The sequence below is a fragment of the Acidobacteriota bacterium genome, assembly GCA_038040445.1.
GTDB classification, from domain to species: Bacteria; Acidobacteriota; Blastocatellia; order UBA7656; family UBA7656; genus Onstottus_A; species Onstottus_A frigus.
Window position 1 is genome coordinate 1 of sequence record JBBPIG010000010.1, and the last position, 202268, is coordinate 202268.

Below are 202268 nucleotides of genomic sequence, written 5' to 3' on the forward strand. Positions count from 1 at the left end.
GCAGTCCAAATACGCGGTCGCCCGATAGTGTCCTAGTCGACCAACACAAGATTAGTACACTACCCCTTACTTCCGAGTTGGCGCGCTCCTTGCAAGATTTGGTACAATGCTCCCGGCAGCAAAAGAACTGCCATCTCTTCTCCAAGAGTGAGCGGAATGGTAGAGGGCGAGCCGATGTGCAACGACTCGCCCTCATTTTTTGGCTGTGGCTGTCGGACACGCTACTCGAACCTCCGCCGGAAAGATCTTCTCGAGGAACTCAACTATGAAAATCAACAAGCTTCTCAGTGCGCTATTCATCGCCCTTTTCGCGGCATCAAGCTTCACTCTGGTGAGCGCCGACGAAGGCATGTGGACCTTCAATAATGTGCCCAAAGCTGAGATCAAGAAGAAGTATGGCTTCGAAGTCACCGATGCCTGGCTCAAAAAGGTGCAGCTCGCTTCGGTGCGTTTCAATAGCGGCGGGTCGGGTTCGTTCGTATCAGCGGACGGACTGGTGCTCACCAACCATCACATCGCCGGTGACGTGCTGCAAAAGATCAGCACCGCGGAGAATGATTACAACAAGGAAGGGTTTTATGCGCGCACGCGCGATCAAGAGGTCAAGGCGCCCGACCTCGAGCTGAATCAATTGATCAGCATAGAAGACGTGACCGAGCGCGTTACTTCCGCGGTCAAGCCGGGCGCGTCTCCCGCTGAAGCTAACGCTGCACGCCGCGCCGCTATCGCCAACATCGAGAAGGAATCGACCGAGAAAACAGGCTTGCGCAGCGACGTAATTACGCTTTATCAAGGCGGGCAATACAATCTTTACCGCTACAAAAAGTACACCGACGTGAGGCTGGTGTTCGCGCCGGAATTTGCGATCGCGTTCTTCGGCGGCGATCCCGATAACTTCATGTTTCCGCGCTACGACCTTGATATGGCGCTCTTCCGCGTCTATGAAAACGACAAGCCTCTCAAGGTTGAGAACTACTTCAAGTGGTCAAAGGAAGGCGCGAAGGAAGGCGATCTCGTCTTCGTACCCGGCAATCCCGGCTCGACCGCTCGATTGAATACGGTGGCGCATCTCGAGTATCTTCGGGACAACGGCCTTCCGTTCGTAGTCAAGATTCTCAACCGCGAGCACGAGGTATTGGGCCGGTACAGGTCACTGGGCGAGGAGCAGTCGCGCCGCGCACAGGAAGACTTCTTCAGCGTCGAGAACAGCCTCAAGGCCCTGACCGGCGAGCTCGAGGGGTTGCAGGACAAGACACTAATCGCAAAGAAGGCAAAAGCAGAAGAGGCGCTTCGCCGCACGATCGCCGCCAACCCGAAGAAGCAAAAGGAATACGGCGATGCTTGGGACAACATCGCGAAAGGACGCGCCGGCCTTAAGAGTTACTACAGGCATTACTCGCTGATTGGAAACGGAGCGGCCTTCAACTCCGACCTGTTCGCTAAGGCCCGCGCGCTGGTTCGGCTCGCCGCTGAAAGCTCCAAGCCAAACGCCGAACGGCTGCCCGAGTACACCGATGCGCGTCGAGCCTCGCTCGAGTTGAGTTTGTATTCGCCCGCTCCGATCTATGACGATCTCGAGAAAGTAAAACTCGCGGACTCTCTCGCGTTCATGCGCGACGAGTTAGGCGCGGATGACTCAGCCGTCAAGAGCGTGCTTGGAGGCAAATCGCCTGAGGCGCGAGCCGCGGAGTTGATAGACGGAACGAAGCTCAAGGACGTCGCCTATCGCAAACAACTCGGAGTGGGCGGCGTCAAGGCGATCGAAGAATCGACTGACCCGATGATCGTGCTCGCGCGTTCGATCGACGGCGAGGCGCGCACAATGCGCAAGCGCTACGAGACCGAAGTTCAAGCGAACGAGCGTGCGAACTACGCCAAGGTCTCGCGAGCGCTGTTCGACATCGAGGGCACGAAGCTCTATCCGGACGCAACCTTCACGCTGCGGCTCTCATACGGCGCGGTGAAGGGCTACCAGGAGAACGGCAAGCACGTGCCTGCGTTCACCAACTTCGCTGGGCTTTATAAGAGATCCGTTGAGCGCGGCAACAAGTTTCCTTTTGAGCTGCCCCGCCGTTGGATAGACAAGAAATCGGCGTTGACCTTGAACACATCGTTCAACTTCGTTTCGACGAACGATATCATTGGCGGGAACTCCGGCTCTCCGGTGATCAACAGAAACGCCGAGCTGGTCGGTCTCATTTTCGATGGCAACATTCAGTCTCTGGTAGGCAATTTCGTTTTTGACGAGACGCAGAACCGAGCGGTGTCCGTCGACTCGCGGGCAATGCTCGAAGCGCTGCGTAAGGTTTACGGCGCAAAGGAAGCGGCCGACGAGCTAACGAAGTAGAGATAGCAAGACGTGCGCGGCGGTTACTGAATTTTTCCGCCGCGCATCTTGATTTAGTGCCGAGGGAATCGCTTATTTGTTGACCTGCTTGACGGCTCGCGACGGGCCATAGTCTCCCTTCGAAATCTTACCCCACTAAGCGGCATTGCGATTGCTGTTTCATCCTAATGAGTTTGATTGGATCACGATATCAGCCCAAATCGTCGGAGGAGGTAAGCAGACGTATGGTCTGTGTTGCAGTTTGTATGGATTTCGGGCAAGCGAAAAGGAGGTGCAGCTATGATAAAGAGGGTTTTCGGAATTGCGATTATGCTCGGGCTAGCGGCTTCAACGCCGGTGTCGGGAGCTAAAACTCAACAGGAGGGAAGCGTTCGCAACTACGGCTTCACTGAAAGTATTCGCAAGAAGCTGGCGACGTTACCCTACTACGGAGTATTCGACAACCTTGCGTTCGAACTCAACGGCAACACGGTCGTCCTTTCTGGACAAGTCATTCGCCCAACTACGCGTAAAGAGGCGGAGCGGCGCATCGCAAGGATGGAAGGAGTCGACCGCGTAATAAACAAGATAGAAGTGCTACCGCCGTCTTCCTTTGACGACTCGATCAGGCGACGGGTCTATAACGCCGTCTTTCGAACGGGCGGGTTACACAGATACGCGATGGGCGCGAATCCAAGTATCCACATTGTCGTGAATCGGGGTCGCGTCACTCTCGAGGGTGTTGTCTCGAACAAGATGGACAGCCAGCTCGCCTACATGGCGGCCAATGGTGTGCCCGGCGTTTTCTCGGTAACCAATAACTTACGCGTCGGCAGCGAAGGCTAGTGAACACGAGGGGAGTGGAGTGCGGCGGCATGTCGCACTCCCACCGATTATTCGTCTGATACCTTGACCAACTGTTTTCCGACGTTGCCGCCTTTCAACATAGCCATGAAGGCGCGCGCCGTATTCTCGATCCCGTGTTCGATGTCTTCCTTGTATTTCAACTTTCCTTCCTTGAGCCATTGAGCCAGTTGCTTCAGACCTTCCGGATATTTGTCGGCGAACTGAAAAACCAGGAACCCTTCCGCCCTGGCCTGCCTGACCAGCAGCATCGTTAGAATCAATCGCGGCCCCATCTCAGGCTTCTCGAGATTGTATTGCGAGATCTGACCGCAGATCGAAATCCTTGCCCTGGTGTTGATCAATCTGAACACCGCATCGGTGATCGCGCCTCCGACGTTGTCAAAGTAGACATCGACTCCGCCGGGACAAAGCTCGCGTAGCTTCTCGTAGTAATCGCTCACGGTCTTGTAGTTGAACGCTCCATCGAAGCCAAGCTCATCAGTGAGATAACTGATCTTGTCATCCGCGCCGGCGGTTCCAATCGCACGGCAGCCTTTGATCTTCGCGATCTGACCGACTAGCGAGCCCACAGCTCCGGCTGCGCCGGAGACGACGACGGTTTCTCCCGGTTTCGGATTGCAGATCTCCAACAACCCGAAATAAGCAGTCAGACCAGGCATGCCCAGCACCCCGAGCGCAGTCGAGATAGGCGCGAGAGCCGGATCAATTTTCCTGACTCCCTGCCCGTTCGAGACGGAGTAGTCCTGCCAGCCAAAAGACATTCCCTCGACGATGTCTCCCTCCTGGAATGAGGAATTGTTGGATTTGACAACCCTGCCAACTGCGCCGCCTCCCATCACTTCGCCGATTTGTACCGGCGGAGCGTATGACTTAACATCGTTCATCCGGCCACGCATGTAAGGATCGACCGAAAGGTAAATCGTGCGCACGAGAAACTGTCCATCTCCCGCGGTCGGGATTGGAGTCTCGACTAGCTTGAAATCAGAGTCTTTCGGAAATCCAACGGGCCTTGCCGCGAGTAGTATCTGTCTGTTCATCGTTGACATAGGAGCTTCTCCTTTTTATCTATGAACGTTTCACCGCAGGGACGGATATGAGCGGGAGGTCTATCTCCTCAGCGTTCGTCTGCGGTAAAGCACTTCCCTTCACAACGCAATCGCTACTGGAACAGGTCCTTCAGCGTGACTGGCGATTTGGACTCCGAAGACTTCAAGAACGTCACCAAATCCAAAAGCTGTTTTATCGTGTAGATCGAGGCGTAGTCTTTCGGCATAGCCGATTCGTCTACGCTCTCAACTCTGACAACATCGGTTTTCTGAACTGTGCGCAGAACAGCAGGCAGCTCGGTCGTATCGTAAACTCGAATCGAGTCTGTGTCTTCCTCTTTCTTGACGCCGATGATCTTGTCGCCATTCCTCAGCGTGAGAGCGACGGGCGCGTAGCGCGAGTCTTTGTTTTCGCGCACGAGAATGACGTTGAAGAATATTTCTTTCGCCGATCTGTTTCCGAGCTTCGATAGGTCGGGACCGATCGGCGTTCCTTCCCCGGCGAATGAATGACACAAATGGCAGCTCTTTGCTCGAGCCGAATCGAAAAACAGAGCCTTCCCGGCTTGCACATCCCCGGCCAGTGACGAGGATGCGGTAGCCGCAGCAGGTTTTACTGAGACTGTCGATGACGGTGATGCCGGCTTATCGGCAACCGGAGCGCCGGACGCCGCCGCGGCTGACTTAGCATCCGACATTATGAACGCGACCAGCTTCCAAATCCGTTCTTCTGACAACTCCGATTTGAAACTCAGCATCCCGGTGCCGGGAATTCCGTTCGAGATGGTCTTGAACAAGTATGCCGATTCGAGCCCTTTGCCGCGCAGCCGAGGCGCTCCGCCCCCAACGCCGCCAGTCCCGTGACAGTATGCGTTGCCGCACGAGGGCGCGAATAACTTCGCGCCTTCTGCAATGAACTGCGGGTCTTTGAGCTTCTCTTCTCGCTGCACCCCTACTGATGCAAAGGCCGCGAGTTGAAGGTATCTTCCGGCAGGTATGGCGAACGCAATAACGCCGACATAGAAGAGAACCATACATCGACGCAGATGCACACTGATAAGAAGGCGCGCGCATTCGAGTCGCTCGGCGTTCATCTAGTGCTTCCCTTTCGGCATTCATCGGCGCTCTGGCAATGCAAACACAAACAGGGCCGAACCCCCGGGCCAGCCCGCTGCCTCGGGCCAGGTCGCCGGCATGCCGCTCACGAATATCGACCCCAACCCTGAGGGCACGGCTACGTATTGGCGGCCTTTGACTGAGTAGGTGATAGGTCCGCCGCGATGACCCGAACCCGTGTTGAACGACCAGAGCTGCTTGCCGTTCTTTGCATCAAACGCAAGGAAACGACCTTCGACGTCGCCGGTAAAAAGAACGTCGCCGCCCGTGACTAGCAATGATGAAAGGATTGGATACTTGAATGGAACGCTCCACTTCTTCTGCCCGGTCAGCGGATCAAAAGCGTCAAGGTGCGCGCGAATCTTTCCGTCAGGCGGCGGCTTCACATCGACGTTGCCCGCGACGAACGGCCTGCCTTCGCGAGCCTCTTGTGGGTGCACAGTTATGTTAGCGCACCACTCGATCCCGTCGTTGTACAACAGACCAGTGCGCGGGCTGTAAGACGAGTGATTCCAGCTTCGCCCTCCGCCCCAGTTCGGACAAATGAGATTCGGCTTTCCGATCTCGGGCTCGTTGCGGCCGATCAACTTCCCCTCTTTGTCGATGCTCTTGACCCAGGTGATCGTGTCCACGTACGGCCAGGCGTTGATGAACTTCCCGGTGACGCGATCGAGCACCCACACGAAGCCGCTCTTGTTCGGATGCACCAGAAGCTTCTCGGTCTTGCCGTTGCGCGTGATATCGATCAGCACCGACTCGTAAGCTGAATCGAAGTCCCAGGCGTCATGAGGGATCTCCTGGTAATACCACTTGAGTTTTCCCGTGTCGGCGTCAATCGCAACGATGCAGTTCGTGTACAGATTGTCGCCGGGCCGCACTGAGTTGTCGAAATCCGACGACGGGTTACCGATTCCCCAAAAGATCAAGTTCTGCGCGGGGTCGTAAGAACCAGTCAGCCACGTAGAACCGCCTCCGTACTTCCACATCTCGGTCCCGCCCCAGCTCTCGTGCCCAGGCTCTCCCGGCCCCGGTATAGTGTAGAAGCGCCACGCAAGCCTGCCGGTCTTCGCGTTGAACGCGTTGATGTAGCCGCGATGCGCGCTGTCGCCCCCGGTGCCGCCGACGATGAGCTTGTCTTTGACTAGAAAAGGAGCGCCGTTGATATTGCAGCCGCATTTCTTGACGTCTTCGACTTCGACGTTCCACACCTCTTTGCCGGTCTTCGCGTCGAGCGCGACTACGTGGTTATCCATCGTGCCAAAGAAAACCAAACCGTAGCCGACGGCAACGCCGCGATTGAACTTGCCATACGGCGAAAAGAAATCACGCGGGACTTTGTAGTTGTATGTCCACAGCCGCTCTCCGGTGTCCGCGCTCAAAGCAAAGACTCGGTTCTCGCTGGCGATCAAATACATGATTCCATCGACGACAATCGGCGTCGCGTTGAGTCCGCCCTCGACTTTTCCGGTTTGAAACACCCAGACCGGCACGAGATTCTTGACGTTGTCGGCGCGTATTTGATCGAGCGAGCTGTAACGCCACGCGTCGTAAGCCCCGAAGTAAGTGGCCCAGTTTTGCGGCTCCTTGCGCGCGTTGACCAACCGCTCGCCGGTCAATTCACTGTTGCCGTCCTGAGCACGCGCTTGCCCGAATGCTGTGAGCACCGCGATGAAAGCTACCGCGACTAAACTGGGCCGAGTTAGCTGAGACTTTTTCCAGTCGTTCATGACGACACTCCTTCATTTGCGGCGAACGTTTCGGAATCGCGCGAGATACTATCGCACACGAGCACCGACAACAAGCAGACGAGGAGAGAAACGAGAAGTCAACTTGATTGCACCGGCACGAAGGCGTTAAATAGTCGGCGTGCCCAACTCCGACCTGGCTCCGTGGCGCGCAACAATGCGGACTGGCTTGAACCTCAACCCTGGTGACAAGGGCACTCGGTGGGGCGGCTGTCGCTTAAAACGAGTGCGGCGACAGTTCAGACAAAGCCCTTTGGTTTAGCACTCACTTGAACAAACCAGGAGGATTTATGAAAGAGAAACGCATACTCATTGGTTCGCTTGTCGGCGCCTTGCTGACATTAAGCATCGTCGTTTTCGCTCAAGTCAGTCGTCCGTACCGTGACGGTTCGGTGTGGAATGTGGCATTTATCAGAATGAAGCCGGGAATGGAGACGGCTTATCTGAACTACATTGCTACCGACTGGAAAAGGAATCAGGAGGCGACGAAAAAAGAAGGGCTAATCCTCTCCTACAAGGTTTTGACGACTGAAGGTCACACTCCGGGCGACTGGAACATAATGCTGATGACCGAGTACAAAAACATGGCGACGATGGAAGCCAACGAAGCTAAGGCAGATGCTTTAGCTCAAAAGGTAATTGGCGACGACCAAAAACAGATCCAAGGGTACAAAGACCGCCTTGAAATTCGGGAGGTGATGGGCGACAGGCTTGCGCGGGAAATTGTTTTAGAACCACGACGTTAATGGTTTCATTTGTCGGCGCGGCTGGCGACTCCGGTTAAAACACAACACCGCCCAACGAGTCATTGGACGCGAGCGCGAGACAGCTTGCTTCTCATCAACCCTGCGTGGTTGATTTGCGGCTTGTGCACGTTTTGTTTCGCGCCCGCGTCAACTCCGACGTTATGCGGTGCACCGCAGTCGCACTGGCCAGCAAACCAGACATGGAACTGTTCTTTGCCAAAGATTCGTCACAGAAACCCAATCGAGCCGATATGGGTGTCGTGATCAACTTTGGCGGTTGTATTCGTTGCTGAAGATTAACTCAAGCCACTCCGAGCGGCGATCGATGAAATATGTAGACAATCAGGCATTCCTGATGGCGTAGAGCTTTGGAAGCGTGAGAAATTCGCTTCGCGCGCTCCGGTGCAAGCCCTTAGGTCGCGTCTTCAAGGAGCGACAACTTCACAGAAAAGCTATCCACTGACAATCCGAAGTGGAAAACTCTTATCGGTATAACACTCTGTAGCCTTGTTGTTTCTGTGATCTGCTCGGTGTCCTCAATGCTACAATGCGCCAACTACATAAGAACTGCTGGAAGAATTGGTTCGCTTGAAACAGGCGTGAAAGATTTCATATACTATGCTGCATTAGTATTATTTGTCATAGGCATTTTTAGCTTAGTTGTTTTTGCCCTCAGAAACCTCTATTGAGGCGTTCGTACCTAAACTCGGAATTGGAGGCGTCGTGCTCAAGATAGGGGATACGATTGAGATCGTAAGAAGGTGTATTCTGGCGATTGCAGGAAAAGCTCCCGAGTCGGATGATCAGACGCTCAGCGAAGTCGGAATCACGACCGCAGATGACCTAGAACTGTTGAAGCGCTGCATTGTAGACAACGGAGTTAAACGATTTAAGTTTAGAGTCAACCTCAATCGCCTTAATGCTGTCGATTCAGATTGGAAAATTAGGGAAGTAAGCCAATTGATACAAAACTCCGCCGAGCCTTTTGAATAATGTATAGAGTAACCTCATACGAAGAGTGCATAACGCGCTGGAGTACGAACAGGCCGCGGTCGTTCGGCAGGCACCTTTTACGCTCCGCACTTCCGTATCAGCCGGTCAGGCGCCGTTTGCGGCGCACCTCCTAGAGCTGCATTCATCGCGAAGAAAGGAGTGCTATACTCTGGCCAAGAACTTGGAGATAGGCCATGAACTTGCACGAGTTGTCCACAGACAAGCGCAACGAAATCTTGCTAATCGCGGCGCGGCACGGCGCGCGCAACGTGCGCATCTTCGGCTCGGTTGCGCGCACTGAAGCGGGACGTGACAGCGATGTGGATGTGCTGGTAGATCTGGAGCCGGGGAGAAGCTTATTAGATCTTGGCGGCCTCTTGATGGAGTTGCAGGATCTGTTCGGCTGCCGCGTGGACGTCGTGACCGAGCAGGGATTGCGCCCGCGCATTCGAGAGCGCGTGCTGCGCGAGGCAGTCACGCTATGAGAGAAGAAACAGGAAACAGGGCGCGAAATTGATGTCAAAAAGGGCGTCGTGGGCTCGTTCTGCAAGAAGAGATTACTGGTGGCACGTCTACATAACTCTGTCGCTCTTGCAATAGAACCTCCGCAGTAAATCGTCTACATCCTTCTTTCCTATCGCTTCAAACACAACCGTCGGAGGAAGACCCAAACCCTCGGCTAGCTTGAGCGCCGTCTCGACGTTCAATGTATTGACTACTGACGAGAGAATTTTCGACAGCAAGCCTTGATCGAATCCGGTTTGCCGGCAGAAATCAACTTGACGCATACCTTTTGTGCGCAGGTTCTCGCTTACCAGGTCAGCAAGCGGGCTGTGGCGCGCATCGCTGTTTGAGCCGCCATTCGAGCTGGCCGTACCTGCTACCCCTTTCGAGACTTCCAAGATTGGCTTAGGCATTTAGGTTCCCCTCTGTCATCATTTTTGTCTTCGTTTTCTCTGTTTGAATGCACATCTTCGTCTCTGACAATGTTCAGTCATGCGTGAACGGGGCGTGAACGGGAACCGCAATGAAACGGCGCCCACCCCGTTAGCGTGCGCCCCGGGATAGGAACGTTACCAAGGAAGTGACGCCAACAACGCTCGATAGCTTGGTAAACGTCTTGAACAGATTCCCGTGAACCACGACAGTATCGCCTGGGCGGAGAAAAGCATTCTCTTCCGGGTTGGCTTTTCCTTTCAGGATCTTCTTCACGTCAGCCCTCAGCACTTGAACACGTCCGTCTTCGAACTGACGAAGAATCGAGACGCTGGTGCTGCCGGTATCGAGTATCCCTCCGGCGAGTGTAATTGCATCCAGCACGCGCAAGGGGCGGGTCATCACCATCAGGCCGGGAGTCTTCACGTCACCGAGAACGCCTACTTTCGCGCTTTGAGCTTCAAGCAGCGCTAGCGTGAGGCGCGGCTCCTTGATGAACTCGGCCGCCCCGTTGGTGAGATGCTCCTGAAGCTGCGGCAAAGTCTTGCCGACGACAGTGATGTCGCCCATGAGCGGGAAATAGACTCGCCCGACTGGTGATACCGTGACCCTTTGGACAGAGTCTTCGGGATGCTTGTCGATGTAGATCGCGATGATGTCGCCCGGGCCAAGGCGGTACGAGTTGTAGAAGCTGCGATAGATCGCATTTATCTGCGATTGGATCGCCGCCTCGTCGGCGGGGCTGGCGACCTCCCCGGGATTAAGCGTACGCTCGTCAAGCGGCACGCCCTGATAACTCTTCTGGTGGACCGTGCGCGGACGGCTTCCGTCTGCGTTTGCCGATACGGCCTGCGACGTGGTCTGCGCCGCAACGATCGAACCCGCCGCGTACATACTCAACAACGCGCTCAATGTCAGACTAACAATTCTATTTGCCATAGGACTCCTCTTTCTCGTTGCCTTTGCTCTTTGCCCTTTGCTCTCAGGTTCATCGTCCACCGCGGCCGAACATCATGATCTTGAACGTCTCGAACATGATGATCGCGTCCAGCAGCAGCGATTGGTTCTTTATGTAGTAGAGATCGTATCGAAGCTTCTCGACCGAGTCCTCGACCGAAGCGCCGTACGGGTACTTGATCTGCGCCCATCCCGTGAGCCCCGGCTTGACCACGTGCCGCTGCGAATAGTACGGAACGAGATCGGTCAATTGTTCGACGAACATCGGGCGCTCGGGGCGAGGGCCGACGAAATTCATGTTGCCGCGAAGGACGTTCACGAACTGAGGCAGCTCGTCGAACCTCAGCTTGCGAATGATGCGACCGACCCGGGTCACGCGCGGATCGTTTTCCTCGGCCCAGACCGGACCCGATTTGGCTTCCGCTCCAACGCTCATCGATCGAAACTTGATAATCTTGAAATTGCGGCCGTTCTTACTGACGCGCTCCTGTATGTAAAAGACTGGCCCGCGCGATTCAAGCTTCACCGCCAGCGCGGTCAACAGCATTATCGGCAGCGATAACACCAGCCCCACACCGGCGACAGTTACGTTCAAAACCCGGCGAACGTGATAGTCAAGGTCCGAGAGGCGGCTGCCGCGCGAGAAGATCAACCAGGATGGCCGCAACATTTCGCTGGCGATCTTGCCCGTGAGCCGCTCATAGTAGCGCGCGGACTCTTCAACGGCCACGCGGCCGCTCAGCGATAGATTCAACAGCTCTTCGGTTGGGAACTTGCCGCGCCGATCGGCAACGGCTACGACTATGCGATCAACCTGATGCTGTTCGACCAGGCTGCAGATATCTTCAGTCAGTCCTATCACCGATGGATTGATCAAACTCTTGCCTATCAGTTCCGGTTTGTTGTCGACAAATCCTACGATGTGAAAACCGGCATTGCGTCGCTCGAGGGTGGCCCTCGCCAACTCAATCGCCTGGTCACCCGAGCCAAGTATCAATACGCGCTCGCGCACGCCGAACTGCGGATGGCCGGCGCTCCACGCGACAACGAGCCGCCACGCCGGGATGATCGCAAGGATGAGGGCGATGTCTACGAGAAACACCCCACGGCCTAACTGCAACGCGGGCACAATGTAAAACACAATCGAGAGCAACACAGTGGCCACGCCGAGTGCGATAAGCAGGTTGATGATCACTCGGCGATATCTCCGCGTGGCCGGCAGATCGTAAAGGTCGAAAAGGTAGAACGCCAACTGAATCACAACCGTCAGCATCACCAGCTTCATCCAGCCGCGCTGGCTGAAGAGCACGTCCGAACTTTCGCTTCCGAACCGGATGTGTGTCGCAGTCAATGCGGCTGAAAACAACAGCACAGTTTCGGCGATAACCAAGAACAAGCGTCTCATTTCTTCTCCCCGATTGCTCTACCGAACAACCGCAACTCAGGGCCGGGGGCTATCACGTCCATCTCAATTTCCCCTCAGGTCACCTCTTACGGCGGAACCCTCTTCCCAATAGGGATTTCTTCTCGCTCCGGCGATAAGCAACATCTGCCTCCGATTCGCTTAACACCACTCCTAGCCGGCGCTCCTTTGGCACTAGCTTGCGGGCGGCGTTCACCTTTCTGCGATGGGTTTTATTGGCGCGCGCGACAATCACTGCTCCATCGAGGATGGCTGCGAGACGTTGCGTCTCGGACGACTCGAGTATCGAACCCGAGTCAACAACCACTAAATCGAAGAGCCGGGCCAGCTCGGCTATCACATCTTCCAACCGCGATGACATGGCATCGATGGACTGCGCAGCCGCCGGCGCTCCAGGCGTCAGCACATAGAGCCCATTCGGTTCGAGCCGAACCAGCGCGTGCTTCAAATCGCTCGAACCATCGACTAGATTCAGCCAACCTAGCTTCGCATCGATCCCCAACATTTCGCCGATAGACGAAGAAGCGGGGTTTGCTTCGATCAACAACACGCGTCGTTCGGGATGCTTCGCCAGCGACCAGGCGGCACATGTGGCGACCGTGGTCTTGCCTTCGCCTGCTTCAGCGCTGGTGATCAGCAGCGTTTTCAGTTTTCGCTGATGCGCCAGGCTCAGCAGCTTGACGGAGAGGGCACGGTAGCGCTCGACTGCCAAAGAATCCTCACCGGTAAGCGCCGCGAGGTGCGGGTCGATAGCGAACTCGCCGATATTCGAAACAGTGATCGGTTCTTCGAACGTCATTGGTAGGCTTGGTGCTGGGCACTCCGATACTGGGCTGGGCGCCAGAGCAACGGCGGAGCGCGGCTCAAAAGCTGATGCACTCACCGGCACTGGAGCTGCCTCAACCGCTTCCGCTGCGATAGGTGACTCGGCAGATGCGGGGGTCACCAGGTCTTCTGCAAGAACAAAGTTGTCTTCAGAGGTTGGATACGGGTTGACTGAGAAAACTTGCGGCGCGTCTACACGCCGGCCTGGCTGCGCGCTGGGCGGCGCCGGTCGGCCGATCAGACGACCCGCGTCGTCCCATCTCTCTGCTCTCACCAATGCGTTGTAGACTCTTCCCATATCTGACACACGTGATCGAAGCGCGAGCTATGAATTCTTAGAAACGCGCACGCGCGAGAAAAACGTCAACTGAGCCTCCGAATCACTCTCGCTCTCGGAGCGAATAACATATTTTCCGTTGCCGGCAGCGGAAATCGCTTTCGGCTTTCCGGTCGCCGTGTCCGCATCGCGGCGGATGTAGCGCACTTTCGACGGCCCGGCTTGCGCGCTGGCTCCGTTATCGAAAGCAGACTGTTCGCGAGCGCCGCGTTGCCGCGGCTGTATATCTCGTTGGATGACTGCCTCGGCGACGGTCTTGGCAGATCCGATCTCGGTCGAGGTGATGTCGAGCACTTCGACGACGTCCTCGATGATCGCAGCGGTGATCTGTGAACTGCCTTCGCTAAAGCCGGTAAGCAGCGCATTGTCACAAATGTTGTTTATGATTCTAGGTATGCCGCCGGAGAAGCGATGGGCCATCTTGATCGCTTCGGGCTGGAACAGATTTTCGTTTGTGCAGCCGGCGATGCGCAAGCGCCAGCGAATGTATTCGCTAGTCTCGTGCGGGCTCAGCATCTTGATTGAGCACTTCAGACTAACCCGCTGCTTAAGCTGCCGCAGCTCCGGCTGGCCCAGCACGTCATGAAGCTCGGGCTGCCCGCATAGAATGACCTGAAGCAGCTTCTCTCGATTTGTTTCGAAGTTTGACAGCAATCGAATCTCTTCAAGAAGGTGATGTGGCAGAAGGTGCGCCTCGTCGACTACGAGGACGGTGCGAAGTCCCTGCGAATGACGCGACATTAATACGTTGCCAAGCAAGCGCAGCATGCTGGCCTTTGATGTCTGAGGCCGCATACGAAACTCACCGGCTAGAAGATCAAAGAACTCTTCGGTCGAAAGCAGAGGGTTGAAGATGTAAGCGGCCAGAACGGAGCGATCCAACGATTGAAGCATTGATCGCAGGATCGTCGTCTTCCCGGTTCCGACTTCTCCGGTAACGACTACGATGCCTTTCCCGTTTTCAATTCCGTATTGGAGGTTGGCGAAGACCTCGAGGAGGCTCTCAGTTCGAAACAGATACCTTGGGTCGGGTGCCAGGCTGAAAGGTATATCGCGCAGTCCGAAGAATTGCTTGTACATGAGTTTCTCTCACCTGACTTAAATGACTAATTGACCTGCGTTTCTAGTTTTTTGCGAGCAGCGCCAAGATGTCCGAAACGATGAGGATCTTGGCTAATGCGAGAGTCGCAAGGACGGAAATCGCTGTGGCACAGGCGAGCCGGACCCTGGCTCGCAAACGGTCGTGACGGCGCTCGGTTGCGGTTGCTGTCCTGGGTAGGGCCGCAAGCAAAGGGAGCCGCGTGTAGTGCTCGACGTCTCTGTCGCCTTGAAGCGACTTAAAACGACCAGCCTCGGCGAAACTTGCGAAAGCCGCGCCCAAAGCCAATCCCACCGCGGCGGCTACGGATATGAACAGGAGACGGTTGGGCGAGACAGGACGCTCAGGCAGGTTCGCCGGCTCGAGCACGCGAAGCTGCGCGAGGCTGGCGCCATCGGCCAGCTTGAGCTTGGCTTCTGTGTCTTGCAGATTGCTTGTCACTTCCTTGTAGCTTCGCCTAAGAGCGAGGTATTCCTGCGCTAGTTTCGACCCCATTGCGTCGCGTCGACCTGACGTCGTCTCGGGGGCCGGAGCTTGGACTGTAGGGTTAACCGCTCTGCGCACCAGTTCGCGGCCTGCGACTTCGAGATCGATTTTGAGCCGGTTGCGCTCGGACTCGAGTGCGGCCAGCTCGCGCGCCTCTGGCGACTGAGTCACCACCGCTGAGTCTTGCTGGCGGAGTTCTTCGATCTGGCGATTTATTGCGGCGATCTGATCGTTGATCGTAAGAACGCGCGGATGTTTGTCGGTAAGCTCCTGCCGGTTGATGAGCGTGTCGCGCTGCCCTTGCAGCTCAGTCCGCTTAGCGATCAGCACAGCATAGGTTGGATTGTCGCGAAGCGTAGAGTTCTTCTTTTGCTGTTCGACGATCTGCCGTTGTGTAGTGATGCGGCGGTCGACATCGGCGAGCTGTTGCTGAATCTTGTATTGCTGGTCCTTGAGGCTCTCGATGCTCATCTGCTGAGCGCGCATTGCCTCCGCCGAAAGGGCGGAGCTGCGTGCCGGCTGAGAAAGCGTACCGATAGAGAGGGCCGAACGGGAGCCAACAAGCCACGGGTTCTTCTCCTCAAGCTCACGCAATTGGATCGAGATGTCAGCCGCCCGCTTGCGGAGAGCCTCCGGCTCCGAGTTTGACGATGACGATTCATTCGAACTCTGAGCTGCGAGTCGACCGGCCAAGTCGTCGGTCACGTTTCGAGCAGTCTCCGGATCGGTCGCGCGGTATGAGATGTTGAACGCTTCGGGCCGGGAGTAAGGGTCCGCCTCGGGTTCAATGAGGATTCGTTCGCGCATCTGCGAGATTACCGACTCAAGGGGCTCGCGGGGTAGCTTGTGCTTGCTGATTACAGCTTCCAGAGCCTCGCGGCTCGTGACTTGTTGACGAAACCCTTGGAGGCGGCCCGCAAGTTCGTTGGCACCGTCGCCCTTCAGAGGCGTGATGGCCAAGCTAGCTTTCGACTCATACATGCTCGGCAGCTCTCTCAGCGCTACTGCGGTGGCGATGGCCAGGACCGATGCCGGGATGAGTAGGGCGAGCTTGTGGCGACGCAATGCGCGCGAGTAATCGGAGAGGTGTCGGTGTCTTCGGGAATTCATTTTTTGCCTCGACTCTTCCCTTCTGTCGTTCTTGGCTTCCGGGATGTTCCGCAACTTATGCAGCTGCCAGGCAGATAAGCCGCTCTCATCGATAGTTAAACGAGGAATCGTGCTAGCTTTCCAGGCGGGAGAATCGCGCGCTCAGTTCCCCAAAAAGGTTATGGGTTAAAGAGGGTGAGAAACAACGCTTTGGAGTGGTCCGTCGCGAATAAGCGCCCCAATTCCAAAAGTGTTGACAATGCTAACTACGTGGCTTATAACCGAGTCGAAGCTATCTCTAGTTCAGTTTCGATTACGACTCGAGACGCCGGAGCAGAGCCTCGGGACGCAGACTCGAAAGACTACTGCTGTCCCACCGAGAAAGTCGGTCATCCTGCCCCTCAAGCTAGAACATTGCCGAATCGTTGAGATCGCCTAGCCATACCGCTCAAGGTCGTCTCGCCTCCCAGAGAACAGTACGAGGAATGCCTGTTATGTTAGCTCAAGGGTCATATGCATCCCTGCCCGTGGCAGCGCCCCCATCGGAAAGAAGAGATCGCCTCTATTGCCTGGCCGCTGCACTTGATGAGATCAACGAGGGGGCTGTGTTCCTTAACGCCGAGGGGCAACTGATCTGGCATAATCGCGCATTTGACAAGCTGCTGGTTGAAAACCGTGAAGGCCATCTATTGGTGGCTGCGGTAATCGAAGCCGCCGCCGATTTTTATCAGGAGACTTACGACTCGCGAGGAGAGACGGGCGAGCACTCTTCAGTGCGCGATATGACGGTCGGCAGAATCGAGCACGAGATTCATTGCACGTTGATGCCTGAGGGAATGTTGAGCGCGGAGAGCTACGTTCTGTGCTTGATTAAGCGGTCGGCTTCGCGCTGGTCGAGCTATGAAGAGCACCTCAGACAGACCTGGGCTCTGACGGAAAGAGAAGCGCAAGTGGCGGTCGAATGCCTGAAGGGCAATAAGAATCTCGAGATCGCCGAGCACTTGCGGATAAGCGTTGAAACAGTAAATAAACACCTCGATAAGGTTTACCAGAAGGCTAACGTCCGCGGCCGCGCCGAGCTCGCATCCCGATTGCTCGACAGCGGATTGTGACCCAGCGGCTCTACGCAGAACGTGAGCTGTCAATCAGACAGGCTCGCAGCTCCTTGCCTCACCGCATTGTCTCTCATCTGAGAAACTTTGTCCGATTCAATCAGAACTAAGGGCGACGGGAGGGAGGCTGCGCACACTGAATCCCGCAGACTCGGCTGTTCGGACCAAATGTACCGTCCCTTTGCCAAGACTTGCACGGGAACCCGACACAGTTTATTTTTGAACCGATGCGCGTTGAAAAATCTACACCCACAATCTTTACGCCACTGGATGATGGAACGGGCGTGCTCCTTAACCTCGACACCCTCTTCTATTACAGCCTCAATCGCACTGGTGTTGTGCTTTGGCAGGAGTTAGAACGCGGCAATCCGTCCACACTCGATGATCTGGTTCGCGCGATTTGCGTGCGCTTCGAGGTGGACGAAGATGCGGCTCGCGAAGAAATCGGAGCTTTCATCGGGCGGCTCGAGGAATTCAGAATGGTCCATGTACCTGATTGACGCGCTGTGCCCGAGTATCCTGCGTGTCGCTATGCCGCACGTTTGAACATGGGCGGACGAACGAAAACATCCAGGTCTCGCTCAAGAATGAGGCTGGTCGCCCGAGAATTCCGCGGTCTCCGCTGCGTTCCATACGCCCAGTAAGCGGCTACAACGCTTAAGACCTGTCAGCGCTCGCTAACACTGCCAACGCCTGGCGATGTCATTGCTCACTGGAGTGTGGGGACAGACCGACCGATGGAATACGTTAGGGCTACATCCAAACATGATGGCCGCCGCTACGTTGCGATCTACCGCAAGTGGTTTAGCGATAACCTTGGCGCTTGGGAGTTGGAGTTAGTGCCCTGGACGCTCCGATTGCTGGACTTACTGGATCTGCCAAACACCTTTCCTCTTCAAATGCCTTCAGCGCGAGCGTCCGAATAGTCCTGCTCCTGGAGTTGGATTTTACGGCCTATCGTTTCGAGACCAACGCGCGAAAATCACTGCCCGGTTCGTTTCAGTGGTTTGGGAGTGAGCTCTCTACTGTGAGCGAAAGTTTTTTTCCTTCTTGGCGGGTTCCGTAAATACAGATTCTAAATGAATTAGATGAAACGAACGAAATTCTTCCAACATTGCTCATAAATTACTTTAACTTTTTCCTTGCATCGTGTTGAAAGGTATGATATAAACCGCCGCGTAGACAACACCGCTTCATGTTCCTGCCATAAAGCGGTACTGTTTTGGCGGTGCGTCCGGGGTAAGGAACATTCAGATAGGGGGCTACTGAATGTTCAAGGGGGCTTGTCGATTAGACGACCCGGCGCACCGCATCATCATATTCCTTTGAGCCTTCCGAGTCAAGAAGTTTGACACTCAACTCAGCGAACTCCCGAATCAGACCTTGATTGCTGCGGGCGTCAATTGACAGGATTCAATCAAACTGTTGGAGACCTAGTCTTACACTCGGTGAGGGTAAGTACGCCCGACAGGACTTGAACCTGTAACCCCCAGATCCGAAGTCTGGTGCTCTATCCAATTGAGCTACGGGCGCATCGGAACATCGAAAGATTACCGAGAAAGTTGCAAGTGTGTCAATTCCAGCCTCAGACCGGCGTGCCCAACCGGTTTTGAAGCAGCCGTTAGAATGGCGCTAGCGTGCTTGCCTGGTTCAACGGCCTATAAAGCTCGTTGAAGTCTCGTACACTTCTCTCGAAAATCGATTGAAAAGACGACACATCTTCAGGATGCACGGTTAAATTGACTCCATTTGCGAACGCAAGGTAGGTGTCGAGCGTCCGTAGTTGCGGGGAGACCAGAATGACGTACGTGCGGCGGCGCACCTGTGGAGTCAGGCTGTTAACGTACTGCATCATCGCTGTGCCGCCCTGGTGGTCTGCGTCAAAGCTTGGGCTGAGTACTATAACTTCCGCACGCGATTCGTGAAGTATCTCAATCGCCTCGGGTGCGTAATCGGCGGAGAATATCTCGTAGCGCGAGGGCTCTAGCGCTGCACGTAGAGTCTCTCTTACTTGCGCGTCGTCCAGACCTAACAGCACCCGTCGGCGCTGCCAGTTCTTCGCATCCGGAACCTGAGGCTGCGACTGCTTCAGCCCGGCAAGCAGTAAGTCTGCCAGAGCCCGCAGTGAATCCTGCTGATCAGCTTCAGCGGGGATCGCCGCATCCAGCACCCCCGAGATCCCGGGCAGCCTGGGCTCCTCTTTTGGAGGCGGCATTATCGTCACTGACTGGCGGCAACGAGGACACAACACGTTGAATGGTTCAGTGGGCAGCCGCGAGTCGTCAAAGGTGAGGCTCATCGCGCATTGCGGACAACTTGCTATCATTCTTGCTTCTCCTCAATTCCCGTTTCGCAATCCCTATACGCTAATCAGCTTCATCGCCAATGGATGAGGCCCTTACGCTTTATCTATCAACTCTTTCAACCGAACGCTGTTTAGCTGCGTCGGAGACCCGGCCCGGTACGTAGTTGCGCTCTTCACGTCGGCTCAACATATCGTCCGAGGTGCCTAGTCCCGACAGGCGTAATAGTAGATTCGACGGATTGGTGGCGAAGGCGAGCCCATCCTCTTGAGTGATCACGCCATTTCGAATCATCCGCTCGATCACCAAATCAAAATGTTGCATGCCCTCAAGCTCGCCGTCGTTCATCGCTTCAAGCAAGGTTTTTCCTTCGCTCTCGCCCTGCTCGATATATTCGCGCGATCGCGGCGTTGCCTTCAGGATCTCGACCGCAGCAACTCGCCCCTCGCCATCGGCGCGCGGGAGCAGGCGTTGCGAAACGATGTAGCGGAACGACTGCGCAAGCCGAGTTCTTATGACGTGCTCTTCGGACTTTGGGTATATGCCGATGATCCGATTCACTGTCTTTGAAGCATCCGTCGTGTGCAGCGTCGAGAGTACAAGGTGACCTGTCTCCGAAGCTTCGAGCGCGATCTCCGTCGTCTCCATGTCGCGCATTTCACCGACCAGGATCACCTTCGGCGCCTGCCGCAGCGCGGCTCGAAGCCCAAGCGCGAACGCAGGCGTGTCCGTCCCGAGCTCGCGCTGGTTGATAGTTGACTTTTTATGTTGGTGCAGAAACTCGATCGGATCTTCGATAGTGACGATGTGGTAGCTGTATTCGGTATTAATCCGGTCTATGATGGCCGCCAGCGTCGAGGTCTTACCCGATCCCGTAGGTCCGGTCAGCAATACTATACCGTTTTTTAGATGCGCGACTTCGCCGAGTTGCGACGGCAATCCGAGGCTTTCTAGGGTCGGAACGTTAGTAGGAATCACCCGCATCACAACTGAGATAGAACCGCGCTGCTTGAACACATTTACCCGAAAACGCACCTTACTTGGAATTGCGTAGCCAATGTCCGCTGATCCCGTCTGAATGAAGCGGCGCGCCGCATCGGTGTTGCCCTCCATCAACGACATCGCAATTATCTCGGTTTGGTAAGGGGCGAGGTTTCGTAGTCCTTTGACGTCAACAGGCGTAAGCCTTCCGTTGATCTCCACCTGAGGGGGCCGCCCTACCGAGAAGTTCAAATCGGATATGTTGTCGGCCACCGAGAGCATTTTGTCGAGGATCGGCTGAAGATCGAAAAAGCTCATCCTTGTCTCCTGAACACCGGGTTCTTAGGGAAGTAAGCGTCCGTTTTGTGCGGGGTCTTCTAAACGGATAGGGGCAACCGGAGGTGCAAACCCGCTGGAGGCGGCGAGTCCAAAATACGATAAGAACCCGAAAAGGGCAATACTATTCTGGCCACATGCTTTTAACGCAAAGACTATCGCGCATGATGCTCAGGTCACGCATCACTCTCACTCCCATGCTAGTATGGTGGCTCATGAGCATCCACCCTACAGCGATCATCAATCCGGGCGCGAGGCTCGGCTCTAGTGTAAGCATCGGACCTTACGCTGTGATCGAGCAGGATACCGATATTGGAGACGGCAGCGACATTCGCGCGCACGCGGTAATTAAGCGATTCACAATGCTTGGACCAGCCAACGTAATTCACGAGGGCGCAGTGCTTGGCGGTGAGCCCCAGGACCTCGACTTTGTAGACTGCACAAGCTACCTTCGCATAGGCTCAAACAATCGCATCCGCGAGGGTGTGACGATGCATCGAGGGACTCAACCAGAATCGGCCACGATCGTTGGCTCAAATTGTTTTATTATGGCTAATGCGCACGTGGCCCATAACTGCCGATTGGGAGATGAAATCATAATAGCCAACAACGTCGCGCTTGCAGGTCACGTTGAGATCGAGGATCAAGCGTTCATTTCAGGCGGAGTTGTCGTGCATCAGTTCTGCCGCATCGGGCGTCTTGCGATGATCGGGGGAAATTCCAAGATCGTTCAGGACTGCCTGCCGTTCGTCATAACCGACGGCGCACCTGGACGCGCTCACGGCCTAAATAGTATTGGCCTTCGACGAGCGGGCTTCAAATCTAGCAATATCCACAAGCTAAAAGAGGGTTATCGTCTCGTGCTGCGATCGGGACTTCCGCTCGAACTCGCGCTTAAGCGACTCGCAGATTTCGGTGACCCGTTGGTCGATCACCTGATCGGTTTCGTTGGTGCCGCCACTCGCGGCTTCTGCCACGAAGAAAGGAAAGAGCAAACGAAGGGTTAAGGGCAAAGCGAAGGGCTACGGGCAACGAGCGCGCGGAGGCAACGCGCCCCTAGCTCTCGCCGCTTCGGCTCTTGCCTTTTGCCCCTTGCCTGTTGCTTCTCCTCCAGGATTCGGCTTCTCGGCACAAGTTGTCGAGCGCGGATTGCACAGCCGCTTGTCTCCCCGCCACTTCCTCGCTGCTCGAGTCTCGCGGAACATAGATCGGCTCTGAAATAAGCGCTACCGCACGCGTGAAAGGCAAAGGTATCTGCAAGCGATCCCAACTTCGTAGCTCGATGTACCTGCTTGCGGCGATGTGAAATGGAAGTATCGCTTGCCCCGTGTGGCGAGCCAGTGTGACTGCTCCGGGCTTTGCCACGTGAGCGGGGCCGCGCGGGCCGTCAATCGTAAATCCTACTTCGATTCCGCTGTTCGAACACTCAGCCATCTCAGCCAGCGCCCGACCGCCGCCTCGAGTCGACGATCCCCGCGCCGTGCCGTAGCCGAATCGTTTTATCACACGTCCCGTGTACTCGGCGTCGCGGCTGATGCTTGACATCACTACAATACCCCGGTCGCGCCAAAACCAGGTTGCGCTGAGTATGCATACGTGCCAAAAGGTAAAGATCGGTTGATGTCCGGACGAGAGAATCGAGTCGAGATGCTCGCGGCCTCGCACTTCCCATCGCAGCGTCGAGCAGATCACGCGAATCAACAAATAGAAAAAAACGTCCGCGGCGTAAATGATCCATCGGTCGCGCGGTCCATAATTCGACAGATCGCTGAAACTGTAGACGCGGCTCCGCAGGGCATCCAAGCCGGCCGATTCTCTTGGTCGTGAGGCCCGGCGCGCCGCTCGGCGTGAGCTATCGCTCCCTTCAGTAGCAGCCCGCTTCGGGCCTTCGGTTGTAAGCGGATCAATCGGAACTAACATCAGTATGCTTGCCGGCACTCTACGGCCGTTTCCTAGGGCCAGACTTGCCGTCTAATTCTTTGTGTTCGAGATTGTAGAAGTCCAGCATCACGTCGGTCTTTCCTCGGAGGTCGCGTTCGAGCCGGTCAAGCGCCACTCGCACGACATCGCGGTGATGCACTTTGCGCCGGCTGGGAACGCTGCTCACTTGAATCCATAGCTTGTGAATCAGGTTGACGTCGTCTTCGGTGAGGTGCGGCGCGTGCGCTCCCAGATGAACGACGTGCTCAACGCCGCCGGGCTCAATCACCTTGAAGGTCACTTGCCGGCGAGGCTTCTCGGGAAGCCGCTCCCACGCGCGGCCGAGCTCTCGAGCCTGTTCCTGGGCGGTCATTTTCGACGAGAGTCCGGCAACAATAACGGCCGAATCCAACCGCATCGCGGTCTGTGCTACCGCGTCGAAGACATTCGTAGCCGGAACGATGACCAGTTCGACAGGTTTGCCATGCTTTTCCGCCAGCGCGACGACTCGCGTAAACAGCCGTTGCTCATACTCGGTGAACAGCGTCTCATCAGACAAATCGCGCTCGCCGCCGCCGGGACCCGATATCAAGCGCGTCGTCAGCACGACTATGTCTTGCTCATCGGTGTTCGTGCGCTCGAGCACGTGTTCAAGCTGCGAGAGCGTATTGTAATCGCGTGCGCCGACCAGCACATTGCCCGGGCGCGCGCCCACCGATTGAAGATCGACCGTCTCGCTGTGCTGCAATTGAAACTGATCGAGCTTGGACGCCGTCAAATCGAGTTTGCGTAGGTTGATCCGCTCAGAGATGGTGAAGATCGCAAAGAAGGCTGTGGTGAACAGAATGCCCGAAATCGTCGCCACCTGTTTGGTTAGCAGGTTGGTCAACGCAATTGAGATCAGGATGAGCGCGATGGTTACAAGCCCAACCGGGAACTCGATCCTCCCTATGCGAATATTGCCGGGCACCTTCCATTCGCGCTCCTCGGGCCGCTTGAAGCGCAATACCACCGTGGCAATCGCATTGAACGAGAAACTCCAGATGACGCCGAACGCGTAAGCCTCTCCCAACACGACCGTGTCCCCTCGCGAGGCCACTATCGTGACGATTTGAAGGATCGCAATCAAGTTGATGGTTCGATAAGTCGTCCCGTACTTCTTATGCGGCGCGCGGAACCAGTCGGTCAGCACGCCGTCTTCTGAAACGCGGTTCAGCACTCCGTTGGATCCGAGAATCGCCGTATTCACCGCTCCCGACAACATCAGAAAACCGACGATCACCACGAATCCCTGGAATAAAAGCCTTATCCATTCCGGACCCACAAAGTTCATCGCCAGCCCCGAAATCAGGTTTGTGAGATACCGGGGCCGCTCAGAGTCAGGGATGATCGCAACCGCGAAGAACGAGACCAGGGAGGTGAACAGAAGTGAGAAGACGAAAATGACGATGCCGGCACGCATGAGGTTCTTGAGCTTCGGGTGCTCGAGCTCGCGGTTCACCTGAGCAAGCGTCTCTTCGCCGCTCATTGCGAGTACCGAATGACCGAATGCGATCATGATACCAAGCAGCCCGAGGATGCTTGGAGCGTTCTCGGCGAGCTTATATCGTCCGTCGCCGCTTGGGGCGAACCACGACCAATGCTTCAGCCAGCCGAGCGCGTTGTCGGGCTCACCCGCGAAACTGAGGTTCGATGGAGTCGGAGGCGGCGGCATCTGGCCCCCCTTCATCAGCAGGGTCAGGCACCCCCACCCGATCAATATCACGACCATCACCGTCGTGATGTACATGATGCGCATCGCATCGTCGCTCGATTCGTGAACTCCTTTGAGGTTGCGCCACCAAAAGTACAGGGTTGCGAGCACCGCCACTACTGCCGCCAGGTAGTTGCCGATATCAGCCGAGGGCTCCCACGGGTGGCCGAAGTAAGTCGCCGTGCTCGCTACGAGCCCAACGATATACTTACCCGCGGTGACCCCCGAGATCGGTCCCGTCAGGATGAAATCAAAGATCAAAGCGGAAACGCTGAGCTTGGCCATCGTCCCGCCGAGCGCCTCCTTGACCACACGATAGACGCCGCCACGCGTGAACATCGACGACGACTCGACGTAGACTATGCGCACGGCGGAGCTGAACAACATCACGCCCAGGATGAACCAGGGCGCAGCTTTGCCAATGTACTGCTCAGCAAGCCCGCCCGCGTAGAATGCAGACGAGCCCAGATCGTTGAGCACAATGGCAGCCGCTCGCCAGAACGATATGAAGGACAACATCACCGTTGTGGCGACAACAACCTTAACGCGCGCTGGCCCCTTCGTAACGTTCATTCTTGTTCTTGAATTTGGCTTTCGTGGGAACTTGCGATCGGTGGTGGTAGTGCGGGTCGCCAGTTCATTGCATGCGATAGGATACCCGCGCAGATCGTCTTGTCAAGCTAACGAACCTGCACGTATGGTTCAGTTTGACTTGCCGGGGGAGAAGGAACGGCTGATCCACGCTGCCTTCGGTGCGCTGATCAGCGCGGATCAGCGAAACTACAGTCAGCGTAAATCAGCGGTTCCTTTTCTATTTATTTGGAGTAGATCGCGATGCCCCAGAAGTTGATGGCTGGGGGAAACGCGTTCCAGTTGTCGAAGGAATGAGAGTCGTCCGACTTGTAACGCAATTTGTAATTCCCGGCCGGCAGCGTCACGCTGACGTCGATCAGCCGGTTCTTCGGCGCGCCGCCCGCGGGCTTTGTCTCGGATTGTTTCATCTCCCAGACTCGCTTGCCGGTCTTCTCATCTTCGATCCACCCGTAGTCGAACATCTCGCCGCCCTGTCCTTCGCCGATGGCAAAGACGCGAACGCTCTGCTCTTGCAACAGAGTGAACTCGGCGGTTTGATCCGCGTCGTCCTGAACGCGGACGATCTCGGCGAGTGGTTTCCTGGGCGCGAGATCACCAGGCAGACCCTTCGCGAACAAGGCGCTGTACGCTTTGAACAAGCGCGATGACTCGCCCGGTCGTCCGACGCTTGCGTTGAAGCGCGACTGGTTCACCAGTTCCTTCTTCACAAGATCAGCGTACGGCTTATCCTCGGCTGCCTTCAGTCGCTGCTTCAATTCCTCAACGGAAGCTTGCCAGTTGATCTCCGGCAACGGGCCTCCGAATATCTCCGGAAAGATGAACGTCTTCAAGAATGCCAGCCCCACCGGCGAGCTGGTGACATCGCCGGCGCCAAGGTCAGTCGATCGGCTCAGGTTGTCGGTGTTGGCCATCGCTATGAAGGTGATGTTACGATCCGGGACCTTCAAGATGAGCGACGAGTTGCACGTCCAAAACCCGTAGTGCCAGATCAGCCGCGTTCCCTTGTAGTTCTGCGTGAACCAACCGAGACCGTATGGAAGCGTCTCACCTTTTGTGGAAACCATCGGAGTGAAGGCGAGCTGCTGCGTCTCTTTGGTGAGGAATCGGTTTTGATCGATAGCGATGTCGTACTTGGCCATGTCAAGCACGGACGACATCAATCCGGCGGACACGCTGAACCGATTCGGGTACTGACCCTTTACGATGTTGAACCTGTCATCGAGTTGGTACGGCTGAGCCAGCGTCTTGGAAACCAGGTCGAAACGCTGCCGTTGCTTCTCGGTGATCAGCGAGTCGGTCAGTGGCGACTGGTGTCCGTGAACAACTTTCCAGGTTCCTTCCGGCTTGTTCCAGACCAAAGAAACCCGCGCGGGCCCGTCGTTGCGAACCCGGCCGTTCGGCAGAGTCACTGACTGAGTGAAAATGCATGTCGTTAGAGCCGTGTTGTCGTAGATGGCCGCCTCAAGGTCGTCGACCTGAATGTTCACCCTAACGCCTACGCGAAAATCCTCGCGAAGCCCGGAGACATCGACGAACGGCGCCAGCGATCCGCCGTCACGCCGAAAAGCGTTCTGCTGTACCGCGAGATATCGCTCAATTTGATCGACGTTGCGCGAGTTGATTGCGCCGACCAGGTTCATCACGGCAGCCTTCACGTCCTCTTCTGATTTCTGGCCCGCCTGGCTTGGCGATTTGGTATGAGCGACGGGCCAGACGTTGGGCGCGGTCTCTTTCAGATCAAGCGGATCGAGGATATTTGCGATAAGGAGTTCGGCGAACGATTTGCCGGTCGCTTTCTGAATGACCTTATCGAGTTCCGCGAAGCGATTCCCGTTGTAGCTGTAGTTTTCGCCGGGATTGCCTTCGGAAGTGTGCGAGAACAAGTGTTTCACTCGGATGACGCCTTCGCTTTCGACCAGGATGCCGTACTTTGAAACTGGATCGTCGAGCTTGATCTTTCCCTCTTGAACGAGCTGCATCAGTATGGTCGAAGCAAGAGTCTTAGTCAGCGACGCCAGATGATAAGAGGTGTGCTCGGTCGCTGGAATCTTGTTCTCGACATCGGCGTACCCAAATCCCTTCGCCCATACCACCTTCTGATCTTTCACGATCGCGCAGGACATCGCTGGAATCTTGAGTTGTTGTCGAAGGCCGTCGAGACGTTGTTCGAGATGCGCGAGCAGCTCGCCTTCAGAGCTAGCGACGGGGCGACTCATCGCTTTCTGACTTTCGTGTGCGGCTGGCATTCCGTGACCTAACAGCGCGACGCTCAGAACCGCAGTCATTAGGGAGCAAATTCTGATTCTCATTATGATCCTCTTCCAAGATGTTCCTGTTCCAGAACGACAAAGCTTCCATCGTTGCCGCAGGGTTCTATTGCGTATCACCCAGCACGCCTCATCTCGTTCATACATCATCTCATTCATACCTCAGCGCGATCATCGGGTCTACTTTGGTCGCCCTGCGTGCAGGCACCAAACAGGCTCCCAGGGCCACTCCTGCCAGCAGCACGGCGATCGCCGCATACGTGATCGGATCTGTTGCGCTCACTCCGTACAGCAGGGTCGCAATCAAGCGGGTCAAGAAATATGCGCCCACAAGCCCGGCGCCTAACCCGATACCAGTGAGCATCATCCCTTGCCTCACAACCATCTTCAGCACATCTTGCTGCCTCGCGCCCAATGCCATCCGAATGCCGATCTCGTGCGAGCGTTGAGTCACCGAGTAGCTCATGACTCCGTAAAGACCGACCGCCGTCAAAATCAACGCCAACGCTGCAAAAATCGCCAGCAACGTCGTGTTGAAGCGCGGCTGCGCCACCGACGCCGCGACGTATTCCTCCAGCGTCTTGATGTTGTACACCGGCAGATCTCTGTCGAGAGTTCTGACCTCGCTCTGGACTGCCGCGATGAGACTTCGCGGATCGCCATCGGTCTTGGCGACGATAGTCATCGAGTCGAACGGCAATTGAGCGTGCGGTGCGTAGTACTCAGGGTCCGGCGGCACGCCCAGGCTCAGGTGTTTTACGCTGCCGACTACGCCTACGATCTCACGCCATACCGGCTTGGTTTCATCGGTCGAGATTCCCGGCTTGATGTGCTTGCCGATGGGGTCTTCGCCGGGAAAGAACTTCTGAGCGAAGGCCTCGTTGACGATGATCACCGGCGTTGATTTCTTGTCATCGCGCTCGGTGAAGTCGCGGCCTGCAAGAAGTGGGATTCCCATCGTGCGAAAGTAATTGAGCCCTGTAGCGCGATATTCGCTGGCCGGCAGATCCCCTCTTGCCATAGGCCGGCCTTCGGTTTCAAAGCTCAGCCGGAGCCGATCGCTGCCCAACGGAAGCGGCAGGACTGCGCTGGCCGATCGAACGCCCGGGAGCGACTCAATCCGCGACAGAACCTGGCGATAGAAATCAATCTGCCGCTGAGACGAGTATTTCACTTCAGGCAGCCCGAGGCTCAGAGTCAAAACGTTGTGCGGATCGAAGCCCGGGTTTACCTGCTGCAAGCGCTGAAGGCTTTGAATCAGCAAGCCCGCTCCCACCAGCAGCACTACTGCAATCGCGACTTCGGCGACCACCAGCGCGCCGCGCATGCGATTTCTCCTCGCGCCGTCGGTTGAGCCCCGCCCACCCTCCTTGAGCGATTCCGTCAGGTCGGTCTTCGATGAATGCAGCGCGGGAAAAAGGCCAAAGACTAAGCCGGTCAAGAGTGAGACGAGCAGGGTGAAGCCGAGGACGCGGCCGTCCAGTCCTATCTGCGCCGCGCGAGGCACGTCGTCTCCGCTCAGCGCTACCAAAAGCTGTGTGCTCCAGAGCGCCACGAGCAAACCCAGCGCACCGCCGGCCAGTGACAGCAGAACACTTTCGGTGAGAAGTTGCCGCACCACGCGCGCGCGGGTCGCGCCGAGCGCGGCGCGAATCGCCATCTCCTTGTGCCGTATCGTCGCGCGGGCCAGCAGCAGGTTGGCGACGTTTGCGCAGGCGATCAAAAGAACGCACCCGACGGCGCCGAGCAAGATCAGAAGCGCGGGACGAATATCGCCGACCAAGGTCTCCAGCGCCGGTATGACGGTTATGCCTCGATGAGAATTGCTGTCCGGGTACTGCTGCTCGAGGCGGGCGGCTATAACGTCCATCTCGGACTGCGCTTGAGCGCGAGAGACATTCGGCTTGAGCCGCGCGATCACTTCCATGTAGTGCGCGCCGCGTTGTGAAGTCATTGGTTCTTCGCCGTCCGAATCAACCGCGACGGTGGCCCACAATTCGACGGATTCGTTCTGGATCGGAAACTGAAATCCTTCAGGCATGACGCCGATGACGGTGTAGTTCTTGCCGCCGAGCAAGAGCGCTTTGCCGACAATGTCCTGATTGGAACTGAAATGAGTCTTCCAGAGTCGATAGCTCAGAATCACCACCCGTCCGCTGTCGCCGGGCTTGTCCTCTTCAGGGAGAAACGATCGGCCAAGACTCGGCGTGACCCCGAGAAGCGGAAACAGGTCGGCGTTCACGACCGCGCCCTCGAGCCGCGCCGGCTCATCGACGCCCGTCAGGATGAAGTCGCTTTGATGATAAGAGGACATCCTTTCGAAGACCTGGTTCTGATCTCTCCAATCGGCGAAGTTCGGATAAGAAACCGCGCCCTGATAGATTCCGCGTTGCGGGTATGATTCAAACACGTTCACAAGCCGTTCGGGTTCCGCAAAAGGAAGCGGCCGCAGTAAGACTGCATTGACCACGCTGAAGATTGCTGTGTTGGCGCCAATGCCAAGCGCGAGAGCAATCACTGCGATCGCGGTGAAACCGGGATGCTTGATCAGCATTCGGAATCCGTATCTTAGATCTTGAAGAAGAGTTTCCATGAAGCCTCCGCGGCCGGTTTCTGGTTTGTAGTTTCCGGTTTCTGGTTTCTGGCTTATAGTCCGAATCCGTGCGAATCCGTCCAACCCGCGTTATCGGTGGTCTAGAGAGCTACGATAGTGAAACCAGGACTTCTGAGCAGCATACGAAACCCATAGCGGGCATCCTTGAGAAGAGTCTCCATCTTCAGCCTCCGGGGTTGTTGTGCCGCCTCTGATGCTACTGGTTGAAAAGTTTAAACTACGTGGCGAAGGGTTAGTTCCCCGTTTCTGGGCAAGAACAGAGACTATCGCCGTGATGCTTTGGCTTCAACATGGTGCCACTGGTTTCCGAACGGCACAAACCAAAATTGGGTGTGTCTTCGTAACTCAATTTTTCAGTGCAATCGAGGCAGAACTGTAGTAGAATGCCGCCCGTCGAGGAGAGACAAATCACCTATGACCTTGTCACCCTTAGAAGGCGAAAACCACATCGGTAGCGCGAGTACGCAGACGGCTGCCAAAAGCAATCTTATTCTCACTCCTTTTCCCTCCTATCAGCGGTCAGGTGAACTAGAAAGACAAATCAGCCACGCCGGATTCTATCAAGGAATCGTGCAGACTCTCATCAGGAGCTTCAAGAGAAACCTGACTAGTGCGGACCTCGCTGCCAAACTTGCTTCGATCGCCGATCACGCCCATACCAGTCGTCAGTTCGATCTCGTCGGCTGTGTGGGAAAACTCCTATTAGAACTGCCTTTCTCACGGCGGTGGGAGAGCGTGGCGCATTACTACGAGGCACTGAGTCTCAACCGCGGCTCCCGTGGGGACACTGCCAGCGCTGGCACCATGTTTGAACAAGTCGCAGACAAGGCCTCCTTGCAATACAGAGCGAGGGCTATGCTTGCGCTCGGAGCTAATTCGCTCGCTGCCAGCGACAACCGGACCGCGACGTTTTTCTACCGAGAGGCAATGCGAATCGGAGCGCGCGATGACGCCTTCGCCCCAGCGACCCTCTGCTTCGCGAGCTGGATGACCGCCGTCGTCAAAGCTATGGAAGGCGATCACCGGGGTGCGTTAGCGGATCTCGAGAGCATGTTCCCACTCGTCAGGTTGGCCAGCTCAGTACAGCCTTACGCTTACTACGAGTACTTGAACACTCTGGCGGTAGAACTGACAGAGGCAGGGAGGCTCGAAGAAGCCAGGAACGCATCGCGAATCGTGCTTGCGTCGCCATTTGCCAGTGCGTATCCTGAGTGGCGCGAGACGCGCGATGAGATACAACTCAAGGGATTGCGCTCGTCTCGATCCGTCGTAGCTTTTGGCCACAAGATACCCGAACCTAGTAACCTTGTGCGCCTGCCTTTGCCCAAGCCAAGCGATAGCTTCGCGATCCAGGCATCTCCGGCAAGCCAACCGGCGCGCGTGCTCAGCTTGCTAGAGTGGAAGACCAAAGTGCCCAAACACTCAAACGGTGATCCTCAGGATAGGACGGCGCCCGGACCAACAACAGACGATGAGAAACGCGCCAGGCTTATGGCACTGGCGGAGCTCACCACAAGGGAAAAGCTGCTGCAGATCATGAAAATGGTCGGCGATGAACGCGTAGGTGATGACCAGTTGCTCAAGGTGCTGATCATCCTGGAGGGTGTGGAGCTGAAAGAGCATCAAGGAAGCTAAGTCCGTCTTGTCTGATGCCGCGACTTCCGCATCAAGCCACCAGTCGACTTCTAACCACGATCCGCGCGACCAAAACAGCGTTTGCATCTGAGTCCAGCATGCGACTGGCAGTAATGACCTTTTTCCTCAAGCTCGCGGTCGGGAAGGAGGGCTTGCCCCCGCGCGCTGATGAAGGACCACATCATTGTGAATCTCCAGCCTAAGAAAAACAGCGGGGGCCAAGCCCTCCTTCCCGGCCGCGAGCTTGAGCAGTTTGCTGATCACATCGACCCAACCTGTATGAGATAGCGGTGGGTTCTTAGCTTTGCCAGACCGAGCATGACCACAATGCTTACCTTCCGGCCGCCGCCGCAAGAACAGAGAGCACTTCGAGCGATCGAGACCGCCGGCGCTTCCTCGTTCTGACTCGCCTTGGCATGGATCCACGCTGCATAACGCTACTCCACTCAGTCAGAGCAGTACGATTCTGACAGCGCTCGCGTCCAGGCCGGTTCGCCCCTCCGTACGGCCTGTTGGTCACAATCTTGTTCCGCTCCGGAGGCTAAAGATACAGACTGGGGCGCTGCACAAAATGTTAGTAGTCTCAAGACGCCGGCGGGGCTGCACTCGCCCTTCGCAAACGAACAATCCAAGGGGAGTTTGATCTGCACGGGTTCGCGGGCTTAGCGGCCGGGCGAGGCGCGCGCGTCCTTTCGATTAGAACGAGCTCAGGCGGAGGGCCAAATGCCGGTCGCTCGTGCTATGTTTTGCACATCAGAAGAGGAACGAAGTAATCGAGAAGAAATGACAGCACGCGGACTTGTACAACGTCGTTGGTTTCGCGCGGTTCTGGTCGTGGCCGCGTGGACGGTGTTCGCCGCGTTTCTAACAAGCCAGATGTATCTGGCCTACAGCCGCCGCGAGATGCCGATTCGATGGCAGCGGATCTTCCTGGTTGAGTTGATCTACGCCTATATTTGGGCGGGGCTGACACCGTTCATCCTTTGGCTCGCCCGGCGCTTTCCCATCGAACGATGGAACTGGGTTCGCAGTCTGATGGTCCATCTGGGCGTGTCCCTGTTTATCGGCTTTGCGACCAGGGTCCTGCACGATCTGATGCTGTTTTCTTTGCTCGCCGATTCCGGAGGGAGCTTCTCGGTCAGCAGGCTGCTGATGAGCGTCTACTTCATGACCGACTACGGCGTGATGATCTACTGGCTGATCTTGCTTATCAGCTACGCATTCGACTATCAGCGGCGCTATCGAGAGGGCGAGGTCCGCGCCACGCGGTTGGAGGCTCAGCTTGCGCAGGCCCAGCTTCAGGCGCTCAAGATGCAGCTTCATCCTCATTTTCTGTTCAACACGCTTCATTCGATTTCGGCTCTTGTTCACAAGGACCCGGATGCCGCCGACAAGATGATCGCGCGTCTCGGAGACTTCCTGCGGCTGACGCTCGACAACTCGGGAGCGCAGGAAGTTTCGCTTCAGCAGGAACTCGAGTTTCTGAAGTGCTACCTCGAAATCGAGCGTATCCGCTTCGCCGATCGGCTCACGGTTCAGATGGACATTGAGCCGCAGACCCTGGATGCGCGACTGCCAAACTTGATCTTGCAGCCGATAGTCGAGAACGCAATACGCCATGGCATTTCTCCGCGCACCGGTCCCGGTCGCATCGAAATCGAAGCCAGACGTTTGAATGGCAATCTTCAAGTTCAGGTGACAGACAATGGGCCCGGCATCCCGTCAGCTTCAAACACGGGCGCCATTATAAAAGAAGGCGTTGGCCTCGCAAATACGCAGGCCCGGCTTAAGCAGCTTTACGGCAACGACCATCGACTAGACCTCTCCAATGCCGCCGGCGGCGGCCTCACCGTTATCCTGGAAATTCCCTTCCGAGAAGACATCCAAACGCAAAACTGAACCCGCGGCGACGTTCAGGCGTTAGAAGCGGTACAGGAGAAGTCGATGTCAAGCTCGTCGTGTATCCGTACATTGATCGTCGATGATGAATCGCTTGCGCGCGAGCGGCTGCGCGATATCCTCTCCTCAGATGCGCAGATCGAGATCATCGCCGAGTGCGGCAACGGGCAAGAGGCGATAGATGCCATTCAATTGCATTCACCCGATCTGGTCTTCCTGGATGTGGAGATGCCGGGCAGCGACGGCTTCGGAGTGCTCGAAGCGCTACCGCCAGATCGGATACCCACTATCATCTTTGTGACCGCATATGATCAGTACGCCGTTCGGGCGTTTGAGGTCTATGCGCTGGATTATTTATTGAAGCCGTTCGACCAGGAGCGCTTCGACAAGGCGCTCGCTCGCGCAAAGGCCCAGATAGCGAGCGAGAAAAGCGAGGCGGTGAGTCAGCGGATCCTCAACGCTCTGGAAGAGATCAAGACCAGGCCAGTCCATCTGGAACGGCTGGTGATCAAAATGAACGGCCACGTGTTTTTCATAAAGGCGGAGGAGATCGACTGGCTCGAGGCAGAAGGAAACTACGTCCGTCTCCACGCCGGCAAGGAATCGTATCTGCTGAGAGACACGATAAGCGCGCTCGAGTCGCAACTCGATCCCAAGAGATTCATACGCGTTCACCGATCGGCCATCGTCAACATCGATCGCATCACCGAACTTCAGCCCTGGTTCCACGGGGAATATCGCATCATCCTTCGCGAAGGCGTTCAGTTGACTCTATCGCGAACCTATCGCGAAAAACTGCACGAGTTGCTGGGGAGACCGCTCTAGACAAACAGACTCATCACGCTTTTCAGTCGGCCCATCACAAAGTCCAGCAGCTTCATCCCAAAACCGTTCAGCTAAGAAAGTATTCCGCCTAGACTCCACCTGTGACGCGACCCGCGTTGGAGCGGGAACGCGCGTGTCATAAGTCCGCGCGCGGTTGATGCGGCAATCTTGTTCAGCGCGGCAAGTCCTGACCGGTTGGAGTTGGTCATGAAAAGGATTGTGCCGCTTCTTGGGTTGGCGCTTGCGCTAACGGCCGCAGTCGCGCCAGCGCACAGCTTTAACATAACCGCCAGTTTCTCTCGCGCGCTTTCAATTGTTGCCGGGATGTCCGGAGCTCACCCGATCCCGGTTGTTGAACACGCGATTTCGACTTTCGACAGGGGAGTGGTCGAAGCTTTCGGCAAAGCGTGGGGCCGCTCGGGCAACGGGACGTCAGGGAGAGAGGGCGTCGTGTTGGTTCTGCGGAAGGTTGGCGGCGGATACGATGGCAGAGATATGGGCGCTACCAACGAGCAAAAGCAGTTCACTTTTCGCTGGCACCCGTCAACGATTGCGATCGTCCACACTCATCCAAATGCATCCGATCCGAAGCCACACGACTTAGACCTCGCGGTTGCCGACAAGTACGGAGTTCCCATCTTTACGATTACCAGCCGGGGTATGTACGCGTATGACCCTAATACTAGGAAGATCAGCAAAGTGTTGGACAATCTGGAATGGCTCGACGCCTCGAAGTTCAGCGTCGTTCGCAAGACTATTATCTCGCAAGACGACTATTGACGTTTCAGTTCGGCGCTGAGCATCAAGGCCAAAAAGAAAGACGCGGTGAGAGATGGACTCTCACCGCGTCGCAAGATAATACTCGGCTCGCCTAACCTAAAACTGAAGCCGAGCCGCAAACTGGAATGAGCGAGGACCGCCCGTACCGAACGTTCCACCCGCGCGGGTAGTCGCGGTGCCGAAGTTGGCACCGTTGAGGACGCCGCTGTAGCCAGCGAGGTTCGAGATGTTGAGTATGTTGAATCCCTCGCCGATCAACTGCAACTTCACCCTCTCGCCGATCCCGATATTCCGCGTCAGCCGCACGTCCTGCGAGATGAACGTGTCGCCGTTATCGATCTTGGCCGGCAGCGTGATTAACGGAGCGATCTGGCCGGGGCGCCCGGTGGGCTTGCCGGCAATAGTCGCGTTGTATTGATTCACCAACAAGCGCAACTCGTCCGCGCCGTACCGCGTGCCAAAGCCGTAGAGCGTCCCGCCCGGCAGGATTAGGGAGTTAATCCCGTCGCCGTCGAGATCCGTGTTGCTGATCACGTTGGAGAGCGGCGGCGAGCTGACTATCGGCATGATCAGACCGAACTGCCAGCCATTCAAAGCCCCACGCGTGAATTTGTTGTCGCCTTTGTAAGCCGGCAGATCGACGAACCCGCTGAAGGTGAGGCGGTGGCGTCGATCGGAAGCTTGATAGTCCTCGCCCACTTTGAAATCGTCAATGCTGAACGGGCCGTTGGAGCTTGCTCCCGGGACATTGTTGTAGCCGGTGAACTTCGACAGCGCGTAGGAGGCGACGAAGAGATAGTGTGAACTGAACCGCTTGTCCACCTTGACGTGCAGCCCCGTGTAGCGGAAGTTGGCTGCGCTGTGCGAGACGGCAATCGGCCCGGACGAGCAGATCGCCTTCGGGTCCGCGGCCTGGGCGCCAACACAGAGGGGGATGACCGGCGTCCGCACGCCGTTGATGAACCGGTCGAAGCGGTTCTCATCGACGATCAGCGTGTTGTGCAATCCGCCGAAATGGAGCGAGCGCCGCATCACGAAGTCAGCCGATACAACCAAATTCGACGCCAGCTCACGTTGAACGCCGACGCTGACGTTATAAGCGAGGGGACTCACCGTATCGGGGTCGAAGATACCGCCGAAGTCCTTATTGCCGGTCGTCTTGATTAGTTCGACGCCGCGAACCGAGAGGTCTTTCCCGTTGCCCAACCCCGCCAGCGTCGCGGCACGCAACCCCGGGAGGATCGCATTGAGGCCGTTTACGGTGAGGACAGTGTTGGTTAGAATCCTTCCAAGGAGCGTCTTTTGATCGAAGGGGTTGGCTGGGTTATTGAACACGCTGAAATCAAGCCCGTAGAACGAGGAGGGAAGGATCAAGCGTCCGTTGCCCGCCGGCCCCGTGTAGGCCCGTTCGTTCAGCCGCGTCCAGAAGAGGTTCGCGTCGTGATAGACGCCCGCGCCGCCGCGAATCACCGTCTTGCCATCGCCCTTCACGTCCCACGCAAAGCCTACACTTGGATCCCAATTGTTCTTGTCACGGTGCGGCGCTTTCAGATTGCCGCCCAGCAACGCTGACAGAATCGGCGGACGGTCGAGGTCGTGATTGAGAATGTTGGTCTCGACCGAGTAAGCGATCCCGTAATTCAGCGTGAAGCGCGAGGAGACACGCCATTGATCGGCGAAGAACCCGCGGATGCGGTTGTTGTGCGACGCAGTCTTCAGGTTGAAAGGCTGCGGCTGGCCCGCTTCGCCGATGCCGGTGAAGAATTGGTAGAGGGGGAGTTGCTGAATCTCAAACAAGGTCGGCACGGTATCATTCAGCGGCCCCGTGCCAGTCGCGTTTAGCCTTATGCTGGCCGGCAAGTTGTTGTACAACCCCGCCACCGCCGCTTTAACCGCGGCGGGCGTCGTCGGGCTCGCTACGACGCCCGCGACTATTGCCAACAGGTGAAGCGGGTCGTAAGGCACGTTCAGCGACGGCTCCAAAAACGCCCACTTTCCGACGCCGTAGAAATGCTCCCACTCGCCGCCGAAGCGCAGCCGGTGCGAGCCCTTCTGCCAATTCAACGTGTCGGTCATCTGATAGGTGCGCAACACGCGGTTTTGAGGCACGTTGACGTTGTTGCCGATGATGAATTGAGGCGCCAGGGTGGTGAAGGTCTGCGGCCCCCCCAGACCGATGCAGGCCACCGGGTCGGGGCAATCCTGGCTGTCGGGAATTCTCAGCCGTCCGCTGTAGAAGCTGTAGGAGTAGCGGAAGTCGTTGACCACATTCCCTGTGAACACCGAGGTCACGCCGCCGAGCGCCTGGGTCGAGACGTTGCGGGTCGGAACCCAGTACGAAGGCATGGTGCCGCCGTCGCCGTTGAAGTTGTGATTGTTGTCCGTGCTGAATCGCACAAAGGCGTTGTGCTTATCATTCACCTTGAAATCGATTTTGAGGTTAGTCTGTTTGAAGGTGAGCGGCTGCGGGAACGCGCCATCAAACTTCGACCAGATCGGGTGGTTGTTGCTCACCAGCAGTACGCTGTCCTGGTTGTTATACTCCCCGTTGAAGAAGAAGAATGCCCGGTCCTTCTTGATCGGGCCGCCGAGGCTGCCGCCCATCTGCCGCCGCGCGAAGAACGGATCCTTAGTGCGCGCATCACGTTTCAGCAGCGGGTAGGCCCCGAGGTTGTGATCCCGATAGTACATGAAGGCCGATCCGTGAAAGGCGTTTGAGCCGCTGCGCGAAACGACGTTGACCGAACCGACGCTGGTTGTGCTCGTAGAAAGATCGAATTGGAAGGTCGAGATCTGGAACTCCTGCACCGACTCCTGCGAGAAGTTCTGCGAGGTCCCTCCGGTGACTCGGTCATTGATCGTCGCGCCGTCAACCGAGATGCGCGTCAGGGCTTGCGAAGCGCCGGCGATGGAGACGCGGAAGAAGTTGTTCGGCGAAGACCCCGGATTATCGACCGACGTGACGCCCACGCCCGGTTCGAGCAAGGCAAGTTGTAGGAAGTTGCGCCCGTTTAGCGGCAGGTTTTCAACCTGCATGCGGTTAACCACGCCGTCAATCTTATAGTTCAGTTTGTCGATGATCGGGGCTTCGGCCACCACATCAACGACCTCGGCTTTAGTGCCGGCGCGCAACGTGGCGTTCACCGTGCTGAGACTGCCGACCTGAACGACCACTGAGATGTTATTAGTGGCGAAGCCCTCAGCTTCTATCTTTACTTCATAGTCACCGGCCGGAAGGTTCTCAACTGCGTAGATACCATCGCCGCCGGTGTTGGTTGTTCTGGCAGCGCCCGTGGCCTTATTGGTGACCGTGACGTTGCCGTTTGTAATCACGGCGCCCTGTTGGTCCTTGACCAAGCCGCTGATCGAACCCGTTGGGTTTTGCGCCATGACAGGGACGGTTGTACGTGCTACTAGCGTCAACAACGCGACACTCAGCAGCAAGAGTTTGAACTTAATGTGCATATGTCTCCTTTCAATTCCTGTGAGCGGGTAAGAGTCTCGTTTTCAATCAAACTCCGTTCAATGAGCGGAGCGAGCTAAGCCTCACTATTGACCTGTCGACTCGTGGCACGGGAGAAATGCACACCAGCCGGTCAGCATCAGTCGTGCGCATAAGGCCAGATATGATTAAACTCAAGTGGCGATCCCACAACGCGGCCGTCAACCTGTAACAAGACTTATGAAATTTAATGCTTAGGAAGCCTCCAAGACGGCATATGATTGATTTTTCGCGCAAGAATGTCAAGCTGAATTGTGCTACACCGCCCCCCCGCCCCCGGGCAGCAATTGGCCACGCGGCGACCGATTAAGGCCGTAGCCGCGGCTTCGCCCTCCGCGGGCGAATGTTGACTGCCGAAGCGGTCGGCCTATACAATCCGCCAATCATTCATCCTGATCGCGACGAATCACAAGGAGGACTAATCCTGTGGACGAGCTCTACAGCAAGGAAAACTTGCACTACCGCGACCTTGCGCGCACGATCGCCGAGCAGCATGTTAAGCCCGTCGCCGCCGAGCTCGACCGTTCTGGCGAGTATCCCTGGAGCGTAATCAAGGCTCTTCAAGAACAGGGATTGATGGGCGTATGGATACCAAAGGACTACGGCGGAGCGGGCGCGGGCCTACTCAACCTCTGCATCGTAGTCGAGGAGATATCTCGCAAGTGCGGGGGCATCGGTTGCACTTACGTCGTCAACGCACTCGGCTCGCTGCCGATCGTCCTCGCTGGAACCGAAGAGCAAAAGAAGAAGTACCTGCCCGACATAGCTTCGGGCAAGAAGCTAATCGCCTTCTGTCTCTCGGAAAAAGACGCGGGCTCTGACGCTGGAAGTCTGAAGACTCACGCTGAACGCGACGGCGACGACTATGTGATCAACGGCGACAAGAAGTGGACCACCAACGGAGCGGCAGCAAGCATCTACAGTGTCTTTGCTACCGTGAATCCCGAGCGCGGCACTCGTGGTGTGACCGCTTTCATAGTCGAGCGCGACACGCCGGGGTTTGAGCTGGGCAAGCGCGAAGATTTGATGGGAATACGCTGCGTGCCGGTGAACGAGACGCGCTTTCGAAACTGCCGCGTGCCCGCTTCTGAACTGCTGGGCGGCGCCGAAGGCCGCGGCTTCAAACACGCGATGATGACCCTTGACGTCGCGCGGCCATTCGTCGCTGCGCAAGGATTGGGCATCGCACAAGGCGCGCTCGATCTGGCGCTCGAGTATACGAAGAATCGGCAACAGTTCGGACAGTCGATCGCTTCATTCCAGGGGATTCAGTTCATGCTCGCCGACATGGCCACACAGGTAGAAGCGGCGCGCCATCTGGTATACACCGCAGCGCGAGCGGTTGACGCCGGCGTAAAGGACGTTTCGAAGATATCGGCGATGTGCAAGGTGTTCGCAACAGATACCGCGATGAAAGTGGCGACGGATGCGGTGCAGTTGTTCGGCGGGTACGGCTACTGCAGAGACTACCCGATCGAAAAGTACATGCGCGATGCGAAGATCACTCAGATCTATGAAGGTACGAATCAGATTCAGCGAATGGTTATCGGCCGCGCGCTGATCCGCGAAGGCGCGTCAAGCTAGTCGAAGTCAGTGAAAGATCACACTCCTGGCGATCGATACCTAGCGAAGGATCACATACGCGGCTGCGTGCCTTTGTGTTTATTCTGTTTGATCGATGGCGATAACGATCTTCCCGTTGGCGACGGCCTCGCCGTGACCGGTCGGCGGAGATCGCCTCAGTAAACCCGCTTCAAAAATCATCCGTCCCAGCGTCGCGAGTATCGCGCCCAACGCCGTCAACTCGAACACGATTATTCCGAAAGCCCACATTGACACGATCGGCATTCCGCCCGTCACAAGACCAACGCGCCTCGATGTCCAGACGGTCAGCAGGATCGCGAAGGCCGCTCCGAGCAAGCCGCCCGCAATCGCAAATCCCCCGATGCGCGTCTTCGGTCCATCGGTAGTCTCAAGATGCAAAGGCTCCGATGACATAACGGTGATCGACGAACTCGGCACGCCCTCACGCTGAAGCTCGCGAAGCGCGGCGACCGCTTCAGCACGAGTGTCAAACACTTCGACCCTGGTTTCAGCCATCTTGTTCACGCTTTCTCGAATCCAACTTCAGGCGAACTAACAATTGTCGCTTCACCGTGCTCGCCCAGCGGCAACCCCTCTTTGTATTCCCACACCGCGATGATAGGAAACAGCCTTGCGAAAATCGAGTACAGCAAGACGAAGTAGCCAAACGTACCCGCCGTCAATGTCAGCTCGACCCAGGTCGGGCTGTACGTCCCCCAGTTGAAAGTCAACTTCGGCTGCGCCAGCGTAGGTACGATGATCAAGAATCGCTCGAACCACATTCCAACCACGATCAGCGCGGACGCGATCACCGTTCCCTTGATCGTCCTGAATCGCTTGATCGCAAGCAGCGGCGCCGGAATCACGAAGCAGCAAATGACCGTTCCCCAGAAGAGCGGCGAATACACGCCGCTCACCTTCGAGTGAAACACCGTCATCTCTTCGGGCAAGTTTCCGTACCACGTCGTCAGGTACTCGCCGAAGGTGAAGTAGAACCAGATCAGGCTCATGGTCAACAGCAACAGCCCAAGATTATTGAAGTGAACCGGGCGAAGATAGGCTTCGAGATGAAACACTCGCCTGATCACCGCCATCGCGATAATCAGCGCGGCGATGCCTGAGAAGATCGCACCCGCGACGAAGTAAGGCCCGAACATCGTCGAGTGCCACATCGGGCGAATCGTCATCGCGAAATCCCAAGAGACGATCGTGTGTACAGAAACGGCTACCGGAATGATCACGACTGCCATCACTCGCACAGCACGTTCGAGCCGGTCCCACTGAAGCTCCGTTCCTCGCCATCCGAGACTTAACGCCCCGTAGAAGCGCCGCCACAGCCCGCGCGATTTGTCTCTCAACAAGGCGAGATCAGGAATCAGCGGCAGATACAAGTAGATGATCGAGCCAAGCAGGTAGGTGTTGATGGCGAAGAAGTCCCAAGCGAGCGGCGAGCGGAAATTCGGCCACAGACCTCGCTCGTTAGGATAGGGCACCAGCCAGTAGAAGAACTGCGGGCGGCCGAGATGGATGATCGGAAACAACGCGCCGATCATCAGAGCGAATACCGTGATTGCTTCTGCGCATCGAGTGACCGGTCTTCGCCACTCAGCCCCGGTGACTCGCAGGATCGCCGAGATCAATGTTCCCGCGTGCGAGATGCCGATCCAGAAAACGAAGTTGGTAATATCGAGCGCCCAGAAGACCGGCCGGTTGATACCCCAAACCCCCAAGCCGCGCGAGAACTGATAGCCCAGCGCAACGACCGCGGCAAGCACGAGTAGCCCGCTTATGGCTACTGTCGCATACCACCCTCGGCTGGGCTTGTTAACCGGCCCGAGCAGATCGTAGTTGATCTTCGCGTATGTTGGTCTATTGGCCAATTTCCCGCTTATTGGTTTGTCTTTCCGGATGCAGGCCTGGTCACCGTAAGGGATGGCCGATAGCGCATCAGGTAATTAGTGATGCGCTCACAGGGCTGCAAATCAACCGCAATGTTTGCAGCCTCTGCCTCGCGGCGAAGCGCAGCGCGGCCCGCCACGTCCCACGCTACCGGCCAGGTCGCTTCCTGTTTTTCATTGTCAGCAATCGGGCGAACAAGCAGCCAGTAGCGATCCGGGGCGATATTTGCGAAAGCGAATGCGCCGTCGCTCTCGGTGTCAGTTTCAGCGAATCGCTCGGCATTGCCGGCGTTCTCACGCTCGAAAGGCACAAGGTGGGCGCGGAGCCGTGCGGGCAATTTCGCTTTTTCATCCGAAGCGGCGACTCGCCCACGAATGCTGGCCGCGCCTTCCGCAACGTTGATGATTACTCCCTTGACGTGCTCTCCCGATTTGAGCGCGATGTCATTTCGCGCCGCATTACCGGGCTGTCTGCCGGTCTTAGGCATTGTCACGGCGCGCGCATAGAGGTCTTCGTTGATTAGCTTCATTTTCAGGCGATACTGCCCCGGAGGGAGGCCTGTGACAATGAAGTCGCCCTTTTCGTCGGGCGCGCCCGATGTAATAGAATCGAAAAATAAGGCGAGGAGATCTTTGGGCGTGGCTTTGTCATTGCGTAAGGCGTTGACGACGGTTTCTTCAACCGACGCTTCGCGCGCGGGTTTGCACTCCGGTTTGCGCTTAGCTTTCGGCGAGACTTCCATGACGATATGCCCGGCAATCGAGCCAAACCAAAGAAGCGTGAGTTCAAGTCCGGTCGCATCGGCCCCCCTAACCGTGATCGACCGTGGTTGCGAGGCCGCGTATGGGTCGTTGAAACTTTTTTGAGCTATCAAATAATAGTCTCCATCCGGCACGCCATGAAAAGCGAAAGAGCTATTCGCTTCGTAACCTTTCCAACTGCTGTCCTGAATCACGCCGCTCTTAGCGTTTATGAGCTTCAAATAATATCCGCCGGGCGATTTGTCATCCGCAGCGCCGTAACACTTGCCGCTGATGGTATGCCCCGGCTCGCTTCGATAGCTTATGTTTATCCCGCTCACTTCTTGGCCGAGACTTACTCTTACTTCTTGCGCATCGTCGCGCCCGGATGAAGGGTAATAAATGGGAATCTCGTTGCTGAGGTCTTGATCCTGGTATACGACGATATGATTTACCTTCAGCAGGTAAGAGCCCGATGCGAGACCGTAGATTCTGTAGATGCCGCGATCATCTGTTTCACCTTGCTTAACGTTATCCCATTCGTGGGTGAACCGCACCGCACGGCTTTGTGAGTCGCGCACGCGAATGGCAACTACTTTCGCTTTTACCATCGGCGCGCCAAACGAATCTGTAACTGCGCCTGTTATGGCTCCGCCTTTGCGTAGTCTGAGTGTGACAAAGTCGCCTGTGACGTGATAGCCGCTCGATCCGCCTTTGTTATCTTGGACGTAACCTACTGCGTAGCACCATACAACAGAGGCCTTTGCCGGCAAGCCGTTCACTTGAAAGCCGCCCTCGTCATCGGTGGCAACCTCCAAGTCTTCTTCACTCCGTCCATTGACCGGCCTGACATAAACGACGACGTTAGGAAATGGCTGACCGGATTCATCCGTAACGCGCCCGCTTATCGAATCTGCGCGTTTTTGAGCCTGTTGATTTGAAGCGTCTTTTCTTCGAGCAGGCAAGACCTGCGACTGCCCCGTTTCTATGAAGGCCGCGAGCATCAATAGCAACGAGCACAATGCGGACAGGGCGCGGCAAGCCTCAACGCTGGGAGAAGGCATGTTCGCGCTACGGCGAGCGAGCTTCAAAATCATTGTCGCTTCTCCTGCGGCTTCTTGCTCAAATCAAGCACGAGCGTTATTTCAACCTCCGCCCCTTCAGTTAAGGAAACGATCTTTGTGACAGTCATTGATGGCTTTATTGAGCCATCGTCCTTTCGCGGGGTGAGGAAGACATCGAGGCTTATTTCATACTCGCCTGGTGGCAGACTATCAATCACAAAGCGCCCGCGCGCATCTATGCCCCCGAACCCTCTCGTCGGGCCGCCTGATGCATTCGGCCCCAGTCCCCTGTTGTTGAACCAGGAGCCATCTTGTTTCGGCTTATTGGTAGGAGTGGCCGACACGTTGAGGCTAGCGCCTTTAGGCAGCGTGCCGCCCTCGATTTTGATTTGCCCGCGCACAACGCCTTTGTAGCAAGCGACTACCACGCGCAAGCCTGAAACGCTCTCGCCGGGTCCGACTTCAATCTCGCCGCGTCGGACTTCAATCCCTTCCACTGTCTGCTCAACTTTGTTGAGCGGAACTCCGTCGCGCTCTATTCTGATAACCTGGAAGTCCTCGCTCCAATTGTCTGGATGAATACTTAAACGACGACTGCCCGGCGTAACTCCTGTGAGGTGAAATGATCCGTCTTTGTTTAAGGGCTCGCCAACCCACCTCGAGCCATCAGTGATGCTGAGGCGCGATAACTTGGCGACGGCCGCCGCATCGGTTGCGCCTTCGAGGACTACAACACCGCTGATGCTCCCGGAGCGATAAACTTTTATTTCCAGTCCGGCAACATCCGCGTTTGAAATCTCAAACGCTAATCCCTCGCCGTACCACAGAGAACCCCCTTCGTCGCTTATTTGGATCTTGTATTTTCCAGGATGAAGACCGTCCATACGAAACTCGCCTTTGGAATCACTTGCCTTGACATCACGAAACAATTCCTCGAAATCTCCGCTCTTGTTATCTTCAAGATTAGGTTTCTGCTCGCAAAAGACATTCTCTTGAGGAATCGGGCTTCCGGTTTGCGCATCAACTAAGCGCCCGGTTGCTGCATAGGTCTTCGTCTTCGTCTTAACTTTAGGGCGGCGGTTGACCTTTATATCAATGCTTGTCACCTCACCGCCCGCCGCGACTTCAACCATTTCTGCCTTCGATTTATCGGTGACACCGGGATAGTAAGTCCTCGGAAACCTAACTTGATTACTACTCATAGGACTGTTAGCTACGCCCACTCTGTAGCGGCCCGGCGGCAATCCATAAGCGCGATACACTCCGCGATCATCTGTGCTGGCTTTTGAAAACGAAAACTCCTCATAGCTGCCGTCTTTGAAAGGAACGATCTCTACATCCCCATCAATGACCGGTCGCCCGTTAGCTTCAATGGCGCGGCCCATGATGACCCCGCCCGGCATGATCTTCAGGTCAATGCCTTCGATGTTTTCCCCTTCATCTAGTGTGAGCCACTTGCCTAACGAATCCCGGTCGTCTTCTCCGTCTTTCGTTGTAAAGGACGGCGCGTCAAGAGTGATCCTGCAACTGCCTGCCCGAATGCCTTTCAAGTGGTAGTGGCCGCTTGCGTCAGTGAAATCAATCGCCACAAGCCCCGAATCAGATGCTCCATTTTGCAGCGCCATAACCTTGACGCCGCGCGCAGGCTTGCCCTTGAGGGTGACTGTGCCCGTGACGGAGCACGTTGCTTTTTGATCTTGCGCGCCAGATTGAGCATGCGGGCCGATTGCTGCGACAAGAATCGTTGCGATGAAGATGGTGATGCGATTGCGCGCGCGCATTACGTTTCTCCTTATGGTTGGCATCAGGCGTTGAAGAGACGCTCAGTTCGATCTTGCGCAGTCCAGACTCCGCGAATAAATCGGACTGAGCCGCTATGGAGGCGATTATACGAGCCTTGCGCTGGCTACGCAATCAATCACTCCTTTTGAACTGGCCGTAAACAAATTCGCTTTCCCGAACCGGTGCACGCTGCTCAATCGCCTTTGTTCAAATAGATCACACGCGGCTTCGTGCCGAGTTCTTCAAGCAATCGGATCGCGCGGTTGCTCTTTGCAAGCCGCGATACTTCACTCTCCGGATCTGCGATGTTGCCGAAGTACATTGCCTTCGTCTGGCAAGTCTGAACACACGCCGGCGTTACGTCACCATCGCGCACTTCGCGGCCTTCGTCTTTCGCTTTGTCTTCGCCCTTGCGAATGCGCTGGATGCAGAACGTACACTTCTCCATCACGCCTCGCGTGCGCACTGACACTTCCGGGTTCAGAGCTTTTTCGAGCGGCGCGTCCCATTTCGGATCGAAGAAGTTGAAGAAGCGCACCGTGTACGGGCAGTTGTTCGCGCAGTAGCGAGTACCCACACACCGGTTGTAAACTTGCGCGTTCAAGCCTTCGTCGGTGTGATAAGTCGCATAGACCGGGCACACCGGTTCACAAGGCGCTTCCTCGCAATGCTGGCAGAGCACCGGCATGAACTTGACCTTTACGTCGGGGTATTCGCCTTCGAAGTAGCGTTCGATGCGAATCCAGTTGATCGAGCGTCCCTTCGCGGCTTCTTCGGGTCCGACGGTGGGGATGTTATTCTCGACGCGGCAAGCGACGACGCACGCTTCGCATCCGGTGCAGCGGTCGAGGTCGATCACCATCGCCCACTGAGGTTTGTTTGATTTGGTTGCTTCGGTCATCTGGTTTCGGGTTCAGGGTTCAGGGTTCAAGCTTTAGCTTGCCGGCCGCACACGCAACCTGAAGGTTGAACTCTGAGCCTATCGCTTCCTTTCCATCTGCTCCTGCAGGTCTGTTCCGAATCGGATCAGACTCGCTTTGCCGCCTACCTTGGTAACCTTCGCGCTAGTCGACTGGCCGGGCACTCCAAACGGATTCAATACAAAGACATTCGGGCCTCGGCCGTTTGCATATCTACCGAACGCAGTGTGTCCCTGACCGTACGGCATCGCGATCACTTCCGGTCTGATTGCGGGATATAGCACAGCCGGCGCACGCACCGATCCGTGCTGGGTCGTGACCTCGACGAGGTCGCCATCGCTCACGCCGAGCGACGCGGCGGTCTTCGGGTTTATCTCAACCCAACTTCCCCACACCACCGATGTTAGCGGGTCGGGCAGTTCTTGAAGCGCCGGTAGATTCGCTGTGTCCCCTGAGCCAAGCGCCGCGTGCTCATAGCACAGCAACGTTAGCGGATACGAATCATTAGTTGTTTCTATCTGCCCAAGGAGAGTTGAAAAGCCAAGTGGCTGAACCTGCGAAACGGAGCCTTTGCCCGGCGCATCCCCAACCCAAACCCCGGCTTCCAAAAAACTCTTCAGTGGCTCATCTTCGGCATCACCACCGCGGTCAGGTGTCTTCAACCGTTGGGCGGCATACTTCACCATAGACTCCGCCGACTGGAACGCTTCTGAGTCTGCTTCTTTGAACCCGAGGTGGCGGCAAACAGCGAGCAACACATCCGCGGTTTGCATAGTGTTGTGTTGAGGCACCAGAACGGGCTGGACAAGCGAGACAGCGGCCTTCGATCCAGCCATCAACGTTGAATGTAGGTCCCATCCTTCAAGATCCGTGTGATCCGGCATTATGAGATCAGCTAACTGAGTCGTCTCATCCATGAATGACGAGAAACTAGCGATGAACGGCAATCCCTCAATCCACTCTATCGACCTGGGCGCAACGTGCAGAGGATTGACCCTATGGGCGAGTAGCGCAGTTACACCCACTGGCTTGCTGGAATTGTTTAACATTATTGACAGGTCGTTTATTCCCCAAGGCCACCATCCTACGCCGGGGATGTCAACGTTCGGCAGGCCACCTAACGCATCGAATCGGCCACTCTCGGGTAGCAACACCCCTCCAGGCTTGTTGATGTTTCCAGCTAACTTGTTTAGAAAGTGGATTGCCAGTTCGTTAGTATCAGCGAGTTCTCTTGATGAGCCTGCACCTGGTCCAATCGCGAGCGGGTGTTCGGATTCCGCAAACTCGCGAGCGACGCGGACGATGGTTTCGGCCGCGATGCCAGTTAGAGTAGCGGTCTGTTCTGGTCCGTATGCGTCGAGCGGTTCAAACAGCGCCTTTGGAGCGGTAGCGTCCTTGACTAGCCCTTCACGGACAATCACCTGCGCGATGGCTAGGGCGATCAGACCTTCACTTCCAACAGTCGCTGGGAGCCACTGATCAGCGTTCGCTCCCGTCATCGACATGCGCGGCTCCACCTGCACAAACTTGCCGCGCGCTTTGCCGCGGGATCGGCGAAACTCGCCAAACGCTAGCGAGTACATGACGGGCGAATGCCAGGTCTCAAGGAACCTTGCTCCGAATGATAATAAGTACGTTGCGTTAGCTATGTCGAAAATCGGCGTGGCTTCGCGCCCATAGCTCTGATCATAGCCGCGAGCCAATTCACGGCTCGACGACTCATGGGTGGCCCAAAACTTTGCATTGAGCGCGGCGCTCAGAAAGTCTACGGCAATACCGATGACCCCACGGGAGCTAAGGGTAGCGAAGACAATACCGTTGGCATTTGCACGCAGCTTATCCGCAAGCGTGTTAATCGCTTCGTCCCAACTGATCTCTTCCCACTTGCCTTCGCCGCGTTCGCCAACGCGTTTCATCGGGCCCTTGATCCGGTCGGGGTTGTACAACACCTCCAAGCCAGCCTGGCCTCGAGCGCACAACGCTCCGCGATTGACGGGATGAAGCGGGTTGCCTTCGATCTTGTTAGCCTTGTGTTCGCGAGTTCGAACGACTATGCCGCAACCCGCCGGGCACATGCCGCAGGTGCTCGCCGTCGAGTAGTCTATGCCCGGCACGTACTCGTCGTCGGGAATCAATGCCGGAATGAGCTTCTCTTCAGGATGTCCGCACGCGGATAACAGCGAAGCGCTGGTAGCTCCGATGCCGCTCAGGATTATGAACTCTCGACGTTTCATTATTCTCTGTTCAGGGTTCAGGGTTCGTGGTTCCGGGTTGAACCCTGAACACTGAACCCGGAACCCGGAACTTGTTCCCGGAACCCGGAACTTGTCTTTCATCGATGGCAGACATAGCAATCCACACTAACGCTTCGGGATTGGTGGCAGTCGATACACCATCCCATGGTCTGGTTTACTTCGCGACGCACGCGATGCATCTCGCCGATCTTCCCGTGACACGTTGTACAATCGATTCCCGCCCTAATGTGCGGCTTATGCGTGTAGTACGCGTTAGCTTCTGGTTCGAGCCAGTACACGCGCTTCCACGGCGGCTGCTCTTTTCGCTCGGCGAACGCTGCGAGCTTCTGAACCTCGGGGCTCTCGGTCTTGATCGACTCGTGGCAACCCATGCACGTTGAAATATTAGGAATCGTCGCGTGCGACGACTTGTCTACGTTCTCGTGACAGAAGGTGCATTCAAGCTGTGGGGTGTCTTCCCCTTCTTTCGTCACGTGCTGCCAGTGATCGAATTCGATTGGTTGTACAGGCGCGTCGGGTCTGGCGGTTGCTCGCAACAGAAAGAAGCCCGCGACCGCGATCACCACGACTGCCAACACTATGAGTTTCGTCAGTCTTCTCATCCGACTGGCTTGAGCTGCCTGGCTGAAGTTGTTGGTGCTAGGTCGCGCAGACGGCTGGCGCGACGCCAGATTATACAGACGATGTGGATGAATCAAAAATCAGATCGGCGGATTGACCGAGCGGCGCCGCGTGGAAGGTTGGAGCGGCCACCGTTTGCGCGGTGCGCGTTTCGTAGACCAATCCCGGACGTGAGTGCCTCCAACTTCAGCTTCAATACATTCGCTCAAGCTTGATCCCCGTGTAGTACTTTTGAAGAATCGCCGTGTACGTGTAGCCATCCTTCGCCAATCCATACGCACCAGTCTGGCACATTCCAACACCGTGGCCCCAGCCTCGTCCCGTAAACACAAACGCGACAACGCGGCCTCCCGTATCAGTCTCGCGGTCGACTACGAAGAGATATTCCTTCACGCCGAGCGCCGCCCGAATCTGAGGGCGGCGCAATCGCACGTGGCCTTCATCCCCTTTAACTTCGACCTCCGTTACCCGGCTTGAAGAGCTGAAAGCCACCGGCTCGATTTCCTCAACTCGTCCGACCTTTATGCGGGCGCGAGTGAGCCGCTGCTGGAGATCTTCGACTGGAACGCGCTCTTGCCACTGAGCCACGCTCGAAAAGCGGTCGCTCGAAGCGCCGCGCTCTGAAGCTGCTGCTTCGAGGAAGTCCACCAGCCCCGCGGCGTTCAGATGGTAGGTGACGCGCTCGCCGCCTACGAGCGGTAGCCGGTCAACCACGTAGCTCTCGCCGCCCACGTTACGGAACAACCACGCGTCGTCGGCGACTTCGATGCCGTTAGGTTGGACATTTCGCTGTGCACCGTCTTGCGCCGTGAACTTCGGGGGCGCGAGATCCTTTGCCGCAACTCCCGGCGGGTTGTTTTCGCGCGTCTCATCTTGCTGGGCGCGCGCAACGCGGGCGGGTGCGCTCGCGTTCACACTCGTGAAGCGCGAACCTTGCCCGCGCGTCCCAGCGTTAATCGACGCCAGGATCAAACGCCCATTTTCCGAGGCCGCCGAAGTTTCAACCTTGAAACCGGAGGTCTGAGCTTTGAAATTTGAGATTTGAGATTTGCGATCGGCGGTTGATTTCGAAAAGATCGCGTGAGCCAGAGTCTCAACCGCCTGTGCTCGGGTGATCGAAGTGCGTCCGTCAAGTGGCGCGCCGGCAGGCAGACGAAGTATGCCTTCTCTTAACAGCATCGCCATATCCGCGCGGGCCGCTCGAGGCAACTGTTCGGCTCGCAAGCCAGCGAGCAAGTAGTCGACGTCCGCCGGAGCCAGCAGCGTGCTCGCCCGGTTTTCGCCGTAGATCGATGCCGCAACCAGACGCGCGAACTCAACCAGCCGCGTCACGTCGCCGTACTCGAAACTGAGCTTCTCTCTTCGAGCGAGCCGCGCGATGTTTTCTATCCAGCTCTTCACCTCCGCTTGATCGGGCGAGCCGCGCAGATAGTTACTCGTCAAGCGGCGCGGAAGCGACAACCCGAGCACCGAAAGCAGCGCGACTTCTCGAGCGATCGATCGACCGTCGGTTCCGGCCAGGAGCTCCGGCGTTCGTTTGGTCGCGATGTCTCGCCCCGCAAGCGACTGCCGGTCAGAAGCGCACGCGACCCCGCGAAGATAGGCCACGGCCTTTCCTCCGAAAACTTCTTCGTTATTCTCGGTTCGGCCCCCGCAGTTGGCGGTGTATAGCGCTTCTATGGGCGTGAGTTTTCCATCTTCGTCCGGAAAGACCGCAACCACGCCGCGCGTCTCGTGGATTGCGCGATTGGTCAGCTCGCGTTCCGAGGAGCGCCCGCCGTACACCTGATCGCGAGTGTCGTCGACAAGATCGAATCCATCATCTCGATGACGGCTCATGCGCGCGAGCGCGTAAGAGCGCGCCGCGATCGCTTGCGCCTTTAACGCTTCGATCTCGGGATAGGCGCCCGGGGAAAGTTCCATCGGCACCACCCCGCAAAGATAGTCTTCAAGCGGGAGCGCGTTCACCACATTGATCCGTCCGCGCGAGTTCAAAATGAGATGTATCTCGCCGCGATACTCTCTTTCTCCCACTCGAACCGTCTGCGGTCCTGAAGCAGAGACGTTTGAGGCCGCAATTGCGCTATCGCCCGGTTGGGTTCGTTCTCTGGAACTACTCGACAAGATCGGCTCGCTGCTGCGTTTGTCGCGCCGCTGCTCGGCCGCCGCGGAGACTATCAGTTCGTTCCCGCTTGAAAGCGCGATCTTATCCGCGGACAGCCCGACTATCTGAAGCTCGCCGCGTCCCGGCTTCACGCTCGAACGATCGGTCGAGTAGCCGGCTTGAGCTTTGTGTTTTGCGGCACGGGCATTTGTGTCGCTGCCCGAGTCCGGCGCGCGGCTTTCTGTCGCGTTCGAATCGGTCACTATTCGCAAGTCTTCGTAATCCTTCGCGCGCAAGCGCTCCAGCATGCGCGCCGCCTCGTTTCGAGTTTTGAACTCACCGATCAACACCTCGTATTCTTTGTGCTTCTCGTCGAAGGCCATCGTCACCGGCTCGGAGAATTTCTTCTTGAGCTCGTCGATAAGTTTGCGGGCGCGGCGCGATTCAGAGAAAGCCCCCAGGCTCACACGATACGAGGATTCGTTGGAATGGAGCGGCGCTGCCTTGTCGGATTGACGGCGCAATTCCACGCGCAGCGTTCCGCTCGAGATTTTCTTGCCCTCATCGAGGCTCGCGGGCGCGCGATTCACAACGAGGCCGGATGAACAACTGAGCGCGACCGACGTGACATCGGTCATCAGCGCGATTCGAATGATGGGACCATCGGGCGAAGGAGACTTAGCGCGGCCGGCTTGCGGTTCTACGGTGCGAGGGCGAGTGGAGCTTCTATCCTCGCTTTGTTGGTTGCTCCTGGCACGATCCTTTGAAGATGAGGATTGTTTCTGTGCGGGCACCGCTCCGGCGAAGGTGACGGTCGCCGCAAGCAAGGCGCTTTGAGCACAGCCCGAGACAACTAGTGCCAGAGCGAATGCCAGACCGAATGCGAGACGACGCGCTGGACGCCCGCTTCTATTCACGATGTTCATAGCAGGACTACAGGGTGAAAAAATAAACCGTAACCGTAAAGGTTAGGGCATCGCCTGCGGCTTGGGGGAATCCTTCAAAGGGACTTGCAGTATATATAGCTTGTCTTGCGTAGTCGTCAAGCACTGAGTAACCCGTCGAGCGCGCGAGCCGGGTGGTCAAGATCTGGCCGTCGCGTTTGATGACCAGCAGGAAGTCGGCCGAGACCTTATCTCTAAGAACGTCCTTGATCCACTCGCGCGGCATGATTCGCTCATTGGCTTTCCGGATCTTTGCGCGCACCAAAGCCATGTACTGGCCCTGTGCCGCTTCCAGTCCGAGGGCGCTGGACTCCGATCTGTTGCCGCGTCGCACCCCGGCCGCCGTTGCGTCCGATCCAGCGGTGTTGTTGGGAATCACGTCTGGCTTTTGTGCGGGCGTTGGCGGGGTGGGGACGGCCTGCGTTGGAGGAGTCTGCGCGATCATCGCCTCATCGAGAACAGGGATGCGATTGGCTTGTATCGACGAGGTTTCGGGCGGAGTTGGTTGATGAGCTGCCGGTGCGGTACGGTCTCGGCCGCCGCTTCCACGCGAAGCCCTCAACTGTCTTTCGATCTGATCCGCGGAAGGGAGCCGCCCGGCATTGCCTTTCTGCGTCGAAGGCTTTGGAGAGCGCGCGACGAGGTGAACGTCATCGGCGGTCGCGGGATCAAACTGAAGCCGGTTGATATCGGCGCGTTCGAGAGGTTCGGGGGCCGTTCGCAGCGCGCGGTCGGGAGGGGGCGCTAACTCTATCAGGGTCACAAGCGACGCCTGGCTTCTACCACTGGCGATCGCTCGCATCATCGCCCACGAGTCGAGCTTGATGAGCGCTGCATAGAAGATGACGTGAACGACGACCGACACCGCAAGCAGAGAAGTGAATCTGCGGTCGCGGCCGACGTTTGACCACAATGATGCGAGAGGACCTGCTCCCCTCTCTTGGTCATCGGTGTATCTGTCTAGCGTCTTGAGCACAACTTCTTGAACGCGGTTTCTAGTTTCTGGTTTCTAGTTTCGGCGTTCGTGGTTCAGGGTTCGTGGTTCAGGGTTCAGGGTTCAGGGTTTCAAGTCGTTTGCTACTCATGAATGTCCGCTAGCTGAGTTCAAAGACGACCTCTCGAACTCTGAACCCTGAACCACGAACCCTGAACCCTGAACCCTGAACCACGAACGCCGACACTAGAAACCAGAAACTCTTTCCACTCTTTCAACCGCCAGCGAGTTAAAACGCCGCCTTATCTCTTTCATATCAAACGCATCGACTCTTGGATGAACCCGATTCGTAATTAGAACGAACACGCGCCGCTTGTGCGGGTCCATCCATATGCTTGCTCCAGTGAAGCCGTTATGGCCGAAGGCGGTCGGAGGAAGCGCCGGCCCGGCCGAACAGTCGGGCGTCTCCGCCAGTACCCACGCGAATGACCTCGACGTCGCGCAGCCCCGCGTGAAGTTGTCGCTGAACAAGTGAAGCGACTCGGACCGCAGAAGCTCGCTGCCAGGCAAGAACTGATTTGCCATCCGGAATACTTCGCGCGCAGTTGAAAACAATCCGGCGTGCCCGGCTACCCCGCCCATGAAGTGCGCGTTGCCATCGTGAACCTCTCCCAAAATCAAGTCCTTCCGCCACCGGTAGCGCGAGGAGATCGACGAAGACGCGCCGCCAGGCGACCTGACCGAGAGTTCCAGGAGCGAAGCTTCGTGGTCTTCCGCTGCGAACCGAATAGGCGTGTCAAAGCCCATCAACCGCCGCCGGGCAGTCACGTCGGCGACCGCGTTCGCAAGCTCAAACGACTGGCCGTGCTCGGTCGCCGCGATCTCGCGACGCAGTTCCGGCGCCGGGTTGAACATGGTGCGCTTCAGATCCAATGGCTCGAATATCTCTCTTTCCGCCAACCGGTCGAGCCGCTCGCCCGTGATCCGCTCCAGCACAAAGGCCAGAAGAATATAGTTTAGATCGCTGTAGATTACTTCACGCGGACCTTTCGGCTGCTGCGGTTCAAGCAGGATTTGGGAAATCGTGGCCGGGACATCCGCGCGAGTTTCGGCTTCCAGGTAAAGCGGGCGCCAGTTGGGCAAACCCGAGGTATGACTCATCAGTTGAGCCAGCGTGATCTCACGCTTGTCTTTATCATCAAACTCACTCAAGTACCGGGCAAGCGGCGCGTTCAAATCCAGTACTCCGCGTTCGGCGAATCTCACGACTAGCAGCGCCGTGACAAGCGGCTTAGTGAGCGAGGCGAGATCGTAGATTGTATCGAGGGTGACCGCTATGATCTCGGGCTCGATGACCGCGCGGCCCAATGCATCCTCGGCGACGATTTGTCCATCCTCGCCAATAACGTACTGCGCGCCGGGAAACGAGCCGCGCGCAATTTCCGATTGGAGATAGCTGGAAATGATTTCAGCGCTGTTTGCCATTAGTTCGCAACCGCTTTACTACTCAGAGAGTATAACGTCAGATTGCGATGGTTGAGAAGCAGGAGGGAGTGATGCGTGATCCGTGATTCGTGATGCGTGATCCGTGATGCGTGAACCGTGATGACTGACCACCTCATCCGGTCACGCATCACGCATCACATCTCATGCATCAGTCTTTCCCCGAAATCGGAACTCTCGTTGCCGGGCTGTTTCATAAAGCAGCATCGCCGCCGCAGCAGAGACGTTGAGCGATTCGACTCCGTCCGCCATCGGGATGTGCACGAACTCGTCGGCGTCTACCTCCGCAGACCCTGGTATCCCAGTTGCCTCGCTCCCGACGATCAAAGCGATCGGCACGGTCATATCCACCTCGACACACAGCTTGACCGTCGCCGCCCGAGCCGCATCCTCGATGATCGGTTGAGCTCGAGCTGGCATTGGGCACGAGGCGATTATCTTTATCTTATGCTCGCGGCAGCGCGCGACTATGTCCTGACTCTTTGCGCCGGTGACGACCGGCAATCGAAGCGCCGAGCCCATCGAAGCGCGAATCGATTTGTCATTGAAAGGGTCGACTGTGTAGCGAGTTGTTATGAGGCCGCTCGCTCCTGCCGCTTCGGCCGTCCGAATTATCGTGCCGAGATTTCCCGGGTCCTGCAGCCCGTCGGCAATGACTAGCAGATCAGGGGAACTCGCGAATAAATCATCGAGCTCGAAATAGGGCCGGCTGACGATGGCAGCCACTCCTTGCGGCGTTTTGGTGTCGGCGATGACTTCCATCACCTGCTTCGAAACGAGCGCGCCGCGGCATTGCACGCGACGCAGCGACTCGAGTAAGACGGCGCCTCGCTCGCTGGATTCAAGCTCGCCGGTGAAGGCGACGCTTTCGAAGCGCACTCCAGTGCTGATCGCATCTTCTATTAATCGAACGCCCTCCAGAAACACGTGCTGCCGCTCGCCCATCGAGCGCACGCGGCGAAAGCGTTTGACCAGCGGGTTCTGGCGACTGGTGATTTTCTCAACGAGCATGGTTGAACGCCCGGCACAGTATACTACACCGTCGCGTAGACTCAGTTCGGGCGTGCATCGGTAGTGTCCTAATCTTGTGTTAGTCGACTAGGACACTATCGGCCGACCGCGTATTTGGACTGCGGTGGCGTCTTTGCGTTGCCACCGCTTTCTGTCGTTTCGTGGGCGATAACCAAAAGCGGCGGCAACGCACAAAGGCCGCCGCAGTCCAAATAATCCGTCGCCCGTCATCGGTGTCGTGCGCCAGGGCACCTGCAAATATCAACACAAGATTAGGACACTACCCGTGCATCGAGTGAGTCTTCGATGACAAGAATGTTTGCTCCGAAGGCGCAATTGTCCGGGTCACTCCCAAGATTCCGTGACCAGCGCAATATCTGGGGGCCTTTCCTGGCTCGTTCAACGAAATTAATGACCGCTTCCGCGAATGCGCTTTCCCAGGAATGAACAGCCGCCGCCCGCCCGCGGCTGCGTACCCCCGATTTAATCCGGCGTATGAAACATTTGAGCGAACGAGAGAGCCTGGCACGCTAGTTGGCTACGCTGTTGAAGCGGGGCAACCTAGCCTGCGTCGTTTCGGCTAACGGTTTCTCTCTTCGTCCGAAGAGAGATTCTAGCGTTGGACAAAAACGTTCCGATCTTTGACGTGAGGACCATGGATGATCGCAGCTCGGATGCGACGGAGTCGTAGAAGAGGAAGCTGATGAGAGCGCCTTTTGGATGGATTGATCATCGACGGAAGCCTCCTCCCCGCCGCCAAGGTCGAGCCCTTGCTTAGGGAAGCTAACGAACTGGTTGCAATCATGGCGGCGTCGCGGATCTCAGCCGCGCGCCGGAAGCAATCGGCAATCGCCAATCGGAAATCGGAAATATGATTATGGAAACTCTACTGAAGGACATTCGCTACGGCGTTCGCACTCTCTTCAAGAATCGCGGCTTTACTGCCGTCGCAGTGCTCGCGCTCGCTTTAGGCATAGGGGCCAACACTGCGATCTTCAGCGTGGTTAACGCCGTGTTGCTACGGCCGCTTCCATTTGCGCAGTCGGATCGACTCGTGATGGTTTGGGAGAAACGGCTGCAGTTGGGTCGAGTGCGCAACGTCGTCTCGCCGCCGGATTTCAACGACTGGCGCGCGCAGAATCAAGTCTTCGAAGATATGGCCGCTTTCTCCGGTCAAGGCTTCAACCTCGGCGCCAGCACCGAGCCCGAACGGATTGAAGGCGCGGGCGTATCGCCAAGCGTCTTCTCGATACTTCGCGCCCGGCCGCGCATGGGGCGCGTCTTCGAAGCTGACGAAGACAAGCCCGGCAGCAATCCGGTCGTGATCATCAGCAGCGCGCTGTGGCGCCGAAGCTTCGCGTCTGATCCTGACATCGTCGGCAAGACAATCAAGCTGAACGAGAAGGCTCACACAGTCGTCGGGGTGATGCCGGCCGACTTTGTTTTTCCAAACAGGGTGTCAGAGATATGGGTTCCGCTTGTCCTTTCTCCTGATGACGCCGGCAATCGCGGCGGACACAATCTGAGGGTCGTCGCCCGCTTGAAGCCGGGGGTGAGCTTGCATCAGGCGCAAACGGAAATGGATTCGATCGCGGCTCAGCTCGAGCAGCAATATCAGGTCAACACCGGGCACGGCGCGAACGTGTTCTCGCTCTACGAAGAAACCGTGGCCGGCGCGCGGCCCGCGCTGCTCGTGTTGCTTGGAGCCGTTGCGTTTGTTCTGCTGATCGCCTGCGCAAATGTAGCTAACTTGCTGTTCGCGAGATCAGCCGCGCGGCAAAAGGAAATCGCAATTCGAACGGCGCTGGGCGCGAGGCGCTCGCGCATTATTCGCCAGTTGCTGACGGAAAGCGTACTGCTGGCGATCACCGGGGGGATCATCGGAGTGCTGCTCGCGTTGTGGGGGTTGGACCTTCTGCTCGCAATTGGAGAGAGCAGCATTCCTCGAGTGAAAGAGATCAAGCTTGACGGGTGGGTGCTCGGTTTCAGCATGCTGATTTCAATCGCGACCGGGTTGATCTTTGGACTCGTGCCCGCGCTTCAAGCATCCAAGCCGGACCTGAATGAAGCGTTGAAAGAAGGGAGCCGCGGCGCAAGCGGGAGCATACGCCACAATCGGACCCGCAGTCTGTTCGTCATCGCAGAGGTCGCGATCTGTCTCGTGCTGTTGATCGGCGCGGGATTGATGATCAAGAGCTTCGCGCGGCTGCTCGATGTGACCCCGGGATTCAACCCCGAGAATGTGCTGTCGATGAATCTCGCGCTCTCGGGTTCCCGATACAAGGAAGGCCCCCAGGTCGCCAGTTTCTATCAGCGAGCGCTAGAGCGGCTGTCGTCCTTGCCAGGCGTGCAGTCGGCGGGCGCAACTACCGGGCTGCCGATGGCCGGCGGATTCGGCTCGCGGTACTTCCGAATCGAAGGCCGCCCGCCTCAACCCGCGGGTCAGGGTTTCAACGCAAACGTAAACCTGGCCACACCTGGGTACTTTCAGACTATGAACATTCCGTTTATCGAGGGACGCGATTTCGACGACCGCGACGTGATGAAAGCTCCGGAGACCGTGATCATCAATCAGGACATGGCCCGGCGCTACTGGCCCGACGAAGACCCGATCGGCAAACGCCTCGCTGTCGGCGACGGTCCGTGGCGCACTGTGATCGGAGTCGTTGGCGACGTCAAGCAAGCGGGGTTGGACATCGAGACTCGGCCGGAGATGTTTTGGCCTTACTATCAACTGCCGATTTCGTTCGCGACGTTCGTGGTTCGCACGAGCGGTGATCCCGAAGCGATGACTTCAGCGGTGCGCGGCGCGATGCAAGAGATTGACAGCGACCTTCCGCTTTACGACATCAAGACAGTCAACGAAGTGATATCCGAATCGGTGGCGCCGCGGCGCTTGAACATGCTGCTGCTTGGCGTCTTCGCGGGCCTTGCGCTGGTGCTTGCGGCAGTCGGGCTCTATGGCGTGATCAGTTATTCGGTGTCTCAGCGCACTCGCGAGATCGGCATAAGAATGGCTCTGGGAGCCAGTCACAAGAGCGTGCTCCGGCTGGTAGTCGGTCAAGGAATGATGTTGGCGTTGATCGGCGTGGCGATAGGAGTGATCGCTTCATTCTTCCTGACGAAATTCATGGCGACACTGCTTTTCGGAGTGAGCGCAACCGACCCCCTCACGTTCGTAGCCATCTCGGTCTTGTTGATCGGCGTTTCGATTGTGGCAAGCCTAGTCCCCGCACGTCGAGCGATGAAGGTGGACCCGATGGTTGCGTTGCGATACGAATAGGTTCAGGGTTCAGGGTTCGGAGTTCAGGGTTCAAGAGAAGCCAGCGATTCGCTGGGCTGGCCGCTTCACGAGGAACTGCGCTTGAACTTTTGGGCTGCCTTACGCAATGCGGGGTTTGGCCGCTCGTCCGCATCAAGCGCCGCTAGGAAGAGGTCTCGATCGCGATTGGTCAGCCTGATCGCTTGATGGTGCTTCAGCGCTTCGTCCGAGGCGCGCAGCAGACTGCTAACGACGAAATCCGTGAGTGTCTGGTGGGAAACCAACGCGCCCTCCTCGATCTTTTCTTTAGCCCGCTTTGTCATTATTGGTGTTCGCCTCTGACCCTGAATCTTACAGCCGTCGTAACTTCCATTCAATACTCTCCCGCCTCACAAGTTTGGACGCTTACAATTATCTCAATATGCCGTATAATTCGATCTGGTTTCTTGCGGCATCTACACGTAGCTACCTGGATCGAGTACGAAAAGGCAGATTCCTTTCCAGAAAGTCGGCATCTACGCATATAGGGCCATCCTGATCGGTGCAGTCAATCGAAATGTTGGGCAGTCTAATGCTCGACTCACAGTGTTGCGGTCTTTCGACCAGTGCTTGACAGCCGGTACTACTGCCGGCGCTACGAAATGCATCACTGAGCACTGCGGGTCTCGGTCAAGCTTTGAAAGGAGAACGTTGTGTCTACAATCGTCGGTTTTATTAGTGAAAAAGGTGGCGTAGGAAAGACAACTGCCTGCTACCATATTGCCATCGCCCTACACAGGTACCACAGCAAGCGAGTCCTCGTGGTCGACACCGACTACCAGCGGGGTGGTATCACCTGTCGATTTCTTCCCGAGTTGCTCGACGACTTCCGCTCTGGGCGCATGACCGGAATCACTCTCTTCGACAAGTTCCAACAACTTTATGGCAATACCCCGTTTTCTCTCCAGGTTGATCTTCGTACAACGAGTGAGGGACCTGATCTGCTGCCTGCCGACCCGCGACTGTCGCAAGTGACAGTCGACAAGATGCCCGCGTCCAATAACATTCGCGAAAACAATCTGAAGCTCCTGCGGCACCTTGCTTTGATTCGCGACGTTCTCGCTCCGCTAGCTGACGATTACGACTATGTTCTCGTCGATTCGCATCCAGAGATCTCGGACCTTCTTCGCACGGTGGCGTACGCATGCGATTACTGCGTATCTCCTGTCAAGCTTGATCTTCAATCAACGATCGGCGTTCCGTCCGCCCAGCAGGCGATCAACGAGGTGAATTCTGACATCGAAATGATTTCAGTTGCACTTGGCCCGGTCGAAGGCTATTCCCCAACTCGCTTCGCTGGCGCTATTGGAATGATGGCGAGAGAGTGGGGCCTGATCCTCAAGTCGACCGAACGATCAGAGTATCGCCGTTTGCAGCAGCTCGCTGGCGGCATCTTTGAAAACTACGTCACCGAAGGAGATGGCCTGCGTCAAGCGGCGGCTGCAAGATGCTCGGTGTACGACATCAGTGGGGTCAACGCCGAGCGTCAGGCATCACAATTCCGCGATATCACCAAGGAGTTCCTAACCAAATGTCCGTAGAGAACAAGGAAACCACCCAGATCGATCCTCGTCTGCTTGTGCAATGGCTTGGCACTATCGGTGCGAAAGCCGGGTTAATGCAAAGCAAGACCTGCACAATCGAGGTGCTTCTTACGCTCGCAAAATCGCTCGGGTTGACCCCTGCCAAGGCTAGCGCTCGACCGCGGCTCGTAGAGGACATAGTGAAGGCGGCCAGCAAGCGGATTGATATCCCGATCGAGGAACTGTACCAAATGTCAATCGAGGATCTGTTAGCCTATTTTCAGCGCATAGAGCCAACGTCTGAAGAGTTACTGGATCTCCTTCGCACCCTAGAGCTGAATCCGAAGAAAGAGGGTCACAAGAGTTTGATGGAGCTTGCTGCTCGCGAACTGAGCGAAACCGGCCGATTCCTTCGCATCGCTTCATCTAGCGGACGGGGCGACGACAAGAACAAATGATTGTGATTGCAATTTCGTCGGCGGGAATGAGCGCTAGTCGCTCGCGAATCTTCGGATGGCCCCGCTGGTTCAGGCTGAGATGATCCGTATCCAACCCGTACAAGTTACTGCTCCGATTCGCCGGTATCATTCCCCCGACGATGGCTGGAAATCTCAGTCATGAAGTCGTCGAACGTGGGATCATCACGCAGACTGCCGTGAACCTCCGGCCAGGGGTTGGCGGAGACAGGAGAGGGCAATCCCGGAACCTCTATGTTGAACACATCGCCCATTTCATCAGCGACGTTTTCAACCAGCACTTGATATTGCATTTGTACTTTCTCCGTTCTTCCTTTTTGCTCTGAGCTTTTCATGCGACTTTCTTACGATATCAACTCGCGGAATCGCTCGATTGCCAGTTCCGACGGCCGCAGCGGAAACTCAGCGCCGAACAGGATATGCAGGTTGCACATCGTTACCACGTAGCCCTGGTACATCAGTCGTCCAGAAACATCGATTCCCAGCTTACTGAGGTTCGTGGCCACGGCTGAGTTGTCTTTCGCGATCTGCGCCCACTTCTTTTCGCTGTCCGGCTCATTCCTCAATAGCGCGAGCACGGCCCTTGCGCGCTCGGAAACCGGGGCTGTGCCACGAGCGAACGCATTAGCCACGCGAAACGGACTCTGCGAGATCTGAACCAGTACACCTGGAAGCGCGGATGCCTTGGCCGGCTCGGCGGGATTGTTGCTGGCCACAATCACCTGTCTGCGAACGTTGGTCGTGTTGATGTACATAACGCCAATCACTCGGACAAGCGCCGCTAGCTCGCTGACGAGTGGAATGCGCCTCAGCCGAATCGGGTTCCACGGGACCCGCGCCGACGCGTTGACAACAACGAGTTGCTTTGGCGCCTCGCGTCCCTTTCCAAGCTCTGGCCAGAGCTTGAGGCGCGCGTTGAAGCCCCGCGCCCACTCATCTCCCATGTTGTCGTACACACCCCCATCCATCAGCACCATCTCGCCGGGCGGTTCCGGAGGCCCACCGTCAGCCGGTGACGATGCGCCGGTGAAGGAGTGTTGTTTGGTTGGGAGATTCGCTGGCGGGAAAGCGCCCGGCAAAGAAGCCGATGCCTGTACCGCACGCGCCAGCGCCAAATTGGCCGGTTCCCCGTGGCCGAACATGAAGCTATAGACAAAGCCGCCGGCGAAGAACATCTGTTGGGCCGCGCGAAGATCTGTCGCGCAAATCACGTGGTCGAGGTTCTTCTTTTTCAACTCGCTGAGCGGCGTTGCGCTTCCGGCAGGTGAAAACAGCGTTGTCCTGAACGCGCGAGCACACACGAAACCTCGCTTGCCGAACAGCCAACCCCAAACCGTCAGCCCGAGGACAAACGCGAGCAACCTCACGTACCAGGGGCCGGGCACGACTGCGAACGTCGCGAAAACGAGTACCGCGACAACGACGAGAAGCGCCAGATAGAGTTTGGTGAGAAGGGGCGCGAACAGTGTTCCTGACTTCGCGATCTGCGTGGCGAGCGGGCTCGCCACACGCTGACGGAAAGTGAGGCCGTCTGCGCTCGTGAAATCGAGCGCCTGGCCCACGAACCCGTTAGTCAGAGACCCTCCCGACACCGACGCGATGGAGGTCACGCGCGCGTTGGCTTGCGCATCTACGAGATACATAAGCGCGCCAAGCGTGAAGATGGCAGCTCGGTGCCCCCCGCCTGACAGACTGACCGCCAGACTTGCGAGTTGTGAATTGTCTTGAGCATTCATGCAGTGAACTCCTCGACGTGAAAGGAAGGCTCGGACTCGTTGAGAACCCCATCAATCTTCTTTCCATCCGTACGCACGACGTACAACTCATCTCCCAAAGCAGCGCGACGCGGCTCTTCGTGTTCTCGAAGGTGTGCAGCTTTGAGGGGCTTCTAGATCCCAGTAGTCTTAACGTGATTAAGTGCCCTGACCCGGACCATCGCGATACCTCCAAGTGTTCGCGAACGGTTTTACACCTTACAGCCCCTTGGCAGCAAGGGCAGCAACCGGGGGCGGCGCCTATTTGGACTGCGCCACCCTATTTGGACTGCGCCACCCTATTTGGACTGCGCCGCCCTATTCCTCATTGTGTGACCGTCGAATGCGTGGCGGCGCTTTCTTTGGCTTGAGTAGCGCACAATCAACCGAGCCCTGACCAAGCACCGACGCGTGTGGTCTTGGCTGGGCGGAACCATTCGGAGCCAAAAGCGCCGCCACGCATGCGACAGTCACACAATGAGGAATAGGGCGGCGCACTCCAAATAGGCCACCGCAGTCCAAGCTGGTGGCATCTCAGGAGGTTCACACCGCGAAGCCTCATGCGCTAGTATTGCGATCACACACATTCCCGCTTGGGGCGTTTGATGGAGAGCATCCTTCAAGACATTCGTTACAGCATTCGTTCGCTGATCAAGACTCCGGGCTTCACCGCGGTTGCTGTCATCGTGCTCGCGCTGGGCATCGGAGCCAACACCGCAATCTTCACAGTAGTCAACGCAGTTCTGCTTCGGCCGCTTCCCTACCCCGGCTCAGATCAGCTTGTGATGCTGTGGGAAACCAATCCTCGATTCCAGATCGGCGTCGATACGCTTCCCGTCACTCACGGCAACTTCATGGATTGGCGAGAGCAGAACAGTGTCTTTGAATATGTCTCTGTGCTGGGCGTCGGGCGCTGGAATCTGACAGGCATGGGCGACCCGGAACGAGTCAGCGGCGCAAGCGTTTCTCCAAACTTTTTCCGGCTGATGGGAACCGAACCAAAGCTCGGCCGCGCGTTTCGCGACGATGAAGAAAAGCCAGGCGCGGGCAAGGTCGTCGTAATAAGCCACGCGCTGTGGCAACGGCGATTCGCGGGCGAGCCCGATGTGATCGGAAAGGCGATGACTCTCGATGGCGAAAGCTACACCGTGATCGGCGTGGCGCCCGAGGGCTTTCAGTTTCCGCGAGCCAACGAGCTGCCGTTCTTCGTCGGAGTATCAACACAGACCGATCTGTGGCGGCCGATGACTCTCGGAGACGACTTCGTCAATAAGAAGCGCGCTAACCATCAACTCTGCGTGATGGCGAAACTTAGATCCGGCGTGACCCGCGAGCAAGCGCAGTCAGAGATGACTTCGATTGTCGAGCGACTCGAGCAAAGCTATCCCGACAGCAATCAGGGAATCGGCGTAAAAGTCGTGCCGCTCAACGAGCAAGTAGTCGGCAACGTGCGACCGGCGCTGTGGGTGCTGATGGGGGCGGTTGCTCTAGTGTTATTGATCGCCTGTGCGAATGTCGCCAACCTCTTGCTTGCGCGGTCTTCGGGGCGGCAGAAGGAGATCGCCATTCGCACCGCGCTCGGCGCGAGCCGCGGGCGCGTCGTGCGTCAACTGCTGACCGAAGCACTGCTGCTTTCGATGACCAGCGCAGTTGTCGGAACGCTGCTGAGTCTCTGGGGCATCAAGGCGATGTTGTCCCTGAGCCGAGAAACTCTGCCTCGCGTTTATGAAATCAGCGTTGACGCGAGAGTGCTTGGCTTCACTGTCGCGATTGCGGTGTTGACCAGCGTACTCTTCGGACTGACGCCCGCGTTGCAAGCCTCGAAGATCAACCTCAGCGAATCGCTCAAGGAAGGATCTCGCGGGTTGGCGGGCGGTCAGCGCTCGAACTACGTTCGCAGCGTGCTGGTGATTTCAGAAGTCGCGCTGTCGCTGGTGCTGTTGATCGGCGCGGGGTTGATGATCAAGAGCCTCGCGAGTCTGCTCAAGGTCGATCCGGGCTTCAAGCCGGATAGCACGCTGACCATGCAGATCTCGCTGCTCGGCTCGAGGTACCCGAGCGCGAAGCAGCAGATCGCTTTCTTTCAAGATGTGACGCACCGGGTCGAGACTCTTCCCGGAATACAGTCAGTTGGGTTGATCTCATCGGCGCCGTTGAGCGGTGGCGTGTACGCGGGCGGCTTCTCGATCGAAGGCCGGGTGGCGACATCGGAAAGTGACGATCTTGTAGCTGACAGGCGAATGATCAGTCCGGAGTATTTCAACGCGTTGGGCATCCCGCTTCTGGAAGGCCGAGGCTTCTCAGATCGAGACGATCAACCTTCACCGGGAGTCGTAGTCATCAGCGAGAGTTGGGCGCGCCGATTCCTTCCGAATGAAACCCCACTCGACAAGCGCATCAAGCTCGGCGGGCGAGACTCGACGCGGCCGTGGTTGTCGATTGTAGGAATCGCAGCAGACGTCCGCGACACTGCGCTCGAATCAGACGCGAGACCTTGCGTGTACCTGCCTTATCCGCAGTTCCCTTCGTCGAGCATGACTCTCGTTGTGCGGGCGGCGTTCGATCCGAAGCTGCTCATCTCCGGCATCCGCGACGAGGTGTGGGCGGTCGATAAAGACCAGCCGGTGACTGACGTAAAGACGATGGATCAACACGTCGCCGATTCAGTTTCGCCGCGTCGATTCAATGCGATGCTATTAGGGATCTTCGCGAGCCTCGCTCTCGTTCTTGCATCGGTCGGTATCTACGGTGTGATGGCCTACTCGGTCACTCAGCGAACGCACGAGATCGGGATTCGCGTGGCGCTGGGCGCTCAATCGTCGCACGTGATCAAGCTGGTAGTCGGACGCGGTATGGCGCTCGTGCTTACGGGCGTCGCAATCGGACTCGCTGGAGCGCTGGCGTTGACTCGAGTGATGACGAGCTTGCTCTATGGAGTGAGCGCGACCGATCCGATGACGTTCGCCGTTGTGTCAGTGTTGCTGGTAGCGGTCGCGTTGTTGGCGAGCTACATCCCTGCGCGTCGAGCAATGAAGGTCGATCCGACGGTCGCGTTGCGATGCGAGTAACCCTCTGCGCCCTCGGCGCACACCGCGTCATACTTCTGGGAAATCGCTTTCCCGCATGTGAACACAATCGCCCATCAGCCTCCCGGTTAACCTGAATCATTTAAGCATTTATACGGCACCGCAATGTGGCACGCGGCTTGGCTAGTAAGCACCGAGGTTATTAGTTATGTCAGCTCTAAATCCTACCGCTCCACGAACTCTGATCGCCGACGATCAGCCCGATGTTTTAGAAGCCTTGCGACTGCTGCTCAAAGGCGAAGGCTATCAGACCGAAGGGGTGTCCACCCCGAACGATGTCATCGAAGCGTTGAAGTCTCACGATTTCGATCTGCTGTTGATGGACCTCAACTATGCGCGCGACACGACCTCCGGTCAGGAAGGTCTCGATCTGTTGTCGCGAGTTCAAGCCGTGGACAGCACGCTGCCGATCGTCGTAATGACCGCCTGGGGAAGCGTCGAGCTCGCGGTCGAAGCGATGCGCCGCGGCGTGCGCGACTTCGTGCTTAAGCCGTGGGAGAACAACCGGCTTCTTTCGATCCTCCGTACCCAGATCGAGATGGGTCACGTGCTGCGCCAGACGCAGCGGCTCAAAAAAGAACAGGAGCGCGAGCTTGTCGAAGCGCGAAGCATTCAACGGCGACTGCTGCCCGATGAGATTCAGCAGATCGAGGGGTGCAGCATCTCCGCCGCGTGGCGGCCGGCTCGATCGGTAAGCGGCGATTACTACGACGTGTTGAAGTTCGGCGATAGCAAAGCGGCGCTGTGTATCGCGGACGTTTCAGGAAAGGGGATGCCCGCAGCGTTGCTGATGTCCAACGTGCAAGCCGCCGTTCATGCTTTCGCGTCGGAAACAGTTTCGCCCTCCGAGTTATGCGCAAGAGTGAATCGCATCGTTTCCACCAGCATTGGCGAAGACAAATTCATCACATTCTTCTACTGCATGGTTGATGCAGAACAGAAGAAGCTCGTGTACACGAATGCCGGTCACAACCCGGCTTTGCTCGTGCGGCAGGACGGCTCTCTGCTTCGGCTCGAGGGCGGAGGCGCGGTGCTGGGTCCGTTTCCGAATTGGAGCTATAAACACGACGAGATCGAGCTAAAAGCGGGTGACCGGTTATTGCTGTTCACCGATGGCGTCACCGAACTCAGAAGCCCCTCGGCGCAGGAGTTCGGTGAGGAGCGGCTGATCGAACTGCTTACTCAAGGTAGAAAGCTTGACGCCAAGACGTTGCGAGATCGAATTGTGCAAGCCTTGGTCAGCTTCAGTGGCGGAGACTTTCAGGACGACGCAACGCTGCTGGTATTGTGCGCATGAAAGAGGTTTCTAGCTTCGCGGTTCAGGGTTCAGGGTTCGTGGTTCGGCGTTAGGAATCAATTGGCTCGGCGGCAATATCAGTCGCACGAACTCTGAACCCTGAACCACGAACCCGGAACCCGGAACTGTCAATCTGGAGGAACGATGCACACTCTATTTCAAGACCTGCGCTTCGGCGCGCGAATGTTGGCGAAGAAACCGGGCTTCACGTTGATTGCCGTACTCACGCTGGCACTGGGCATTGGCGCGAATACGGCGATCTTCAGCGTCGTCAATGCTGTGTTGTTGAAGCCGTTGCCGGTGACCAAGCCTGAAGAACTCGTCACGCTTTATACCAGCGATTTCAGCGGCCCGTTGTATGGTGGATCTTCTTACCCCGATTACCTGGATTTTCGTGAGCGAGCCGAAGTAATGGAAGGGCTGATTGCTTATTGGGGCCAGTCCGTGATTCTAGGTACTGCTGGCCAGTCCGAAGAACCTCTCAAGGCAGAGATCGTCACCGGGAATTACTTTACGGTATTGGGCGTAAAACCAGTAAGCGGGCGGGCGTTCCTGCCCGAAGAAGACCGCACGCCGGGTTCGCATCCGGTTGTACTGTTGAGTCATGGTTGTTGGCAGCGCCGCTTCGGCTGCGATCCCAACCTGATAGGAAAGCCAATCCTGCTCAACAACCTGAGTTATACGGTGATCGGCATTGCGCCGCCCGTCTTCACCGGTGTCACGCGCGGTGTCCCAACGGATATCTGGTTGCCGATGGCGATGACTCCACGCATTCTCCCCGGTGACGATATGCTCGACAACCGAGGTTCGCGCTCAATGTGGTTGATTGGGCGCCTCAAATCCGGCGTCAGTCTCGCCCAGGCCCGGGCGCATTTTTCCACCCTCGTGCAACAGCAACGCGCGGAATATCCTCAAGACTGGACAAACCTGCAAGGCGAAGCCCGCGTCATTACACTATTACCTGAAAGTCAATCACGTATTCCTCCCCTTGCGCGCGCTGCCGCGCTGGGCGTCACTGGACTGGTGCTGGCGGTGGTTGGGCTGGTGCTGGCGGTCGCTTGTGCCAATCTCGCAAGTATGTTGCTGGCGCGCGCGACGACACGCCGCAAAGAGATTGCCGTACGGCTGGCGTTAGGCGCGACGCGGCGGCAACTGATCCAGCAACTAATGATCGAAAGTTTGTTATTAGCAGGATTAGGCGGCGCGCTCGGCTTGCTCATCGCTTGGTGGTCGACGGATTTCATCAGCAGTTTTTTGCCTCCGTTGGGCTTGAATCTCAGTCCCGACGCCGCAGTGCTGCTTTTCACGCTCGTTGTTTCCCTCAGCACGGGCTTGGCTTTCGGTCTAGCTCCGGCGCTGCAAGCCACCAAACTTGATCTCGTGAGCGCGCTCAAGGACGAGGGCAACACAATCAGGTATCGCCGCTCGCGTTTGCGTAGCGGACTGGTGGTTACACAGGTAGCCATTTCGGTGTTACTGCTGATTGGAGCCGGTTTGTTTCTACGCAGTCTGATGAATGCTGACGCCACTGACCCGGGGTTCAATCCGAAAAACCTGCTGCTCTTGACGGTGGAGGTCAGGGATACCCAGAAGGCCAATGGCATCGAACTGTACCGGCAGATGATCGAGCGCTTGCGAGCGCTGCCCAGCGTGCGCGCCGTCAGTCTGGTGGATCAACCGGGGCTAGATTTTGACGGGTATCGGCGCAGTGTGACTTTTGAAGGGTACCAACGCCATCCTGGTGAGGATATGGAGATCTTTTCCAACGTGGCCGGCCCGCGCTATTTTCAAATGATGGAAACACCTTTGCTGCGCGGGCGTGATTTTAGTGAACAGGATGGGGCAGGTGCGCCGGGTGTCGTTATCGTAAATGAATCGCTGGTGCGCCGTTACTTCCCCGGCCAGGAAGCACTGGGCAAAAGGCTTAGTCTCGCCGGCGCGGAAGGACCGTTTCTGGAAATCATCGGCATTGCGCGCGACGGCAAATACATTTCGCTTTTTGAAGAACCTCGCCCCTTTTTCTCGCTGCCCTTCCTGCAACATTACCAGGAATCAAGCACGCTGTTGGTACGCACTGAGAATGACCCGCGACCCTTGCTTGAAACCGCGCGTCGGGAACTGCTTGCGCTTGATCGCAACCTGCGGATCGTCAATACAAACACTATGACAGAACATCTCGGCTTTGCGCTGATGCCACTGCGCATTGCCAGCATTGCGGCGGCTATTCTCGGAATACTGGCCATGCTGCTCGCCAGCCTCGGCGTCTATGGCGTAGTCGCTTATTTCGTCGGATTGCAAACCCGCGAAATCGGCGTCCGTCTGGCGCTGGGCGCACGCCGCGGCGACATTCTGAAGTTTGTATTCCGCCAAGGATTGAGTATTACGTTGACCGGCATTGCGCTGGGTCTGCTGGCAAGTTTGGCGCTTACCCGTTTGCTATCAAGCTTCCTGTATGGCGTAAGCGCGATGGATCTCTTGACCTTCGTTGGGGTAGCAACGTTGCTGGCAATCGTGTCGCTCCTAGCTTGTTACGTACCGGCACGACGGGCATCGAAGATGGATCCGATGATTGCGCTGCGATTTGAATGAAACCTGAAAGGAAGGAAATGCGATGAACAATTTACTTCAAGACCTGCGATACGGCGCGCGAATGCTGGTCAAGAAGCCCGGCTTCACGCTCGTGGCCATCATCACACTTGCTTTGGGCATCGGCGCGAATACTGCAATCTTCAGCGTCGTCAATGAATAGGTTTCTGGTTTCTAGTTTCTAGTTTGTTGTTGCAGTGGACGGAGCCGCGTCACGAAACCAGAAACTACAAACCAGAAACCAGAAACCAAACTTGAGGTGATCTGAAATGGACACTCTGTGGCAAGATCTGAAATTCGGCGTCCGAGCGTTACTCAAGAACCCAGGGTTCACAGCCGTCGCCGTGATAACTCTGGCGCTCGGTATAGGCGTGAACAGCACCGTCTTCAGCATAGTTAACGCATACTTGTTTCAACCGCTGCCAGTAAAGGACCCCGATCAGCTTGTCGCACTGGGGACGAAGGACAACACTTTTGAAGTCCCCTACGAAGTGTCTTATCCGAACTATGAGGACCTTCGCGATCGCACGGAAGTCTTTTCCGGCGTCATCGCGTTTCACAACGCCGTCTTCAATCTTGCGGCTGACGGTCAGCCGGAGCGGGCCTGGGCCGAGTTCGTCACCGGCAATTACTTTTCAATGCTTGGAGTCGATGCCGTCTTAGGCCGAACCTTTACCGCCGAGGAAAGCCGTGTTCCCGGCGCCGAACCGGTTGTTGTATTGAGCTTCGCTTATTGGCAGAAACGCTTCGGCGGTCAGGAGTCTGCGATCGGGCGAACGGTGAAGCTCAACGGCATTCCGTTTACGATCATTGGAGTCGCGCCCCAAAGCTTCAAGGGCACCGAGTCGCTGCTAGCTCTCGAGCTGTACGTACCGCTGGGCATGCAAGAGCGGTTTTACCCGAAGTCCGCGGGGCGGTTTGCGCGGCGAGGCGACACAGATTTGCACGTGCTTGCGAGATTGAAGCCGGGTGTCAGCCTCGATCAAGCGCGGGCTGCGGTCGACGTGCTGGCGCGCCAGCTCGAGCAGAAGTACCCGGAGACGAACAAGGCAACAAGCTTCGCGCTCGAGCTCGAGACTCACTCGAGGCCGATCATCTCGATCGCCGAATACGTCCCGCGAATCGCGGGAGTGTTCATGGCGCTGGTCGGGTTGGTGTTGCTGATCGCGTGCGCGAACGTCGCAAACCTGATGCTGGCGCGCGCGATGGCGCGGCAAAAGGAGATAGCGATCCGGCTCGCGTTGGGCGCGAGCCGCGCTCGCATAGTCCGATTGCTGCTGACGGAAAGCATATTGCTGGCGATCGCCGGCGGAATGTTCGGATGGTTGTTGTCCTTCTGGGCAATCGACTGGCTTACGAGCATACGCGTCTCGACCGACGCTCCGGTTCGGTTCGCGATCGAGCCCGACTGGCGGGTGCAAGTCTTCTCGCTCGGCATCGCCGTGTTGACCGGCTTGATCTCGGGAGTCGCGCCCGCGCTTCAAACCTCGAGCCCGAACCTGAACGAGACGCTAAAGGAAGGAGGCAGAAGCTCAGCCGCTTCAGGCCGCCGTCGGATTCGAAGCATGCTGGTCGTCGGTCAGGTAGCCGTTTCGCTGCTCATTCTGATCTGCGCCGGTCTCTTTATTCAAAGCGCCAAAAACGCGGAAAAGATCGACATGGGTTTTCGAACCGAGAACCTGTCGATGGCTTCGATGGATCCGGAAGCCCAGGGCTACGATGAAGCGCGCGGGCGGCGGTTCTTCAAACAATTGACCGTTGGGGTCGGGACTCTTCCGGGCGTCACTAACGCGAGCCTCGCCTCAACCACGCCGCTTGCTTACAACAACAGCGCTCAGGATGTCTTTTTCGAGGGCCGTCCTGCCGGGCGCGAGGAAGAAGACCGCACGACAATTTTCTGCAACACGGTTGGGCACGGATATTTTCAGACGATGGGAACGGCGGTGCTTCGAGGACGTGAGTTCACCGAGCGCGACGACGAGTCGTCGCCAAAGGTCGCGATCGTGAACGAGACGATGGCGAAGCGGTACTGGCCGGATCAGGAGGCACTGGGCAAGCGATTCGCGCTCAAGCGCGAAGGGCCATATCTCGAAGTGATCGGCGTAGTGCGCGACGGCAAGTACGTCTTCCTCGGCGAGGACCCGCGCGCGTTCTTCTACATCCCGTTTGGGCAGAACTACCGTGGAGAGATGACCATCTTTGTGCACAGCGCGGGCGACGACGCGACGGTGCTGGCCGGCGTCAGACAAGTCGTGCGCGAACTTGACCGCGATCTTCCGCTATACGACGTGAAGACGATGATGTCGCACCTGCGTGACGGCGTCGCGTTGCTGTTTGTGCGGCTGGGGGCGCGACTTGCGACTGCGTTCGGGTTGTTGGGGCTTGTGCTGGCAGTGGTCGGCGTGTACGGCGTCGTTTCTTATTCTGTCAGTCAGCGCACTCACGAGATTGGTATTCGAATGGCCTTGGGCGCCAGCGCCGGGGACGTGCTGAAGCTGGTAGTCGGGCAAGGGTTGATGCTGACGCTTTTCGGGGTGGCGATCGGGCTGGGGGCTGCGCTGATGGTAACTCGCGTGATGACAAGCTTGCTGTACGGAGTGAGCGCAACTGACCCGTTGACCTTTGCGATCATTCCGGTGCTCCTGACAGGAGTGGCTCTGGCAGCCAGTTTCATCCCCGCGCGCCGGGCGATGAGAGTGGATCCGATGGTGGCGCTTAGATATGAATAGGTTCGCGGTTCCGGGTTCCGGGTTCTGAATTCCTTGGTCAGGTGTGGACCAGAACTTGAACCCTGAACTCGGAACCCTGAACTCGCAACGTTGAAAACCCTGACCTCACATTATGGAAACTTTACTACAAGACCTGCGATACGCCATTCGAATGTTGCTCAAGAAGCCCGGCTTCACCGCCGTGGTTGTGATCACGCTGGCTCTCGGCATCGGAGCCAATACCGCCATCTTCAGCGTGGTGAACGGTGTCTTACTCCAGCCGCTGCCCTTCAAGGACGCTCATCGGCTGGTGGCGGTCAGGGCGTCCAATCCGAAGGGCTTCAACGAGCCGATTGGCGCGTCTTTTCCGGACTTCAAGGATTGGAAGGAACAGAACCAGGTTTTTCAATACATCGCGGGCTTCACCGGGCAGTCCCTCACTCTAACCGGCGAAGATGAGCCTCTGCGCGTCAGAGGGCAGAGCGTCTCGGCGGCCTTTTTTCCGATGTTGGAAGCTGAGCCGGTCCTCGGCCGCGTCTTTCTACCGGACGAAGAGAAGCGTGGCCAGGCCAAGGTTGTCGTTCTCAGTCACGGATTTTGGCAGCGTCGATTTGGCGGAGATGAGGGCATCGTGGGACGAACCTTAACCCTCGACGGTTCTCCATACACCGTAGTGGGTGTCTTGAGCCCGGGCTTTCGCTTCCTCCGCGACGTGGATCTCTGGACGCCGCTCGACGTGCCCGCGGTGCTTCAGCAAGCGCGGGGCGGGCGCTACTTGCAAGTGGTCGCGAAACTCAAGCCTGAGACGTCGCTTGAACAGGCCAGCGCGGGAATGACGACGCTTGCCCATCAGCTCGAGAGTGAATACTCGCAGTCAAACTCCGGCTGGGGCGTCAGCGTGGTGTCTTTGCAAGAGAAAGTGGTTGGCAATGTGAAGCAAGGCTTGCTGGTGCTGCTGGCCGCAGTGGGGTTCGTGCTGCTGGTCGCCTGTGCCAACGTCGCCAACCTCCTGCTGACGCGCGGGGCAACTCGACAAAAGGAGATCGCCATCCGCGTGGCGTTGGGCGCGGGCCGCCGGCGTGTGATTCAGCAGTTGCTCACCGAAAGCACTGTATTAGCCTTGCTCGGTGGAGCGCTGGGTCTGCTGCTGGCATTGTGGGGGATCGACGCGCTCCGCGCGCTGTCGCCCTCAAATCTTCCCCGCATCGAGGAGATCAGAATTGACGGCCGGGTACTCGGTTTCACACTGATTGCTACTCTGCTGACCGGGTTACTCTTCGGCTTGGCGCCGGCCCGGCAAGCCACGCGCATTGACCTGCAGGAAACCCTCAAAGAAGGCGGCCGCGGCTCGAGCATGAGCACCCGTCGTCTGTTGCGCGGCTTGCTGGTAGTCTCCGAAATAGCCCTGTCGCTGATTCTGCTCGTTGGCGCCGGCTTGATGGGTCGGAGTCTTCTCGCGTTGGTTTCTGTTGACCCCGGTTTTCGTACCGAGAATCTGACGACGATGGAACTCTCGCTCCCCCAATACAAGTATCCACAGGAACATCAGCAGGCAGCGTTTTTTCAGGAGCTTCTTGAACGTGCCGAGAGCTTACCCGGCATGCGGTCCGTGGCTCTTACAACGGCCGTTCCTCTGAGCGGTAATGAAATGAAGACCAGCTTCACCATCGTGGGTCGTGAGAGCGCCGGCAAGAATTGGGCTAACATGCAGATTGTTAGCCCGGACTATTTTCGCACAATGGCGATTCCCCTGCTGAAGGGACGGCCATTCGCGACGAGCGACGCAAAGGGCGCTCCCGATGTCGTGATTATCAACGAGATCATGGCGCGCCGGTTCTGGCCTGACCAGGACCCACTCGGAAAGCAAATTCCGTTTGGAGACTCGGGGCCCACTATCGTTGGAGTCGTTGGGAACGTCAAACACACGGGATTGCAAGAGGAGCATGAACCGGGAGTGTACTTTCCGTTTTTGCAGGCGCCCTTTAGAAGCATGGTGCTGGTGGCGCGAGCAGATTCCGAGGCCATTACTCTGGCCGTGCCGTTGCGCGCGCTGGTGCATTCCATCGACAAAGATCAACCGGTCGAGAACTTCAGCACGATGGAACAGGTCCTGTCGCGCTCAGTGGCCCAGCCGCGCTTTCTTGCGATCTTGCTGGGTGTGTTTGCGACGCTCGCGCTGGCTCTGGCGGCGGTGGGCGTCTACGGCGTGATGTCGTTTGCGGTCGCGCAGCGAACGCATGAGATGGGCATCCGCATGGCGCTGGGGGCTCAGCCTCGCGACATCTTGCGGCTCGTGCTGGGAGAGGGAATGGCGCTCGCCGTTATTGGTGTGGCGGCAGGGCTGCTGGGCTCTTTCGCCGTAACGCGGGCGATCTCGGGGATGCTCTATCAAGTGAGCGCGACCGATCCGATCACGTTCATAGTGATTTCGCTGCTTCTGACAGGAGTGGCTCTGGCAGCCAGTTTCATCCCAGCGCGCCGCGCGATGAGAGTGGACCCAATGGTCGCGCTGCGGCACGAATGAAGAAGAGGATCGAGGATAGAGGATAGAGGATAGAGAATCGAGGATAGAGAATCGAGGATAGAAGATCGAGGATAGAAGATAGAAAATCGAGGATAGAAGATGGAAGATATTCTCGATCTATACTCGATACTCGATCCTCTATCCTCGATCCTCTATCCTCGATCCTCGATCTTCTATCCTCGATCTTCTATCCGAGGTAGCGTTGACGGCCGCTGAGTGCGTGGGCGAGCATGAAAGCTACCGCCCTGATGATTAATGATGATTATGATGATTATGAAAAAACTGCTCCCGCTGATCTTGCTGCTGCTGGCGCCAAGCTTGCCCGTTGCCGTTAGCACCAACGCTTCGCATGTGGGAGCGCGGCCGTCCCAGCCGCTTCGCGCGGACAACGTGGATCCGGAGGCAGCCGGGACCGCCGCGCTCCCAGCGAACTCTTCCGGCGCAAACAGCAAAGACCGCGCGAACGACGCCGAGTTGTCGGCGCTGCGCGCGAGCCTGCAAACAAAGCTCGACGAGTTGCACCGATCAGCTTCGTTCCCGGGCGCGACGATTGGATTCGTCTTACCCGACGGAAGATCGGGCTCGGTGTCGGCGGGTCTGGCCGACGTCGAAAACAAGATCGCTCTCAAACCAACCGATCGCATGCTTGCCGGCAGCACGGCTACTCGATGCCCAACAGCCCGTTCGGTTTCGAAGGCCGGGTGATCGTCGATGGAAAGTTCGTCATCAATCCGCAAATGGAATGGACCGGCGGAGGCTTCGCTTCTACGGCCGAGGACCTCGCGCGATGGGCCAGGCATCTTTACGAAGGCGGGGTCTTGAAGAACGGCTCGCTCGATCAGATGTTGACCGGAGTCGAGGCGAACGAAGGCCGTGGCAGCGGCGCGGGAAATAAGTACGGGCTCGCGGTGCAGATAAGACCGAGCGAGTGGGGCGTCAGCTACGGGCACGAGGGCTGGTTCCCCGGATACCGGTCGGAGATGGAATATTTTCCGCGGCAGAAGATCGCGATCGCGGTTCAGTTCAACACCGACGCGGGTCGCGCGTTGAAGAAGGGACCGCGAGATTACATCGCCGACGCGATGCGTATAATCATCGGGGAGCTCGAAAAAAAGAAAGCTGCTTAAGCAGGAGAGTAGACTTAGTGAAATCCATCCGCTGGTTGATGGCGCTGGCGTCGATAGCAGTCCTGGCGCCGGCCCAATCGCTGCAACTGAGCTACGTCGCGTTGATGCACGTCACCGTGATCGATGGCACCGGAGCGCCGCCACTAACCGACGTTACGGTCATCATAGTCGGCTACCGCATTGCCCAGATTGGCAAGACCTCGGTAGTGTCCATGCCCAGCCGCGCTCGTATAGTCGATGGCAGAGGCAAGTTTCTCATTCCCGGTTTGTGGGACATGCACGCTCATCCGGATGATCCCGAATTGTGGCCGGTTAATCCTCCGCCAAAAGACAAAGAGTCGCTTCTTACCTTGCTGATCGCCAACGGCGTAACCGGCATTCGCGACATGGGCGGCGACTTGAGCCTGTTGCAGGATTGGCGCAAGAGGGCAGGCGCGGGAACGATGATTGGGCCGCACATCAAGGCGTGTGGTCCTCTGCTCGACGGGCCGAAGCCGATGTGGCCCGGCTCGACAGCGATCTCAAACGCAGATCAGGCTCGCCAGGCTGTTCGCGACTTGAAGAATGCGCGCGCCGACTTCGTGAAGGTTTACTCGCTGCTCCCGCGTGAAGCTTACTTCGCAATCGCCGATGAATCGAAGAAGCTGGGGATTCCCTTTGCCGGACACGTGCCCGATTCGGTGACGCCCGCCGAAGCTTCCGATGCGGGACAGGCAAGCGAAGAGCACCTGCTGCAAATCGTCGAGTCCTGTTCGGACCGCGATGCAGTTAAGAAGAAACTGGATGAACTGCGCGAGGCCGGAGCTTCGCCAATCGAACGCCGGCGGCCCTACATCGAGACGATGCTGGCGACCTACGACGAGAAGAAAGCCGAAGCCCTGTTCGCGAAGTTCGTCAAGAACAACACGTGGCAAACGCCTACGGTGGTCGTCTGGCAGAACAACGCTTCATTTGAAGATGATTCCGCGAAGTACGCCGAACGCCTGAAATATTTGCCGCGCTACATTCGTGAGTACTGGGACCCAAAGAACAACGCGCATCTGAAGAACCGCTCGCCGGAGCGCCTGGCCGCTGAAAAGAAGCTGGTGAAGAAGTATCTTGAAGTGATCGGTGCGATGAAGCGCGCCGGCGTCAAGCTGATGACTGGCTCTGACTTCGGCGCTAACCCGCTGCTGTTTCCGGGTTGGGGCGTTCACGATGAAATGGCGCTGCTGGTGAAAGCGGGGCTGACGCCGATGGAAGCGATTCAAGCCGCGACAAAGAACCCGACGACCTTTCTCGGACTCAACATCTCCCTGGGCACAATCGAAACGGGGAAGGTCGCCGACCTGGTGCTGCTCAACGCGAACCCGCTCGATGACATTAACAACACGCTCAAGATTGCCGGCGTATTCTTTCAAGGCAAGTATCACGACCGGCGCGCGCTCGACGAAATGCTCGCTTCGGTGGCGGCTGCGGCTGCGCGCAAATGAGAGATTGTATGAAGCTTCAAACTCTCCAGTTCAAGGCGCTGACTCCTGATCGATGGAGCGACCTCGAAGAATTATTCGGAGAACGCGGCGCGTGTGGAGGCTGCTGGTGCATGTTGTGGCGATTGAAGCGCTCGGTGTTTGAAGAACAAAAGGGCGAGCAGAACAAGACCGCGTTCAAAGCCCTTGTTGATTCCGGCAAAGAGCCGGGGATTCTCGCATACGCGAATGGCAAACCGATCGGCTGGTGCGCGCTTGCGCCGCGTGAAACGTATTCGGCCCTCGAGCGCTCTCGGGTGTTGAAGCGTCTCGATGACAAATCGGTTTGGTCGATTGTCTGTTTGTTCATCGCAAGGCCGTACAGGCGGAAAGGAGTATCGGTCGAATTGCTGAAGGCGGCGGCGGACTATGTTCGCAAGCGCGGCGGCAAGATCGTCGAAGGTTACCCGGTCGAGCCGCGCAAGGATGAGATGCCCGATGCGTTCGCCTGGACCGGGCTGGCTTCCGCGTTTCTGAAGGCGGGCTTCGTTGAATGCGAAAGGCGCTCGGAGACTCGGCCGATAATGAGATGTGAGATTAATTAATCATGCGGTTCCCTAGTGAAGGAGGGTATCCGCGCGAATCCGCCGAATCAGTGTCATCCGTGGTCTAAGCGAACTCATAGACCACCGATGAGGCGGGTTCGACGGATTCGCACTGATCCCATGCTAGCGAAACGGCTGTTCCAAGTCACTAGAACCTGGAGGAATCTTCTTAATGTTAAATCGAGTCTTTCGAACCGCAATTTTCGCGACGATCATCTGTCTGCCCATCGTGGCTTCGGCGCAGACCAAGCTGCTGCGTTTCCCAGACATTCACGGCGACAAAGTCGTCTTCACTTATGGCGGCGATCTGTGGACCGCTTCAACAGCGGGCGGAACAGCCAGTCGGTTGACCGCGCATCCGGGCACCGAAGTCTTCGGCAAATTCTCACCCGACGGGAAGTGGATTGCTTTCACCGCGCAATACGATGGAGACGAACAGGTGTACGTTATGCCGGCGACCGGCGGCGAGCCAAAGCAACTTACGTTTTATCCTGCGCGCGGGCCGCTCACACCGCGATGGGGTTATGACAATCAGGTCTACGGCTGGACCAACGACGGCAAGTCCATCGTGTTCAAATCCCTGCGCGATTCATGGACGCTTCCAGTAGCCCGGCTGTACACGGTTGCGGCAACCGGAGGTCCCGCGCAGCCGCTGCCGATGCCCGAAGCGGGTTCCGGCGCCTTTTCACCCGACGGCGCGAAGATGGTCTACTCGCCCCTGTCGCGCGATTTCAGATCGGAGAAGCGATACAGCGGCGGGCAGGCTAATCAGCTTTACATCTTCGATCTGAAAACATTCGATGCGAAAAAGATAACCGACAATCCGCGTCCGAGCCGTGATCCGATGTGGGTCGGAAACACCATTTACTTCAACTCCGATCGCGACGGCCACTTCAATCTGTATTCCTACGATGTCGCCGGCGGCAAGACTACCGCGGCGACGACGCATAAGCCCTGGGATGTTCGATGGCCGAGCGCCGGCCCCGACGGCCGCATCGTGTACGAGCTTAACGGCGAGCTTCACGTGTACGATACGAAAGCCAGGAAGGACGCGGCGCTTTCAATCACGGTGCCCGATGACGGGCTCGCTCGAAGGCCGAGCCGCATACCCGTCGCCAACTTCATTGAAGACGTTTCGCTAAGCCCGAAAGGCGAGCGCGTGCTGTTCTGTGCGCGCGGCGACATCTTCACAGCGCCCGTCGAGAAGGGGCCGACGCGCAACCTGACGCACTCATCGGGCGCGCACGACAAGTGGCCTCGCTGGTCACCGGACGGCTCGCGCATCGCGTTCATCTCAGACAAGAGCGGCGAGGAAGAGATTTTCATCGTCGCGCAAGACGGCTCGACGCCGCCCGAACAAATCACCACCGGCGGCAAGGCGTTTCGCTACGCGCCCGATTGGGCGTCGGATGGAAAGCGCATAGCGTTCGGCGACAAGGACGGCAAGATCTTTGTGGTGACGCTTGCCGATCGCAAGCTTACTCAGATTGTCGATGCTCCATTCGGCCAGATACGCGACTACACTTGGTCGCCTCGCGGCAATCATCTCGCATTCAGCATGTCCAATGACGCCGGCCTGCGCGCGATCTACATCTGGAGCGCAGGCGATGGACAGGTTCGAAAGGTCACCGACGATTTGTTCAACGCCAACAGCCCGGCCTGGGACCCGCAGGGCAACTATCTTTTCTATCTTAGCGATCGCGAATTCGCTCCGCAGATTTCTTCGATCGAGTTCAACTACGCATTGAATCGCTCAACTGGGATCTTCGCGATCGCTCTTCGCAAGGATGTGAAGAGTCCGTTCCCTCCCGAGAGCGATGAAGTGACGGTGACCAAAGACGAAGGCGACAAAAGCGACAAACCGAAGGAGCCCGAAAAAAAGGAAGCGGCGCCAAAACCTGCCGCCGACCTGATCATCGATTTCGACGGCCTCGGTTCGCGAGCCGCGCGCGTTCCAGTAGAAGCCAGCAACTACGGCGGTTTGTCGGTGAAGACTGGTCATCTTTTGTATGCAGTCGGCTCCGCGTTCTATTACGGACGGCAGGGTGACCGGACCACGTCGCTGCGCATCTATTCGATCAAAGACCGCAAGGAGACGACGCTGGTCGAAGATATGCGCGGTTACGCGCTGTCGGACGACGGTTCGAAAGTGCTCGTCGCCACGGCAGGTCCAAGCTTCAGCCTTTACGACGCCACACCGCTGGGCGAGCGGACCAAGAAGCCGGTTTCGACTGCGGGACTGGCCGTCGATCGCGTGCCCGCCGAAGAGTGGAATCAGATCTTCAACGAAGCCTGGCGGCGTTATCGCGACTTCTTCTACGTGCCCAACATGCACGGCTACGATTGGGAAGCGTTGCGCGAGCAGTACAGGCCCTTGCTCAAGTACGTCGCGCACCGCTCGGATTTGAACTACGTCATCGGCGAGATGATCTCGGAGCTGACCGTCCAGCACGCCTACGTCGAAGGCGGCGACTTCCAGATTCCGCCGCGGCCTCGCGTCGGTCTGCCGGGCGCCAGGTTCGAGCTTGATCAAAAAACCGGCCGGTTCAAGATAGCTAGAATCTTCCCGGGACAAAACGAAGAGGACATCTATCGCTCGCCGCTCACCGAGATCGGCGTGAACGTTTCAGTTGGCGAATACGTCCTTGCGATCAACGGCGAGGAACTGACCGCGGCCGATGATCCGTATCGGCTTCTTAGAAACAAGGCTGACGTTCCCGTTCAGTTGACCGTCAACAAGGAACCGACGATGACCGGCGCGCGGACGGTGTCTTATCGTCCAATCACCAATGAGAGCGATTTGATCTACCTGGACTGGGTGAACACCAATCGCCGCAAAGTGTCGGAGATGACCGGCGGCCGCGTCGGCTACATTCACGTTCCCGATATGGGAGCGCCGGGCATCCGCGAGTTCATCAAGTGGTATTACCCTCAGATCACCAGGGAAGGTCTGGTGGTCGACGTGCGCGCAAACGGCGGCGGCAACGTATCCCAGATGCTGATCGAGCGGTTGCGTCGAAAGGTGCTGGCGCTCAACTACGGACGCACCGCCGATGAGGCGAGCACCTATCCCGGCGGTGTCTTCCTCGGACCGATGGCCGCGATCCTGAACGAGAACTCCGCATCGGACGGTGACATTTTCCCGGCGATGTTTCGCGAGGCGGGACTGGGTCCGTTGATCGGGAAACGCTCGTGGGGCGGCGTGATCGGCATCGGCAACCGAGGCACGTTAATCGACGGCGGATCGATATTCGTCCCCGAGTCGGCGTTCGCAAGCGCCAAAGGCGAGTGGGTCATTGAAGGCTACGGGGTAGACCCGGACATCGTGGTCGAGAACGATCCCAAGTCGGTGATCGAGGGCAAAGACCCGCAGCTCGAACGCGCGGTGGCTGAGGTGATGAAGAAGCTGAAAGAGAAACCGGTGAAGCTGCCGCCTCGCCCCGCGGCTCCGGTCAAGACGCCTAAGCCGTGATGATTGATGCGTGATGCGTGACCGGATGGTGCTGATAAACGCGCGCTTCCACCTCATCCGGTCACGCATCACGCATCACGCATCACGACTTGTGGAGGACAATCATGAGCTCGAAAACAATTCAGATTGAGACAGTAGGAAACGTAGCCGTGCTGCGAATCGAGCGCCCGCCTGCGAACGCGATCGACCTGGCGCTTGCCGGCGAGTTTGAAAACGCATTGGCGGACATCGAACAGAGCAGCGAGATCCACGCGCTCGTACTCACCGGCGCCGGCAGTTGCTTTTCGGCGGGCCTCGATTTGAAAGTCGTGCCAACGTACGATCGAGCGCAACAACAGGCAATGGTGATGCAAGTGAATCGTCTGTTTGGAGGGCTCTACGGCTTGCCTCTGCCGACGATTGCCGCGGTGAACGGCCACGCCATTGCGGGAGGCGTTATCCTGACTCTCTGTTGCGATTACCGGATCGGAGCTGAAGGCGACTACAAACTCGGTCTCGCGGAGATGCGCGTCGGCGTGCCCTTTCCGGTCGCGGCGATGTCGATAGTTCAATCAGAACTGAGCCACCCGGTCGCACGCACAATGGTGTTGACCGCGCGCAACTCGAGCCCGCCTAAAGCGCTGTCGATGGGTGTTCTGGATGAGCTTCAACCGCCAGACCGGCTGCTGGCGCGAGCGATCGAAGTGGCTCAGAAGATGGCCGCCCTGCCGCGGACGATGTACGGCCGTATCAAACGCCAATTGCGAGCTGCCGCGCTTGCGAGGATCGAAGACGCAATCAGCAATCGAAAAGAACCGATGCTGGATTCGTGGCTCAGCGCTGAGACTCGCGAAGCCTCGGCTGAAGCATTGAAGCACGCAGACTAAGCCCCGTGCCGGAAGCTGCCTGCCGTTCTGACGGATTGTGTCGCGACTTTCTATTTTGATCCAACACCGGCGAGAAGTTGTCAGGCTAACTTCGTGCGCGAAGTTGCTCGTCGGGCGCTAGCTGGGTGCAATAGACTTCCTGCTTGAACGGCTTCAACCCGCGCTTCAGGTAGTTGGGCATCGCAGCCGGATCATCCAGCGTGCAAGTGTGCAGCCACACTCGATTGGCGCCGTCGCTCCAGGCCTGCTCGGCAGCTACGCTCAAAAGGTGTTTGCCCAATCCTCTGCCGATGAACTCCTGTATCAACCCGAAGTAGGCAATCTCGATTGATCCGTCATCGTGGCGCTCGAGTTCGAAATATCCCGCGGGTGCGCCTTCGCTGAACATCACCCACAGTGTTATCTCCGGACGCGCAAGGTGTGAGCGTATTTGTTCGTCACTCCAGGGCAACCGGTCGATCCAGTGATAGAAGCGGCCGACCTCGCTGTAGAGATAGCGAAAAAAAGAAGCCGGGCACTCGGCGACGCGCTCTGTTCGGATGCGAGGATCGTCGACGCGAGCAGGGTGGAGGTCCTCGGGCCGCTCGAGCTGAAGGTAAGTGCGAGTCACTTCGACGTCCATGTCAGAAGATATTAAACACAAAGGCTCAAAGCCACAAAGCCACGTAAGAGAACCCTTAGTGCCTTAATGTCTTTGTGGTTAAATTCCCTTGCAGGCAACGCGGCCGTGTTTCGTTCTCATCAAGGGAGCGGTCCGGGGTGCACCGTTTCGAAGGTCTAGTCTCTCGTCGCAGAGGTTCAATGAAAAGAATTCTTATTTCGCTTCTATTGCTTGCCGGCGTGCTGGTGTCGGACTCCCTCGCTGACCAGCCGGCAGGCAAAATCGTAGACCGCTTCAAAAAAGCTTCCGGCGGCAAGTCCGCGGCTCGGCTCAAAAGCACTCTGATGACCGGAAGCGTGAAGGCCGGCGACGGAGCCGCCGGCCGCTTCAGCTATCAGACCTCGGCTCCAAACAATCTTCGACTGGATCTCGAAGTTGGCGGATCGAAGGTGAGCGAGTGCTACAACGGCAAATCCGCCTGGCGGCTCGATGCGCGCGGGCTGCGCACTCTGTTGGGCGATGAAGCGAAACGCCTGCGCCTCGAAGCCTTGCTCTCGAACAGCCGCCTCAACGACCTCCAGCGCAATCGCATCGTTCCACAGCTGGGCGGCAAGACGACGATCGACGGGCGCGATGCCAACGCGATCGACTTCATCAAGGACGGCGTTCGCGTGAAACTCTACTTCGATGCTTCAACCAATCTGCCTGTGAAGCGCGAGCGAGAAACTGCCGACGGCGTCGAAGAAACGTTCTACGGCGACTACCGAGCGGTCGACGGCGTGATGGAACCGTTCTCACTCAAGATCAAGAAAGGCGGCGTCGAGTTGTTGGTGACTGTCGATCGTGTAGAGCACAACCGCGCGGTCGAGCTGGCGGCCTTCCGCTATCCGCAGGTGGAGGGCTCGCGTCCGTTGCCTGAGCTCGAGCCTCTGCTGAAAGCCCTCAACGAGAACCAGGACAAGATCGACGAGATGCGCGACCGCTATACGTGCCGGCTGGTCGAAATCGAGCGCAAACACGACGGTGACGGACGAGTCAAAGAAACCGTGACGCGCACGTACGAAGTCACTCCAATCGGTGATCGGTCGGTCGAGCGGCTGATGAGCGTCAACGGCAAGGAGCTGTCGGCCTCCGAGCGCGAAAAGGAAGACAAACGCTTTCAAAAGGAAGTCGAGGACACTATCAAACGTCGCGAAAAGAAAGAGCAGAAAGATGAACAAGCCCGCGCCAAAGGCGAGAAGGAGAAAGAGGACGATGGCGTTGAGATCAAAGATTTCCTACGCGTCAGCGAAATCACTTCGGTGCGGCGCGAGATGTTTCGGGGTCACGAGGTGATCGCATTCGACTTCGAGCCTCGCAAGGGATTCAAGCCGAAGAACCGCGGAGAAGATATCGTCAACAAGCTGGCGGGCACGATCTGGGTCGACGAAACGGCCCAGCAAATCGCTCGGCTCGAGGCTCGGCTGACCAATTCGTACAAGATCGCCGGCGGGATGCTCGCTTCGATTGGAGCTTCGACAGCGTTCAGCTTTGAGCAGGAAAAAATCGGCGATGAGGTCTGGATGCCCTCTTCGATGGAGGCGAACCTCTCAGTCAGGTTGTTGTTGCTGGCGAAGTTCAATCGCAGCGTCGAACGGCACTACAGCGAGTACAAGAAGTATCAGATCGATAGCAAGTATGATTTGACCAAGCCGAAAGAAAACGCCAAGCCATAGAACACTCTTCCGGGGGTTCCTACAACCTCCATCAACGGCACAGACTGCGTGCAAACGCCGGGAATTCCACCCACGCCAGAGACTGAGTGAAGACTCCTGAAATCCCACCCACTGGCCGTGGGTGGGATTCCCGGAGTTTTGATACGGTCAGCCTGCCCTGTTGCTGGACAACCGTTCGACCGCGTTGCTAGAATCTGCGGCTTCACGATGGGCGGTAAAAGGCGGCCTATAACAGCTTGGCTTCTGACAACTCGCCTTCAAACGATGATGAATCGCTAGCGCTCACGGCTCCCGAAGCGGTCGAGCGCCGAGTCTGGCGTAACATCTTCGCCGTCGTCGCCATCGTAGTCGTAATCGCAGCATTGGCAGCCGATTTGAGGTTCATGCTGGGCCTGATTTTGGGCGGCGGGCTCGCCTTGCTAAACTACAAATGGCTGCACTCGTCGCTGCGAGCCGTGGTGGGGGCGGGCAATGAGAAAGCGCCACCCGGAACGATGATCAAGTTTGTCGTTCGGTGGTTGGTAATCGCAGCCGTAGCGTGGGCCGCCAACAAGACCGGTTACTTTGACGCTATCGCCATACTCGCGGGCTTGCTGGCGCCGGCGGCAGCGGTAATGATCGAGGCCGCTTACGTTGCCTACAAGACCTTTCGAACAAGGGAGAACGATCACTGATGCTGGCACCGATTCTGGCGCTACTGCAGGAAGGACATATAGCCGCCGCTGAGACCGCCGAGCACGCGGCAGGCTCGGGTGAGCACGCGGCCGAGCCGTGGCTCGTCGAGCAGGCCAACCATATTCTCGGCCCGGCCGTGCTCAGCATCGAGCGAGTGGTGATGCCGCCCATTTACGGTCTGTTCGGCGCCCACTGGCACGAGCCCGCTCCCGGCGAGTTGGTTATCCCCGAGCACATCGTCTGGACCGCCCTTCTGTTTATCATCTGCGTTGCAGGCGTGCTGCTCATGCGCGGAAGGTTGTCCGTCGATCGGCCATCAAAGGGACAACAGATGCTCGAAGTCGTTGTCGAACAAATTCGCGGACTGCTTGATCAAGTCATTGGCCCTTATGGCCGCCGCTATCTGCCGGTGATGGGTTCATTCGCAGTATTCATCCTGGTCGGTAATCTGATGGGGCAAATACCGGGCCTCGGGGCGCCGACCGAAAACATAAACGTGACTGGCGCTCTTGGAATCACGTCGTTTCTCTACTTTATTGGCAGCGGTTTTCGACAGCAGGGGCTGAAGTACTTGAAACACTTCACCGGCGGGCTGACAGGCGCGCTGCTGATATCGTTAGGGTGGTTGATCTTCGTAGTCGAGATAGTATCAAACACCGTGCGTCCGGTTACGCTCTCGCTGCGGCTCTTTGTCAATATGTACGCCGACCACCAGATTGGCGGCGCATTCATGGGGCTTATCGCGCCGATCGTTCCGATATTCACGATCCTGCTCGGCGTGTTTGTAGCTTTCGTGCAGACCTTCATTTTCATAATGCTCTCGATGGTCTACTTGTCTGAGACCGTGCCGCACGAAGAACACGACGCCGAAGAACACGGCCACGGCAGCGAAGCGGTGGCCGAAGCGCATTGAGAGAATTTTGGATTTTAGATTTTGGATTTTGGATTGACTCGCGGATGAGCCGCCAAGAATCCAAAATCCTGGTTCAGACGGCTTTATTTGTACCCGAACCGGAAGGCAATGACAGTGAAGCTCTTTTCATAGAAGTTGATGGCACGACGTCGCTGGAGCCTTGCTAAAAGGGGGGCAAGCGTATACCGGGCGCGTGGAAATAATATCGAGCGGAACCTGTCACACCTTCTCTCTGATAACCCGAGCTTCGGCAGCCGGTGCCCTAGGGTTGAGAACGGAACTACGTTTTGTATCTCCGACCCTTTCCACCAAACGCTTGGCTGGTCGAAACTCTAAGCCGCCGAGATGTCGATCGGCGTTGAGGCCGACAGCAGACCTCAGGAGAAAGACGATGATTAAATTGAAACTGTTAGGGATGTCCGCGCTGATGATGCTTTTCACTGTGGCGACGGCGATGGCCCAGGCACCGGGGGCAACAGGCGCCCCCAGCACCGGGAATTCGTGGTTCTTCCCGGCGATGGGATCGTTCGCAGTCGCTATTGCGGCGCTGGGCGGGGCGCTGGGCGACGGGCGCGCAATTGCCGCGGCCTGTGAAGGCGCCGCGCGCAATCCAGGCGCCGGCGGCCGCATATTCACTATGCTGCTGCTTGGGCTCGCGCTGATCGAGACTCTCGTGCTGTTCACGTTTTTGACTGTCGTGCTGAAGTACTGATTTGGAGTCAGGTGCGAGCGGACCGATAAAAGGGAGGCTTCACGGCCTCCCTTTTTATTCTCGGCCAGAGGCGATAGACTCGCCTTGAAGCCGGCTAGGTTCTACGAACTTCAAGTTGTCGCTCCAGGTACACTCGGAACCCGCGATAAACTGAAGTCTGTCGGACATTCTTGGAGTAACGATGGATTCATTCAGAGAGAGCCTTCTTAAACTCATCACTGAAACCTCGACGAACCTTCCGCCCGATGTTCGAAACGCGATGGCGGAAGCCGTCGCCGAAGAGAATCCGGCGACGACCGCAGGGACTGCGCTTGCCGTCATCGCTACAAACATCGACATGGCTTGCGACACCGAAGGCCCGATTTGCCAGGACACCGGAATGCCCACCTTCGAGATCAAGACTCCGGTCGGGGCGAACCAGATCGTGATGAAGCAGGAGATCCATGAAGCCATCGCCGACGCCACTCGGCTCGGCAAGCTGCGGCCCAACTCCGTCGATTCGATCACCGGCGCAAACTCCGGAGACAATCTCGGTCCCGGCACACCGGTCATTCACTTCCATCAGTGGGAGAACGACGACGAGATCGAAGTGAAACTTCTGCTGAAAGGCGGCGGGTGCGAAAACAAGAACATTCAGTACTCGGTTCCGGCTGAGCTTCCACATCTCGGGCGCGCGGGCCGCGATCTGGACGGCGTTCGCAAATGCATCATGCATGCGGTCTGGCAGGCGCAAGGTCACGGCTGCAGCGCCGGCGCGATCGGCGTGTGCATCGGGGGCGATCGCACGTCGGGTTATCAGCACGCAAAAGAGCAGCTCTTCCGAACGCTTGACGACACGAATTCGGATCCCAGGCTTGCCGAGCTGGAAGACTACGTGATGAAGGCCGCGAACACTTTGAACATTGGAACCATGGGATTCGGCGGCGGCGTCACTCTGATCGGCTGCAAGATCGGCGCGCTCAATCGCCTTCCGGCGAGCTTCTTCGTGTCGGTGGCGTATGACTGCTGGGCGTTCAGGCGGCTTGGCGTCGTGCTTGACGCGAAGACCGGCGCGATCAAACGCTGGCTCTATCGCGATGACAAAAAGACCGAGAAGCGAATGGCGGCCGGCGAAGGGTTTCGACTAACCGGCAAAGAGAAGCCGCTGGTCGCGCCGATCAACGAAGAGCAGATTCGCTCGCTTGCTGTGGGCGACGTGGTGATGATCTCCGGGGAGATGTATACCGGGCGCGACGCGGTGCATTCATATTTGATGAAGCACGACCCGCCCGCCGACTTGCGAGGCTCGGTGCTCTATCACTGCGGCCCGGTGGTGATGAAAGACAACGGGAGCTATCGAATCACCGCCGCCGGTCCGACGACCAGCATTCGAGAAGAGCCTTATCAAGGCGACATTATCAAGCGCTACGGCGTCCGCGCGGTCATGGGCAAAGGCGGGATGGGTGCGCGCACGCTCGCTGCGATGAAAGAAGCGGGCGCGGTGTACCTCAACGCGATCGGCGGCGCGGCTCAGTATTATGCTCGCTGCGTCGAACAGGTCCTCGATGTGAACCTGCTCGAGTTCGGGATACCCGAAGCGATGTGGCATCTGCAGGTGAAAGACTTTCCGGCTATCGTGACCATGGACGCACACGGAAACTCGCTGCACGCCGACGTCGAGAAGGCCTCGGCAATGATGCTCGCCAAGCTGGCCGATCCGGTATTTTGACCGCGTCAACAAGGTCAAGGAGAGCGCCAGGCGAGAGCTACGAGAGATGCTTCGCGTGAAGCGGCGATTCTCGGAAGCTGTTTACCGGCACTGTTGTGATGCAAGCCGGCATTTCTCGAACGCCTGATTATCAACTCACACCTGTGCACGCGTTGACAAAGAGCCGTGCGACGGCAAACAATCGCCGCGTCACAATCCCACTGGGAGGGAGGAAAAGCAATGATTCGGCGTCTTGTTCTGGTTGCGTCTCTCTGCGTGTTAGCATCTCTTCACTCCGCGGCTAACGCTCAAACGACTGATGTCATAAGCACTCGCGACATGAGCGACATTAACTGGATGGAGTTCAAGGAAGCCGTTCCGTCGAAGATCAACACGGTCATCCTTCCAACCGGTACTCTCGAGCCGCACGGCGTGATAAACAACGGCGCGGATATCACCGCGCCCATCGGCATCGCTCGAAAGATCGCCCGTGAAGTAAACGCGATGATCGCGCCGATCATTCCTTACGGCATGACTGGCAGCATGGACGCTTACCCCGGCGCGTTCTCGATTTCCGAAACCGCTTATCGTGCATACGCTCGCGACGTGATGTCGGGGCTGGCGAAGACCGGCTTTCGCAATATCATCATCATCAACGGGCACGGCGGACCCCAGACGGCGGTACTCAACCAGATCGCCATGGAGATAGGTCAGGAGAAGCACGTGCGAACGCTGGTGATAAACTGGTGGAGCTACGCTTCGGACGTGACGCTTTCGGTCTTCGGCGAAGACGGCGGCCACGCCGGCTGGAACGAAACGGCTTTCATTCAGGCGATTGATCCGAAGCTTGTCCACAAAGAGCGTTATTCGGATGAGTTGGCCACGCCCAACGCGGCGCCGGGCAGTTACTCAGCTTATCCCGCGCCTTCATCGATCGGGCTGTACAAGGAAGGTCAGGGTTACGTGAAGTTCGATCAAGCGAAGGCGGATGAATACTTCGCGAAGGTCACGGGGAAAGTCGCCAGGCTAATCATCGACACTCGCCGCAAGTGGGATATGGCGGGGTTGTTTGAGAAGTAAGGAGCATAGAGTATTGGTTCAGGGTTCGGGGTTCAGGGTTCCGCGTTCAGAGTTCATGATGCTAGATGCTAATTCTGAAACACGAACCCTGAACCCTGAACCGTCTTTGACGCATCGCTTTTCCTTGATTGACACGGCGGCGATGACCAATTAGTCTGCAAGAACGCTGCCAGGAATAGGCCCGGAGAGAACAGACTATGATCTGCGCGAAATGTGGCGCCGAGAATCGTGACGGATCAAACTTCTGTCGATACTGCTCGGCCCCGCTGACGCCAACCTCGGGCTACATTCCATCGGTTCCGCCGCCACCGGTACCAGGAGCAACCGCACCCTCGACTTACTATCCGCCTCAGAGCTACCAAACGCCACCCTGGCCGCCTGCGCGGCAGGTTGTTCCCACAAAGCTGTGCGCCCGCTGCAACTCAGCGAGCGTCGTCAAGGGCTCGGTCCCCTTGTGGGCGATACTCGTTGCGGTCATCGGCGCCCCATTTACTTGCCTGCTTTCACTTCTGTTTTTGCTGGTCAAAGACCCGAACAAATGTCTCAACTGCGGCCTCGAGTTTAGGTAGTTTCCCTTTCCGCGAAACAGTCGTTCTTATTCTTTGTCAGCTTTTCCTCTGGTCTGAATTCGTGTGCAAGTAAGCGGACTCGCTTCATTCTAAGAACAACACACGACAGAATGGTAGAGGGTCAACCCCTCTCAAACAGATTTAGTTCCGGTGCATGCCCAAACCGTGCTGAGGTAACCCGGGATCACGGAAAGAGGACATGCAAAACAACGCTTCATTCTTAGCGATGATTGAGCAGCCGTGTATGATTTCGCGGCTCACAGATGAATTGCGGGAAGCCTTGCGCGAGTTCCGCGAGGACCCGATGGCTTTTGTCACAACCGCGCTCAAACGAGATGCCGTTGGGAGCCGGCGCAAGATGCTTCTACGAGTGGGGCTCGCAATCGCCATTTTGTTTTACGCGATTGCGTTTGTATCGATGCTGGTCTTCTGGTCGCTCGCTCAGCACAGAGCGCGAGTTCCTCACAGCGGTGAGTTCTCGACCATCGTGTTGAAGCTGCCAGGCTACTGGCCTAAGATCGAGATCCCGAGTGGCGAAGATAAACCTGGAGGGGGCGGCGGTGGTGGACATCAAACGAACACGCCACCTTCCGATGGCGAATTGCCAATTTCTTCGCTTACCCAACTAGTGATCGCTCCAAAACCCGAGCCTCAACTTACCCCGCCTGCCCTGCCGGTTATCGAAAAGGTGATGGTCGACCCTCGTATTCAATTCAAGCACGACGACCTGAGCCCTACTGGTCTGCCCGATGGCACAGGTCTGATACCTTCGGCGGGCACGGGCTCCGATAGAGGGATGGGCACGGGACCGGGCGGCGGAATGGGTACAGGTGACGGACCTGGCGTGGGCCCGGGCAGTGGCGGCAACACTGGCGGAGAGAGTTTCAAGCTCTCAGGAGCGAGAAAGAGACCAGCCGTTCAGCAGTCGGTCGTCGATGAGCGACCAGTGCTCTTGAACCGGCCCCGGCCTATGTTCACCGAAGAAGCACGTCGCAACAAAATCCAGGGGGTCGTGCGAATGAAGATCCTTATAGACGTGAGCGGCAAGGTTACGGAGGTAGTCGTGACTCGCGGTTTGCCCGATGGTCTGGACCTGCAGGCTATCCGTGCCGCGTATCAGATGCGCTTCAGACCCGCGATGAAAAACGGCAGTCCAGTTCCCTACTGGCTGAGCAATGTCGAGGTTGAGTTCAATTTGAGGTGAGGGGTTCGTTCGAACGAGAGCCGTCACGGGCGGCTCGTTTGAACGCGGCCTCTCTCATAAGCCCGCGGCGGTGTCAGGTCATCCGACACGTTGTAGTAAAACGCATCGCCGTCGAGCCGCAGAAAGACGAGCACGACGTCTTGTTCAGGGTCGTATTCTTTGACGACATCCGCGATCTCTCCATTCGGCCAGCCGCCGCGCGTCGCCAGACGCTCGCTGCCGTCGGCGACATAGTAAGTGGGCACGTGAAGGCCCTCGCCGGATTTCGAGGCATTTCTTAGATCGATGACGACCACGCCGCGGCCTTCACTCAAATACTTCTTCCATGCAAACGCGGCGAAGTCGCGCCACTGGGATCGGACGAAGGTAATGTGCGCGTCGGGCGTATCTAGGTCTTCAATGCGACCGGTAGGCAGTGTTAGACCCATAGAGGCAATCTACCTCAACGCGGCAAGGGTTCCGGCAAATTTGCAATCGCATAAGCCAGCACCACCATTACGGCGCTATTCTCAGCAAGCTCGCGCGGAACTACTTTGTCGAGCGTGTCGGCCGCGGTGTGATGATAATTGAAGTAGGTCCGATTGTCCTGAATCGGAGCAAGCGTCGGCACTCCGGCAGCGTCGAGCGGGGAGATGTCGGCTCCCTGCGCATCCTGGCTTTGCCTGATGATGCCCGCGCCTGAAGTTTGCAGCACGGCGGTTATCGGCCGCAGCATTTCCAGGGCTTTCGCATTCACGTGAGCCGAGAAGCCGACGGGATGGCCGGCGCCGAGATCACTCTCGATGGCGGCAATGTGATTCCCAAATTCTGCCTTGTGGTCTTCCCCGTAAGTTTTTCCGCCCATCAGACCATTCTCTTCGTTCATCCACGCGATCACCCGGATGGTTCGTCTGGCTCGGAATCCAAGCCGCTTGATCAACTGAACGGCTTGCATCGCGACAGCGACCCCAGCTCCGTCATCGATCGCGCCGGTGCCCAGGTCCCACGAGTCCAGATGGCCGGAGACTATGATCACCTGTTCCGGATGCTCGGAGCCTTTGAGGTCTGCGATGACGTTGTAACTTTCGACATCGGGCAGCGTTTGCGGAGTCAGCGTTAGATGCATGCGAACTGGCGCTTGAGCTGTTAGATACGCGATCAGGTCTGCGTCTTCTGCGGCTACGGCGGCGGCTGGAATCTTCGGCGCGTCGCTGGCGTAGCCCAAAGCGCCTGTATGCGGCAGGCGATAGTCAGCGCCGCCGACCGACCGCACCAGCGAGGCAACCGCGCCGAGTCGAGCTGCCGCGCTGGGTCCTGCGCCGCGATAAATTACTGCTTCGCCGTAAGCATCAAGCGCGAATCCTTGAGCGGCCTTTTGTTTGTCGAAGCGGGTGTTGAACAAAACGATTTTGCCCGCAACCTTTTCACGCCCCAGCGATGCGAGATGCTCGAAGCTGTCGGCGACGATCACCTCGGCGGTCAAGCCTTCGGCGAGAGTGGCGACGCTACCACCAAGCGCAGTCAACACGATCTTCTGCTTCGTTCCCGGGGCCTGGCCGGCGAACCGCACAAGCTCCCCGGTCTCCGCGCCCCGCACCCAGTGGGGAACCATCACCTTCTCGAGCTGCACATCGAGCCCCAGGCGCCGCAGTTCAACGGCGACATACTGGACGGCTTGCTGAGCTTGCGGCGACCCGCTCAACCGCGGACCTATGTTGTTACACAGGTAAGCGAGCTGAACATAGTCATAGTCGCTCGAAAGTGCTGCGGCTTGCAGTTGTTTCAACTGGGCGATAAGCTGCGGAGAATACGAGTAGCCGGCGCTTCTATCCGTCTGTTGAGCGATCGCTTGTGCAATGCAGAAAAGTGCCAGGAAAACGGTAAGAACGCTTCGGGGAGCGGAAGCCTTTCTGACTCTCATCCGCGAGATTATACGGGAGGCCAACTCATTACAACAGCGCCGTGACGATGTTCGTCACGCTTGGTTGGGCCTAAAACTTGGGGGCGGTCAAAGGACCGCCCCCGCCAAAGCTTGAAACAGATTTTGGCGATTGACGCCGGTCAGTCTAGCGTCACTGAAACGAAGGTCATTTGACCGCCGCGTTCGATCTGCAGCGTGACTTCTTTCTCGCCCTTGAGGGACGCCATCGCACTGACGTAGTCCTGACGATTGGTAACCGGGGTTCGGTTTATGCGGTGAATAACGTCGCCAGCTTGAAGGCCCGCCTCTGCCGCAGGACCATCCGGCTGGACGTTTTGAATTACCACGCCGGTTGGGACCCTCAACTTCATCTCGCGAGCCAACTCAGCCGTCAAGCTCGAAATTGAAATTCCGAGCTTTACCCCTTCCTCTTCCGGGCTACCCTTATCCGGTTGCGCTTCTTCGCCATTTCTGGGAGGACGTTCGCCTAGCTTGATGGTGGCTGTCTCAGCGCGACCATCGCGCACATACTTGAGCTGCGTCGCCTTTCCAACTGGTGTGTCGGCAACCATCTCGGTTAGCTGCTTCGGCGAGGTGACATGTTTACCGTCGAACTCGACGATGACGTCACCGCTGCGAAGCCCGGCGTTTCCCGCGGGACTGTAGTCTCGAGGTAGATCGTCTACCAGGGCGCCGTCGGTACCGGTATACCCTACCGACTTGGCAAGCGAAGGCGAGACTGGCCGCAAGCTAACGCCAAGATAACCGCGCGTGACCTTACCGTTTTTGATCAGCTGGGCGTAGATCTTCGTCGCTAGATTCGACGGGATTGCAAAGCCTATTCCCGAGCTTGCCCCCGTCTGCGAGAAGATCAGAGTATTGATGCCTACCACTTCACCCTGCATGTTGATGAGCGGTCCCCCGGAGTTGCCGGGGTTGATCGATGCATCGGTCTGGATGAAGTCCGTAAACTGGCCGCCAACTCTACCGAGGTCGCGTCCGGTTGCTGAGACGATGCCGGCAGTCATCGTCTGCTGAAGGCCAAATGGACTGCCGAGGGCGATCACCCACTCGCCCTGCTCAAGCCTGTCAGAATCGCCGAGCCTTGCGAAGGACAGGTTCTGCGCATCGATCTTGATGACCGCAAGATCGGTCTCGCTGTCTTTACCCACGACCCTCGCTTTGAGCTCGCGTCCGTCCGCGAGCTTCACATTAATCTGCTCGGCGTCCCCGGCTACGTGATTGTTGGTTAGTATGTAGCCGTCGGCGCTGATTATTACGCCCGACCCTGTTCCTCGCTGGCGCCGCGGCTGGCCGAAGCCGGGAATTTGTGGAAAGCCTTCGGGCAGTTGGATCGAAGCCCGCTTTGTCTTCTCGACGACGTCGATGTTTACGACCGCCGGCTTGACCTGCTTTGCCACGCCTATGAAAGCCCGCGATAAATCCTGGGGCGAAGGCAACTGCGATTGCCCTTGCGGCGCAAATGCCTTTCCCTGAAATTCAAAGCCGAGACCCGATGCTACTGCCAGGGTGAGCGCGAAAAAGAGAATTGCCGCGCCGCCCATTCTCAATCTGGTCTTGGTACTTAAATTGGTATCCATCATCTATTCAACCCTCCCTAGTATCTCGACAGGCAAGAGTATAGTGACAAGAAACGAGTGACAAGCCCTTCCAGGATTGTCACTCGTCTTTTTTCTGGTTCTTGGTACTACCACGCCCGTCACATTTCAACGCGCCGACGAGTGGCTAGTTTCATTATCTCGGCAATCCGATTAGCTGTCGCTTTCAACGCGCAAATTGTTAGTCACCGAGAACACTCCCGGCACGCCACTGGCCGCCATGTACGCGAGTTGGCTGTCCATTTGGTTCGAAACGACACCTTCGAGGGTTACATTGCCATTCTTGACGATGATATGTATCGACGGGTTCGCCCCCATTGCGTATCGATACAAGCTCCCGCTGCGGAAGATCGAGCGATACTCACGGGCTCGAATCGAATCGTCAAACCCCGACACAGGCAGAACCTGAATGTTGTTGATCACGCGATCAACCCCCTCGATCTTTGCGACTCGCCGCTCGGCATCCCGTCGGGTGATCGGGTTCACGACCTGCCCGTACAACGTGGCAGTTTCGCCCTCGACTTTGTACTCCAGATTGTCAAACACGCCGTAGTAAGGCAGCGTGACAAGCTCCTTGCGTACCTTGTCCATGGTCTTCTGCGACCCCGTTGTAGCAAGAGCGGCTGGTGCAGCCAACACTAGCAGTGCTAACACCATCAGCAGTCTTCCCTTGATTTTAGTCATCTTGTTACCTCCTGAGAATCTCTATTGTCTTCCCTGTTCAGTCCCATTCTATCTTCATCCTTTTCGCTGGCCGTGTGACTGGTGCGTGGCCAACTACTTTGGATGCATCAGGCGGTTGAACCAATGTCTGCTTCTCGGCTCGCTCACGACGATTGCCGCCATCGGGCTCAGGCCTCGTCTGCTCTGGTGCTTCGAGGACAGCCGTGATCTTGCCTAACACCTGGATAACTTGAATCCGATCGTCCTCACGCAGACGCGAGAGCGCGTCAACAAAAAGTTCGTTGCGCCGCCCGCGGAACCCGTCGATGATTAGTCTCCCCTTCTCCGTCAGTTCAATGTTAACCCGGCGTCGGTCATCCTTCGCGCTGCGCCGCTCGATCAAGTGCTTGCGGACCAGGCGATCCGTCAACTGGGTAACTGCCGGGGCCGAGATTCCGAGAGCCACGGCAAGCTTGCTCGTCGGCAGCGCGGCCGCGCGAAGGATCCTCAGTGCCTGGGCCTGAGTAAGCGTCAAGTCCATCCCTATGACTTGCCTTTGATGGTGCTCTAGGATCAGTCGAAACACTGCCTCCACAAACCGGTCAAGGACTGTCTCAACCGTGCTAGAACCAGACTCCATCATAAGAGCATTCCTCGTTTACTAACTTACATTAATATTTAAGTAATCTTAAGTATCATAGAAAGTGCCGGTACTCCTGTCAAGTGCGTCGTTTTCACAGGCGCTAGCTATCCGGTCGTCCTTCTTCGTGAGCTTGGTCCGGCAGACTGTCGCCGAGAATTCGTAGCCGACGGTGCTCGGTTTGGAGCTGAGCGAGGCGGTCTTCAATCAGAATGCGGTCGCGACGGAGCTTCTCGCGCTGCGCGGAGCCGATCAGCTTGCGCCTTATTCTCGCCAGGCCAAGCATGACGACTCCCGCGATTGCGGCGTAGAACGCCCAGCTTCCGATGTAGGCGTTCCCTAAGAACATGAAGAGCGCAATCAACAATATGATCATCATGAATAGGCCGAAGAATGCGCAGCCCAATTGCAGCGGGGCGCTCTGCTCTTTGCTTCTCAGGATCTCGCTTTCCGACTCTGACTCTTCTATCAATTCTTCGATCTCGGCAAGCCTACGATCGACGGCACTGTTCCTTGCTCGCTGCGTGTCTTCGTTTGCTGGCCATATCTCAGAAAGACTTAGCGCACTGCCATGTCGAAGTACCCAGTAAGAAGTCGAGCAGCCGCAGCAGATCACATTGTCGAATTCTGGCGGTATCTCGAGAGACAATTGGCACCGAGGGCAACGGGTTAAGATGACATTCGTATCCACTCTTTAACTAATATTGTCGCAATTGCAGAAATCATCAACTGAGATTCGCATAAAGAATTAAACCCCGGTGCTTGATGGCCGAAGGTCCGCGATCTCGAGAATTGACCAGGTCGTTCGCGCCAACACATCGAGGGATCTACACGAAGAGCCCAAGTTTCAAATATCCTCGTCGATATTGTATAGTTGCTGATCGGGTACTCAAGCACTTTGTTATCTGATAGAGAATGGAAGATCGGAATGACAGATATCGAGACGATTGCCAGCCTTGCTAAGCGCCGAGGTTTTGCCTTTCAATCCAGCGACATTTACGGCGGACTGGGCTCGGTCTGGGACTATGGCCCGCTGGGAATCGAATTGAAGAACAACATCAAGCGCGCCTGGTGGCGTTCGGTCGTATACGAACGCGACGACATGGTTGGGCTCGACGCCGGTATCCTTATGAACCGCCTCGTGTGGAAGTACTCGGGCCACGAAGCTACTTTCTCAGACCCGCTGGTGGATTGCCGAAAGTGCAAAGCGAGACTGCGCGCAGACAAGATCGAAGGTGACAAATGCCCCGAATGCGGGTCCACGGATCTTACCGAGCCGCGCCAATTCAACCTGATGTTCAGGACCACCGTTGGTCCGGTTGAGGACGAATCTGGTTTGACCTATTTGAGACCGGAGACCGCGCAGGGGATATTCGTCAACTTCAAAAACATTCTGGACAGTACCAATCGCAAGCTGCCCTTTGGCGTGGCGCAGATCGGCAAGGCCTTTCGCAACGAGATAACGCCGGGAAATTTCATCTTTCGCACGCGTGAGTTCGAGCAGATGGAGATCGAATACTTCGTCAAGCCTCCGCAGGCACGCAAGCCGGGCGAGATGACCGACGAAGCATGGCACGAGCGCTGGATCGAAGATCGTTACAACTGGCACATTGCGCTCGGAATGCGCTCGGAAAACCTGAGGAAGTACGAACAACCGCGCTCGGAGCTAGCGCACTATGCCAAGCGATGTGTGGATCTTCAGTATCGCTTTTTCCCCGATCGCGAGGACGATGAGAAGCAGTGGGACGAGCTTGAAGGAATAGCTAATCGCGCGGACTATGATCTGAAGGCGCACTCGAAAAAACCGGGCGACGCTGACGGTAAGCGGCTCAATCCGGATTCAACTGCCGATCTCACTTACTTCGATCACGAAACAAACCAGCATGTTTTCCCATATGTGATCGAACCCTCGGCTGGCGTCGATCGCAAAATGCTTGCCTTCATGATGGACGCGTATCAAGAAGAAGAAGTGCGCGGTGAGAAGCGCATCGTTCTCAAGCTGCACCCTGATCTGGCTCCCATAAAAGTGGCCGTGCTTCCGCTCGCCAAGAATAAAGAAGGCATCGTCAATCTCGCAAAAGAGATAAAGTCGCAGCTTCAGCGAACTGGGGCGATGCGCGCGGTCTACGACGACACGGCAGGGATCGGCAAGCTCTATCGCCGCCAGGACGAAGTGGGAACACCGCTGTGCTTAACCGTGGACCATCAATCGATCGAGGACAATCAAGTCACTCTCCGCGATCGCGACACGATGCTCCAGGAACGCGTTCCGATTGCTGAAATCGAACGGATCATCGGCGATAAGCTGAGGTCCTAGCCGGGCGAAACCAACCTCCCTTTCCCGTCAGTTCCAAGAGGGTTATTCTTACTCAAATGAACCCTGAAGCCGTTAGACTGTGTGAGGCTGTGCGCGAAGCGGGCGGACGAGCAATGCTCGTGGGCGGTTCGGTACGCGATCAATTGCTGGACCTTGAATCCAAGGACTTCGATGTTGAGGTTTATGGAATTGAGCCGGCGCACCTTCGTAGAATCCTCGAGCGCATCGGTCAGGTCAATACAGTCGGCGAGCATTTTTCAGTCTATAAGGTTGTCGCTTATCCGGCGCGTACAGGCGATTCTACGGAGCGACAAACTCTCTCTGGCGAACCTGCCTCGCAACAGAGATTCGAGATTGACGTATCAATTCCGAGGCGTGAGTCGAAATCCGGCCGGGGTCATCGCGGGTTTGTGATCGAAGGCGACCCTTCGATGAGCTTCGAGGAGGCAGCCCGCCGCCGCGACTTCACCATCAACGCTATTCTCTTAGACCCGTTAACAGACGAGACCATCGATCCATATGGTGGCAGGGAAGATTTGAAGCAGCGAATCCTTAGAGCCGTGGCGGCTGATACATTCATCGAAGACAGTCTTCGTGTGTTACGGGCAGTGCAGCTCGCGGCGAGATTCGAGATGACGATCGAGGCACAAACCATCGCGCTATGCCGCACGATTGAGCTTTCGGATCTCCCTCGTGAGCGAATTTGGGGCGAGATCGAAAAGTTGCTCACTCTCGCCGAGCACCCATCGATCGGACTGGATGCGGCGTTCGAACTCGGCGTGTTTGACAAACTCTTTCCCGAGCTTCACGCCCTGATCAGCCGTCCGAGCGTTTTCTCTCATACAAAACTCGCGCTTGACGAAGCGGTGAAGCTTCTTCGCGACATGCCGAAGCCGAAGCGGTTAGCGGTCATGCTTGCAACTCTCTGCCACGATCTACGAGAGCCCGTAACGACCGAGAGGGGCTCTGGCAATGCCACGTGGGCAAGGCACGGCAAGGTTGGTCGAGATGCGACACGCTCAGTACTGGACAAGCTCGGTTTGTTCGGCATCGGGGGCTACGATGTGCGCTCGCAGGTACTTGCGCTGGTGAACGAGCATCCGAAGCCGCGTGAGTTTTATTGCTACCACGAGACGACTACCGAGGGCGACTTTCGGAGGCTCGCTCAGCGAGTGGATCCAGACCTCCTCTACCGGGTGGCGAAGGCGTGCGCCAAGGGGCGCGAATCGGCTTCGTCTACCGTAGCTGAAGATTGGTTCATCGAGAGGGCGCGGGCTCTGGGCGTCGAGCACGGTCCGCCCTACCCACTGCTTCAGGGTCGGCACCTGCTGGAAGCGGGATTTGAACCCGGTCCAGAAATGGGAAGAGTGCTTCGCCGCGTCTATGAGCTGCAACTTGACGGCAGAGTCACCAATTCGGAAGAAGCCCTTGCGGCCGCCCTGCTAGTCGATACCGCCCCCCCCGAACTTTTCCGTTGACACTCGCTCGCTTTAACGTTATTCTTGGCGTGGGAAAGAATTGAAATTCATTTTCATTTAGAGTAATTTTAAAGAGGACCCTATGAGCCTGGTGGACGCGATTCACAATAAATGGTATCGGGTGGAAGGCATTGAGGGGCCCGAAGACCAACGCCAACGCTTACTGGATCTTGGCATTACGCCGGGTGAACAACTCTCGATAGTGCAGTCAGTCCCGTTTGGGGATCCGCTGGTTGTGATGGTGAGGGGGATGCGCGTTGCCCTCAGGCGACGGGAAGCGGCATGGATAAGACTTCAGTGAGCAAACATGCCTTCAGTCGAAACGGCTCCGCCGGAACCAAACATCGAAGCCCAACAGGGGCTTCACCCACCCATTGAGACTCAATCTCACTTATCAACCGTCTGCCTCGCTGGAGCGCCCAATGCAGGTAAGACTGCCCTGATGAACGCGCTCACTGGCGGAAGCTTTCACACCGCAAACTATGCGGGTGTAACCGTCACCCTTTCCAGAGGCAAGAGCAAAGCTGAATTTGGACCGCAGGTCTTGTTGGTCGATTTGCCAGGAGTGCACAGCACATCCGCAGTCTCACCTGAAGAAGAACTGTCATGCCGGGTTATCGAAGGTCGGCATCACTCGGTCATACCCGAAGTGCTGGTTGTCGCCGTCGATGCCACTCAGCTCGAGCGGCATCTCAAACTTGCTTCGTTCGTAGCGCGTCAACACAAGCCGACAGTTATCGCACTCACCATGATGGACCTGCTCCCGCGCATGCATCAAACCGTGAACGTGCGCAAGCTGGAGAAGGCGCTGGGAGTGCCGGTAGTCCCCGTAGATGGCCGCACCGGATGGGGCGCCGCCGAGTTGATGGCCGCCGTTCACACAGCGTTAGCCAGCTCGCCGAGCCGGGGGAGCGCGCTCGCAAACGTGTCCGAGGAACCGGTGTCTGCTTATGCCGCGATCCGCGAGCTTTTGACCAACAGCGAGGCTGTAATAAACAGAAATCTTTTCGTACTCGCTGACGATTCCTTCACGGCGAGAATCGATGGCGTAGTTCTGCATCGCGTATTCGGGTTCCCTATTTTCTTTGCGGTTCTCGTCGGGCTCTTCTCATCGATATTCTGGGCAGCGCGGCCTTTTATGGATCTGATCGACTGGTCGTTTTCGCAAACTCGTTTCTTGTTGTTAGCCGTCCTGCCGGATGGCGCACTGTCTCATTTCCTCGCGGACGGGATCGTCGGAGGAGTCGGCGCTGTAGCGGTCTTCTTTCCCCAGATCGTGATTCTCTTCTTCTTGATGACGCTGCTTGAAGATTCAGGCTACCTTGCTCGGGGGGCGGCGCTTGTCGATAAGCCGCTTTCTTACCTGGGTCTGCACGGGCGTTCCTTTGTTCCGATGCTATCGGGCTTCGCCTGCGCGATTCCAGCAGTATTGGCCGCGCGAACGATTCCCTCGCGACGCGAGCGGCTTCTGACCATCTGGATCCTGCCATTGATGAGCTGCAGCGCCCGACTCCCAGTCTACGCGTTGTTGCTGGGAGCGTTGCTGCCCGGCGCCGCCTGGAAAGCCGGCCTCGCGCTTGGGCTGATCTACGTCGCAAGTCTTCTGACAGGCGCTTTGGTAGCTGGATTGATTAGCAGGTTCATCCTGCGTAGGCGCACGGCGTCGCTCCTGGCCATGGAGATGCCCGTATATCGAAAGCCTTTGTTGAAGCCGACGCTCAGAATGACCTGGTCGCGATCGTCTGCTTACCTTCGTAAAGCTGGCATGCCGATCGTAGTGATCTCAGCGTGCTTGTGGCTGCTGTCGAACTTCGGCCTGGGCTCGCGTCAACCCGCCGCGGTTGAGGCTGCGAGATCGCCGCTGGTAACGACGAGCGACCTCGACCATTCGTTTGCCGCGCAGATTGGCCAGACTCTTGAGCCTGCTCTTCGCCCGATGGGGCTCGATTGGCGAGTCGGCGTTGGGCTGATCTCAGCGTTCGCCGCCCGAGAGGTCTTCGTCAGCACAATGGCTATTGTCTTTCACGTTGCCGACGACCCGGACGCCCAACAGCAGGCTGGCTTGCTCGACAACATGCGTACTGCGACTTTCTCCGGAACTTCGAACAAGATATTCACGACCTCAACGATTCTGGGCCTGATCGTCTTTTTCTTCTTTTCGCTGCAATGCCTGTCCACGGTTGCGGTCGTGCGAAGCGAAACCAATTCCTGGCGTCTGGCCGGTCTCCAACTCCTCTTTTACACCGGTATTGGTTACTTGATGTCATCGGCGCTGGTAATAGGTCTGCGTCTCCTCGGCGTAGACTAGACTGCCGCGACCGTGGCGAAGAACCGCCGAATGCAACGAACCTCCGCGCTTTGACACTAAACCAAGCAGGGGTCTAAGATAGCGTCAAAGAAGGACAGGAGGGGAGCAGTGCTACTTGCATTAATCAACCCGTTAGGTCCGACCCGCGAGCCGCAAAAGCTCTCACTTCTACTAATCGATATAGTTCTCATTTCGGCTCAAGCGCATACTAGGAAACCGCACGGCGTTGTGCCGTCACGTCGCGACGTTCGGCCGCGGGGCATGTGAATTACGAGCCTGACATCAGGAGGCTTTGATATGAAGGACCGTATCAAGTGGATTCTGGTAGGACTGGGCTTTACGTTTGGACTCCAGGTCATCATCTCGCTGCTCTTCACAGGAATAGCCTACAGCAACAAGTCCAGCGCGGCGGATGTGGTGTCGGACACGGCGGTGGCCGTCACCTTCGGGCTGACGGTTGGCGCATTCTTAATCGGCGGCTTCGTTGTCGGGTGGCTGACTGAAGATCTTCGGGTGCTCGACTCGCTGATCGTTGCCGTCGCAACAGTGGCTCTGACCGTGCTCGTTTACACAGCACTGCCAAAGGCCAACCAGGCGCAATACATCACCGGGTTTCTACTGGGCGAGGTGAGGGCCGGTTCAGTGATGAGCGATGTCCTGAGAATCTCCGTGCGGGCGATCTTGGCCTTGGCCGCTGCAGCGATAGGCGCATACTGGGGCTGGCACCTGAAAGTGCCTCAGGAAGGAATGCTCGATAGAATTGCGCTGGTTGTCGGGCTGGTTGGAGCGGTTGTCGGCCCGTTTGTGTTGTTGGCTATCGGCGGCCGCGATCCCAACAACCCGAGCGCGCCAAACTTGCCGTGGTATTTTTTGGTGATAGTAATTGTGCTGGTTTTGGTGATCGTTGGAGTCGGCTTCATTCTTTTCACAAGAGAGTCGCACTACGAGGACGATATATCGATCAGCCCTGAGCATCATAAGGAAGAGCCACCTACCAATTGACGGTCAGCGAACCGACGTGCGCTCACTTCGCTCCATCCATAGAATGCTCTTTTAGGACTGCCAGCAAGTCGCAGGCTATCTCTGCGGCCGCCTGGTATCGCTGGGCGGGGTCCTTTTTGAGCATATGCTCGATGACGGCAGCCAACGAATCGGGCGCGTCCTTGCGATGCTTTTTGATCGACGACGGCGCGCGCTTCTTTATCGCTTCGATTGTTTGAAAGTAAGTCTCGCCGTCGAACGGAAGCCTGCCGGTTGTCATCTCGTAGAGAACCACACCCAGCGAGAATATGTCCGCGAGGTTCGTAACCTCACCGCGCCCTGTTGCCTGCTCCGGCGACATGTAGCTCACGGTTCCCAGCAGGACTCCGGACTCAGTGAGACGCTCTTTGCTCGTGGCCCGGTTGAGAACAGGCAACGGTTTTGCAAGCCCAAAGTCGAGCACCTTAACTTTCCCTCGAGGCGTCATCATTATGTTTGAAGACTTGATGTCGCGATGGACGACTCCGCATTCGTGCGCTTCGGCCAACGCCTCGGCAGTCTGCACACCAATGTCGATGATCTCACTCAGCGCGAGCGGCCCAACCTCGATGCGCTCCGCAAGCGTCTGCCCCTGAACGTACTCCATCACGATATAGGGATTGCCCGCGGCTTCGCCGATCTCGTGAATCGTTGCGATGTTCGGATGATTGAGCTGTGACGCCATGCGCGCTTCTCTCAGAAAGCGCTGCTTCATCGTTTCGTCCTCGATGTGCTTCGAAGCCAGCACCTTGATCGCGACCGTGCGTTCAAGCTCGGTGTCGTACGATTCAAAGATCTCGCCCATACCGCCCGCTCCAAGCGAGCGCCTTATCTCGAATCTTCCGATGTGCCCCTCGGGTTCGATCAACGGCGGCGCCGCGACCTTTTCGGTCTTGCCATCGTGAACGGCCATAGCCGCGTGGTCTGTTTCGCGCAGCTCGGTTGTGATAATGCGCGGCCTCGAAATCACGCTTGAAAACAGAGTCGAAAAAATGCGCGGACCGCGGTCGTCCTGGATGAAGTAGCCCGCGCGCTTCAAGTCCTCGTAGATATGCTCGTGCTCTTTCTCTACTCGTCCGTTTTCGATGAACTCGCGAATCGAGCGGCGGAAACTGTCGCTCAAGTGGTCCCAGATGAATCGGAACTGCCCCTTCGCCTCGTCCAGAAACGTCGCTTCGACTTCTTCGCGATCGAGCTTGCCCTCGTTTTCCTGAAGATGATCGAAGTACGCCGAGCAAGCGATCTGTAGAAAATACGGGAAGTAACCGGCGATCTCCGTGATGCGGCGGCTGTAGCCTTCCAACGGGAAGCCTGCTCCGGCCGACGGCCGGGTGATCAGCTCCAGCGCTTCCTTGCGGGTGAACGCGCGCAGGAAGACGTTGGTAAAGATGTTGAAGAACGGCGAGTCGGCGATGAGCTGAGTGTGGCACAACTCCTGAAGGTCGCGCGCCGAGCTGGTCACATAGGCTACGTCGTAGTTGTTGGCGATCGATCGAAGAAACGAATAGAACTCGAGGTCAAACGCTCGATTGGTCGTGATTGCATCGAACTCGTCGAACAACACAACTAGCTTGCGTCCATCGCGGCGAAAGCTTTCGAGCACCACGCGCAGGGAGTCGAACGAAGGCTGCAGTTTCGAGAGCGACTTGTCGCCGGTTTCTTTCGCGAGCAGAGTGAACAGGTCTTTGAAGAACTCGATGAGCGTGAGCCGCCGCTTCTGCTGAAGATCGATAAACGCGAACGCGTAAGACTCGGATCGGTCGAGAGAGCGCAGGCGAACCTGCGGATCATTTATGAAATTGAGCAACGACGACTTGCCGATGCGCCGTTCGCCTACGACGGATATGGACTGCGGCCGCGACGCCCCGATGCGCGAGAAAATTTTCGACACCTCACGCGCACGCCCGAAGAACTGCGCCGGGTCTTTGATGGCTACTCGGTTAAGGTAGGGATTCCGTACCATCGAATCGCTCTCGCCGAAGCTACACTCTCCCTCGAGCTGAAAGCGAACCGGTTTGTCGTAGTCTGAGGTGGTCAAACACTCATTCCTCCCAGCTCACTCTTACTGTATTCCGAAGCATCACCACGCGAAGTGGCTCTACCCCGCCCGTCGTTTCCCAGGTTTTGCTGATGAAGCCCGTATTACTTCAGCCATCGCCCGCAGTGCATGGTTCACGGCTTCTGCGGTTGGGAACACCTTCCTCAATTCCGGCTCGATCAAGACCAAATTTGTTCCTTCCGCGTAAAGCTTTGCATACTTTCCCCGCACCCCGGTCCTACGCGCCTCCGGACTGTCGAAGTCGATTTCATCTGGGAGGTCGGGATCTAGCTCACTTACCCTCGCCTTCTTCATAGCTCTTCCTTTCTTGCCGCGTCGCAAGCCGCGCGCTGATAATGCGTATATTCTGGCCCCTCTCAGCGTGTGCTACAACCAAAGTTCGGTACAGACACGACACGCCGACCGTATAGAACCGTTTCTCCTCTGTAGAATGTTCCAAATCATCAATCGTGAATGCGAGCGAATCTTCGAAGACACTTGAGGCCTCCTCAAACGACACAGCGTGTCTTCTAATGTTCTCTAATGCCTTATTCGGATCCCACTCGAAGTCCGCAGCCATTCACCCTCCCGCCTCTCCAGTTCTCGATGCCCTATCGCTCCCGTCCTACGACGGTACTGATTAAAGGCCCCTCTGCGGCGCGTAGCCTGCTCTTAAAGCGTCCTTACTTCTTTCACCACCTGCCAGATCGAATGCGACCGGCGGATCCACAGCCGCAGCAAATCAATCTTGAACCTGAACCCGTCGGCGGTGTCTTTCTCCAACAACTCGCGGCGGAACATCTCTTCCAGTGTCAGGCGCAGGGTGTTCTCCGAAAGGTTGACCGGGTAATCGTTCGCCCTTACCGAGGCGCGCAGCTCCCCGGCGGTCGCATAAGCGAGCGCATCCCCGAGCGCTTCTCCGAGCAGCGACAGGCCCAGCTTTTCGTCGTCCGACAGCGCGTCCCACGTGTAGATCATCTGCGGAAGCGGGTTGTCGACGATCTCTGTGATCACCTGTCCCAAATCGGCGACCGTAACCCAGTTTTGGCGGTGCTCGTTCATATAGTCGACCACGTTCTGACAGATTACCTGCGTGTAGAAGGGCTGGCCCGCCGTCAGGCGATAGATGACGTCCATCACCCCGCGCCCGTAAACTACGCGGCCTTCCACGGGGTGGGTGATCAAGCGAACGGTGTCTTTCTCGGATAAGAAGCCGACTTTGCGGAAGAGAGATCTTCTCAGCAACTCTCGCCAGTATTTCTTGTCTCTCTCTTCGAGCCTCCGAGAACCGGTGAAGATCAGCGCCAGCCGCTCCTTGTTATCCATGAGCCCGGCCAGAAACGTGAACAGTTCTTTCGAGAGCTTGCCTTCATCGACTTTCCCTTCAAGCAACTCGTACTCGTCCATCAATATCAGCAGTGTGCGATCACCGATCGATTCCAGCACGTGATCAAGGAAGTCCAGGAACATCGGGTAAGGATTTCGACCGTCGAATACAGGAACGCTTATGATGGACGCTTGTGCGAGCGCCGTCTGCCTTACAAGACCCGCAGATCGCGCGGTGGCCACCAAAATGGCCGTGGCAGGGTCCGACTCGCTCAACGCGCGACTGTTCGATCGAGCCACTGCTTCTGCAATCAACCGGGATATGCGGGCGAAGAATTCCGAATCCGAAGCAATCACCATTTCCTGAAGGTCGACAAACACCGGAATGAACCGCTCGCCCAGCCGGCCGCCCGCCACCTGATATAGAATCGAGCTCTTGCCCACGCGCCGCTCGCCGCAAAAAACGATCACCACGCCCTGGCTCGTGCCTTCGAGCTTCGTGCGCACGTAGCGAAAGTCGTCTTCGCGGCCGTAGAACATTTTCTCGGTGCGGATCGGGTTGCCGACGATAAACGGGTTCGGCTCGATCGGAACATAACTACGCAGTTCCTTCGGCAGAACGTACTCCCGGTCGCCGAACCTGCGAGCGGCAAAAGCGGCCCCCAGAGCCAATCCTATGACTGCAATCGCAAGCGCGTAGAACCACCAGCTCTTCCAGAAAGGCGAACCCACCCGCACAGACAGCGTGGCCGCCGGAGCCTTTGCGCCGTACAGGTCCCGGTTCAAAGCAATAAGCTCGAACGTGTGGGCGCCTTCGTCCAGGTCCATGCGCGACACATCGCGTTCAGCCCCCTGCTGCATCGGCAACACTTCCCAGGGCGGCTCCCCGTCTCCTGAGTCGATGCGATAAAGGTAGCGTGTCTGCCCGCTCATGGTTGCCGCGCTGAAATGAAAAGTCAGCCGGTGGCGTCCGGAGGAAACATCGTAGGAGCCGGACTCCGACGCTTGCTGAATGCGGCCATCCACTTCAAGCGAGACCTCCGCTGGAGGCGCGATCGTAACCGGCATATGCCGGACTGCGCCTTTGTTCGTGGCGATCCAAATGCGGCCCTCGGAGTCCTGCGAGATCGAATTGATCCTGCTGCCGGTCAGCGCGTGAGCTTCGCCTGAATACACTGTAGAGAATACATGCCCGCCGAACTCAAGGATTTTTTTTACGCGGCCTTCATCCGTTCCCGCCCATAGATATCCGTCGCGATCGACGAACATAGTGTTGGCCGGCTCGGCATCGAAGGTAGTAAACGCAGACCCGCTGTAAGCCTGGATGCCTCCGCGCGTCGCAACTAGCAGCCTGTCATTGAACCGAGTGATCCAGCGCGCGTCGTTATCGGCCAGCCCCCGCGAGATATCAATGATCTCGGCGTCGCCGCCTTTTGGATCGATGCTGACGACTCCGCGCGCCGTGGCGAACCACACCCGCCCATCGGTGTCCTCGAACGCCTGCCGCGCGTCGTAGCCGGAGAGCGCTTCGATGTTGCTCAACTCGCCGCCACGGAACAAAGAAGCGCCTCGAGTTGTCGCGAACACGATAGCTGAGCCGTCCGCGATCGTTGTCACCCACTGGACGTTGTTTGAAGCGAGCCCGCTGCCTTCGTTGAACTGAGTGAGAGTTTCGCCTGTCCACCTGAGCGCGCCTTGCTCGGTTGCAAACCAGGCCGAGCGTTCGCGGTCGAACGCGACTGCCTGGACGCTGATGCCGCTGCGGAACCCCGGGAGCGAAACGAATCGCTCGCCTTCAAGCCGGGAGACACCGCCCTGCGTCAGGAACCACAGATCATTCTGCCCGCGCGAGCCCGGAGCTCCCGGCGCCAGGACGACCTGCTGCACGTCATTGTCCGCAAGGCCGCGGCTGGTGGTGAAGCCAACGAAGCTGTAGAAGTCCGAACTGATGACGCCGTTGTCAGTTGCAAACCAGACGTTTCCTTCGCGCCCCGCGTAGATGGCGGCGACCCTATCGCGATCGAGAAAGTTGACCCGCTGAGACTCCTGTTGCACGGGGTCGTAAACGCTCACCCCGCCCGCATCGTGCGCGAACCACATGCGCCCGCTTCGGTCTTCGCCTATAGCGCTAGAGCTTGCGTCACGCGATCCATTGGCACTTCGAATCGCATCTATCGGGAGCCGGCGCAGGCCACCCTTGTCGATCAACACAAGGCCACTCGCCGTTGCCAGCCACGTCCTGCCGGCAGCGTCTACGAAGGCGGTCCGAGCATCGCTCACCGGACTCTCGCGCTCCGTCTGGCCTTTCGCTCCGCGCGGCTCACGCGGTTGATTGAATGAAACAAGCTTCCCGTTTTCCAGATGGGACACGCCGCCCGCGGTCACAATCCACATGTTGCCGTTCTTGTCCTGGGCCACGGCTCTCACGTCATCGGAAGGCAATTCACCCGAATGGGCGAAAGGAACGAGAGCCCGGCCGTCGAACTGAAACAGTCCACCAAGCGCGGCGACCCAAACATTGCCCGCGGAATCGACGAAGACTTGTCGAGAATCGGGAATGTCGAACGCAGGACCGGCTTCCTTGCCCTTCTTTGTTATTCTCCGAACGCTTCGCCCAGTCGCGAGCCACATCGTGCCATTGCGGTCTTCGGCGATCGAGCGAACATCCTCGCCCGCGAGTTGTTCGAATTCAGATCCAGCCCCAGCCGAAGACTTGAACTCCGCGCCGTTGAATCGCGCAATGCCTTTGTCGGTGCCAAACCACATCCAGTCTTCGCTGTCCTGAAATATGGCCCGCACATTCTTCGAAGGGAGATTTGGTACCGTGTGCCGCGTGACCGCCTTCTCATTGATCGGAATAACCGGCGCCACCAGTAGTTGAAGCGGGAACTCCGTAGTTATGCCCGACGAGATAAACACATCGTTGCGGTACTCATCGTAGCCTCGCAGCGTGGCGCTCAATTGATAGGAGCCGGGCGCGAGCCTTCCGAAATACGCATCGCCGTACTGGTCGGTCACACTTCGCGCCGCGAGCGCGCCCACTACGGCGCGCTCCTTCGCGTAGACGCTGACCGTCACACCGGGAATAGCTTGCGAGCCCGCGTCCAACACAGCAACGTGCAGCGACGAAGGGGTGAGCTTTATCGGCGGCGAGACGAATGTCTCATCTGGTCGCAGGGGGACGTTCACCGCCTCTTTCCGAAACCTGGCGGCTTCGACAGTAATGCGATACTGAGCGGATTTGAGGTTGTGAAACTCGAACTTGCCATCCGCCTGGGTGGTCTTGGCCGACGCCAGGTCGCCGGAGGTGAGAGTTACCTTCGCGTTAGCGAGCGCAGCGCCTTTATCGTCTTGAATGACTCCTGTAATGGCGCCGTTCTCGCCCTGGGCAGCGGCCAGGTAGCCCGTCGCACTGACCGCTACGACAATCAACGCAATCAATAGGACCAACGAACTGCGCCTGCGGCGGGCGCTGTGTGAAGAAAGGTTGCTTGGAATTCGTTTCGGCACTTCTAAACACTAATCACGACGTCCAGTTCACTAACCTAAGACCCGGCCAAACCTCCCGGATACGATTCATCCTATCGCCACTTACAAGTATCATGTTGTACTCAATGGCTATTGCCGCTATCCAAAGATCGTTTTCTTGAATGCCAAGGAGTACAGCGGTAGTCTTATCCACCATTGTTTCCGGTCTGACGTTTCTAATCCTGTCTTTTGAATCCCTGGGCGCAAACCTTGTGAACAGAGCAGCGCGGATGTCCGAGTAGGGTTCAGTTGTGTCTTTGCCTATTTCTTTGATGGCCTTGAAAGCCCGCATCGCCTCGTCTGCTTTGCGCCGGCGATCTGGGTGCTTGCTGGCGTACAATTTATACCCGTATTCGATCTCGGCAACCGTTATGCGAGAAACGTAGATGAAATCACTGGATAGGGCAGCACTCTGAACGAACCGCAACGCATCGTCGTGATTCCGATTTAGTTCATCCCAGAGCGCAGAAGCGATGTTTGTGTCAAGGAGATAACTCTTCATCCAAGGATTCTCCTCGTAACATAGCCATTGCTTCGGAAATCTCTGGGTCGTTAACAAATACAAGCCGTTTAACCAACCGGTCTGCACGCGCTTCTTCAAATTCTGGCGAAATCAATTCGTGCAATGGAATATAAGCGTCAAAATCCCTTGGATAGTACCCGCCGAACTTGACCGGAATTGGGCGCTCATAATCTTGAAATGTGTCGAGCAGTTCGCGCTCAAGCGTTTTGGGTAGATCATATGCAAGTAAAATCTCCGCGTCTATTTCCAAAACAGCTTTCTTGGCTTTGTCGAATTGCCCGCGTAGAAGCAGACGATGTAGCTCGCGGGATAGTGAGTCTATTAAGCTGCCGCTCTCCAAATTCGGTGTCGGTGGAAGCGGCAAGGATTCAAGGGTTTTATTGCGGTTGTGTTTAGAGGTGTCTTTAGCGAAAACATAAGCGTTGGCTAGAGGTGAGTTTAGTAGCGCCGCCAACGCGTAAATAGACACTCTTCCAGAAGGCCATAACCCTATATAGCTTTGCGAGAAAACCAAACCTACAGAGTCCGCAACAGCGCCTAGCCTCCAGGGGCTACGACTAAGTCGAATCGCATTGCAGACGACTTTTGGCGCATCCCACTTCTGTTTGTAGGCGTTATCATACTGGTCTTCAGGGCGCATTGAGAGATGCTCTTTCGGCGACCCTGAGGGTCTTTTCAGCATATATTGCATCAGATGTCCGTGAACATGCGCGAATCCCTCTTTGTACCCACGCTTCGCTATATTTGAAACAAAATCTTCCGGACGTTTCTTTGACTTAGGGCTGCTACTTATAGGCACCAACCCGCGATGTACTTCTACTGCGCTTGCAAGCCGAGGCAGTCCTTCTAGGAAGGTCCAAATCCTTGATAGGCGCGGTATCCAGAGTGAGAATTGAGGCTGGGAGTATTCAGTAATATCGACTGATGCCCGAACAGGAGGCGGCTCGATGCCCCGCAGTAAGAAAGCGTCGCGCCCTTCGCCTTCGCCAACTTGCCTACAAGTGATAGCGACCTGAGCATAATGGTCGTGACGGTCGGAGGCTATGACAAGCATGGTTGGCACATCAGAGTAATTGAAAACCTCTGGTAGCGCCACGAGTTCGATGTTGCCGTAGGTTTCAGCAAGTTGGCGATGAAATTTGCGATAGGAATTGCCAGACTCAAACGCGCGCGGTAATACTAGCCCTAGAAGATCGGGAGGTTCCGACATTACGCGGCGAAGCAGTTCTGCTGGCTTATGAATAAGCAAATCGGGATCGTTATAATACTTATGCTTGCTTGGAGTGAAAGCTTCAAACGGAGGGTTGCACAACACAATACGGGCGCGCTTCAATTCCCTTTGCAACGTCTGAGAAGCAAAGACATCGCTGGGTCGAAGTCGCCAACCGTTCGAGTTTGGGGAGTCAGCCAACATAAGCGAGAGACGGCAGACCTCTAAGGAAAAACTGTCAATCTCAATACCGGTCAGACGTCGCCTAAAGTAATCATGACGCTCTGCGTCGGACATCGGCGTTTGCAGAAGGTCGCGCATTCGACGCATAGCCGCTACCAGAAATCGGCCATGACCCGAAAAAGGTTCTAGGACATAACGGTCCCCCTCCGGGAGCGTCTCGAATGGTAATTTACGAACAATGTAGTCGGCTACGCGAAGGGGGGTGCTATGGATTCCCAGTGTCTTGCGAATCTCCGGCGTGATGAAGGTTTTCTCAAAGAGTAAGGCGAGATCATCCTCTGACAAATTTGGGAAGTTAAATCCGGCTAGGAAAATTCTCCATATCTCATCCAAAATCTCTGGCCTGTAAATCGCTGAAGCCGGCAGTTCGTCTGGCCTCGTATTGTAGTGCTTCTCTACTGCCCGAAGTGCAGTCATCGCGTCGTTGGAAGACCAGCCACCCGGATACCTTCGATCACGAAATACTTTGGCCGTAATAAATCTAAATGCAAGACGGCATAGGTCTTCAAAGCGGGGGGCTCGCTGACGGTTGAAGCGTTTATAAGTCCGGATAGTTTTCGTCAGTACCTCATGAAGCAAGCGATCTAATACGGCGAAAGTCCTTCCCTCCAAGAAAGGCATCAGGGCTTCATCATAAAAATCGAGCTGTATAGGACCGTCTAGTTCCCCAACCGCTTTGGCCCTCAAGATACGTTCCGGCTTCCACTGGGTCCTATAGTCACGAAAAACATTACCTATCTCTTGAAGTGATATTTCCTGCTTAAGTTCAGGCTCTCCGATAGCCGTTATCTTCCATCTCCTAACTAGCGGCCCGTCTAGTTCAAAGATCAGAGGTGCTCCAAGTGCTCGATACTTCGCGACGTGTACGGCCCCAGAAAGCCCATTGGAAACAATCACACCGATACACGCATTACGGTACGAAGGCGGGCTCTGGGCGAATCCCGCTAAGTCAATAGTTCGCACTTCGCGGCGCGTGCCAATTACATCGGTATATTCATACTCCCGCCAAAGTAGGTTGCGGTCTTTGCGATAGCCGATGCCCTCCATCGCTCGTTCAATTTCTAGCAGGACAGGGTTACCCTGTATGAATAACGACATAAGTCGAGTTATCGCTTCCCCTTCTTCGGATCGCGCTTGACGTGCGCCAGCACATCCCCAAGGCCACAGCCTAGCGCCTTGCACATTGCATCCAGAGTCGAAAACTCAAAGCCGGACGTTTGCCTTTGCACAGGTTTGCTATTCTGAGCGGGGTCATGCCTGTTTGCTTTGCCAGCCAGTACTGGCTTCTCCCATTCGACTGTACATTCAAAAGCTTTGCCCGAATCACGGTGCATTTACCACAAAACGAATTTGAATGATACCTCTTGCCCACTTTACGCGCGCAACGCAAACGGTACGCCGATTACGCGCCCTCGAATATCTTGCGCGGGTTGCCGATCAGCATCGTGTCGATCTGCTCTTCGCTGACGCCGCGCTGTCTTAGGGCCGGAATCACGTCGTTGTGAATGTGCAGGTAGTGCCAGTTCGGAAGCACAACCGGCAACGCTTCTTCCGGCAGCCAATCGTTGAAGCAAGCAGCGTCTTGCGAGAGAACCATCTTGCCCGCATAACCCAGCTCGCACATCTTCGCCACGGTGTTCACGCGGTCCTCGAACGGAAGCAGAACATCTATGCCGAATCGGTCCATTCCAATGTACGAGCCGTTAGCGATCAGCTTTTCCAGATAAGCAATGTCGGTCGTGTCGCCCGAGTGGCCGATGATTACACGCGAGAGATCAACGCCTTCCTCCTGAAAAATGCGCTGCTGTTCGAGCCCGCGTTCGGTGTGCGCGTGAGTGTGAGTCGAGATAGGAACGCCTGTTTGCCGCTGCGCTTGAGCCACTGCGCGAAGGACTCGTTCCACTCCCGGTGTGACGCCCGGCTGATCGGTCGCGCATTTAAGAATTGCCGCTCTCACGCCGGTACCGGCGATGCCTTCCTCGATATCCTTCACGAACATGTCGACCATCAGCTCGGGCCCGCCGAGCTCGGCGCCCGGCCCGCGAAAGTGGAAGTACATCGGCACGTCGTTGTAGGTATAGACGCCCGTCGCGACAATTATGTTGATATCGGTCTTGGCGGCGACTCGCTGGATGCGTGGGATGTAGCGGCCCAGCCCGATTACGGTGAGATCGACTATTGAATCGACGCCTCGGGATTTGAGCTCATTCAAACGCGCGACTGCATCGGCGAACCGCTGGTCTTCTTCTCCCCAAGGCTCGGGGTAGTTCTGCATGATCTCCGTCGAAAGGACGAACACGTGCTCGTGCATCAGCGTCGCACCCAACTTGGCCGTATCAATCGGCCCTCGAACTGTGTTCACCAAAGCCATTGTTCTCCAGACCTCGCGGGGCTCGTTAATAGACCGGTGCTCCCTGCATCATCATCTTCTCAATCTTGAACTCGACCAGGACTCTCTCCGCCGTACCGCGGATGTTCGGGTGATTGAACTCGAGCTTGAGAGTTTTGTCGCCCGGCCCGATGATTGGGCGGCCATTGTACTCGCGCGGAAAGACGAATTGAAACTCACGCGACGCGCCTTCTCCCGGCCTGTAGATTGAAAGCGGGACCTTCACGCCCCCGCCGCCGATGAGGAAGACGAAGTTCTTGAGCCGCTCGGTGTTCTGGCTGTGCCAGTGACGCGCCAATTCCCGGTCATCATTTTGCACGTTTGCGGTGTAGCTCACGTGCATGACAATCAACTGGGCGTTGTTGGTGGATAAGAACTTCTCTGCGTCTTGATCGAACGCCTGGCGCCCGTCCGCGGTCATCTCGTCGTATTTGGCGTTGATCTGTGACAACCGGACTAGAGCTTGCCTAACGGGAGTAGCCGACCGAATCTGAACTTTGTATACGATTCTGGGGTTCGGCTGGCGCTCGCGAGCCGTGCTATCGGTTGCAAGCGGATCGATGAACACCTGGCTCAGGGTGTGCAGGTTGGCCCACGGAGAATCCTCGAGCAGCTTGCGGCATTCTTTATCGGTCCATTGCCGGTAATCTTTCTTCACCCAGTAATCTTTGCTTTGGGCCGCTGCGACAGAGGCGATAAGCAGAAGAAGCACCAACTTCTGAATTGGATTTCTCATGATGACACGCGCCCGATCTTGCCCTTTCGGGGTCTTTGCAGAGAGCCCAAATACTAATACGCGTTAGTAGCTACATCAAGCGAAACACCGCCTTCCTTCCAGGCTGGGTATGAACGCACCACCAAACTGCGGTTGTGGTATTGGGGAGCAGACTTGCGTCGTGGTGCATGTCACCGCTTCTATTTGACCTCGATGGCCGGAGGTGCGATATTTGTCGCAGCAACCAGCCGAAGCCCTCAGGTAAGGAGGCTAGCCCATGCAAGCTAACACAGTATCGGAGCAGTCAGAAGGCGGATACCCAAAGCCCGAAAGCGCAAAAGGATTCAAGGGTCCGGTTAGGTGGCTGCTTGGGCCGCAGGTCATCGCCAGTCTCAAAGCCACCGCTCTTTACATGGCATTCAAAGGTAAGCTCGACCTGCGCGACTGGATGCGCGCGCGGGCTATCCGGCTGGACGAGCAGAGCAGATTCAACAGCGCTGAGGAAGCCTCCACTGATGAGTACTGGTTTGACTACTTTGCCGACACGGGCGACGGTCAGATGGCAATGTACGGTATTGCCTATCTGTGCTTGAGCAACCTCTCGGTCGAGGCGAACGCTCGCGTCGGCTCGAAGGTTGGGTTGAGCGACCCGTCGAAGCCAATGCCCAATTCAATGATGCGCCTGCCGCGAGGGGAGTTTCTGTTCGTAGGAGGCGACACGGCCTATCTCCAGGCCGACTATCCAACACTGGCCCTCCGGTTTCAAGCGCCGTTTGTGTGGGCTTACAACGACCTCAACCCGGAAGCGAAAGCTGTGGACCACAAGCTCCTCAGGCCCATCTTCGGGATTCCAGGAAATCACGACTACTACGATTTGATCGACGGGTTCGGACGCCAATTTCTGGAGCCAACCAGCGACGACGGCACGCCGAATCGCGAGGGGCTGAAGCCGCAGTTGTCGATCCCCGGCTTCAAGCGGTGTCAGAACGCAAGCTACGTAGCGCTGCAACTCCCGTTCGATTGGTGGATGTGGGGACTCGACAATGAAATGGGCCGGCTCGACATCCGACAGCAGGAGTTCTTCAAAGGGCTCACCCCGAAACGGCCCGATAAGCTGATCGTGGCAACGCCCGAACCGAGCACGGCTTTCGGCAGGTGCGCGCGGCTCAATGAAAAAGTCCCAAAGGCATTCGCGGATCTGAATCTGGAGCAGCCGTTCTTGACGGACATCGAGCTGCCGCCTGGGACGTGCCGGCTGGATCTGTCCGGCGACACACATCAGTACGCGAGGTATTGGGGACCTTCCACCAACGGCTCGGGTTCGCCGCCCGCGGCTGAGAATTACGCTTCCGTAGTATCGGGTCTCGGCGGCGCGTTCCTGCATCCGTCAGATACCGACGTGGGCGAGATCGAAGAGCAGATCAAGTATCCTCGGGAGGAAGTCGCGCGAGTCGAGACCGCGCGTAGGTTGTTCAGTCCGGTGAACATCATCTCCGGCGGATACGTCGCGATATTTGGCGCTCTGGCCGCGGCGATCGTCTTCTTTGGCGCGACCGTTCCCGCGAGCAGCCGGGTCGTCGTGGAAAAGCTCTTCGACGTGCTGCGTGTGGCTCTCCCGAAGCTTTTCCGTCCGGCGGGGCTTTTCCCTGAGATCCGATGGCCCGAACAAACCCTCGCGCAGGCGGCAAGCTTGTCGCCGCTCGAGATCGCGCTGCGAGTGCTTCTGCTTATTGCGTCGGTGGTGTTGATAGCGGCGAGCGTTCAGCAATCGAAGTCGATGATCGACTCGGCTCAAAACGAAAAGGACGGATTCCGCCGCTACCGTGTCCGTGTCGCAGTTCTGATCGTCGCGGGTGTCGCTTGTTTGATATTTGGTATGTGGCGATTGGTTGAGTTCCGCGAGAATCTCTCGCCGTTCCAATGCAGCCTGCTGATTCTGTTCTCGCTGCTCTGGAGCGCCAACGCTGTAGCGGCCAGCCTTGTCTATTCGGAGTGGTTGTTCAAGCGGGCATACAACGAGATCGTCAAGTGGTGGCGTTACTGGCCGGTAATCCTGCTGGTCGTTCTCGCCGCCGCGTTCCCGGTACTGGGTTTCTCGTTCTTCGGCAGATATCCGGCACAGTACGTCTTGGCCGATGTGCTGTTCGCGTTGGTGGTCCTGGGAGGAGCAGCCGGGATAATGCTTGGAGCATTTGTTGTTGGTGGCTCGCTCCACGGCGGCGCCGGTAAAGCGGCCTTCCTGGTTTTGGGCGCCTGGCACGCATTGTTGCAAGGAGGAGTTCCCTTCCTGTTGGCGCGGCGAGGCGACTGGCGCTCGTGGGTTGCGGCGGTGGCAGCCGTATTGGTCTTCTGGCTTGCAGGCAACTGGTTAGTCGCTAAGCTGAAGTTCAGGCAAAGTCTATTGGTGGTGTGGCTGGTTTACGGCGTGGTTTTGCTCGGGCTGCCGTTCTTCTTCTATGGGGAACCCGCGCGATATCTGGATACGTGGACGGCGCGCTTCGTGGTAGCCGTTCTCCTCGGCGGCTTGATGAGCTGCGTGTCACTCGGTTGGTACTTCGCGGTCTCGCTTGCGTTCAACGGGCACAACGAGCAGGCAGGCGGCGCGGCGCGAATAGAACGCTTCAAGGAGTTCATGCGAGTTCGCCTGACCGCGCAGGGCCTCACGGTCTACGTGATCGGGTTTGACGAGCCCAAGATAGACGGAAAGGACCTGGACCTGAAGATCATTGATGTGTTTGAGCTGAAAGTGTGAGCCGTTAGCAATCACGGCTGCGGAGAATTGAAGAATTGCGATGCTATCGCCACGAACGCGAAGCCGACGTTGCTTTCTCTCAAACCGACTCGACCCGCCTCCTGGAAAACCATGCTGGGCGAGCTTTGTTCAATCGGGCGAGTGGGCTAATCTTCAGAAGATGAGCGCACCGGTTAAGCAAAGAGCTTCCTGGACCAAACGACTAAAGCGATTAGTAGCGGCGCCTTTCGTCTTTCTAGCGGCAGTCATCATTCTGCTGGAAGACTGGCTGTGGGACGACCTGGCGCGGTTTGCTGCGGCGATCGGACGGTTGCCAGTATTCCGCCAGATCGAGGGCTTCATCGTCAGGCTTCCTCCTTACGCGGCGCTTGCCTTTTTCGTTGTTCCGTCGACGCTGCTAATACCGGTGAAGTTGATCGCTCTTTATTTCGTTGCTCACGGACATGCGATAGCTGGTTTGCTGACCGTCCTGGCCGCCAAGGTCGCAGGCACAGCCCTGGTCGCTCGCCTCTTCACATTAACCCGTCCAAATCTGTTGCGCATCGCATGGTTCGCCTGGGTGTACGAAAGGTTTGTCGCGTTCAAAACAAGAGTCTACGCAGCCATCAAGGCGACTGGAGCTTATCGAGTCGCGCATCAAATGCATCTTCGCATGCGTCTCGCGTTGAAGCTGTGGATGGGAAAGCGCAAAGGCTTCTTACGAAGGCGGTGGAACGCCGCGCTCAAGCTGTCGCGTCAGACGAAGGAATAGGCACGCCGAAGCAAAGCGAAGAGCACGGCGCCTCCTGCTCAACCTCCTGCTTAACCAAAGATCGATTCATTGCAGAAGGTTCTTCACGCTAGTCGATAACCGGCCGATATGTTCAACGTCTCGCCGGTGATGTTGCGGCCCTCCTCGGAGGCAAGGAACACCGCCATCGCCGCGATGTCGTCTTCCTCGACCATACGCTTGAGCGCCGTCGGCTCGACATATTGACGCGCGGTTTCTTCATAGGAAAGTTTCATCTCTTCGGCGCGGTTTCGTATCACTCGCTCGATTCGCGGGCCTGTCACCGGGCCGGGAGCAATTGCGTTCACGGTGATGTCGTGACGTCCGCACTCTTCGGCCAGCGTCTGGGTTAACCCAATCATCCCCCACTTCGACGCGCAATAAGGACTCCGGAAAGCGTAGGCCTGAAGCCCCGCAATCGATGTCATGTTGATGATGCAGCCGCTCCGACGCGCGATCATGTACGGTAGCGCGTGTTTTGCACACAAGAATGCGCCGGTCAGGTTCACCGCAAACGTGTGGTCCCACTGTTCTCGGCTGATGTCGGGAACAAGCGCGGTCGGCCCGGCAATCCCGGCGTTGTTTATCAGAATATCTATCTGCCCGAACTCGTCGAGCGTTGCGGAAACCATCCGCTCGACGCTCGCCTCATCGGCCACATCGGTGAGCATCGCAAGCGCTCGCCCTCCACCACCACGGATTTCCTTCTCTACGGCCCTTATCTTCTCCTCGGTTGGACCCGCCACCAAGACCGCCGCGCCCTCGCGTATAAACCGCAGCGCGATGGCCCGGCCGATTCCACCGCCTCCCCCGGTAACGATTGCGACTTTGCCATCAAGTTTCATTCAAGGCTCCTCGGTCTCATTTCGTTGTGCGCACGAGCGACCTGCGTCGCCGCTCATAATAGCCCATCGCGCATTGGCAGGGTAGCTGCTGAGCGCTGTCGCGGGGAATTCTGTCCGGTCGTCATCTGAGGCGCCGCCGAGACGCCTCGCTTCCGTCCCAAGGAAGCGGCGGAATACCAGGCGCGCTTGCCGTCGTCTATTCAGTGACAGCTTGGAGGACGCGATTAGATGCGTGACGCAAAGCGGCTATCGAAAGCGAATCACAGCACGGCCTGGGGTGTTCGCTCGGTGACACGTTTTGTCTATTCTCGACTGGCAGTTTGTGTGAATCCGAGTAAGAAGCTAAACAGCGCACGCGAGCAACATCGCAGCCATTGCACAGACACTGTGGACATTTGCAAATACGCTGGTCACCGACGTTCGTTCAATCGGAGGCTCCCAAGCAGCACTGCAACTACCGCAGTAGAGAAGGCATCAAAGTTGCTGAAAAGCTGAACAGCCGCAACCCGAACGGGGATGAAGCGGCGGTGGGCGGTTGTGGTGGGGGAAACTCGGGGATGAGTTGGCATTTGAATAACTCAACCTGGGGAACTGAGATAAAAAACGAGAGAGTGAGGGACGGGCGCAGAAAGCGAGATTGAAATGGTTAGCAACGGTCAAAAGAGAAAGCTGGTGGCCCTCGATCCTAGTACCAAGAGCGCGTTGGCGGAGCGCTTCGAAACAGGACTTCGTGCGATGGTGGTCGGACAGGATCGATCTGTACGCGCTATCTCGTCACTCTATCAAGTCTTTCAAGCGGGGATGACCAATCCAACACGTCCGCTGGGGTCTATGCTTTTTCTGGGCCCGACCGGCTCAGGCAAGACCCACGTAGTCGAGGCTGCCGCGGAGATTCTGTTCGGTGACCGCAACGCGGTGATCAGGATCGACTGTGCGGAGTTTCAACACTCCCACGAAATTGCAAAGCTGATCGGCTCACCGCCCGGCTATCTGGGCCATCGCGAGACAGCGCCGCTGCTGACACAAGAGAACCTGGAAAAGTCCCGGACCGAACGCGATCCGTTTACGCTCGTGCTGTTCGACGAAATCGAAAAGGCGTCCGACGCGTTGTGGCAGCTCTTGCTGGGCGTGCTCGACAAGGCGACGCTGACGTTGGGTGACAACCGCAGGGTCGACTTCGCACAGACGATGATCTTCATGACATCGAACCTGGGCGCGAAGGAGATGAGCGAGTTGATCACTGGTTCAATAGGATTCGCGCCGGCGAGAGCCGGCAAGCTCCCGGCTGATGACCTGGACCAGAAGATCTATCGCACCGCCTCGGAAGCTGCGAAGAGAAAATTCTCGCCCGAGTTCATGAACCGAATCGATAAGGTCGTGGTCTTTCGCAGCCTCAAGAACCCAGAACTGTGCCAGATACTCGACCTCGAGCTTATGGCCGTCCAGCGCCGCGTGAACGAAGGCGCCGGTGAGCGGTTCACCATTTCACTCACTGAGAGCGCCAGAGAGTTTCTGCTGATCGAGGGGATCGAATATCGCTACGGCGCGCGTCACTTGAAGCGCGCGATCGAGCGGTTCCTTGTGAACCCGCTTGCCAACCTGTCGGCAACCGGGCAAGCACGGTTGGGCGACGTGGTCGTCGTAGACATCAATGAGCAGACCCAGAAGCTTGCTTTCTATCGCGACGACTCTGAGGCGACGGTGGCCGCAGCCGCGATGGAGGCAGTACAAGCGATGAAGGTCAGCAACGATGCTCGCATCGCCGCTTAAAGTGAGTTAGCCGAGTCGAGTGTGTCCCGGGAGGCTGTCGAGTTCCAACTCGGCAGCCTCTTTTCGTGTACACCCGGATCAGATCAGGCACGCCGGCCCGACGCCTCTCGATAAGCAATCCCGTCCGACCGCATCGCGCTCACTCTTGCTCAGTTTACCTCCGGAGGCAAAGTGCGCTAGGGTTTCAGCCCTTGGAGGAGGAACTCGGACGGCAAACGATGATCGGCGACGCGAGAGATCGTGTGATTCAGGTTGACGATGATTCAACATGGAAGACGCTCGATCGGGTTCATCCTCCACCAAATAGAAGTGAGCCGGGCTGACGATATGGCTTGGCTTCCTACCCAACCGCAGCCAGGCCGAACTTTGGCTGTTGACGAACAACCTCGACAAGCCGGGCGGTCTCGCGCGAGTTGCGCCTCTCAGTCAGCATATGATCCGCCTCTCGTTTCGCTACTTCCAGCACCGCATAGTCGCGCACGATGTTGCCGACTCGGAACGCAGGCAAGCCGGACTGCCGAGTTCCCATCACTTCGCCCGGGCCGCGTATCTCCAAATCCTTCTCCGCAACCTTGAAGCCGTCGTTCGTCTCTTCCATGATCGCTAATCGCTCGCGAGCTTCCGGGCTTCGCTTGTCGCCCGCGAGCAGTATGCAGTAGCTCTGTTGGTCGCCGCGGCCCACGCGTCCGCGAAGCTGATGCAGTTGCGAGAGGCCGAATCGTTCCGCGTGCTCGACTATCATAATGCTCGCGTTGGGCACATCGACGCCGACTTCGATCACCGTGGTTGACACCAGTATGTGGGTCGCGCCCTGGCGGAACTCGTCCATCACCGCGTCTTTCTCTTGTTGCTTCATTCGGCCATGAATCAGCGCGACTCGAAAGTTGGGAAACACCGAAGTCTGCAGGTGTTCAGCCATCTGAGTCGCGTTGAGCAGATCCAGTTTCTCGGACTCCTCGACCAGCGGGTAAACAATGTAGACCTGGCCGCCCTCTCGGATTTTCTTGTCGAGGAACTGATAGATTTTGCGCCGGGCCTCTTCGCCGCGCACTCTGGTTATCACCGGTTTTCTTCCCGGCGGCATCTCGTCGATGATCGACAGATCGAGATCGCCGTACACGCTCATCACCAGCGAGCGCGGAATTGGCGTGGCGGTCATCACCAGCACGTCGGGGTTGTATCCGCGCTTGATAAGCTCCGCGCGTTGAAGAACTCCGAAGCGGTGCTGCTCGTCGATCACTACAAAGCCGAGGTTGTGAAACTTGACGGCTTCTTGAATCAGCGCGTGCGTGCCGATTACCAGATCGACTTCGCCGGCTTCAATGTCGGCATGAAGCCGGCGCTTGCGCGCGGTGGCAAGCGAGCCAGTGAGAACCTCAACTCGATAGGGCGCGCTTGCAAGCATCCGCTTTATGTTTTGCGAGTGTTGTTCCGCAAGTATCTCGGTCGGCGCCATAATCGCCGCTTGATAACCGTTCTCGATCGCGACGATCGCCGCCTGGACGGCTACGATTGTCTTGCCTGATCCGACGTCGCCTTGAAGCAGCCGGTTCATCGGCTTTCGGCTGGTCATATCGGCGACCGCTTCGCCAAGCACGCGCTTCTGCGCGTTCGTTGGTTTGAAGGGCAACACCGCGCGCACCGCGTTCCGCACGCGGTCATTGACTTCGATGACGGTTCCCTTGGGCGACTGCTCGCGCCCTTGCCGGCGTAGCCCCATCGCCAGCGCCAGCCAGAAGAACTCCTCGAAGATCAACCGCTGGTGCGCGGGCGACTGGAACTTGTTGTAGAGGTCGAGCGGAACATCGTCTGCCGGGAAGTGCACCTGCCGGAGCGCCGCGGGCCTTGATATCAGCTTGTTGCGAGCAAGCATCTCTTCAGGAACGACCTCTTCCATTTCGGAAAAGTCGAGCCGCTCGAACACGTGATGCATGATCGAGCGAAGCTGCTTGGTGCGAAGCTCGCCGAGCTTGCGATAGATGGGAACCCGCCTGCCCGTGTGTATCGGATCTGCGTCCTCGTCATCCAGTTGAAACTCGTAGTCGGGATTTTCGACCTCGTAGAAGCCTCGACGGCTGCGTTTCCACTGCCCGTAAAGCAGCACGCGCCGCCCTTGCTTGAATGAGTTTTGAAGAAAAGCCTGGTTCCACCAAAACGCCCGCACCTGGCCAGTGCTGTCGGTGCCGGAGATTTCGAAAATGCGCAGCTTGCCGCTCTTGACCGGATAGGTTCCGGCGATTCGCACCTCGACTTCGATGGCTGCCCACATTCCGTTTTGCAGGTCGCGTATGTGCGCGAGGTTGGAGCGGTCTTCGTAGCGCATCGGCAGACAGTGGATCAGGTCTTCGACGGTCACCTGATGCGCATCGCCAACCGGCGTCGCCGCCGCAACGCCTTGAGCGAGTTTCTGCGCGGTCCTCAGCGCGACGCGCGGGATCTCGTGCAGATGTAGCTCGTACAGCGGTGTTGACAGCTTGAGCAAGTAACAGCCTCGTGGTGAGTAGCGATGGACCCGGCCAACGAGACGAATTCTAGGAGAGGGAACTTCGACGGTCAAGAAAGGCGCATTCCAGCAGGGATGCGACATGGTAGTGAACGAAGAGCAAAACTCGAGTCGTGCGCTTGTTGACGAACGCCCTCTTCTCATTCGAAGAGGTTTGGTACAATCACCCCATGACTAAGAGACTCGTGATCTCGCTAGCGCTTTTTGCCCTGCTTTCTCTGTGCGCGACTGCCGGCGCGGCCGCTGCGCCGCCGACGATGCGGGTTGACTACTATCACACCGGCAATGCATCGCAGGAAATGTTCAGCCTTGACCGCGTAGTCATCGAACCTCTACCGTGGCCGGGAAATCCGCGGAAGAACGTCGACGAAACGAACCTCGGCAAGTACCTGTTCGAAGTCCGCGACCGTACAACGAATCGGCTTCTTTATTCTCGCGGCTTCGCCTCGATCTACGGCGAGTGGGAGACGACCGATGAAGCCAAAAGCATGAACCGAACGTTTCATGAATCCTTCAGATTTCCCGCGCCGCCGGCCCCGGTGCAGGTGGTATTGAAAAAGCGCGACTCGAACAACGCCTTTCGCGAAATATGGTCTGCGATCGTTGACCCCGCAGATATGTTCGTCGACCCTTCAAAGCCCGCGCCGCCCGGCCCGCTGATCGAGATCCAAAAGAGCGGCGATCCGGCCGAGAAGGTCGACTTCTTGATTCTGGGTGACGGCTACACCGCAGCCGAGCGAGGCAAGTTCGAGAAGGACGCGCGCCGGCTGGTCGATATTCTGTTCGCGGCTTCTCCTTACAAAGAACGTCGAAGAGAGTTCAACGTGTGGGCGCTCTGTCCGGCTTCGGCGGAGTCCGGGATCTCGCGGCCCTCGACCGGCGTTCATCGAGCCTCACCGCTGGGCGCAAGCTACGACGCATTCGGCTCCGAGCGATATGTTTTGACGTTTGAGAATCGCGCGCTTCGCAACGTCGCCGCGTTTGCGCCTTACGAGTTCATCGAGATCATCACCAACTCGCGCACATACGGCGGCGGCGGGATCTTCGGCCTGTACAGCACGGTGGCTGCCGACAGCGAGCAAGCGCCTTACGTGTTCGTTCACGAGTTCGGGCATCACTTCGCCGGTCTTGCCGACGAGTACTACACGTCACCGGTGGCCTACACAGCGCCGGCCGTTAAGACCGAGCCGTGGGAGCTAAACGTCACTGCGCTGCTTGATCCGAAGGACCTCAAGTGGAAAGACCTTGTAGCGCCGGGCACTCCGATTCCCACTCCGTGGCAGAAGGAAGAATACGAAAGGCACTCGCTCGAGTATGGCACGCGTCGCGCAAAGATTCGCGCGGAGAATCGGCCGGAGTCAGAAATGGAAGCGCTCTTTCGCGAGAACCGCGATTGGGAGATCAAGTTCTTTGCCGCCGAAAAGTACGCAGGCAAGGTGGGCGCGTTTGAAGGCGCAATGTATGAAGCGAAGGGTTACTACCGGCCCGAAATTGATTGCATCATGTTCACGCGAAGCCAGATCTTTTGCGCGGTGTGCCGCCGGGCGATCGAGCGGGTGATTGATCTTTATTCGGGTCGATGACAAAGCCCAGGCATTAGAAGACTGTTTGAAACCCCAACCGAGAGATTAGGTAGTTCGGTACCAGCCTTTCAGAGGTCGTTGCAAAACCTCAACGACCGAGCGCAGTTATCCATTAGCCCGGCGTTCAGAGAATGTGTGAAAAGTCGAAATCCCCCCAACTTGAAGTTGGGGGTATTTCCGCAGTTTCACAAGAGTCTTCATAGGAGGGAACGGTGGCCATCGCGAGAGAATCAAAACGAGCCGCCACGATGGACTCGTGGCGGCTCGTTATTTCGCGCGAAGGCGAGTGGCTTAGAAGTTATACTTCAGCGCCATCTGAATCTTGCGCGAGGTGCTCACTGTGTTGCCGCGCGCGCGGCCGAAAAGCGTGTTGGTAATCACGGCGCTTTCCGGCAACCCGAACGACGGAGTGTTGGTTGCGTTCTGCATCTCGAGCCGGTACTCGAGGTTTTGATTCTCGGTGATCCGCACTCTCTTCCCGATTGACAGGTTGAGATTGAAGAACGACGGAGTGATGAAGAAGTTTCTGCCGGTATTGCCCAGCTTGCCGGGCTCCGGAATAGAGAATATTCCGCGCTTGTTTGTGGCGCCGTCAAAAGCAGCCCCGCGCGTTGGCAGATTAAAGTAGAACTCAGTCCCCGCCGCAGTTTCGAATATCCGCCGGATCATGTCGGGAGTGCAGCCGGTGCAATCGGCCGGCGATTGAACGACGCTGCTAAAGGTGTTCGACCCCGCGTAGATGGTAAATGGACGCCCCGACTGCCATACTATCGAGCCGGTCAACGACCAGCCTCCAATCACTCGATCGAGCGCCGGGTGCCAGTTGCTTCCCCATTGCCGGCCGGCACCGAAGGGTAGATCATAGACCGCGCCTCCCTGTAACGAATGCCTGCGGTCGAAGTCCGAGCGCGCATAGTTCAAATCGCGATTTCGCGGATCGAACGGTGTGCTTGACGCCGATTGATTTGATCCGGTGGACACAGTCGTAAAAGCAGGATCAAACGAGCGGGTGTCGAGTGACTTCGCCAACGTATAGCTAAACTGGAAGCTAAACCCGCTCGAGAATCGTCTCTGCAGTTGAGCCTCGAGTCCGTGATAGGTAGACCTGTCGTGGCTGTCCAGGACATTCAATCCGCCCGCAAACTGCGGGTAGGGGAAGAAGAAGAACGCGCCCAGACCGCTGAGCTCGGGGATCGGCCGGCCTCCCGCCCCCGTGCGTCTCCCCAGCGTTGCCGCAAGCTCTGCTACTGAATTCTGGCTCAGTTGGGTGGGGAACAATCGGCGCACTTCTACCGAGCCCGACTCTCCCGTGCGGCGGCTTGTGTCGGGTTGCATCAGTTGATTGATCAACGCGCTCTCGCCGCCGGCTTTGACGACCTTGAAAGCATCGACGAATCCGTTGCTGAAAATCTCAGCTTGATTCACATTGTATGCGCCAAACAGGTTCACCCCGCGTCGCCCGATGTAATTCAGTTCGACTACCGTGTTCCAACCGATCTCTCGCTGGATGCTCAGGCTCCACTGATATGTCTTTGGCGCTTGCCAGTTCGGGTCTATCACGTGGAAAGTATTAGTCGAGAATGACGCTGGCTGGCGCAACTGCGCAGGTGTCACTCCGGCCGGCGGCGCAATTGCCGGAAGACCATCCCGCAAGCGCCCGCCATTCTGGCCGAACTGAGTGTTGATGACTCCAAGCGTCAATCCCGGCTCGCTCTGATAGATGGTCGAAGAAACCACGAAGGTATTCATTCGATCATAAGCGATGCGGTAGTTGGCGCGCACGGAAGTCTTGCCGGTGCTGAACGGGTCCCAGGCAATTCCGATCGACGGACCGAAGTTATTCAAATCGCTGTCGAACAACTCTCCTTCGGTCCACTTTAGCGCGTCGGTGGGCTGCGAGCCCACTACGAACGGCTGTTCGGGTCGGAGGATGGGGTTGCCGCTCGAGCGCGGCGACTTCTTTACCTCCCATCTGAGTCCGAGATCAATCGTGAGGTTTGGGCGGATTTTCCAGTTGTCCTGCCCGTAGAAATCATACTCGCCGTAGCGCGCGTCGAAATTGAACACCGTTCCCGGCGCCCCAAATTGATCGCCCTGTGCTACGAATCCCCTGCTGATACTGCCGATTCGTCCAAGCAGATTATTGATGGTGCGCTGTAGCCTCGGGCGATCATTTGCAGTGTTGATGTCTGCCGGAACGCTGAATGCCGTCAGATCAACCGTGTTAATTGTGGTGCTGAAGTTAATCGACGGCTGCACGTTCAAGCCTGCGACGCTGCCCCGCGTATCGACATGCTGCTGATAGCGGAAGTTTATTCCTCCCTTGAACGTGTGCGCGCCTCTAATGTAGGTAGCATTGTCCACAAACTGGTAAGTGGAAAACTTGCGAATGTTTCCCAACTCGCTGTTGAACGGATCGGTGACGTCGTTGAGGATGAAGGGCGGCACATCCGGGAAGTTTGGATCCGGATTGGCGAAGTTGAAAGCGAACCGGCTTATGCCGAATACAAACTCGTTGGTGATGTGCGCGGAGGGAGTCCACCGCCAGTTTGTCGCAAGGTTCTTCGGATTGCGGAAGGTGTCAACGATCCGCGGGGTATCGGGGAATCGGGCCAGCCCGGCGTTGGCGTTGTCGCCAACTGTGTTCTGGTGCCCTTGAGCATATCGACCGTAAACGCTGTGCTGCGCATTGATGACGTGATCAATCTTGAAGACCGCATCCTGTTGCTGCTCGCGCTGAATCGGCGAGAAGGTATAGCCTGCGGTGTTCAGCCCATCGCCGGCAGTGAAGTTGTTCGGCAGCGGAGTCACTCCGATCAATGCCGATATTGTGGGATCGAGTCCTTTCCCTGCCGGGTCATTTGCGGCGACGTTATATGTTCCGATATTGAGGCCCGGTAGAACACTGCCGCTGGCATCCACCGATGCAGTCGATGTGCCCGCTGCGCCGTTCTGCCCTCCTTTGACATAACGGAAAATGCCTTGCCGGGCAAGCTGGGTGTAGACCGTTCTTGTGACGGTTACCGTCTGGCGCGTGCGAAGCCACTGAAAATTGGTGAAGAAGAATGTCTTGTTGCGCCCGTCATAGAGCTTTGGAATCCAGACCGGCCCGCCCACGGTGAAGCCTGCGATGTGCTGGACGAATTGAGGCTTCACTGCATTGTTGAGATTGTTCGCAAACTCATTGGCGTGAAACCGGGGCGTCTGGTAGAACTCGAATCCATTTCCATGAAACTCATTCGACCCGGAACGGGTGACCATCGCCACCTGGGCGCCGCTGTTGCGCCCATACTCCGCAGTCGGATTGCTGGTTATGACCCGAAACTCAGCCAACGTATCCGGGTTGGCTCTGGTCGGCGCGAAATTTGAGCCTCCGGCACTGGGATCGTTATTGTCGATTCCGTCGAGGGTGAAGTTCCAGGCGCGATCTCGCGCGCCATGTACGTGGATACCCCCACCGGTGTTGGCCCCGTTTACCACGCCCGGTTGAAGTAAAACAAAATCGAGCGGATTGCGCCCCCGCACTCCAACTATCGGCAATCTCTCGATCATGCGCTGGTCAAGGATATTGCCGAAGTTGCCCGAGGAACTTGTTTGCACCAGTTCGGCTCCACCTCTAACCTCGACTACTTCCGCTACCTGACCTACTTCCAGCGTAACGTTGACCGTCGTTGGCTGACCGATTGACAGCACGTTGTTCGTTGTGACGAATTTCTTGAACCCTGCTTTTTCAACGGTGATCGTGTAGGACCCGACCTGCACTGAATCAAAGACGTAGGTTCCGGCAGAGGTGGTCTGGGCGGTGAAAGAAATCCTGGTTGCTTCATTAGTCAGTGTTACGGTTGCGTCCTCGACGACTGCGCCGTCGGCGTCCAGCACGTTGCCGACAACGCGCGAGGTCGTCCCCTGCGCAACCGCCGGCCCGGCCATAAGCGTCACAATGACCAACGAAATCAGTAAAGCGATTAGCTTTCGTAGACTCTTCATTTTCGGATCCTCCAAATTCGCTTGATGCGGAATGATAACCGTCGGACACAAGAGTCCCCGATACTCAGGGGACATGTCGAGTCGGAGACAATCAATCAACAATGCGTAACTGCCGCTGCGCGCAGGCCCACTTTTCAAACGAGAAGTCGTGTCACCCCCGGCGCTGTCAAGCCGCGCCGCTTCCGGTGCACGTCAGTAGATCAGATACTTCTGCCTGATCCGAGCGAACTCCGCAAGTCCCGGCTGCCACGTCGCCGCGATCTGCGAAGACGTTTTGCCTTCTTTCAGCGCGGCAAGCGCCCCGCGGTTCACAAGCAATCGCAAAAACTCCTCAACTTTCCAGGCGCCGGGATACACCAGGTTTAGTTGATATGCGATTTCCACTCCGGTGGCCACGGGCCTGAAGGCTACGCGATCGGTGATGATGATGTTTACACCGCCGCATTCTTCGTTTGCAAACTTCGACGAGTGCGGAGTGAATCTTACCGGAACGAACCGCGCTCCCGCCAGCCCCGCTCGATTGAGCGATTCGGCGAGCTTCTGACCGTCGAGCCACGGCGCGCCAATCACTTCAAAAGGCGTGTCCGTTCCGCGCCCGACTGATAGGTTTGTCGTCTCGAGCAATCCGATGCCGGGATAAAGCAGCGCTTCGGTGAGGCTGCGCATGTTCGGCGAAGGGTTCACCCACGTCAGCGCCGTGCCGTCGAAGTAGTCCGCGCGCCGCCAGCCCTCCATTTTAATCACGGTCAGATCGGCGCCAATCTTGCGCTCCGAATTGAACAGCATCGCGAGCTCCCCGATCGTCATGCCGTAACGCACCGGAACCGGGTGATACGAAGTGAACGAGTACGATGGCAGCTCGGCGAGCTCTCGATCTGCGACCGGGCCCTCGACATCGTAGCCGTTGATGGGATTCGGACGATCGAGCACCACAAACTTGATCCCGTGCTTCGCCGCTGCTTCCATCGCGTAGCCGCAAGTCGTCGTGTAGGTGTAGAACCGCGCGCCGATGTCCTGAATATCGAACACCAGCGTGTCTATTCCCTTCAGCATATCCGGCGCCGGCCTTCGCCGGTCTTGCTCATAAAGACTATAGACCGGCAGCCCGGTTTTCTCGTCGCGCGTGTCGCCGACGTGAGTGTCTTCGATTCCCCTCAACCCATGCTCTGGCGAAAACAGCGCAACCAGCTTCAGGTTCCTGGCTGCGGCAAGCAAGTCAATCGTCGAGCGCCCCTTGCGGTCACGTCCGGTGAGATTCGTGATCAGCCCGATTCGTTTTCCTTCAAGCTGTTGGAAGCCGTCACGCACCAGCACGTCTATCCCGGTGAGCACAGGATGAAGCGGCCCCGTAGGAACACCGCGAGTGATGACGGCGCGCGGCGCATCGATTTCGGATGGGGGCTCTTTCAAGTGCCCTAAGACCGGCGCGTGAGGAGGCTCTGTGATCGCGCCGGCGACGATTGAAGCGACGAATGACCGCAATCGCGTCACATCTCCCTTACCGTTCGGATGAACTCGATTGGTCAGCAGAACTACGAAGGTTTCGCTTGCGGGATCGAGCCAAATGCTCGTGCCGGTGAACCCGGTGTGCCCGAACGTGCCGACCGGAAATAAGTCGCCCCGATTCGATGAATACGATGTGTTCACATCCCAACCGATGCCCCGCATCTGCGAAGTCGGCAGCGTCTGCGCGCTGACCATTCGTTCGACTGTGTACGGCGCCAGGGTTCGTGTGCCGTTGTATTCGCCTTTGTTGAGGATCATCTGGCAGAAGATCGCCAGGTCGTCAGCGGTTGAGAAGAGACCGGCGTGACCGGCTACGCCGCCCATCTCATAAGCTCGCGGGTCGTGGACTTCGCCCCGCATCCATCGGCCTTCGCGGTTCTCCGTCGGAGCGGTTCGCTCGATCCGCCCAAACCACGCATAGGCCCAATCGGTGAAGTCGAGAGACGCCGATTGGGCACGGAGAACCGGAAGTAATTTCACAAGTTCTGGGTTATTGAACCAAGTGTCGTTCATCCCAAGACTGGTGTAAATGTTTTCGCGCGCGAACTGGTCTATGGGTTTACCAGACACTTGCCGCACGATCTCGGCCGCGACGATGAAACCAACATCCGAATAAACGAACCGCGTGCCCGGCTCGTAGCTCGGTCGCAGATCGTAGATCAGTTGAAGAGGATCAATGCTCTTTCCAACATAGTCGGCGATCTCGTTATCAGGAGGCAGCCCAGCGCGATGGGTCATCAACTGCTCGACCGTCACTCGCTCTTTGCCGAACTTGCCGAACTCGGGAATGTAGAGAGCAACCGGATCAGCGAGTGAGACCTTGCCTCGCTCGACGAGAATCATTATCGAAGTTGCGGTTGCGACGATCTTGGTCAGCGAAGCCAGGTCGAAGATCGTGTCAACAGTCATCGCTTCGCGCTTAGGTTCAATCGCGCGGTCGCCAAACGCCTTTCGATAAACGATGCAGCCTTTTCGCGCAACCAGCACCACCGCGCCGGGCGTTGCTTTGCGCGCGATCGATTCGAGCACAGCTTCATCGATCTTCGCGAGCCGCTCGCTCGACATGCCTACTGATTCGGGTCTTGCTGCAACAAGCGGTCGCGACGGTTGAGTCTTTGCGCCGTCTGACGCTCGTTGGGCAAGAGTCGGAGCGGGAAGAAGGGCGATGATTACAAGGAGAGTAAGCGACAACCGCAGGGGGCGCAGAGGGGCGCGGAAAAGATCCAGCCGCCCCTGCGTTCCTCTGCGTCCTCTGCGGTTCATTCTTAACCTCTCCGAATAATTCTGCTTCAAATCTACGATATCTCGGCCACTACTGCGTCGCGGTCAAACCTCAGGCTCGCCACGTATCCCACTATAAACGTCACCGCCGAACCGATCAGGACGTACCACTGCCACGACACATTAACTCGCGCCCATACAAACACCATCACTACGATTCCTGTCACCACACCAGTGAGCGCGCCGACTCGACCAACTCTCTTGGTCAACGCTCCGAGAAAAAACAAGCCCAGTATAGGTCCGTTTGTGAACGACGCGATAGTCAGCACTGTGTCAACTATGCGCCTTTCTTTCCCAATCATGTAGAAAGCCGCAGCAATTTGCACCGAGCCCCAAACCGCAGTCAGCAGCCGCGAAACGTTCATGTAATGCGCTTCGTTTCGGTTGGGCGCAATCAGCGGCTGATAGAAATCCGTCAGCGTGGTTGAAGCCAGCGCGTTTAGCGATGATGACATTGCCGCCGCAAGCATCGCCGCGATGACCAATCCTTTCACGCCGGTCATAAGCTCACTCGAGATGAAGTGCGAAAAAACGCGGTCAGGGGTAATGCCCGAGGGCAGCCCCGCATACTGGCTGTAAAAAACAAACAGCATCACTCCGATCATCAAGAACATCACAAATTGAGCGAAGACGACGGCGCCGCTCGTCAGAAGCGCGGCCGACGCCTGGCGAGCGTTCTTGCTGCACAGATAACGCTGCACCATATACTGGTCGGTCCCGTGCGTCGAAGTGGTTAAGAATGCGCCGCCGATCACGCCCGCCCAAAACGTATAACTGCGCGCGAGGTCCAGCGAGAAATCGAACAATTGAAATTTGCCCGCTGCACTGCCGACAGCCATCACTTCGTTGAAGCCCCCAGGTATGCGATCGAGCAGTATGAAACCCGCGACGACTGCACCGAGAATGTAGATGAAGAGCTGTATGACTTCCAGCCAGATGACCGCGGTGATGCCGCCGAGATAAGTGAAGACAATCATCACCACGCCGATCGCCAAAATTGATTTCCAGTCAGCCCATCCAGTCACCACTGCAAGCGGAATTGCGGTCGCATAGATGCGAACGCCGTCTGAAAGCGAGCGCGTCACAATGAACAGCGAGGCAGCGGCCCTCTTCACGCTGCCGCCGAACCTGCGGTCGAGGATTTGGTAGACGGTAAAAAGCTCGCCGCGAAAATACAGCGGGATGAAAAGAGCTACGATGATCAGCCGCCCCAGCATGTAGCCCAGTGCAAGCTGCAGGAAAGTGAAATTGCCGCCGACGCCGCTGCTGGCGGCGAACGCAAAAGCGGGAACGCTTATAAAGGTGACGACCGATGTTTCGGTAGCGACAATCGAAGCGGCAATCGCCCACCAGGGAATATCGTGATCAGAAAGGAAATAATCGCGCAGGTTCTTCTGCTTGCGGCTGAAGTACCAGCCGAGCAGCAGCACTCCGGCAATGTAGGCCACGATGATTATGAGGTCGAGTGCATGGAGTTGCATGGGCGGAGCATTTTAGCAGAGAAGCAGCATAGACTTTAGTCTGTGTGACGCAGTCCATATGGACTGCGCCGCCTTTGAGTGAGTGAGAAGTTGACTGGCTCTGGATCGCTCCTTGAAGGACAGCCTCTTCGGACCGAACTGAAATCCATACGGGCTGTGCTATACTCGCCGCGACTGCCCGACGCTCGAAGAATCACCGAAGCGAACAGCCAACCAATTTCAGAGGGAGCAGTTTTCATATGCTACAAATGAAACGGCCGAGCGGAACGCTAGTATCGATTCTGGTTCTCGCTTTCGTGCTTCAACTGCCACTGGTCGCGACGCCGGCGGGCCGGACACAGTTGGAGGCTGCGGTCCTATCGCATTTCGAGCCGCTTCCTAACTTTGATGCAAGGGACCTGCGTCCACCTATCAAGCCGACAACAAAGCTCGAAACCCGTAAGCATTCCCTCGCCGTCAAGGCCGCGATCGACGAGGTCGTTGTGACCTGGGATGACAAGCTGGACTTGCCGCATAGTCTGCTTTCGCTCAAGGCGGCGCTCACCGCGAGGTCAACCGGCGACGCGGCCCTGATAGCCAGGCGATTCGTTCGCGACAACAGCTCATTGTTTGCGATAAGCGAGGGCCAGCTCGAGTCCGCTCGCATCTCGGCGCGTGAGACTGATGGACGCGATGGATTCACAAGGCTCGTGCTCGAGCAGCAGTCAGGCGGCATTCGCGTGTTCGATTCCGAGATGCTGTTCATCATCGACCGCGAGGGCCGCGTGCGCTCCGAGTCGGGCAGCTTCATTCCTCAGATAGACCTGCTCGCGCCTGATTCGTCGCCCGCGCTCGCGCCCGAGCAAGCGCTCCAGCGCGCGGCACACTTTTGCGGAGCTGATATTACAGACGTCGTTGCAGCGGTGACGGACAATAGTCGCGGCCGTCTGCGGGTTCTCTTTTCGTCGGAGGCGGTTGATCCCCGCTCCGAAGCAAGCCTCGTCTACTATCCGGTCACTCGTGACGAAGTCAGGCTTGCTTATCAGATCATGCTCTACGGCGTGCCCTCGAAACTTGATGCCTACCTGCTGCTTGTGGACGCACACTCGGGCGAACTGCTCCGACGCGACTCGCTCACTTATGCGGCTGACGCACCGGCGGGCCGGGTGTTCACAAAAGAGAATCCCACCATCTCAACAGACCGCGAGATGGTTGCGTTCAAAGGGGACCCGGCCGCGTCGTCCGCTGGTTGGGTCACGGCTAACCGCACGGCAGGCAACAACGCTCAGATCTTTTTCAATCCGGCCCTGGACGGCGGCAACACGGTGAAGGCGAACCACGACGGCAATTTCGATTTCGACATCGACCTGACCCGCGGACGTTCGCCGCTGGACTCGTCCGCCGCTTCGGCAGCGAACCTGTTCTACTGGGTCAACGTCGCTCACGACAGGTTCTACTCGCTGGGCTTCAACGAAACCTCGCGAAACTTTCAGTTGGACAACCTCAGCAAAGGGGGCCGCGACGGCGATGCGGTAAGAGCCGAAACGCTGCGCGGCGCCGGGCTCGATCCTGCTTCGACGAATCAACTGGTGCGCAACAACGCGTTCTTCCAGACCGGAATCGACGGTACACCGCCGCTGCTGGCGATGCTGATGTGGACCGGCAGTATCAATGGGCAGAACGTCGAGCTGGACAGTTCCTACGATGCGGGGGTGATCATTCACGAATACACCCACGGAGTGTCGACGCGGCTTGCGGGGACGGACAACAGCACAGGCCTCAGATCGAATCAGGGCGGCGGAATGGGCGAAGGCTGGTCGGACTTCTTCGCAGTGTCTTTCTTGACCGGGGATCTGCCACAGGACGGCGCATACGCGGCCGGGAGCTACATAACTCAGCGAGCGCGAGGTGTCAGAAACTTCCCTTACAGCACGCGCTTCGATATCGACCCGCTCACGTTTGGCGATATTCGGTCTTACACCGAAGTTCACGCGCAGGGGACGGTATGGTGTTCGATGCTCTGGGACATGCGACAAGCGTTTGTTGAACGCTACGGGTTTCAAACCGGAAAGGAAGCCGTCGAGCGGCTGGTCATCAGCGGCTTGAAAGCGACTCCGCTTGCGCCGACTTTTGTCGATGCGCGCGACGCGATACTGCTTGCGGACCGGATAACCAACAACGGCGCGAATCAGGATTTGATCTGGCGGGCGTTCGCGCGGCGAGGACTGGGCAAGTCGGCGACGGCCGCGCTGGCAACTCCGGTTTCCGGGTTTCGGATTACGGCCACCGAAGGGTATGACGTGCCTGCGGAGTTCTCAGCGGGCTCACTTATCATCAACGACAAGCCATCAACTCCCGCGGTGATCGGCGAGTTGCTCCCGCTCGTTGTAGTTGATCGCGATCTAACAGCTTCTTCAATTGATGTGCTTGCGACGAACTTGCGGACCGGCGCGGCGGCAACGTTCACCCTGGCGTCAGGTTCGCCCGGCAGGTATGCCGGCACGCTGAGATGTTTGTTCCCGGGGCAGGACGGCGGACCGGTAGCGGCGCTCGCGGCCGAGCCCGGCGACGCGATCTCGGTCGCTTATTCGAACGCGCGAAACGAGGCCGGAAAAGCGGAGACAATCGAAGTGCGAACGCTCGCCGGCCGCCGACTCCAGGTGTACGCAGCGGACTTTGAGCAGGGCGCCGCTGACTGGAGCCTGACGAGCTTCTGGCACTTGACCGAGCGGCGAGCCGCCGGCGGTTCTCACTCTCTCTACTTTGCGAAGCAGAAAGGCTTTAATGAAGCCAAGTCGTTTACCCCGCTTGGGAGCAGCGGATCAGCATTCTCACCGGCGGCCGGCCTGCAGAGTCTGTCTGGCGCGCGACTCGAGTTCGACTACGCTTTCATCTCGTTTCTGCCAGGAGTCCCGACGAGCTCGGCGGGTGATTTGTTCACGCTCAATGCCCGCAACTCTCCGTTCATCGGGTCGAGCCCGCTGTCGGCGGAGGACCCTCGGCTCTTTGTGTTTTTTGATCTGCGCGGAGAAAGCAGTGCTGTCTTTCATCCGGTGAGCATCGACCTTCGATTCCTGGGAAGCGGCAGCGCTTATCTAGGCCTCAGCTTTAGCGCGTCGACGGCCGACATTGCGCGCAAGAAGCTTGAAGGCTTCTACATCGACAACATTCGCGTGACTGCTGTTTCGACAAAGTAAGTTCCGGCTTAGAAGCCCGTGAGCGCATACCGCTGCGCATAGAGTTCAGGCTTTAGCCTGGCAGTACCTTCCTCCTTCGACGCACAACCAGGCTAAAGCCTGAACTCCATGCGCTTAATCGTTGCCGCAATGTCTTCGGGCACAGGCGTTGTGAACTCCATCCATTCTCCGCTCGCAGGATGATGAAAGGCGAGCTTCCACGCGTGCAAACACAAGCGCATTGCGAATTGCGGATTGAGAATTGCGGATTCTCGCTCGTCACCTTGGTTCTTCTGTCCCGACAATTCGCAATCCGCAATCCGCAATCCGCAATCGTCATGCATTTCATCTCCGACGATGGGATGACCTATGTGAGCGCAATGTATCCGCAGTTGGTTGGTGCGGCCGGTTACGGGCTCTAACTCGAGAAGCGTCGTACGTCGCAGCCTATCGAGCACCGTGAATCGCGTTTCCGCAGGCTTGCCGGTCTCGATTACTCGCCAGCGTGGCTGCTGATCCGGATCGCGTCCGATCGGCGCATTGATCGAGCCGGCGTCCGCTTCAACATCGCCGCGTACCAAAGCCACATATCGCTTTTCTACCAGCCGCTTCCGAAAATGACGCGACAGCACAGTGAGCGCGTGAGCCGTCTTGGCTATCACGATGAGCCCTGAGGTCGCGCGGTCCAGCCTGTGCACCATGCCGGGACGAATCAGCGAATGCCGCTCGCCGTCGGGAAAAGGCGGGGGTTCCGGGTTCAGTGTTCCGGGTTCAGCGTTCGGTTCCAACTCGGAACCAGGAACTCGGAACCCTGAACCGTAGTTCAGGTGATACGCCAGGGCATTGGCGAGAGTCCCGGTCTTTACACTCAGAGTCGGATGGACGAGCATGCCGGCCGCCTTGACGACTACGATCACGTGATCATCTTCGTGAATAACTTCGAGCGGGATTGGCTCGGCTGACATCGCGGTCGGAGCGCCCTCATTGAACGCCATTTCAACAGAGTCACCTGTGAGAATGCGATAGCCCGCTCGCCCGACGGCTCCATTCACAAGACCAGCGCCGCCTTTAATCAGGTTCGCAATCCGCATGCGGCTGAGGCTTCCGAAGCGCGACGCTAAAAACTCGTCAAGCCTTTGGCCGGCGTCACGTTGTTCGATCTGAAACTGAAAGGAATTGCTAGTCATTGGTCATTGGTCATTGGTCATTAGTCACGTAGTCAGTAGTCAGTAGTCCGTAGTCCGTAGTCCGTAGCTCTTCCGTGCGAGTTGATGGCGAGAGAGCTACGGACTACTGACTACGGACTACGGACTAACAAAGGACCATTTCCGCTTCTTCACGGACCGAAGCATCGGGGTCGGATTTCAGCGCGCGTTCGGCGATCGACCTGGCCCTTCTTGCGTCGAGTTGCCAAAGAGCCCACAGAGAGTGGCTGCGAATGAGCGGCTCCCGGTCATTCTCAGCCCGCTCGATCAAAGAGGGCACGGCCGCAGTTGCGCCGACATTGGCGGCTACGACGGCGGCATTGCGAAGCAGGCCCCGACGCTTGGGACGCGTGAGAGGCGTGCCGCGGAATCGCGCGCGAAACTCATTGTCGCTTGCAATCGACAGCACCTCGACGAGGTCCAGCCGCGGACCGGCGCCCGCCTCTGGATGGAACTCGGGCCAGCGGGTGTCCGACGCGAAGCGATTGAATGGGCATACGTCCTGACAAACGTCGCAGCCGAATATCCAATCGCCAATCGCGGCTCGAAGCTCGGTCGGAATCGCGCCTTTGTTTTCAATGGTCAGATACGAGATGCACTTACGCGAGTCCAGTTGGTACGGCGCGGCAAAGGCGTCGGTCGGACATGCGTCGAGGCAGCGGCGGCAAGTACCGCAACTAACTTTGATCTCGCGATTGTCGGCGGGCAGCTCGAGGTCGAGGAGAATCTCCGACAAAAAGAACCACGAGCCGCTTCGCGGTTGTAGCAAATTCGTGTTTTTGCCGAAGAATCCCAGCCCTGCGCGCGCAGCGACTGCGCGCTCCAGAAGCGGCACCGCATCGACGAAGCATCGCGCGTGAATCGGGCGGCCAGCAATTTGTTCGATCTTGTTCACCAGCGCTTGAAGCCGCGGCTTCACGACATCGTGGTAATCGAGTCCCCACGCATAGCGCGCCACGCGCCCGTAGCGATGTTGATGTTCAAACACGGGCGCCGCTGAAAAGTAATCGACTGCGAGAGTTATCAGTGACCGGGCGTAAGGCGCCAGCGCGCCGGGCTGAGCGTGCAGCTCCGGCCTGCGCGTCATGTAGTCCATGCCCGCCGCGAAGCCTGACTCGCGCCATTCTTGAAAAGCAGAGTCGTCGCGCGTGAGTGGCTCGACCGAAGCGACACCGGCGACTTCGAATCCGATTTGTCGGGCCGCGATTTTGATTTGTTCTACTAGCTCGCTCACAAGAGGCAGGCTATCCATTGGCAGAGTGCGGTGTCAATCAATCGCCCACAATCGCCCATGTTCAGTAGCCATGATCGGCTCCGCAAAGCTTGACGATTCGGAGTGAAGATTGGGGAGACTAATGTGTCTCGATTTTTGTTCTGCGGTGTCTCTTATGCTTACACGCGCTGTTTGAAGGCGAAGATATTGCAACAGAAACGAGCAATCCTATCTGGCACTTACTTTGCCTTTGCTTTCATGTGTACCTACATGTGTACCAATCGGGAGACAGATGTTCCCGATATTCAGAGAACCCGAAGTAACAATGGATGAGAGGACAGAAATGAACCGCATCAACTTCAAAGCGATTGCTCTTATCACAATGCTGAGCGCACTAGCGCTCAGCATCAATGTTCTTGCCGGCGCGCAAGACAAGTCGATGAAAAGCGCCGAATCGAAGCAGCCAGGCACAACGGCGACCCTGACTGCCAGGCTTGTGGATCCGGAAAAGAAAGCTAAGGAGAAGACCGCGACAGTGGAGGTAACTGTGAAGGGCGTCGCACTGATCGATCCGGCTGCGGTCAAGGAGCGGCCTCGAAAGGGCCAGGGTCATCTTCACTATCGGGTTGATGACGGGCCAGTCATCGCGACGACGGCCCCAAAGCTTAGTTTCCATGAGCTCTCGACGGGGCAGCATAAAATTCTGGTTGTGCTTGCCGCCAACGATCATAGCCCACTCGGTCCTCAGCAGACTCTCAACGTAACGATTCCGTAAGCTTGGTTAGGAGGATTGTTGTTATGGAACCTGTAACTGGAATTTTCAAGACGCGAACCGACGCAAAGCGGGCGATGACCGAACTCGAAGCGGCAGGCATCTCGCCTGAGGATACTAGCCTGTTATCGCCGAACTCGCCTGAGGGGCAGCTAGCCAGAGTGCCGGTCACCGACGCGGAACAGCCTGGCACGGGCAAGGTGATGGGCGGTGTAGTCGGCGGAGCCGTGGGCGCCGCCGGCGGTTTGGGCTTAGGCGCGGCTGCGGCGAGCATCTTCATCCCTGCGGTCGGACCCGTGTTGGCGATCGGGCTCGTGGGGGCGGCCCTCTTCGGAACGGGCGGTGCGATTGGCGGCGCGATAGCGGGCGAAGCGCTCGAGCAGGGGATGGATGAGGGCTTGCCGGTTGATGAAATGTTTATCTACGAGAATGCGTTGCGCCAGGGGCGGTCTGTCGTCATCGTCCTCGCCAAAGAGAGTCTCCGAGCAGACATCGCCAGAGAGGTTATGCGGCAGATGGGAGCGGAAAGCATAGATTCAGCGCGCGAGAATTGGTGGGTTGGACTTCGCGACGCGGAGAAAGAAAGCTACAAGGAGCCCAAAAGCGATTTCGATTCGGTTGAGCGCAACTATCGAAGCGGGTTTGAGGCTGCCCTTAAGCCGCGCACGCGGGGCAAGTCTTATGAGGATGGGGCTAGTTACCTCTCGGCAACTTACCCCGAGACTTATTCCGATGACTCCTTCCGCCGCGGGTATGAGCGCGGACAGAGTCACTATCAAGCCTTGAGTACAAAAAACAAAGGCTCCGACTAGTCTCATCTAGCCGGAGCCGATATTCATTTTTCCGAAGGAAGCGCCAGGACGCTAGAGTCTCGGCTGACGCTCAGTCGCCTCAGCGTTCCGCTTCCGGATTACCATCGGCGATTGCCGCCGAATTGGCGGTAACCCTGCTCGTACCCTCGACGGAATCCCTCGCGATACGCTGCGTTGCCGGATCTATAATGGCTGGAGTTATTCGGATTGGCCGACCTGCGATCGCGAAGATCCTCCTGTCCTCGGTCCAATCCGTCACGAAAGCCCTTCTGCACTTCGCTGTTGTTGGAGCCTCCGCCGTAACCACCGTAGTTCCCGTAGCCGCCGCCATTATTACCGTAGCCGCCGTAGTTCCCGTAGCCGCCGCCATTGTTACCATAGCCGCCGTAGTTCCCGTAGCCGCCGCCATTATTACCGTAGCCGCCGTTCGGGTAGGTCCTGGGATACACGGAGCGACTTCTCGCTCGCTCTCGCTGCCACGCCAACTGACGAGCGCGTTCAATCGCGCGGGCGCGCTCAATCTGCTGCCGGCGAGCCCAATCGCCGCGGTCCCGGTTCCGATCTCGTTGATCACTCCGATCCCAACGACGATTGCGATCTTGAGCCTGCGCCGTGGTCCCTGTAGCGATCCCAATGCTGAACAGGAAAACGAACGCCAGGGCCGCTCCAGTCGTCACTCTTTTTACTCGACTTAACTTCATACTCAAGTCCCCCTCATTTCGTTCACTTAGGAGTTCTCCCCACCTTGTCCGATACTCCGCTTACTAGGATTACAATTCCCGGCCCAAAGGTGGCCCGAGGGACCCAAAGAAGTTGCTGGGGTCGTCTCATAGTACTAATTGCCCGCGGAGAAGGCTGAAGGAAGGAAAGGCGGAGCGGCCTAGTTAGTAGACATTTGTTTCAAGGTTTTCTCAACCACGGGATTTCACGATTTACTAGCTCATAACGGAGAATGAACGGTAGTACGCGGATAACTATGAGTCAGGTTGAGCCATTTGTTAGGGCGCGACTGAAGGCGCGGTGAGCAAGACGACATCCCAAGCCCATCGTCCCACATGGGCTCCGCGTAAATCATAGACTTTGCCTCGATACTGGAAGCGATTTCCGTAGCGGTCGGTACGTTTCGACTCTTTGTAGTCGAGATCAATTCCGCTCACTCCCAGCGACCGCAATGAGTGCAACTCGCTGGACTCTGAGATACCGTTGTGATTCACATCTTGCCAGAGGACGAGCGAAGAGTAGATGGTGTCTCTCTTGTCGATCCTCCCATCGTTGTTTCCGCCGCTGGCTTGTTTGTCAAATACAGCGAGGGCGAGAAATCCATTGAACGGTTCTGTAGATCGCGGCTGTGGCGTAAAGTTGCCAAACAACTCTCTCCCACTATCGATGCGGCCGTTGCCGTTACGGTCCAGCGCCAACCAGGCGTCATCACCCGGCGCAGTCCAAGAGAGTCGCTCGCGAGTACCGTCACCACCCATATCGAAGAAAACGCCTCCGGCCGCATCAGTTAAATTGAATCCATTCCCATTGAGGTCGATCACTATGGGGGTGGGGTAGCAACAGCACTCTTCATAGTCCCAAGACGTTCCTGGCGGACAACCGGTCGACCCCCACCGGCAAGGGTCAAAATTGTACAAACATGCCCCTGATTCCGCGGGCCAGTAAGGACTGCAAGCAGATGGACACCAACAGTCGGAATCACTCCAGTCCGTCGACCCGTCACAATCGTTATCCTTATTATCAGTGCAATTCTCGTAGGCCCCGGGATGTATGTTGTAATCGTCATCCCTACAATCATTACCCCCACAGTTTACGTCGAGGAATCCATCATTATCAAAATCACACTCAGGGCAACTCTCATCAATTGTGTCTTGTATTGTGCAACTCGCGCCTCCAAGACGGGTGCACATGACGTCACCTTCATGCGGCTTGACCGTCCCATGTGCAAAAAGATTCCAAACTCTGTGCGGGTAGTCTCCATAAGGGCCGTTCGGCTCACATTGACAGAGCGTTTCCTCAATGGTGCGTGTGTAACAACCGACACGCGATGGTGAGCCCCGCCCATAAGAGTAGGCAAGCTTGTTCGCCGAGCTGAGGCCCAGGGCGGTCAGTACTGCTAGGCACATGAGTGTTTTCTTCATAGGCCTCCTTTGATCACACTTCGTGCGTCTAGTTCACCAGGAACAAGCGGCACGTTGACGGACGAAGTTAGGTTTCAGCGATCTCTAATGTCGGACTACTCGATGGGAATCCATCTGCGAGGATTGTTGGGATCTCGGCGCATTTCTTGACCGCTCCCCCATGCTGTGTCGTCGTCAAAGACAATTAGCTCTAGGCTGATCCGCACGTGATTGACATTTCCGAGCGGGATTCTTTCTTCCAGGTGTCGCTTAAGCTCGGTGTAAAGCTCGTCGGAGACTCCGAAAGCCGCCGTCTCATTCTGCTTGAGTGGTTCCACTCCCTGCACGTTGCCGGGGTCATTGAGACCGACGCCATAATGCATGGGGCAAATCAACAAACGGCCTCCATTGGACTCGGTGTCGGGAAATATGAGAAACAGGTCTATCTTGAGGATTCGCTTTTTCGAAAGGTTCTTGACCTTGAAAGAAAGGCCTTTTAGCCATTCCGTATCGGCGTTAATTCCGCGACTGAGGTTGGCGGCCTTGCCATTGATCTGGAGGTCTACTAGTTCTACCGGCTGGTTCTGATATGTTATCCCTTGATCGACAACTTTTCTCTTCTGTCCGACAACTTCAGCTTGCTGTCCTGGAGTGACGATTGTCTCGACGCCTCTACGACCGCTGGCTGACCATGCGGTTACCGTCAATAGTACCACGCTCGCAAGAACGACGACATGAAGTCGGGAATTGAAACTTCTCATTGGCGCTCGCTGATTCATAAGTATCTCCAGTGGAATCAGGAACCTCTCGATTCTGCGACCCAGTATCTTCCAAGCGTAGGTTGAATGCAAGGAAAAACAAGTGGCCGATCTTACTATACGTGGCGAATCGTCCTACTTCTGTTTCTCTATTAGCATTGCTCCAAATTAGAGCGAGGTTTAGACCGAGATACCGTTGGCTCTATAGCGGGAGGGTGTTGTGCCGTATGCCTTCTTGAATTCTCGGACGAAATGACTGCGGTCTTGCAGTCCGACGCTTGCTCGCACCTCCTTTACGCTTAGAGAGGTGCTTTCCAAGAGGTTGCGGGCCTTTTCCATTCTGCGAACCTGGAGGTATCGCCACGGCGCAATCCCGGTCTGAGTCCTGAACAGGTGGCACATTCGGGAGCGAGAGAGGCGAACCGAGCCGGCGATGGCATCGAGAGTTAGTTGTTGGTCAAGATTAGATTCTATGTACTCCACCATCTTTTGAACTTTCCAAAGCATCGATTGCCTCCGCGCACGTTTTGGCAACCTAACTTAGCGCGTTGATTCACCGCTGGGAAGTTTGTCTATGTAGTCCCAGTTGAGGTAGTAACTGCTCCGATTGTACTCCATCAGCCTGAAGAAGCAAGAGCGCTTTGGTGGTTCGCGATTAGCAGTCTGTTTGAAGCGAAACGCTAAAAGAGTTTGGTCACGTAGAGAGACAGGCTTTTCAGAGGTCTACCCAGTTGAGCTTCAGAATGAAGTATCTTGCGGAAAGCTGAAAAGCTTGATTTGTACCTTCAGAAATGCAGTTCAGCTTGGCTAACAATCGTTGCCGATGGCAACGGCACAGATCATCAATCGCTGATGTTAGAGAGGCTTTCAGGCTGGTTACTTAATCAATCCTTCATACTTCGCAAGCGTCGCCGGTAGCGGATCGACGCCCAGCTCGCCGCGTAGCATCTTTCGCAAGCCGTCGAACTGCTCGATCGCCGCCGCCCGATTCCCCGATTGCACGTGCGCTTCCATTACGCTGCAATGCACGTCTTCCTGATACGGGTCGCGCGCCAGGAACATCTGCCCGTAGCGAATCACAAGTTCGTGATCGTTGCGCTCACCGTGATAAGCGATCAGCTCCTTGAGCGCCTCGAGATAAAGATCGCGATAGTAGCTCTGAAGCTCCTCGATCCAGTTGTAATAAAACTCTTCCAGAAAATCGCCGCGGTACAGCTTGGTTGCCTGCGTCAGAAGCTCGGCCGCCCCGTCCGCCGCGCCGCTTCGCCGAGCCTCGCGCGCATCGGCGAGCAGCCGCTCGAATTCTTCCGTGCCCAGCCTGTACCGGTATTGCGCGTTCAGCGAGTACGCTCCCTCGCGATAGAGCACGAAGTCCTTCTTAACCACCTGTCCGCTGTTCAGCGCTTTTCTGAGGTGCGAGATCGTCGGGTGAAAGTTCTTGGCGACCGCGTCTTCACCGGCGTCCGACCAGAACAGCTCTACCAGCGATTCCTTTGGCGCGCGATGATTGCGGCGGGAGCACAGATAGCAGAGGATGTGCAGCGCCTTCGAAAGACGCCACGCTTCTTTTTCCATGCCTGATGGATCGCGAAAAACCATCGGGAGATTGTTAAAGATGGTCCCGCCGAAAATGCCCGCGGCTCGAAGCGCGTCGAAGTCGGCAGGAGCCGGCATGCGATGAAAGACTACGAAGACGTTGACCGCGCTCGAGTCGGGAAGCGTGTTGAGCAGCCAGGCCAGCTCAGGATCGAAGCTGCGAATGCCGGTCGAATCGGCTCCGGTGAGGACGACCCCCTCTTCCCCTGTGTAAGTGAGGGCGTCGGCGCCGGTCAGCACCACACCGTCGGCGCCAGTCAGCACGACTCCATCCGCGCCGGTGAGCACCACGCCGTCGGCGCCGGTCAGCACTACGCCATCCGCGCCGGTCAACACTACCCCTTGCCCCGGGGTAAAGGAGATACCCGCGAATGCGCTGATCGAGGATTGTAGAATTAGGAGTACGGAAAAGAGAATTACGAGGGCTGGGGAGTCCGCTTTTCTCATCTGTCCTGCCTTCTCACTTGTCCACATTCACAGGATTTTTGTTCTTAAACCCGTCCTTGTTGGACTTGGTCATTATTAATGGCTGGCCTTGAAAAAACCTTGAAGGATTCTTGAGGCAGACCGTTTGACCCCTAACCCCGAGACTACGTGCTTTAACGGCAACGATATACGGCTCATTAGGAGGCCTATGCTAGACTGGCTGCAGGCTATGCATACGAAACATCGAGCATATCTTTCTGGCACTACAGTAGTGGTAATCCGCACGCCAGGGGAGATGGTCATAGGGGCAGACAGCATAGTGGTGGCAAAGACAGAGTTTGGTTCATATGGCGAAACAATGTGCAAGATCATACCCGTCGGCAATCTTGTATTTTTTGCTGCGGCCGGATTGATCGGAGATAGCGATGGAGTCTTCAATGCGTATCAAATAGCCTTGGAGTGCGGCAACGTAAGCCGTAGAACCCTAGATACAGTCAACTCCTTTGAAAGCGCGGTGAAGCCTCCCCTCATAGCCGCATTAGAAGACATACGACAGAAAGCAATTGGTCCCGTAATAAACAACACGCGTGCCCTCGAAACGGTTTTTATCAGCTTGGAGAACGACGTTCTTTCATATCACCTTAGCAACTTTATCCTAACGCTCGATGAAGCAAACCTTATTTCGTTAGACCTCAAACGAGTTAATTGCCCTCCCGATTGCAAGGATGGCGTTGGCTTAAGCACCCTTGGGCTAACGACGCACATAGCAGAGTACTTTCCCCGTAACCACAGCAGGGCTGATCTTCCAACCGTTGACAAAGCTGAATTAGTTCGTCAGCTCATTCAACTTGAAATTGATAATGCAGCCGATGGAGAGGTGGGAGGAACAATAGTCATTCTACGCCTAACCCAAGGCGGCGCTCAGTGGATTCGAAATGAAGGGGTTTCTCCAGACCTGATTGCGAAAGGTAAGCGACACAAAACAGCCAAAACGAGAGTTAGGCCCCGTCGAAGATAGGCGGCACTTTCATGTTCTGCTTACGATTTGTTGCGTTGGTAGAGAGATTATTTTGCGCGTGAAGTCGAAAAACGGGGGAGCGACAGTTTCGCGACAGGCATGCAAGTTTGCTCGATCAAATGCCTCCCGAAGCGGGTGGTTTCCTACACTTGAGGTGGTCGGGTGGAATCCTTTCACCTCCGAAAGCCGCGATGGCATATTGAGGTCATCCCAAAGCGGTCCATGAAATCTGACGATCCAATGACCCATATATCGTAAAGCTATGACCACCATGCAGAACGATCCCAATCCGAAGCCAAAGTCAGGTGGCCGGACGAAGTTGGTAGTCATCACCGTTGGGCTACTGGCGCTGGTTGGCCCCCTTGTTTTGTTAGTATGGCTTAACTCGGATTACTCGGACGGGACCGATCCGACGGTTATTAATCCCACGAGGCCGCCGGTTAGTTCCCCGCAGACCGGGCGATCAGCGGCCTCGATTAGTGTGGGGGATACCAAGAGGATTCGAGTGGGTAATCCTGCTAGCCGCCGGGATATGCCCGTGTTCATCACGAAGGAGGCGCTCATAAGATTCTTGCGGGCGCTTGACCAGAACGATAGCGCAGGCATGATGGCTACTTTGCCCGAGACCTTCCGAGTAGACGACTATACGCCCGTTAGGGTCGTTGATAGCGATTCGATTGGAAATGGTCTCTACAACATATCTATTCTTTTAGGTCCACAAAAGGGCCGCACCGGATGGGTCCTGGATATAGACCTCAGGGACTGAATCCGCCGTCAAGGTACCAACGTCCGCTCTAGAGAATTGGGAAAGGTACTTGCCTAAAGACCGCTGACGACCAACTCAACATTCGGACAGGACTCCGCAGCGCCTCGGCCAGCGACCCTCGGAAACGCCTCTCACTGTTCGATAAAAGGCCGGTCGCGTCGTAACCAGGGCGGCGTGTTGGCAACTACTCCAGCACAGACTCCTCGGGCGTCTTATCCGGGCGCACTCTTATGAACACCGGCTCACGGAGGTTACCGGTGCTCACTCGCGAAGCATACTGCACTTCGCATACAAGCTGAGGCTCGAGCCAAACAGTAACTGCGTCGTCGATGGGTTTCTGTTTGATCGGGCGCTCTCCGCGTTTAACCTTCTGAAGCAAGGCAAGTATCGCTTTCGATGTGCGCTCGTTGAAGCCCGTGCCGACTTTACCCACATACACGAGCTGCTTGCCTCGATAAATTCCCAACTGTAACGCGCCGAATGTAGATTCGCGCTCGCCTTTGCCCTTGGTGTAGCCGATGATCACGCAGTCCGCCGTGCTCCGAGTCTTGATCTTGAACCAGTGCGAAGTCCGCTTGCCGGGGAGGTAGATGCTGTTACGCTCCTTTGCCATGATTCCTTCGAGCCCGTGGGCGGCTGCCGCTTTGAACAACGCGGGACCGTCATCGATCGTCTCGCTCGGCCGATAAGCAGGGTTCGGCAGCTTGATGGAATCAACCATCCAGGCGCGGCGGCGCACCAACGGTTCGTTGACGATCGGCCGGCCATCGACATAAAGGCAGTCGAATACGTAGCACACTGCCGGATGCTTTGCGCGAGCCCGAGCGACCGAAGCTTCGTTGCGATGCTGCAAGCGGTGCAGCACGTCTTCGAAGACTGGCTGACCCTGGGCGTTAAGGCAGACGATCTCGACGTCGAACAAACCACACGCCGCGCGAAACGCCTGCTCCGGAATGAGCAGTTCCGGGAAAAGGTTGGTTATGTCACGTTGGGCGCGGCTGCGAATGGTGATCTTGCCTTCATCGAGCGAGACCATCGCGCGAATGCCGTCCCACTTCACCTCGAAGAGAAAGTCCGGCGAGTCGAACGGCTCGTTGCGGCTTTGCGCGAGCATCGGCTCGATAGGGGCGCGCAGCCAGTCGATCTGCGGCGGGACAAGGCGCTCGCACAGCCAGTCCTTCTCCTTGGTGTGGATCATCCGATACTCGTCGTTCCATTCACGGCTCTGGAAGCGAAAGTAAAAACCGTCCTTCTTCTCCTTTGTGATTTCGTATCTGCCCCGGGCGAAGATCCACATGTCGCCGCCGCCGTATTCGCCCTTTGGAATCGTGCCTTCGAAGTCGAGATACTTAAGCGGATGGTCTTCGGTTTGAACTGCCATGCGTTTGATGCCCGGGCGCGGAGGAAGCCCCTTGGGAACGGCCCAACATTTCAGCGTGCCTTCGCGTTCAAGACGCACGTCGTAGTGTAGCCGGGTGGCATGGTGGCGATGAACGACGAACGCGTTGCCGTCGCCGGCGAACACCTCCGGTCCGGGTTCCGGGGTTTTGTCGAAGGCTCGCTTGCGTGCATAGTCGGAGAGCGCGTCATTGTTCTTCGAAGCTTTTGCCTTTGGCGACTGCTTGCTCGACTTTGGTTGCTGGGTGTGAAGCTTGGCTGCGTAGGCGCCGATCGTTTCCCAGGGATCGCCTTCGTCGAGCAGAAGATCAGCCGCGTTGCGCAAGTTGAACTCCGCCGGGTCCTCGACCGACTCGAGCCGTTCCCAGGTGAGCGGCATCGACACCGGCGCGTGCTCGCGCCCTCGAACGCTGTAAGGAGACACGATCGTCTGGTAAGTGCTGTTGCGGTAGATGTCGATCAGCACTTTTCCTTTTCGCTGATCCTTCTTGATCAGAAGCGTAGTCGTCGCACTGTGCTTTTCGATGAACGACCTGGCAACTAACGTAGCCGCTTCCCGCGCTACGTCGAACGGCCATTTTGGTTCGATGGGCGCGACGATGTGTACGCCTTTGCCGCCGGTTGTTTTGACGAAGGTGTGATAGCCAAACTTCTCGATGTGCTCCTTCAAGTCAAAGGCCAGCTCGACGATTTTGGTGAACGGATATTTCTCGGGCGGATCGAGGTCCCACACGATGTAGTCGGGTTTGTCATGGTGAGGAGCGCGGCAATGCATCTGATGAAGCTCGATGCATGCCAGATTCGCCAGCCACACCAGAGATGCTTCTTCGGTGGCCAGCACGTAGTCGACCTTATCTTCTTTGTCGCCGAGCACGACGTGTTCGAGCCACGCCGGCGCCCACTCGGGGCGATTCTTTTGAAAGAAGGTTTGATGGTCGATGCCGTCGGGCCAGCGCACCAGCGTAAGCGGCCGGCCTTTTATATGACGCAGGATGGTCGGCGCGATCTTGAGGTAGTATTCGATCAGCTCTGCTTTGACTATTTCGTCCGAGGGGAAGAGGACCTTGTTCAGGTTGGAGAGCTCGATCTTGCGTTTGCCGACAGTGACTGTGGTGCTGGTTCGGGGCATGGGTTTGCGTCTTCTTAATCACACCTCACGCGCTTCATCAGAAACTGGATAAGCTTCGGCTTCCCCTTTTCCATGCCCTCAATGGCGGCAAGCAGCGAGCCATCTACCTGTTTCTGATAAACGATCCGCTGAGGAAAGTCGTGTTCGACGTTTTCGAAGACCGCCTGCTTGTCGTTTACCTTAACGAGCTTGAACGGTACCGGCTTCCCCCCATTCGGTTGAGCTATGTAGAAAACCCCGTCGCTCTGTGCGCGAATTTGCAAGAACTCGTAGAACTCTGTCTTACCTTCTTTGACGGTTCTGCCGATACCGAGCATCGACTGTCCGGCAAGCTTGGTCCATTGTTCTTCCGTTTGATCTTTGTCGCCGCCCCTCCAACAGCCGGTTATCCACGTTAGCTTCTCCATCTCCGGACTGTTCTCCTGCGCCCATACGCCGGCGCATATCAGGATGACGCACGAGACGGCGAGCAAATACTTTTTCACGTTGTTACTCCTTCACCCTCCGCTCAGCGCCAGCAGTATCGATACCTCGTCATCGGCTCGCAGCCGGCCGGTGAGATCATGCGCCTGGTCGTGATTGACGAAGATCTTTATGTGCGGGCGAATCGAGTCCTGTTCGTCGATGATGCGAAAGCGAAATCCGGGATAGCGCTTGTCGAGTTCTCGAAAAAGTTCGTCAAGAGATGCACCGCTCGCTTCTACTTCGTCCTTCTGGCCGGTGTAGGACCTCAGCGCTGATGGAACGTAGACCTTCACTTCAATTGCTCCGCCACCTCGACCGCATAGACGTGCGGAAGATGTCTCGCCAGGCACTCCCAGTGTTTGCCCTCGTTGGTGCTGCCCCACACTTCGCCGTTGGTTGTGCCGAAATAGATACCGACCGGCTTGTGCGAGTCCGCGGTCATCGACTGCCGTTGGACCGTCAGCCACGCGTGCTTCCCGGGCAACCCTTTGTCCAGCCTCTTCCACTTCTTTCCGGCGGTGTGCGTCACGTAGACCGCCGGCTTTCCATCAGGACTCGTGCGTGGCCATACGGCCGTTCCGTCCATCGGAAATACCCACACCGTGTCCGGGTCGCGCGGATGCAGCACCATTGGAAAGCCGATGTCACCAACCTCCTTTGGCATGTTGTCGCCGATGCGCACCCAGACTGCTTCGTCTCGCTCCATTCGATATATGCCGCAATGGTTCTGTTGATACAGCCGGTCCGGCATCAGCGGATGTAGTCTCACGCAATGAGGATCGTGTCCGTACTCGGGATCAGGGATTGGCAGGAAGTCAGCGACACAACCTTTGTTCAGCGGCTTCCAATCGGCGCCGCGATCCGTGCTTTCAAAAACACCGCCCATGGACATCCCGAGATACATATGATTCGGGTCGCGCGGGTCAATCAATATCGAATGCATCTTCGGGCCGTCGGGTGTTCCGTCGCCCATGCCTCCTACCCACTCGTCGCGCATCGGATGGTCGTTGAAACCCGAGATGCCTTCCCATGTTGCGCCGCCGTCTTCCGAGCGGAACAAACCCTGAGGCGATGAGCCCGCCCACCAGACTCCAGGCTCGCTCGCGTGGCCGGGCGTGAGCCAGAAGACGTGATCGACGACCCGGCCCTTCTCGCCCTCGGGCGCTTTGGGAAAGGCGGGAGGCGTTTGAGCTTCCGTCCAGGACGCGCCGAAGTCGTTTGATCGAAACACAGTCGGCCCGAGGTGTCCCGTGCGGCAACCCATCAGGATTGTCTGGCGCTCTCGCGGGTCCTGGACCATGTGATGAATCATCTGGCCAAGGAAGATAGGCTCGGAGAGCTTCCACCTCTTGCGATTCTTCCCGCCGCGAAGGATGAAGGCTCCCTTGCGGGTTCCGATGAGTAACGCAAGCGGGCCTTTATCTGGTTTGTGATTGGTTTGTGCAGCCGAAGGGTTCTCGTTTGAACTATCAGGTTTCGCCATAAGGGGGCTCCCGTCACGATTCTTCTTCTTAGTCGTATCAAAGACGTTCCGCAGCAGGCAAGCTGAAGCGTGAACGCCAACCTCTTTCGCGTTGCATTATACATTCTGAACAGCGGGTTTGCATCGTCAGTCAACAAGCACGTTTTGGATCAAGCATCCGCCCATCCGCCAACCTGACTGAATGGATCGAACAATCGAAGGGCTGAACGAAATTATCGGCGGTTAACGCTACTTCGTCTTGGGATTGCCGTCCGCTGACGCAGCCTTATTCTCCTCCGCTCGAATCAGATCCAGCTTCCCAGCCCTTCATAATGTGATGGTAAGTCGTGATATGATCAACTATCTTACCGTTTGAAGTGGAGCAAAAGATGAGCACAACCAAAGTGGCCATCACAATTGATGAAGCATTGCTAGCAAAGCTGGATCGCTTGGTCGACAAGAACGTGTTTCCGAATCGAAGCAAAGCTATTCAAGAAGCAGTTCAAGACAAACTGGCGAGGATGCACCGGGGCCGCCTCGCGCGAGAGTGCGCCAAGCTCGATCCGCGCGCCGAGCAAGCGCTCGCGGAAGAGGGCATTGACGCGGAGCTGAATGAATGGCCCGAATTCTAAGAGGCGATATAGTTTGGGCGGACCTCAGTCCCACGAGAGGAAAGGAACAAGCCGGTGCGCGTCCAGTCCTCATCTTGAGCCAAGACATATTCAATCAACGCTCGGGCACGGTCATCGCGATGGCACTCACCAGTAAGCCACAGCGCGCCGGATTCCCGTTGACGTTTGAGCTTGGCGGCAAGGGCCTTCCGAAGAAGGCATGGGTTGTTGATCCGTCCAGATTCGCACGCTTTCAGTCGAACGCCCCGGCAAGCGAATAGGGAAAGTCAATCCTGACGAATTAGCTCAAGTCATCGCGGGTCTGAACGAAATCATCGGCGGCTAACACTACTTCATCTTGGGATTGCTGTCCGCTGACGTAGCCTTATTCTCCTCCGCCCGAATCAGATCCAGCTTCCGACCCGCAAGCACCTTGTTCAACTGCGCCAGATCACTCTTGAGGGTTGCGTTCAACTTCGCGTGCAAAGCGTCCAACTGCGCGGACAACTCTTTGAACACCACGTATGACTGAGCGGTCGGCCGTCCGTCACCGGTCTCGATGCTTCGCCGCAACGCTGCGATCTGATTGTTGAGCTTGATCGGAAAGTTCAACGGGTCCTGATTGCTTTGATTCCGTACTTGATACACCTCTTCTTCAACCGCGCTGAGCTTCTTCGCCAGCACCTCGCCAGCGTCTGACACTGTCTGATCTTTTGCCTTTTCCGCGCGATCCTTGATTTGCTTTTTGATCTCGCGGATCAGAATGACCATCTCATTCGCTTCGCTTGTTTTGTCGCGCACCTTGATCGCGAGACTGAATTGCTCGGCGAGATCGGCGTCGGTCACGTTGTTAAGACGAGGGTCCCTTTTGATCGCAAACGTTTGAGTCTGAGTCTGACCGTTAGCCGTCAAGCGGACCTGATAAGCCCCCGGAGGCGCTAGCGGTCCCGCCTCAGCGCGAGCGCTCCACAAGATCATTCCTTCAAACACCGTCGCGCCCGGATAGCGCATGTCCCACGTGAAGCGATTCGTTCCGGCTTTTCGCCCGGGCGCGCGAGGCGCGGGCGGACCCCCAAACTCGGCTTCTTCTGCACCTGCTGCGGGTCGTCGCTTGTCTTCGTCGGCCGAGCCCGTGTAACTGCGAATCACCGCCCCCTTACCGTCGAGAATCTCGAGGGTGACTTTGTCGGCAGGCTGGTTTAGATAGTAATCGATCGCTGCCTGATTTACCGATCTGATCTGAATGCGCGGTTGGAAGAGATGAACGGCGGCGCTTGCGAGCTCCGGGGTTAGCTGTCTCAGCACGCCGATGTCGTCGAGAACGTAAAACGATCTGCCGTGAGTCGCGATCACCAGATCGTTCTCTTCAACAACCAGATCGGGCACTTGCGTGTCAGGCAAGTTCAAAGACAGCGATTGCCAGTTCGCTCCGTCATCGAACGAAACATAGATGCCGTGTTCGGCGCCGGCATACAGCAACCCCGGCCGCTTCGGGTCTTCTCGCACTGCGTGAACGTAGTCGTCTGGACGGATGCCGTTGACGATCTTTTTCCACGTCTTGCCGTAGTCATCGGTCTTGAAGATATACGGCGCGCGGTCATCCAACTGATATCGCTTCGCGGCGAGATAAGCCGTTCCCGGTTTGTGAGGCGACGCTTCGATCAAGCTGATGCGGCTGAACTCCGGGAGATCCGGCGGCGTTATCTTGTCCCACTTCTTGCCCCCGTCCCGCGTGATGTAAGCCAGCCCATCATCCGAGCCGGTCCATATCGTGTTGGCCTCCAGACGCGACGGAGCGAGGGTGAAAATTGTGCCGTAGATCTCCGGCCCATTCTGATCTTTGGTGATCGGCCCGCCCGAATCGCCGAGCGTTTTCGGATCAGCGCGAGTGAGATCCGGGCTGATCCGCTCCCAGCTCTGGCCGTCGTTGGTGGTCTTCCACAGATGCTGCGACGAGGTGTAGAGCACGTTCGAATCGTGCGGCGAGAAGACTATCGGGAACGTCCACTGCCAACGCTCCTTCAGCGCGCTTGCGGGCATGCCGGAGAAGAAAAGCGGATAGACCTGGATGTCGCGGGTGTGTCCGGTCGATCGATCGAACCGGGTCAGCAGAGCGCCCTGACTTCCCGCATAAAACAAATTCGGGTTCTTCGGATGGGGCGCGATGTAGCCGCTCTCGCCCCCGCCAACTGCGTACATCACGCTTGGCGTCCTGCCGCGTCCGCCGGCTTCGCTGGATACACAGACCGTCGAGTTATCCTGCTGCGCGCCACAGACGTGATAAGGGAAATCCCTGGTGGTCGCGACGCGATAGAGCTGCGCCGTGGGATAGTTCTGCCCGGTCCAGGTCTCGCCGCCGTTGATCGACACGTTACCGCCCCCATCGTTGCTGTTGATCATGCGCTGGGGGTCGTTGGACGCGATCCACAAGTCGTGATTGTCTCCGTGCGGCACGCGAATCGTTTTGTAGGTCTTGCCTCCGTCAGTCGATTTGTAGAAGCCGGTGTTGAGCACGTAGACCGTGTCGCGCACTTTTGGATCGGCGTACAGCCGTGAGTAGTAGAACGCGCGTTGCCGCAAGCGGCGGTCTTCGCTGATTTTCTTCCAGGTCGCGGCCGAGTCGTCGGATACAAAGACGCCGCCGTCTTCTGCCTCGACAATCGCGTAGACGCGCTTACCGTCGGCTCCCGAAACGCTGACGCCGATCTTGCCGACGACGCCTTGGGGCAGACCGGTGTTGCGGGTGATCTCGGCCCAGGTATCGCCGCCGTCGGTTGATTTGAATAGACCGCTTTCAGGTCCGCCGCTCGACAGACTCCACGGCGTGCGATAGGCGTCCCAGATGGCGGCGAACATCACCTGCGGATCTTGCGGATCGAAGCAAAGGTCAACAGCGCCCGAATGATTGCTGCGGAACAAGACCTTCTGCCAGGTCTTGCCTCCGTCCTTCGAGCGAAACACGCCTCGCTGTTCGTTGGGTCCATACGGATGACCCAGCGCACAGGCATAGACAAGATCGGCGTTGGCGGGATGAACTCGAATGCGGGAGATAGCGTGGGTGTCCGCGAGTCCAACGTGGGTCCACGTCTTGCCCGCGTCGACTGATTTGTAGACGCCATCACCCTGCATGATGTTGCCGCGCAGTTGGACCTCACCCATGCCGATATAGACCACATCAGGATTGGATTCGCTTACCGCGACCGCGCCAATCGATGAGCTTTTTATCTGCCCGTCGGTGACCGGCTTCCAGGTGACGCCACCATCGCCGGTCTTCCACAAGCCGCCGCCGACCGCGCCGAAGTAGTATTCGAAGGGCCGGCTGGTGCTTCCAGCGCAGGCGATCGAACGGCCGCCGCGAACAGGACCGATGCTCCGCCACCGCAGCGCGTTGAACAGCGAAGAATCGTAGTTCTTCTTCGCTGCATCAGCGGCGGATGATTGGGCGCGAACGTCGCCCGGCAATATCGCTGCGATTGCTACGGCCAACCTCACTCCAAAAAGCGCGCGCTTCACGATGCGTTGCATTCTGAATCCCTCCAGTTATGATTCGAGCCCGCGTAGCGGGCTGTTCGCGGGCTGAACGATAACGCTGTTCCCATGCGCATGCAACCTCACTGCATGCGACATCGCGCGAGATGGCAGCGCGTGGTTCGAAGAGCTTTACTCGACCCTGATCAACCTAGCAACGACGCGCCTTTTTGATATAATCCAGCCCCTATCAAACGACCTCACGAAAGGACAACATGGCTGACGAAGTTATTCTCACCGAGGTATCAGACAAAGTTGGCAGGCTGACTTTCAACCGGCCCGACAAGCTCAACGCGCTGAGCATGGACTTGATCGCCGGGTCCATAGACACTTTGAAGAGTTGGAGCGGCGACGCCGAGATAGGCTGCATTGTAGTCACCGGCGCGGGCCGGGCGTTTTGCGCGGGCGGTGACGTTTCGACAATGGCTCAGGATGACACTGAGACTCTCGAACAAAAGATCGACCGGCTCCGGCAGATGCAAGAGCTTAGCTGGCTGCTGTACAACATGCCCAAGGTCACGATCGCCGCGGTCAACGGCTTCGCGATGGGAGCGGGGCTTGGAGTTTGTCTCGCTTGCGATCTTCGCATCGCGTCGGAGCAGGCGCGATTCGGTACTGCTTATGCGAAGGTCGGATACGGCGGCGATTTCGGAACGACGTGGCTGCTGGCTCAATACGTGGGCGGACCCAAAGCGAAGGAGTTGTTCTTTCTGGGAGACATGATCGATGCCGCAGAAGCTCATAGGCTTGGATTGGTCAATCGAGTTGTGCCCGGCGAGAGCCTGGCCTCTGAGGTAGGCGGCATCGCGTCTCGCATCGCGCGCGGGCCGCTGACAAGTTACCGGTATATGAAAGCGAACGTGAATCTGGCTCCCAGTGTAGATTTCAGGACGCTGCTCGATCGCGAAGCCGAAACTCACATGCGCTGCTCGATGACTGAAGATCACAAGGAAGGCGTTCGAGCGTTTATGGAAAAGCGCGAGCCGAAGTTTACCGGGCGGTGACGATGATATGTCCGATTCGTCCTACGGGTCCTATTCCGGAAGGGAGTTCACATGGACTTTCGCGAGATCATCTATTCAAAAGAGAATCGAGTCGCAACGATAACCTTGAATCGGCCCGCTAAGCTGAACGCTTACTCGGAAGTCATGGTCCACGAGATAATCTCCGCGCTCTGTGATGCCCGCGACGACGACGAAGTGCGAGCGGTCATCATCACCGGCGCGGGACGAGGCTTCTGCTCGGGAGGCGACATAAGCCGCGATTTCCAATACCCCGCGCGCTATCGAGGGCACCGCATGGAAGCGATGCTCGAGATGCGAGAGAACATGCATCGACTGGTGATCCTTCTCCGGCGGTTCGATAAGCCGACCATTGCCGCCGTAAACGGCGCCGCGGTCGCGGGTGGACTCACGCTCGCTCTGTGTTGCGATTTTCGCATTGCCGCTGAGAGCGCGAAGCTTGGCGATACCAGCCTCAAGTTCGCGTTGATTCCGGATGAAGGCGGCGCGTATCTGTTTCCGAAACACCTGGGCTTGCAGAACGCGCTGAAGATGTCGCTCTTCTCTGAAGTCTATCCCGCCAACAAGGCGAGAGAGTTGGGACTGGTGACCGAGGTTGTACCCGACGCGGAATTGTTGCCGGCCGCTCGCCGATGGGCTGAAGCTCTCGCGGATGGTCCGCCCATAGCGATACGCATGGCGAAGCGAATGATGTACAAGCAACAGACCATGGATTTAGAGAACGCCCTTGAAGACGCCGCGCTTTCGGTGATGGTGACCAACTACTGCGAGGACGTGAAGGAAGGGACGGCCGCTTTTCACGAGAAGCGGAAACCGAATTTCAAAGGACGCTAATGTCTTTGCGTCCTTTGCGGCTTTGCGCGAACCTCTTCTCACGCAAAGTCGCAAAGCCGCAAAGAGACTTAACACGAACCCTTAGGGAGGAACGAACGTGTCACTATCTAGAGAGCTGGCAGTGCTGGACGCAACTGCTCAGGCAGAATTGGTCCGCAAGAAGGAAGTGAAGCCCATCGAACTCGTCGATGCGGCCATCGAGCGAATCGAACGCGTCAATCCCACAATCAACGCGGTGGTCACGCCGATGTTTGATGAAGCGCGCGCGGCAGCGAACGGCGAACTGCCGGTCGGGCCGTTCACCGGAGTTCCGTTTCTGCTCAAAGATCTGCTGGCTGCTTACGCGGGTGTGCGAATGACTTCGGGCTCGGCGTTCTTGCGCGACTTCGTTCCCACTCACGACTCCGAGTTGGTCGCTCGCTACAAGCGCGCCGGGTTGGTCGTCGTCGGCAAAACCAACACGCCCGAATACGGAATCATGCCGACGACCGAGCCCGCGTTGTTTGGCCCGAGCCGGAATCCCTGGGACACGACGCGCGCGACCGGCGGCTCGAGCGGAGGCTCGGCTGCTGCCGTGGCGGCGGGCCTTGTTCCGTTCGCTCACGGCAACGACGGCGGCGGATCGATTCGCATTCCTGCGTCGTGCTGCGGGCTTTTTGGTCTGAAACCAACCCGAGCACGCAATCCGCTCGGTCCTGATTTCGGGGATATGTTCAGCGGCCTCGTAGCCGAGCACGCGCTCACGCGATCGGTGCGAGACAGCGCGGCGCTGCTCGACGCGACCGCCGGGCCTGACGTCGGAGATCCTTACTGGGCGCCGCCTCCCGCTCGACCGTTCCTCAAAGAAGCCGGCGCCGATCCCGGCAAGCTGCGCATTGCGTTTACGACCGCCGCGCCAAGTGGAGTAGCAATCCATCCCGACTGCGTCAGCGCGGTCAATGACGCCGCCAGGCTGTGTAGCGATCTCGGCCACGAGGTTGTGGAGGCGTCTCCCAAGCTGGATGGCGAGCTGATGGCTCCGATGTTCATGACTGTGTGGTCGGCCGGCTGCACGTGGACTATCGACGGTGCGGCCCACGCGTTGGGGCGGCAACCCTCGCCGGAACATTTCGAGCCGGGAACGTGGGCGCTTTATCAGATGGGGCTCAAGCAAACCGGCTCAGGATATATGATGGCTCTCAATTGGATCCAGGCAGCGTCGCGCGACGTCGCCCGTTTCATGCTCGACTACGATGTGTGGCTGACGCCGACCCTTGGAGAACCGCCGCTACCGCTTGGCAGCTTCGACTCACCGCCCGAGAACCCGATGGCAGGCATGGCCAGGGCGGTGCAGTTCGTTCCGTTCACTCCTGTATGTAATATGACTGGTCAGCCGGCGATGTCGGTGCCGCTATTCTGGAATGATCAAGGCTTGCCGGTTGGAACTCACTTCGCCGGACGCTTCGGCGATGAAGCGATGCTGTTCCGGTTGGCGGCTCAGCTTGAAACGGCGCGCGCGTGGGCGAATCGCCGTCCGCCAGTGAGCGCCGCTCAATAATTCCCAGGCAGGGGCTATGACACGGACCGTTGATTATCACTCGCTGCTTCAAGTGGCGATCGAAGAGGCGCGTCAAGGACTCACTGAAGGCGGCATTCCAATCGGCGCGGCGCTCTTCGATCGCGAAGGCAATCTCCTCGGGCGAGGCCACAACCGCCGAGTTCAAGATAATGATCCATCGGTGCATGGCGAGACCGACGCTTTTCGAAAGGCTGGCCGGCAACGCACCTACCGGGACAAGATAATGGTGACGACGCTCGCGCCTTGCTGGTATTGCAGCGGGCTGATCCGGCAATTCAACATCGGGATGGTTGTAGTCGGCGAGTCGGTCAATTTTCAGGGTGGAATCGACTGGCTTCGAGACAGCGGCGTCGAGGTCATAGACCTGGCATCACAGGAGTGCGCGGATTTGTTGGCCGGTTACATCGCCGAGCATTCAGCGGTTTGGAACGAAGACATCGGTGAATATTAGTTAGATCCCATGCATCTGATATCTTATTGTCATGTAGGCCAAGCCAGATACGTCTGTTGACGTGGTTCTGAGTAGATCAAGAGAAGTTGTTCGCTAATGGAGATATGGAAATCATCCGCATACTAAACAATCGTGAAATAGCAGTAGTAATATGGCTGTCTCTTCTCTTCCTTTGGGCACTATCCATTAGTTCTGTTAGACATTCTTTTTTTGGCATTTTAAAGGCATTCTTTGTCAAAACAATTATTGTACCCCTCGCAATAATGCTACTCTACGTCCTTCTAATGGTTCTGGTTTTCAAAAGAATAGGGTTTTGGGATACATCGGCATTGAAAGATACGATTCTTTGGACGGTAGGTGCCTTTGCAACGTTCTTAGGTTTGAATAAAGTCGTTGGAGATGAGAGTTTTTTTAGAAACGCTATTTTGGATAACCTCAAATTGGTTTTGATACTTGAGTTTATTGTCAATCTGTATTCTTTCAACCTCGTCCTTGAATTAGTATTAGTGCCGATTGTCACTTTCATTGTACTGCTGAACTTGGTTGCAAAATCGAAACCAGAATACAAGAACGTAAGGATTGTCCTCGATTATGCTTTAGGCCTTTTCGGCCTTGTGCTTATTGTTTTCACATTCCGAGAGCTCTCTGTTGATTTGCAAAACTTTGCTACCCTTGATAAGACGCTAAGGGATTTTTTATTACCAGCACTCTTTACGATTGTCTTCCTGCCCTATGTCTATTTGATGGCGTTATACATGCAGTATGAAAGACTCTTTCTTCGAATAGATTTTGCTAATGCAAATGCAGGGCTTGCGAGATATGCGAAACGGAAGATTCTTCAGGCCTGCCATCTTAATTTGTCAAAAGTGAACAAATGCTCGAAAAATGTAGGACTGCCGAAACTAAACGGTAAGGATGATGTACTAGCCTTAATAAGAACGGCACTAAATCCAACAGGCGCTTAACTGTTCAATACAACAGACGCGCCTCTCCACCGAAACAGCCGAGGTGAATAAGATTCAGGAGTACACCCATCGAAGGCGAGAATCATGCAAGTTGGGTCGGACGGAGAGGACCCGAAGGCGGGCTGGAGACTTTCTACCCGTCTGATTGAACGAGATCTGTCACCGAAGTAGAAATAAAACTGGGCCGCCAAGAACAGCTTCGCCTAGCCGCTATAAGACTTAGCTCAAGTGCTGCGAAAAGAACTTCGGCACTCGCCGCCACGCGTCCTTAGCTGCTTCTTCATTGTAGACTTCCGGCCGCGTATCGTTAAAAAACCCGTGATCGGCATCCGGGTAGATATGAATTTCGGCTGATTTGCCGAGCGCTTTTAACTGACGCTCCAATTCGCGCACCGATTCCGGCGTTACGAAGCCATCGCGCCCCGCGTAGAGTCCGAGCACTGGCGCTTGAAGGTTCGCCAGGTCCGGCTTTACGTTCGGGTGTCCGCCATAGAAAATCACGCACGCCCCAACTTGCGAATTCTTGGTAGCCGCGTAAAGAGACAGCGCTCCGCCCATGCAGAAACCGACGGTGCCGACTTTATTGCCAGTAGTGGCGCCGCGATTGAGTAAGAACTGAGCAGCGCCCCGCAGGTCTTTTTCGGCTTCATCGATGCGCAGGGCCATCATCAGCTTGCCCGCTTCGTCTGGCGAGGTGGCCGACTTGCCGTGATAGAGATCTGGCGCTAGCGCCACGAAGCCTTCGGCTGCGAAGCGATCGCACACGTCTTTGATATGTGGAACCAGGCCCCACCATTCTTGAATCACGATCACCCCCGGTCCTTTGCCCGACTCAGGCGCCGCCAGATAGCCGCTGGCAGTTCCTCCGTTGCTCGAGAACTCAACCATTTGTCCTGCCATAAGACCTCCCTTGATTGTATGTTAAGGAGCAGCCGAGTTTAGTTCACCACGTCTAGCTGTTCAACTCGCCCGCACGCAACATAGACTTCAGCTGCTCCTTCACTCTTCAAACCGTCCCCCGGTTATCATGACTCCATCCCACCGGTTCGCTGCATCGAGATGAATCTCGAACTGATCCAGAATTCGCACAACGATGTGATTGATGATGTCGTCAATCGTGCGAGGGTGATTGTAAAAAGCAGGCACTGGCGGGATTATGACTACGCCCATCCGCGAGAGTTTCAGCATGTTCTCCAGGTGAATGTCATTGATCGGCGTTTCGCGCACTACAAGCACGAGCCTGCGGCGCTCTTTGAGGATCACGTCCGCGGCGCGATGAAGCAGGTTGTCACCGTGCCCGTGCGCGATCGCCGCAAGCGTCCTCATGCTGCATGGGGCTACAACCATACCTTTGGTCAGAAACGACCCGCTCGAAATTGCCGCGCCCTGATCGCCGCCGGGATAGTAGCAACTCGCCATCTGTTGCACTTCTTCCACGGTGTAGGGAGTCTCGTGTAGGAGTGTGCGGATCCCCCACTTGCTCATCACCAGATGCGTCTCAATGCCTGAACCCTGAAGCATCTGCAGAAGCCTCACTCCAAAAATCGTGCCGGTCGCTCCGCTGATGCCAACAACAAGTTTCTCGCCTGTATTCTCGATCATTTAGAAAGACCCTCGGTTTCAGTCACTTCTTTCAGAAGCTCCCTCACTGCGGTTCGCCATCGCCTCATACCGGCTCGCGTGTTGCACGTATCGGCGTCGCCGCGGTCGTCCTGATCTTTAATAGTATTCCCAAAGCCGCCAGGGTAGAAAGCTTTCCATCGCGGGTCACGAGCACTTTCCGGCAAAGACTCTTTTTCGGTTCGCGCTGCTTCCAAGATGTTCAGTTGTCCAAGCAGCGTTCAAGTAGTTGGCGCGATATATCTCAACGGGCGTCGGGTGGGTCATACGAGGCAAACCTGAAACAGCTTGGAGAGGAGACAAGATGTTACTTCCGAAGATATATTGTACGCGCGCCAAGCTCAACGGTTGCTGAGAGGAGAACAGACTAACGGTCTGATAGAAGGGGCCCACATAGGATTGTGACAGGAGGAACTCATGTCGAAGATGCGCGTCGTGCAGGTTAGTCAACCGAATGGTGCCTTTGAACTTGTCGAACGAGAAATTCCGGAGCCTGCTGCCGGGTGGGTACGCATCAAGGTCGAGGCGTGTGGCATCTGCCATAGCGATTCGCTGACCAAGGAGGGTATCCTCCCGGGTATTCAGTACCCGCGAGTTCCGGGACATGAAGTCGCCGGAATTGTTGATGAGGTCGGCGCCGGCGTCGTCGGCTGCATCGTGGGCCAGCGGGTGGGAGTCGGTTGGCACGGAGGATATTGCGGGCACTGCGAGCCCTGCCCGCCGCAGTGATTTTTTGCCTGCCAGTGGGGCCAGATGACCGGCATAACTTACGATGGAGGCTACGCCGACTACATGGTCGCGCACTCAAGCGCGCTGGCGCTACTCCCCGAAGAGCTTTCCGCCGTAGAGGCGGGGCCGCTCGTGTGCGCGGGGGTCACCACGTTCAACTCTCTTCGCAACAGCGGTGCCCGACCCAATGATGTTGTCGCCGTCCTGGGCCTGGGTGGTCCCGGTCATCTGGGTGTTCAGTTCGCCGCGAAGATGGGTTTCAGGACCATCGCCATCGCGCGAGGTAGCGACAAGGAGCCGTTGGCCAGGCAACTCGGCGCGCACCATTACATTGATAGTCAGGCGCAGGATGTGGCGGCGGAACTCGTCAAGATGGGTGGCTGCCAAGGTCATCCTCGCAACCGTGACGAACGCCGAAGCGATGAGCGCGGCGTTGGGTGGTCTAGGCATCAACGGCAAGTTGCTTGTCCTCGGCGCTCCTCATGAGCCGCTTGAAGTGCCGGCGGGTCCGCTCCTTGGAGGTCGCCGGTCGGTCGCAGGCTGGTACTCCGGTACGTCCATTGACTCGCAGGACACGCTTTCCTTCAGTACGCTAACCGGTGTGCGGGCGATGACCGAAGTCTATCCGCTGGAGCGCGCAGCCGAAGCCTACGAGCGCATGATGAGCGGCAAGGCACGGTTTAGAGTCGTCCTCACAACCGGGCAGTAGCAGGGTGCGGTGCGGCCTGACTCTTGATTTTCGATTTTTGATTCTGGATTTTGGACCCCTCTTGATTTTGGATTCTGGACTTTTCAATTCTCCATTGCCCAAATCCAAAATCCAAAATAATCCAAGATCAAGTTAGCGGTCGCGTTCGTCCATAGAGTGCTCCACGAATGAAAGGGAGGTAATCATGTCAGACGCAACGTGTTCTCATATCGACGCTATTACAGCCGTCAAACGTCCGAAAACCAGGGAGTGCGAGGAGTGCGCAAAGACCGGCGCACGATGGGTCCATCTGCGGACGTGTCAGGAGTGCGGTACGACGCTGTGTTGCGACAGCTCACCGAACCGCCACGCCAGCGCCCATGCGCGAGCGAGTGGGCACCCGGTGATTGCCTCGGCGGAGCCGGGAGAGAATTGGTTGTACTGCTATCCGGATGACGCTTTCGCGGACTGATCTTCCTGCGATTCTCAGCTTGTGTAGATCCACCTCCGCGCTCAGGCCTTTCTCCTGGAGACTGGCTCTCGATGAATTCATTTAGCGCCGAATCGTTCGCCGCCGCGCTCGCAATCATAGGCGTCGTGATCATCGTATCCGCGCTGCTATCCGGTTTGATTGATCGAAGCGGACTACCGCAGGTCGCTGTGTTTCTCGCGCTAGGCGCGGCGCTCGGACCGTTCGGTCTGCGTCTGCTGAACATCTCGCTGGACTCCGCGACATTGCGCGCAGTCGCGATCTTGAGTCTCGCGCTTGTCCTTTTTTACGGATGCTGTTTCGCTAAACATCGCTGAGGTTCGACGCCGCGCAACGCTCGCGCTCCGGTTACTGGGGCCGGGAACCCTGCTCACCGCCGCCCTCATTGCGCTCGCCGGATGGTGGGTGTTGGGACTTTCGGCGGCGGCGTGGCAGGAAGCCGGACTGCCCGTTGAGTCGAGAGCCAACACGCCAGCGGAGGAAACTTGATCATCAACTCGACGACGCCCGAGATTAGGTGGGCTCAGGTCTGTTATTCAGCGTCTTCAGAGTACTGGCTTGAGGCCAGTTTAATGTTTAGTGGAATCTTCCTCTACATCAAGACGTGCAAACTATTAGGGGGACGCCGATACAGCATGATTGTCTTCGGCTTCGCCATGCTTCTGATCCAGGGATGGGTCTTCTTTGGCCCGCCGCCGGCTTCTGACAAAGCGGCCGCTGTAAGCGCGCTACTCTCGTATGCCGCGTTTGGTGGTGTCGCGTACTGGCTTGAGAGGAGTGGCGGTTCGGCTAAGCAGAATCATCTGCCGCGCGAATAGGTGTCAAGATTGGCACAAGCGAAAAAAGCGACCGGCTAATGGCCGCTCTTGGATCTGCTGTTTGAATGAAAAGGGTAGAATTGGTAGCGGCGGGAGGACTTGAACCTCCGACCTTGGGGTTATGAATCCCACGCTCTAACCACCTGAGCTACGCCGCCATATCTTTCAATCAGTACGTACGGGTTGGTCATACCCGTCGATTGAGGGCGGTTACGGCGGTCAACAAATTCGGCAACCACTCCTTACCGCACTGTACTGCGCGCCGCTTGCCCTCATCAGTCGCATAAACATAGCGTATCGTCGAGCGGAATGTCTACGGCAAGCGGCCTTATGATCGAGCCCCCTTCATCAGGGCGTGTCGAGTCGCCTTGAGCCAATCAGCGCTTGCCTCAAGGCCGCGAGAAGCGCCATAAATGGGTTACACGAAAACCGTCGCCCTGTCATCCCAGGCGTAAACGCGCTGGGCTAGTCGAAAACGTTCGAGCGCGAAAGCTAGCTCTCGGCGAGCAATTTGTTAAGCTCGCTGGTCGCGACTGCAGCCGAGCTTACGTCCGCCTGTTTTCCATAGAGTGCATCAACTATCCAACTGTAGGCGCCCTGGAGCGCGCGCTCAGCATCGTTCACCGGCGCAAACCGCGCATTGAGCTGAAGTCGGCCGAGATCGGCGGCCACACCAAATGCGCTACCCGCGAGCGGCTCAAAGTGGATATACACCACTCCGCAAAATGACGTCGCTCCGGTGCTCTCGACCTCCGGCAGTTGAGGTGTCGCAGTGACAGCGCTGGTGTGTTCCTGTCGGCGCGGAGGAGCGGCGCTGATGCCACCTTGTGTTCCGACCACCGTAGCTCGAACTCGTTCCCGCGTGCTCGGGATCATAATGGCCAGCAGCGTGCCGCTTTCGCTCGGCTTAAATTCGCCGCGCAACTCTTTCACGGTCAATCGCCCTTGCAACTGGAGGCGGCGCCCGACAACGAAGGCTTTCGCCGGAGTATAGGTAAGCTCGTAGCTCGAGCCGCCAACTTGAAAGCTGCCCTGGAAAGTCCGCCCTCGCAACACCGCCGCCACTGAATGAAGTCGCTGGCCGCGCGACGGCAACTTCCGCAAGACCTCGTCGCTGTTTTTCTTTTCCGATTGCCTGAATAACATCAGCCGCTCCAATTCGGACTTTCGATTGCCGATTTGCGATTGCCAATTGCCCAGATCGCGTATCTCGTTAGCGCTAGCAGCAGTCAATCGGCAATCGGCAATCGGCAATCGGCAATTAGAGATTCCCTCTCTTATGTTCGTCCGCCAGGTAGTCACACGCGCGCATCGTCAGCGCCAGTATCGTAAGCGTCGGGTTCTGGTTCGCGCTGGTCACGAAGCACGCGCCGTCAATCACGAACAGGTTCTTCACGTCCCAGCTTTGATTGAATTTGTTCAGCACCGAAGTTTTCGGATCATTCCCCATACGCGCGGTGCCAAGCTCATGAATGATCCTGCCCGGCGCGGTCATCCGGCCACCGGTTGAAACGACTTCCGCGCCAGCCGCTCGCAATATCTCTTCGCTGGTTTGGGCTGCGTCGCGGGCCATCTCGCGCTCGTTGTCTGAGTACTGAATTCGAATCTTCAGTACCGGAATGCCCCACGCATCCACGACTCCGTCCTTGTCGATCTCGGCGTAGTTTTCGAAGCGGGGAAGCATCTCAGCGCGAGTCGTCATGCTCACCGGCGTCGAGTAGTATTTCCGCACTCGCTGCTTATACTCCGAACCGAAGCCAGGCGTGAGCGCCGCGTTTTTAGCGAAGGCGGGATACATGCGCGAGCCCGAGCCGCACTCGAAGCCGTAGCCGCGAACGAACCGCTGCTGTTTAGTTTCTTTGCTGATGTTGCGGAATTTAGGTATCAGCAGTCCCGACGTCTTGCCATCTTCATTCACCGGATCGCGGCTGGCCAGTACATTGAAGTATCCGCTGGCGCCGATTCCGCCGAAGTGGTCCATCAAGTAATGACCCATCGTGCCCGACGAGTTGCCCAGACCGGTCGGATGCTGGCGCGATTTCGAATTCAGCAATATACGAGTCGATTCGAGTGTTGACGCGCCGAGCACTACGATTTTGCCCGAGGCCTCGAACTCTTCACGCGTGACTCGATCGACGAAGGCGACGCCTTTTGCCTTTCCGGTATTCGTATCGACGAGAATGTGCCGCACGATCGAGTTAGGCCGAAGCGTCATCCGGCCGGTTGCATCGGCCACCGGCAGCGTAGAGCTGAGCGAATTGAACATTGCTCCTACATCACAGCCGTCTCCGCAGTCGCCGCAGTAATGACACTTCGCGCGCTTCTTCATATGCGGCTTGGGTGGACCGGTAAGCATGGCCAGGCGCATGGGGATTCCGGTACGTCCTACTTTCTGCGCGCCTTTGCGCAAAAGGTGCTCGCCGCAGTTGAGCTTCATCGGCGGCATGAAGTTACCATCGGGCAGATGCGGCAAGCCGTCGCGGTTTCCGCTCACTCCGATGAACTCTTCGGCGCGGGTGTAATAGGGTCCCATCTCGGCGTATGAGACTGGCCAATCGTCTCCGAAGCCGTCATTCGCAGCAGCCTTGAAGTCGAGATCCGATAGTCGATATGACATGCGGCCCCAGTGAAGCGTCTTCCCGCCGACGATTCGCGCGCGCACCCAGAGGAAAGGCTTGCCTGGTTCGGTGGTGTAAGGGTTCTCGCTGTCCTTTACGTAGAAGTGGCGGCTGAATTCGCCGGCGGTGGCTTGCATCCACTGGTCCTGGTCTTTCCAGCCGGGCGGGCCGAAGCCTCGATACATCGACTCATAAGGCCAGCGATGCGAGCTGAGATCTCGCTCTGGATTGACGGGCGGGCCGGCTTCGAGCACAAGCACTTCCATGCCGCGCTCGGTCAGTTCTTTTGCAGCCATTCCTCCCGACGCGCCCGAACCGATTATGATTGCGTCGTAGACTTTTTCCTTGGCCACGTGCAGCCTCCGATAACCTTGACGCGAGAACGTATCACAGCGAAATAGCAAAGGGCAACGAGTGCTTGTAGTCCCGCGCTCGTAGTCCCGCGCTCGTAGTCCCGCCTTCAGGCGGAAGCTTGTATCTCCCTCAGGTGAGACACCGGTCGAACCGAGCATTACGAACTTCCCGCCTGAAGGCGGGACTACGAACGTTCATCGCCCTTTGCTCTTTGCAGCCGCTTTTAATATGATGCCACCCGACCTGGGGCTTGAGGGGCGTTGAGAGATGGGATTCACCGGGCGGAGGAATCAATCGTGGAAGATATCACCCGAAGAGAATTCGGGATGGGTTTGGCCGGAGCGTTCGCAGGACTAACGCTTACGTCACCTGGCGACAAGGTAAAGCCGTCAATTTTTGGCGGCATCCAGGTTGGAGTCCAGAGCTACACGTTCCGCACTTTCAGCGTCGACAAGATGATCGAAGCCATGGTCTCGATCGGCCTGAGCAGCATCGAGCTTTGGGACGGCCACCTCAACCCGATGAAGGCTTCGGAGGCCGATTTCAAGGCGACGAAGAAGAAGTTCGACGACGCGGGGATTTTTGTCACCGCCTACTGCGTGAACTTTCCGGTCACCGCGACGGATGAGCATCTGGATCGCGGGTTCAACGGCGCGCTGCTGCTCGGCACTAAGGTGATGACCGCGTCGGTGAAGAAACCAATCGTGCCCCGTCTCAGTCAGTGGTGCCAGAAATACAAGATCAAACTCGGTCTCCACAACCACTGGTTCGGTGAGAAGTGGTTCAAAGGCGACCGCTCCCAGGAGTTCGAGACGCCCGATGATTTCATGAACGCGCTTAAAGGCGCGTCGGATTATTTGAGCATAAACCTGGACGTCGGACATTTCTATGCCGCGGGGTTCGATCCGGTGTCGTTCATACGCGACCATCACCCCCGCATCGTGAGCCTTCACATTAAGGACCGGGATAAGGATGCCGATCACACGCTGCGGCGCTTCGGCGAGGGCGCGGTTCCGATCGTTGAGACGATGAAGCTCGTGAAGGAGATCAGTTTCAAATATGCGGCTAACATCGAATACGAACTCGAACCAGCTAATCCAATCGAGGGAACGCGAACGGGCTTCGAATATCTGAAGCGTAGCCTTTCGTGAGGGGGAGAGATAAACACAAAGACACAAAGCCACGAAGCCAGAAAAGACCAGCTGTTCTTAGTTCTTAGTGTCTTCGTGTCTTTGTGTTAAGAGAATCCGATGATCGACCGAAGAAGTTTTCTGAAGCAGGCAGCAGGCGCGTCAGCGCTATTCGCCGCCGCGCCGATGCTGGGCGGATCGCGGCCGCAGTCGAAACCAAACGCGGTAAGGCTTTCGGTCTGCATCGACATGATTATGACCGAGATTCCCTTCCTCGAACGGATGGAGCGAGTAAAGAGGCTCGGCTATCCGGCGTTTGAGTTCTGGGAGTGGAAGAACAAAGACGTCGAGGCGATCCTCCGTACGAAAAACGAGCTCGGGCTCGAGATCGCTACCATCATGGGATCGGGTTGGAAGCATATGAACTCGGAAGACGCGCGCAAGACTTTCGTCTCTGAGATTCAAGCGTCGCTGGCAACGGCGAAGCGATTGGGAGTGAAGACGCTCATCGTGACCACCGGCTTCGAAGACAAGCGCATGCCTCGCTCGGAGCAGCACGCTAACTACGTCGCGGCTTTGAAGGCCGCCGCCCCATTCGCCGAGCAAGCGCAGGTGACGCTGGTGCTCGAACCGCTCAACACAAAGGTCGATCATCCGGGCTACTATTTGCAGACCGCGAAAGAAGGCTTCGAGATGATTGACGAAGTTGGAAGCCCGGCGCTCAAGATGCTGTTCGATATCTATCATCATCAGATCATGGAAGGGAACGTCATCCAGGACATCACAAAGAACATCTCGAAGATCGCGCACTTTCACGTAGCCGACGTGCCCGGCCGTCACGAACCGGGCACAGGCGAGATCAACTACGCGAACGTGTTTCGAGCGATCGCGGCGACTGGCTATCAGGGATTCGTTGGGCTGGAGTTCAAGCCGTCGCGGAATGCTGATGAAGTCTTAAAAGAGGTGCTTAGGCTGGCAGGTTAGTCAGAGCCTGAGATTTCAGATTTCAGATATTTCAGATTTCAAATCTCGGATTTTAAAAGACTTTTAAACTTAGAAGTCAGACTTCAGAATTCAAATCTCGGATTTCGGATTTCAAGTTTGGAATTTGTGATCGTGCGATCTCAATCCGAACATCGGAATTGAGCGTCGAGATCATTTGAAATCAAAAACCGAAATACCTGAAATCCGAAATCTGAGATTTTGAAATTTGAGATCCCCTTAGATCGCCAATGGCAAAACAAGAAATCTACGATGCGATTGTTGTCGGCTCAGGCGCGACTGGCGGGTGGGCCGCAAAGGAACTCACCGAAAAAGGCATGCGAGTGCTGGTGCTTGAAGCCGGACGCAAGCTCGATCCCGAGAAGGATTTCAACGAGCACACCTGGCCCTACGAAGTGAAGTATCGCGGAACCGTCGGCAACCGGACGCTCTTCCGCGAGCGCCAGGCCATCCAGTCAAAGTGCTACGCGTGTAACGAGTATGGCCGGCACTTCTTCGTCGACGACGTTGATAATCCCTACACAACGGCTAACGGTAAGCCTTTCGACTGGATTCGCGGCCGTCAGGTCGGCGGGCGCACGATCACTTGGGGCCGCCAGGTCTATCGGCTCTCCGATTATGAGCTGAAAGCTGCGAGCCGCGACGGCTACGGCGATGACTGGCCCATCTCGTATGCGGAACTCGCGCCTTACTACGACAAGGTCGAGGAGTTTATCGGCGTGAGCGGCTCGTATGAGAACGTGCCCAACCTGCCGGACGGAAAGTTCCTGCCCGCAATGAAGATGACCTGCGGCGAACGGCTCCTGAAAAAAGGGGTCGAGCGAAAATGGAAAGACCGAAAGGTGACGATCGGCCGCGCGGCGATTCTTACTCAAAAGCATAACGGCCGCGCCGCGTGTCACTACTGCGGACACTGCGATCGCGGATGCACCACGTCGTCGTATTTCAGCAGTCCCGGCTCGACACTTCCCGCCGCCGCCAAGACCGGCAGACTTACGCTTCGCACCAACGCGGTCGCGAGTCACGTCATCGTCGACACTAAAACCGGGAAAGCGAAAGGCGTTGCTTGCATCGATCAGATGACGAAGAAAGCGTTCGAGGTTTTTGGGAAGGTGGTCTTGTTGTGCGCTTCGACGATTGAATCGACCCGGCTATTGATGAATAGCGCGACCCGGCAGCATCCGGCGGGACTGGCCAACTCTTCAGGCGTGCTTGGTCAGTATTTGATGGACCACATTTTTCAAGTCGGCGTAGGCGGACTGGTGCCGGCGGTTTCGAACTATCCTTACAACTACGACGACGGGCGCGCGAACGGCATTTACATTCCAAAATTCCGGAACGTCAACGAGCGCCATCCCAAGTTTATTCGCGGCTATGGAATGCAAGGCGGCGTTCAACGCGGATTGCTGCCGACAACGATGAGACAGATTCCCGGCTTTGGTTCTGAGTTCAAGAAGATGGTGCGAGAGGCAAAAGATCCGGCGCCGTTCTGGATCGGAATGTGGGGCGAGATGCTTGCGCGAAAAGAGAATCGCGTGACGATCAACAAGGACGTGAAGGACGCGTGGGGAATTCCGGCGGTTCACATTGAATGCTCGCACGGCGACAACGAGAAGGCGATGGCGTCGGATGCGCTCGATAGCTTGAAAGAGATGGTTCAGGAAGCGGGCTTCGAGATGACCTATGCGAATCCGTTTCTCGCGGCGCCCGGATTGTGCATTCACGAAGTGGGAACGGCTCGGATGGGCAACGACCGGAAGACTTCAGTGCTCAATCGATTCAATCAAAGCTGGGACGTTAAGAACCTTTTCGTCACCGACGGCGCGTGTTTCGTATCGATCGGTTGTCAGAACCCTACACTGACGATGATGGCGCTGACCGCGCGAGCTTGCGACTATGTTGTCGATCAGTTCAAGAAGGGCAATCTTTGAGAATTGAGGTTTGAGATTGAGGAGCGAGTCCGAGGCGGAATCCGTGCGAATCCGTCAAACCCGCGTGATCGGTGGTCTATGGGTTTGTAAGAATCGCACTGTCAGCGTCGCATAGACCACGGGTGACACTGATTCGGCGGATTTGCGCGGATACCCACTCAATGGAGAACGGGAGAAGACGAATGGATCGAAGAATCTATTTCCGATTGAGCGTGATGATGTTCCTCGAGTTTTTTGTTTGGGGCGCGTGGTTTGTCACCTTGGGTACGCATCTGTTAAAAGGGATTGGCTTTACACAGGGTCAAGTCGGCTACGCCTTCTTGATGAACAATATCGCCGCCATCGTTTCACCCTTCTTCATCGGCATGATCGCTGACAGATTCTTCGCCTCGCAGAAAATCATGGGTGCGCTGCATCTGCTTGGCGGGATCATTCTTTATTTGTTCGCCGGCGTCACTACGGTGGGCTGGCTGATCTTCGGCCTTTTGCTTTACAACCTCTGCTACATGCCGACGTTGGCGCTTGTCAACAATGTTTCATTTCATCAAATGGAAAAGCCGGGTTCGCAATTTCCCAAAGTGCGCGTCTGGGGAACCATCGGCTGGATCGCCGCCGGCCTGAGCATCTCCTATATCCTTGCCAGGTTTTACCCTGATGTCGAGGCGGGCGCCATGCCAATGAAGATGGCCGCGATTGCTTCGATTGTTATGGGACTCTACTCGTTCACGCTGCCGAACACACCGCCGCAAAACGTCGGCAAAAAAGTCAGCGCCGGCGAAGTGCTTGGCCTCAAAGCAATCAGGCTGCTGAAGGAGAGATCGTTCTTCGTTTTCGTGCTCTGCTCATTGCTCATCTCGATCCCGCTGGCCTTCTATTACAATTTCACGAATCCGTTTCTGAACAATTTGAAGATGCCAGACGCGGCGGCCAAACAGAGCATTGGGCAGATGTCGGAAGTGATCTTCATGGTTCTTATGCCGTTCTTCTTCGTCCGCCTTGGCGTGAAAAAGATGCTGCTTGTCGGGATGCTGGCATGGGCGGCGCGTTATTTATTGTTTGCTTACGGCAACCTCGACGCGGCGGCGTGGATGATCTATGGCGGACTTCTTTTGCACGGCATCTGCTATGACTTCTTCTTCGTCACCGGGCAGATTTATGTGGACAAGAAAGCGCCGCGCGAGATTCGCGCAAGCGCGCAAGGGTTCATTGCGCTGATTACTTATGGCGTCGGTATTGGGCTTGGCTCAATTGTCTCCGGGAAGGTCGGCGATGCGGTTACGACGAATGGGGTCACGGATTGGCGGGTGTTCTGGTTGATTCCCTGCGCTTTCGCGGCAATAATCACATTGTTCTTCGCTCTCACATTTAAGGATAAGGTGTCGGATAAGGCAGTCGATTCTCGTTGATCCCATTCCGAATCACCCGATAGTGGCCACTACGACGCCCACCGTCACCGCTAGATTGATTGGATACCAGCACCGGATTACACTGTCTTGAGCTTTGCTAATCCGAAGGAGAACCATGAGTAAGCAGGCCTCGATTGAACAGCAGTTCGTCCGCGAGATTCGGGCCATCCCGGATGAGTACTTACCCAACCTTTTGCAGATAGTTCGTCTATACCGTGATAGCGTTGCGTTGAAGCCCGCCGAAGAGTGTTTTCGCGAGGGCTGGCGAGACGCGTTGCGCGGAAACACCATACCGCTGTCTGAATTATGGGATGGCAAAGATTTACTTGTAGCATTTTTCAAACCCTTCAGTGTTGGTACGCTCTACTGAATCTCGAGGCAGGTTGAGCGCGTCATTGAGCAGAGCGCCGTGAGCTTTGTGATTGTGCTCGCGAACGGTTCTGCGTAGTTAATCCGGTGATCAACTCATTGGAAGGAGTGTTTCGGAAGGGCGGTTACTTGATGTTGTAGTCTGAGACAGAAACGGTCGCGCGACTAAAAGACGGGCGGCAACTAGGCACTCCGGAGCAGACGGCTCTACTCAACGCCAGGCCGTCTGAGAACGCTAGTGTCTAACCGGTAATTTTTTCTTGCTGCTCGCTTCAGGTACGGCGGTTTTGGAATTAAGCAACTCCTTCTGCAATTCGCTCACGATACCCAGTTGAGCTAAGGAACTCAGTCCTAAGTGAGCCAATTCGTATGCCGTAGACTCGGCTCTGTCCAGGTCGCGCTTTGTCATTTCTTTGAACAGGGGACCAATCATCTCAGTCAACTCAAGAACTTCGTCATAGCGAAGTGTTCGGATAGGTAAGCTAACCCAGGACGCTAGTGCCCCGCTGCTCTCAGAATCTGTTAACAACTCACTGCCTTTTGCTACCTTATTCAGCACGAATACAGCCCAGTTCATTGCTTCAAGGCTGCGGTCTGGATCAATCGTACCCAATGATTTGGCTATGATCAGGAAACCCTTCGCCACATCCTCTGTTGCCCCGTCGCGTTGAAGTTTTGATAGCGCGGTATCATAAACCTGTTTGGTGTCGTCTTGTTTCCCCTTACCGGACCGCATAATCATCTGAGCGATTATGTCGAGAATAAGCGTTCGCCCGAGGGGGTGCATTATCTTCAAAGCATCGGTTTGTGCTTTCGTCCAGTCAGCTTCGCTGAGTTCTTTCCTAATCGCAGGCCCGTATACGCTGATGGTGGTTTCTCGGCGGACCTCATCGCTGTCGATCTTCGACATCAGCTCTTCGGCGAGCGATAAGTTCTCTTTGCTCGCGGCGGCACCGGCCAATCTCTGATACTCCTTGTCTCGGGCCTTCGGATCGCTAATCCTCTGAAGCCGTTGAGCGCCCTGTTCAACTTCGGAGGTATCCCCGGCTTTGGCTGGCGCCATCATTGACGTGTCAACGGCGACGCTGCGAGTTGCCGGAGACGGAGCAGCAGACCGAGAGATCAGCATTGACTCATATTGCGAGACGATCTCTTGAAACTTGCCCGGCCAGACTGGTCCGGTTGCCATGCTTAGCGCTCTTTGAGCCGTCTGCATACCAACTCGGAGAGCTGCGGTGGGGCTATCAGGACGCAGATCTTGCGCGAACCGAGTCGTAAGTGCTCGAAAGAACTTTTCTTGAAACTGTGGCGAGCGACCCGTGTCTAATGCAAATCGATCGAGGTTGAGCAGCTCAAAGGGAGGAACTGAAATGCTACTGAACCGGTTCATTAGCACCTCAGCCACCTGCTCTGCCTGAGCACTATCCTGCGCGCTCAACTTGTTAAGGAAAGGCACCCAATCTACCAAACCGAACGGCAAGCTGCGCTGCGCCAGTTGGATGGCAAGCGCCGGGTTGGCGTCCACCTGTTCTTCGGCGACCGACATCATAGCTCGCGCTTCGTCTGTCCACTTGCCCAAAACTGTTACGGGCTCGCCGTAGCCATCTGAGTTACTGGAACCGAGCTGTTTCAGAAGATCCGGGTTCAACCTGGCGATCCTGCGGAGCACGGCGAACCGGAGCCTTTGCTGTTTCCGGCTTGGACGGTCATAATTAGCCTTCTTCTGCTCTTCAAAGAGTTCGTTTAACCGGTCCCAAGCCTTCTTGAGCACGGCCAAGGAGCGATCCCTATCGGACTCCCATAACAGCGTGGCTGCCTCCACCTGGATCAACAGGCCGTATTCCAGAGGAGTGATTCGATGAGCACTGTCAAGAACTCCCTCAAGTAAAGACACTGCCAGTTCTTTCTTGCGCTGCTGCGCAGCAGAGACTTCCTCGCTGACGTGTCCCGCTGGTTTGATCTTGAGGCTTGATCCCTGGCTCTCGAGTTCAGTCTTCTTGTCCCTCTCGCTTGCCTCTCTCGATTGGTTGTTACCCCGCTCGGGCGATACTGGCCGCTCCCGCTCTTGAATTGACTCGCGACAGAATCCGCCGGCGCCCGATGTTGGGGATATCAAGAGGCTCAGGATCACGCCAGTCAGACATACCGGCAAATACCGCAAGTGAACTTTAGGCTGATACGACATTGCAGAATCCTCCCTTTACAGATTGCTGCTCTAAGAAGCCGACGGAAAGAGCCAAACTCTTACTGGCAGCATGTCTCAGAGCTACATGTATAAGGGAAAGATGTATAGCAGCAAACAGCGCAGACGTTCCCATTCGTGTAGACCAACTGAGTACCCGGAGTTGTGCAGTGTAAACCGCAACCGTCTTTACTAACTTGCACCGGCCTCAAAGGCGTCGGGTAGGCGCCTTGCGACTGCTGTGGTGAGAGGGCTCCAACAAAAAGCATGATTGTGGCGAACGCAGCACATAACAACCACCTTCGCCAAGCAGGCTTTCGCGAACGATCAAAGCTTGCTATCGCCGCAGGTTTTTGATTGTTTTGTTTGGACATTGACCTATACCTCCAGGTTATCGAAGTGGCGCAATGAGCAGCCTTCACCTCAGGCAACTCTGACTATTGCAAGCGAAGGTTGAATCTAGTTAACGGTAGCGCGACGGGCACCAGTATCGGCCATCACAATTCCTTTGTCAACTAAAAAGTAATGCCTGTTATTCCGTTTTAGTGGCGGATTTAACTATTTTCTGTCTATTTCAACTCAGATTCGCGTTACCGTGGCCCGCTCTGTACTGAGATGGCGTGAGTCCGAAATGAGCCTTGAAGTCTTTAAAAAAGTGGCTGTGATCATATCCGACCTCGAGCCTGATTCGATCGACTCTCCAAAATGTATTCTCCAAGAGATCGCAGGCCTTTTGCAGTCTCAGGATTTTATGATGCTGGAGTGGCGCATTGTCGAACTCAGACTTGAACAGGTCGTTCAAACGCGAATGGCCTAGTCCAGCTACTTCCGCTACCTCGTCAAGCGTTAGCTTGCGATGAAGATTCGACTTCATTAACTGTACCACCACACGTACCTTCGGATTCATAGCCACACCCCGTTCTAGCTTCGAGTTTCCGTGCGAGCACGGCAACATCGTGTGGAAACCTAACCGTTTCCTGACTGGCTATCCGATCTCGTCGACATGCTTACAGGTCCGGTGCGCTTATCTCACGCCCCGTGCCCCCATTCACTCGCACGCCATCTACAGGTGGAGACTGTCAAGGTTCGCGTTATTATATATTGCGAGCGCATAAGTCAAGCCTAGTCGGTAGCGTAGCGTAGCACAAGCTTGCATGGGCTTTACGCTCTCCAAGGCAATCTGAATCCGGTGATCACAAGCGATCTCCCGAGAGAGACCCATTTCACCTCTAACAAGAATGCAGATTCTCCGGCTCTCTTTTCTTTGGTTGCTTGAGGTCAACAAGGGCAGCTCATGACAACGGGTAGTTTGTAGGCTATTGTTTCTCAGGCCTACTGGCTGAGCGTACGGAGTAATTTTATGCGACTTGGACTAAACTTCGGCTACTGGGGTTCCGGCCCCTCTGACAACATCGCGATAGCTCAAGAGGCCGAGCGGCTGGGTTATCACTCTCTGTGGACGGCTGAGGCTTATGGCTCGGACTCGGTCTCGCCGCTGGTTTGGCTTGCGGCACACACTGAACGGATCAACGTCGGCACCGCGATCATGCAGATGCCTGCGCGAACACCGGCGATGACCGCGATGACCGCGGCGACGATTGACTTGTTGACTGGCGGCCGCTTCTTGCTGGGCATCGGAGCTTCAGGCCCTCAGGTCGTCGAAGGCTGGCATGGCGTCGTCTACGGCAAGCTGCTCACTCGAACGCGTGAGTACGTCGAGATAGTGCGCACCATCCTGAAACGCGAGCAGCCGCTCGAACATCACGGCGAGTACTACGACATACCGGTGCAGGGCGGGACGGGATTGGGCAAGCCGTTGAAGCTGATCGTGCATCCGCTGCGATCGAACATTCCGATCTACGTAGCGGCGATCGGGCCGAAGAACGTCGCGCTTGCGGCGGAGATCGCCGATGGCTGGCTGCCGGTATTCTTCTCGCCTCACCGAGTCAACGTGTTTCGTAAGTCGCTCGATGAAGGCTTCGCGCGAAGGACCGACGGAAAGACGCTCGCTGATTTCGACATAGCGCCGACCGTGAGCATCGTGGTTGGCGACGATGTTGACGAGTGCCGCATGAAAGTGAAGCCCAACCTGGCGCTGTATATTGGCGGGATGGGTGCTCGCGGGAAGAATTTCTACAACGAGCTGGCGTGCCGCTACGGCTACGAAGAAGCGGCGAAGACCATTCAAGACTTCTACCTCGCCGGCAAAAAGAACGAAGCCATTGCCGCGGTGCCGGACGAACTGGTCGACGAAATCGCGCTGTGTGGTCCTCGCGAGCGAATCAAAGATCAGCTCGGCGCGTGGCGAGAAGCCGGCGTGACCACCCTTATCTGCGGGGCTAACAGCATTGAAGCGATTCGAACCATGGCCGAACTCGTAGGCTAACTAGCAGACTGTAACATCCGCTTCACTAGTGAAAGAGGTGTATCCGGGCAAATCCGCCGAATCAGTGTCATCCGTGGTCTATGCGGCGCTGGCAATGCGACTCTTACGAACGCATAGACCACGGATGACACTGATTTGACGGATTCCCACGGAGATCCGGGCTCAATTTCAGACCGAGACGACATGAGTCAATCACACACTCGTAACAAGCTCGCCCTAACACTACTCGCATCAATCGCGCTATGCGTATTCCTCGCGGGGACTCGCGCACAGACCGGTTCGGATGTCCTCAACCGTTTCCAGACAACCGAAGCCATGATCCCGGCGCGCGACGGGGTCCGCTTGCACACGCTGATCTACGCGCCCAAAGACGCGCGCGAGCCGCTGCCCATCATCATGCTTCGAACTCCCTACGGCATAGACGGCCGGGCCGGCGGGGCGTTCGCCGGCTACTTCAAAGACCTGGTCGCCGAAGGCTACATCTTCGTGTTTCAAGATGATCGCGGGCGCTTCAAATCCGAAGGCCAGTTCGTGATGCAGCGCGCGCTCCGCGATAAGCGCGATCAGAAAGCGATAGACGAAAGCACCGACGCATACGACACGATCGCCTGGTTGCTGAAGAACGTGCCCAACAACAACGGCCGCGTTGGGATGCTCGGCATTTCTTATGACGGCTGGCTGACGGTGATGGCCATGCTCGACCCGCATCCGGCGCTGAGAGCTGTCTCGCCCCAGGCATCGCCCGCCGATATGTTTTTGGGAGACGACTTCCATCACAACGGCGCTTTCAGGCTGAGCTACGGTTTCGAATACGCGGCGATGATGGAGACGTCAAAGGTGAGCGAGCAATTCGCCTTCGACCGCTACGACACATACGAGTGGTATTTGAAGCTTGGAGCATTGTCCAACGTCAACCAAAAGTACCTTCACGGAAAGATTCCGAGTTGGAATGATTTCGTCGAGCACCCCAACTACGATCTGTTCTGGCAGCGCCAGGCATTCCCCCTTCAAACGGGCGAGGTGAGGGTGCCTACGCTGAACGTCGCGGGATGGTGGGATCAGGAAGACTTCTACGGCCCGATCAGAATCTACAAAACGCTCGAGAAGAACGACCCGCGCAACCTGAACTTCCTGGTCGCCGGGCCGTGGAATCACGGAGGCTGGAGCAGGGGCGACGGAAGCAAACTCGGCAAGATAGATTTCGAGAGCCCGACCAGCCAGTACTTTCGCGAGAAGGTGCAGGGTCCTTTCTTTGCATACTACCTGAAAGACAAAGGCAAGCTCGAACAGCCCGAGGCGTTAACCTTCGAGACCGGTGCAAACAAATGGACGGCTTATGATCGCTGGCCGCCGCGCCAGGCATCCGAGCGGCGCCTATACTTTCGCAGCGGCGGCAGGCTTGGTTTTGAAGCGCCCGACGCTGACGGCGATTCTGAATTCGACAGCTATGTTTCGGATCCTGCTCATCCTGTTCCATACCGTCCACGCCCGATCGAGCCGACCTATCATCCCGGCGGGTCCGGCTGGTACACATGGCTGTTGGAAGACCAGCGCTTCGCTCATATGCGTCCCGATGTTTTGAGTTGGGAAACTGAGCCGCTTGATAAAGAGCTGATCGTGAGCGGGGACATCACGGCTCACTTGTTCGCTTCAACTTCGGGATCGGACAGCGACTGGATCGTAAAGCTGATCGACGTCTATCCCGAACAATACTCAAAGGACCCGAAGATGAGCGGATATCAATTGATGATCGCCAACGACGTGCTTCGGGGCAGGTTCAGAAAGAGCTTCGAGACGCCGGACCCGATAACGCCGGGGCAGGTGAATTCATACACGATCGACCTGCACGGCAACAATCATCGCTTCCTGAAAGGCCACCGCGTGATGGTGCAGGTGCAGAGCACATGGTTCCCGGCCATCGATCGTAACCCACAGACGTTTGTCGAAAACATCTTCAAGGCGAAGGAGTCAGACTACCAGCCGGCAACGCAACGCGTTTTTCGATCGAAGCGTTATGCCTCACACGTGACTGTGCCGGTGCTTGCGCAGTGAGTCCTGAGTTCATGTGGTTCCGGCTGATCGACAGGCTCTGGCGTCTATGCCCAACTCGTGACGAGGTGGGTATACGCGAAAACCTGACGCGCACGCGTCTGTGTCGGTGACTCCGCTAGTAGAATGACCGGGCACAGACTAACGTCTATGCTACGTGGTGGGTTGGTTTGAGTTCAGAGTACAAGCTTCAGCTTGCTTCTCACGCTCATGCGGCGGAAAGAGCAAGCTGAAGCTTGAACTCTGAACTCAAACTGACCCACTACCCTATGCTACTTCTGCTTGATATTTCGGTGCTCGTTGCATACAAACATTAGTAGGCATGACAGACAAAATACATCCAGGGCAGAGCGAAACTCGAACGCTGGTCGCGCTCGACACCGGAATCGGCGAGATGCCTTTCGGCAAGGAAGAGCTCTTGACCGAAGAGCAAGCTAATGCCAAACGCGAAGCGCTTCGACTCTTTCAGGAGGCTTATGAAGGCCAAATGCGCGGCGATCTGGACGAAGCGGCTAGCCTCTACAGTCAATCGGTCGCAGCGTACCCGACTGCCGAAGCTCACACGTTTCTTGGTTGGACTTACAGCTTCATGAACATGACGGATGAAGCGATCGAGGAGTGCCATCGCGCGACTGAGGTTGATCCGGACTTCGGCAACCCGTATAACGACATCGGCGCTTATCTGATCGAGCAAGGCAATCTGTTCAGCGCGATTCCGTGGCTACAGCGAGCGATGACGGCGCCGCGATATGAGTCTTATTTTTATCCGCACTTCAACCTCGGTCGAGTCTATGAAGCACAAGGACGCGCATACGACGCGCTGCGCGAATACAAGGCGGCGATTGATTTGAATCCGAAGTACGCGCTGGCGCTTCGAGCGTTCCGAAAGCTGCAGGCGAAGCTGAACTAAACAGTTAGGCAGTTTGACAGGATTGGGAAGCGATGTTGCGCGAACTGCAAGAGTAACAGGCTGGCAAATGTGGCGCCACATGGTTCGAGTTGGGCATTCTGCTCGGTCTTCCCTGCGGGTCCGACGGTACTCCTTAGCAAACTCACGGCGAGGAGAGTAGAGTGACGAAGCGTGTAGTGAGGTGACTGGCATGGAAACAAAACCCATAACAATTCGCGTCAGCTCGGAAGCGGCCTTCGCCTACGAAGCAGCGCCAGCGGAGCAAAGGCGCAAGCTCGATGCGTTGCTTAGCCTGAAATTGACTGAAGTGGCGCGGGCTAGGAGACCATTGGAAGAGATCATGAGCGAGATCAGCCGAACGGCTCAAGAACGTGGTCTGACCGCGGACATTCTGGAGTCGATTCTGGGTGAGTAGCGTGCGTTATGTCTTTGATACGAACACGTTGATAAGCGCCTTGTTGTTTGAGCACTCGACGCCCGGGCGGGCCCTTCTCCAGGCTCTGCGGCTTGGAGAGATTCTGTTATCGCAGGCAACTTTGGAGGAGTTGGCGGAAGTTCTTCAACGCGAGAAGTTCGATCGCTATGTGACACCTGCACAACGAGAAGAATTCCTTGAGGCGCTTGTTGAGCGTGCGAACTTCATCGAAGCAACTGAAGAGGTACGCGTGTGCCGCGATACCCGAGATGACAAGTTTCTAGAGGTGGCCATCAGTGGAGGCGCCAGGTATATCATCAGCGGTGATAACGATCTGTTGTCGCTCCACCCGTTCGGCGATGTAGCTGTAGTGACGCCCGCTGAGTTTTTGGCAGCGATCGAGGGAGCCGATGAAGACTGATCTAGATTCGACGCGATAGGATGGATTATGGACGGTTTTAATTCCAGAGGCGGGTGGATCGAAGTAATCACCGGCGGAATGTTCAGCGGCAAGAGCGAAGAGTTGATCCGCCGCATACGACGCGCCGAGATAGCCCGCCAGCGGTCGCAGATTTTTAAACCGGCGATCGACGATCGCTTCGAGCTGAAGCGAGTCATCTCGCGCGACAATCGGGGACTGGATGCCACAGCCGTCAGCAACTCCTCGGACCTTCGCGCTAATATCGTGTTCGGAGTGAAGGTCGTCGGCATCGACGAAGTGCAATTCTTCGATGATGAAATCGTCGACGTGTGCATGGAGCTTGCAGACGGCGGCGTGCGAGTTATCGCAGCCGGGCTTGATCAAGATTACTTGCGCCGTCCATTCGGCCCGATGCCTGCGCTTCTGGCCGTGGCTGAGGACGTCTCGAAGATGCACGCGGTGTGTGTTCGATGCGGGGGACTCGCCCACTACACGCAGCGAGTCGCGGGCGGCAACTCGCAAATCGAAATCGGGGACGGCACCTACGAAGCACGCTGCCGGGTTTGCTACGAGCCCTATCGAGCAGAGAATCAACCCCGCGCTACTGCTGAGCAGATCGAAACCGGGGTGGGCGCTTTTAGCACAGCTAAGGCAGATGACTGAAGATCCTGCTTCGCTAGCGGCCGTTCATCACCTACAGCCCGCGCCTTCTCTCCGCTTTCACAACTGACAATGAACGTATTCGAACTGACCGGGAGACTGATTTCAATCCCTTCAATCAGCGGGAGTGAAAAGGCCGTCGCTCTTTTCCTGGCTGACCATCTGAGCGCGATTGGATTTCAGGTTAGTTTGCAGGACGCTGAGGCCGACAGACCAAATGTCTACGCCCGGCGAGGCCAGCCTGACGTCGTGCTCTCGACTCACACCGATACCGTTCCGCCTTACGTCGAGTTGAATGAAGATGACGACTTCATCTACGGCCGAGGAGCTTGCGATGCAAAAGGCATCATCGCGGCAATGATCAAAGCCGGCGAAGCATTGATCGACGCGCAGGTGACTGACTTTGGTCTGCTCTTCGTCGTCGGCGAAGAAGCCGGCAGCCCGGGCGCGCGCGCCGCCAACGCGATTCCCAACCATTCGCGATACCTGATCAACGGCGAGCCGACGGAGTCAAAGCTGGCGCTCGGCTCGAAAGGCGCTTTGCGAGCCGTTCTAAAGGCAAGCGGCCGCGCGGCTCATTCGGCTTATCCCGAGATGGGCGAGTCGGCGATCGAGAAGCTGCTCGATGTGCTCGACGACCTTCGGCGACTTGAGCTTCCGCGTGACAAGACGCTCGGTGCTACTACGATGAACATCGGAATGATCAAAGGCGGCGTCGCGGGCAACGTCGTCCCGCCCGAAGCAGAAGCCGAGTTGATGTTCCGCGTGGTCGCCAGCACGGACTCGCTCAAGCAGGTTGTTCGAGACACCGTGGCCGCGCGCGTTGAAGTCCAGTACACGTTCGCGTGCGACCCGGTTTTCACAGAGCGGCTGGACGGTTTTGAGACGGCGGTCGTCGCATTCACGACGGATATCCCACTGCTGACGAACTGGGGCAAGCCGTTGCTGTTCGGCCCAGGATCGATACTCGATGCACACACACCCCACGAAAAAATCTCGAAGAGGGAACTCCTGGGGGCCGTCGAGGCTTACAAACAAATGGTGCTGCGATTGAAAGCCGACGGTTGATGGCTGTATGTTTTCTTTGCGGGTTGGCGTCTTCGTTTTTATTGGGTTCGCGCAAAAGCCCGCAGAGACTCGCAAAGGACGCAAAAGACGCGAAGGTCGAGTTGCTATGGCGGAGAGGATTCCAGTCGGAGTACTGGGCGCGACAGGCGCCGTCGGACAGAAGTTCGTTACTCTGCTTGAGAACCACCCCTGGTTCGAGTTAACCGAGCTTGCCGCGTCGGATCGCTCCGCGGGCAAGAGCTACAAAGACGCAACCGTCTGGCGGCAATACAAGCCGATTCCTGAGCGCTTGAAAGACCGAACCGTAAAGCCCTGTGACCCGGCACTCGATTGCCGCGTGGTTTTCTCAGGACTGGACTCTTCAGTCGCCGGCGAAGTAGAAGAGAGCTTCGCGCGAGCGGGCCACCTCGTTCTGAGCAATTCCAAGAACCATCGCATGGATGAGGACGTCCCGCTGCTGATTCCCGAGGTCAACCCGGATCACCTGGATCTGATTAAAGTCCAGCGCGAACTTCGCGGCTGGTCCGGCGCTATCGTGACGAATCCGAACTGCTCGACAATCGGGCTGGTGATGGCGCTTGCTCCAATTCATCGCGCCTTCGGTGTGAAGCGAGTGATCGTCGCAACTATGCAAGCTCTATCAGGCGCAGGCTACCCCGGGCATTCGGCGATTGATATGCTCGGCAATGTGATTCCGTTCATCAGCGGCGAAGAAGATAAAGTCGAGACGGAGCCACTCAAGATAATGGGCGCGCTCGACGGCGACAGGATTCGGTTTGCTGACTGCCGCATTAGCGCGCATACCAATCGGGTCTTCGTCGAAGACGGTCACATGGAATGCGTTTCGCTCGAACTCGACAAGAAGGCTACGCCCGATGACGTCGCAGATGTGCTCGCCCGGTTCAGCTCGCTGCCTCAAGAGTTGAAGCTGCCTTCCGCGCCTGAACGCCCGGTGATCGTTACTGATGAGAAGGACCGCCCGCAGCCGCGTTTCGATCGCGACGCCGGAAACGGCATGAGCGCCGTGGTCGGCCGTATTCGCGAATGCCCGGTGTTTGACATTCGGTTAGTCGTTCTCTCGCACAACACGATTCGCGGAGCGGCGGGAGCTGCAATCCTCAATGCCGAGTTGATGAAGGCGAAGGGACTCTTAGAATAACGGTTCAGGGTTCAGGGTTCAGGGTTCGGGGTTCAGGGTTTCTGGTCTATGGTTTCTAGTTCAGTCTGGTGATCAAAAACCAGAACGGAGACGCCAGAAACCATAAACCAGAAACCCGGAACCCTGAACCCTGAACCACGAACCCGGAACTCTGATCCACGAACCCTGAACCACGAACCCGGAACCTGCCTATGATAGTAATGAAATTCGGCGGCACCTCGGTTGAAGACGCGCCTTCAATCGAGCGCGTGGCTGAGATCATTCGCGCGCGGCTCAGCCTCAAACCCATCGTCGTTGTATCGGCGATGGGGAAGACCACCCGCAAGCTGCTTCAGGCTGCGGAAGCTTCCGCCAGCGGCGACAATCGAACAACCCTCGGTATCGTCGCCGATCTGAAGACTCGTCATATGAGCGAAGCTCGCCGGCTCGTGAAAAGCTCGGACGGCCGCGAAGTCTTCTCGCTCATCGACAAACACTTCGACGAGTTGAAGAAATTGCTCGAGGGCCTCGCGATACTCGGCGAAGTGCCGCCGCGCGGGCTCGACAAGATACTTGCTTATGGCGAACTGCTCTCGTCGGCGGTGTTGACCGATGCGCTTTCGGAGAGAGGCATTCCAGCGCGCTTATTCGATGCGCGTGAGCTGATCAAGACCGATGATCGTTACGGTTCGGCGTCGCCGCTGTTCGAAGACACCAACAAGAGGATTCGCGCAACGATCGGACAGGTTGTCGAAGAGGGCGCGGTGCCTGTCATACAAGGCTTCATCGGTTCATCGCGCGATGGAGCTACGACAACGCTCGGATTCGAGGGATCGGACTACACCGCTACGATAATTGGCGCGGCACTCGATGCAGAAGACATTCAGATCTGGAAAGACGTTGCAGGGCTGATGACCGCGGACCCGGCGATCTTCTCCGGCGCGCGAACGGTCAAAAGTTGTTCTTTCGCGGAAGCGGCCGACCTGACTTACTTCGGCGCAAAGGTGCTTCACCCCAAGGCCATTCATCCGGCCGCCAGAAAAAACATTCCCGTTCACATCTACAACTCGAAGCAGCCGGAAGCGGTTGGCACGACGATCACATCGGACGCGGTGCAGTGCGCGAACCCGATCAAGTCCATAGCATACAAACGCCCGGTGACCATCATTGACGCGACCGCGTCGGCGAGCGCGGACGGGTCGCGCTTCATTTCGGCGCACAATCTGCTGAGCGCGTTTCTCGACGTTCTTGCGAAGCGCCGTATCGAGCCGCTGATCAGTTCAGTCTCAGCCTCGAATGTCGTGGTTGCAATTGATTCTAGAGATCTTCGCCACGGCGGCCGCGACTTGATAGAAGCGATTGCGGACTACGGCGCCGCGATAGCCGAGCCCAATCGCGCAATCGTTTCGCTGGTTGGCGACGGGCTTCGAAGCGACCCGCAGCTTGTCAGCCGGGTGTTCAAAGCAATTGACGAGATTGAGTTGGGAGTGATCTTGAAGGGGTCGTCTCCTCTCACGATGAGCTTCGTCGTCGCCGAAGCGGACGTCGAAACGGTGATTGCCAGGCTGCACGAGGAGTTTTTCCGCCAGCTTGACCCTCGGGTCTTCGCATGACCTTGCGAACCCTTTCGGCACCGAACGTTCATTTCAGCCCGTCAGTTCAGACTAGGCAGTTTCCCGCATCAACGATTAGAATCTGTTCTTCATAAGGGAAAAGTGTTTAACGTTCAGATGTTGATATTAGAGCGAATCAAGTTGGCGCGTATTGTTGCGTTCGCGGCGTTGCTGTCACTGCTCGCCTATTCGCCGGCGGCAACCTCCGCGCCGGCAGTGAAGAATTCCTGGCGGGGCATAACTCCTCTTCGTTCCTCCTCTGAAGACGTGGCTCGGCTAATCGGCGCCGAACCCGATTCTACCGAAGCGATGCTGAGCGGCCCGTTCAAAGTTGAAGGCGGCGAGGTGACCTTCTCATACCTGACGACGAGTCTTGCGAAGATCTACCGAGCGCCTCGTTCGATGGTCGGCAAAGTCTTCACGATATACTTCGAGCCTGGCGCCCCGATGTCGCGCGCCGACTTAACGCTCGCGCCGGGCTTCAAACGCTGCGTCGAAGAGCGCGACAGGACCTTCTACTACTTCGTGAGCGATACCGGCGTGGCGTACCGGTTCTCGCGCGACAGCGACCGCTTGCAAACGATCATCTATCAGCCTTCGCGCGCCGAGGTGCGAAGCCTGGCAGTAAATACTGAGTGTGTGTTTTAGTCATTAGTCAGTAGTCCGTAGTCAGTAGTCCGTAGTTTCGACGCAGGAGACAATGGACTACTGACCACGGACTATTGAGTACGGACCACCGAGCACTGACTACTGACTACGGACCACGGACTACGGACTACGGACTATTCATGAAGCTTGCCTTGTTTGGCTACGGGAAGATGGGGCGGATAATCGAGCAGGCGGCGACGCGCGCCGGCGTCGAGGTGGTTTGCGTGATCGACCCGGTCGCCGGCTCGCGCGGCAAGCTGAGTGACGCCGATGTGTGCGTGGATTTCACAGAGCCGAGCGCGGCGATCGAAAACATCAAAACGGCCGCCGCCGCCCGAGTCGCGATGGTTGTCGGCACAACAGGATGGTACGACCGGTTGGAAGAAGCTCGAAGCCTGGTTGAGGAGAGCGGCATCGGGTTTGTCTACGGCTCGAACTTTAGCGTCGGCGTAAATCTGATGTTCAAGATCACCCGGTATGCGGCTGAACTGTTCAGCGCCTTCCCTTCGCACGATCCGTTTATCGAAGAAGCGCATCACAAGTTCAAGAAAGACGCTCCGTCGGGCACGGCAATTGTTTTGAAGCGCATAGTCGAGGCGGAGTATGATCGCGAAGTCCCGACCTCGAGCACGCGCGCCGGCTACATACCGGGCAGACACACTGTAGGCTTCGATTCCGAGGCTGACACGTTGGCGATCAACCACACCGCGCGCAGCCGGGCGGGGTTCGCGGAAGGCGCTCTGCTCGCTGCGAATTGGATCATGGGACGGAAAGGCTTCTACGAGTTTTCAGAGATCATTGACGAGCAACTGAAAACGAAACCATCAAAGCGTTAACCCACAAGAGGCTTGCGCACATCTCCGATTGAGTCTTTGAAGGGGTCGCTTCGGAGAGGAACCATGGCTGACATTTCAAACTTGAAGGGCTGCGGAACGGCGCTGGTCACGCCGTTCAAAGAAGACCTCTCGATCGACGAGGAGGCGTTGCGGCGCTTCGTCGATTTTCAGATCGCCGGCGGCATTGATTTTCTCGTGCCTTGCGGGACAACCGGAGAGAGCGTGACTCTAAGCGATGCAGAGCAGCGGCGCGTTGTTGAGATCGTCCTTCAGCAAGCCCTCGGCCGCGTGCCGGTGATTGGCGGCGCCGGTGGCAACAACACGGCTCACGTGATCGCGCTTGCGCGCGACTACGAGCGCATGGGCGTTCAAGGCTTGCTTTCGGTATCGCCGTATTACAACAAGCCGATGCAGGAAGGACTCTATCAGCATTTCAAAGCAATCGCCGATTCAACCTCGCTTCCGATCATCGTCTACAACGTTCCGCCGCGAACGAACGTGAACATTCTGCCCGACACCATCGCGCGCCTTGCGGAAATATCGAACATCGTTGGGGTCAAAGAAGCTTCGGGGGATATCTCGCAGATCGCCGAGATCATTACCCGCGTGCCGCCAGAGTTCAAAGTGCTTTCGGGAGACGACTCGATGACGTTGCCGTTGATTGCGCTGGGCGGAGTGGGATTGATCTCCGTGGCGTCTAACGAAGCGCCAGGCAAGATGGCCGCGCTAACCCGCGCGTGTCTGGAAAACAACTGGGACGAAGCGCGACGCTTCAACCGCGAGATGTTCGCGCTGATGAAGGCGAACTTCATCGAGACTAGCCCCGGACCGGTGAAAGCGGCGCTTGCGATGATGGGCAAGGTCAAAGAGGTTTATCGCTTGCCGATGGTGCCCGTGAAGCCCGAGACGAGAGAGAAGCTGCGAGCGGTGCTGGTCGAGTTGAACTTAGTCCTGGCCGGCGATTGATTTATGCAAGTGTGTGATTGATAATCAGCCAATGACTCGCGTAAGCATAGAGCAAATAAAGAGCGATCTTGCCGCATACCTCCAGCGGGTCGAGGATGGAGAGACGCTTCTAGTTATGCGCTCAGACAAACCAGTCGCGGAACTCAGGCCGGTCGCGAAGGAATCTGCGCGCCAAAGACGTCCTTTCGGGCTCTGCGCCGGCGAGTTTACAGTTCCAGATGACTTTGACGCACCGCTGCCTGAAGAGATACTTGCCGACTTTGAGGGAAGATGAGGCTTCTCTTAGACACTCATATCTTCCTGTGGCACATACGAATAACGTCCTGAGGCGATGACATCCGTTATGGAGCTAGCGGAAAAGATTCAACAACTCTTCGACCATCCACCCGACGAGTTCACCGATGAACATCGCGCGGTGTTCAACGAGTTCAAACGGAAACTCAACTCCGGCGAAGTGCGCGCCGCCGAAAAAGTCGAGGGCCACTGGAAGGTCAACGCCTGGGTGAAGCGCGGCATTCTGCTCGGCTTCCGAATGGGGCGCATAGAAAACTTCTCGATCAACAATCAATTCCGCTTCTACGACAAAGACACTTATCCGTTGCGCCGCTTCGTGGCTACTGACGGCATTCGCGTAGTACCCGGCGGCTCTTCGATTCGGGACGGCTGCTACATCGGCCGAGGCGTTACATGCATGCCGCCGATGTTCGTCAATGTGGGAGCCTACGTCGACGATGGAACTATGATCGACTCGCACGCGCTGGTTGGTTCATGTGCGCAGATAGGCAAGCGAGTGCACCTGTCGGCAGCCGCTCAGATCGGCGGCGTGCTCGAACCGATAGGCGAGCTGCCGGTCATCATCGAAGACGACGTGCTGGTCGGCGGCAACTGCGGAGTGTATGAAGGCACGATCGTTCGCGAGCGAGTGGTGCTTGCATCAGGGACGATCTTGACCGGCGGTACTCCGGTGTATGACCTTGTGAACGATCAGTTTTATCGCAAGACGGCCGACGCTCCTCTTGAGATTCCCGCGGGCGCCGTCGTCGTGGCGGGCTCTCGCGCGATCACTAAGGGGCGTGGTCCGGAGCTGGGGCTTTCGATTTATACGCCGGTCATTGTGAAGTACAGAGACGAGAAGACCGATGCTTCAGTCCGGCTCGAGGATTATTTAAGGTAGGCTTGAGTATTATTTGCGATAGGCTTGAGGATCATTTTGGTAGGTCAGAAAGAACAGTCGCAACGGAAAGAGCGTTGAGAAGGATCACAGGTTGGGAAGGGTGGTTTACCCCCGCTCTTCATGGGATCAAATGCAGAATCCGGGAGCGGGGGTAAACCACCCTTCCCAACCTGTGATCCTGCACTGTGTTCCCTATTCGCGACTCTGACTTCAGACTTCTGACTTTCGACCAGCGATGTTCATACCAGCGGAGCGACTTCAAAACATTCGCAAGAGCGCCACCCGAGTGCTCTACGACAGCGCGCCGCCCGGCTCGATCAACCTCGGATTGGGCGAGCCCGATTTTCGCACCCCGGAAGTCGTCCGCCGCGAAGCGATTCGCGTCATTCAAGAAGACCAAATCGGATATACGACGAACGCGGGTATCCTCGCGCTGCGCGAGAAGATTGCCCAGTACCACAGCGAAGCTCTGCCTTCACCGTTCACCGCAAAATCGGTCTGCGTCACCACCGGCGCCGAAGAAGCTTTGTTCGCCGTGATGATGGCGATCCTCGGGCCGGGGGATGAGGCGCTGCTGCCCGATCCCGGCTACATCGCTTATCCGGCGATTGCCCAGATCGCCGGCGCTGATGTGCGTTACTACACGACTCCGGCCGCGGGCGGGTTCGTGTTCGACCGCGCGAGTTTCGAAGCCGCGATGACTGACAAGACAAAGCTGGTTGTTATCAACTCACCGGCAAACCCAACCAGCCGCGTGATCTCGCGCGACGATCTGGGCTTCATAGCCGAGCGGCTCTCTCGATCGAACGCATACTTGCTCGCGGACGAAATCTATCGCGACATCTACATCGACGAGCGTCCGGCAGCCGTCTCAGAGTTCTGCGACAGAACGATCATCGTCTCAGGGCTCTCAAAAATGATGAGCATGACCGGTTGGCGATTGGGCTGGGCGGCCGGGCCTGAAGATGTGATCGGCCACGTCACCGTGATGCACCAATATGTTTCGACCTGCGCGTCGGCAGTGACACAAAAGGCCGCGCTCGCCGCGTTCACCGACGAGGGACGCAAAGCAACAAGCACGATGCGCGACGAGCTTCGGCGGCGGCGAGATGTTATGGCGCGCGCCATCGAGCGAGACGTTCAGCTTCCGTACATCCAGGGCGAAGGCGCGTACTACATCATGCTTGACGTGTCGCGACACGGACCCTCGATGAATACGGCTATGGCGTTGCTCGATGACCGAGTGATCACCGTGCCCGGCTCAGCATTCGGCTCCGCAGGCGAAGGCTTCTTAAGGCTGTCGTTTTCAATCGAGGCGCCGTTAATCGAAGAAGGCATCCGGCGCATTGCAAAAGGTCTCGGCAAGAGATAGAAAGCAGATCGCACGGTTGGTACGGATCATCAGAGAAACGAAAGGCAAACACATGAAGACCAGGACAACGATCGGGGCACTGCTGGCGATCCTCACTATCGCCGGCGCACAGCATGCAACGCAGGCCGAAGCCCAGGTTGACGCAGGCCAGCTAAACGGGGCGGCGTTTCGCATCGAGATTCCAGCCACGTGGAACAAAGGTCTGGTGATGTACTGTCACGGCTACGAGCTTGCCGGACTGCCGCCCTTAGACTTGAACGACCCGCAAACAAAGGCCTTCCGGGAAGTTTTCCTTTCGCGAGGCTTCGCCTTTGCGCAGTCGGCGTACAGCACGAAAGGCTGGGCGGTGAAAGAAGCCATCGAGGACACCGAAGCCTTGCGCCGCTACTTCGTCGCGAAGTACGGGCAGCCTCGCGAGACTTTCGTCACCGGACATTCGATGGGCGCGGTGATTACCATCGCGACCCTCGAACGCTATCCCGAAATCTACGACGGCGCGATGCCGATGTGCGGTCCGTTATCACCGGCGCTGGACTTCTTCGAGGATCGAGTGTTCGACATGCTGGTGACCTTCGAATATTACTTTCCCGGAACCATAGGATCACCGATCGATGTTCCGGGTGATTTCAAGTTCAGCTTCACGGGGTCGGACAAGGTTCGCGAAGCGCTCAAAGCATCGCCTGAGAAGGCAGCGATGTTCGCGAAACGCTACAACGTGACGCTCCTCGAGCTTCCTGGGGTTATGAGCTTCTGGCAAGCGATCGTCAAGGAACTGAAGCAGCGCACGACAGGCAATCCGTTTGACAATCGCAACACGATCTACAGCGGCTTCGATGATGACGTGATGGTGAACCGCGGGGTCAAGCGCTTCGCCGCCGATACAAAAGCGCGAGAGTACATCCGCCAGTACTACACGCCGACGGGCCGCATTGCCGATCCGGTGCTGACAGTGCACACAACCTACGATCAGTTGGTGCCCGCGCGCGATGTGGCGTATTACGACGTGACCTCGGGCGCCGCCGGCACCGCCGATTTCTTCGTCGCAAAGTTCGTAGTCGCCAGAGGGCACTGCAGCATCAGCCCTGCCAGGACCGGGGCCGCTTTTGACGCTCTCCTGGCGTGGGTGCGCGACCACAAGCGCCCTTCTTCGGGTGAGATTCAGTGAGTGATGCGTGATGCGTGACGCGCGTGATGCGTTGTGCGTGAAACGTGATGCGTGACCGGACAGTCGAGACGATTCATGTTGCTCCGGTCACGCATCACGCATCACGTTTCACGCATAACGCATCGTTTCACGCGTCTTGTCCCGCCTATCCCCGCCGAAACGGCATCTGTTAGACTTTCGTTTCCACCATATGGAAACGAAATCAAGACTCAAGCGCGTCGCGATCCACATTGCCGGCTGGGGCTTCATACTTCTCGGCATCGTTGGTCTTGTCCTGCCGATACTTCAGGGCATTCTATTCATACTAGTAGGCCTCTTGATCTTGTCGAGCGTTTCGCCGTGGGCCGCCCGGTTGCTTGATCGAATCAGAAAGCGGTTTCCGCGGATAAGCAACCAGTTCGACCAGGCGAAGTCCAAGGCGAAAGCGGTGCAAGCCCGGATATCCGCGAGGTTCGATGGGGCGAAATCGAAGGCGAAGGGTGCTCACGCTAAAATCTTCAGGAAGAAGCCAGGGAGGGGCGCCACGGCGGGACGCCCGTAAAAGTTCATAACCTTTCGAGCGACTGAGTACCAGTTGCCAAGGAGGACTCGTGATTCGGAATGCCGCTCTTCTCAGCTTTATTCTCCTGACTGCTTCCGCCGCCTTTGCTCAAGTGGTTTCATCCAGCGATGCTGCGAAAAAGCTTCACGCGCTGTTTGAAGACGACTGGCAGTGGAGCCTGGAACAGTATCCCGAAAGCGCGACGCTGCTGGGAGACAATCGCTACAACGATCGGCTTACCGATTTTTCATTCGAGGCAATCGAGCGGCGCAAAGCGCACGAGCGAGAGATGCTCGATCGAATTCAGAAGCTTGAACGGTCCCAATTCGCCGGACAGGACGTCATCTCATACGACCTGTTCCTTCTGGACAAGAAGCTCAACGTCGAAGGTCAACGCTTCCCCGCCGAATACATGCCGATCGATCAAATGAACGGCGTGCAGATAACTCTCGGTCAACTCGCCGGTTCAACACCGTTCCGCAACGCGAAGGACTACGAAAAGTATCTTGCGCGGTTGGCGGCGTTTCCGAGACAGATTGACCAGTTGATCGCGCTGATGAAACGGGGCATCGAGACGAAATGGGTCCCGCCCGCGGCGCCTCTTCGATCTGTCCCCGCTCAAATCGAAGGTCAGATCACGGACGATCCAACAAAGAGTCCTCTGTTCAACCCGTTGGCTCGCTTTCCCAATGACATTCCCGCGGCCGAGCGCGCGAGGCTCAGCGAGTCCGGCAAGAGAGTGATCGGCGAATCGCTGACACCGGCGTTGAAGAAGCTGGATGCGTTTTTCAAAGAGACTTATCTGCCCGCTTGCCGTAAGGACATCGGCGCTTCATCGCTCCCTGGTGGCGAAGCGTTCTATCAGTACGCGATTCGCCGGCACACAACGACCAGTCTGACGGCGAGGGAGATTCACGAGATCGGAAAGCGCGAGGTCGCTCGCATTCGAAGGGAGATGGAAGCGATCATTCTTCACGCCGGATTCAAAGGATCGTTTCAGGAGTTTCTGACATTTCTTCGAACCGATCCACGCTTCTACTACACGAAGCCTGAGGACCTGGTAGCCGGGTACAGCTACATCGCGAAACAGGCGGACGGTAAATTGCCTCAGCTTTTCGCCGAGCTTCCGCGAACGCCGTACGGGGTGAGAGTGATTCCCGACTACGAAGCGCCCGCGCAGACGACGGCTTACTATCAGCCGGGCGCGGCCGACGGGTCGCGCGCCGGCGTTTTCATGATCAACACCTACAAGCTGAATATGCGGCCGAAGTACGAAATGGAAGCGCTGACGCTGCACGAATCGGTGCCGGGCCATCATCTGCAGATCGCTCGCGCGCAGGAGCTGAAGGGGTTGCCTGATTTTCGCCGCAACGCCCTCTACACGGCATACGTCGAGGGCTGGGGATTGTACGCCGAGAGTCTCGGCGGCGAGATGGGCCTCTACGCCGATTCTTATTCGAAGTTCGGGCAACTGACCTATGAGATGTGGCGCGCTTGCCGGCTGGTCGTCGATACGGGCATGCACGCGCTTGGTTGGGGCCGTCAGCAGGCGATTGACATGATGAAAGAGAACACGGCCAAGACGGAAAACGATATAGTCGTCGAAGTCGATCGCTACATCGTTTGGCCTGGCCAGGCGCTCGCTTACAAGATGGGCGAGTTGAAGATCAAGGAACTTCGGGCCAAGGCAAAGCGGGAACTTGGCGAGCGATTCGATGTTAGAACATTTCATAATGCAGTGCTTGACGACGGAGCGCTGACGCTGGACTTGCTGGAGTCGCGCGTCGATGAATGGATCGCGGCGCAGAAGAGGAAGGAATAAAATGAACACGCACAGTTTGCGAACCGTCCCGGCTGGTCGAGGGCTGGCACTGTTTGTTCTTCTCAATCTGATCGGGTGCTCGAGCACCACTCATTCGGACGTGGCGAACGTGGCGAACGTGGCGAACAACAATCAGCCTTCTAACAGGGACACTGCTATGGAAGACCAAAAGAAACCTGCCGGCGACGACGTGGACACCCGGCTTGTGTCAGCCAACACGAGATTCGGGTTCAAGCTGTTTGCAGAGATCGCGAAACAAGACGCCGGCAAGAACGTGTTTGTTTCACCCGCAAGCGTCGCGTCCGCGCTCGCGATGACCTACATCGGCGCGGTGGGCGAAACGAAAGAGGCGATGGCTCGCGTGCTCGAAACTCAGGGGATGACTCACGCCGAATTGAATCAAGCCTACGCTCAGTTGAAGGCAGCTCTCGAGAGTCCGGACCCAAACGTCCAACTGAGCATCGCCAACTCGCTCTGGGCAAAGAAAGGCATCACGTTCAACCCTGACTTCCTTCAGAGGAACAAGCAGTTTTACGGCGCTGAAGTGACTGCGCTCGACTTCGGCGATCCCGGTGCAGCCAAAACGATCAACTCGTGGGTTGCCGACAAGACAAAAGGTAAGATCGACAAGATCGTCGACAACATCGATCCGCAGTCCATTCTATTCCTCATCAACGCGATTTACTTCAAAGGGAAATGGGCTGACGAGTTCGACAAGGCGAAGACCAGAGAAGAGGCTTTCACAACCGCCGGCGGCCAGCAGAAGCGTCATCCGATGATGCATCAGTCGGGCAAATACCGCTATAGCGAAGGCAAAGACTTCCAGGCGGTCAGCCTGCCCTATGCCGCCGGCCGCGTAAGCATGTACATCTTCCTTCCCGCGAAAGAGACGAGCCTGGTCGAGTTTCAAAAGAACCTGACCCCGGCGACCTGGGAAGCGTGGATGAAAGAGTTCCGGGAGACGCCCGGTGAAATTGCGGTGCCGCGCTTCAAGATCGAGTACGAAATCGGGCTCAACGACGCGCTGAAAGCTCTGGGGATGGGAGTCGCGTTCGATCCCGATCGCGCGAACTTCACCGGGATTGTTCAGGGCGCCCAAAACGCTTTTATCAGCCGGGTCAAGCACAAGACCTTCGCGGAGGTAAACGAGGAAGGCACAGAAGCGGCGGCGGTGACTTCGGTTGAGATGAGCGTGACTTCGGCGATGCGGCCACAAAAGAGTTTTCGGATGATAGTCGATCGCCCGTTCTTCTGCGCGATCAGGGACAATAAGACCGGCACGGTCTTGTTCGTGGGCTCGATCACCGACCCGATTTAGCATGCGCAGTTCATATGGACTGCGGCGGCACCTTGCTACACTTCGCTCGGGCGACACCTACGACGCCGCTTTTGCTTCGCAGGCGAGACGGTCCGCTTTCAAAGAGCGATTCAGAGCCAGCTCAGCGGGGCAAGCCCACCAACTGTGAATCAACCTTCCGAAACATTCTTCGCTGCAGTTGGCGATGTTCACGGGCATCATCACCAAATGGTCCGCCTGATCCGCGACTGGGAATCGCAGACCGACAACGAAATCGCATTCGTGCTTCAGGTCGGCGACTTCGAACCCCACCGGGACGATGCGGATCTCGAGACCATGGCTGCGCCGGCCAAGTATAAAATCCTCGGTGACTTTCCGGATTTCTACTCGAGCAAGTCTGATTTTCCGTGGCTCATTTACTTCATCGGAGGCAATCACGAGCCTTATGGCTTTCTCGACCTGACGACGGAAGGCGGGCGGATCGCGGAAAACTGCTTCTACATGGGCCGGGTTGGCGCGGCCGATGTTCATGGGCTCAAAGTCGTCGGGCTGTCAGGCGTCTACAGCGAAAACAAGTTCACGGAAGCGCGGCCCCCCGCAGCGGATTTCAAAAGCGCAGTGGATTTCAAAAGAAGGTCAAACAAGGACTACATCTACTTCACCAAAGACGACGTGGATCGCGCGCTTGATTACGGCAGCGCTGATATCTTGCTCTTGCATGACTGGCCGGCCGGCATCATCGCCGAAGCGGACCGAGGCCTGTTCCACCAGCAACGGCGCAGCATCAACTACCACAGCGTCGGCAACGAATATGCGCGAATCCTGGTAGAGCTCCTCTCACCGCGGCTGGTCTTGTGCGGGCACATGCACAAGAAGTATCGCAACCGAATCACGTTGAGATCCGGAGCCCTTATCGATGTCTGCTGCCTTTCCAACGTCCAACAAGGGCAGGATTCAGTTGCGTTCTTTCGGATTGGCGAAGACGGCGCGATTTCAGAGATCACCGGCTAGGGCTCGTCACGGCTGGTTCATCAGACGCTAAGCCTGGCCTCTCTTTTACAACTACGCATCGTGGGCGTTTTGGCTTACGTCATGTAGAATGGCTTCAAATTTCTTATCAAGGAATCGGACGGCTAAGTCGATGGACCTAGTGTTATATCCCAGAGCTGCCCAGGGCGATCGAATTCGAGTGTGGATCGGGGCATTCCAGGCAACTGCAGCGCCCGCATTGTCGTGGTTCCTGGATGGCGTCGCGACGCAGCCGGTCGCCTTAAGGCCGATCTCGAGCGCGCGCCCGGACGAGTTACTACCCGAGAATCCCGAAACGATCCCGAGGGTTTTCACAGGCGTCTACGAGTTCACCGGTCTTGCGCCGGACAGCTTCCACAGAATTTCCGTTGAAGCCGATGGAGTCGCGGGCAGGCTTGATACGCGAACCCTGCCGAATTCTGTGCCGGCGGAAATCGACCGATGGTTCAACGTGCTTCTGGTCTCCTGCCATCACGCGGCTGAAGACCGCGGCGGGCTTTCCGGAATCATCGTTTCTAAATTGAAAGCTGTAAGCGAACCCCACCTGACAATTCTCGCCGGCGATCAGGTTTATCTAGGTCGCACGCGTTCCTTTTGAAAACAGCGAAGAATGTTACTGCGAGTCCGGTGTACGAGATCTCGCTTGAGCCGCAGGCAGGATTCGGATTTCCGACTCCCACGAACGGAGTTCAGAAGGGCAAGCTCAGCCACTATCGGGATCCTGCCCGGTATCCTAACATCGCGACGCTGGGTGTTCCCGTCCCGGAATAAGAAGTGCTCAAGGCGCTCGAGCGTTTTCAGATGCAACGCGCGGTGCTCGACGCGGTTGACCTGGTGGTGAGGTGGCTGGCGTTCGCGTGGGGCGTAGCGCACAACGGCAACCCGTTGCTGGACGGCCAGGGCATTCCTTCAGCCGCCGTGCTTGAAATAGTCTTCGGCGCCGCGGGCTTCGACCTTACGCCTGGGCTTGAAAGCCGCTCGAGTTGCCCTGAAGCCATCTGGCAAGCGGCGAAGTGGTGGCACGAGTACTACCAGCGCGATCAGGGCGCGGCGCTCACCGGCGCATACTACACTCCACACTCGATCTTTGAAGAATAAGACGGCAACGGCCGAGCCCAAAAACCAACGAAAAAGCAACCTGGCCAGAAAGCTTGGCACTCCCGCCTGAAAAGTCGATCCATCTTAGGTCGGGGCATACACATTCTGCTGCTGATACCGGCTTCTAGCTCTAAGCGGCGTCTGTCGCTCTAAGCGGCGTCTTGACAATTTAACGCCCTTGACAACACTTTGGTGGATTTCGTAAGATCCCGCTAGTGGATAGCGGGTTTCCGCTATCGGCGCCACGTCTCCTTGAGACGGGGCGCTTTCAGTTTTTAGGGGGTAACGCCGCACTTGACTCGGTGCGCATCGATTCTTTCCCTGATGTCGGAGTCCGGAAAAATCTTCACACCAAACTTACCCATAAGGCCGTCTCCTCGAAAATAAATTTTCTTGCTAAATAGATCCCAGCGCTTCGGAGTATCAACGCACTCACTGCGAATCCACTCGAACAAGTCGCGTGCGAACATATCAGCAATTTCCATAGGGTCAGAACCGCTCTTAGGCCTAAACGTCAATCCGGGTTCAAGCCATAATCGAAAGGAATTACCGGCCACCCACTGGGAGCCATCCACAAGCACTCTCGCATACTCTAGCTGATGGGTAGCATCCTCTAAGGTGCCCTGACTCTCGAAGATTACGCTAGACAGTCGTGGGGTGCTTTGAGAAGACAAGAAATCAACATACCGTTCAAGCAACAGCGTAATCGCGAGCGCGTAAACGTCAGTCGGAAGATAAGGATCTAAGCCTACGTCGACGAACTGCCGCTGGAACGCTTCTTTGCGTACGCCAACGCCAAACACTTGAAAGTCCGTTGTCTCCAACAGGTTTTCAATTGCCCTGTCGAATTTTTCTTGTCGCGCTATATCATTCCCAAATGCAAACCAATCTCTTCGCTCGCGCATTTGTGGTTCGTGAAGGGTAATGTCAGTTTTCCTGAAAAACTGTAGCTTTATCTCATCTGCTGCTGCCTTATAGTCATCAGTCTTTTCTTCCGCAATAGTAATCCCGGCAAGTGAAAAATACGTCGGCCGGGGTGGTAAGGGGTGTTCCGGGTTCGATTTGCCACCTTCGTCAATATGTAGCACGCTTCGGGGGCGTTCGGCGAGAATCGAACGACGTGTGGCGGTCTTGAACCGGTTCCGCTTTTCAATTCGTCCGTAGCTCCGCTGGAGCTCGATTGTCTCTTGCCTCGCTATTTCTTTAACCAGTTCGGTGCAAGGCTTCGTTTCGCCATTCGCTCGCTTCAAGAGCACTTCTAAAGTGCGAGCCACTGTACCGGCTTCGGCCAGCAACAAAGCGCGTTGCCTCGCCAGCCGTCTGCCTTTGGGATCGCCTGGCGGCTTTAAGGAGTCTGACATAACCGGCAATATAACACAGCGACGTGCGTAGGCACATGCCGACTATCGCAGGATTCCTTACTTTGAAAGTGAGCGATAGACTAACGGCTTTTGGGGCAAAATCACCATTTGCCAAGATGTCGAGAATCGCTGTTACTTCTACTTTGGGATACTTTTTGGCAAGGTCGGCGGCAACCTATCTTAGGGGGTGTCCGGGCTTCAGCCGAGTCTTGAGAAGAACGTTACCACTGGTCCCTATAGAACAGGTCTTCATAACTCTCGCGGCGGCGAATGACTCTCACTTCGCCTGATTCTTTCACCATCACCGCTGAAGGTATCGGACGGCCGTTGTATTGCGAGGCTTGATCGAGCGCGTAGGCTCCGGTGTTCAGCAACGCAAGCAGCTCCCCTGCGCCTGTACCCTCCGGCAGCAACCGGTAGTTTGGAAGCCGCGTCCCCTGCTCGATGTCAAAGTAGACATCTCCCGAATCGCATAAGGGACCGGCCACCTTGTAAGGAGTACCGTGTTCGTCACTGGCACGCGAGGCCGAGATCAGGTGGTAATACCATTTGTACATAGCCTGCGAAAGCACAAGCGAGTAGCCGGCATCGGTAAGGAGCCACGTATCGCCCGTCTCCGGTCTTTGCTTGACGTTGCACACTCGCGTGAGCACGAGTCCGGTGTCGCCCACGATCCGGCGTCCAGGCTCGAACACGATGGTCACGCCTTCAAGCAATCCTGTTTCGTGTTCAACGCGAGCCTCTGTGAAAGCCGCCTCGAGCACTGTTCGCGGGTCAAGCTCAGCTCGAAGCATCTGCCGCTCGCGCTCTTCGATATCAGCGGCCATTGGATTGTCCGACAGGTAATTTACCGGAAGCCCGCCTCCGATATTGACGTGACTCAATCGATGGCCGGTCTTTTTGTAGAGATCGACCAGGAACGTCCACATCTCGGCGAACGCTCGCGCGAACGGGTGTGCGTCGGGCGTTTGTGACCCCACGTGAATGTGCACGCCTGCGAGGTTGATCGAGTCTTTCGCTTCAAGCGCGCGCTTGAATGCTTCTTCGATCTGCGAAGGCGAGAGACCAAACTTCGAAGATAGCAGCCCGGTCTGGAGCCCAATGTGCGAGCGGGTAATTATCTCGGGCACGATGCGGATCGCGACGTTGGCGCGCTTCTGAATCGAGCGAGCGACTCGCGCGACCTGATCGAGTTCGTAAAGCGAATCGATGTTGATCGCCAGTATGCCGTACTCGATAGCATCGCGAATCTCCTCGTCGGTCTTCGACACGCCGTTGAACACTATTTGATCGGGACCGAAGCCGATGGTCTTCGCTTTGAACAGCTCGCCGCCGGAGTTGACCTCGATGTCACCGCCCGCCCGGCGCACCGCGTCGAGAACCGCCATGTTTGAGTTAGCTTTTGACGCGTAGCAGATCTTCGCTCGAGGATGGACCGCTTCAACGGCGGCTCGGAGGTTACGAACGTTCCCGGCGATACGCTTTTCCGAGAACACGTATAG

Annotated in this window: 156 protein-coding genes, 2 tRNA genes and 2 pseudogenes; 89 read left to right on the top strand and 71 right to left on the bottom strand. The window is 57.0% G+C overall.

Going from position 1 to position 202268, the window contains the following annotated elements; genetic code table 11:
- The first annotated feature begins 265 nt into the window (after positions 1–265).
- Positions 266–2347 carry a S46 family peptidase gene (locus AABO57_12735; GenBank protein MEK6286599.1) on the top strand — a complete coding sequence of 694 codons (2082 nt, stop codon included), beginning with the start codon at positions 266–268 and terminating at the stop codon, positions 2345–2347.
- A gap of 279 nt (positions 2348–2626) precedes the next feature.
- Entirely contained in the window at positions 2627–3172 is a 546-nt protein-coding gene (locus tag AABO57_12740) for a BON domain-containing protein (GenBank protein MEK6286600.1), read from the top strand.
- Between the two features lie 47 nt (positions 3173–3219).
- Here AABO57_12740 and AABO57_12745 read toward each other — a convergent pair whose 3' ends face one another.
- The 3 genes from AABO57_12745 to AABO57_12755 all read right to left on the bottom strand — a co-directional run bounded on the left by AABO57_12745 (position 3220) and on the right by AABO57_12755 (position 7082).
- Positions 3220–4230, bottom strand: a complete 1011-nt coding sequence (locus AABO57_12745; GenBank protein ID MEK6286601.1) for an NADP-dependent oxidoreductase — start codon at positions 4228–4230, stop codon at positions 3220–3222.
- A 122-nt stretch (positions 4231–4352) separates the two neighbouring features.
- Positions 4353–5333 (bottom strand): c-type cytochrome, encoded by a 981-nt coding sequence (locus AABO57_12750; protein MEK6286602.1) that lies wholly within the window; start codon positions 5331–5333, stop codon positions 4353–4355.
- A gap of 21 nt (positions 5334–5354) precedes the next feature.
- Complete coding sequence (locus AABO57_12755; GenBank protein MEK6286603.1) at positions 5355–7082, bottom strand: PQQ-dependent dehydrogenase, methanol/ethanol family; 1728 nt, start codon at positions 7080–7082, stop codon at positions 5355–5357.
- Positions 7083–7390: 308 nt separating this feature from the next.
- On the opposite strand from AABO57_12755, the gene AABO57_12760 reads away from it, so the two are divergent.
- From AABO57_12760 to AABO57_12770, 3 genes are all read left to right on the top strand, one after another.
- Positions 7391–7846, top strand: coding sequence for a hypothetical protein (locus tag AABO57_12760; protein MEK6286604.1), 456 nt, complete (start codon positions 7391–7393; stop codon positions 7844–7846).
- A 723-nt stretch (positions 7847–8569) separates the two neighbouring features.
- Positions 8570–8839 (top strand): hypothetical protein, encoded by a 270-nt coding sequence (locus AABO57_12765; protein MEK6286605.1) that lies wholly within the window; start codon positions 8570–8572, stop codon positions 8837–8839.
- A gap of 194 nt (positions 8840–9033) precedes the next feature.
- A complete protein-coding gene (locus AABO57_12770) occupies positions 9034–9324 on the top strand; it encodes a nucleotidyltransferase family protein (GenBank protein MEK6286606.1) in 291 nt (96 codons plus the stop codon).
- Positions 9325–9411: 87 nt separating this feature from the next.
- Here AABO57_12770 and AABO57_12775 read toward each other — a convergent pair whose 3' ends face one another.
- The 6 genes from AABO57_12775 to AABO57_12800 form a co-directional block, all read right to left on the bottom strand.
- A complete protein-coding gene (locus AABO57_12775; protein ID MEK6286607.1) occupies positions 9412–9756 on the bottom strand; it encodes a helix-turn-helix domain-containing protein in 345 nt (114 codons plus the stop codon).
- Between the two features lie 130 nt (positions 9757–9886).
- A complete protein-coding gene (locus AABO57_12780) occupies positions 9887–10714 on the bottom strand; it encodes a polysaccharide biosynthesis/export family protein (protein ID MEK6286608.1) in 828 nt (275 codons plus the stop codon).
- Between the two features lie 49 nt (positions 10715–10763).
- Positions 10764–12137 (bottom strand): TIGR03013 family XrtA/PEP-CTERM system glycosyltransferase, encoded by a 1374-nt coding sequence (locus AABO57_12785; protein MEK6286609.1) that lies wholly within the window; start codon positions 12135–12137, stop codon positions 10764–10766.
- A 79-nt stretch (positions 12138–12216) separates the two neighbouring features.
- Complete coding sequence (locus tag AABO57_12790; GenBank protein MEK6286610.1) at positions 12217–12954, bottom strand: CpsD/CapB family tyrosine-protein kinase; 738 nt, start codon at positions 12952–12954, stop codon at positions 12217–12219.
- Between the two features lie 351 nt (positions 12955–13305).
- Positions 13306–14397, bottom strand: a complete 1092-nt coding sequence (locus tag AABO57_12795; protein MEK6286611.1) for an AAA family ATPase — start codon at positions 14395–14397, stop codon at positions 13306–13308.
- A gap of 43 nt (positions 14398–14440) precedes the next feature.
- Positions 14441–16012 (bottom strand): hypothetical protein, encoded by a 1572-nt coding sequence (locus AABO57_12800; GenBank protein MEK6286612.1) that lies wholly within the window; start codon positions 16010–16012, stop codon positions 14441–14443.
- A gap of 473 nt (positions 16013–16485) precedes the next feature.
- On the opposite strand from AABO57_12800, the gene AABO57_12805 reads away from it, so the two are divergent.
- Both AABO57_12805 and AABO57_12810 read left to right on the top strand, forming a co-directional pair.
- Positions 16486–17103 (top strand): helix-turn-helix transcriptional regulator, encoded by a 618-nt coding sequence (locus tag AABO57_12805; GenBank protein MEK6286613.1) that lies wholly within the window; start codon positions 16486–16488, stop codon positions 17101–17103.
- 227 nt (positions 17104–17330) lie between these two features.
- A complete protein-coding gene (locus AABO57_12810) occupies positions 17331–17603 on the top strand; it encodes a PqqD family protein (GenBank protein ID MEK6286614.1) in 273 nt (90 codons plus the stop codon).
- Between the two features lie 959 nt (positions 17604–18562).
- Here the strand turns inward: AABO57_12810 and AABO57_12815 are convergent.
- The 3 genes from AABO57_12815 to AABO57_12825 form a co-directional block, all read right to left on the bottom strand.
- Positions 18563–18636 (bottom strand) — tRNA-Arg (locus AABO57_12815).
- 88 nt (positions 18637–18724) lie between these two features.
- Positions 18725–19429 carry a zinc-ribbon domain-containing protein gene (locus AABO57_12820; protein ID MEK6286615.1) on the bottom strand — a complete coding sequence of 235 codons (705 nt, stop codon included), beginning with the start codon at positions 19427–19429 and terminating at the stop codon, positions 18725–18727.
- A 79-nt stretch (positions 19430–19508) separates the two neighbouring features.
- The gene (locus AABO57_12825) at positions 19509–20705 is read right to left on the bottom strand and encodes a PilT/PilU family type 4a pilus ATPase (protein MEK6286616.1); all 1197 of its coding nucleotides are present in this window, start codon (positions 20703–20705) and stop codon (positions 19509–19511) included.
- Between the two features lie 233 nt (positions 20706–20938).
- Between AABO57_12825 and lpxA the strand changes: the two genes are divergently transcribed.
- Positions 20939–21730: an acyl-ACP--UDP-N-acetylglucosamine O-acyltransferase gene (lpxA, locus tag AABO57_12830; GenBank protein MEK6286617.1), complete on the top strand. Its 792-nt coding sequence runs from the start codon at positions 20939–20941 to the stop codon at positions 21728–21730.
- A gap of 49 nt (positions 21731–21779) precedes the next feature.
- Here the strand turns inward: lpxA and AABO57_12835 are convergent, their stop codons facing one another.
- From AABO57_12835 to AABO57_12850, 4 genes are all read right to left on the bottom strand, one after another.
- Positions 21780–22661: a lysophospholipid acyltransferase family protein gene (locus AABO57_12835; GenBank protein ID MEK6286618.1), complete on the bottom strand. Its 882-nt coding sequence runs from the start codon at positions 22659–22661 to the stop codon at positions 21780–21782.
- A 1-nt stretch (position 22662) separates the two neighbouring features.
- Positions 22663–24969: an APC family permease gene (locus AABO57_12840; protein ID MEK6286619.1), complete on the bottom strand. Its 2307-nt coding sequence runs from the start codon at positions 24967–24969 to the stop codon at positions 22663–22665.
- A 242-nt stretch (positions 24970–25211) separates the two neighbouring features.
- The gene (locus AABO57_12845; protein MEK6286620.1) at positions 25212–27299 is read right to left on the bottom strand and encodes a serine hydrolase; all 2088 of its coding nucleotides are present in this window, start codon (positions 27297–27299) and stop codon (positions 25212–25214) included.
- 109 nt (positions 27300–27408) lie between these two features.
- Positions 27409–29850, bottom strand: coding sequence for an ABC transporter permease (locus tag AABO57_12850; GenBank protein ID MEK6286621.1), 2442 nt, complete (start codon positions 29848–29850; stop codon positions 27409–27411).
- Between the two features lie 876 nt (positions 29851–30726).
- On the opposite strand from AABO57_12850, the gene AABO57_12855 reads away from it, so the two are divergent.
- From AABO57_12855 to AABO57_12870, 4 genes are all read left to right on the top strand, one after another.
- Positions 30727–31506, top strand: a complete 780-nt coding sequence (locus AABO57_12855; protein ID MEK6286622.1) for a hypothetical protein — start codon at positions 30727–30729, stop codon at positions 31504–31506.
- A 783-nt stretch (positions 31507–32289) separates the two neighbouring features.
- Complete coding sequence (locus AABO57_12860) at positions 32290–33405, top strand: histidine kinase (protein MEK6286623.1); 1116 nt, start codon at positions 32290–32292, stop codon at positions 33403–33405.
- 45 nt (positions 33406–33450) lie between these two features.
- Positions 33451–34230: a LytTR family DNA-binding domain-containing protein gene (locus AABO57_12865; protein MEK6286624.1), complete on the top strand. Its 780-nt coding sequence runs from the start codon at positions 33451–33453 to the stop codon at positions 34228–34230.
- Between the two features lie 207 nt (positions 34231–34437).
- Positions 34438–35010: a hypothetical protein gene (locus AABO57_12870; protein MEK6286625.1), complete on the top strand. Its 573-nt coding sequence runs from the start codon at positions 34438–34440 to the stop codon at positions 35008–35010.
- Between the two features lie 96 nt (positions 35011–35106).
- Here AABO57_12870 and AABO57_12875 read toward each other — a convergent pair whose 3' ends face one another.
- Complete coding sequence (locus AABO57_12875; protein ID MEK6286626.1) at positions 35107–38475, bottom strand: carboxypeptidase-like regulatory domain-containing protein; 3369 nt, start codon at positions 38473–38475, stop codon at positions 35107–35109.
- 463 nt (positions 38476–38938) lie between these two features.
- Here AABO57_12875 and AABO57_12880 point away from each other — a divergent pair, with 463 nt between their 5' ends.
- Entirely contained in the window at positions 38939–40096 is a 1158-nt protein-coding gene (locus AABO57_12880; GenBank protein MEK6286627.1) for an acyl-CoA dehydrogenase family protein, read from the top strand.
- 78 nt (positions 40097–40174) lie between these two features.
- On the opposite strand, the gene AABO57_12885 is transcribed toward AABO57_12880, so the two are convergent.
- The 11 genes from AABO57_12885 to AABO57_12935 all read right to left on the bottom strand — a co-directional run bounded on the left by AABO57_12885 (position 40175) and on the right by AABO57_12935 (position 55873).
- Entirely contained in the window at positions 40175–40612 is a 438-nt protein-coding gene (locus AABO57_12885) for a quinol:electron acceptor oxidoreductase subunit ActD (protein ID MEK6286628.1), read from the bottom strand.
- A gap of 5 nt (positions 40613–40617) precedes the next feature.
- Positions 40618–41976, bottom strand: a complete 1359-nt coding sequence (gene nrfD, locus AABO57_12890; protein ID MEK6286629.1) for an NrfD/PsrC family molybdoenzyme membrane anchor subunit — start codon at positions 41974–41976, stop codon at positions 40618–40620.
- Between the two features lie 8 nt (positions 41977–41984).
- Entirely contained in the window at positions 41985–43832 is a 1848-nt protein-coding gene (locus AABO57_12895) for a carboxypeptidase-like regulatory domain-containing protein (GenBank protein MEK6286630.1), read from the bottom strand.
- Entirely contained in the window at positions 43829–45580 is a 1752-nt protein-coding gene (locus tag AABO57_12900) for a carboxypeptidase regulatory-like domain-containing protein (protein ID MEK6286631.1), read from the bottom strand. The genes AABO57_12895 and AABO57_12900 overlap by 4 nt, the downstream gene beginning before the upstream one ends.
- Positions 45581–45774: 194 nt before the next feature.
- The gene (locus AABO57_12905) at positions 45775–46482 is read right to left on the bottom strand and encodes a 4Fe-4S dicluster domain-containing protein (protein MEK6286632.1); all 708 of its coding nucleotides are present in this window, start codon (positions 46480–46482) and stop codon (positions 45775–45777) included.
- Positions 46483–46560: 78 nt separating this feature from the next.
- A complete protein-coding gene (locus AABO57_12910) occupies positions 46561–48735 on the bottom strand; it encodes a molybdopterin-dependent oxidoreductase (GenBank protein MEK6286633.1) in 2175 nt (724 codons plus the stop codon).
- Positions 48736–48833: 98 nt separating this feature from the next.
- Positions 48834–49358 carry a cytochrome c3 family protein gene (locus AABO57_12915; GenBank protein ID MEK6286634.1) on the bottom strand — a complete coding sequence of 175 codons (525 nt, stop codon included), beginning with the start codon at positions 49356–49358 and terminating at the stop codon, positions 48834–48836.
- Positions 49359–49569: 211 nt separating this feature from the next.
- Complete coding sequence (locus AABO57_12920) at positions 49570–52407, bottom strand: SpoIID/LytB domain-containing protein (protein ID MEK6286635.1); 2838 nt, start codon at positions 52405–52407, stop codon at positions 49570–49572.
- Between the two features lie 7 nt (positions 52408–52414).
- Positions 52415–53401, bottom strand: coding sequence for a TonB C-terminal domain-containing protein (locus AABO57_12925; GenBank protein MEK6286636.1), 987 nt, complete (start codon positions 53399–53401; stop codon positions 52415–52417).
- Between the two features lie 204 nt (positions 53402–53605).
- Positions 53606–54844, bottom strand: coding sequence for a serine hydrolase domain-containing protein (locus tag AABO57_12930; GenBank protein ID MEK6286637.1), 1239 nt, complete (start codon positions 54842–54844; stop codon positions 53606–53608).
- Between the two features lie 162 nt (positions 54845–55006).
- Positions 55007–55873 carry an RNA methyltransferase gene (locus AABO57_12935; protein MEK6286638.1) on the bottom strand — a complete coding sequence of 289 codons (867 nt, stop codon included), beginning with the start codon at positions 55871–55873 and terminating at the stop codon, positions 55007–55009.
- Between the two features lie 877 nt (positions 55874–56750).
- On the opposite strand from AABO57_12935, the gene AABO57_12940 reads away from it, so the two are divergent.
- On the top strand, positions 56751–59156 hold the full coding sequence (locus AABO57_12940; protein ID MEK6286639.1) for an ABC transporter permease: 2406 nt from the start codon (positions 56751–56753) through the stop codon (positions 59154–59156).
- A 65-nt stretch (positions 59157–59221) separates the two neighbouring features.
- On the opposite strand, the gene AABO57_12945 is transcribed toward AABO57_12940, so the two are convergent.
- Complete coding sequence (locus AABO57_12945; GenBank protein ID MEK6286640.1) at positions 59222–59458, bottom strand: DUF1778 domain-containing protein; 237 nt, start codon at positions 59456–59458, stop codon at positions 59222–59224.
- A 369-nt stretch (positions 59459–59827) separates the two neighbouring features.
- Here AABO57_12945 and AABO57_12950 point away from each other — a divergent pair, with 369 nt between their 5' ends.
- Together AABO57_12950 and AABO57_12955 are read left to right on the top strand one after the other, a co-directional pair.
- Positions 59828–60715, top strand: coding sequence for a ParA family protein (locus AABO57_12950; protein MEK6286641.1), 888 nt, complete (start codon positions 59828–59830; stop codon positions 60713–60715).
- Positions 60706–61155: a hypothetical protein gene (locus AABO57_12955; GenBank protein ID MEK6286642.1), complete on the top strand. Its 450-nt coding sequence runs from the start codon at positions 60706–60708 to the stop codon at positions 61153–61155. The genes AABO57_12950 and AABO57_12955 overlap by 10 nt, the downstream gene beginning before the upstream one ends.
- 104 nt (positions 61156–61259) lie before the next feature.
- Here AABO57_12955 and AABO57_12960 read toward each other — a convergent pair whose 3' ends face one another.
- Together AABO57_12960 and AABO57_12965 are read right to left on the bottom strand one after the other, a co-directional pair.
- On the bottom strand, positions 61260–61508 hold the full coding sequence (locus AABO57_12960; protein MEK6286643.1) for a hypothetical protein: 249 nt from the start codon (positions 61506–61508) through the stop codon (positions 61260–61262).
- Between the two features lie 9 nt (positions 61509–61517).
- On the bottom strand, positions 61518–62909 hold the full coding sequence (locus tag AABO57_12965; GenBank protein MEK6286644.1) for a patatin-like phospholipase family protein: 1392 nt from the start codon (positions 62907–62909) through the stop codon (positions 61518–61520).
- 623 nt (positions 62910–63532) lie between these two features.
- Here AABO57_12965 and AABO57_12970 point away from each other — a divergent pair.
- The 11 genes from AABO57_12970 (at position 63533) to AABO57_13020 (ending at position 82646) form a co-directional block, all read left to right on the top strand.
- Positions 63533–65995: an ABC transporter permease gene (locus AABO57_12970; GenBank protein ID MEK6286645.1), complete on the top strand. Its 2463-nt coding sequence runs from the start codon at positions 63533–63535 to the stop codon at positions 65993–65995.
- A gap of 166 nt (positions 65996–66161) precedes the next feature.
- Positions 66162–67310 carry a SpoIIE family protein phosphatase gene (locus AABO57_12975; GenBank protein ID MEK6286646.1) on the top strand — a complete coding sequence of 383 codons (1149 nt, stop codon included), beginning with the start codon at positions 66162–66164 and terminating at the stop codon, positions 67308–67310.
- Positions 67311–67454: 144 nt separating this feature from the next.
- Entirely contained in the window at positions 67455–69899 is a 2445-nt protein-coding gene (locus AABO57_12980; protein ID MEK6286647.1) for an ABC transporter permease, read from the top strand.
- A gap of 22 nt (positions 69900–69921) precedes the next feature.
- The gene (locus AABO57_12985) at positions 69922–70059 is read left to right on the top strand and encodes a hypothetical protein (GenBank protein MEK6286648.1); all 138 of its coding nucleotides are present in this window, start codon (positions 69922–69924) and stop codon (positions 70057–70059) included.
- A 106-nt stretch (positions 70060–70165) separates the two neighbouring features.
- Complete coding sequence (locus tag AABO57_12990; GenBank protein ID MEK6286649.1) at positions 70166–72625, top strand: ABC transporter permease; 2460 nt, start codon at positions 70166–70168, stop codon at positions 72623–72625.
- 112 nt (positions 72626–72737) lie between these two features.
- A complete protein-coding gene (locus AABO57_12995) occupies positions 72738–75128 on the top strand; it encodes an ABC transporter permease (protein ID MEK6286650.1) in 2391 nt (796 codons plus the stop codon).
- Positions 75129–75703: 575 nt separating this feature from the next.
- Positions 75704–76255 (top strand): serine hydrolase domain-containing protein, encoded by a 552-nt coding sequence (locus AABO57_13000; GenBank protein ID MEK6286651.1) that lies wholly within the window; start codon positions 75704–75706, stop codon positions 76253–76255.
- Positions 76256–76272: 17 nt separating this feature from the next.
- A complete protein-coding gene (locus tag AABO57_13005) occupies positions 76273–77727 on the top strand; it encodes an amidohydrolase family protein (protein ID MEK6286652.1) in 1455 nt (484 codons plus the stop codon).
- Positions 77728–77735: 8 nt separating this feature from the next.
- Complete coding sequence (locus AABO57_13010) at positions 77736–78308, top strand: GNAT family N-acetyltransferase (protein MEK6286653.1); 573 nt, start codon at positions 77736–77738, stop codon at positions 78306–78308.
- Positions 78309–78480: 172 nt separating this feature from the next.
- A complete protein-coding gene (locus AABO57_13015; GenBank protein ID MEK6286654.1) occupies positions 78481–81780 on the top strand; it encodes a S41 family peptidase in 3300 nt (1099 codons plus the stop codon).
- Between the two features lie 104 nt (positions 81781–81884).
- On the top strand, positions 81885–82646 hold the full coding sequence (locus AABO57_13020; GenBank protein ID MEK6286655.1) for an enoyl-CoA hydratase/isomerase family protein: 762 nt from the start codon (positions 81885–81887) through the stop codon (positions 82644–82646).
- An 85-nt stretch (positions 82647–82731) separates the two neighbouring features.
- On the opposite strand, the gene AABO57_13025 is transcribed toward AABO57_13020, so the two are convergent.
- Positions 82732–83256 (bottom strand): GNAT family N-acetyltransferase, encoded by a 525-nt coding sequence (locus tag AABO57_13025; GenBank protein MEK6286656.1) that lies wholly within the window; start codon positions 83254–83256, stop codon positions 82732–82734.
- 191 nt (positions 83257–83447) lie between these two features.
- On the opposite strand from AABO57_13025, the gene AABO57_13030 reads away from it, so the two are divergent.
- The 8 genes from AABO57_13030 to AABO57_13065 all read left to right on the top strand — a co-directional run bounded on the left by AABO57_13030 (position 83448) and on the right by AABO57_13065 (position 91802).
- Positions 83448–84962 (top strand): hypothetical protein, encoded by a 1515-nt coding sequence (locus tag AABO57_13030; GenBank protein ID MEK6286657.1) that lies wholly within the window; start codon positions 83448–83450, stop codon positions 84960–84962.
- Between the two features lie 236 nt (positions 84963–85198).
- Entirely contained in the window at positions 85199–85636 is a 438-nt protein-coding gene (locus tag AABO57_13035; protein MEK6286658.1) for an ATP synthase subunit I, read from the top strand.
- The gene (atpB, locus tag AABO57_13040; protein MEK6286659.1) at positions 85636–86550 is read left to right on the top strand and encodes a F0F1 ATP synthase subunit A; all 915 of its coding nucleotides are present in this window, start codon (positions 85636–85638) and stop codon (positions 86548–86550) included. Before AABO57_13035 ends, atpB begins: the two co-directional genes overlap by 1 nt.
- Before the next feature lie 391 nt (positions 86551–86941).
- Positions 86942–87262, top strand: a complete 321-nt coding sequence (locus tag AABO57_13045; GenBank protein ID MEK6286660.1) for an ATP synthase F0 subunit C — start codon at positions 86942–86944, stop codon at positions 87260–87262.
- Positions 87263–87443: 181 nt separating this feature from the next.
- Positions 87444–88970: a FumA C-terminus/TtdB family hydratase beta subunit gene (locus AABO57_13050; GenBank protein ID MEK6286661.1), complete on the top strand. Its 1527-nt coding sequence runs from the start codon at positions 87444–87446 to the stop codon at positions 88968–88970.
- Positions 88971–89189: 219 nt separating this feature from the next.
- Positions 89190–90029, top strand: coding sequence for a creatininase family protein (locus tag AABO57_13055; protein MEK6286662.1), 840 nt, complete (start codon positions 89190–89192; stop codon positions 90027–90029).
- 197 nt (positions 90030–90226) lie between these two features.
- Positions 90227–90598: a zinc-ribbon domain-containing protein gene (locus tag AABO57_13060; GenBank protein ID MEK6286663.1), complete on the top strand. Its 372-nt coding sequence runs from the start codon at positions 90227–90229 to the stop codon at positions 90596–90598.
- 199 nt (positions 90599–90797) lie between these two features.
- Positions 90798–91802: an energy transducer TonB gene (locus AABO57_13065; GenBank protein MEK6286664.1), complete on the top strand. Its 1005-nt coding sequence runs from the start codon at positions 90798–90800 to the stop codon at positions 91800–91802.
- 23 nt (positions 91803–91825) lie between these two features.
- Here the strand turns inward: AABO57_13065 and AABO57_13070 are convergent, their stop codons facing one another.
- From AABO57_13070 to AABO57_13095, 6 genes are all read right to left on the bottom strand, one after another.
- Positions 91826–92230: a hypothetical protein gene (locus tag AABO57_13070; protein MEK6286665.1), complete on the bottom strand. Its 405-nt coding sequence runs from the start codon at positions 92228–92230 to the stop codon at positions 91826–91828.
- Positions 92231–92244: 14 nt separating this feature from the next.
- The gene (locus tag AABO57_13075; GenBank protein MEK6286666.1) at positions 92245–93702 is read right to left on the bottom strand and encodes a M20/M25/M40 family metallo-hydrolase; all 1458 of its coding nucleotides are present in this window, start codon (positions 93700–93702) and stop codon (positions 92245–92247) included.
- Positions 93703–93842: 140 nt separating this feature from the next.
- Positions 93843–95306, bottom strand: a complete 1464-nt coding sequence (locus AABO57_13080; protein MEK6286667.1) for a trypsin-like peptidase domain-containing protein — start codon at positions 95304–95306, stop codon at positions 93843–93845.
- Positions 95307–95474: 168 nt separating this feature from the next.
- Positions 95475–96005 (bottom strand): BON domain-containing protein, encoded by a 531-nt coding sequence (locus AABO57_13085; GenBank protein MEK6286668.1) that lies wholly within the window; start codon positions 96003–96005, stop codon positions 95475–95477.
- A gap of 37 nt (positions 96006–96042) precedes the next feature.
- Positions 96043–96570 (bottom strand): MarR family transcriptional regulator, encoded by a 528-nt coding sequence (locus tag AABO57_13090; GenBank protein ID MEK6286669.1) that lies wholly within the window; start codon positions 96568–96570, stop codon positions 96043–96045.
- Positions 96571–96727: 157 nt separating this feature from the next.
- Positions 96728–97096, bottom strand: coding sequence for a hypothetical protein (locus tag AABO57_13095; GenBank protein ID MEK6286670.1), 369 nt, complete (start codon positions 97094–97096; stop codon positions 96728–96730).
- A 456-nt stretch (positions 97097–97552) separates the two neighbouring features.
- Here AABO57_13095 and AABO57_13100 point away from each other — a divergent pair, with 456 nt between their 5' ends.
- From AABO57_13100 to AABO57_13120, 5 genes are all read left to right on the top strand, one after another.
- Positions 97553–98941: a glycine--tRNA ligase gene (locus AABO57_13100; protein MEK6286671.1), complete on the top strand. Its 1389-nt coding sequence runs from the start codon at positions 97553–97555 to the stop codon at positions 98939–98941.
- Between the two features lie 56 nt (positions 98942–98997).
- Positions 98998–100419, top strand: a complete 1422-nt coding sequence (locus AABO57_13105) for a polynucleotide adenylyltransferase (GenBank protein ID MEK6286672.1) — start codon at positions 98998–99000, stop codon at positions 100417–100419.
- Positions 100420–100501: 82 nt separating this feature from the next.
- On the top strand, positions 100502–100720 hold the full coding sequence (locus AABO57_13110; GenBank protein ID MEK6286673.1) for a ferrous iron transport protein A: 219 nt from the start codon (positions 100502–100504) through the stop codon (positions 100718–100720).
- A gap of 6 nt (positions 100721–100726) precedes the next feature.
- Positions 100727–102727, top strand: a complete 2001-nt coding sequence (locus AABO57_13115) for a ferrous iron transporter B (protein MEK6286674.1) — start codon at positions 100727–100729, stop codon at positions 102725–102727.
- 297 nt (positions 102728–103024) lie between these two features.
- Positions 103025–103729 carry a hypothetical protein gene (locus AABO57_13120; protein MEK6286675.1) on the top strand — a complete coding sequence of 235 codons (705 nt, stop codon included), beginning with the start codon at positions 103025–103027 and terminating at the stop codon, positions 103727–103729.
- Between the two features lie 22 nt (positions 103730–103751).
- Here the strand turns inward: AABO57_13120 and AABO57_13125 are convergent, their stop codons facing one another.
- The 8 genes from AABO57_13125 to AABO57_13160 all read right to left on the bottom strand — a co-directional run bounded on the left by AABO57_13125 (position 103752) and on the right by AABO57_13160 (position 115740).
- Positions 103752–105785, bottom strand: a complete 2034-nt coding sequence (locus AABO57_13125) for a protein kinase (GenBank protein ID MEK6286676.1) — start codon at positions 105783–105785, stop codon at positions 103752–103754.
- 60 nt (positions 105786–105845) lie between these two features.
- Entirely contained in the window at positions 105846–106100 is a 255-nt protein-coding gene (locus tag AABO57_13130) for a hypothetical protein (protein ID MEK6286677.1), read from the bottom strand.
- Positions 106078–106365, bottom strand: coding sequence for a BrnT family toxin (locus AABO57_13135; protein MEK6286678.1), 288 nt, complete (start codon positions 106363–106365; stop codon positions 106078–106080). Before AABO57_13135 ends, AABO57_13130 begins: the two co-directional genes overlap by 23 nt.
- Positions 106366–106457: 92 nt before the next feature.
- Positions 106458–110561, bottom strand: coding sequence for a two-component regulator propeller domain-containing protein (locus tag AABO57_13140; protein MEK6286679.1), 4104 nt, complete (start codon positions 110559–110561; stop codon positions 106458–106460).
- Positions 110562–110634: 73 nt separating this feature from the next.
- On the bottom strand, positions 110635–111141 hold the full coding sequence (locus AABO57_13145; protein MEK6286680.1) for a type II toxin-antitoxin system VapC family toxin: 507 nt from the start codon (positions 111139–111141) through the stop codon (positions 110635–110637).
- The gene (locus tag AABO57_13150; GenBank protein ID MEK6286681.1) at positions 111122–113713 is read right to left on the bottom strand and encodes a hypothetical protein; all 2592 of its coding nucleotides are present in this window, start codon (positions 113711–113713) and stop codon (positions 111122–111124) included. Before AABO57_13150 ends, AABO57_13145 begins: the two co-directional genes overlap by 20 nt.
- A gap of 304 nt (positions 113714–114017) precedes the next feature.
- Positions 114018–114986, bottom strand: coding sequence for a phosphotriesterase-related protein (locus AABO57_13155; protein ID MEK6286682.1), 969 nt, complete (start codon positions 114984–114986; stop codon positions 114018–114020).
- A gap of 25 nt (positions 114987–115011) precedes the next feature.
- The gene (locus AABO57_13160; GenBank protein ID MEK6286683.1) at positions 115012–115740 is read right to left on the bottom strand and encodes a hypothetical protein; all 729 of its coding nucleotides are present in this window, start codon (positions 115738–115740) and stop codon (positions 115012–115014) included.
- A 256-nt stretch (positions 115741–115996) separates the two neighbouring features.
- On the opposite strand from AABO57_13160, the gene AABO57_13165 reads away from it, so the two are divergent.
- Together AABO57_13165 and AABO57_13170 are read left to right on the top strand one after the other, a co-directional pair.
- A complete protein-coding gene (locus AABO57_13165; protein ID MEK6286684.1) occupies positions 115997–118471 on the top strand; it encodes a hypothetical protein in 2475 nt (824 codons plus the stop codon).
- Positions 118472–118631: 160 nt separating this feature from the next.
- Positions 118632–119222 (top strand): hypothetical protein, encoded by a 591-nt coding sequence (locus tag AABO57_13170; protein ID MEK6286685.1) that lies wholly within the window; start codon positions 118632–118634, stop codon positions 119220–119222.
- A gap of 83 nt (positions 119223–119305) precedes the next feature.
- Here AABO57_13170 and AABO57_13175 read toward each other — a convergent pair whose 3' ends face one another.
- On the bottom strand, positions 119306–120085 hold the full coding sequence (locus AABO57_13175) for an SDR family oxidoreductase (protein ID MEK6286686.1): 780 nt from the start codon (positions 120083–120085) through the stop codon (positions 119306–119308).
- Between the two features lie 642 nt (positions 120086–120727).
- On the opposite strand from AABO57_13175, the gene AABO57_13180 reads away from it, so the two are divergent.
- On the top strand, positions 120728–121855 hold the full coding sequence (locus tag AABO57_13180) for an AAA family ATPase (protein MEK6286687.1): 1128 nt from the start codon (positions 120728–120730) through the stop codon (positions 121853–121855).
- A gap of 340 nt (positions 121856–122195) precedes the next feature.
- On the opposite strand, the gene recG is transcribed toward AABO57_13180, so the two are convergent.
- A complete protein-coding gene (gene recG / locus AABO57_13185) occupies positions 122196–124337 on the bottom strand; it encodes an ATP-dependent DNA helicase RecG (protein ID MEK6286688.1) in 2142 nt (713 codons plus the stop codon).
- Positions 124338–124528: 191 nt separating this feature from the next.
- Here recG and AABO57_13190 point away from each other — a divergent pair, with 191 nt between their 5' ends.
- Positions 124529–125941, top strand: a complete 1413-nt coding sequence (locus AABO57_13190; protein MEK6286689.1) for an IgA Peptidase M64 — start codon at positions 124529–124531, stop codon at positions 125939–125941.
- Between the two features lie 291 nt (positions 125942–126232).
- Here the strand turns inward: AABO57_13190 and AABO57_13195 are convergent, their stop codons facing one another.
- The 3 genes from AABO57_13195 to AABO57_13205 all read right to left on the bottom strand — a co-directional run bounded on the left by AABO57_13195 (position 126233) and on the right by AABO57_13205 (position 134196).
- Positions 126233–129928 (bottom strand): TonB-dependent receptor, encoded by a 3696-nt coding sequence (locus tag AABO57_13195; GenBank protein ID MEK6286690.1) that lies wholly within the window; start codon positions 129926–129928, stop codon positions 126233–126235.
- A 192-nt stretch (positions 129929–130120) separates the two neighbouring features.
- A complete protein-coding gene (locus AABO57_13200) occupies positions 130121–132697 on the bottom strand; it encodes an exo-beta-N-acetylmuramidase NamZ domain-containing protein (GenBank protein ID MEK6286691.1) in 2577 nt (858 codons plus the stop codon).
- 32 nt (positions 132698–132729) lie between these two features.
- On the bottom strand, positions 132730–134196 hold the full coding sequence (locus AABO57_13205; protein ID MEK6286692.1) for a sodium:solute symporter: 1467 nt from the start codon (positions 134194–134196) through the stop codon (positions 132730–132732).
- Between the two features lie 239 nt (positions 134197–134435).
- Between AABO57_13205 and AABO57_13210 the strand changes: the two genes are divergently transcribed.
- Positions 134436–137372 (top strand): M36 family metallopeptidase, encoded by a 2937-nt coding sequence (locus AABO57_13210; protein MEK6286693.1) that lies wholly within the window; start codon positions 134436–134438, stop codon positions 137370–137372.
- A gap of 92 nt (positions 137373–137464) precedes the next feature.
- Here the strand turns inward: AABO57_13210 and AABO57_13215 are convergent, their stop codons facing one another.
- Together AABO57_13215 and queG are read right to left on the bottom strand one after the other, a co-directional pair.
- Entirely contained in the window at positions 137465–138538 is a 1074-nt protein-coding gene (locus tag AABO57_13215) for an RluA family pseudouridine synthase (GenBank protein MEK6286694.1), read from the bottom strand.
- A 124-nt stretch (positions 138539–138662) separates the two neighbouring features.
- Entirely contained in the window at positions 138663–139790 is a 1128-nt protein-coding gene (queG, locus tag AABO57_13220; protein MEK6286695.1) for a tRNA epoxyqueuosine(34) reductase QueG, read from the bottom strand.
- A 322-nt stretch (positions 139791–140112) separates the two neighbouring features.
- On the opposite strand from queG, the gene AABO57_13225 reads away from it, so the two are divergent.
- On the top strand, positions 140113–140544 hold the full coding sequence (locus tag AABO57_13225; protein ID MEK6286696.1) for a hypothetical protein: 432 nt from the start codon (positions 140113–140115) through the stop codon (positions 140542–140544).
- 23 nt (positions 140545–140567) lie between these two features.
- Positions 140568–141353 (top strand): hypothetical protein, encoded by a 786-nt coding sequence (locus tag AABO57_13230; GenBank protein ID MEK6286697.1) that lies wholly within the window; start codon positions 140568–140570, stop codon positions 141351–141353.
- Positions 141354–141451: 98 nt separating this feature from the next.
- Here the strand turns inward: AABO57_13230 and AABO57_13235 are convergent, their stop codons facing one another.
- The 5 genes from AABO57_13235 to AABO57_13255 all read right to left on the bottom strand — a co-directional run bounded on the left by AABO57_13235 (position 141452) and on the right by AABO57_13255 (position 146274).
- The gene (locus tag AABO57_13235) at positions 141452–142054 is read right to left on the bottom strand and encodes a hypothetical protein (protein MEK6286698.1); all 603 of its coding nucleotides are present in this window, start codon (positions 142052–142054) and stop codon (positions 141452–141454) included.
- A 297-nt stretch (positions 142055–142351) separates the two neighbouring features.
- The gene (locus AABO57_13240; protein ID MEK6286699.1) at positions 142352–142831 is read right to left on the bottom strand and encodes a hypothetical protein; all 480 of its coding nucleotides are present in this window, start codon (positions 142829–142831) and stop codon (positions 142352–142354) included.
- A gap of 758 nt (positions 142832–143589) precedes the next feature.
- On the bottom strand, positions 143590–144234 hold the full coding sequence (locus AABO57_13245) for a hypothetical protein (protein MEK6286700.1): 645 nt from the start codon (positions 144232–144234) through the stop codon (positions 143590–143592).
- A gap of 177 nt (positions 144235–144411) precedes the next feature.
- Positions 144412–144738, bottom strand: coding sequence for an AraC family transcriptional regulator (locus tag AABO57_13250; protein ID MEK6286701.1), 327 nt, complete (start codon positions 144736–144738; stop codon positions 144412–144414).
- Positions 144739–145107: 369 nt separating this feature from the next.
- Positions 145108–146274 (bottom strand): bacterial transcriptional activator domain-containing protein, encoded by a 1167-nt coding sequence (locus AABO57_13255; protein MEK6286702.1) that lies wholly within the window; start codon positions 146272–146274, stop codon positions 145108–145110.
- Positions 146275–146461: 187 nt separating this feature from the next.
- Here AABO57_13255 and AABO57_13260 point away from each other — a divergent pair, with 187 nt between their 5' ends.
- Together AABO57_13260 and AABO57_13265 are read left to right on the top strand one after the other, a co-directional pair.
- On the top strand, positions 146462–147271 hold the full coding sequence (locus AABO57_13260) for a hypothetical protein (protein MEK6286703.1): 810 nt from the start codon (positions 146462–146464) through the stop codon (positions 147269–147271).
- A gap of 262 nt (positions 147272–147533) precedes the next feature.
- Positions 147534–148037: a hypothetical protein gene (locus tag AABO57_13265; GenBank protein ID MEK6286704.1), complete on the top strand. Its 504-nt coding sequence runs from the start codon at positions 147534–147536 to the stop codon at positions 148035–148037.
- Between the two features lie 184 nt (positions 148038–148221).
- On the opposite strand, the gene ligD is transcribed toward AABO57_13265, so the two are convergent.
- Genes ligD through AABO57_13285 form a run of 4 tightly spaced genes read right to left on the bottom strand, consistent with a single transcriptional unit; the run spans position 148222 to position 152512 of the window.
- Positions 148222–150564 carry a non-homologous end-joining DNA ligase gene (gene ligD / locus AABO57_13270; protein ID MEK6286705.1) on the bottom strand — a complete coding sequence of 781 codons (2343 nt, stop codon included), beginning with the start codon at positions 150562–150564 and terminating at the stop codon, positions 148222–148224.
- A 14-nt stretch (positions 150565–150578) separates the two neighbouring features.
- The gene (locus tag AABO57_13275) at positions 150579–151049 is read right to left on the bottom strand and encodes a DUF6265 family protein (GenBank protein ID MEK6286706.1); all 471 of its coding nucleotides are present in this window, start codon (positions 151047–151049) and stop codon (positions 150579–150581) included.
- Between the two features lie 12 nt (positions 151050–151061).
- Positions 151062–151322, bottom strand: a complete 261-nt coding sequence (locus AABO57_13280) for a MoaD/ThiS family protein (protein MEK6286707.1) — start codon at positions 151320–151322, stop codon at positions 151062–151064.
- Positions 151319–152512: a glycosyl hydrolase gene (locus AABO57_13285; protein ID MEK6286708.1), complete on the bottom strand. Its 1194-nt coding sequence runs from the start codon at positions 152510–152512 to the stop codon at positions 151319–151321. The genes AABO57_13280 and AABO57_13285 overlap by 4 nt, the downstream gene beginning before the upstream one ends.
- A 368-nt stretch (positions 152513–152880) precedes the next feature.
- On the opposite strand from AABO57_13285, the gene AABO57_13290 reads away from it, so the two are divergent.
- Together AABO57_13290 and AABO57_13295 are read left to right on the top strand one after the other, a co-directional pair.
- Complete coding sequence (locus tag AABO57_13290; GenBank protein ID MEK6286709.1) at positions 152881–153123, top strand: ribbon-helix-helix domain-containing protein; 243 nt, start codon at positions 152881–152883, stop codon at positions 153121–153123.
- A pseudogene (locus AABO57_13295) lies at positions 153108–153448 on the top strand (type II toxin-antitoxin system PemK/MazF family toxin). The gene AABO57_13290 and the pseudogene AABO57_13295 overlap by 16 nt, the downstream one beginning before the upstream one ends.
- 2 nt (positions 153449–153450) lie before the next feature.
- Here the strand turns inward: AABO57_13295 and AABO57_13300 are convergent.
- Positions 153451–156627 carry a glycosyl hydrolase gene (locus tag AABO57_13300; GenBank protein ID MEK6286710.1) on the bottom strand — a complete coding sequence of 1059 codons (3177 nt, stop codon included), beginning with the start codon at positions 156625–156627 and terminating at the stop codon, positions 153451–153453.
- Between the two features lie 218 nt (positions 156628–156845).
- Here AABO57_13300 and AABO57_13305 point away from each other — a divergent pair, with 218 nt between their 5' ends.
- From AABO57_13305 to AABO57_13325, 5 genes are all read left to right on the top strand, one after another.
- Positions 156846–157634, top strand: coding sequence for an enoyl-CoA hydratase (locus AABO57_13305; GenBank protein MEK6286711.1), 789 nt, complete (start codon positions 156846–156848; stop codon positions 157632–157634).
- A 51-nt stretch (positions 157635–157685) separates the two neighbouring features.
- Entirely contained in the window at positions 157686–158486 is an 801-nt protein-coding gene (locus AABO57_13310) for an enoyl-CoA hydratase-related protein (protein MEK6286712.1), read from the top strand.
- A 97-nt stretch (positions 158487–158583) separates the two neighbouring features.
- Positions 158584–160023: an amidase gene (locus tag AABO57_13315; protein MEK6286713.1), complete on the top strand. Its 1440-nt coding sequence runs from the start codon at positions 158584–158586 to the stop codon at positions 160021–160023.
- Between the two features lie 16 nt (positions 160024–160039).
- The gene (locus AABO57_13320; GenBank protein ID MEK6286714.1) at positions 160040–160495 is read left to right on the top strand and encodes a nucleoside deaminase; all 456 of its coding nucleotides are present in this window, start codon (positions 160040–160042) and stop codon (positions 160493–160495) included.
- A gap of 104 nt (positions 160496–160599) precedes the next feature.
- Positions 160600–161460, top strand: coding sequence for a hypothetical protein (locus tag AABO57_13325; protein MEK6286715.1), 861 nt, complete (start codon positions 160600–160602; stop codon positions 161458–161460).
- Between the two features lie 219 nt (positions 161461–161679).
- On the opposite strand, the gene AABO57_13330 is transcribed toward AABO57_13325, so the two are convergent.
- Entirely contained in the window at positions 161680–162360 is a 681-nt protein-coding gene (locus AABO57_13330) for a dienelactone hydrolase family protein (GenBank protein ID MEK6286716.1), read from the bottom strand.
- A 99-nt stretch (positions 162361–162459) separates the two neighbouring features.
- Positions 162460–163062, bottom strand: a complete 603-nt coding sequence (locus AABO57_13335) for a UbiX family flavin prenyltransferase (GenBank protein ID MEK6286717.1) — start codon at positions 163060–163062, stop codon at positions 162460–162462.
- Between the two features lie 435 nt (positions 163063–163497).
- On the opposite strand from AABO57_13335, the pseudogene AABO57_13340 reads away from it, so the two are divergent.
- From AABO57_13340 to AABO57_13355, 4 genes and pseudogenes are all read left to right on the top strand, one after another.
- Positions 163498–164518 (top strand): annotated as a pseudogene (locus AABO57_13340) (alcohol dehydrogenase).
- Between the two features lie 184 nt (positions 164519–164702).
- Positions 164703–164969, top strand: a complete 267-nt coding sequence (locus AABO57_13345; GenBank protein MEK6286718.1) for a UBP-type zinc finger domain-containing protein — start codon at positions 164703–164705, stop codon at positions 164967–164969.
- Between the two features lie 71 nt (positions 164970–165040).
- Positions 165041–165304, top strand: a complete 264-nt coding sequence (locus tag AABO57_13350; GenBank protein ID MEK6286719.1) for a hypothetical protein — start codon at positions 165041–165043, stop codon at positions 165302–165304.
- 255 nt (positions 165305–165559) lie between these two features.
- A complete protein-coding gene (locus AABO57_13355) occupies positions 165560–165805 on the top strand; it encodes a hypothetical protein (protein MEK6286720.1) in 246 nt (81 codons plus the stop codon).
- Positions 165806–165886: 81 nt separating this feature from the next.
- Here the strand turns inward: AABO57_13355 and AABO57_13360 are convergent.
- From AABO57_13360 to AABO57_13370, 3 genes are all read right to left on the bottom strand, one after another.
- Positions 165887–165963: transfer RNA gene (locus AABO57_13360), tRNA-Met, on the bottom strand.
- Between the two features lie 334 nt (positions 165964–166297).
- Positions 166298–166951 (bottom strand): hypothetical protein, encoded by a 654-nt coding sequence (locus AABO57_13365; protein MEK6286721.1) that lies wholly within the window; start codon positions 166949–166951, stop codon positions 166298–166300.
- A 115-nt stretch (positions 166952–167066) separates the two neighbouring features.
- Entirely contained in the window at positions 167067–168776 is a 1710-nt protein-coding gene (locus AABO57_13370) for a GMC family oxidoreductase (protein ID MEK6286722.1), read from the bottom strand.
- A 297-nt stretch (positions 168777–169073) separates the two neighbouring features.
- Between AABO57_13370 and AABO57_13375 the strand changes: the two genes are divergently transcribed.
- From AABO57_13375 to AABO57_13395, 5 genes are all read left to right on the top strand, one after another.
- Positions 169074–169928, top strand: coding sequence for a sugar phosphate isomerase/epimerase (locus AABO57_13375; protein MEK6286723.1), 855 nt, complete (start codon positions 169074–169076; stop codon positions 169926–169928).
- Positions 169929–170027: 99 nt separating this feature from the next.
- A complete protein-coding gene (locus AABO57_13380; GenBank protein ID MEK6286724.1) occupies positions 170028–170891 on the top strand; it encodes a TIM barrel protein in 864 nt (287 codons plus the stop codon).
- A 248-nt stretch (positions 170892–171139) separates the two neighbouring features.
- Positions 171140–172840 carry a GMC family oxidoreductase gene (locus AABO57_13385; GenBank protein MEK6286725.1) on the top strand — a complete coding sequence of 567 codons (1701 nt, stop codon included), beginning with the start codon at positions 171140–171142 and terminating at the stop codon, positions 172838–172840.
- Positions 172841–173022: 182 nt separating this feature from the next.
- Complete coding sequence (locus AABO57_13390; GenBank protein MEK6286726.1) at positions 173023–174246, top strand: nucleoside permease; 1224 nt, start codon at positions 173023–173025, stop codon at positions 174244–174246.
- A gap of 115 nt (positions 174247–174361) precedes the next feature.
- Entirely contained in the window at positions 174362–174616 is a 255-nt protein-coding gene (locus AABO57_13395; GenBank protein MEK6286727.1) for a hypothetical protein, read from the top strand.
- 234 nt (positions 174617–174850) lie between these two features.
- Here the strand turns inward: AABO57_13395 and AABO57_13400 are convergent, their stop codons facing one another.
- A complete protein-coding gene (locus AABO57_13400; GenBank protein MEK6286728.1) occupies positions 174851–176800 on the bottom strand; it encodes a hypothetical protein in 1950 nt (649 codons plus the stop codon).
- A gap of 628 nt (positions 176801–177428) precedes the next feature.
- On the opposite strand from AABO57_13400, the gene AABO57_13405 reads away from it, so the two are divergent.
- From AABO57_13405 to AABO57_13520, 24 genes are all read left to right on the top strand, one after another.
- Positions 177429–177614 carry a hypothetical protein gene (locus tag AABO57_13405; protein MEK6286729.1) on the top strand — a complete coding sequence of 62 codons (186 nt, stop codon included), beginning with the start codon at positions 177429–177431 and terminating at the stop codon, positions 177612–177614.
- 543 nt (positions 177615–178157) lie between these two features.
- Entirely contained in the window at positions 178158–179183 is a 1026-nt protein-coding gene (locus AABO57_13410; protein MEK6286730.1) for an LLM class F420-dependent oxidoreductase, read from the top strand.
- Between the two features lie 183 nt (positions 179184–179366).
- Entirely contained in the window at positions 179367–181235 is a 1869-nt protein-coding gene (locus AABO57_13415; protein MEK6286731.1) for a CocE/NonD family hydrolase, read from the top strand.
- A 319-nt stretch (positions 181236–181554) separates the two neighbouring features.
- Complete coding sequence (locus AABO57_13420; GenBank protein MEK6286732.1) at positions 181555–182142, top strand: tetratricopeptide repeat protein; 588 nt, start codon at positions 181555–181557, stop codon at positions 182140–182142.
- A 190-nt stretch (positions 182143–182332) separates the two neighbouring features.
- On the top strand, positions 182333–182557 hold the full coding sequence (locus AABO57_13425; GenBank protein ID MEK6286733.1) for a hypothetical protein: 225 nt from the start codon (positions 182333–182335) through the stop codon (positions 182555–182557).
- The gene (locus AABO57_13430) at positions 182550–182978 is read left to right on the top strand and encodes a putative toxin-antitoxin system toxin component, PIN family (GenBank protein MEK6286734.1); all 429 of its coding nucleotides are present in this window, start codon (positions 182550–182552) and stop codon (positions 182976–182978) included. Before AABO57_13425 ends, AABO57_13430 begins: the two co-directional genes overlap by 8 nt.
- Before the next feature lie 27 nt (positions 182979–183005).
- Positions 183006–183641, top strand: coding sequence for a thymidine kinase (locus tag AABO57_13435; protein ID MEK6286735.1), 636 nt, complete (start codon positions 183006–183008; stop codon positions 183639–183641).
- 69 nt (positions 183642–183710) lie between these two features.
- Positions 183711–184706, top strand: a complete 996-nt coding sequence (locus tag AABO57_13440) for a M20/M25/M40 family metallo-hydrolase (GenBank protein ID MEK6286736.1) — start codon at positions 183711–183713, stop codon at positions 184704–184706.
- Positions 184707–184812: 106 nt separating this feature from the next.
- The gene (gene asd / locus AABO57_13445) at positions 184813–185865 is read left to right on the top strand and encodes an aspartate-semialdehyde dehydrogenase (GenBank protein MEK6286737.1); all 1053 of its coding nucleotides are present in this window, start codon (positions 184813–184815) and stop codon (positions 185863–185865) included.
- Positions 185866–186056: 191 nt separating this feature from the next.
- Positions 186057–187457 carry an aspartate kinase gene (locus AABO57_13450; protein MEK6286738.1) on the top strand — a complete coding sequence of 467 codons (1401 nt, stop codon included), beginning with the start codon at positions 186057–186059 and terminating at the stop codon, positions 187455–187457.
- A 102-nt stretch (positions 187458–187559) separates the two neighbouring features.
- A complete protein-coding gene (locus AABO57_13455; GenBank protein ID MEK6286739.1) occupies positions 187560–188105 on the top strand; it encodes a hypothetical protein in 546 nt (181 codons plus the stop codon).
- Between the two features lie 140 nt (positions 188106–188245).
- Positions 188246–188941 carry a dihydrodipicolinate reductase C-terminal domain-containing protein gene (locus AABO57_13460; protein ID MEK6286740.1) on the top strand — a complete coding sequence of 232 codons (696 nt, stop codon included), beginning with the start codon at positions 188246–188248 and terminating at the stop codon, positions 188939–188941.
- A gap of 63 nt (positions 188942–189004) precedes the next feature.
- Positions 189005–189907, top strand: a complete 903-nt coding sequence (gene dapA / locus AABO57_13465; GenBank protein MEK6286741.1) for a 4-hydroxy-tetrahydrodipicolinate synthase — start codon at positions 189005–189007, stop codon at positions 189905–189907.
- A gap of 31 nt (positions 189908–189938) precedes the next feature.
- Complete coding sequence (locus tag AABO57_13470) at positions 189939–190181, top strand: type II toxin-antitoxin system Phd/YefM family antitoxin (GenBank protein MEK6286742.1); 243 nt, start codon at positions 189939–189941, stop codon at positions 190179–190181.
- Between the two features lie 69 nt (positions 190182–190250).
- Entirely contained in the window at positions 190251–191081 is an 831-nt protein-coding gene (locus AABO57_13475; GenBank protein MEK6286743.1) for a 2,3,4,5-tetrahydropyridine-2,6-dicarboxylate N-succinyltransferase, read from the top strand.
- Positions 191082–191316: 235 nt separating this feature from the next.
- Positions 191317–192453, top strand: coding sequence for a pyridoxal phosphate-dependent aminotransferase (locus tag AABO57_13480; protein MEK6286744.1), 1137 nt, complete (start codon positions 191317–191319; stop codon positions 192451–192453).
- Positions 192454–192505: 52 nt separating this feature from the next.
- Complete coding sequence (locus tag AABO57_13485; protein MEK6286745.1) at positions 192506–193618, top strand: DUF6351 family protein; 1113 nt, start codon at positions 192506–192508, stop codon at positions 193616–193618.
- A 190-nt stretch (positions 193619–193808) separates the two neighbouring features.
- Positions 193809–194159 carry a PGPGW domain-containing protein gene (locus tag AABO57_13490; GenBank protein ID MEK6286746.1) on the top strand — a complete coding sequence of 117 codons (351 nt, stop codon included), beginning with the start codon at positions 193809–193811 and terminating at the stop codon, positions 194157–194159.
- A 49-nt stretch (positions 194160–194208) separates the two neighbouring features.
- The gene (locus tag AABO57_13495; GenBank protein ID MEK6286747.1) at positions 194209–195981 is read left to right on the top strand and encodes a DUF885 domain-containing protein; all 1773 of its coding nucleotides are present in this window, start codon (positions 194209–194211) and stop codon (positions 195979–195981) included.
- Between the two features lies 1 nt (position 195982).
- Positions 195983–197299, top strand: a complete 1317-nt coding sequence (locus tag AABO57_13500) for a serpin family protein (protein MEK6286748.1) — start codon at positions 195983–195985, stop codon at positions 197297–197299.
- Between the two features lie 144 nt (positions 197300–197443).
- Positions 197444–198289 carry a metallophosphoesterase gene (locus AABO57_13505; protein ID MEK6286749.1) on the top strand — a complete coding sequence of 282 codons (846 nt, stop codon included), beginning with the start codon at positions 197444–197446 and terminating at the stop codon, positions 198287–198289.
- 130 nt (positions 198290–198419) lie between these two features.
- Positions 198420–198905 carry a hypothetical protein gene (locus tag AABO57_13510; GenBank protein ID MEK6286750.1) on the top strand — a complete coding sequence of 162 codons (486 nt, stop codon included), beginning with the start codon at positions 198420–198422 and terminating at the stop codon, positions 198903–198905.
- Entirely contained in the window at positions 198902–199078 is a 177-nt protein-coding gene (locus tag AABO57_13515) for a hypothetical protein (protein MEK6286751.1), read from the top strand. Before AABO57_13510 ends, AABO57_13515 begins: the two co-directional genes overlap by 4 nt.
- Before the next feature lie 3 nt (positions 199079–199081).
- Positions 199082–199405, top strand: a complete 324-nt coding sequence (locus tag AABO57_13520) for a hypothetical protein (protein MEK6286752.1) — start codon at positions 199082–199084, stop codon at positions 199403–199405.
- Between the two features lie 275 nt (positions 199406–199680).
- On the opposite strand, the gene AABO57_13525 is transcribed toward AABO57_13520, so the two are convergent.
- Both AABO57_13525 and lysA read right to left on the bottom strand, forming a co-directional pair.
- Positions 199681–200703: a hypothetical protein gene (locus AABO57_13525; GenBank protein MEK6286753.1), complete on the bottom strand. Its 1023-nt coding sequence runs from the start codon at positions 200701–200703 to the stop codon at positions 199681–199683.
- A 284-nt stretch (positions 200704–200987) separates the two neighbouring features.
- On the bottom strand, positions 200988–202268 hold a 1281-nt coding region (gene lysA, locus AABO57_13530; GenBank protein ID MEK6286754.1), incomplete at its 5' end, for a diaminopimelate decarboxylase.

Coding starts and splice junctions, on each gene's coding strand:
- AABO57_12735 (MEK6286599.1), top strand. CDS start 266: ATGAAAATCAACAAGCTTCTCAGTGCGCTATTCATCGCCCTTTTCGCG.
- AABO57_12740 (MEK6286600.1), top strand. CDS start 2,627: ATGATAAAGAGGGTTTTCGGAATTGCGATTATGCTCGGGCTAGCGGCT.
- AABO57_12745 (MEK6286601.1), bottom strand. CDS start 4,230: ATGAACAGACAGATACTACTCGCGGCAAGGCCCGTTGGATTTCCGAAA.
- AABO57_12750 (MEK6286602.1), bottom strand. CDS start 5,333: ATGAACGCCGAGCGACTCGAATGCGCGCGCCTTCTTATCAGTGTGCAT.
- AABO57_12755 (MEK6286603.1), bottom strand. CDS start 7,082: ATGAACGACTGGAAAAAGTCTCAGCTAACTCGGCCCAGTTTAGTCGCG.
- AABO57_12760 (MEK6286604.1), top strand. CDS start 7,391: ATGAAAGAGAAACGCATACTCATTGGTTCGCTTGTCGGCGCCTTGCTG.
- AABO57_12770 (MEK6286606.1), top strand. CDS start 9,034: ATGAACTTGCACGAGTTGTCCACAGACAAGCGCAACGAAATCTTGCTA.
- AABO57_12775 (MEK6286607.1), bottom strand. CDS start 9,756: ATGCCTAAGCCAATCTTGGAAGTCTCGAAAGGGGTAGCAGGTACGGCC.
- AABO57_12780 (MEK6286608.1), bottom strand. CDS start 10,714: ATGGCAAATAGAATTGTTAGTCTGACATTGAGCGCGTTGTTGAGTATG.
- AABO57_12785 (MEK6286609.1), bottom strand. CDS start 12,137: ATGAGACGCTTGTTCTTGGTTATCGCCGAAACTGTGCTGTTGTTTTCA.
- AABO57_12790 (MEK6286610.1), bottom strand. CDS start 12,954: ATGACGTTCGAAGAACCGATCACTGTTTCGAATATCGGCGAGTTCGCT.
- AABO57_12795 (MEK6286611.1), bottom strand. CDS start 14,397: ATGTACAAGCAATTCTTCGGACTGCGCGATATACCTTTCAGCCTGGCA.
- AABO57_12800 (MEK6286612.1), bottom strand. CDS start 16,012: ATGAATTCCCGAAGACACCGACACCTCTCCGATTACTCGCGCGCATTG.
- AABO57_12805 (MEK6286613.1), top strand. CDS start 16,486: ATGTTAGCTCAAGGGTCATATGCATCCCTGCCCGTGGCAGCGCCCCCA.
- AABO57_12810 (MEK6286614.1), top strand. CDS start 17,331: ATGCGCGTTGAAAAATCTACACCCACAATCTTTACGCCACTGGATGAT.
- AABO57_12820 (MEK6286615.1), bottom strand. CDS start 19,429: ATGATAGCAAGTTGTCCGCAATGCGCGATGAGCCTCACCTTTGACGAC.
- AABO57_12825 (MEK6286616.1), bottom strand. CDS start 20,705: ATGAGCTTTTTCGATCTTCAGCCGATCCTCGACAAAATGCTCTCGGTG.
- lpxA (MEK6286617.1), top strand. CDS start 20,939: ATGAGCATCCACCCTACAGCGATCATCAATCCGGGCGCGAGGCTCGGC.
- AABO57_12840 (MEK6286619.1), bottom strand. CDS start 24,969: ATGAACGTTACGAAGGGGCCAGCGCGCGTTAAGGTTGTTGTCGCCACA.
- AABO57_12845 (MEK6286620.1), bottom strand. CDS start 27,299: ATGAGAATCAGAATTTGCTCCCTAATGACTGCGGTTCTGAGCGTCGCG.
- AABO57_12850 (MEK6286621.1), bottom strand. CDS start 29,850: ATGGAAACTCTTCTTCAAGATCTAAGATACGGATTCCGAATGCTGATC.
- AABO57_12855 (MEK6286622.1), top strand. CDS start 30,727: ATGCTTGCGCTCGGAGCTAATTCGCTCGCTGCCAGCGACAACCGGACC.
- AABO57_12860 (MEK6286623.1), top strand. CDS start 32,290: ATGACAGCACGCGGACTTGTACAACGTCGTTGGTTTCGCGCGGTTCTG.
- AABO57_12865 (MEK6286624.1), top strand. CDS start 33,451: ATGTCAAGCTCGTCGTGTATCCGTACATTGATCGTCGATGATGAATCG.
- AABO57_12870 (MEK6286625.1), top strand. CDS start 34,438: ATGAAAAGGATTGTGCCGCTTCTTGGGTTGGCGCTTGCGCTAACGGCC.
- AABO57_12875 (MEK6286626.1), bottom strand. CDS start 38,475: ATGCACATTAAGTTCAAACTCTTGCTGCTGAGTGTCGCGTTGTTGACG.
- AABO57_12885 (MEK6286628.1), bottom strand. CDS start 40,612: ATGGCTGAAACCAGGGTCGAAGTGTTTGACACTCGTGCTGAAGCGGTC.
- AABO57_12895 (MEK6286630.1), bottom strand. CDS start 43,832: ATGATTTTGAAGCTCGCTCGCCGTAGCGCGAACATGCCTTCTCCCAGC.
- AABO57_12900 (MEK6286631.1), bottom strand. CDS start 45,580: ATGCGCGCGCGCAATCGCATCACCATCTTCATCGCAACGATTCTTGTC.
- AABO57_12905 (MEK6286632.1), bottom strand. CDS start 46,482: ATGACCGAAGCAACCAAATCAAACAAACCTCAGTGGGCGATGGTGATC.
- AABO57_12910 (MEK6286633.1), bottom strand. CDS start 48,735: ATGAAACGTCGAGAGTTCATAATCCTGAGCGGCATCGGAGCTACCAGC.
- AABO57_12915 (MEK6286634.1), bottom strand. CDS start 49,358: ATGAGAAGACTGACGAAACTCATAGTGTTGGCAGTCGTGGTGATCGCG.
- AABO57_12920 (MEK6286635.1), bottom strand. CDS start 52,407: ATGAACATCGTGAATAGAAGCGGGCGTCCAGCGCGTCGTCTCGCATTC.
- AABO57_12930 (MEK6286637.1), bottom strand. CDS start 54,844: ATGGCAAACAGCGCTGAAATCATTTCCAGCTATCTCCAATCGGAAATT.
- AABO57_12935 (MEK6286638.1), bottom strand. CDS start 55,873: ATGCTCGTTGAGAAAATCACCAGTCGCCAGAACCCGCTGGTCAAACGC.
- AABO57_12940 (MEK6286639.1), top strand. CDS start 56,751: ATGGAAACTCTACTGAAGGACATTCGCTACGGCGTTCGCACTCTCTTC.
- AABO57_12945 (MEK6286640.1), bottom strand. CDS start 59,458: ATGACAAAGCGGGCTAAAGAAAAGATCGAGGAGGGCGCGTTGGTTTCC.
- AABO57_12955 (MEK6286642.1), top strand. CDS start 60,706: ATGTCCGTAGAGAACAAGGAAACCACCCAGATCGATCCTCGTCTGCTT.
- AABO57_12960 (MEK6286643.1), bottom strand. CDS start 61,508: ATGAAAAGCTCAGAGCAAAAAGGAAGAACGGAGAAAGTACAAATGCAA.
- AABO57_12965 (MEK6286644.1), bottom strand. CDS start 62,909: ATGAATGCTCAAGACAATTCACAACTCGCAAGTCTGGCGGTCAGTCTG.
- AABO57_12970 (MEK6286645.1), top strand. CDS start 63,533: ATGGAGAGCATCCTTCAAGACATTCGTTACAGCATTCGTTCGCTGATC.
- AABO57_12975 (MEK6286646.1), top strand. CDS start 66,162: ATGTCAGCTCTAAATCCTACCGCTCCACGAACTCTGATCGCCGACGAT.
- AABO57_12980 (MEK6286647.1), top strand. CDS start 67,455: ATGCACACTCTATTTCAAGACCTGCGCTTCGGCGCGCGAATGTTGGCG.
- AABO57_12985 (MEK6286648.1), top strand. CDS start 69,922: ATGAACAATTTACTTCAAGACCTGCGATACGGCGCGCGAATGCTGGTC.
- AABO57_12990 (MEK6286649.1), top strand. CDS start 70,166: ATGGACACTCTGTGGCAAGATCTGAAATTCGGCGTCCGAGCGTTACTC.
- AABO57_12995 (MEK6286650.1), top strand. CDS start 72,738: ATGGAAACTTTACTACAAGACCTGCGATACGCCATTCGAATGTTGCTC.
- AABO57_13010 (MEK6286653.1), top strand. CDS start 77,736: ATGAAGCTTCAAACTCTCCAGTTCAAGGCGCTGACTCCTGATCGATGG.
- AABO57_13015 (MEK6286654.1), top strand. CDS start 78,481: ATGTTAAATCGAGTCTTTCGAACCGCAATTTTCGCGACGATCATCTGT.
- AABO57_13020 (MEK6286655.1), top strand. CDS start 81,885: ATGAGCTCGAAAACAATTCAGATTGAGACAGTAGGAAACGTAGCCGTG.
- AABO57_13030 (MEK6286657.1), top strand. CDS start 83,448: ATGAAAAGAATTCTTATTTCGCTTCTATTGCTTGCCGGCGTGCTGGTG.
- atpB (MEK6286659.1), top strand. CDS start 85,636: ATGCTGGCACCGATTCTGGCGCTACTGCAGGAAGGACATATAGCCGCC.
- AABO57_13045 (MEK6286660.1), top strand. CDS start 86,942: ATGATTAAATTGAAACTGTTAGGGATGTCCGCGCTGATGATGCTTTTC.
- AABO57_13050 (MEK6286661.1), top strand. CDS start 87,444: ATGGATTCATTCAGAGAGAGCCTTCTTAAACTCATCACTGAAACCTCG.
- AABO57_13055 (MEK6286662.1), top strand. CDS start 89,190: ATGATTCGGCGTCTTGTTCTGGTTGCGTCTCTCTGCGTGTTAGCATCT.
- AABO57_13060 (MEK6286663.1), top strand. CDS start 90,227: ATGATCTGCGCGAAATGTGGCGCCGAGAATCGTGACGGATCAAACTTC.
- AABO57_13065 (MEK6286664.1), top strand. CDS start 90,798: ATGCAAAACAACGCTTCATTCTTAGCGATGATTGAGCAGCCGTGTATG.
- AABO57_13070 (MEK6286665.1), bottom strand. CDS start 92,230: ATGGGTCTAACACTGCCTACCGGTCGCATTGAAGACCTAGATACGCCC.
- AABO57_13075 (MEK6286666.1), bottom strand. CDS start 93,702: ATGAGAGTCAGAAAGGCTTCCGCTCCCCGAAGCGTTCTTACCGTTTTC.
- AABO57_13080 (MEK6286667.1), bottom strand. CDS start 95,306: ATGATGGATACCAATTTAAGTACCAAGACCAGATTGAGAATGGGCGGC.
- AABO57_13085 (MEK6286668.1), bottom strand. CDS start 96,005: ATGACTAAAATCAAGGGAAGACTGCTGATGGTGTTAGCACTGCTAGTG.
- AABO57_13100 (MEK6286671.1), top strand. CDS start 97,553: ATGACAGATATCGAGACGATTGCCAGCCTTGCTAAGCGCCGAGGTTTT.
- AABO57_13105 (MEK6286672.1), top strand. CDS start 98,998: ATGAACCCTGAAGCCGTTAGACTGTGTGAGGCTGTGCGCGAAGCGGGC.
- AABO57_13110 (MEK6286673.1), top strand. CDS start 100,502: ATGAGCCTGGTGGACGCGATTCACAATAAATGGTATCGGGTGGAAGGC.
- AABO57_13115 (MEK6286674.1), top strand. CDS start 100,727: ATGCCTTCAGTCGAAACGGCTCCGCCGGAACCAAACATCGAAGCCCAA.
- AABO57_13120 (MEK6286675.1), top strand. CDS start 103,025: ATGAAGGACCGTATCAAGTGGATTCTGGTAGGACTGGGCTTTACGTTT.
- AABO57_13130 (MEK6286677.1), bottom strand. CDS start 106,100: ATGAAGAAGGCGAGGGTAAGTGAGCTAGATCCCGACCTCCCAGATGAA.
- AABO57_13135 (MEK6286678.1), bottom strand. CDS start 106,365: ATGGCTGCGGACTTCGAGTGGGATCCGAATAAGGCATTAGAGAACATT.
- AABO57_13145 (MEK6286680.1), bottom strand. CDS start 111,141: ATGAAGAGTTATCTCCTTGACACAAACATCGCTTCTGCGCTCTGGGAT.
- AABO57_13150 (MEK6286681.1), bottom strand. CDS start 113,713: ATGTCGTTATTCATACAGGGTAACCCTGTCCTGCTAGAAATTGAACGA.
- AABO57_13155 (MEK6286682.1), bottom strand. CDS start 114,986: ATGGCTTTGGTGAACACAGTTCGAGGGCCGATTGATACGGCCAAGTTG.
- AABO57_13160 (MEK6286683.1), bottom strand. CDS start 115,740: ATGAGAAATCCAATTCAGAAGTTGGTGCTTCTTCTGCTTATCGCCTCT.
- AABO57_13165 (MEK6286684.1), top strand. CDS start 115,997: ATGCAAGCTAACACAGTATCGGAGCAGTCAGAAGGCGGATACCCAAAG.
- AABO57_13170 (MEK6286685.1), top strand. CDS start 118,632: ATGAGCGCACCGGTTAAGCAAAGAGCTTCCTGGACCAAACGACTAAAG.
- AABO57_13175 (MEK6286686.1), bottom strand. CDS start 120,085: ATGAAACTTGATGGCAAAGTCGCAATCGTTACCGGGGGAGGCGGTGGA.
- AABO57_13180 (MEK6286687.1), top strand. CDS start 120,728: ATGGTTAGCAACGGTCAAAAGAGAAAGCTGGTGGCCCTCGATCCTAGT.
- AABO57_13190 (MEK6286689.1), top strand. CDS start 124,529: ATGACTAAGAGACTCGTGATCTCGCTAGCGCTTTTTGCCCTGCTTTCT.
- AABO57_13195 (MEK6286690.1), bottom strand. CDS start 129,928: ATGAAGAGTCTACGAAAGCTAATCGCTTTACTGATTTCGTTGGTCATT.
- AABO57_13200 (MEK6286691.1), bottom strand. CDS start 132,697: ATGAACCGCAGAGGACGCAGAGGAACGCAGGGGCGGCTGGATCTTTTC.
- AABO57_13205 (MEK6286692.1), bottom strand. CDS start 134,196: ATGCAACTCCATGCACTCGACCTCATAATCATCGTGGCCTACATTGCC.
- AABO57_13210 (MEK6286693.1), top strand. CDS start 134,436: ATGCTACAAATGAAACGGCCGAGCGGAACGCTAGTATCGATTCTGGTT.
- AABO57_13215 (MEK6286694.1), bottom strand. CDS start 138,538: ATGACTAGCAATTCCTTTCAGTTTCAGATCGAACAACGTGACGCCGGC.
- AABO57_13225 (MEK6286696.1), top strand. CDS start 140,113: ATGAACCGCATCAACTTCAAAGCGATTGCTCTTATCACAATGCTGAGC.
- AABO57_13230 (MEK6286697.1), top strand. CDS start 140,568: ATGGAACCTGTAACTGGAATTTTCAAGACGCGAACCGACGCAAAGCGG.
- AABO57_13235 (MEK6286698.1), bottom strand. CDS start 142,054: ATGAAGTTAAGTCGAGTAAAAAGAGTGACGACTGGAGCGGCCCTGGCG.
- AABO57_13240 (MEK6286699.1), bottom strand. CDS start 142,831: ATGGGTGGTGACGGTACTCGCGAGCGACTCTCTTGGACTGCGCCGGGT.
- AABO57_13245 (MEK6286700.1), bottom strand. CDS start 144,234: ATGAGAAGTTTCAATTCCCGACTTCATGTCGTCGTTCTTGCGAGCGTG.
- AABO57_13250 (MEK6286701.1), bottom strand. CDS start 144,738: ATGCTTTGGAAAGTTCAAAAGATGGTGGAGTACATAGAATCTAATCTT.
- AABO57_13255 (MEK6286702.1), bottom strand. CDS start 146,274: ATGAGAAAAGCGGACTCCCCAGCCCTCGTAATTCTCTTTTCCGTACTC.
- AABO57_13260 (MEK6286703.1), top strand. CDS start 146,462: ATGCTAGACTGGCTGCAGGCTATGCATACGAAACATCGAGCATATCTT.
- AABO57_13265 (MEK6286704.1), top strand. CDS start 147,534: ATGACCACCATGCAGAACGATCCCAATCCGAAGCCAAAGTCAGGTGGC.
- ligD (MEK6286705.1), bottom strand. CDS start 150,564: ATGCCCCGAACCAGCACCACAGTCACTGTCGGCAAACGCAAGATCGAG.
- AABO57_13285 (MEK6286708.1), bottom strand. CDS start 152,512: ATGGCGAAACCTGATAGTTCAAACGAGAACCCTTCGGCTGCACAAACC.
- AABO57_13290 (MEK6286709.1), top strand. CDS start 152,881: ATGAGCACAACCAAAGTGGCCATCACAATTGATGAAGCATTGCTAGCA.
- AABO57_13300 (MEK6286710.1), bottom strand. CDS start 156,627: ATGCAACGCATCGTGAAGCGCGCGCTTTTTGGAGTGAGGTTGGCCGTA.
- AABO57_13305 (MEK6286711.1), top strand. CDS start 156,846: ATGGCTGACGAAGTTATTCTCACCGAGGTATCAGACAAAGTTGGCAGG.
- AABO57_13310 (MEK6286712.1), top strand. CDS start 157,686: ATGGACTTTCGCGAGATCATCTATTCAAAAGAGAATCGAGTCGCAACG.
- AABO57_13320 (MEK6286714.1), top strand. CDS start 160,040: ATGACACGGACCGTTGATTATCACTCGCTGCTTCAAGTGGCGATCGAA.
- AABO57_13325 (MEK6286715.1), top strand. CDS start 160,600: ATGGAAATCATCCGCATACTAAACAATCGTGAAATAGCAGTAGTAATA.
- AABO57_13330 (MEK6286716.1), bottom strand. CDS start 162,360: ATGGCAGGACAAATGGTTGAGTTCTCGAGCAACGGAGGAACTGCCAGC.
- AABO57_13335 (MEK6286717.1), bottom strand. CDS start 163,062: ATGATCGAGAATACAGGCGAGAAACTTGTTGTTGGCATCAGCGGAGCG.
- AABO57_13345 (MEK6286718.1), top strand. CDS start 164,703: ATGTCAGACGCAACGTGTTCTCATATCGACGCTATTACAGCCGTCAAA.
- AABO57_13350 (MEK6286719.1), top strand. CDS start 165,041: ATGAATTCATTTAGCGCCGAATCGTTCGCCGCCGCGCTCGCAATCATA.
- AABO57_13355 (MEK6286720.1), top strand. CDS start 165,560: ATGTTTAGTGGAATCTTCCTCTACATCAAGACGTGCAAACTATTAGGG.
- AABO57_13365 (MEK6286721.1), bottom strand. CDS start 166,951: ATGTTATTCAGGCAATCGGAAAAGAAAAACAGCGACGAGGTCTTGCGG.
- AABO57_13380 (MEK6286724.1), top strand. CDS start 170,028: ATGATCGACCGAAGAAGTTTTCTGAAGCAGGCAGCAGGCGCGTCAGCG.
- AABO57_13385 (MEK6286725.1), top strand. CDS start 171,140: ATGGCAAAACAAGAAATCTACGATGCGATTGTTGTCGGCTCAGGCGCG.
- AABO57_13390 (MEK6286726.1), top strand. CDS start 173,023: ATGGATCGAAGAATCTATTTCCGATTGAGCGTGATGATGTTCCTCGAG.
- AABO57_13395 (MEK6286727.1), top strand. CDS start 174,362: ATGAGTAAGCAGGCCTCGATTGAACAGCAGTTCGTCCGCGAGATTCGG.
- AABO57_13400 (MEK6286728.1), bottom strand. CDS start 176,800: ATGTCGTATCAGCCTAAAGTTCACTTGCGGTATTTGCCGGTATGTCTG.
- AABO57_13405 (MEK6286729.1), top strand. CDS start 177,429: ATGAGCCTTGAAGTCTTTAAAAAAGTGGCTGTGATCATATCCGACCTC.
- AABO57_13410 (MEK6286730.1), top strand. CDS start 178,158: ATGCGACTTGGACTAAACTTCGGCTACTGGGGTTCCGGCCCCTCTGAC.
- AABO57_13415 (MEK6286731.1), top strand. CDS start 179,367: ATGAGTCAATCACACACTCGTAACAAGCTCGCCCTAACACTACTCGCA.
- AABO57_13420 (MEK6286732.1), top strand. CDS start 181,555: ATGACAGACAAAATACATCCAGGGCAGAGCGAAACTCGAACGCTGGTC.
- AABO57_13425 (MEK6286733.1), top strand. CDS start 182,333: ATGGAAACAAAACCCATAACAATTCGCGTCAGCTCGGAAGCGGCCTTC.
- AABO57_13435 (MEK6286735.1), top strand. CDS start 183,006: ATGGACGGTTTTAATTCCAGAGGCGGGTGGATCGAAGTAATCACCGGC.
- AABO57_13440 (MEK6286736.1), top strand. CDS start 183,711: ATGAACGTATTCGAACTGACCGGGAGACTGATTTCAATCCCTTCAATC.
- asd (MEK6286737.1), top strand. CDS start 184,813: ATGGCGGAGAGGATTCCAGTCGGAGTACTGGGCGCGACAGGCGCCGTC.
- AABO57_13450 (MEK6286738.1), top strand. CDS start 186,057: ATGATAGTAATGAAATTCGGCGGCACCTCGGTTGAAGACGCGCCTTCA.
- AABO57_13460 (MEK6286740.1), top strand. CDS start 188,246: ATGAAGCTTGCCTTGTTTGGCTACGGGAAGATGGGGCGGATAATCGAG.
- dapA (MEK6286741.1), top strand. CDS start 189,005: ATGGCTGACATTTCAAACTTGAAGGGCTGCGGAACGGCGCTGGTCACG.
- AABO57_13470 (MEK6286742.1), top strand. CDS start 189,939: ATGACTCGCGTAAGCATAGAGCAAATAAAGAGCGATCTTGCCGCATAC.
- AABO57_13475 (MEK6286743.1), top strand. CDS start 190,251: ATGGAGCTAGCGGAAAAGATTCAACAACTCTTCGACCATCCACCCGAC.
- AABO57_13480 (MEK6286744.1), top strand. CDS start 191,317: ATGTTCATACCAGCGGAGCGACTTCAAAACATTCGCAAGAGCGCCACC.
- AABO57_13485 (MEK6286745.1), top strand. CDS start 192,506: ATGAAGACCAGGACAACGATCGGGGCACTGCTGGCGATCCTCACTATC.
- AABO57_13490 (MEK6286746.1), top strand. CDS start 193,809: ATGGAAACGAAATCAAGACTCAAGCGCGTCGCGATCCACATTGCCGGC.
- AABO57_13500 (MEK6286748.1), top strand. CDS start 195,983: ATGAACACGCACAGTTTGCGAACCGTCCCGGCTGGTCGAGGGCTGGCA.
- AABO57_13510 (MEK6286750.1), top strand. CDS start 198,420: ATGGACCTAGTGTTATATCCCAGAGCTGCCCAGGGCGATCGAATTCGA.